The following is a 171,958-nucleotide window of genomic DNA, read 5'->3' as shown; positions in this document are numbered from 1 at the left end:
CTTATCGGCAATCCGCCCGAAACGGACGAATGGCTCGACAATGAAGCCGTATGCCGCAGGCTCGGCATCAGCAAACGCACCCTGCAATCCTATCGAGATACGGGAAAAATCCCTTTCTCAATGATTGGACACAAGTGTTATTACAAAGAGAGCGACATCGCAGAGTTACTGAATGCAAACAATGAATGAACTCAAACAATGAATGAACTATGGAAGAGAAAGAAATCATTACACAGCAAGACCCTCAAATGCAGATGTTTGCACAGTTGATGGAGGGTACTTTGAAGAAACTGGAGCGTTATTGTTCTACAGCCCGTCCGATGTTAGGCGGAGAGGTTTACCTCACTGGCGAGGAGGTTTGCAGGCAATTACGGCTCAGCACACGTACGCTCCAAGAGTACAGAAACTTAGGAACGCTTCCTTTCTACAAAATAGGAGGGAAGATACTTTACAAGCAGAGCGACATACAGACAATGCTTGAAAGGCATTATAATCCAATACCGCAAACAGGTAAGTTATGAGTTAAGTTAAGAAATCAGTCGCGACTTAAGTCAAATGGTCAGTTGTGACTTTGGTCAAGAAATTAGTTTCGACCTAAGTTAAAATTAACTTTAGTCAAAAATATGTCAGCTCATAAAGTCAGTAAGTCAAGAAATTAGTCTAAACTTATCTCTTGATTTACTTCTTGAACTTTGAACTCTCGTCTATCAAAAGCACCCCAGAAAAGTTACTTTATGGAACATAACAAACTATCTCTTTCTTTATACTGGCAAGGTGTGTCTTTGTACCACAAACTACCGTTTGTCCCACAAAAAGCCCTTGCCCCGAAAGGGGATTAAATCACTCCAAAGTCGTGATTAGACAACAAACAAAACAATTAAGATTATGCCAAAATTAGAAATAGCCAATGAGAATTGTTACGGACACCGAAACATAGTAGAAGTTCCCCATTGGGACCGGTGGGACACCCGTATGCCCGATGTGAAAGACCAACTGCGTGCCATTGACCTATACAACAAATCGGGCGCAGTAAGTAAATCCGATTTTGTGCGTGCCCGAATACTCGGGGAGAGTTTCAAAGTAATCACAGTAGATAAGTCCGCCGTGGAGTATTATCGCAAGCTCTCCGAACTCACAGCCCAAGTACATAGGATTGGGACAAACTATAATCAAGTAGTACGTCTGATGCACCTTTATACAACTGAGAAAAGTGTAAAAGCATTGTTACAGGAACTTATCCTGCTGACAAAAGAACTCACCGTCTTGCAAGAGCAGACGGTGAGTTTGACAGTTGACTATCGCAAAAAAATGTAGAACAGCATTACTTCCTGAGGTATTTAAGCATCTGCGTAATACAACGCTTCTTCTGTTCCATATTGGGATGGACATAGAGGTTGAGAGTTGTAGTGATGTTCGCATGCCCGAGCAACACACTAACCGTCTTATAGTCACAGTTGCTTTCAATGCAGCGTGTGGCGAAACTGTGGCGCAGCCCATGATATTTCAGCCAGGGAATGTCCAAATGCTTCATTAACCGATGATAATAGTTTCGATAGGTTCGTGGCTCAGTAGGCTTTTCTTCGTTGGTCAGCACATAAAAATTAACATTTACTACTTTTTTCAGTGGTTTCACCATAGCCAATAGTTCTTTGTTCATCGGTATCTCACGGCAAGAATTCTTAGTCTTTGGTGTGTTTATAACCAGCTCCGTGTGTTTGTGCTCACCTTCTACGATGTAGATACGCTCGATAGTACGGCTTACGGTGATTGTGCCAGTGTCTGTGTTGATGTCCGACCACTTCAAACCGCATATCTCACCGATGCGCAGGCCTGTGGTCAGACTGATATAGATGCCAAGGTTGCGGAATGTGAAGTTCTGCCTGATGAAATCGAGTATCTTTTTGTGTTGTGCCACCGTCAGCACTTCTATTTCTCTGTTGCCCTCTGTGGTTGGGTACTTGATGTCCCACTCGCAATAGTTCATCCAACCGTTCTTCACTCCAAACTTCATCACCATTCTCAATACGATGAGCATGTCTTTCACCGTTTTAATGCAGAGCCCGGCATTGAGTTTTTGCAACACAAACTCTTGTACAAGTTTCTCACTAAGAACTTCACAATCACCAAACGATGACAGTATATGGTTCTCTAAAATCAACACATAAGCAGCATAGGTGGACTGCTTAACGTAGCGTTGCTTTTCACTTTTCCAAGCCAACGCAATTTCTCTAATTGTTTTTGCTTTCATATTTAATCCTTAATCTAGAAAAGGTACATAATAATTAGAGAAAAGTATTAACTTATGTCCCAAATATCAGATTCAAAGAATTTGAGGAAGAGTGGGAGGAATGTTTCCTATCTGATATCCTTGAATTTAAAAATGGTTTGAATCCTAAAGCAAATAAATTTGGTAAAGGAACTAAATTTATTTCTGTAATGGATATATTGAACAACATTTTTATTACTTATGATTGTATTAAGGCAACAGTTGAAGCTACGGAAGAAGAGAAATTAAACTTCTCAGTAGAGAAAGGCGATATCTTATTTCAACGTAGTTCAGAGACATTGGACGATGTAGGTAGAGCAAATGTTTATATGGACGAACGCCCTGCTATATTTGGTGGTTTTGTTATTCGTGGAAAAAAGAAAGGAGAATATAATCCTTTATTCTTTAGATATCTTTTATCAAGCCCTTGCTCCCGACGAAAAATAATTCCAATGGGAGCTGGTGCACAACATTTTAATATTGGACAAGAAGGATTAAGTAAGGTAAAACTAAACTTTGCCTCATTATCAGAACAAGGAAAAATAGGAAAGTTTCTATCTTTAATAGACGAGCGCATCGCAACCCAAAACAAAATCATTGACAAGTTAGAATCTTTAATTAAAGGAATATGTAACAACTATTTTTTGAAGTTATCGCATAGTCAAGAAATGAAAAGTATAAGATTAGGAGATATCCTCAAAGAAAGAAATGAATATTGTTGCAAAGATGGAACGTTTGTTCATGGAACACTTTCAAAAGATGGACTTTTCCCAAAAACAGAACGTTGGAATAGAGATTTCCTTGTAAAAGAAGAAAATAAGAAATATAAAATTACTCATCTTGATGATATTTGTTATAATCCAGCCAACTTAAAGTTCGGGGTTATTTGTAGAAATATATATGGTGATTTAATATTTTCACCAATATATGTAACTTTTGAGGTTTCAAAAAAAGTCAATATTGGATTTATTGAGCTATATCTTACCAATCGTAATTTTATAGAAAAAATACGAAAGTTTGAGCAAGGCACAGTATATGAAAGAATGTCTGTTTCGCCTGAAGATTTCTTGTCATATAAAATAAGAATACCATCATCATCAGAACAAACTTTTTTCTATCAGAAAATTCAAAGACTAAAAAATTGTTCACAAAACGAACTTGAGCATTTAAATCTATATAAAAAATTACGCCAATACCTTCTCCGTCAAATGTTTATATAAACATTTGACAGAGAAGATATTGCTTTTGTTGTTGATATTGTTTCAGAATTGTCATTTCATTCTGAAGTTTAACATCAAGCAATCTAAATATGTTTGCTATTAGTTCTTGCTCAGCAAGAGATACATCTGGTAACTTATATATGGATCTTATGACACTTGGATGTGCTTTTGTTTGATAGTCAAATACCATAAACGAATGTTGCCATAACAATATCTCGGAGACAAAGCGATAGTTATATTTTGCTTCATTTAATTGCATATAACCGCTGACATTTGTTACATTGAACTTATGTTTGTGCCGATAAAAGAAATTTCCGCCACCGTCTATAGACCAAGTTACAAGTTCGGTATTGAACATATAGGTATTGTTATATCCCATTAAACCTCCGTTTTGTACAGATGAAGAATACACTGGATAACAAAATATATCTGTATGTTCGTGCTTGGGAATAATATTGCCTCGTTTAAGACATATATCGCCACTTGCTTCAAGTTCCGATAATAAAAACCATGAACAATTAAGGGTTCTGAATATTAGCCTTCTAACGCAGACCTTTAGTTTCTTTAATTCCTCAATGATTTTGTTTTGGGTAGCGATACGCTCGTCAAGAAGGGATAAGAATGTTGCAATTTTATTCTGTTCATCTAAATTCGGACAATAAGTTTTTATTCCTTTTAAGTGTTCACCATAAAGATGTACTACTGAAACACCTTGCGAAACTCTTGCTATATCGTATTTACGCTTACCATTTAACTGGTAACTCATAAATAAACCATTGTCCTTATGCAAGCGTATAATATTTAAATCTCCTCCTAAAAGAACATTATCATTCAACACACAACGAGCCGTTGCAATATCTTCTGCAGTCTCTCCTGAACAGGGAATAATAACATCATTAGCATTACTTCTTACCAATTTTTTATCGCTTATATTTGTTTTACTTATAACTTCATTTATAACTTCAGATTTATATTTGGTATAAAGCTCTCCATATAAGATACATGGTTCACCATTATCTGATAATTGATCTTTTGAAATACCAACCCCTTTATACAGCTTTCCAATCTCTCCCAACCTACATTCCTCCCACTCCCCCTCAAATTCAGGGAATCTCAGATTTGGGACATTAAGTGTCTTTTGTTCGTTATCTATCATTGTTGTCATTTTGAATCCTTAATTTTAGTTGCAAATCATATCTCAGTTACATGCCAGTTACATGGTCGGTATATGCTCCATACCCCATTGTATGAGGGTTTGGGGCTATATTTGGCACTTATTTGAACCTTCAGTTACATGGTAGTTACATGGCCTATGCCCAATATGGGATATAGTTATGCCTATTACCTCCCTCTGCTTTTTCCTCTTTTATCAGTTTCGCTTCCAAAGCATCCTTGATTATCCTTGATGCCATTGGATAATTCTTATCCTCTATGCCCAGGCGTGTGCGAAGAGATTGATTGTTCATCTTTTCATTGGAGACATATTTTAGACAGGCGTGTTGATAACAAGCCCTCACTCTCTCGGACTTATCCAAATCTGCAAATTTCCGATAAGAGAATACCGTTGCAGTGGTTCGGCTTTCATAGAGCTGGAAACGTACTGGTGGTAACTGATACAGTTCCACATAGAATATGGTCTTATCCATACCACTACCTTTTTCCTCACAAATGCCCATTCTGCGCATGATGTCTGCAAGAGTATCGTTTCTTGACTGATATTCATCTATGAAACGCTCCACACTGATAAGGGGTTGCCCTGGGTTGGAAAATTCAATACGATCAGAATAGATTTCAATCATCGGAAAGCCCTGTACAGCAAAATCTTGATGAATAATCATGTTTGCCGCCAATTCTCGAATGGATATTTCCGGGTACATACGGGCATCCTTTCTTAAAGCCATGCCTATCTCCTCATTGGCAGGCAGCTGGCTGTTTATCCATGCAACCATTTCTTCAAAGCCTATGGCATAGCCTTTATCGAAAGTCTGTTCACGAATGGTCTCAATCTTATTTTTGCCTTTATAGACAATGACTCTAACCATTTTTCGCTTCAGACCATCGAAATCAGATAGGTGCTTGGCAAACAGAATGGCCCCAAGTTCAGTAATACTGTAGCCAATCTCATCTTTCGTTATCAAATTTTCAGCTAAAAACCTATCCAAAATACCATTTGTATCTTGTGGAAGAGGTAAGTGCATCATGTCAAAATAAGTTTCTGCACTAAGGTAGGAGAAAACGTCTTGACCAGATAATCCTTTTTTCAAGACAATCTTTTCCAAAGATTTACGATCGCCTTTCCAAATCTTAGCCTCCTTTGCAGGAAAGTCCTTCAACTTGCGTGTTATTGTGCCGACTCTAACGTATGCTTCATGTAGGAAACTTACAGGGCGATTGATTGTTGCTGGAATTTTGAAGATACAGACATGACCTTTATCCTCATAATTGAAATCGTCAATAATCTCGAAGTCTATACGAGGATTCAAGCGAGTTGATAGCCAAGATTCAAGTTCTTCGTTGCCAACCATTATTTGTTTGCCGTACAAGTCGGTGCCAACAACATCATGACTTTTATCATCAACACCGAATACAATATAGCCAAATGGCATATTACACAAATAGGAACTATTCGACAAGGCTGAGATTCTTTTCCCTATCTCTTCTTTAGAATGAAAATTGTGTTTAAACTCTAACCACTCTGTTTCTTTTGGCTTGGCTGTCAGAGCATCAATCAATTTCTTGAAATCTATATATTCCATATGACTTTATTCTCTTATAGGTTCAAGCAACATTACTAATTCAGACTCGGCAATGTCACACTTTTCAAAAAGGAATCGTAAACAGCGGAGCTTGCTTCTGTTGTCCATAGATGTCCACAAGTATTTTTGTGGAGCAATCTGTGTGCAATATCTTGTATCAGCTTGTTGGGCTGACCAAAAGAAGCCTTCAGCATCATAGAGTGTATCTACAATGTCTGTATATTGTTGTTCAACCATCTTAACTACTCGTAATAGCATTTCCTTCCATGTTGTCTCGGTATATTCGTTGCCAAAAAGACGGAAGCCTTTTAGCTGCCTGTTTGTCGGAGTGAAAGATTCCTCTTCCAGAGACACTTCATCAACAGGCTTAGGCAATGGCTTGAATGTGGTTTGTGGCAATGGATAGAGACGCAAAAATATTGCCACAATTTCATTGCTGCGATTTTGCAACTCAGTTTCAGTCCACTTCTCGCACAAAGTGACATTTTTAGTCAAGCGATACTTGGAATTTCTGTAACCTGGATATATTTCATTTCCGATTGACTTGCCATCACGCTTTATAGCAAAAGGCTTGTTGCTAAGTTCGCTATTGATGCCTGTCAATGTCAGGTTGGCAAATGTGTGAAGGTATTTCTCTTGTATCTCTTCAAAATTATCACCAAGCATTGCTTTCCACTCTCCACTGAGTGTTTGCGGCATAATATGTTCAATAGTGGCATCCTTCTTTTTCATGTCAATAGCTACGTCATTGTATTCACCATGCACAGAATTCTCCAACCTTTCAAAGAGGAAAATTTGGAACGGCTTAAGCATGTGATAGGCATCTCGGTTCTTTATTGATTCCACAAACTGTACATCTCTTGGCAACTGATAGTTGCCATCACGACGCATAATGTGAAAAGTCAATATATCTGAATAAGAATAATCAAGTTCAATATTAGCAGAAGCATATTCTTCAAGACTTTTCAGTACATCCTTATGCAAAGCACAGAACACTTGCGTAAGTGCATTGCCGGGCATATTGCATACAATACGTCTTGCCAAATAGTTTTCCACCAAGTCAATCACTTTGTACACTTCTTCTTCCGAAAGTTCATAGGTAGAGGCATACTTCAAAAATTGAATGAAGAATACATTGGCCACGTCTGTTTCGATATTGCAGATATGACGCATTTTCTCAGAAAGTTTGGCGGTGAAGAGTTTTGCCTCCACCACTTGCTGATAGTAATGTGCATAGTCCAACATTTCAATCAATTCTTCTTTACGGTCATGCCCTTCCATGTACTTCTTCCATTCGTAATAAATATTAGACAAACGAACAGGGCGTTGTAGCTGTTGCTTGATGGTGAGATAATCGCGCAAAAATCTTGTTGGTTGGCTTTCTGTTGCAAGTTCTATCTTTTGCCAATAGTTCTTGAAACACTCCAGTTGTTCTTCTGGTGTCAAGGACATTAGAAGATAATTGCGTATCTTGTCTGCCTCTGTAAGAGCCAATCCAGTAGAGTTAAGACTTTCAAAAATGAGCTGTGCATCATCATCTTGGTCCAATTCTATTGAAATGATTTGCAAGCGTTCGATGGCATCAAGCAATTGGTCAAATGACAATAATTGTGGTCTTCTCGTTAACTTCTCATAGAAATGACGATAATTGCGAGTAATCTTAGAGTCTTCATTAAAAGAGTCCTCATCATTAAAAATCTTGTCGTAGGCAATTCGGTCATTCTCAATAGGGACTAATTTAATTTTACGTTCGGCGTTACAGAACTTAGCATTCAAGAAAACCTCATAAGCTTCTTCAATTCTCTTCTTATCACTTATTTTTATAGCGTCATCTTTCACTGCCTTTATTCCAGCCAAAAGAAGAAGTGAAATGGTGGTCAAACGTTGTTGGCCATCTATTACCAACCTATTGTAGCTATTATTATCGGCAGACGATGTGACGATAGAACCAAAGAAATGAGAATGTCTGTTTAAGCGACTTAGCTTTACCAAGTCGTTAAACAGCTGGTCGCAATTGTCTATCAACCAATCGTAATTGCGCTGATAGACAGGAATTACAAATTGGATTTTATTGCCTTCTATAAATTCATATAACGGTTTTGCATAGCCTTTCATACTTAGTTCCTTTCGTTTTTATTCAACCAATCCTAACTCTTTCAGATACCCTTCAATTTCCTTGTCAAGGTCGGCACGCTTGGCTTCCAGATCCTTGATTTCCTTCATCACGGCATGAATGTCAATAGGTTCTTCCTCCTCGAAAGTATCAACGTAACGAGGAATGTTGAGGTTGTAATCGTTTTCGGCTATCTCCTCCAAGGTGGCAAGGTGGCTGTATTTCTCAATCTCCTTGCGATCACGGTAGCTCTCAACAATCTTCTGAATATGCTGTGGGCGCAGCTTGTTCTGTGTCTTTATCTTCTCAAAATCCTTGCTGGCATCAATGAAGAGAATACTGTCGTCTTCCTTACGGCATTTCTTAAACACCAGAATACAGGTAGGGATGCTTGTTCCATAGAAGATGTTGGCAGGCAGACCGATGATAGCATCCACATAGTTTTTCTTCTCAATGAGGAAGCGGCGGATTACTCCCTCAGCATTTCCACGGAAGAGAACACCATGAGGAGCAACGCAAGCCATAGTTCCACCCTCGTTTAAGTGATAAAGCATGTGGAGTATGAACGCATAATCAGCTGTCTTGCGTGGAGCAAGCCGTCCTGCCTTGCTGAAACGGTCATCATTGTTGAACTTATCAGCAGCACTCCACTCTGCAGAGAACGGAGGGTTGGCAACAACGGCATCAAACTGAGTGTCACCAAAAGCATCAGCTTCGAGTGTGTCGCCATTCTCAATACGGAAGTTGCTGAATTTGATGCCATGAAGGAGCATATTCATGCGGGCAAGATTGTAGGTCGTGGGATTCTTCTCCTGTCCGAATATCTCATTAGCATGCCCTATACCTGCTGCACGGAGCAGCAAAGAGCCACTACCACAGGTTGGATCATAAACATTGCGAAGGCGTGCATGGCCGAGGGTTACAATTTCAGCCAAGATACGGCTTACTTCCTGCGGAGTGTAAAACTCACCGGCTTTTTTTCCTGCACCGGCGGCAAACTGGCTAATCATATACTCATAGGCATCGCCAAGAATGTCAATCTCTTGTGAGGCCTCCACACCAAAGTCTATATCATCAAGGGCAAGAAGCACGTTGCTTACTAATGTGTTTTTATCGTCTGCAGTCTTGCCTAATTTGGGCGAAGCGAGGTCTATGTCTGAGAACAAACCGCCAAAGTCCTCTTCGCTATCTTGCCCAAGCGTGCTGTCCTCTATACGCTTCAAAGAACGCTCAAGTATCGGCAGAATATTTTCTTTCTTTTTAATACTCTCAATAACGGATGAGAACAAGAAGCTGGGTTCTATGAAATAGCCAATGTTTTCGATACATTCGGTCTTTACGCTCTCTTGTAGCTCTTCTATATCGGTATCTTTTTCCATTGTCCATAATTCTTTGAAGGTTACATCATCATCCACTAAGGCGTCATTGGCATGTTTTTCAATCTTCTCTGACAGATATTTATAAAAGATAAAGCCTAATGTGAAGTACATAAAGTCGCTTGCCGACATATTGCCACGCAATTTATTTGCGACTTCCCAAAGCTGGTCACGGAGTTTCTGTTGTAATTCTTCGCTCATATTGTTATTTCTTTTTTTCGATTTTTATGGCATCAGCCAATGTAACTTTATTGACGTTTCCATTTGCCGTGAAATATGAATCACGGTATTTCGTATTTGAATGTTCATCAATAGAAATGACAGCATTCCAATAAGAAACTGGGGTAATGTCACTTCCTGGGTCTAAACAAAAGATTTTTTTTATTTTGTCATTTCGGGTTTCATATCCTATTGCTAACAAAGCGTGTCCGTCAACTTTATTATAATCAACCCCTATCATTAACGGTTTGTTGTCATCAATGCATCTTTTTAACGTTTCTATTGTTTCTTGTCGGCTTGCAATATAATTGCAATCGACAATACTTTTTGCAGCAAATTGCAGTCCGTCTTTTATATCATCGGCAAAACCAAGCCCTTTTCTGATAAGTCCATCTTGCCTTTCAAGAAAATTTCTAATAATACGTCCCTTTGAAGTGGAACGCTTAATATTATTTCCTTCTGTCACCTGTTTGTATGTAAATATGCGCAATATAATCAAATACATCATTAGAGAATATACTGCACAAGCACCATCAAGTTCACCTTGTCGCAGATGAACTTTTGAGGTGCCTCCTAATCTTGCACCATCAGGCGTAAGTTCTAATGTATCTATTATTTTAATCATTCTATTCCCAACTGAATGTTCGTATGATAGACTTCAAGCGTTCAAGTATCCTTGTCAATGTTTTGCGTTTTTTTATTAATCCTAAATGCTTTTCTTTCAATGCCTCTTGTATAATTTCTGGTTGTTCCTTTTGCAAGTAGTCATATTCAGACAAGTAATGATTGAGAACAGATACATCCAAACCCTCTTCTTTTGCAAGTTTATCTACTGCGTTGTTCCGCTCAGTCGTGATGTAATTGTTCAATCGTTCTTCAAGGTCGCTTGTACCGTCAAACTTCTGTTTGCGTGCCATAAAGTTATCTCGGTCATCATCGACGTTCTGCTGTATAAAGCCATCAATCAGTTTTGCCTTGTTACGTAACTCAGCATCTTTAATCATCGTATCAATAATATACGTACGTTTTTCCTTATAATCTGCGCTGTAAGGATTAAGATCAGCAATCAGTTCAAGTATGTAAGTTACATTGATAATATCACTATGCAACAATTCTAAACAGAAATCAATATCATCAATACCTGACCCTGTTGAAGTTTCCGTGGACTCTGTATCTTCGTCAGGCGTTTGATTTTCTTCTGAAGGCTTACAGCTACCGGCAAATGTATCGTAAATATCAAGGTATTTGCTTCGGAAGTCCATAAATTGCTGCTCTGTCATACCAAGATCTGCAGCATCTTCTTCAAATTCATCGTAAACCTGAATCTCTGCATGTTTCTTAATGACATCACGGAATGCAAGGATAAACAGCTTTTTATCTTTCTCGCTCTGCAACAAATCTATGCTGCTGGGAGTTGGGTATTGTTCTAAGAAGTTTGTCGTAAGTTCCTGATAATTCTTCTTGACTTCATTAAAAGGCGGACGGACAATATCTTCAAGATTATTGCTGTTACTGAAAAGCTTGATAGAAGCATCCACATTGCTTTTCAAATCACGGAAGCAAACAATCTTGCCAAAACGTTTCTTTTCATTCAGTACACGGTTTGTACGACTGAATGCTTGTAATAATCCATGATAGTCCATATTCTTATCCACATAGAGTGTATTGAGTTTCTTGCTGTCAAAGCCTGTCAAGAACATGCCGACTACCAGACAAAGGTCAAGTGGCTTCATGTCTGTTTTCTTTTTCTTCATGCGAAGATTGATGTCATCATAATATGCACGGAAGTTTTCTGTAGTGAAACTTGTACCGAACATGTCATTATAGTCATCCATAATAGCCTGTAACTCATCTGCTTCGCCCGTGCTTTCACTCACATAGCTACCAGTATTCATACCTGTAAGGGCGTCGTCCTGACTGCTGTTAGATGCGTATGTAAACACGGCTCCTATTTTAATTTTGGGATCAAGACTCTTGAATATTTTATAATATCGAATAAGTGTTGGCACAGACTGCACGGCAAACAAAGCGTCAAACTCGCCATCAAATGTTGATTTATTGAAATTATTAAGGATAAATTTGGCAATTTCCGTCATACGGTTTTGGCTAGTATTATCTACATCGGCATTGCCATGATAATATTCTACGAGGAAACCAAGTACATTTTCATCTGCAATAGCATCCTTTATCAGATACTTGTGGAGGCAATTGCCGAAGATTTCCTTTGTTGTATGACCATCCACAGCATTCTCAACGAAGATAGGTGTACCTGTAAATCCGAAAATCTGTGTATTATCGAAAAACCTGACGATATTCTTATGGCAATCTCCGAAATGACTGCGATGACACTCATCAAAAATCATCACGATACGAGCATGACGGATTTCTTCAATCTGCCTGCTATACCACTGCTTACTTACAGCAGCATTGAGCTTCTGGATGGTGGTGATGATAATTTTGGAATTACCATGAAGGCGCTTCACAAGTTCATCTGTGTTATCGGTACTGTCAACAGCACTAGGCTCAAATGCCTCATATTCGGACTGCGTCTGTGTGTCAAGGTCGTGCCTGTCAACAACAAACATAACCTTGTCCACATCGTCTAATTCGGCTACAAGCTGGGCAGCCTTAAATGAAGTCAGCGTTTTGCCGGCACCAGTTGTATGCCATATATAGCCATTGCTATTGGAATTTTTTACACGGTCAAGTATCTTCTCAACGGCATAGAACTGGTAAGGACGCAACACCATTAGGCATTTATCTCCTTCGTGTAGTACGATATACTTGCCTATTATCTTGCCTAACGTGCATTTATCAAAGAAGCTGGTGGCGAACTTTTCCAATTCATTGAAAGGTACATTAGCTACATCTGTCCAATTGAACGTGAATTTGTAGCCACTATTCGGATTGTTGGCAAAATAACGCGTGTTTACTCCGTTGGAGATAACAAACAGCTGCACATAGTCAAACAGTCCATGGAACGAGGTCTTATGATAACGTTGTATCTGGTTGTAAGCCTGTTTCAGCTCTACCCCTCTGCGCTTCAGCTCTATCTGAACCAAAGGTAAACCATTTATAAGTATTGTCACGTCATAACGACACTTCTTTCTTCCTTCAACAGTAATCTGATGGGAAACCTGAAACTCGTTCTGACACCAGTGGGTGCGGTTCAGGAATTCCACCCACAGGCGTTCTCCATCATCCAGTTCAAGTGGAAAGAGGTCACGAAGTTTCTTTGCCTTTTCAAAACGTGTGCCACCCTCAAGATAAATCAAGATTTTATCAAATTCGGCTTCGGTAAACTCGGTACGCCCAATCTCTTCCAGTCTCTTCCTGTTATGTTTCTCAAGTTGACTTTTGAAATTTGTCCGGAGATTTTTCTCTTCTTCAATCTGTACATATTCATAGTTCATTTGCTGAAGAGTAGCAATGAGTCCGTTCTCAAGAGCAGCTTCACTTTGTACTGGCATATTTATTATTCTTTAGTTATTATTTGTTTAACATATAAGGTTATTCTTCGGTTGACCTAAGTAATTCTCTCACATCAACCTTTAGCACCTTGGCGATTTCAAGAAGGTTCTCAAGGGACGGCTGCACTTTATTGGAGCACCACCGAGAAACGGTATTCTCTGTACGACCTATTTCATTCGCCAGCCATTTGCCAGACAATTGTTTTTCTGCCAAAACAGCTTTAATTCTATTTATCGCCTTTTTCTGTTGATTTATCATTGTATATTGCAGAGTAGGTAAGTACAAAGATACACTTTTAAGGTTGTTTCTCCAACCATATTTAAAAGTAATTGATTTTTCCGTATAAAATTCTTGTTTTGGAATTGTATTTCATCGAAAAACGATTATCTTTGCATTATATAAGGTTAAGTGTTCTTTGAGGCAATGCAGAATAAAGAGCAGGAAAGAAACTCGCTCGTTTCCAACTCGTAACCCTTTTACCCTTTATTCATTCTTATTTTATTGGTTATCTGAAAGATACAGATTTCTTGAATCTTTTGCGGGCGTAGTCAGTTGCAATGAGCATCTTTGCCTTTTCCTCACTCTCACTGAGTGGCGCACGTCCTAAGAGAGTGGCATCGCCCGTCTTGGCGAACTCCATCAGTTTGCCGATGAATTCTTCCTGCTCTGGCGTGGGTGGTATGTTGTGCAGTATCTCGTTTTTCTCGGGACGGTCGATACCGATGTCCTTTGCCGTGCGAAAATCGCAAATCTCCGCATAGAACGAGGCGAGCTCCGGCACCTTGATGAATGTCCTAAACCGCTCTTTCTGAATGATGTCGTTTGTGATGGAGAACTCGTAGTCAGTCGATTTCTTGGCAAAAACGGCTGCCCATGCGTCAAAGCTGTTGATACCCTGCTTCTCCAAAGCCTGCGGACGAAGATACTTGAACAGAAGATACAACTCCGTCAGACTATTTGAAATGGTCGTTCCCGAAAGGAAAGTGGCTCCCAAATCCTTGCCCGAACGCTCCTGTATGGTGCGGATGGCAAAGAGCATGTTTAAGGCACGCTGAGAACCATCAGGATTGCCCAAACCCGACACACGGTCATGGCGTGTGTTGAACATCAGGTTCTTAAATTGGTGGCTCTCATCCACGAACAAATGGTCGATACCCATCATCTTGAAATCCACAGCATCGTCTTTGCGCTCTGCGATGCTGTCCTGTATGTTCTGCAACTTCGCTTCCAGCGTCTGTTTGCGCTTCTCCAAGCCTTTGAGCATCCCACGGGAAATCTCCGCTCCTTGCATACGCAGGACTTCAAGGTTTTCCTCCACAGAGTCCTTCTCCTTCTGCAGGATAGCCTCTTGTATCTCCAAGGCTTGCGGTATCATGCCGAACTGCTCGTGCGTGAGTATGATACAATCCCAGTCGTTGTTTTTGATGTCATTGAAGATACGTTGTCTGTTCTGCTTATTAAAATCGTTCTTGCCCGGATAGAGAATCCTTGCATTGGGATAAGCCTTGCGGAAGGTATCGGCAATATCGAATACATTTGCCTTCAGTCCGATAATCATCGGCTTGTTTGCCAGTCCCAATCGCTTCATCTCGTAGGCAGCTGTACACATGATGAGTGTCTTTCCCGCTCCCACCTCGTGGTCGCAGATGCCGCCACCATTGGTCTTGAGCATCCATACGGCATCCTTCTGACTCTTGTAGAGGTCGGCAATGCCCAATCGTCTGAGGTCAAGGTCGGGAAAGGTCTGGTGCGTACCGTCAAAGTTGGGTCGCACAAAACAGTTGAAAAGGCGGTTGTACCTATCGGAGAGTTGCTGCTTGAACGTGTCAGGTGTACGTCCGAGCCAATCAACAAAGCCCTGCCTGATTTCCTCAATCTTGGCATTTGCCATCTGAATGGCATGTCCGTCCCTTACTTTAATGGTCTTGGTCTCTCCCGTAACCTTGTCCATCACCTCCTTGCTCTTGTTGATGTCGGGAATGGTATTGTGCAGGGCATGCTTCAGAAGATTGATGCCGTCATAGCGGCGGAACTCACCCTGTACGGCATACTTGTGCCAGATATTGGCATTCTTTTGGTCGCAGACAATGCTGTACTCGTCCATGTTGGAATGGTAGGATACGTTAATATCTGTCTCGAAGAACTCTGAGGCAAACCTGCCATAGACTTTAGCAGGTATCCAGCGTTCACCGAGATTGAAGTCAAGGTCTGCAAATGGAATGGGGGTTGGCGTGGCTGCGCGCAGGGCAGCAAGGCTCTGCTTTGCTTCTTCGTGGTCGGGATGGTCCAATAGCCATGACTCGATACGCTCCGCCTTTTCTATTACATTGCCCGAAATGAACTTGTCCGCCACCTCGTAGGCATTCTCTTCGGGATTGTAATAGATGCGACCTTCTAAGGAAGAAATGATGTCACTTTCCTCCATATCAGGTAAAAGGGAACTCATGTAATCAAGTTCCACCGTGCCGTACTTGTTGAGCGATGCACCCAGTGCCTCCATTGGGTCTGCGGCAACGGTCAGTTCCGTGGTAGAAAATGCCGTAGGATGGTCGAAGATGTCCGCCTTGATGTACTTGCCGTTTTCGGAGCGTTCCAAGAACAGCATTTCCACACCTGTAGCATCCATCTTGATGATGTCGGTGTTCGCCTTCTGGTTAAAGTAGCCCCAGCGTGCAACATAGTCATCATATAGGTGGTTGAGCCTGCTTCGATCTTCCCTATCTTCTGCATGGTTCTCTGCCTCGTAGTCATAGAGACGATGGTAGCACTCCCGTATCTCGATATAGCTTTTTAGTCGGGAAAGCTGGGCATACGGCAAGTCCATCGGATTAAAGGTTGGATGTCGCTTTAAGTCAGAAAGAAACCCCACCTGACCTTTCTGCACGACAATGGAGCCATCCCTCAAATGCGAGTCGGGTGATGAGAGAAAGGGACGGGGTGAGGAATCGAACTCCTTTTTCACCTCCGCTATCGGTTGTGCTTTGCGCTCTTCGGCTTCATTCATGAAATCAAAGAGAGACGGTTCACGATATGACTGAGAGGAAGTCTTCTTGCTGCTTCTACCCTTGGTTCTGTGCTGCGCTGCAGTTGTTGGCTGTTTCTCCTTATTCTCGTTTCTTCCTTTATTTCCCGTCACCCTCTGTTCTTTGGAAGCCTGTATCTGTGGTTTAGGGGCTTCCTTAATCTCGCCGTTCACGCGCTTTACTTCCTGCGTCCAGAGATTGTATTCCTCCGGAGCGAATAGTGAAGGCTGCTCCGTTTCCTGTCGCTCGTCCAAGCCGTCCATCACTGGGTGGTGGTCATCATCGAAATAGACAGTCTGCCCGTTCATCTCCCGTGGGGCTTCCACATCGGTGCGGATTTCTTTCACTTCCTGCTCATATTGGCGGTGAAGACTAAGCACGGGTACGCCCTCTGGGACTGATTCTTCAATAGTAGAGCCTGCCTCTTGTATCTGTACTGTCTGCTCATCGCCCGTTTTATCCACTTGCTCACTTACCTTTTCAACTTGGACTTCCTCTTTGGCATTTTCCGTAGAAAGACTATTCTCCATTGTCGGAGTCTGAACTTCGGGTGCAGCCTTTTCCTTGATTTCCTCGATATCCGGTTCCTTTGTATATTGTCCTCTGACAATCTCCTCTAATTCGGCTATCTCGTGCAGTTTCTTGGGTGTAAAGTACAGGTCGCGCTCGATGCCCAGCCCATGAATCTTCACTTCCTCCATCTCGTCAAGCGACATATTGCCCAACTCCCAGTCGTAGCCCATTGTTACGACACCGAAACCAATGCGAGTTTTAGGGTCGTACTCCAAAAGATAAGCCGTGTAAGCTCCCATCGGGAAGAAATAGCGTGCATAGGCGACCTTATCGCCTATCAATCCTTTCTCTGTGCTGTACAGTTTAGGTAGTCGCTTTCTGATGCTGTCGGGCATCAGATTATAGGCGTTATCTGCCTCCTTGTCCGTTTTTGGGTCCTCTTTGGGCAAATCAACCGTTATCCCTAACTTATGCAGTTGCTTCTCGGCTTCTTTCTGCCGTTCCTCCTCCGTCATAGGTATGCCTGTTTCATAGAGTTTGCGGTCAAAGCGTTGCTCAACTTCCAAGGAGAGCTGTGTCCTGATACTCTCCGCCATATCATCAATGCTGCCATCGAACCGATACTCCCATGCAGGCTTGCCGTAGGGGTCTGTACCCATCGTGCGCTCCGTGGCGATGATACGGTGGGCAATGTCTTTCCAATCTCCTGCAAAAAGTGAGTTGTGCTTGAAGACGACAGAAGAGCCTTCTTCTTTGGGAACGGAAAGAGTTTCTATAAACTGCTGTTCAATCCCCTCGCTGATTTCTTTACCTGTCTGCTTCTGCAGGACGATGAGGTCACTGCCTACGTCCGTTCCCGCATTGTCTGAAAACATACCTGATGGCAGTCGGAGAGCGGAGATAAGGCGGCTGTTCTGCATAAGATAACGGCGGATGGCTTCATTGCGGGGACTGTCCAATACACCTTGCGAGGTAATAAACGCAAGAAGTCCGCCTTCCTTGATGCAGTCCAATCCCTTTACAAAGAAGTAATTGTGGATGGCTCGTGTGGATTCCCTCTTAAGAACATCCTTGCCCTTGCTGTACTCACGGTCATAGACCATGAAATCCCCGAAAGGAATATTACTTGTTACAAGGTCGTACTTGTCCTTATCTTTCAACTCCCCGATGGCTTCAAAGGGTTCTTGGCGGACAATGATATTGCCTTGCCCATAAGGATGAATGGCTTGTGAGATACGGGCAGTGAGCAAATCTTTTTCCATTGCATCGACCATACCAGTCCTTTTAGCAAAAGTCTCGGTAAAGGCTCCCATGCCTGCCGAAGGGTCCAAGCAGCGACGTATGGGTACATCTACAGAAGTAAGCGCATCGGAAATGGCGGCAACGATACGGGTATCGGTATAGAAGGAGGTCAGTACGCTTGCCTTGATGCTCTCCCAGTACCGCTTGGCGGTATTGGCATCGACGGCATCACGGTAAATCATCTGTTTGAGCCTTTGGGTAGGCTCGAAAAGTTGTTGCTCCGATTGGCTCCAATAGCGGAGGTCATCGGGACTGTCACATCGATTCAGCACGCATTTCAAGCCACCGAAGCCCTGGTAGCCACGCAATATGCCTTTTTCTGCTTCTGTGGCTTCGCGGCGTTCTTTTTCCAAGCGAAGCACAACACGGATGGCTTCTGTGTTGGCTTCAAGGACGTTTTTCTTATTGTATGCCATAGTGTTTTCTTTTTAATTAAGGAGGAAAAAGGTCGGAAGATAAAAGTATATCACCTTCCGACCTCTTCTGTTCCTCTCTGTTTCTGTCAGGATTATCTCCCTCGTTGTTTTCCTTTCCTGTTTTCAAATTCAAAAGAAGTGGTGTAATCTTCATTAAGGACAAGTCGGGCGTTGAACTTTTTGCCTGCCTTACTGGTCAATCCTTTGAGAATGGGGGTACGTCCTGTGGTTAGCAAATCCCGGATGTAGTCCTCGGTGAGAAGCGTGCCGCAAACCTCACGGAAGACGCGGAAGTCGCAGCCCTCGTGCCTGCATTTGGCGACTTTGGTATAGATGCCCACGCTCTCACTGCCACACTTGGGGCAGCGATAGGTGGGATAAGACTTCTGTTTGGGGGCAAGAGAAAGCAGTTCCTCACAAATGGTGCCAACGTAGGAGTTGATGCCTTGTGCAAACTTTTCGGGCGGCATCTGTCCAGCCTCGATAGCGGCAAGAGCCAGTTCCCAACTACCTGTCATCTCTGCATTGGCAATCTTCTTGTCTTTGACAATCTCATAGACGACCAAGCCTTTCTCGGTAGGTATGATGGATTTCTTGTCTCTTCGGATATAGTCACGGAGAATAAGTGTCTCGATGATGTTGGCACGGGTGGCAGGTGTTCCGATGCCACACTCAGCCATTGCTTTCTTACTTTCTGCATCTTCGACCTCTTTTCCTGCGTTCTCCATCGCAGAAAGCAGTGTCGCTTCTGTGTAGAGAGGTTTAGGTTTGGTCTTATGCTCGGTGATGTCAGTAGAAACAAGTGGTAAAACCTCTCCCTCCGTCAAATCAGGCAATGAAGGTAAAACCTGTTCATTGTCGTTTTCCTTTTTCTCTACATCAGTAACCTGCTCTTTCTGCACGGCTTTCCAGCCCAAGGAGATTTGTCGGCACGCCTTCCAAGTAAAGGAGTTGGCGCCGTCCGTGAACTGCACCTGCATACGCTCTTCTTCGGAATCGGGAAGAAAGGCTTCAATGAAGCGATTGACCACCATTTGATAGATAGTTGTTTCATCTGCCGACATTCCTGAAGGCGTTTCTCCTGTAGGAATAATGGCGTGGTGGTCAGTTATCTTGGCATTGTCCACCGAATGACGGTTAAGCGGAGTCGGAAGCGTTTCTCCTATCTTGCGGAGCAGGGAGGGTACTTCCTCGAAAACATCCTCACTGATGTATCGGCTGCCTGTGCGGGGATAGGTCGTGATTTTCTTCTCATAGAGGCTCTGGGCAATCGAGAGGGTCTTGTCTGCAGAAAAGCCGTGGCGCCGGTTGGCTTCCTTCTGCAAGGCAGTAAGGTCGTACAAGAGTGGTGGTGACGTATGTCCCACCTTTCTTGCGACCGATTCAACCTTAAGCTGGCTCTGACTGCGAAGCGCAGCAAGAGCAGTCTGTGCCAATGCTTCATTCTCATAGTCTTTACAGCCAACGGCTTTCAGCGATATGCCCTCTTTCTCCATGAGTGCGGAGAGTTTCCAATAAGGTACGGAAGAAAAATCATGGTTCTCTATGTACCGACGGCAGACCATAGCAAGGGTTGGAGTCTGTACCCGTCCCAAGGAATAGCCGCCTTTGCGGACGATGGACAATGCACGGCTGGCATTGATACCCACGAGCCAGTCGGCTTCGCTTCTTGCCTTGGCGGAGTAATAGAGATTGTCGTAACACTTTCCTGATTTAAGATTGGAAAGTCCTTCACGGATAGCTTTGTCCGTTAGTGATGAAATCCAAAGACGGTCGAAAGGCTTTCTGCAACCAAGATGTTGATAGATGTAGCGAAATATCAACTCTCCTTCACGCCCTGCATCGGTGGCTACAACAATGCGGTCTGCTTTGTCAACGCAGGAACGTATCACTTTGAGTTGTTTGAGTGCTGCAGGGTCTGATGTATACTCTTTGTCCTTACGTACTTGTCGTACCACTAACTGAAAAGGATTGGGACGAATGGGCAGGTCTTCAGCTTTGTAGGCGGAAAAACCGTAGGCTTCTGGCATGGCAAGGGTGATGAGGTGTCCCATTGCCCAAGTCACGATATAGCCGTTACCTTCTAAAAATCCGTCTTGTTTGGTATTTGCCCCGACAATGCGGGCAATATCTCTGGCTACCGAGGGTTTCTCGGCGATAATACAAGTTGTCATAGTCGATAATAGAATTAAGGGTTACATCTTGCGTCCACGGGACTTCTTCTGTTTGTTTTCGTCCTGTTTCTGTTTTTGGGCGGCAGTGGGCTGTGTCTGCCCAGTCTTCAATGGCTCTTTCACGTTCTTCGTAGCTTCATTGGTCTTACCGTAGTTATTCACGGCTACCTGCGTCTTGTGCTCTTCGGCTACAGCAACTACCTTTTCTTTGCCGGTTTCCTGTTTCTTGTCAGGATTCCACTTGTAAAAACGTGGACGGTTCTGCTCCTTGTCCATGCGAACGTAGGCATTGAAAGAGTTTCCCTCCTTATCCACCATGTTTTTAAGGTAAAGTGTTCGACCACTGTCCAAGGCTTCACGTTGCTTGTCAGAAAGCTCCAACCCACAGAGTTTGTGAGGCACTCCTTGCTGTTGTGTTTGTTTGTGTTCCTGTCGTTCTCTTAAACTCTTGTTGTCGCCAAAGATAAACTCAATGCCCTTTCGCTCAGCATTGACCTGCAGGGTGGCGTTGAATGTCTTACCACTCTTGGCAGTCATACCCTCCACCTTCACAGCTTTGCCTTCCACAAGGTCTTTGTATTGTGCGTCGGAGAGTGTCACGCCCTTGATCTCCTTAGGAATGTTCACACGGTCGGCACGTAAGGCAACAATTTCGTTGGTCTGTGGATCGATGGAGACATAGGCAGAAAAAGCATTGCCGTTCTTGGGGGTTACTTCGATGGTCTTGCCAAGGTTGCCCGTAGTGAGTAGTTGTTCTTTCTCTTCGGGCGAGAACTTGTAGCCCATATAGGGAAAGTCGAGCTGTGGCTCCTTGCGTAAAGGGTGGATAGCTAAGCCGATATTGCCGTTGTCGTCCGTGCGGAAAGCAAGGCGAGCTTCGGTGTAGATAGTAGTGTCTCCAATAGGTACGGCAATCGTCAAGAGATTGCTCTTCTGCCAATTGAGCATCTTTTCCAATTCTCCACTTTGTTCCAGTCGTTCACGGGTAAGACCGAGGTCATTGAGTTGCTTCCAATCAATCTTCGATTCATCAATGACTGTGGCGTTCTTCTTTTTCGGCAGATAGTCGTCAAAGGATACTCCAACCTCTGTCAGTTGCTGTTTGCTTTCTGGCTTCTCACGGTTTTGCAGCATAGTGCGCAGGTTGTCCACACCTTGCTCTACATTGTTTGCCAAAACTTTATACAGTCCAAAACGAGATGGGTCGTTGAACTGACGGAGAAAATTGCTCATGAAGTTTTTTAGAAGTCCGTCCTTGTTGTTAAACTTCAAGAACGCTGCCTGATTGGCAGCGATTGCTTCGGTGGTTTTAAGGTTGCCCTTGTCATCGATACCTGAAACTACGGAAAGCTTGCCTGCTTCCTTTTCGTTCTTTACTTCCGTGCGGTCTTCCAAGACCAGCACGTAATTGTCATTGCTGTTTGATTCCATTTTCCTAAATTTAATGGTGAATACTGTTATCAAGCAGCTAAATTATAGGTATATAAGGAAAACTAAAAGTTTTCGGGAAAGGTGGGAAATAAAAAGAGAACGCGGGAAACAGTAGTTTGTGTGTCGTAAGACCTTACTTACAAGAAGTCTAAAATGCCGCTTTACGAAGTAAGATATAGTTGCTATAATAAGGAAAATCCCCAATTATCCAGCAGATAATTGGGGATTTTCCTTTATTATGTACCTTTTAACTCAGACACCTTTTAATGACTTCATCGCTGATACCATTTTCTTTCATTCTTTCAGCAACGGCTTGCTTATAATTATTTACTTCATGGCAGTGGAATACCATGTGTCCAAGTTCCTCCAGGGCTTTTTCTATACGTTTTCTCCCTTGCTCCGTTTTCAAGTCAATGTCTGAGAATTTGGAACGCTCTCTGTGAAGGTTAAGGTAATAAATGCCACCGATTATCAGGGATGATATGGCGGATATATCAATACCAGTGTCCTTGAATTTCTCTTCATAGATATTGACAAGAGGTAAAGTGTGCATTTCTCTGAGCATGGCCGTACGGACTGTGGTCTCATTTCCTTCAGCAATCTCCCAGCGTAACAGTTCCAACATCACTGATTTATCTTGAAGTGCTTTCTGTACATCCTTGAAAATACTGATATAGCCCAATTCTGAATCTGTAGGAAATTGAACACCAGTGAGCACATCCTTAAACCAATAGTCATACCTCTTAACGAATTCATCATAAAATTTGCTAAGATTGTCATATCTGTTATAGAACACAAGCGGCTCTATTCTGGCTTTCTTGATAAGCTCTGTCACCAGCATTGATGCAAAGCCTTTTTTCTTAATCAGACTTTCTGCTGCCTTGATAATGTCTGCCTGTATATCGACGTTTGTCCTTCTGTATCTTTTGGGTTTATTTTCTTCTTCTGCCATCTAAAAAGGAATTGATTTTCTGATTTCCAAAAGAGCAGTCACTAATTGCTCTAACTGTTCTATCTCGTGAGAAGCCAATACACTAACTCTAAGCCGTGCTTCTTTGGTTCTTACCGCAGGATATGTGATACCGCTTACAAAGATACATCTTTTTTGTAATTCACGTGCTATTTCATATACTTTTCTATTGTCTCTTACCATAATAGGAAATATGGCTGATACCGAGCAGCCTATATCAAAGCCTTCCTCTGTCAGTCGTTTGCGCAGATAATTGACATTAGCCCACAACTTCTTGCGAATCTCTGGTTGTGTCTGTATAAGTTCCAGTGCCTTCAGTGAAGATGCTGCAACCTGTGGAGTCATTGCTGCGGAAAAGACATTACTGTCAGCATAATATCTCAGATACTGAATCAGTTTTTCTGACGCGGCAACGAAACCACCGACGCACCCGAAGGATTTACTGAAAGTACCTGTGATAATATCGACCTGTCTCAAGCAATTATAATATTCTGCCGTCCCCCTGCCGTTTTCCCCCATAACCCCAATGCCGTGGGCGTCATCCATCATAAGAAGACAGTCGTGTTTCTTGCAGACCGCAATGTACTCCGGGAGTTTTGATAAATCTCCATTCTGGGAATAGACCCCATCAATGATGACCAATCGGGTCTGGTATTTCCCTCTTTCATGTTTAAGGATCATGTCAAGGTAATCGGTATCGTTGTGTCCGATATGCTTTACGTTTGTCCCAATCAGTCCGCTAGCAGCACTGGTATGGATATAGGAATCAATATATGCAATGTCATTCTTTCCTAAAATTGCACGAAGCAGTCCCGCATTGGCTCCAAAGCCGGATGAGAAAAGAATGGCATCTTCCTGTCCTACAAACTTCGCTATGCCTTCCTCCAATTGCTTATGAATGTCCAAGTAGCCTCCAATAGCTTGAGCGGCACTTGCCCCTGTACCGTATTTCAGGACGGCATTTATACCAGCCTCCTTGGTCTCAGTCCTTTGCGACATACCAAGGTAATCATTAGAAATGTATGCGGAAACCTCACCGTCATAGCCCTCGATTTGCATCTTGGCTCCAACTCCTGTTCTTGCCATGACCCAATAACTTTTGCAGCCGAACTGCTCCATTTGGTCAATGTAACTTTGGAAATTTTGGATACGCTCGATAACATTCTCGTTTGGAGTAATCTTGAAATCCTTTAATGAAATAATATTTTTATTCATATAAACAATGTATATATAGTAAATAACTCCACAAATATAGCGAAAATATTAAGAAAATACAAATTTTGAAAAAAAAAAAAACCGATTTTGCTTGTTATACACAATTTATGTTGTATATTTGCAGCGATATAATTGATGTTTTATGTTAATTTCAAAACTATGAAAATGAAGAATGTAAAAATGAGGATTGCTAACCAGTTTGCAAAGTCCATACCTGTAGTGGTGCTATGTGCCCTATTTAATGCCTGTGGCAATGATGACTCAACAGAAAGTTTCTCTGGAAAAACAACTTTGACACAAGTTGTAAATACAACATTTTCTACAACAGATGAAGAAATCTTGCCAGCAGAAAATGACTCTGTCCTTTTGGAAATACTTCATAATTCACAGACAAGATCTGCCAAAAGAGGACTTATGTCTCTATCATATGAGGATGCGGATGACTATTTTGATGAGAATATCTATCAACTCCGAGAACTACCATTAATAATTCAAGCGAGAGGAACTGGCAACAAATCTAACAAATTTTTATCGTGCGATGGGGCTGGGAAAGAGGTTGGTTTGGTACCTTCTGCTTCTTCTAATAGGCAATGTTTTTATCTCCGTATTCTTCCGGCCTCAGCAGGAATTCCATATTTGATATACTCTGATGCGTCAAAAACCCCTCTCAGTGTTGGTTACTACAGAAAGAATCCGGATAAGAAAATTTTATATGCACGACAAGATAATAATGGATCACTTTTTATGGCAGCCTGGGACTTAAAAGCCTGCGATTATCAAGGATATTTTGCAATAACAAGCAATGATTATATTGGACGATCTGATCCAAATAATACCTGGTCTATTTTTTACTATACAATAGAAGCACAAGATGAAAATAAAATAGGCTATGCAAAGTATTCAAAGAAAGCACAGCAAGAATTTTTAATTCAGCCGAGAGATAGTTTCACAGTTGATTATATTGATTTTGATAAGTCTTCTGCTAAAATTTCCAAGCGCAATCCTTTAGAAGTCGTTAGCTATGGTAAAAATGAAACAGAAGAGCGAAGACCATTTAAAATTGTATCTGCACATTATGCGACTAATACATCACGATTTTCTGAAAAAAGTATATTGAAAATCCCATTTGGGATCAGTAAATATTTCTATTCTCCAAAAGTCGAGGCAGAACATGTGGTTGTTCCATCTCCCGTAAAACCTGAAGATCTTGAGCAGAGTGGATTTGAGAAAAACATCCAATACACAAATAATACGCAGAATATGCCCACAATCTTAAAAGTTGAAATTGATGGTAATGCAAAACCAAATTCCTTAATCGAAGTTACTTCTTGGCTAGAAAACTATAATGTTTCTGTTAACTATACGGCATATATGTCTTATAAGTATAAAGAAGGGGATGTAAGAACAGTTAAAATAAGAGGGACATGGTATGGAACTCTTTATACTAAAAAGCGTGCAAAGCCAGATGTTATAAAGTTTTTCGACTTAAATGACGGAGAGGAATTATCGCTTATGAAAACAAAAAATATTACAATTTCTAAAACCTTATTAAAATGAAAAGATATAACATACTACAAAAATCTTTTGTTGTATTATTTTTAATATCTATCAGTTCTTGTACTGACGATATTAATAATTTCGAATCATTGTCTAATAATCAATTAAACAGTATTGATGACAATATTGTCATATTTGAGCGAAACTCACATTTGCCGAAAGCTCGGGTTAAAAGTAAAATACAATTTAATACTAGGGCGGGTGCTACCAATAGAGGCAATACAGATGCTTTATTGGGATACGGCTATAAACTTCTGAATGGCACGTATATTATGGGAGATCTCAGAAACATAACTTTCCCTATAATAGACTTAGAGAGTATTAGGAGTTACGATCAGTCCTACATAAATGGCAACCGTCTCAATACTACGCAAACGAAGATATTTGCATATGATACCTATGATAGATATCAATATAACTCCTCAGTTTCAAAAAAGGTTTCATCAGGTTTTTCTCTTAATGTGAAAATCTTTTCAATTGGAAGAAAAAAAACTACTACAGAAACGTTCAAAACGGTTATTGACAACTTAAATGAAGCTACTTTTGGTGAGTTAAGTTTAGATTTTGTGTCCGATCATTTTTCTCTACAACATTCAGATGGAGCTAGGAAATTATTCTCTCGTCAATTTCTATCGAAATCTTTTGTCAGGAATCTATATGGTTCTACCATACAATCGACCTTAGATAACTATGGAGATTTTGTCGTGACAGATTATTTGACAGGTGGTAAAGCTTATGCAATTTATGCAGGACACAACAGTCAAAACAAAGAAACGCATGGGAAAGAAAAAGGAATGGAAAAAACCATCAACGCTTCTTTAACTTATAAAGGTGCTACTGCTAGTGGTGAACTTGGTTTTACTAGTTCAAATCAAAATACTACAACTAATGAATTTAAGAATAAGGATACATACATCTATATAAAAACATTCGGAGGAGATCGAAATGCAAGTGAGGCTGAAGTAAAGGCACGCACGATGGAAAATCTAAATATTAATTTATCACCGTGGCTTTCTTCCTTGAAGAATGAAGAGAATAATACCATAATTGATGTCTCTGATAACAGTTTATATCCCTTGTCAGATTTTGTATTAGAAAAAAATTTTAAACAAAGATTTGACGATACGACAAATGGTATTTTACCCTCTTTTTATAATTTTGTTACTCCTTATATCGTAATTGAAAGAGTTATGGTTAGGTCTAATTCTGCATATGAGGCTCTTTACGATGTGGTTCCTGTTTTGATTACCCGACAAGGTGATAGAATTATCTTTATGAATAATAGCAATTCAAAAAGCAATGAGGAATTGGCAAAAAATGAAGATAATGTATGTTTCTTACAAAAAGTCAAATTTTTGTCAGCGAATCGAACAAATATGTTTAGCGACAATATAGAACTTGATTATAATAAGAAAGTACGTATAAATCCGACGTTACGAAATCCTCTATGTATTGTCATAGACGATTTTAATAAAACAGATTTTTATCGGTATTATTATGCAAAGACTGGTATTGAATATATATATAACCCCAAAAAACATATTGCATTTTCATTCTATATAGATGAAGAGGACGATGATGTACTTGATGTTTATGGTATCAGGGATTGGGTGGAGAATTTACCAGAAAAAAAAGTAACAATAGCCTCATTAGCAAACCATTACTATATTATTGGACTTTAATTGAAAAAATTATGAATAGGGATATTGCAAAAATCGTCTCTTTAATAGTAATTCTGTGTTTAACAGGATGTGGAGAAAATGACGTGAAAGACGATGAGACATTAGGGTTTACTACTATCAATATGATGAATGAATTAAATGGGAAAACCTATTTAGATAATACTGGTATCTATATTAATAAAACTAATAATTTTACATCTCAATCTTGGTATATAGTAGATGTGGATTCAAGAGTAAAAGTTATAAAAAAGGATACACAATATGATTTAGGCAACTTAACGTATCTGGCAGCAGTGCAATATAAGCATTGGTTTGAAGCATATAACCCATATGATATTATTAAATTTCCTTCTGGAAAAAATGCAATCTGTTGCGGAGCAATTTTTTATAAATTTTATCCAGTTTCTTCTATCCAAGAAGATGGAATTATTAAGGGAGCTGTTGTCAAATACTCAAAACATACCGCAAATTCCGAAATACTTCCTCCTAAAGAGACATCAATAGGAAAGATGACTAAACCTTATGACAATATTGAATATACAATACCGGAAAATACTGAATTTTTGGCTGGCGACTATCTGAAAGCTGAATTAAAATACTTTGATATACAATTGAAAGATGGAAAGCTAAAAATAAGACTAAAAAAATATGTAGATAAACAAGAAGGTCCGTATGGCGATTATATCATTTATCTACGATACGGTACTATATATACATCACTGGTGTTTCATGTTACCGAATAGTCATTTTTGTAAATGTGGTCTGTTAAGTCTCATTTCTTAGAATTTAAAGTTCATTGTATGGAAGATGTAGTCCTTTTGACAAATCGGAATAAATTTATGGAAAAAATCAAAGCTCATAAGCTGGTTTTAAAACATTATGCTTTTTCCATTATCATTTTCAATATTGAAAATGAGATGCTCTTGCAACAGAGAGCATTAACCAAATATCATTCAGGTGGTCTTTGGAGCAATGCTTGTTGTGGGCATCCGTTATCTGTAGATTCCATTTTCCACATTAAACATCAAGCTATCCAAAGGCTTTTTGAGGAATTGGGCTTTACTACTGATATTCATTATCAGTGTACTTGTGAATATTGATAAATGATGGTGATAATAGTAGTTATTTTGCTTACCTTAAATTCACAATCAATGATTCTTGGTATATAAAGACCGAGTGTGGGAAAGTTTTTAATACTATGGTATGGAAGTGGCAACCTACTTTAGGGATACAATCTGTATGGCGCTTAAATTAGGATAGATTTTTAGAAAGATGAATACTTCAAGAAATAGATTTATAAAGGTATTAAAGCGGTATCTTAAATTAAACTTTTTTACCTTTTTCTATATAAATGTCGCAATTTATGTAGTTGCTTTATATGTTGAATTAAATTATTTATATTCTAAATCATATTATTTTGAACTATTTGCAAATAAATTCAATTCACAAAAAGAGTTATTGAAAGAATTTGCTGCTCAGAAAAGTATGGACATATATAATTATTTATGGATTCCTGTTCATGTGTTATTATCGTGTTTCCTAATAGGTATTTGTATATTTTTGCACGGCTCTTTCATTTAAGAATGAATTGAATACATAACTTCCCTTACCCGACTCATGTATGAGTCGAGGAAAATATTGTGTCTGTATATCAATAAGTTATGATATTATCAAAATTTGATTATTTTCATTTTTGATACAGAAAATGCAATAGTTTTGTGAAACACAATGAAATATGTCTCATCAGTTCTGCCATGCCCTTTCTTTTGTCGGATTTCTTCTTTCTTCGTCCTCGCCATATTGAGAACACGGAGTAGACAATTCTTTGTATGGTATCTAAATTGCGAGCTGCCCTTGCCGACTTTCGTTTTATCTTGTCTTGTAACAGGTTACGGTCCAGCCCCCAGTGCATGCTTTCTATCGACCAGTGGTTGCGCACTGGCGTCCCTAATCTTGGTGTGTTCGCTGGCAGGCTGCTTACATGCAGCCTTTTCTCAGTAGTGCAGCTTCCCGTTGACTTTTTGACAGTTTCGCATTCATATTCTATAATGGTCAGGTTGCCGTTCCACTTCTCCTTATTTGCAATGAGGTCAGTCCCGTCAAACACACGATAGCTTCTCGTCTCAATTCTTCCATGTCCGAGCTCCGGTTCACCACAATAGGAATAAACGGGGGATAGTTCTTTGATTTTATCCTCTACACCGTAACGCAGCGAACGCTGGTTTGATTTCAGTTCTATGATGAAGTCTCCGTTTTTCTCCCTAATTTTGTCAACGATATCTTTCTGCATGGACATCGCATCTGCCGTGACGATCTTTCCTGATATGTCGATTTTGTCAATAAGCAGTGGAACTGCCTTTATTTCATTGCTCTTCTCTTCGCAGGCCTCGGTTGCCAACGTGATGTCTGTATTGAATGAATGAGCGGATACGATATCTGGGTTTCGTCCATTTTTCAAAACTGTGCCGCGCTCAGCCTTACCGTCTATGCAGATGATTTCTTGGGTGCAGCACATCCCCACCAATTCCTTGTGGAACGTCTCGGCAAAGACCTGCAGCTGATTAGCCATTGCTTGATCATCAATCCCTTCTTCCATGCGGCAGAGAGTTGCCTCGGATGGAATGCCGTTGGCTAATATGTCCAACTTACGGAAACTCTTGAGGTTGTGTTTACCGAATTCTATGATTTCTGCTCTGCTGACACAATTTGACACTCGTCCTAATATCAGTAACATGATGATGTCGCTCAACTTGTGACGTATGTTTCCCTTCTCTGCTCTACGGAAATCGGGTATTGAGGAGGAGAATTCGTAAAGTTTTTCAAGAATACTACCTTCTAATTTTGAATTTTTTAATACCTTAGCGGTGTGGTTGATTGTGTTTGCGACAATCCCATTAGTTTGGTCGAGTGGCTGTTTTTCTTTCATAATTATCTATTTTTTACTATAAAGGTACAAAAAACAGCGCACTTGACCAACTTTTATTAGTACTTATTTTGCTGATTTTCATATAGTTAGATTAAAATTTTAACTTATTATACCACACGAGTATCAATAGTTAAATACCATACGATTATGGTAGTATTTTTAGAAAAGAACAGCTTTCACCGTGTTACTGGTATGCTATAAAATAATGATATTTAGAATAAGAACCAAGACTTCTTAAATGAAAGAGCCGTGATATTTTTGGGATTGAATATAATGAATATTAGGATACGATTTAAGGAGAGTTTAAAAATGGTAATGGCGTGTACCATTATTTTTCCAATCAACTATTTAATTACAGTGATACTAAAAATTTCTCATATTATCTCATTTAATGAATACAACATTGATGATGAATATGCTTATCAGTCTATTGCTGCTTTATTTGATATTTCAAAAATTCCTGTTTGGGAGTATGCTATATTGCGCCAGATAAATATTACGGAAATATCATTCATATTATTCCTTTCATTAGCATTAAGTATTAAGATGCATATTAATTTTCTTAGGGGGACTTCAAGCACGGCTATTACTTATATTATAGGCCTAATCATATATGGAATAGTGTCTGTTTTTGCAGGCTATATATTAATCAATTAATTTTATTTATTATGAAAAAGCTATCAAATGAGAGTCTTCAAAAGATTTCAGGTGGAAAATTTTGGGGCAAGAACACGCAATGTGAGAAACGTGAAAACAATCAATGTTGGTGTAGAACTGTCTATTACCAGTTTTGGATAAAATCGTATTCTCCATGGCAACCTGCAGCAGCATGGTATTGTAAGGACTTATAATCTTATGGAGGGCAGCTCTTAGGAGTCTGCCTTCTATAAAATAAATAGTATTAATTAAGTGCTAATCAAAATAAACAGCATGTCTTTCCCATATCTGTGTATATAGGAGCAAAAGGAAATGTTATTTAGTACAAAGCTACTGTCCAAAGAAAATCTCTAGGATATGTGATTTAAATTAGTTGTTGTCGATGAGTTACGAGGATATTATTTTTTCGGGATTTAATTTTGTACTTTTGCAAAGCGTATTGCAAGAGGCAGATATAATGAATCTGGGAAAGACAGCATTCGCTCAGATCATGTCGCTCATACCGGGATATGAGTTCGACAAGTGCGTAAAGAGAAACAATGGCAACAGATATGTCATCGGATTCAAATGCAGAGATCTGTTCTTGATAATGAACTTTGCCCAATTCACCGACAAGGTCAGTCTCTGCGGCATTGACGTGACGCAGGGTAGCACTCTCTTCCAGACTATATTCGCGAGGAATAAAGTTATTCAACGTTCCACTTTGGCTCATATCAATGAGACCAAGAACTGGCGTATATACCATGACTTCAGGCTGATTCTTATTGTCTGGGAAAGAAAACTGTATCAGAGCGAGCCTTCCCGACTTGACATGGATGGAATCGTGCATGCTTTTTGTGGCAGTACAATCAAGTTGAACCTCCAGTTTAGTCTATGGGTTCGCCTGCATCATGACAAAGGCGCTGTGAATATGCATACGCTGTTGGATTTGCGTGATTCAATACCCATCTTCATCTATCTGACCGAAGCTGCTGTTCGTTATTTCACGGCTATGAACCTAATCCCCACAGTATCTTACAATCATTACCTCATGGATAAATATATCTATTTCATGCAGTTGTTCAATCACTTCCACCGTCAACAGGTATCCTTCGTAACGATAGCCAAGAACAACATAAAGTATGAGGTGATAGAGGATCACCTTGTTGATAGGCAAGCTGGCGTTATCTGCAATTCTGTTATCAAACACACTGGATTGAAAACATCCAAGTGGTATCCAGACACACTCCGTATTGTAGCGTATGATAATTATGCCACAGGCAATGTCTATAGGTTTGTAACCAATGACTCCACGCATTCCTATCTGACCATCGCAGAACTCTACGGAGAGCGTCGGTAGGCGGAGTATTTCTTTAAATGGATAAACCAAGCGGTCGCACAACATCAAGTCGCTCTACGAAACGAGGCAGAATGCACAGATCTGGATAGTTATCTGCACCTATCTGCTGCTTGCCATTGTCAAGAAAGTGGGTCATGTAGATCATATTATATAGTCCGCCATCGGGAGAAAGTACTCTTGGAGAGGATCCTTTAGGCGAACTTTTCGCTAGAACAAAACATTCTATGAATGACTCCGAGTATGGTCAACTGACCTTATAGGAAAAATTCTTTAGAGTAGTGTTAGTACAAGTTAGTTTTGAATATTTATGAAACGAATTTATATTACTATATTTTTATCAATTTTAATGTTCACTTTTTCTCTTGTAATTTATGTGTGGTATCATAAAGAGGCGAATTTAGCCACAGAGAGTAAATTGGAATTAGGAATAGTGGATATAAATTCTAGAAAGGTATCAGAACAGATAGATTATAGCAAGAAAACGTTGCTACTTTTTATAAATACAGATTGTGACTATTGTCTAAATGAAATATCTTATATTAAAGACAATATTTTTAAATTTAAAAATCAATATAATTTAATTCTTATATCGCTTGAATCCAAAAGTATCTTAAGAGCATTTTTTGATCAAGAAGATTTGCATTCTTTTTTTGTAGTATCAGATGAGAGATGTCAAATAATAGACAAATATAATGTTAATGGTTTTCCTACTTTATTTTTATTTTCAACTAAAGGAAAAATTATTATTTCGCATAATGGTTTAGCAATAGATATACTAAAAAAGCTTATCGATTAATCATCTTATTATGAAAAAGAAAATTTGTATGACAAAGTTGTATGTCGCCCAGGAAACAGAAAACTCTTGCGGTATTGCTTGTTTATCTTCAATCGCAAAATTCTATAATATAGATTTTAGATCAAATGACTTGATTAACCTGCGAGGTGGTAATTTTCAAGGAAATACATTGTTGGAATTAAAAAAAATAGCAGGCTCTATTGGCCTAGAGGCTAATGGTTACATGTGTACAATAGAAGAACTCGAAAAATGTTCTCATCCCGCAATTTTACATACAATCAATTCAAATGGTTTTACTCATTTCATCGTCTCGTATGGATATATGAATAATCATTTTCTATTGATGGATCCTGCTCTAGGAGTCTTATATTATACTAAAGAGGAACTAAATAACATTTGGGCAACAAAATCTATACTTTTATTCGAATCAAGTAAGAAAAAGGGGAATCAAAATATAAAGCCATCATGTAAAAAAAATTATATAAGAAAGTATTTACTTCCACTGATCAATGCTGATTATAGATTATTATTTATTACATTTATCTTAAGTGCTTTTACTTCTTTGTTTGGAGTTGCGTCAGCTGTTTTCCTTCAAACCCTTGTAGACACAATCTTACCTCAAAAGAATTTCCAAACTTTATTGTCATATTTATTATGCTATTGCTGTATTATTTTAATATCACAAATTGCATCTTATGTAAATACCAATTTCATCATAACACAAAACTTGTTTTTTAACATTAGAATAATAAAGAAACTACTGCATAAGATATTTCAATTACCTATTTCTTTTTTTATGGTAATAAAAACTGGCGATATTATATCCAGATTGAATTATGCGGAAAAAATTCAAAACTCTATAATATATTTAGTTAATACGATTATAATAGAGCTCTTAATGATGTTCTTTTCTATATTTGTTTTATTATGGTATGATTGGAGTATCGCTCTTGCTACGCTACTTAGTATCCCTTTACTAGCACTTATTACCTACTTTTATAGCGTTAAAATAAGTAAACAAAATGAGACGTTAATGAGAGAATACGCAACATTTGATACATATTCTATAGATACGCTATCAGGAATTAGGGAAATACGATCTTTTCAGAAAGAAGATGTGTTTTTTAGAAGACTTTTATCTTTTTACAAAAATACACAAAGAACAAGTCGATTACTTAAACATACCAATACTAATTATGAATTGAGTATAGGAATGGTTAGTGTTTTTTTTTCTTTTTTCACGATATTACTTGGAAGTTACTATGTCATGATAGGGAGGATCCATTTAGGTGCTCTTTTTGCTATTATAACTATTGTTACTATGATAATACAATCCTCAATAAAAATAGTTTCTTATGCCGTTGATATCCAAGAAGCGAAGATGGCTTTTAAAAGAATTATTTTTTTATTAGATTGTAAAACGGAAAAGGAGCTCCTAACTAGTGCCATAAATAATGATTTCACAATGAAGGAAGTTGTAATAAATCGATTAGAGATTAAAAATCTTTCTTTCAATTATTTTAATCAACCTCTATTATTGAAAAATATAAATTTTATCGTAGAAACAGGGCAAATCGTATCGATTTTTGGTACCATTGGTACAGGAAAAACTACAATCATAAATTTAATTCAAAGATTCTATACAGGATATTCTGGAAAAATTCTGTATAATGCACACAACATTGAAGAGTTTTCAATATCAGGATGGCGATCTATGATAGGATATGTACCGCAACAAACAAAAACATTTGTAGGTACTATCAAAGACAATATTACATTGTTTGAAAAGAATCCAGATACAAAGAGAGTTTTTGAATTATGTAATCAGTTGATGGCAAAAAAAGAATTAACTGATAGTATAACATTAGATTTACAGATAGATGAAAATGGAAGTAATCTATCTGGTGGACAAAAACAAATAATAGGAATAGCAAGAGCTTTATATAAACGTCCTAAGATCCTTTTGCTTGACGAGCCAACATCTTCTTTAGATAAAGAAAGTGAATTAGCAATTATAAACATATTAAAAGAAATAAAAAATGAACTAATCATTATAATGATAACTCATAAGCCAGAAATTGCAAAACTTTCAGATAAAATTTATGTTATAGAAAATAAGACATTTTCTTGTAATGGGAACCATGATGATTTAATATATAGATCCAATATGTATAGCAAGGCATATAATATGCTAATATCGTAAATTATGCGGGATCCTTAAAAAATAAAGATAAGGTCAATTCTCGTTTAATAATTAGAAAATAATACTTTCTAAGGAATGAAGCATTTTAAAATTTATTTTGATCTATATTATCGTTCTTTATGTATATATGCAACGCATCTTCTTAATGATACGAATTTGGTAGAAGATGTCGTTATGGAATGTTATATAGGGCTGTGGATTAAATTAAAAGGGGGTGCTCAAATCAGTGAGGTAAAGAATTATCTTTTTATTTCTGTTAGGAATGCCTGTTACGATGTTAATAGAAGAAGTAAAATAATTGCAAATTTCGTTAATACAGATCAAATAGAAGATATACTTTTTGACGAGGATGATGAGAATAAAGTGGAGAGGGAGGCAGAACTGTGGCAAGCGATTGATTCCTTACCACAGAAATGTAGAAAAATCTTTTTAATGAGAAAGCAAGAGGAACTTTCCCATGTTGAGATTGCGAATCAATTAGGGCTTTCTATTAAGACAGTGGAAAGCCAAATACGGAATGCTTATAAAAAATTACGAGATAAAATTGGTAAAATCTAAGTTGTCATGTCATTATTCATAGTTCTTATATATCGGAGTTGCTTTAAAAATTTGTTTCAATAAAAAACGTGCATATGAAAGAATTCAATAACAAAGACTTGAAGTTCTTTGTAGAGAATTATAAAGAAAATAAATATAATCCACAAAGGGCTTTTAAGAAATTTAAGAAGTTCATTGGAAACGATAAACAAAAGAACATCTATAGTTATTTACTTACTATTGCGGCATCTATATTGGTATTTATGGGGGTATTTGTTTGTTATTACCAATTTAATAAAAAGCAAGATATTATTACTTATATAGCAGGGGAACAGTACAAGAATATCATTCTGCCAGATGGTAGTAAGGTTGTTCTTGCCCCACATTCTTGCCTCAATTATAGTATAAGTGATATAACAAAAGGTAAACGTACTATCCAGTTTATGGGGAAAGCTTATTTCTCTGTTCATCATGATACTGAACATCCATTTGTTGTTGAAGGCCAGCTGGGGAGGGTACAGGTTTTAGGGACTATTTTCCAGATTGACGAACAGAAACGAGGCATATCTACTGTTTATGTCGTTGCAGGAAAAGTTTTTTTCTCGGGCTTGAATAGTAAAGAGGGGGTATTAATGACGAAAGGAATGAATTCAAAGCTAACCAACAAAAATGATAGACCTATAATAGTCTCTTCAGAGGGAATTAATCAAACAGCATGGGCAACAGGAATTTTTAGATTTAACAACACACCTATTAATGTGGTATTAAAAGAGATCTCTGAATATTATCATGTAACTCTTACAGCCAATGATTCAACAAAGAGACTCTCAGGAGATTTTGAAGTTTCAGATCTTCGTGAGGTTATAGAGTTATTAGAGCAAGCTCTTAATCTTAAGATACATGTAAATAATTAATGATATGCGACGTCTACTTTTAATATTTATTTCTTTATTCATTGGATGTTATAGTTTTGCACAAAAAACTACCATAAAAATAGAAATGGAAAAAATCCAGAAAAACTATGGAGTTCACTTCGTTTACAATTCTAATATGGATTTAAATCAATCCTACACTGGAGTTCCTCTAACAGAGATTCCGTTAAAGGAAGCTTTAAGACTGCTTTTTAAAAATAGTAAGATTAACTATATCCAAAGAGGGAATAACATCATACTTGAGCAACAAACAACTGTTCTGACAACGAAGTCTAAAGAACGGAAAGTAGATGACATTCATATATACACAATAAGTGGATATGTCAAAGATGAGAAAGGAGAACCTTTGATAAATGCAACAATATGGGATAAAACGAGCAAATTAGGAACAGTAACAAATGAACATGGTTATTTTAGCCTTTCTCTTTCTCAAGGAAACCATTCTATAAGTGTTAGTTACATAGGATTTAATGAAGAAACTAAGGCAATAATCCTAAATAAGAATTGCCAATTCGTATTCGTTTTAAAAGATAATGCTACACTAGAAGAGGTCGTTGTCCAAGGAGACTTAAATTCTCCTTTATTAACTACTCAAACAGGCAAATCTTCACTGACTTATAAAGATATTAATACAGAGTTTTCTTTGTTAAGCTCCCCTGATGTAGTTAAGACCCTTCAAAGAATATCTGGAGTATCATCTGGCATTGAATTAGCATCTGGACTGTATGTACATGGTGGCAGTGGTGATGAGAATCTTTTTCTTTTTGACGGTACGCCATTATATCAGATAAATCACTCTTTGGGACTGTTCTCTTCTTTTAATACAGAACTTATCAGAAATATTGATTTCTATAAGAGTGGTTTTCCTGCTCGTTATGGTGGGCGTTTGTCATCTATCACAGATGTAAGAACTAAAGATGGTGATATCCAAAACTATCATGGGAGTTTTTCTATGGGACTATTAGATGGAAAAATTAATTTAGAGGGTCCACTAATAAAAGGTAAAACCTCTTTTAGTTTCGGTATAAGAAGAAGTTGGATTGATTTTTTCTTAAAGCCAGCCTTTGCTATTGCTAACCACGGAAATAAAGAAGGAAATAAAACCTCGTTCAATTATTTATTTCACGATTTAAATGCAAAAGTTACACATAATTTTTCAGATAACAGTAAACTATCTATCAGTATATATTCAGGATTTGATAGCTATAATATAAATAATAATAGTATTTGGCTTCCTTATATAGAAGAGACTAAAAATAAATTTAAATGGGGAAATCTAAATACATCATTAAACTGGAGATTTTCATCAGGTAATAAATTATTTTGCAATATTACAGGATTTTTTACTCACAATCATAGTACACAAAATTATGTAGAGGAGAACCAATTGAAGAAATCTGAGAGCATAACTCAAAAGACGAGCCTTGATGTTCAAGATAATAATTCTCGTATCCATAATTGGGGGGTAAAAACAGATTTTGATTATCGGCCTAACGCCTATCACAAAATCAACTTTGGTGGAAATTATTCATTCCTTAATTTTAAGACACAAACAATACAACAAACACTTTTTTTAAAGAATGATGTAGAACAGAATGACACCACAAGAATAGAAACGTCTAACTGCAACCGTGCGCATGAATTCTCTTTTTATATAGAGGATGAAATGCGACTGACACGACGATGTGGTTTGGATGTAGGGTTAAACTATTCTTTTTTTAAGACTATCAATAAGCTGTATCAACATTTAGATCCGAGATTTGCAGTAAAGTATCTATTTAATGACAAATTTTCTGCTAAGTTATCATACACATATATGACTCAGTATGTTCATCAAATCGCTAGTACGTATTTGGAAATGCCTACCAACTATTGGGTCCTTACCACTTCAGCTATTCCTCCTACTACTTCCCGACAACTGGCGATGGGGCTGTACGCTCAGGCAACAAAAGATTTGAGACTATCTATAGAGGGGTTCTATAAAACCACTCATCATCTCCTTCAATACCGCAATTGGATGGGAGTACAACCACCTGCATCACATTGGGAAAAGGATGTAATTGAAGGAGAAGGGCGGTCATATGGATTAGAAATGGATATGAACTATAGAAAAGAAAGACATACTATACAGGCATCTTATACTTTATCTTGGGCGTTACGTAAATATGTCGAATTTGGTATAGGATGGTTTAGAGACAAATTTGACAATCGGCATAAATTCAACATAACATGGAGGTACGCTCTTAATAAACATATAACATTATTTGCTTCATGGATCTATCATTCTGGGAACCGAATGACACTTCCTACTAGATACATAACTTTGCCTATCTTGCCAGGTGAGTCAATAGGACTAACAAAACAATATTTTTTTGATGAACCTAACAATATAGGATTGCCTGCCTACCATCGGTTAGATCTTGGAGCTAATTTTACTCAAATAACTAAAAAAGGACATGAAAGAATATGGAATATCAGCCTTTACAATGCCTATTGCCATTTTAATACGATGTTTGCAAAAGTGTATCAAGACGAGAATGGTGGTTTTAAGATTAAATGTAAAGGATATATACCTATTATCCCTTCCGTAAGTTATACATTAAAATTTTAAGATAATGAGAACGTTTAGATATTATATAATTATTTTTTTTGTTATGCTTGTTGCTTGTCAAGATAATATGAATATCAAGGATTTACAAGCTAAGAACAAACTAGTTGTTTATTGTTTTCCAACAATAAATGACACTATAAAAATTTATATTTCACCTTCTATTCCTATAACTGGTTCAAAGGAAAGTTCAGATAGCGCTTACATTTCTTTTACTAATAATGGTATCCCTGAAACTGTCCATTTCCTAAAAAGGATAGATGATAACCAATTATATAAGAATGTCTATTATGTGGTAGGGACACATAATATCGGATCTAACATATCGCTAAAAGTCGTGGGTAAAAAATTTCCAGAGGTTAGGGCAATAACAACAATCCCTACTATTCCCGAAATTCAAAGCCTTTTTGTTGATACAATCTTTAGTTCAGGTAAGCCTTGTACACAAATAAAACTTAAGATTAAAAGTAGACAGATAAAAGCCTATTTTGCAGTTAAAGTAATTGGAAAAGAATCTATATATAACAAAGACAAAGATTCTATGGTTTACCATTTACAAACACAAGAAATAGATATTCATAATGAGCCAATATTAAATAATTTTACTAAAGGAGAAACAGCTATCAATACAGATAATAATTTTTATCATAATTTTTATGTTTTTGATAATACCACTTTTGCAAAAGATTCTACTTATACATTACATCTTTGTATTCCAAATAAATCTTATATAAGTAAATATAAAGTACAATTATATCATATAACTCCAGAGTTTTATCATTTTATCAAGAGTATTAATGATACAAACAATAATGAACTGGGGAATTATGGTATATCCTTTGTTCAGCCAGGCTATAGTAATATCATTAATGGTATAGGAATTGTGGGAGGATATTCAATGAAAGAGACAAAATGGATTCCAGAATAGGAGGGTACAGAAAAACGGCTTAATACGGTTGCCCACAGAATGGCAGAAAAGCCCACAGAACACACGGAAACACGTTATTTGCCCACATTATCAGCGTATTACCCAAACAATACGGAACACCGTACCACTGAAACCCGTTTGCAGCACTCAAACCGCCACGCCTTGAGGTTTTGCCAACGAATGGCAGAAAAGCCTACAAAACGCACGGAAAATCACTTTTTGCCCCTAAGATGTAAAGCGTTTGTAATCGAATGTAAAGTTTACGCCAACTTATCCCCCATAAAAGTAAAGTTCGTGTAAACCAAAATTAAACCTATGTAAACTTTTTACCCCTAAATGTAAACTTATAAAATGGGGCTGAAAGTGTTAAAAATAAAGGGTTTGGGTAAAATTTTCGTTATATACGCTTCGTTTTGTGCCCCATACTTACTCGCGATTATGGCGACAAGGAGAGCAAGGTGATACAAAATACCGTGGGCAACGTGTTCAGTGGACAGGTGGTGGGTGAAACTGCTAAAACGCCTTCAGAACGTTTCGGTAAGGTACTTCAACAACGGCAATCCATGACCATCAACCGAAACGATAAGTCCACCTCTATCTCCACACAAATGGATAGCCTTATCCCTGCATCAAAAATCAGCAATCTCACGCAAAGAATGTTCGTAGGTGCAGTGTCCGATAACTTTGATGAGCGCATCGACCAGAAGATTTTCCATGCCGAGATAGTTGTGGACAGTGCAAAAGTCTCTGCCGAAATGAAAGACTATAACCCCATCCCCGTCATTGCCGAGTTCCAAAACGAAATTGGCTCCGACAATCTCAAAGAGATTGTAGAAGGCAACTATAAGCGTGTCAAGCAAGAGACTTTGAACCTTGTTGAAAGCGAAATGGATCGATTAAGAATAACCCCAAATTAGTTCATTTAGTCAAGGAATAATAAAACAACTTAATTTATATCGTTTCACAAAAGAACCCTAAGAAAATCAATGGACCATAAATTATAGTTCTTCTGTAGTACATGATAGAAATTCAATACAATTACTATTTATCTCTGTTTTGCATAGTTTTGGAAATCCGTTAGTAATATTATAGTATATATATGGGGTATATTATATAGTTTTTATTGACACTTTGGAGCAGTTTTTCCATCTTAGTTTCTTTCTTGCTCATAATAATCTTCATAGCAAAAGGTTTAGGTAGCGCAAAAAAGGCGTTTTCATCAAAATGCTCTTCAGAATACGGTTCGGCAGAATAGCTTGATATAACATGGTAGAAGTGAGTACCCCTTAACTTCGTTTTATCATACTCATTGATAATGTAATTAGAGCTTTTCATTCTTGATGAATAAGCCCCAGTAAAACCAAATGAAATTATTTTGTTTATTTTAAAATCCAATTCAACAGTAAAAATGAATGCACTATTGTTTAACAGCAAGTGCCTATACCCTCCCTCTAAATGTGAAAGATTTGTCAAAATTGGTTGATTTCGCTTTTTTTCATAGGGCACTATATTAAAGTTATTATCTGATATTACTTGAAAAATATCTATTTGTTGAAAATACCGAATCGCAAAATTTGAGTTAATTAATTGCCTTTCACCATATAAAATATGACCTCTCCTCAATTCTTCCATTTCTACATTTATTTTTCTATTTACTTCAATTGGCTCATCTAATATTTCTTGTTGAAATATAGTTCCGTCTGAGCCTTACCTTCCAGAATTACAGTAGAGCTAGAAAATAGTAATAGTAGGAGAGATTGGAGTTTCATCTATAAGAAAGCTTAATGTAAGTACCCTCTAAATTTGGCAATAGACTTGTAACGGTTTGCCCATCTATTTTAGTCCAAACAACTTTAGCATATTCCTCTTTTTGGAGATCAAAGTCAACCTTTTGCTGTAATTCGTATTTTGTATTTGCGAAAGAAATGGTATCCGTTGCTATATATATACCACGACCTGGAAATTTGACATTATATCTACTGGAAGGAACAATTGTATAATACCATGTATTATTGATATATAGTATATCCTCATAATCAAACGGACGCTCTTGTGTAGCTCCTCTTAGATCGGTTATTTTCTCCTTAAAGCCAGTAAGTTTTGCAATAGTTATACTATCATCAACAATTTTCCCCTGCATATCTTGAAGACTGATATAAACCATTTTATTGTGAAACTTTTCCACATAGAAATGATCATCATCCTTATTACATGCTATAAGAGACATTGATGTAATAGCGATGGTACAATAGAGAAATTTAGAAAAAATATTATATGACATAATTAATTGTTTTTTTGTAATGACTTGAAAGATATCAAAAACCCTTATAAACAGCATTGGTATTTTATATATATTAACTATCCTGCTACTTGTTTTGTGAATATTTAAAAGTAAAAGGATACTTGGCGGATTCCATAAGCAAGTGCAAAGTTATACCATTTTTGTCATAATCATATCTATTGGCTTTATAAATCCATTTTTCTTTCTGGGTCTGTTATTTAATTTTTCCTTAATCTCCTTGATGTATTTTTTTGATATTCCCCTGAAATCTGTTTTCTTGGGTATATATTGTCTGATAAGTCCGTTCATGTTTTCTATGGTGCCCTTTTCCCACGACGAGTATGGATGTGCGAAATAAACGGTTGTATTGAGTTCTTTTGCTATAATCTGGTGTGCTGCAAACTCACGTCCATTGTCCGTGGTAATGGTTCTTACTGGCACCCCAGACCCTCTCAGCAGCCGTACTACAACATGCGCAAAGGGAACAGCCTGCTTTCCTGTTTCGAGTTTTTCCATATATAATAGATATGGAGGAAATCCTTCTTTCTTAACAACCCAAGCTATCTTAGATAAAATCTATAAATCTTATCAGAATAACAAACTTGTAAATATCAAGAAATACCCAAATTATTAATATTCTTTTAATTACATTCATTTTTTTGATTTTTGGATGTACAAGAAATAACGTGCCGCGAGATCATCAAATGTTAGAGAATTTCAATCTTCACGAGTCTGAATTTGAGAGATTGAGGAAAATTTCTGTTAAGTACGATGGATTTCATTATCACCCTATAATGAAACAGATTGTACAGCCTATATTATCTCATCTAAAGATAAAAAGGAATTGGACTCTTTAATCAAAAGGCTGGATATTATTAGTATACAGTATGATGGGATCTCGGAAGTATGCTTGCTCTTTCACACATGGGATGTTTCTATCAGCGGAGGGTACAAGGAAGTATGTCTATACTCCAAATCTTGAGAAAATATAAAGAACTAAGATAAAGAGGTTGACTTAGATCCCAGCACTGAAATGTATCTCGTAGAAAGAATTACCTCCTGATTTGGATCAAGTTGCTCAAAGATATTCTGCAAATATAGAGTTATATCGTCCTATAAAAAATGGTTGGTATATACATCTCAGTCGAGAGAATTATTTCTTGAGATGTATGCTATTCTTTTATGAGGTAATGTAAAGATGGATTTATTTTGATGCGCTCTATTTCTAATTTTATCAATGAAATAACCTCCCATTTTACACGCTTGTAGTTGGCTTCAATAGTCTCTTTGAGATTATCGGAGCCAACTTCGTTTGTAAAATCCGCTATCACGGGTATAGGCTGATAGGCTTTCATCTCTGCCAATACTTTGGCAGAATTCACAACTATCTCCGCATGGAAAATCTTTTGGTCGATACGTTCATCAAAATTGTCGGACACGGCACCAACAAACATACCCTGAGTAAGGTTACTGATTTTCGATGCAGGGATAAGGCTATCCATCTGTGTGGAGATAGAGGTGGACTTGTCGTTTCGATTGATGGTCATCGATTGTCGTTGCTGCAAGACCTTGCCGAACCGCTCAGAGAGCGTCTTGGCCGTTTCGCCAACGACTTGCCCGGAAAAGACATTGCCCACAGTGTTCTGTATCACCTTACTCTCTTTGTCGCCATAATCACGAGTGAGCTGGGAGAAGTCCTGAAAGCCCAAACATACCGCTACCTTATTACTTCGTGCAGTAGCAATCAGATTATCAAGTCCACGAAAATATATAGTCGGCAACTCGTCGATAATCACTGAAGATTTGAGCTGCTTCTTCTTGTTAATGAGCTTCACGATACGACTGTTATACAGACCGAGGGCTGCCGAATAGATATTCTGGCGGTCGGGATTATTGCCCACAACAAGAACTTTCGGCTCATTGGGATTGTTGATGTCGAGCGAGAAATCATCACCTGTCATTACCCAATAGAGGGCTGGAGAAATCATGCGTGAAAGCGGTATCTTGGCACTGGCTATCTGTCCCTGCAACTGGTCCTGTGCTCCTCCCTCCCAAGCGTCCATGAAAGGCGAAAGGTAATTGGAAAGCTCATCGTAGGAAGTAAGTATCGGGAATATCTGTGCGTAGGGACGGTTCAAAAACTCAATGGCATGAGGGAAAGTGCAGTACTTTCCGTCCTCATAGATTTTGAGAAACCAAATGATGGCTGCCAATAGGATAATTGGTGACTCCACAAAGAAGTCTCCCTGCTTTTGTATCCACGAACGATTGAGGTTGAGCATAATCGTGTAGGCACTCTCGTAAGCGTCCGATATATCCGTCATAAAGGCAGGATTGATAGGGTTGCAGCGATGGCTTCTTCGTGGATCGTCAAAGTTAATCACAAAGAACTGCGGTTTTACCTTGTAGGCATCTAAATGATGAAGCAGGTGATTATAAGCAATCTCGGAAAGGTCAGGGAACTTATAATCATAGATATACATCGCAAAGCCCTTTTCAATCTGCTGCTTGATGTAATTGTTCACGATAGCATACGACTTACCAGAACCCGGTGTGCCGAGCACCATCGAGGCGCGGAAAGGATTGACTACGTTAATCCAGCCATTATTCCACTTCTTCTTATAGTAAAAACGTGTAGGCAGATTGACAGAATACTCATTCTCCATCAGTCGGGTTTCCTGCATGAAGCTCTCATTCTCCGTATTGAACACATCGTCCATCAGGTTGTTCTTCAGCAGTCGGCTCATCCATACACCTGCCATCAGCAGGCAGATATAACCCACGGACAGTGTGAAGATATATAGAGTAGCTGCCCCAACCTTGCCGATGGGCAGTGCCAGCAGCCACCAATTGAGAAAGAAAAAGACGAAGCCGGAGAAAAGCACCGTCCAAACCTTTGGCCAAGTGATTTTCTCCTCCTTCACGCCTTTTGTCCCAAGGCAAGACAAGGCAAGGAAAACCACACAAAAGAGTTTTGTCCAAAGGATGGATGAAAACAATCCCGTGGTACGCTGGAAGTTCATCAGAATTTTATCAATGATGCCTAGCGTAACCCCCCAGACATGAAATGCCTCGTAACAGAACCAATAACAGTTGATAAGAAGGAATATCACCGATATACCCCGCATAAAGTCCATGACTTTGCCTAATGCCCTTAAATCATCTTCTTGTGCCATAATCGTATTGTTTTGGGAGCCTCCCCCGTCCCCTCCAAAGGAGGGGAGAAAGAAATGCTCGTTTGTTTAATGTTTTCGACGCCTAAGATTTACCTTACTCTGCCTGCGGAGCTTACGCTGCCACGCCGCCTCCTTCCAATCATCGTTGCCCGTAGATAGGAATGAGCCATCTGCCATACTTTCGATAAGTTCATCGACAAGGTTGTCGCTTTCCTCCGTATTTGGCTGCGAGGGTTGAACGGTTGCCGATTGTTCCAAATGGACAGACGGACTGCCATACAAGGTTTCGTCCAAGAATGGGTTATGGGCAGGATTGGAGAAATAGGCATTAAAAACATTGGCGGCATATCCCTTGCCCAATCGTGAGCCATTAAGAGCAATTCCCTCCTTGTCGTCAATGAACGTGATACCATATATTCGCCCGCTTTCGTTTTTTCGGATAAACACACGCAAGCCTTGTTCCTCCAGTCTTTGCTGAAGTTCTTCCTCTGTCTTTAGAGAGGTACGCATTGTTTGTAACACCCTGTACCTTATGATTGATATCAATGGCTTGATAGCTTGTTTGGACTTCTGCATCCTGTTCTGCACGGCTGTATAGCCCACACCACGTCCAATGTCCGAGGCGTGGATAGGGCTGCTTACCTTGTCTCCCTTGTCATTAGTCGGAACATAGACAAGTCCGTCATATTTCTTTCCCCGAAACTCTGTTTTGATTTCCTCTACGGCAAGGTTATATTTGCCCAAAATGGCGTTCAGTTCGCCCAAAGAACAGAAACGATAATGTTTCATCACCATGCGAAGAATACTTGCCACCTGCTCCTTGATATTTCCTTTTGTGGTATCCACCTTTGGCGTTTCTGTTATCGCTTTCTCTCCAACCTTTGAACTTGGGATTAGATTGTATTTCCTTTCCAAGGTATCAGTAATCTTCTTGCTTCTTCGCTTCTCAAATTTGTCGTTGATTTTCTTTCCCTCACCATTTATCCGAAGCGACACAATGTGGATATGCTCACGAGCGATGTCGTTATGCTTGAACACGATGTAGGGTTGCTTGCCATAGCCGAGTGCTTCCATATACTCCTTGACAATCTGTGCGAGTATTTCATCGGATAGTTTTTCGTCCGGGTGTGGATTGAGCGAGCAATGGAACACCATCTTCTTTGTTCGGCATTTTTCCGGTATCAAAGACTCCATATCGGCAAATACCTCTGCCATCGTATATGTTCCCTCTTTGTTTTGATACAAGTTTTGGGCAAAAAGAATGCTTGCTTCCTCTTTCTCTACCTTTTTGAAGTTATAGCCGAGTGCTCCTCCAAGGTTCTCCGTTGCAGAAATCTTCGCTATCATTTCTTGCGATAGTCTATGGTCAGACGGATAGCCTGTTCTTGCAATGCAATGATTTGAGCCGAGAGTTTCTCCAACTTTTCAAGCAGAATCTGTGCGGTCTTGACCGAATGATAGCTGTTAATGGCACGCACGGTCTGGTTATAGAGCACGCCAATTTTATGGATTTGTGCCGTCAGTTCTGAGAGTTTTCGGTAGTATTCCACGGCAGATTTGTCCACCGTTATCACCTTGAAACTCTCCCCAAGAATGCGACCACGCACAAAATCCGACTTGGTTTCTGCGCCCGAACGCTGAAACAAATCAATCGCTCTTTGCTGATCTTTTGGGTTGGGAAGCCGGGTGTCCCATCTGTCCCATCGTTCAATCTTGTCATTCATTATCTTTCCTTTTTGTAATTACGACTTTGGAGTAATTTAATTCCCCTTTGGGGCAAGGGTCTTTGTCGGCAAAAACGGAGTTTGTCGGACAAAGACACACCTTGCCAATATCAAGAGTTGATACGATTGAAGTATCCACCCTTGTGGGGTGTCTGCTTCGGGACGTTACCTCCATGTATTATTCTCGCCTGCAAAGTTACGGCAGATTTTCAAATATCTCATTATCAGCGATATTCACTCTTTTTCCTCGTATTTCCCTGCACTTCATCGCTGTAATAAAATCAGCAGAAATATCATTTATTTTGCAATCAGAACGAGCGAACAATGGTATGATAACACAAGCAAAAGATATATCATATTACCGCCTGCTTGCACCAAAGATGACAAGAAGGAACAATACATATTCATAACAATTTATTGTCATGACAAACTATTGTCAGTACAACAGATTGTAAGAACTCGAAATAGTTCTTTAGGACTATCGTATGAACCAAATGTAGTCAAAACAAACTGTCTGCTGATAACTCTTAAGAGTAAAAGAACATCCAAACATCAAATAGACAAATAATATAAACTAAGAAATTATCATTATGGAGAACAAACAACAACGCCCCCTCTTTTTGGGGTTCTCCTCGCAAAAGGGAGGAGTGGGAAAAAGTACTCTTGCCGAAATCGTAAGCAGCATATTGTACTACGAACAAGGCATCAACCTCTTCGTGATGGACTGCGACCTGTCGCAAGACTCTTTCTACAAACTGAGGGAACGTGAGAAAAGTATCGTTCAGGAGAGCGAAGAACTTTCCAAATCCATGCAGGAGTACTTTCATCACCTTGGCAAAAAAGCATACAGAATTTACAAGTCCGCACCCAAGGAAGCCGTCAGGACTGCACGAAGTAAAATCGACGGAATCAGCAACGAGAAGTACCAGTTGGTTATATTTGATTTCCCGGGACATGCCGGAACAACCGAACTGATGGAACTGTCCCTTCAGATGGACTATATCCTTTCTCCGATTGAAGCCGACATTCAGTCGCTGGTTTCATGTCTGGCATACGCCAAGACTATCACGGAGATTGGAGTTTCGATGTCCGACTCCCGGATAAAGGATATTATCCTGTTCTGGAACAAGGTGGACAGAAGAGTAAGGAACATCATCATCGATGAATATACAAAGCTCATCGACGAATACGAACTCACGCTCCTGCCCGGCTATGTATATGCCACGCACCGCTTCTCTCACGAACTTTCCACATACGGACTGCGCGGAGTGTTCCGCTCTACCTATCAGCCCCCTGCAAGGGGATTACGAATGGGTACAGGGCTGGACGAACTCGTCAATGAGATAATTCAACGTCTCAAACTAAAAACGAAAACAGAAAATGGCAACGATTGAAGAAAGAAAGCAACAGCTGGAAAACAAGCTGAAGAAAATGGCAGAGGACAATGTCGTGGTGAAACCTGTCACGATACCAAACTCCTTCGACCCTTCCGAGGATACTGAGTCCTCCCCAGCAACATCAGGGGAGGAAGACAATAATTTAGAAGAGACGAAAGAAACGAAAACAGCAAAAGAAAAACCGGTAGATGAAATAGAAAGAGAGGAAACGGGGAACACGGAACAGAAACGGGAAAGGAAGCCGAGAATGGAAAAGCCCTGCGTGTCCTCCCTTTCCATAGAGGACTACCGTTCCCTGTACTTTCATCCCGTCCGCTCCCAAATGCGGACAGCCTTCTCCATTAATCTGGAAACGCTGCAGAACCTGCGCAACGTGTTGCAGGACTTGGGGGAGCGTGTTTCCATAGCCGCATATATAGACAACATTCTTAGGGAACACCTGCGTGAACATTTCGAATTGCTCAACAGTGCGGCAGCAAAACAAAGACGCAAGACAACAATAACACTATGATGGAAACAATACTTTTCAGTTTTATACTGATACTCATCATCATTTGGATAATGCTGGGTATCCTGTACTTCTATATGCGGTATGTATCTCCGTATGGCATCCTTATCAAGAAAAATAAAAAGGGCAATGAGCAGACTAAGGAGAATGAAGCGACGAAGGAAAAAGACGGACAAAAAGGAGAAGGAACAGAAGATCAAGCCGAGTTTGTACTGATTGGCAAAAGCCGTTCCATTTCCCCTATTATCCCACAAGTTCCCTCTGCTTCTTCATCTGAAAATTCAAAGCAGAATAGTAATAATTTTGTACCGCAAAACTCCGAAAATAAAGATGACATGAAGGAAGAGGATAACGAGATGGAGGTTAGCTATGAGATGGAAAGAGAGGACGAAAACGAGGTTGCTCGCGAGGATCTGAGTCTGCCTATTGAGTCCGCATCTGAAGATGGCGAGGTATCCAGTCAATCTATCCTCGCACGTGACTTAGGTCGCATGAGAAAGTGGCGTAAGAACAGTGATGAGGTAGATGATGTCGAAGTCAAGGAAATTGTCGGTCAACTTAAAGGCACTGACTTTATGGAGAAATACAAGGAGTATGTCGCCAAAATGCAAGGTGAGCAGTCCATCCTGCTGGATAAAATCCGAAGCGCAGAGGAAGGAGAAGAGCAGACAGATGAATTGTCCACTTTCGATGCCTCCAGAAAGAACTCTTCTGACAATCTGATGACGGAAACTGACGATATGGGCGAGCGTCCACTGTCATACTATCTGTAAGACTAATGTTTTTATTCATATTGTAAAGTGATGCGGGGGTGGCTCAAAAGTAAAACAATCTGCCAATATCTGTCATACGATAAAACCGAGCTACCCCTTGTCACTTTCACCAAAATGAAAATAATTTGTTTAACAACTTAAAATAAAAACAGCAATGAACAACAAAAAGAAAATCACAATGCTGCTCCTGATGGCTGCCGCCACCGTAGGAGCTTATGCGCAGGGCAATGGAATGGCGGGCATCAACGAAGCCACAAAGATGGTAACCAGTTATTTTGACCCCGGTACCAAATTGATTTATGCCATCGGCGCCGTGGTGGGCTTGATCGGAGGAATAAAAGTCTATAACAAGTTCTCTAGTGGCGACCCCGATACGAGCAAGACCGCAGCCTCTTGGTTCGGTGCGTGTATCTTCCTCATCGTGGCTGCCACCATCCTACGTTCTTTCTTCTTGTAACAATGGCTGAGTGGGAAATCATCAAAGGTGTAGGTCGGACGGTGGAGTTCAAGGGCTTGAAGGCGCAGTACCTATTCCTCTTTGCAGGAGGATTGCTGGCTGTCTTCATCCTCGTGGTCATTCTCTATCTCTGCGGAGTGAGCCAAATAGCCTGTCTGGTCATAGGCGTAGTGGGTGCCACCCTCGTGGTGTGGCAAACGTTTGCCATGAACCGAAAGTATGGGCAATACGGACTCATGAAAAAGGGAGCCGTGAGAATGCACCCACGCTACCTTTTGAACCGCCGGACGGTCTATCACCTTATCTGTAACCTTCAACCCAAAAGAAAGAAGCAATGAGAAACAACAGTAAGATAAGTACCTTGGAGTCGAAGTTTCCACTGCTCTCCATCGAGCAGGGCTGCATGGTGAGCAAGGACGCAGATATTACGGTCGCATTCCGTATGGAACTGCCCGAACTCTTTACCGTCACTTCTACAGAATACGAAGCAATGCACTCTGCCTGGCATAAGGCAATCAAGGTACTACCCAATTACAGTATCGTACACAAGCAGGACTGGTTTATTAAGGAGGACTATCAAGGAAAGCTCTCCGATGGCGGACTGAGCTTCCTTGCCCGTTCCTCTGAACGGCACTTTAACGAGCGCCCGTATCTATACCACTCTGTCTATCTCTTCCTTACCAAGACCAACAAGCAGCGTATGGCTCAGCAGAGTAACTTCTCTTCACTCTGTCGTGGACACCTGCTGCCTAAGGAAATCACCAACAAGGACGAGGTGATGAAGTTCATGGAAGCCGTAGACCAGTTCGAGCGTATCATCAATGATACCGAGCAGATAAGGATTGTCCGCATGACTGAAGAAGAGCTGGTTGGCACAAATGAAAAAGGAGGACTGCTCGACAGGTATTTCTCTTTATCTGAAGAGGGGCATTCGTCTTTGGAGGACATCCGTCTGGGCGCAGACCTTGTGCGTGTGGGCGACAATATGCTTTGTCTACACACACTCTCCGACACGGATGACCTGCCGACAGCGGTCAGCACGGACAGCCGATATGAGCGGTTATCCACCGACCGCTCGGATTGCAGGTTGTCCTTTGCCGCTCCCGTGGGCTTGATGCTGCCGTGCAACCACATCTATAACCAGTATATCTTCATCGAGGACAGCGATGCTAACTTGGAACGTTTCGAGAAGCAGGCAAGGAATATGCACTCGCTGGCACGCTACAGCCGTAGCAACCAAATCAACGAGGAGTGGATACAGGAGTATCTCAATATTGCCCATTCACAGGGTCTGACCTCTATCCGTGCCCACTTCAATGTATTGGCATGGAGTAGCGATAAGGAAGAACTTCGCCAGATTAAGAATGACGTGGGTTCTGCACTTGCTCTTATGGAATGCCACCCTCGCCACAACACCATTGATGCGGCAACGCTCTACTGGGCGGGTATTCCCGGCAATGCAGCTGACTTTCCCGCAGAAGAGTCATTCTATACATTTATAGAGCCTGCCCTCTGTTTCTTCACGGCAGAGACGAACTATAAGGACTCGCTCTCTCCCTTCGGCATCAAGATGGCTGACCGCCTTTCTGGAAAACCTATTCATCTGGATATATCGGATTTGCCGATGAAAAAAGGAGTCATTACCAACCGTAACAAGTTCATCTTGGGTCCTTCGGGTAGTGGCAAGTCTTTCTTTACCAACCACATGGTACGCCAGTATTACGAGCAAGGAGCGCATGTCCTCTTGGTCGATACGGGTAACTCATATCAAGGCTTGTGTGAACTTATCCACCGCAAGACCAAGGGTGAGGACGGTGTGTATTTTACCTATACCAATGAAAATCCGATATCCTTCAACCCTTTTTATACAGATGATTACTTCTTCGATGTAGAGAAAAGGGAGAGTATCTGTACGCTGCTGCTCACGCTCTGGAAAAGTGCTGATGAACATATCACCAAGACCGAAGCAGGCGAACTCGGTTCTGCCGTCAATGCCTATATCGAACTTATCAGGACGGATCATACCATCGTTCCCTGCTTCAATACCTTCTATGAGTATCTGCGGGACGTGTACCGCAAGGATATGGAAAAGCGTGACATCAAGGTAACGCTCTCGGACTTCAACATTAACAACCTCTTAACTACATTGAAGCAATACTATCGTGGCGGTCGTTACGACTTCCTTTTGAACTCGGACAAGAATATTGACCTGCTCTCCAAACGCTTCATCGTCTTTGAAATCGATCAAGTGAAGGATAATAAAGACCTTTTCCCTGTGGTAACGATTATCATCATGGAAGCCTTCATCAATAAGATGCGCCGATTAAAGGGTATCCGCAAGATGATACTTATTGAGGAAGCGTGGAAGGCGATTGCTTCGGCAAACATGGCAGACTACATCAAGTATCTCTACAAGACGGTAAGAAAGTATTTCGGAGAAGCCATTGTGGTAACGCAGGAGGTGGATGACATTATTCAGTCGCCCATTGTCAAGGAGAGCATCATCAACAACTCCGACTGCAAGATACTGCTTGACCAGCGCAAGTACATGACCAAGTTCGATGGCATACAGGCGATGCTCGGTCTTTCGGAAAAGGAAAAGAGCCAGATACTCTCCATCAATCAAAACAATGACCCGAACCGACTCTACAAGGAGGTGTGGATAGGTCTGGGCGGTATGCAGAGTGCTGTCTATGCTACGGAGGTGAGCATGGAGGAATACCTGACCTACACCACGGAGGAAACAGAAAAGGTAGAGGTCATGCAGCGTGCGGAACAACTCGGTGGCGATATAGAGACCGCTATCCGACAGCTTGCCAATGAGAAAAGAAATAATAAGAAGAAATAAGTACGAACAATCAAAATAGCAGTAACAATGAAAAAGTTTTTATTTATGGCTCTCTTAGGATTGAGCCTTTCAGTTTCCAAAGCACACGCACAGTGGACGGTCTATGACCCGGGTAACTTTGCCGGCAACATTGCCAATACGGTCAAGGAGATAGCCACCGCCTCGAAGACAGTAAAAAATACCTTGGACGGATTCAAGGAGGTGGAAAAACTCTACAACGACACCAAGAAGTATTACGATGCCCTAAAGAAGGTGAATAACCTCATAGGCGATGCCTATAAGGTCAAGGAGTGTATTCTCATGGTAGGCGACATCTCTGAGGTCTATGTCACTTCCTACAAGAAGATGCTCTCTGACAAGAACTTCCGCCCGACAGAACTCGCTGCGATGGCTTCGGGCTACACCAAGCTTCTCGAGCAAAGTGGTGAGAGCCTGAAAGAACTCAAGTCCATCGTCAAGAGTAATGTCTTCTCGATGAACGACCACGAGCGTATGCAGCAGATAGACCGTATCTATACCACACTACGCGAGTACCGCTCCTTGGTGTCGTACTATACAAGGAAGAATATCTCCGTGAGTTATGTCCGTGCCCGTGAGAAGAACGACCTTGCCTCTGTCAAGGCACTCTACGGCAACACGGCAAGCAGGTACTGGTAAATCCACAGACAAAGAAAGAACTTGAACGAACTTTCATAAAAAAACTTTTGCTTATGGATTTTGCCAGTTTACATGAGCTGCTACGCTCCACCTATGACGAGATGATGCCACTCTGTGCCCAGATGACGGGCATTGCTAAGGGGATAGCGGGCTTGGGTGCGCTTTTTTATATTGCCCTTCGGGTATGGGCTTCCATTGCTCGTGCCGAGGCAATCGATGTGTTTCCTTTGCTACGCCCCTTTGTCTTGGGCTTCTGCATCATGTTCTTCCCGACAGTCGTACTGGGTACGATGAATGCCGTTCTCTCGCCCGTAGTGCAGGGAACGGAGATGATGGTACATCAGCAGGAAGGCAACTTGGCGGAACTGACCGCAAAAAGGGATAAGCTGCAGGAGGAAGCCTACCTCAGGAATCCCGAGACGGCTTATTTGGTTTCCAACGAAAAGTTCGACCAGAAGATAGAGGAAATGGGCATTATCGGTCCAGAAGATGCCGTGACGATTGCGGGGATGTATGCCGAGCGTGCCGCCTATCAGACCAAGCAATGGTTCATGAAACTTGTTCACGACTTTTTGGAATTGCTGTTTCATGCTTCGGGACTCATCATCGACACGCTTCGCACCTTTATTCTGATTGTCCTTTCGATACTCGGACCTATCGTGTTCGGCATAGCCGTATGGGATGGTCTTGCAGGATCACTTACGGCTTGGTTCTCACGCTATATATCGGTCTATCTGTGGCTGCCTGTCAGCTCTATTCTTACGGCACTGCTTACCAAGATACAGGTGCTGATGATGCAGAAAGACATAGATGCGCTCAGCGATCCGAACTATCTGCCTGATTCGGGAACGTGGTATTACATCGTCTTCTTCCTTATCGGTATTGTAGGCTACTTCTGTGTACCTACTGTGGCAGGTTGGATTATTGAAGCTGGAGGCGGTATCGGCTCCTACGGTCGCAATGTCAACCAGACAGCACAGCGTGGCGCACAAGGTGCATACACTGGTGGCAAGGCTGCCATGGCAGGCGCAGGTGCCGCTGTGGGAAATGTCGGTGGACGTATCAAGGGAGCACTGCTCAAAGGAAAATAGAAATGGAGCAACGATGCTTAATTAATCAACAGGTATAAAAGAGAAAAAATGGAATTCAAATCACTTAATAATATCGAGACCTCATTCAGACAGATACGGCTCTATGCCTTTGTCTTTGCCATCGTATGTGTGGTAGTAAGCGGTTATGCTGTCTATGCCTCGTACAGCTTCGCCAAGGAGCAGAGGGAGAAAATCTATGTGCTTGACCAGGGAAAGTCGCTCATGCTGGCTCTCAGTCAGGATGCAAGTAGAAACCGTCCCGTAGAGGCAAGAGAACACGTGCGTCGTTTCCATGAGCTCTTTTTCACCATTGCGCCCGACAAGGACGCCATCGAAAAGAACATGGAGCGTGCTTTTCTGCTTTGCGACAAGTCAGCTTTCAACTATTACAAGGACTTGGCAGAGAAGGGCTATTATAACCGTGCCATATCGGGTAATGTCAATCAGCGCATAGAGGTGGACTCTATCCACTGTAACTTTAATACTTACCCTTATGCGGTAACGACCTATGCACGAGAGTTTATCGTCCGTCAGAGTAACGTTACAGAGCGCAGTCTTGTTACGACCTGCACGCTGCAGAACTCAGTCCGTTCGGACAACAACCCGCAGGGCTTCCTGATGGAGAACTTCCTCGTCAAGGAGAATAGGGATATACAGACCTATAAACGATAAGGCTATGGCAAGTAAAAGATACTTTTTACTCTCCCGTCAATATCTGCGTTTTCACCTATGGCTCCGCCATCGATGTGAAAGGCTCACGATAAGGCAGCGCAAGGCTATCGTCTATGGGCTGAGTTTTATCTATCTCATCTGTTCCCTTTGGATGATAGCGCAGTTTTTCCTTCCTCCAAAGAAGGAAAAACTACCCATTCCCACGGGAAAGTTGACGGACAGTCCGATACGGACAGACAGCACTTTACAAGAGTTACACGGCAATTTTTACCTACAACATCATCAAACAATCAAAGAAAATGGATAATAAACAGAAAGAACAAATGAAAAAAGGCTTGGTCTTCGGAGGTTTGGGACTGCTGTTTGCCCTTTCAATGTGGTTTATCTTCGCACCTTCGGGCAAGGATAAGACCGCAGCGGAGCAGGGGCTCAATGACAGTATCCCGCAGGCAACGACTGAAAAACTCACCGAAAACAAGCTCAAAGCCTATGAATTAGGCGACAAAACACACGAGGAAGAACAGACCCGTGAGGAGATGGGCAGGCTATCGGACTACTTCGCACAGAGCACTGCTCCATCAGAGGCGCAGCGTGCGGAGGTGGCTGCATCGACGGAAAAGATAGAAAACTCGATGCACCGCTATGAGGAGAATAATCGGCTGTTGAACTCTTTTTACGCCCCCGATCCACACGAGCAGGAGCGTGAAGCCTTGCGCTCGGAAATCGATAACCTTAAAAAGGAACTCTCTTCCAAAGACAGCAAGCAGGACGATGAGGAGAAAAGGCAGCTTGCCCTGATGGAAAAGAGCTATCAGATGGCAGCAAAGTATCTGCCCAAGACATCATCTGTGCCACCGTCATTGGAGAATGCTTTTGCGAATGATAAGGGAAACACATCCACAATCACCGATATTGGAACAGAAAAGGGGCAGATGCAAGCAAACGCTCCAGTTATGGAGGTCTTGGCGGAACGCAAACAGGTGGTGTCTTCGCTCGGTCAGCCGATGAGCGATGCGGATTTTATCAAGGAATATGGAACAAGAGCACGCAACTTGGGCTTCCACTCGCTAACAAGTACGGCTGCACCCACGATGCGCAACACGCTCAAAGTGGTGGTGGACAGAACGACCACGCTCAAGGAGGGCGACAATGTCGTGCTTCGTCTGCTTGAAAGTGCCAAAGTGCAGGGCTTGCGTATTCCACGACAGAGCCGACTCATAGCCATTGCCAAGATTGAGGGCAACCGTATGCACCTGCTCATTAAGAGTATTGAGGTTGGTGGGCATATCATAGCCGTCAAACTCTCGGCATACGACATGGACGGACAAGAGGGCGTGTATATACCAGGCTCGGAGGATATCAATGCGCTTAAGGAAGTTGGGGCGAACATCGGCGGTTCAATGGGCACATCCTTTACCTTCGCTTCCTCTGCCAAAGACCAGATTATCTCCGAGGCTGCCCGTGGGGTGATGCAGGGTGCAAGTCAGCTGCTTCAGAAGAAACTGCGCACCGTCAAGGTAACGCTCAAAGGTGGCTACCGCCTTTTCTTGGTTCAGTCCAAATAAAACAATCGAAAATGACAAGTAAAAAATAACATCAAATCAATAGCAACAATGAAGAAATTTATTTTATCAATGGCTATGCTTGCCATGGTGGGAGCAACAGCCACAGCACAGGAAAACAATGATGGTCTGACACCAAGCCGTCTGCTTACTTCGGGAGAGCTTTTTCAAGGTATGAGCCGTGCCATTCCAACGGGGCGTGTCGTACTGCCGTATGGTCTGGACGTTACCTTTGACAAGACCGTGCATCTTATCTTCCCTTCTGCCATTCGCTATGTAGACTTAGGTTCGCAGAACATCATTGCAGGAAAGGCGGAGGACGCAGAGAACGTATTACGTGTAAAGGCTGCCGTGAAGGACTTTGAGACGGAAACCAATATGAGTGTCATCTGTGAGGACGGCTCTTTCTATGCTTTCAACGTCAAGTATGCCGATGAACCGGAGAAACTCAGCATTGAGATGAAAGACTTTCTTTCCACGACAGAAGGCAGGCTGCCAAGCAATCGCTCTGATATTTACTTTAAGGAACTTGGCAACGAGTCGCCCGTATTAGTAAAGCTGATGATGCAGACTATCTATCAGAACGACAGACGCTGCATTAAGCATATCGGTACGCAGCAGTTCGGCATGAAGTTCCTACTTCGTGGCTTGTATGCCCATAATGGCTTGCTGTATTTCCACACTCGTATGGAAAACAGAACGAATATGCCGTACTCAGTGGATTTTATCACATTCAAGGTGGTGGATAAGAAGGTAGCAAAGCGCACCGCCATACAAGAACAAGTATTACAGCCACTTCGTGCCTATCACCAGGTGATGCAGGTGCGTGGCATGGGTAGTGAACACGCTGTGTTTGCGCTCGAGCAGTTTTCTCTTGCAGAAGACAAGCAGCTTGAAGTGACGCTCTATGAGAGAAATGGCGGTCGTACGCTGACCTTTTATGTAACGGCAGAAGACCTGCAGCTGGCAAAGAATATTGATAACCTCAAACTGAAATGGTAATGAAGAAGAACAATATCATTCTAACAGTATGCGTTGCGGTGGCCATGACTTTCAGTCTGTCATCGCAGGCACAGCAACTGATACCCAAGCAAAGGGGCGTAGAGGTCGTGGGGAATGTTCCACTTATCAAGGGTGAAAAGTTCCTTGCTGCTGACAATTTCGGTATGGGAGCATCACTCACCCGCTATCTGGGTCGTGAGAATTATACTTTTGTTATGGCAGAGTATGAACAGCAGAATATGCCGTACAGAAGTTATAACGTAAAACTCAAGGATGCACTCTTACAGGTGGGCTATATGTACCCTGTTCTCTCCGACAGAGGCAAGAACGTGTTCCTCTATGCTGGCATATCCGCATTGGGCGGTTACGAGGAATTGAATGAGGACAAGAAGCTGCTGCCCGATGGAGCAACACTGCTTGACCGCTCACGCTTCGTCTATGGCGGTGCCGTGCATGGCTCGTTGGAAGTATTCCTTACGGACAGGCTTCTGTTTCTTGTCAAGGCACAAGGGCGGTTGCTCTTCGGCTCTGACGTACATCGTTTCCGTCCTGCGCTATCAGCAGGACTTAGGTTTAATATTTAATAGAAAAGAAACATGAAAAAGAAGATATTAAGTTCAATATGGGTAATGGGCGTACTTGCCCTTGCCGTGTTTTGCCTATCTGCTTGTGATAGGGAGCTGGATGTTCAGCTGTCTTATCCGTTCACTGTCGAGACGATGCCGGTTCAGAAGGACATCATAAAGGGACAGACGGCTGAGATACGCTGCACGCTAAAACGAGGTGGTGAGTTTGCTGACACTCGCTATACGATACGTTATTTCCAGTCTGACGGCAAAGGCTTACTAAGAAATGATAACGGTACAATCTTCAAGCCGAACGACCGCTATCCGCTAACGAAAGATGTGTTCCGCTTATACTACACCTCGCTCTCCACCGACCGCCAGACAATTGACGTGTACGTGGAGGACAGTTTCGGTAAGATGCAGCAACTGACTTTCAGTTTCAACAACGAAAAGGCGGAGGAAAGGGGAAAGACCACCGCAGTAGTAACCAGAGCCTTGAACGATGCGAACAGCTAAACGCTTTGCTTTATTCTGTATAATGTGCTTGCTCTGCCAGCCGATCCTTGCCCAGCGCAGGGTACGGTTGGCAGACTTGCCACCTTTTGAGCGTGCAGTTGTCGTAGTGAAATACTTTGAGGGTATGCACGGCTGGAAGAATTATCCGTATGTTGGATATGGGCATCAGCTGCAACCAGGAGAACGTTTCACAGCAGATATAACGGAACGACAGGCGGATTCCCTGCTCCGTGCCGACCTTTGGAAATGCTTTGAACACTTTAAGGGGTATGGTAAGGATGCGCTGTTACTCAGTCTACTTGCCTATAACGTGGGCGTGGGGCGACTGCTCGGTTATGGCAAACATTCTAAGAGTAGGCTGCTACGAAAGATAGAGGCTGGAGACAGGAACTTCTATCGGGAGTATGTTTCGTTCTGCCGATATAAGGGAAAGGTTTTGAGAGGGTTAGTCAAGCGAAGAAAAGTAGAGTTTGCATTGTTCTTTATTTCTTAATCAAATAAGGCTTGTAAGAAACTTTTTGTTTCATATATTATCGTTATGTCATTTTAAATGAGTATATTTGTTGTCGTTAATAAAAATGATTAAATATTTATGTTAAAGTACTTAAGAACGAAAGATAATGACAATGGAATAAAGTTAAAGAAAGTTGCAAATTCTTATCCCATATTTATTCCTGATTTTGTTGAAAAGAATCCTCTTATGATGCGAGAAGAAGAAGGAGAATGTTTTTTTAAACGAGGTGTTATTTTTTGGATTAAACAGGAGAACGAATCCTTTAATATATATGAATTAGAACGGGAGGCTTCATTTAATGACATTTGTAATTCTTTAGAACTTTAAATGGAATTAGTAATTCGAGGTGTAGCACCGCTATCATATAACTCAAAAAGAAAAGACGTGTATCAAAAAAAAATACGCTCGGCTTTCTTGCAAAAATTCAAAGGGAATGTGCCAAAATTCCCTACTGGTATAGAATTATATGCAAAAGCGTTTTTTTTCACAAGTGATGGAGTTAATGTCGATACTGATAACATTAGTAAGCCAATTTGGGATGCTTTAAATGGGCTTTTATATGATGATGATTGTAATATCGTATTGCGCATGGCATCTGTTATAGATGTCGAACGTCATCCAATTACTACTATCGATGCAACTAAAATAGACGGTGATGTGGCAGTAGAATTAATGCAGGGATTAACAGATAAGAATGTTAAGTGTCTATATCTTGAATGTAGTAAATTTTATGATACAATGGTAAAAATAGGAGAAATTAGTATATGAAACCATTAAGAGACTATTTAATACAAAACTTTGAAAAATCTACTCTTGCGCAGATTGCTGATGAGTATAAAAAAAAAGGATATACTATTAAAAAAAATGTTTTGATAGGTCCCTTTAGAGTTGACCTTGCAGCAATCAAGGATGATGAAATTGTATATATAGAATTAAAAACTCGTACGGAAAGTTTTGAAGCAAAACAAAGAATAAAGGCAATGGCTGATTACTTTAAGAATGTACCTAAAGCTAAATTTAGAGTAGTCATTTCACGTTTCCCTGAGATAAAGAAAATAGATTTTTATAATATTGACTCTATACTATATGACTATTTTATACTTGATTTCCCATCAGCATTAGATAAACTTTCAACCCATACAAGTATAGAAGAAGTATATGGGGTAGATATAAGTGAGATAAGTATCAAATCCGACAGTCTTTATATCATTTGTGATGGAAAGGTAGTAGTTTCTCTTCAGTATGGTTCAGATTTAGAACAAGATGCTGAAGAAGATTCCATGTGTATATCTTTTCCTTTTAAATTTAAAGGAGCTATCTGTCATAGTGGGAAAGAATATAAAATAAAAGAATGTGAAGAATTAGAAATTGATACAGATGCATTTTACGAGTAAAACACAAAAGATATAAAGCTTAAAAAATTATTGTTGATTTCCTATTCATTATATCAATATAAGTGTTTTATTATATAAAGTGATTTATTTGTTCTTCTAGTTATGGACGAGTTTTTTGTAGAAATCTAAAAAATGTAAGACTTTCTACCATGTTTCCTCCCAGCTTTCTGCAATTAGTTCAAACACTGCATCGAAGATGTATTGTGTCCGAACTCTGTAAAATTTCTTCTTCATAATCTTAAAATTCAACTTTTAATAATCTGTATTCCTTTGGCACTCCATTGGATAATTTGCAGTGTTTGAGCCAAAAGTGATGTGCACCATAGCCGTATGCAAAGAATTTGTCAAGTTCTGTTTCTTCGGCTATTTTGTTGATAGCCGACCTTAACTCCTCTTTGTTGTCAGATAGGGTTATTGCGTTGATAACCCTAATGAGAATATGCGGTATCTCATCTGCCCAGTTGTAGATAATGTTTTCAATCTCTGTTTTCATATCTCTGATAATTTAATGGTTCATACTTTATGCTGTTGCTTTCATTCTTCGGCTTATAAGACCTCGATTGGCATTCACAAGGTTTACTATCTGCTCGTGATATTCCGTATTCTTGTTGCATTTCCCACGACTTTGAACCACTTCCAAAGTTCGTAATGATACTTCAATGGTTTCTATTCGCTTGCCTTCAATGGTAGCCGAAAGGATAAGGGAGTCCTCCTTGAGGTAGTATGCATTAGAAAATACGCAATGATGCATTGATACACCTTCTTCCAAATGTTCCTGCACGCTCTCCAATACGTGGACTTGGATAGTGCCGTCCGTGAAATGGATACCGAAAAACTTGGATTTAAGTTCTTTGAAACGCTTTTCATCTTCCATTGCCTTCTTTTGCTTCTGTTCTATCTCCTCCCTTTCACGCAATCTGAGAAGTTCCTCGTGTCTGCGGTCGTGTTCGCCTTTAAGGTCAGTTGGGCATAAATATTTTGGATTATGAATATCCTTTCCTAATCTTCTAAGTGTATCTACATAATCACTCCAAAGAGAAATGTCTGCTATCTCATAGCCGTTACGGACTGCAATCTTGTAGGACTGCCATAGTTCCTCAAAAGTCCTCCTGTTGCCAAGAAAGTAACGTAAGTGGTCTGTACGACCTGCCTTTAGCAATGTTTCCACACGGCTGTCTGTAAGCAATGCAGGAATAAGTTGGGTAGGCACGATGCCATAGAAATTATCCTTAAAACCATTTCTGCGAAGTATGTCTGTAACCTTGAACTTCGGATATATCGGTGAGTAGGCAATATGCTGATAGGCTTCATTATCGTTGCGTATCGCCATAGGACTATAATAGGAAAAGGTATCAACATAGTGTCCCAATACCCTCTGTATAGCAACCACAGCTTTTCGCCCCTGCATATTCCACCAATATTGCCCAATCTCTATTATGGAAGCCTGTGCTTTGTAACCTTTCTCCATACCCACAATAAGTAGGAACATACGTAATACTTGAAACTCTCCACAAGTGGTAAGTATGGTGAAATACTGCTTTTGCTGTAACTTACGCTCGTATGTTTCTCTGACCTGCAACTTTGCCCTGCAATGAGGGCAAGTGCAAGTTTCTCTATGTTTGTCCATTACCCAACTATACCCACAATCCATACAAGTGGTGCGACCTTTTGGCAAGCGGTAGGCGAAGTGGTCTATACACTCACGAAATGCCCACTTACTTTGTGTCTTGGTTATCGGGCGAAGATGCTTGCTTTGTTCCAAAACTGCTTTTTCAAATTTGTTTCTCGGTTTCATAGGCTTAAAAATCAAATAGTGATGGTTGTACTTGGGTTGCTATGTTCTCCGTCTTTTTCACTCGTGCGTTACGGCTCTGTATCTTGGCAAGTTCCTCACGCAGATATTGCTTAATGGCTTCCTGCCTTGCTTCGACTTTTTCTTCCTCCGTTAGTTCCACAACGTGATTAACGGCAACTTGGCAAGAAACAGCCTTGCCGACCTCTATATCGTCCTCATCGTAGTAGTGAACAGCCATAGAGAAGATTTCATCATCATCAAAGCCGTTGCAACCACTTTTCTGCACTTCATTAAGAATGTAGGTGATGCACTCCTCGATATTCTTGTTCGGTTTTATCAAGTTAGGGGCAAACAAAGGGTCTGTCATAGCACGCTGATTGAGATACTCGGCTATTGTCCGTGTGAAATGTTCTGTTCCTTTCATATTGCTTAGTATTTTGGGATTTCTACAATTTGATTGATGCGCCCATATAGGTAGGCTCTTAGGCTTGTTCTGTCGGGTGCGTAATACTCTGTCCATTGTCCGTACTGATTGACAAGGTATTTCTTCAGTACATCAAAGAAGTCAAAGCGATAGCCTTGTAGGGGAACGGCTGTTCGGAAAAAGGTGTTTGAGTTTACCGCTTCACATAACCAATTCTTTTCCTCACGGCTCATCATTTCGCCACGATTGAGTTTCACACGTAGGAGATATACTTTGCTGTTACGGAGGTTCTCCAAAGGGAGTACGTCCCATTGTACAAACTTAATTGCCAACACTTGCTCACTTTTTTCAGCCACAGGGTTAATGCGGTAATGAGAGGAGGAGCTATATCCTTTTCTGTTCATCGAAGATGTTGTATTTACCTTTTGCTTATCCATAGCGACATTTTTTTTATGCGTCCAAAGATCGGAGTATGCTGATTCCTTTTTGTAGCAAAATAGAGGTAGCGGGGTAGGCTTACACAAGGTTTTGGCGGAAAATACTACCCAACGGTGTGGAGATTTTCCAGACAAACCAAGTGGCACAGACCTTTTGAAAGCCACAAGCCCCGTACTACCTTTGCGGATAAAAAGGAAACAGAATCCATCTCCTTGTCATCGCATATCGTGGAGCATTGGAAAAGAAGCAAAAGTGCAACGCTCGTAGTGGAAAATAGAAAAGGTGGTTTTCTCAAATTGCGAGATAACCACCTAATGAAATAAAACGAAGGTTTTACAGAGCTGTGCTTCTCAAAGCACGCAGAGCAGGATGGCACAGAGAATCGCCAGCCAGAAGAGAATGCTCAGCAGCGTAAATGCCACTTTCAGAATTACCCTGACTATAAAGTGTAGTATCAGAAAACTTGCAATAACTGACACGACAGTTACGACTTGTTGCGTTACTATCTTTGAGATCAGCCAAATGGCACCGATAACGATGGAAAGCAGGATTGCGAGTTCTATGAAGCGTGTCCAACCGAAGTGGCGGACTTGCTTGAGAGAAGTCGGCTGCTGCTTTTCCTTATCGGTTTTGTTCGATGCGTCTGCCCTGATGAAGGCAGGTGTGTGAACGATTTCGTTAAGCCGTGAGGACAATGTAAGCTCGCTTCTATTGTCTCGGCGAGAAATCGCACTTTTAAGAACGTCTTGATTCATGATGATTATATTCATATCGGAGCTTTTAATAGTTTCAAGAGCAATAACAAGATGCGCAGACTACACAAAGACAAGTGTTTGAAAAAACTCTTGGCGTGTGGAGTGGAGCGTTTATCTTGGCTCTTGACACTACAAAAGCTCCGTATGGTGCTACATCAGTCCATGTTTTCACCGCCTACGGTTGGCAGACTATTGACCTCTATGAGCAGAACGATAGTCCCTGTCAGTTCGGTGTAGAGTTTCTCATACTCTGGAGTTGCGCCAAAGTCGTCTGTTAGTTCATACTTGTCGAAAACGCTTTGCACAGCCTTATTCTTTAGAAGTATTGGTGTTAGTCTTTCGGGGAGCGGAGAGGGCAGTTCTTTCTCGAACTCATTCTCTAAGACAGACACAAGTGTATCATACTTTGAAAAATGCAATCCTCGATGCAACACTTCGCTTGCCATCGTCTCCGCCTCTGGGTGAGAAAAACCTTGTGCTATAGCATCGCAGTAAGTTGTCAATGCTTCGTCTGCGCGAGCAGTTATAAACGTATTTTCATTCACTCTCTCTGGAAAATGCTCTCCGAGATACGCTTCCAACTTCAAACGGAAGTAGGATAGTTCTTTCTTTGTTGTTGTCATAATCTTCTTGGTTTAGGGTTGTACATTATTTTGAGTTGATGCCCATAGCAACATTGAACTTGTCTAACTTGCCAGCCAACTGTTCCATATCGTGTTCTATCTTCTTATTGGTTATACGGGCATAAATTTGTGTAGTTTTAATGTTGGTATGCCCCAACATCTTCGATACACTTTCCATAGGAACACCCTTGCTGAGCGACATGGTTGCAAACGTATGTCGGGCAAGATGGAAGGTCAGATTCTTCTTGATGCCACAAATATCGGCAATTTCTTTCAAATATGCGTTGGTTTTCTGATTAGTTAAGATGGGAAACAGTTTGCCGTCCCGATAGGTCTTATGACTGTATTTGGCAATGATACTCTTGGGTATGTCAAGAAGCAACACATTTGTCTCCACACTTGTTTTCTGCCTTTTGGTCATAATCCACTGCTTATCATCAAGTGTTACGATATTGTCTGGTGTGAGATTGGAAACATCAATATATGCTAGACCTGTGAAACATGAAAAGATGAAAACATCCCTTACTAACTCCAAGCGTTGAATAGCAATTTCCTTGTTGGCTATCTTCATAATCTCCTCATCCGTGAGAAAACCTCGATTGACAGGCTCCAAGTGAAAACGATGATTGAGGAAGGGGTCGTGAAGAAGATAACCACGTTTTTGCGCATAGATAGTTACGGTCTTGAGTGCCTTCATCTTCTTGACTGATGTGTTGTAAGCGCAACCTGCCACTGTACTCAGATATAACTCAAAATCCTGTACCACGGATGGTGTGAACTCTGTCAGTCCTACATCCTTTCTTCCATACTTATGAATAAGGAATTCTGAGAAATGTCTTCTTAAAACGCTGTACTTTTGTAGGCTGTCTTTGCTGATGGTGTGTCCGACGCGTTGCCTGATGTCTTCGTTGAATCTGTCGAATACAGGGAGGAAAGTTGTATACTCCCTGTCTTTTCCCACAAAATAAGAGCGGATTTTCTCCAATGACAGGGAGGAGTCGTCCTCAAATTTGTGATAGATGTTACTCAGTGTAGCAGAAATAGAGTCCAATGCGGCATTAGCGGATAAGGTTTCTGTCGTCCGACCTTTGAGCCGACTTGTGGCATTGTTCCATACTGTCTTGTCCACGAAGATTTTCGTAGATCCGAAATTTGCCATCTCTCCGTTAAGGAATACACGGAGCATTACAGGCGACTTTCCTTCTTTGTTCTCATAGTTTGAGCGTAGGTAGAAGGACACCTTGAAAGTTGTTCTCATAATGCATCATTCTTTTGTGTAGCACTCGGCTGCAAAGTTAATATATAACACTCTGAAAAAGAAAGAATTAATGCCGTCAATATGGTATTCAAAATCCCGTCACTGCTACATTTTTTGCTGCTACAATTTTTGTGTAGCAGTTTATGTAGCAAAAATTGACCGAATGATGATTGTCAAAACATAGGGTTATGCCGTCAGGCGATAAAGGTATATACAAAGAAAAATCGTTGTAAAACCTTGATTTTACAACGATTATCTAAATTTTGAAGGCTAAATTGACAACCCTTGTGAAGTCCTTTTGAAGCCTATTAGCGGAGAGAGAGGGATTCGAACCCCCGGCACCTCTCAGTGCGACGGTTTTCAAGACCGTTGTAATCGACCACTCTACCATCTCTCCAAAATTTTGATATGGAATATCTTTATATCAAAACTGAATGCAAAATTACATCTTTTAAACCAAAAATCACTTTAAATCTTTTTTAAATTCTTCAACATTATAATTTATTAACAAATAAGTATTGGTGGGCAAATGCCATTGCAAAGTTTAGAGTCCGCTGCTTTGCAGCCATGGCAATTTATTAATTCAGTGAACACTACTTAATATATGCACTTTCCTACTTTTTACGAAAAATGAGATTTTATACAAATAGTTCTAAATCTTACTAATCAGCAGTTATATTCTTTACTCTATTTTTTGTATCGTGTGCGACATTGCTTGTAGCCCAGCTTAATAAGGTGAGACATCATTTTTTTTGATGTATGTCTCAAGTTCACCTGAAAATCATTTATGGTATTGCCTTGAATTGATTAGGGGGTATCATAATTTTATGGTATTTTTCATCTTTATGTTATTTGGTTATTCTTAAAAGTGTTACCTTTGCATAACATTTAGACATACAGATATGGTTTCCAATAAAAAAAACAGGTGGAGGTGTCTGCCAGGCCAACCACTGACAGAACTTGACAAGAAAGTGTTGTACTGGCAGAACAAAGGCAAATTGGTGCCCACTCGTGAGATGGTTAAAACACCTGAACAGATAGAGGGCATACGCATTGCCGGCAAATTAAACACGGGATGTCTTGACGCTGTGGCGGCTATGATCAAGCCTGGCATCTCCACGCAAGAGATTGACAACGTGTGCATGAAATACTGCGAGGAGAATCACTGCCACCCCTCTTGTCTTAACTATGAAGGCTTTCCCAAGAGCGTGTGCACAAGTGTCAACGAGGTAGTTTGCCACGGCATTCCCAAGAAAACCGATATTTTGGAGGTTGGTGATATCGTGAACGTGGACATGACCTTGGACTATAACGGATACTATGGCGATGCGTCGCGTATGTTTATCATTGGTGGGGAGACTACACCTGAAAAAGAGCAATTGGTGCGAGTAACCAAGGAGTGCCTTGAGATAGGTGCAGAAGCTGCCAAACCCTACGGATTCTTGGGAGATATAGGGCATGCCATCCAGAAACATGCCGAGAAATATCACTATGGAGTGGTGCGCGACTTGTGCGGACATGGCGTGGGATTGGCTATGCATGAGGAACCAGAAGTGTTGCACTATGGGCGCAAAGGCACTGGCATGATGCTTGTTCCTGGCATGGTGTTCACCATCGAGCCAATGATCAACATGGGTACATGGCAAGTGTTTATAGACGAAGACGATCCCTACGGATGGGAGGTCATCTCAGGCGACGAGAAACCTTCAGCGCAATGGGAACATACTTTCTTGATGACCGAGAATGGCGTGGAGGTGTTGTCCTACTAAGCAAGGTTCGGCCTCTATGTACACGACGTCCTGTTATCATGAGGCGTGGACAATGTGAGACACGAGGTATCTTTTTAACCTCGCTCATAATATGACGCAAACACAATAAAGAAAAATGGACATATATATATTAGGTATAGAGAGCAGTTGCGACGACACGTCGGCTGCTGTGTTGAGAAACGGAGTGTTGCTCAGCAACGTGACGGCTTCTCAGGAGGTCCATCGGGCCTATGGTGGAGTGGTGCCTGAGTTGGCCAGCAGAGCGCATCAGCAGAATGTAGTGCCTGTGGTAGATCAGGCTCTGGCACGTGCGGGTATCAAAAAAGAACAATTGTCGGCTATCGCATTCACGCGCGGTCCCGGACTGATGGGATCGCTATTGGTGGGCGTGAGCTTTGCCAAGGGCATGGCGCGCAGCCTTGGCATACCACTGATCGACGTGAACCATTTGCAAGGTCACGTGATGGCACACTATATTAAGGAGAGCGACGATGACAGTCACATGCCTCCTTTTCCATATTTATGCCTGTTGGTGTCGGGTGGCAACTCGCAGATAGTCAAAGTCAACGCTTACAACGACATTGAGGTGCTGGGCCAAACTATCGATGACGCAGCTGGCGAGGCCATCGACAAGTGTTCCAAGGTGATGGGGTTAGGCTATCCCGGTGGCCCAATTATTGATAGGTTGGCTCGTCAGGGCAACCCTCGCGCCTATAAGTTTGCCGAGCCGCATGTGCCTAGCATGGATTACTCATTCTCTGGCTTGAAAACATCTTTTCTCTATAACATGCGCAAATGGGTTGCCGAGGACCCTGATTTCTTGGAGCGTAACAAAGAAGATTTGGCAGCGAGCTTAGAATTTACCATCGTAGATATACTGATGAAAAAACTGCGATTGGCTGTCAAAGAGACGGGTATCATGCATGTCGCCGTGGCGGGTGGTGTATCGGCAAACAATGGTTTGCGCAATTCTTTCAGAGAGCACGCCGAAAAATATGGATGGACTATATATATCCCTAAATTCAGTTATACAACAGATAATGCGGCCATGATAGGTATCGTGGGGTATTTCAAATACTTGGACAAAGATTTCTGTCCCATTGACGTGCCCGCATTCTCAAAAGTAACATTCGAATAAAGACATGGAATTGGAAAGCAAAATATTGAGTCAATTGATACAAGAGACTCTTTACGATAGTGGAAAAACATTAGGAACAGCAGAGAGTTGCACTGGAGGGCGCGTCGCCGAAGCCATCATTTCGGTTCCCGGTGCGTCTCTCTATTTCAAAGGTGGAGTAGTGTCATATACCAATGAGGTGAAAGAAAACTTGTTGGGGGTGTCGCGTGAAGTGTTAGAAGAGCAGACGGCTGTATGTGGTGAGGTAGCTCGGCAGATGGTTGTCGGCGCATGCCATGCCCTGAAATGCGATTATGCCATCTCTGTCACGGGCGTGGCAGGTCCTACAGGTGGCACTCCCGCCATACCAGTTGGCACCATTTGGATAGGCTATGGCTCGGTCGACGATGTGCGAACATTCCAGATCTCACAAGATCATGGGCGCGATCGCAACCTTGCATTTGCCACCAATAAGTCGTTACAGCTACTTCTTGACTATCTTAGGGAACAACGTGCGAGCGCTGAAGTATGAGCCAAGCGGAAGTGAATTGTGAATTAAAATATTATAAAAAATAGATTTAGCGGTGTATTTATTTTGCTGTGACAGAATTTATTTGTAATTTTGCACACTGTTTGGAATAAGTATATAAAATCGAATTCAAAAAACAAAGAATAGCAATGTCTAAGATTTGTCAGATCACAGGAAAGAGGGCGCAGATAGGTTGTAATGTGTCTCACTCAAAGCACCGCACGAAGAGAAGCTTTGACGTTAACCTTTTCAGCAAAAAGTTCTACTATGTAGAAGAGCAATGCTGGATATCGCTAAAGATCAGCGCAGCTGGTCTCCGTCTTATTAATAGGGTAGGTCTTGATGCTGCGTTGAAGCAGGCAGTTGCCAAAGGTTATTGCGACTGGAAAGACATTAAAGTAATAGGAGAATAATTGACATGGCAAAGAAAGCTAAAGGAAACAGGGTGCAAGTTATATTGGAATGCACCGAGATGAAAAACTCTGGTCTGCCTGGCACAAGCCGCTATATAACTACCAAGAATCGCAAGAACACTCCGGGACGTATGGAAATGATGAAATACAACCCGATATTGAAGAAAATGACTCTTCACAAGGAGATCAAGTAATCTTGCATTAACAATTAAATGAGATAAACTATGGCAAAGAAAGCGGTCGCTACCCTCCACGAAGGATCAACGGATGGTCGCGCATATTCCAAAGTTATCAAGATGGTGAAAAGTCCCAAGACTGGTGCTTACATCTTTGATGAGAAAATGGTTCCTAACGAAGCCGTTAAGGATTTTTTCAAGAAGTAAATAGAAACGAGAACAAAGCGTGTTAACAATGTTATGTAACATGCTTGAGTTACCATAAAAAACCGAAAGTCATGATAGACCAATGTTTATTATGACTTTCGGTTTATATTTTGTAATTTAAGTTGGGGCAATGGGTATGACCATTGTCATTATACCGAGATCTCTCCAGCGAGCGATTTGTTCATTAAGTTTCTTATCGTGCTAACATCACTGTGATGGGCCAACAAGAACATCATTTTGGTGATGGCTGCCTCTACAGTTGAGTCGTACCCAGATACCACGCCGTTGTCTTTTAGCTGATATCCTGTGTCATACCGTCCCATCGCCACTGTTCCTGCCACGCACTGACTGATATTAACCACAACGATACCACGCATGGTGGATTTTTTGAGAGCTTGCACAAGCCATGGGGTTTGTGGCGCATTGCCACTACCAAATGTGCGCATGACGATACCTCGCACTTCCTTGGATAGCAACACATTGTGCAAAATATGCTCTTGTATGCCTGGGAACAAGCTGAACAGCACGACATTTGGGTTGAGCGTGAGATGGGGAATCATAGGCTTGTCAAAGTCTGGTTTTAGAATGTGATGGTCTTGAAACACAAAATTTACGCCAGCGTCACATAGATGTGGGTAATTGAAAGATTCGAAAGCGTGGAAGCCATCGGCGTCTATTTTAGTGGCCCTGTTTCCGCGAATGAGATGACCACTGAAATAGATGCATACTTCGGGCACGCGCGCACGTCCATCTTGGTTTTTCAAAGAGGCTAGTTCTATGCTTGTAACCAAATTTTCTTTGCCATCTGTTCGTAGCTGTCCGATGGGAAGTTGGGAGCCGGTAAGAATGATGGGTTTGGTGAGATTTTCAAACATGAAAGAAAGAGCGGAAGCTGTGTAGGCCATAGTGTCAGTGCCGTGGAGAATGACAAAACCATCGTAATCTTCATAATTGGTAGAGACGATACGTACTAATTGTGCCCATTGGGCAGGTGCCATGTCGCTCGAGTCAATGGGTGCGGAGAATTGATAAACATCAATGTCAGCTTTGATAAGTTTAAACTCCGGCATAGAGTCAACTAAAAGGTTAAAATCAAGTGGTTCCAATGCACCGGTGAGTGGATTTTTCCCCATGCCGATAGTGCCTCCGGTATAGATAAGTAGTACTTTATTCATCAAGGTTTTATATTTTATGCAAATATAGTTAAAAGCCTTGACATTTCAAATTATTTGTTCTAAATTTGAATAAACAAACTAATTTTTTAAAGGCAAATTTATACGAACGCTAAAACATTTCATGGATTATTTTTGTTGGACACGTCCCCGCAGCTTAGAATTTGTATTGTTATCATGTGTCCAAGATTCCCATTATAGACTATCAGCGCCAGTTAAACTTGAAATAATGCCCCCATTAATTCTGGGCATAACTGGAGCTGTGATTAGGTGGGCGACCGTCATAAATTGGAGGTGCATGCGCGCCAATGGCGTGGAAGAAAAGTATTGCACAAGTGAGGACGTTTCTGATTTGGAGAAATTTGAGAAATGAGCAAAATCCGTTCTGTGCATATTTTGTAATCCAATGTATTAAGGATTACATGCAGAGTTTAAAAATGCTTTTAGTTTTACCTATTTCTCCAAGCCCTTTGTTAACAGCCAACTGGAATCTATTTCATTTTCATATCACCTCATCCATACGGATATCAGTTGGCTCAGTCGGCACATGGTCTACCTTTTGGAAATCAAAGCATATCCCTATCTTGTAAACACATGGAACCTTGCCCAAGAATCGGTCATAATATCCTTTGCCCCTTCCCAGTCGGTTTCCCTCGGTATCAAAACCCATTCCCGGAACAACGGCTATGTCAATGGAAGCATAGTCGGTAAAAACCGGACCTTCAGGTTCCATGATGTGAAAATCTCCTTCGCACATACTCTTCTTGCCTTGGTATAGCCTAATCTCCATTTCGTTGTCGCCGATGACTTTGGGCAGTAAGATTTTTTTTCCCTTTTGAGCCAACTCGTCAATGATGTCGTGTGTGTAAACTTCATCGGGGAGCGAGTAGTATAGAAAAATCGTATTAGCTTGAACCAATTTGGGATGACACAGCAGACGGTCAATGACAGGGTGTGACATCGTTATGAGTTGGTCTCTCGTGAATTGTTTTTTGAGATTGCGTATGTCTTTTCTGAGGGTAGATTTCTCCATGGTTGTTTTATTTTGCGCGTTTCTTTTTGGTTATTCTTTTTATTGGTGCTTTGGGGAAAGCCATATTATTTTTTAAAACCATCATTGCTTTGGTTATAACAGGGTCGTCTTGATTGAGATATTGTGTTAGAGCCTGCTCATCAAGCATGTTGTAGACAATACGCGCGTTGATATATTGGTTGAGCAATGAATAGCTTTTTTTAATCATCAAGTTGCGCCGCGCCAATCCATGCTTGTCAGCGTAGGTGGCAAATTTGTCCACAAGGTTCTGTCGGTCAAGATAGTTAACCAATTGAAGCAACTCGTTGAATTTCTTCATTTTTTGCCTGTTGTTGTCCGTGTAGGTGAAGGCGAATTGGAGAATGAGACCGCTTATTGCCGCCTTTTTATAATAAGAGGTGACATTGGTGGTGTCTTCGGGTACAAAAATATCGGGCGTTACGCCTCCACCGCCATATACCACGCGCCCCAGCGCGGTGTGATAGGCTGGGCCAGTATGGTGTATGCTATCGCGTGAGAAAAACTCTCCGTGCTCGTAACGGTATAGGATGTCAGTGGCATAATCGGCATCTTCGCCATCGGTGTATGGCTTTTGGATGCAGCGTCCAGATGGTGTGTAATAACGAGCTATGGTCAGACGCACCATGCTTCCGTCAGGAAATGGAATTTGTTGCTGTACCAAACCTTTGCCGAACGAGCGTCTGCCAATAATTGTGCCACGATCATTGTCTTGAATAGCACCGGCAAAAATCTCTGAGGAAGAAGCCGACCCTTCGTTGATGAGCACCACTAACGGCATGCTTTGGTAAGCTCCATGTCCATCGGAACGATAGTCTTGGCGGGGCGATTTGCGACCTTCGGTGTAGACGATGAGTTTTTTTGCTGGCAAGAATTCGTTTGCCATTTGCACCGCGCTTTGCAGATAGCCACCGGTATTGTCACGCAAATCGATGACCAAGTTGCTAAATCCCTTTTGCTGCAAAGTTGCAAGAGCAATGAGAAGTTCTGGATATGTCTTTTCGCCAAAACTCTTAATCTTAATATATCCAGTTTGTTTGTCAAGCATATAGGCTGCCGTGACGGTTTTCGTAGGAATTTCACCACGCGTTATGTCGTAGGTGATGGGCTTGCCGTGACCATATCTCTGCACGCTCACTTTCACTTTGGTGCCGTTAGGTCCTTTCAGTCTGCGCATGGCTTCCTCATTGGTAACCACCTTGCCTACAAATTTCTTGCCGTCCACGTATACTATCTTGTCGCCGGCAATAATGCCTGCTTTTTCAGCCGGACCATTCTTGATGACGTTCTGAACACGTATAGTGTCGTCGCGAATAATAAACTCAATGCCCACTCCTGAGAATGATCCTTTCAAATCATCGTTGGCGGCCTGCACGTCTTTGGCGCTGATATAGACCGAGTGTGGATCTAACTCGGCCAGAATTTTGGGTATGGCATCGTCGACAAGCGAGTCCATGTTAACCTTGTCCACATATTGGTCGTCGATGATATGCAGCAGATTGTTGAGGCGATTGCTACCGTTGTTGATGATGGTGAGCCTATTGCCTGAAAAATGATTTGCATAAAACGAACCAATCATAACGCCGATAACAACGCACAGTGCCATCAGCAGGGGCATAAATCTGTTTCTATTTTCGTTTTTCATTTTAAACTTTTTAGGCTTGTCAGTGTGTGGAAACCATTTAAGCAATGTGGCGCCGCACTGGCTAAACTGTTTTGTCTCGGGTTTATTTGTCTAATAACACCACGTCTATGCCAGCTCGCTCAAGCAACCTTATGCCGTCATCTAACCGGTAGGTCTCTCCGTATACCACGCGTTTGATGCCAGATTGTATGATGAGTTTAGCGCACTCTATACATGGCGAGGCCGTGACGTAGAGGGTCGCGCCGTCACTGTTGTTGTGCGAACGCGCCAATTTAGTGATGGCGTTGGCTTCAGCGTGCAGCACATATGGCTTGGTTACGTTGTTCTCGTCTTCGCAAACATTCTCAAAACCACTGGGGGTGCCGTTGTAGCCATCGCTGATAATCATTTTGTCCTTGACCACCAACGCTCCCACTTGTCGCCGTTTGCAATATGAGTTTTCCGCCCAAATGCGAGCCATACGCAGGTATCTCCCGTCAAGCAGTCGTCTTTTTGTTTCTCGGTTGGTCTCTTCCATCTTTCTATTGGGTTATGCCTCTTTGATGCCATTGCGTACCAACAAAGCGTCAATTGTGGGTTCTTGCCCGCGAAAACGCTTGTACAGTGTCATCGGGTTTTCCGTACCGCCTTTTGAAAGGACGCATGATCGCAATCGTTTGGCTGTATCATGGTCAAATATGCCGTTCTTTTTGAACACGCTGAAAGCATCCGCGTCAAGTACCTCTGCCCATTTATAGCTATAGTATCCAGCTGCGTATCCGCCAGCCATAATATGCGAGAATTGGGTGGTCATACAGGTATTGGGCAGTTGCTCGGCCACCATGGCTTTATCCCAAGCTTTTTTCTCAAAAGGAATAATGTCTTCCTTGAACTCCGTTTTCTGTGTGTAGTAAGCCATGTCGAGCAGTCCGAAGCTCACCTGTCGTAGGCAAGCGTACGCCACGTTAAAATTGCGACTTTGGCGTATACGGTCTATTAGCTCGTCTGGAATAGGCTCTCCTGTCTTGTAATGAAACGCAAAAGTACGCAGGAAATCCTTTTCGGTGGAGTAGTTTTCCATGAATTGCGATGGCATTTCCACAAAATCCCACCATACGTTTGTGCCCGACAAACTCTCAAACCGAGTGTTGGCCAACATGCCGTGGAGCGAGTGTCCGAACTCGTGCAAGAATGTCTCCACCTCGCCCATAGTGAGCAGGGCTGGCTTGGAAGCCGTAGGTTTTGTGAGGTTCATCACCACGCTTACGTGCGGCCTAATGTTCTCACCCTTGCTGTTGATATATTGCCCTTGAAATTCCGTCATCCACGCACCGCCCTGTTTGCCGTCTCTGGGGTAGAAATCAGCGTAGAACACGGCAAGGAAACTGCCATCCTCGTCAAATACCTCATAGGCTTTCACGTCAGGATGATACACGGGTATTTCCTTGTTTTCCTTAAAAGATATGCCGTACAGTTTGTTGGCCAGCCCAAATACGCCCTCAACCACCTTGTCAAGCTGAAAATAAGGCCGAAGCATTTCCGCGTCGAGATTGAATTTTTCCATTTGCAGTTTGTGCGCGTAATACGAGAAATCCCAAGGCTTCAGCTCAAAGTTCTCGCCCTCCATGGTCCTGGCTTTGGCTTTTATGTCATTCAACTCCTCGATGGCTTTAGGCTTGTAGGCTTCTATAAGATCGTCAAGAAGTTTGTACACTCGGCGTGTGCTGCCAGCCATCCGGTGCTTCAACACGTAGTCGGCATAGGTCTCATAGCCTATCAATTGAGCCATTTCACGTCTCAAGTTAATGAGTCGTTGACATATCTTCAAGTTGTTCTCATCGTTATTTTTAATACATTCCGTATTGCGTGCCATATACATTTGCTCGCGTAAATCGCGGTTTTTGGCATATGACATGAATGGAGAATAACTGGGATAGTCGAGCGTGAATAACCATCCTTCCATATTCTTCTCCTTGGCGGCGGCAGCCGCGGCCTCTATGGCAGTGTCGGGAAGACCTTCCAAGTCAGCCTTGTCAGTTATATGAAGGGTATACGCCTTGTTTTCTTTCAGTAGGTTTTGCGAGAATTGTAGTGTCAGGATACCTGCCTCTTCCGTCAGCTTGCGCAGTCGCTCTTTATCCGTATCTCCGAGCAAGGCGCCGCTTCTCACAAACGCGTCGTATTCCTTGTCAAGGAGTGTTTGTTCCTCCGGGGTGAGCTTCTCGTGATGGTCGTGCACATATTTCACACGCTCGAAGAGTTTCTTGTTGAATATCAGGTCGTTGCCATGCTGTGTCAATATAGGGCTGATTTTTTGAGCCAGCTCCTCCATCTTGTCGTTGGTGTTGGCGCTCATCATGCAAGAAAACACCGTCGACACGCGGTCCAACAAGTCGTAATAGTGCTTGCCTTTGGAGTCGTCTTCCACTGCAATGGTGTTACGGAAAGTTGGGGTGTCAGGATTTTCTACTATTTTGGCTATGGACTCGTTATCCCTTCGTATGCCCTCCATGAAGGCCTCCTCATAGTGCTCGAACTTAATTTTATCAAATGGAACCGTGTCATGGAGTGTTTCATATGGCTCCATGAACGGATTTTTTTTTATCTCAGGTTGATTCATAACATCCTATGACTTTCTCAATTACGTATTGCAAAGGTAATAAAAAGATGCTACACCTATTATTAATAAGTAAATTTTAACTTATGGCACTGTTTGACAGTCGCTCTATAGCGGGAATGTCTATCCGTTCCCTGTGTAGCGTCAATAGGTCTTTGCGTGCCATGTCGTTCAATACATGTGATACGTTCAACCTGTTATCGTTAAGCTCTTCAGCTATACGTGTCATTTTGATTTTGAACGTTTTCCGACCAGCAGGGCGTATACAATGTGAGAGGAAAAAACGGCATATTCGTTGCTCTAAATGCGTAGGTACACTGAGCCAGTCTTGATGATATTTTTTCTGTAGCGCCGTTGAGATTGCATTGAGTAAGTTCAGCCTGAATATAAGAGAGTAGTTAGAGAGCTTGAGGGTCTCGTTTTTATTGATACAGATAATGTTGCAAGCAGTCAGGGCAAACACGGTGGATGAGTAGCGTTGAGCCAAGCCAAACGTACGCTCCGGTTGCAAGGCCAAGGGAGCGCGGAGATACTCGCATACCTCATAACCGTGGTCATCGGCATAGGTGCTTGTTTGTATATCGCCATCAACCAACAAAAGCAGCTGCCCACTTTTCTCTCCCTCGCGCACAATGGTCTCTCCGGGGTTGGCTTTCTTGAAATCGAACTTTGTTTTGGCGATAATCTCACTCAACTCTTCATGTCCCATGCCTACGAAGAGTGGTAGCGAGATTAGTTTTTTATGTAGCTCGAACGTCTCCATGGTGGATATATGGCGTGGTTATTCCACAATTTTTTCTTTCATTGAGGGCGAATACCACACTTGGTTTTGTCCTTTCTTGTCAGCATAGATAATGTAAACCATCAGTTCCGGATGTTTCCTCAGCAGTAGTTTCGTCTTGTCCAAGCCCATCACCATGAAAGCAGTGGCGTATGCGTCTGCCGTTGCGCAGTGGTCGGCGAGAACCGTGGCTGACAAGATGCTGTGCTGTACAGGATAGCCTGTCTTGGGGTCGATGGTGTGAGCAAGCTTCTTGCCGTTTTTGTAATAGAAGTTACGGTAGTTCCCACTGGTGGCCATGGCTTTGTCTGTGACGTTTAATACCGTCTGCAACTCTTGGTCTACGCTGACCGAATCGTCCACGGGTTTTGTCACGCCTATTTTCCATGGCAATCGTTTCTCGTTGATTCCGGCCGAGACTATCTCTCCACCAATTTCAACAATGTAGTTTTTTACGCCCTGTTTCTTGAGAAAAGCGGCCACCACATCCACACCGTACCCTTTGGCTATGCCCGAGCAATCAAGCATAATACGAGGGTTATCCTTGACGATTTTTCCCGCTCTCAACCTTATTTTTTGATAGCCTACAATGTTTTTTAGATCATTGATCGCCTTTCGCGTGGGGGGAGGGCTGGCCTTGAAACCAAATCCCCAAGCATTGACGAGAGGGGCTACGGTCATGTCAAAGGCTCCGTCGGTCTCTTTGGCGATGCGCTCTCCCAACGTGAACACGTCTGTGAACATGTCGTCAAGCACGACACTTTCGTTCCGATTTACCTTGGATATAGTCGAGTTCTTGTTGAATGTGGACAGCGCTCGATCCACTTTTTGCAATTCGGCCTCGATGCCTTGTTGCAAATTGGTGTGGTGTTGGTATGTTATATGGTAAACCGTGCCAAAAACAAAGCCCTCGTCATGTTGGTAGGGTAGATCTCGTTGTTGCTTTATAATCAATATCGTTCCAATGACCAGCAGGACAAGAAAAATTAATTGCCACGCTCGTTTTTTGTTTTTCTGTATTTCCATGTTACAATTCTAATATCACGTCAAACGTCCCCGAGAGCCTTGAAGTGCCTTTTATACCATATCCCGGTACGTACCACACGTTGCCCAATTCTCCGTCGTTGTGTCTCACTCGAAGCTTGTACCTCGCGCTCCAACCGAGGTGCAGTGGACCCCATATCTTGGCCGAGACACTGGCCAATGCCTCTACCCATTGATAAGACGCGCTGATGTCGTGGTGTGAAAACGGCGTGAAACCACCCCATACGGGATCGGGGATGTCGGTGTGATCAATATCAAACTTGAAAGAAGTGTAGGCGTAGCGTGCTCCTACGTACATGCGATAGATATCGTGCTTGTTTTTCAGGATATTGAAATCGGCGCCAATCTTGCCGTATGGAGCCGAGGTCTTGTATGACGTCTCGGTTATAATGTTGGTGTGATTGGCCGAACCAATACCCAATTCGAGTACGGGAAAGTATTTGTCCTTGAGGTTTACGCGTAGGCCTACCTCGTATTGGCCATAGTCGGAGACCATTTTTTGAATCAATCCCACCATGTCGGCCTTGATTTGGAAGCCACGGAAAAAAGGTATGGAATCGTTCAATTGCTTGCGGCGTAGCTTTTCCAATGCGTCCTTGCGCACGTCTTGGGCGCTTGCTTGTTGGGCCGTTGCCAGTAATAGCAGGCTAAAAACGATATTTCTTAAAATAGATATAGAAATGTTTGGGAGACATGTCATAGGTCACTTCCTTTTCTTTTATAACCACGGAGTCTATGGCGTTGTGCGTGCAGCGCACGTCGGTGATAGTGTGAAAATAGTTTAGCCCACAGTCCACTGACTCAAAATGGGGTCTGTTGGTTTTTGTCACCCACACGGTGTCGAGTATTTCTTTGGTTTTGAAATAGAGCACGTCTTTGTTGCCGCCATAGCTCATGGGCAGCGAGAAACTATCTGCTTGGGCCAATTGGTTGATGAGTATCGTATCCGTGCCATCGTGCCTTTGTGTCAAGATGGTAAGTGGGTCTGGCAGCTTGGTTACGTCGCCCATGAGCTTGTAGTTGGTGTAAACCGTGTTGTTCAAAGGGCAATCCACGCTTGAGCAGGCCATCAAGATGAAGACGACGAATGCCATGCGGATATGAGAAAAGCAATGTTTGAATGGTCTACGCGTCATCAGTCGATTGTTTTTTCTATATGGTAATCGTTCCTTTCAGGGTTTTGCCTGCTCAAAAGGTCACCCACAAATCCTGCCAAAAAACACTGAGAACCAAGGATCAACGCCGTGAGGGCGATGAAAAACGAGGCGTGGTTGGCCAACAGGTCACCATAGTTGCCGTTGTACAAATTTATAACTTTCTCAATGATGAGCCAACACAAGGCCACGAAACCTATGAAAAAAATGAGGCTGCCGACAAAGCCGAACACGTGCATGGGTTTTTTACCAAAGTTGGTGAGAAACCATAGCGACAGCAAATCCAGGTAACCGTTGAAAAATCTGTTAATTCCAAACTTGGAGTTGCCATATTTGCGTGCTTGGTGTTGCACCACTTTCTCGCCGATTTTGGTAAAACCAGCGTTTTTAGCCAAATAGGGGATGTAGCGATGCATCTCGCCATAGACCTCTATGTTTTTCACCACAGCTTGCTTGTAAGCCTTAAGCCCACAGTTGAAATCGTGCAGATTGTGAATGCCCGATATTTTTCGCGCCGTGGCGTTGAATAGCTTGGTAGGTAGCGTCTTGGATATTGGGTCATAGCGTTTTTGCTTGTAACCCGAAACCAAGTCGTATCCATCCTCGGTGATCATGCGGTAAAGCTCTGGTATTTCGTCAGGCGAATCTTGCAGGTCTGCGTCCATTGTGATAACTACATTGCCCTTGGCCTTGCTGAAACCACAAAACAGCGCAGGGCTCTTGCCATAATTGCGACGAAACTTAATACCCTTGACGTTGGGGTCTTTGGACCTTAAGTCTTCGATGACTTGCCATGAGCGGTCTGTGGAGCCGTCATTGACAAATATGATTTCATAGCTGAAATTGTTAGTCGTCATTACACGCTTGATCCATGCGTGTAGCTCGGGCAGCGATTCCTCCTCGTTGAACAGGGGTATTATAACGGATATATCCATACTATTTTATAAGGTTACTGCTTGTTTGTTGTTGCTTTCTTTCTCATGCCAAACAGTGGTATGAGCAAGCTCAGCAAAGTGCCCCAAAACAGGTTTTGCATCATAAAGATGAACGAAACTTCTATGGCCGGCATTTGTGAAACGATCGTTAAACTCTGGTTCAACTCATCAACGACCTGCTTGACGTTGCCCATATTGTCTTTGTACGCTCCTTGTAGTTTGGCTACGCTGGCTTGCATCATGTCCAACATGGCCCCATGATCGAAAAAACGAAAATACACGTATTGGGCGATAGCAAAGATGAGAGCAGCATAAAAAAACGTGTACCACGAGAAAACCAATCCTCGCCTATAAGATATGACGCCTTCGAGGGCATAATCCCGAAAACGCACCAATCTCCAACCCACAAAAAAAGGAGTGGAGAAGGCTAATAGGCTGCCCCATGAAGACAGTGGCGCGAATACAACGAGCAAGAAGCTCGCTATCCACAGCAAGGCGAGAAAAGCACCGTCTTGACGAGCAAAAGCCTTGACTTGTACAAGTGCTGATACATTGATCATAATTGGTTGCAAAGATAATCATTTTATATCGAATACCTCGAACGGCTCGCTTCTACTTTTCAAAAATTATGTTAAATGAGGTATCTTTTCTTTTGTTCAATATGCCTTTTACGATGGAATGTATTATCTTTGCACTCGCTAAAGCAGTAAACACTGCCGAAAGACATGGGCAAGTCTCTTACGGTCAGCTCCCTCGGAATCCCCCAGGATGGGAACGTAGCAAGGGTACTTGGTTGTAGCGACGCGATAAGAATAGCTTGCCCACCTGCCTCTTTAGCTCAGTTGGCCAGAGCACGTGATTTGTAATCTCGGGGTCGTTGGTTCGAATCCGACAAGAGGCTCAAGACTCAATAGGTTATTTAGACAGACATTAGGTGTGACGCCCAATGTCTGTCGTTTTTTAGTACATCTCGATAATGCCTCGGAGGGATACAACACTATAAAGAATATAAACACTTTTATGTTTACTTTATAATAAGTAACGTTGCTCAAAAATGGCAGAAATGTTACTCAATACTTTATTCTCGCACTTTCCAGATGAGAAAGGCTGCATAGACTACTTCCGTAATATTAGGTTCATGGTGGCAATTACATAGCCCTATGTGTAGTTGAAAGTAACACGTATGGTTGCCAAGTGGAAAGTGATAAGTATTTGTTTAATAAGAATAATAAGTACGTAGTATAATCAATAAAACAAAAAAAACATGGTGAAAAATTACTACAAGTAGTCTCTCAAAAATTGTTTATGTGTAAACATCCTGCAAATAGCTGGCAAATATGCGAGAAATGAGAGTTTTCTATAAGTACCTATATATTATATAGTTGTAGTATTCTATCAACAGTTTGCTTAAAAGAAGTTTTCTATTCGGTTTGTCATTAAGCACTAATCGAGGTGTGATTAGTGGTTAATGGGGTGGCGTCTACGTTCTAATCAGCTTGCCATTATGGGCTAAATGCACGTTGATTATGTATTTATCGCATGCTGGTTGCGTTTTTTGCGATGTCACGTCTGTATTTTTGGGTCATTTGTCTCGGTTTTCCTGCACGGATTGGACAATCCGCAATGTGTTGTTTTTGGTGATTTTTTTTGACACATCAGACACATGTCACAAATTCTTCCACCCATAGTGCATGTAGCTATGTATGGAAATGACAAGACAAGAAACACCTTGCCATCATGTGTCTGAGTGATGGCAAAGCGTAAAAAACAGTCGGGCGCGTGTCGTTATATTTTATCCAGCTCAACAGCCATCTGTTCTTGCAGTTGGCGAGCTTGTGTAGCGGCAGCATCGGCGAAACGCTCGTCAGTGGCGGCATAGATGATGCCACGACTGGAATTGACGAGCAGGCCGCACTCTTGGTTCATGCCATAGCGACACACTTCTTGCAAGCTGCCACCCTGCGCGCCCACGCCGGGAACAAGCAGAAAATGGCGTGGCGCTATCTTGCGGATGTCCTCGAACATTCTGCCCTGTGTGGCTCCAACCACATACATCATTCTCTCATCGTCGGCCCACTCTTGGCTCTTGCGCAACACCTGCTCGAAGAGGCGTTCTCCATGGGCGTTCTCCATGAGCTGGAAATCGCCCGACCCCTTATTAGAGGTCAGCGCCAACAGCACGACCCACTTGTTCGCGTAATCAAGAAATGGCGTCACGCTGTCCTCACCCATATAGGGGGCAACCGTGAGGGCGTCTATGTCATATTGCTCAAAAAACGTGCGGGCGTACATGGCCGACGTATTGCCAATATCGCCTCGCTTGGCATCGGCTATAATGAGATGGTTGGGGTAGAGGGCTTTGAGATACTCGACTGTATGCTCGAATGCCACTAAGCCTTTGACGCCAAGACATTCGTAGAACGCAAGGTTGGGTTTGTAAGCCACGCAATAGGGTGCCGTGGCATCGATGATGGCTTTGTTGAAAGCGAAAATGGGATCTTCCTCGTCAAGTAAATGCGAGGGAATTTTCTTGATGTCGGTGTCAAGTCCCACGCATAGAAATGATTTCTTGGCGAAAATCTGTTCTACTAATTGTTTCTTCTCCATATTTATAGTTCGTTTTCTTTGAGTTTTTCGGCGTTTTCGGCCACGGTGAGATGGTCTATCATGTCTTGTATGTCACCGCCCAGAAATCCTTGTAGGTCGTGCGTGGTGTAGCCAATGCGGTGGTCGGTGACCCTGCCTTGAGGAAAATTGTAGGTGCGTATCTTGGCGCTTCTGTCGCCAGTGGACACCAAGCTCTTGCGACGGTTTGATATATCGCTAAGATATTTGGAACGCTCGTGGTCATAAATGTACGTGTAGAGACGGCTCAAGGCACGCTCCTTGTTCTTGGGTTGGTCGCGCGTCTCGGTGCATTCAATGAGAATTTCCTCAACCTCGCCCGTGCTTGGGTTCTTCCAAGGGTAACGCAACCGAACGCCAGACTCAACCTTGTTGACGTTCTGTCCGCCGGCTCCACTTGAGCGAAAGGTGTCCCATTTGATGTCTCCCTCGTTGATGTTCACCTCAAACTTGTCGGCCTCGGGCAGCACGGCCACGGTGGCGGCGGAGGTGTGCATGCGTCCTTGCGTCTCGGTGGCTGGCACACGCTGCACCCGGTGAACGCCGCTCTCATATTTGAGCACTCCATAGACACCATCGCCGCTCACGGCGAAGTCTATCTCCTTGAAACCGCCCACGGAGCCTTCTGACACGCTTGTGACGCTAAGGCTCCAGCCTTTGCTGTCACAAAATTTCTTGTACATATTGAACAAGTCGCCCGCAAAGAGCGCGGCCTCGTCGCCACCGGTGCCAGCGCGTATCTCCATTTGCACGTTTTTGGCGTCTTCAGGGTCTTTGGGCACAAGGGCGAGCTTTATCTCTTCCTCTATCTTGGGTTGTAAATCCTCATTGGTCGCCAGTTCTTCGCGAGCCATTTCTTTCATGTCGGGGTCGCCCTCGTTGGCCAAGATGTCCTTGGCCTCGCTGATGGCGTTGAGACAATTGACATAGCGCCGGCGAGCGTCCATGATGTCACCGAGATCTTTGTATTCTTTGGTGAGCTTAACATAGCGTTTTTGGTCCGCGATGACCGCTGGGTCGGTTATAAGCGTTTTCACCTCCTCGAAGCGTGCCTCGAGGCCGTCAAGTTTGCTTAATATTTCGTTATTCTCTGTCATCAATAATGATTTTTATTGTTTACGGTTAATGATTTTCAATGTCGAAAGGTACGCCATTAAGCGCACAGTAATTTCTAATATCGTCTTCCGTGCGTAATATTTTGTCGCATTTGTCATGCAAAGCCTTGATGGATGACTCGAAATATTTGTCATCCGCGTATCCATAATTGGCCCAGCTTGAATTTGACACTGCTTGGAAAAAGCATTTTTTCAGCTCGTAATCACTATGGATAGCTTTTTTGAGCTCGTATGAATATAGGCATATGTTTTCTTTTCTGCTCACTGCCTTGAAGAGCGCGTCGCATGCCTTGTTGTGCCTTTTGGAGAATTTCACGCCCACAATGTCTGGATGAATCCACTTCTGATGCTCCTCCTCTTTGTTGGATTTCTCATGGTAGATGGTTTTCGCCATGACACTCATGGTGGATATGTATTTGCATAACAAGGGGTGCAAGGCGCGTTCATTGAATAATGGTTTGGCGACGACGACAGTTTTTTCGCTGCGTGACGTGCCACATGAGGATACATATCGGTCACTTAAAGCGAAACGAGTCGTTCTGTTGGCATCTTTAATTTTCAGAATTCTCGGGTCGCCTTCCTTGCACATTACATACAAAATAGCCGAGGTGCTGGCTAAGGGCGTCTTGGCTTCAGGATTAAAAGAGAATATGTTTTTTTCGATAATATTATCGAATAATTCTCTTATCGTAGCTCCTTGAGGGAAATCTTCCAAACTTTTTAGAACTGCGTCTTTGATAGTCATGCCATTAGTAATTATATTCTCCGTATTCTGATTTAATAGTTAATGAGCGATGACCTTCCTCGATGTGCCCCACCACTTGAGCGTCGATGTTGAAACTTCTGCTTACGTCAATGACCTGACTGGCTATTTCAGGACGGACGTATATTTCCATGCGATGCCCCATGTTGAACACTTGGTACATCTCCTTCCAGTCGGTTCCGGAACAATCGTGGATGATTTTGAACAGTGGTGGAGTGGGGAACATGTTGTCTTTGACAACACGACAATTTTCGCCCACGAAGTGAAGTACCTTGGTTTGCGCTCCACCTGTACAATGTACCATGCCGTGAATTTCTGGGCGCAAATGGTCAAGCAGCCTTTTGATGACCGGCGCGTAAGTGCGAGTGGGCGACAACACGAGTTGGCCTGCGTTCAATAGGGTGTCTTCCGCGGGGTCAGTGAGTTTGTATTTGCCACTGTAAACCAGCTCGTTGGGCACAGCGTGGTCATAACTTTCGGGAAATTTCCCAGCCAAATATTTGGCGAATACATCGTGGCGTGCGCTTGTAAGGCCATTGCTGCCCATGCCACCGTTGTAACGTGTCTCGTAAGTAGCTTGGCCCGTGGAGCTGAGTCCGACTATGACGTCGCCCGGACGGATGTTGGCGTTGTTGATGACATCGGCTCGCTTCATGCGACATGTCACGGTGGAGTCGACAATGATGGTACGCACAAGGTCGCCCACGTCGGCTGTCTCTCCCCCTGTGGGATAGATGCCTATGCCCATGTCGCGCATTTGTGCGAGCAGTTGGTCCGTGCCGTTGATAATGGCGCTGATGACCTCTCCCGGCACTAACATTTTGTTTCGACCGATGGTGCTCGATACCAAAATGTTGTCCACGGCTCCCACGCAGAGCAAATCGTCTGTGTTCATCACTATGGCATCTTGTGCGATACCTTTCCATACGGTTAAGTCGCCGGTCTCTTTCCAATACATGTAAGCCAATGACGATTTGGTGCCAGCGCCATCGGCGTGCATGATATTGCAGTAATCGGGATCACCGCCAAGAATGTCAGGAATGATCTTACAAAAGGCTTGGGGGAAGAGGCCCTTGTCTATGTGCTTGATAGCATTGTGTACATCCTCTTTGGCCGCGCTTACGCCACGCAGCATATATCTGTTGTTCATAATTGAAAAGTTGTGTTTAATCTTGTTGATTCCAAAATCTCCAACTTTCGAATGCTTGCAAGAGAAGCATTTCCAAGCCGTTTTTTACCGTGGCGCCTTGCGCTTTGCCCTTTTTCATAAAGAGCGTTTCGTCTGGGTTGTATAACAAATCATACAATAAAGTGTTGCTGTCCATAGCCTCGTAAGGTAGTCGAGGGCATTCGTCAGCGTGCGGATACATTCCCACCGGCGTACAATTGACGATGACGTTGTAGTCTTTGACCATCTTGGGTGTAACGTCTTCGTATGTTATGGCAGGGTGTTTGTTTGTACGACTCACTTTTAAGGTTTTGAGGCCGAGAGATCTCAGGCCATAGTCCACGGCTTTGGAGGCGCCGCCCGTACCAAGCAACAAGGCTTTCTTATGGCATGATTTGAGCAATGGCTCGATGCTCTTCGTGAAGCCAATAACATCGCTGTTAAAGCCCTTTAGTGTGTTTTTTTTGCCTCGACGAGTCACCTTGATAACATTGACGGCTCCAATGGCTTGAGCTTCAGGACTTAATTCGTCTAAATACTTGATCACTTGCTCCTTGTAGGGTATAGTGACATTCAAACCTCGAAGGTCTGGATTTGTGTCGACTACTTCTGGAAAATCCTCTATGGTCGGTATCTCGAAATTGTTATAAACGGCATCGATACCCTCGTTTTGGAATTTTTCGTTGAAATAACTGATGGAAAAAGAGTGTCCAAGTGGATAGCCTATAAGTCCGTATATATCCATGATGATTTGCTTTTAGTGAGTCTATGAATGGTGTGTAAAGTTTCCGGATGTTATTTTGTCGCGACGCAGAGCGTGCAAATGCCAAAAGTCATTCGCTTGAAAGCTGTTTCTTTAAATCCTGCTTTCTGAAGGATGCCCATGAGTTGCTCGCCATGCGGAAACGCCTCGATTGTGGCCGTGAGATATTGGTAAGCGCTTTTGTCTTTTGAAATGAGATGAGCATAAGCAGGCAAAAAGGTGTGCGAATAGAGCTTGAAAAGTTGTCTCATCGGAAAAGAGATCGGTGTGGTTAGCTCGATGATGACAAGATGGCCATTGGGTTTCAGCACGCGGCATATTTCTCGAAGGCCTTTGTCAAGGTCTTGGAAATTTCGGATACCAAATGCTACGGTCACGGCATCGAAACTATTGTCAGCAAAAGACATGTTGAGAGAGTCTTCCTTTTGGAACGTTACAATGTCTTGCAAGTTGGCTTCGGCCACTTTTTTTTTGCCCACAGCCATCATTCCCTCTGATATATCCGCGCCGATCACTTGTTTGGGATGCAATGTTCTGGCTGCCAACATGGCAAAATCTCCCGTCCCGGTAGCTATGTCGAGAATAACTTGAGGATGGAAACGCTCAAGTCGCTTGATGGCTTTGCGCCTCCATCCTTTGTCAATATTCCACGACAAGCCGTGATTAAGGAAGTCGTAATGGTCTGCGATGTTGTCGAACATCTTTTCCACGAGCTTGCCTTTCTCACCGCTTTTGCCGTAGGGTTTTATGTTTTCTTGCTGATACATGTATGAGATTTACTTGCGTGAAGCAAGATAATCCTTCACGTTCTTCTCAATACGAGCGGCAAGATTATCTTCTTGTGCTGCTTTTTGGAACTTTTCACCAGTGATGTGCTCATAGAGCTCTATATATCTTTCGGATACGCTCTCTGCGTATTCATCGGTGATTTCTGGCATTTTTTGGCCTGGCTCGTTCATAAAATCGTGCTCTATGAGCCACTGGCGAACAAATTCTTTAGAGAGTTGCCGTTGTGGTTCTCCCTTCTTGAAGCGTTCTTCATAGCCATCAGCATAGAAATAGCGGCTTGAATCGGGGGTATGTATCTCGTCAATGAGATAGATTTGATCGCCGTTTTTTCCAAATTCATACTTGGTATCCACAAGTATGAGTCCGTGCTCGGCAGCTATTTTCTGTCCGCGAGCAAAGAGTTTGCGTGTCCAATCTTCAATAACTGAATAATCTTCAGCAGACACAATGCCTTGTTTAATGATTTCCTCGCGCGATATATTCAGGTCATGGCCCTCGTCCGCCTTAGTTGTTGGGGTTACGATAGGCTCAGGAAAACGCTCGTTTTCACGCATTCCATCAGGCAATTTTACGCCACAAAGCTCACGGCAACCGTCTTTGTAAGCTCTCCATGCAGAGCCTGTAAGGATAGACCGAATAATCATCTCAACCCGAAACCCCTCGCATTTCACGCCCACCGTAACCATTGGGTCTGGTGTGGCGAGTTTCCAGTTGGGACAAATGTCACTCGTGGAATCCAAAAATTTGGAGGCGATTTGGTTCAAAACTTGTCCTTTGTAAGGGATACCCTTGGGTAAAACCACGTCAAAAGCAGAAATTCTGTCGGTGGCGACCATTACAATCAGGTCGTCGTTAATGTTGTAAACATCGCGGACTTTACCGTGATAAACGCTCTTTTGTCCATCAAAATGGAAATCGGTACTTGTTAATGCTTTCATAAAATCTTTCCCCTTACCTATTGCAAGAAGTGCCTTTGGCAGTGGGGCTCCTATTTTAAATGATTTGACTATTTACTATCGTTTTCGCCATTGTGCTCTGAAATATGACGTGACGCATGTGTGTTAGGGTCGCTTTTTTGGTCATCGTCATGCTCATAAAGTTTTTTTTTGTCGTAAGCTTGGTATGCGTTGACAATGCTTGTTACAAGTTTATGCCTTACAATATCTTTTTGTGTGAGATTGATAACAGCAATATCGTCTATGCCCGAGAGTATCTCAAGAGCTTCTTTGAGACCGCTTTTTTGGTTGTGCGGCAAGTCTATTTGAGTCATGTCGCCCGTTATTATCATCTTGGAGTTCCATCCCATTCGGGTAAGAAACATTCTTATTTGTGCCGTGGTCGTGTTTTGCGCCTCGTCGAGAATAACCACGGCATCATTGAGCGTGCGACCGCGCATGAATGCCAAGGGGGCAATTTGTATGATATTCTTGTCGAGCAGGTCTTGCAAACGGTTGGCGGGGATCATGTCTTCCAATGAGTCGTAGAGTGGTTGGAGATAGGGATCTATCTTCTCTTTCATGTCTCCGGGCAGAAATCCCAATTTCTCGCCAGCCTCAACAGCCGGCCTGCTCAGTATGATTTTTTTTGCACTTTTCTCTTTCAAGGCTTTTACGGCCAAGGCGATGCTAAGGTATGTCTTTCCCGTTCCTGCTGGACCTACCGCAAAGATCATGTCTTTTTTTTCAAAAGCGTCGACGAGTTGCTGTTGGTTGGCCGACCTGCCTCTGATAGGTTTGCCAGAAGTGCTGTACACAACAACGTTTTTGACGGAGTCAGCCTTGGTTTGATGGCCGTGAATTATGTCCAAAATATCCTCGTCGGAAATAGCGTTGTATTTCAGTACATGCTTGCGCATTTTCTCAATGCAGACTTCAATACGTGGCATATCATCGCTATCGCCCAAGATTCTGATAACGTTATCCCGCGCCATTATTCTAAATCGTGGGAACAAAGATTTCAACATTTGAAGGTGGGTGTTGTTAACACCATAGAAGACCACAGGGTCAATGTCCTCCAAAACTATATGCTTCTCTATCAAGTTGCTTGATTATAAAGTAATAATTTGTATTGATGCAAAATTACAATATTTATGTGAAACAGAAAACAAAATGCTTGAAAATATCTTTTTACGTTTTTGCTTTTCCTATCATTTTGTTTTGTAATTCTTTTGAATTGTACTATTTTTGCAATTGAAATGAAAATAACGAAGAAGAGGTATCTTGAAGGTTTTCTGGTCGTCACTGTCGTGTTGGCGATCGTGCGCTGCATCTTTCCATCAGTTGCCAATGACAAAATGCCTGCCAACAAGTCTAATGACATTGTCACAGCGGAACGTAAAGTCGAACGGCCAAAATCTGACAGCACTCAAGTTGCCAACAGAATAAAGAGTGAGCCAGTGCCAATTGATGTTCATCATGATGGTTCGCCTCATTCAAGATTTTTTAATGCGGATGGCTCTGTGGCCCAAACCAAGATCATGAGTGTATCCAGTTATTCCAAAACATTTCCTGACATGCAAGACGTTCAGCATGTCGCGGCCAAACAATGGGGCGTGAAGCCTGTCTTAAATCGCGATGATGCGGAGCGGCGCAAGTCTGAGTTGGTCTACGTGGGCAGCAATCCTTATTTCCATATAGACAAACTTAACAACAGCATACCTTACTTAGTGCCTCGCGCCTCGAACTTGTTGCATGACATTGGGCGCAATTTTTATGACAGTTTGCAGATGAAAGGCGTACCCCTTCATCAAGTGATCGTCACCAGCGCGCTGCGTACCAAGGATGATGTGGCTAAGTTGAGAAATAGAAATTTCAACGCCACCGAGAACAGTTGTCATCTGTACGGCACCACGTTTGACGTGTGCTACAATCGTTATAAAACGGTTGAGGCACCCGGCGAAAATCGTTGGAAAGTGCGCAATGACACCTTGAAATACATCCTTGCTGAAGTTTTGCGCGATATGCGAGAGTCTGGCCGATGTTATATCAAGTACGAAGTGAAACAAGGTTGTTTTCACATCACCGTGAGATAGGGTTTCCTATGTCACGATTTCTGATGGCTTCCGTGGCTGCTTCTATCAAAAAACGTGGTGTAAATAAGGTTTATCATCTACCTTATTTTACCTCATATTCATCTTTGCTCCATATCACTTTGCCATAGAGGTCGTAATAATGGTCTTTTGCCATCCATCTTTGTTGCTTGATTGTTGCATGTGGATTTAGACAGCGCGTGCCTCGTTTAATGACGTTGCAACCCCTTCGGTGCTTTATTTCAAACCCTTCTCCCACCTTGTATGATTGCTTTCGACGCGAATCGTAGCGCCAAAGCGCTTGTCCAGCATTCCAATATGCCGCTCCAGAGAAACCCCGGTCCACCACTAAAAAAAAGAAGTTTCCGTCTGGACTGAGCCATGATGAGACGATGCTGTGATAGGCATCGCTCGAGAATACGGTTTCCTCGCAACGATTGGTCATAACATCATAACAGAAAAGGCGATTGTCGTGAATGTAGTATAGACAATGACGTTGGTTGTCTGTGTATTTCGCCACCACCGTGGCGCTTTGCGGAAGTTTTTTTGCCACGGCTTTTACACGGTTGGCAATAGGTGTTTGACCAAACGCTACCAAACTGCATAGTGCGAGCGTGATGAATATGACGTGTCTAATTTTCAATTTCTTTTTCATAACAGATAGGGACGCAACCAGGAAATATTCCCAATTCAGCGTCCCTATCATCCTTTGCAGGTGCGAGTGTTTTAATCTTTTATTTTAGTATGCAAACAAAGGATATTCCTTCATGGTGGCATTTACTTTCTCACGTACTTGTTTGATCACCTGATCGTTCTCAGGATCTTTCAGCACGGTATCGATGAGGTCTGCCACCAAGTGCATCAAATCTTCCTTGGCGCCACGAGTGGTCAAGGCAGCTGTTCCCAAGCGAATGCCTGATGTCTGGAATGCGCTGCGTTCATCGTAGGGCACCTTGTTTTTGTTCACAGTGAGGTCAGCGGCCACCAAAGCTGCTTCTGCTACTTTACCCGTCAAGTCTGGATATTTCTGACGAAGGTCAAGCAACATTGAGTGGTTGTCTGTGCCACCGCTCACGATGCTGAACCCATGGTCCACAAGATCTTGTGCCAATACTTTGGCGTTGGCTTTCACCTGCTTGGCATATTCTTTCCACGATGGGGCAAGATTTTCATTGAAGCCCACAGCCTTGGCTGCGATGACGTGCTCCAATGGGCCACCTTGGTTGCCAGGGAAAACGGCAGAGTTGATGAGGGTGCTCATCTTTTTCACCACTCCCTTCTTGGTAGTCAATCCCCAAGGATTGTCAAAGTCTTTACCTATTAATATAACTCCACCGCGTGGACCACGCAAGGTTTTGTGCGTAGTGGTTGTTACAATGTGAGCGTATTTCACTGGATTTTCCAGCAGTCCGGCAGCGATCAGTCCGGCGGGATGAGCCATGTCTACCATAAATATGGCACCCACCTCATCAGCTATCTTGCGCATGCGGGCGTAATCCCACTCGCGGCTGTAGGCAGAGCCTCCGCCAATGATGAGTTTGGGCTTGTGCTCCTTGGCCAAACGCTCCATTTCGTCATAGTCCACGCGCCCTGTCTCACGGTTGAGTGTATAGCCCACTGGTTTGTACAGGATGCCCGACGTGTTCACAGGGCTACCGTGTGAGAGGTGCCCACCGTGGTCAAGGTCGAGTCCCATAAACGTATCTCCGGGTTTAAGCACGGCCAACAGTACAGCTTGGTTAGCCTGTGCGCCAGAGTGAGGCTGTACATTGGCAAACTCTGCGCCGAAGAGTTTCTTTACGCGCTCAATGGCAAGTGTCTCCACTTGGTCTACCACTTGGCAACCTCCATAATATCGTTTGCCAGGAAGTCCCTCTGCATATTTATTGGTTAAAAAACTACCCATCGCGTTCATTACCTCTTCGCTCACGAAGTTTTCAGACGCAATGAGCTCCATACCCCTAAGTTGGCGTTGGTGTTCCTGTTCGATAAGGTCAAAAATTTCTTGGTCTTTTTCCATAGATTTGATTTTATAGGATTAATGAATTGTAAAGTTCCGATTTGGTTGCAAATATAAGCATTTAATCTTTTAATAACAAGTATAATAGCGTTGAAAATTTGTGAATATTTAATTTAAAGGTCATTTTCTCCGCTTATTCCCTTTCGACTATGCCAATTCCACCTGCTCGATGTCTTGCTCCATGTCGCAATAATGACATTTCACAATGCCCAACGCTTTGTCTACGATGGTGAAATAGGTTGGCATAGGCTCATTGTTGGTGATACACTTGGGGTTGTTGCATTTTATAATGCCATGCAATGCGTCTGGTGTCTCAACAGTTTTTTTCTCCACCACCTCATAGTTTTTGATGGTGTTAAGGATAATTTTTGGCGCAATGACAGACAGGCGGCTTATTTCCTCATTTGTAAAAAACTTATCGGCAATTTTTATTATGCCCTTCTTGCCTATCTTTTTGGAAGGGAGATTGTAGCCAATGGTTACTTGCACGTCCAAATTGTGCAGGTTGAGCAGTCTCACCACCTGATATGTTTTGTCGGCGGGTATATGGTCAATAACGGTGCCATTCTCAATGGCGGCAACTTGCAGTTCTTTTTTTCCCATCTCGATATTTATGCTATAAAGGTTAAGTCTTGTCAGCCTATGATCGTTTTGTCAGCTCGGATGTCATTGAGCGATATTCCCAAACAGTGACAGAAAATGGCCTCACGAGCGTAAAGTCCATTCTTGGCTTGCTGTATGTAGTAAGCATGCGGATTATCGTCCACGTCATAAGCTATCTCATTGACGCGTGGCAGTGGATGCAATATTCTCATGTTAGGTTTGGCGTTTGAGAGCATTGCGGCGCGCAAGATATACACGTTCTTGACTTTTTCATATTCCATCAAATCAGAGAAACGCTCTTTCTGCACCCGCGTCATGTACAAGATGTCCGCATCTGCTATCACTTTCTCGTCAAAATCTGTATGCTCATAATATTTAATGCCTTTCTGTTTGCAATACAATTTATATTCTTGTGGCATAGCAAGTTCCTGCGGTGCGATAAAGTGGAACGTTGGGTTGTAGTGTCGCATGGCTGTGATAAGCGAGTGCACGGTTCGCCCATATCTTAAATCGCCCACCAAATAGATGTTTAGGTTTTCTAACGTGCCCTGTGTCTTGTAAATAGAGTAGAGGTCCAACAGACATTGCGATGGGTGCATGTGCGCGCCGTCGCCAGCGTTGACGATGGGCACGGGGGCCACCTCAGAGGCATATCGCGCGGCTCCTTCTATATAGTGGCGCATCACGATAATATCAGCATAATTGCTCACCATGAGGATGGTGTCTTTCAACGTCTCACCCTTTGTTGTACTCGATGTCTTCGCGTCAGAAAAACCGATGACCCGTGCGCCTAACCTATTGGCGGCCGTCTGAAAGCTGAGCTGCGTTCTGGTGGATGGCTCGAAGAACAGCGTAGCCACGACTTTACCTTTTAGGATGTCCCTGTTAGGGTGTTTTTCAAACTCCTGTGCCATCTCAAGCAGGTAGCTTATCTCCTCCTTGGTTAAGTCGGCAATCGTCACAAAGTCATGATTTTTCATTTGTTAATTGATTAATGGTTGCGTATTTGAGTGCGAAGTTACAGATAATTTTCTATTATTTAAGCATCAATTAAAAGAAAAATAGTATTTTTGCAGAAATTATTTCACCTATCAATTATGAGAAAGTGCATTATAAAATCTCTTTGGATCTTTTCGTTTTTCATAGTGGTGACAATCGCCATTCTGTTTTTTCTCATTTGGTATGGCATTATAGGCTACTCTCCTGACATCGAGCATCTTCAAAACCCAATCAATAAGTCGGCTTCGCTTATCTATTCGGCTGATGGCAAAGTGATAGGAACCTATAACTTGGATCGAGCCAATCGCATCCCAGTTTCGTATTCAAAGCTCTCGCCACACTTGGTTCATGCCCTTGTGGCCACGGAGGACGAGCGGTTTTACGAACATTCAGGCATAGATTTCATAGCCTTGGCGCGCGCTGTTATCAAGCGTGGCATCCTCGGACAAGAGAGTGCCGGCGGTGGCAGTACCATCACTCAACAATTGGCCAAACAGCTTTATTCCACTCCAGCGAAATCCACTTTAGAGCGCATGTTGCAGAAACCAATAGAGTGGATCATAGCCGTCAAACTGGAACGCAATTTCACCAAGGAAGAAATCATTGCGCTATACCTCAACTATTTCGACTTCTTGCATGGAGCCACGGGTATTAAGACCGCAGCTAAGACCTATTTTAACAAAGACCCCCAAGCGCTTTCCGTGACAGAATCGGCACTCTTGGTGGGCTTGTGCAAAAATCCATCTTATTTCAACCCTGTGCGCTATCCAGAGCGAAGCAAAGCCCGTCGCAACGTGGTGCTCAACCAAATGGTTAAGGCTGGTTATCTTTCCCGCGCGGAATATGACCAGCTCGCATCTGAGGCAGTGGCCCTCAACTTCCACCGCACCACTCATAAGGACGGCATGGCCGTGTACATGCGTGAGTTTTTGCGACAATACATGATGATGGACAGACCCGAGAAGAAGAATTACCCGACGTGGAACAAACATCAATATGTCATCGACTCCATAGCTTTCGCCACAGATCCGCTGTGCGGTTGGTGCAAGAAAAACACCAAAAAAGATGGCAGCTCTTACAACGTGTACGCAGATGGGCTTCGTATTTACACCACCATTGACTCGCGCATGCAGCGTTACGCGGAGGAGGCCGTATATGGCCATGTGGCGCAATACCTACAACCAGCGTTCGACAAAGAAAATCGCGACAAACCCAATGCGCCCTTCACCGAAAATCTCACTCGCGAGCAGGTGCGCCAGATCATGGGGCGAGCCATACGTCAGAGCGAGCGTTACAGAGTAATGTCTCAGGCGGGCTATTCGGCCGACGAGATAGACAGGGCTTTCAAAACACCCACAGATATGTCTATCTTTACCTATCACGGAGACGTTGACACGGTGATGACACCGTTAGATTCCATCAGGTATTACAAATCGTTCTTGCGCGCAGGATTTATGAGTATGGACACGCACACGGGGCATGTCAAGGCGTATGTGGGTGGAATCGACTTTGAGCATTTCCAATATGACATGGTGATGGGCGGCCGCCGACAGATAGGATCGGCCATCAAACCGTTCCTTTATTCGCTCGCTATGGAAAACGGAGCGTCGCCTTGCGACCTTGTGCCTAACGTGCAACGCACGTATGTGGTGGCGGGCAAGCCATGGACGCCCCGCAACGCCAATAGGCGACGCTATGGGCAGATGGTCACTTTGAAATGGGGATTGGCCCAATCCAACAACTGGATATCGGCTTATCTGATGAGTAGGCTCAACCCTCGGCAATTTGTAAGCATTCTACATAAGTTTGGTATAGACAATCCTGATATACATCCCTCCATGTCTTTGTGTCTTGGCCCATGCGACGTGTCGGTGGGCGAGATGGTGAGTGCCTACACCGCCTTTCCCAACAATGGTATCCGTATAGCCCCCATGTTCGTGACACGCATAGAAGACAATGAGGGCAATGAGCTCGCAGAGTTCCAACCTCGCATGACAGAGGTGATAAGTTCAGAAAGTGCTTACAAAATGCTTGTCGAACTGATGGCTGTCGTCGATGAGGGAACAGCACATCGACTACGGTTTAAATACAACATGGAAGGGGAGATTGGAGGCAAAACCGGCACCACCAACCGCAACTCTGACGCATGGTTTATGGGGTTCACGCCACAGTTGGTGAGTGGTGTTTGGGTTGGTGGCGAGGAACGTGACATACACTTTGATTCAATGCGAATGGGACAAGGTGCGACAATGGCATTACCTATTTGGGCCTATTTTATGAAAAAAGTGTACCGTGACGTAAGTTTGCCATACAGCCCAACTGCCACATTTGACATTCCAGAGGATTTTAATCCTTGTCAGAAACACGACGATGACATAGACGAAAATGGCATTGACGAGGTGTATGAGTGACCACGATTTGTCAAAATAAATACTCAAAATAAATGCACTTTATGATTGTCTTTTTGGAGAGGAATGCAAATATTTTTTCCCTTTTTTAGATTAATCAGGTGCCATTAGTCCTTTGTATTCTTTGCGTGTTTTTCACATCCTTGTACGATCAGGTACTAATCGTGTTGCAATTCAGTACTATTTGTATGATGTTTAAGGCCTAATCGATTTATGATTAGGCCTTAAACGACATGTGTTCAAGTATTAATCGCAACAAATGTTGAACATATTTTTGGCGTTTAACATAAACAAACCTCTATAAAATGCTGATTTGTAAAACTTTGTTGAAATGCGTTTTTTTTGAGAATTTCAGCAGCATTTATGTGGTTTACTATAATAATCAATACTCTGACAAGGATCTGTCAGCTTAATTCAGCATTATTTTTTTATATTAGTCGCTAATATGTTGCAAAAGTTTGAAGCAATGTAGATGCTTAGCTTAAATAGTAGGAAACTGTGAATGATTTTTTTTACATCTTATGTACCCATACTTTTTGTGGAGTATATGTATTTTAAAAGTGGTTTTTCAGCAATTATCATAGATTTTACAAAATAAAAAAATCCTTCAAATAAGACTAACAAATATGTTTTTTTCTTGGTAAAAAATTTGGATTTCTGCCTAAAAATCACTATATTTGCAAAGTATACATGAGAGTTATTTACCTTGTATAATATTATCATAACCATCTAATTTTATAATTATATGAGACCAAAAGAAGATAAAAACAACAATGATCTTGATAAAGTAAAAGACAAAGTAAAAGATGTTGTCAAGAAAGCTGAGGATGATGAGTCTGTAAAAAAGGCTAAAGACAAGGCTAAAGATGTGGCTGAAGATGTAGCTGATGACGTGAAGGATGCCACCAAAAAGGTCAAGGATAAAGTCAAAGATGTGGCAAAAGAGACGAAAGACGTGGCTAAGGATGTGAAGCAAAAAGTCAAGAATGTTGTGGACGACGTTGAGGATACCGATGCTGTTAAGCAAACAAAAGACGCAGCCAAAGACGTGGCAGATGACGTTAATGACGCAGCAGAGAGTGTCAAGGATGTAGCCAATGATATAGCGGACAATGTGAAAAAAACAGCGAAAGAGACCAAAGACAAAGCTGAAAATCTTGCCAAAGATTTGAAAGGAAAAGTTGAGGATGCTGTTGACGACACAAAAAAAGACTGCAAGGCTAAGGAAAAGACACAAGAAATGAAAGAAAAGGCAGAAGACGTGGCCAAGGATGTAAAGGACAAAGCTGAGAATATCGCCAAGGACGCCAAGGACAAAGCCAATGATGCCAGAAAGGATATAAAAGAATCCGCCAAGAATATCAAAGACAAAATTAAAGACAAAATGGAAGATTTGAAAGACAATGAAAATGTGAAAGAGGCTAAAGAAAAGGTTGAAAACATGACCGATGAAGCCAAGGATAAGGTTGGAAGTATGGTAGACGACGTGAAAAAAGCTATCAATGACGCTAAAGAGAAAATTTCGGAAACGCGCCATGACCTTACCAAGAAGACAGTGGAGGCTATCGAGGATGCGCGCGCTAACGAAAATGTTAAGAAAATGCGCGATAAGCTTTGGGGCACCGTTAACGACTTAAAAGAGAGTGACGCCGCCAAGAAAGCGAAAGATTTCGTGGAGGATGTTAGTGAGGAAGCGGAAGACTTGGTTGATGATGCTCAAGACAAGGTAGAAGAAGTAGAGGAGAATGTAAAGAAATCGGGCTTCTTCAGCAAACTAAAATCACTGTTTGGAGGTAAATAGTCAGGATTATTTCATTTTTTAAATTTAAATTGTAGATTAATAATGGACGTGTGCACATACTGTGTTCATCTGTGATATATGAGGATGAAACGTGTGATGTACACGTTTTTTGTTGTTAGATTTATTTGCTATATTAAATGTTTCATGTAAAATTATTTTTTTATTTTTGCATTTATAAATTAAAACATTTAAGAGGGGTGGGGTGTATCATATGGCATGATTTGGAATTTGCGTGTTCTGAAAATTGCCACTGCATATTTTTTTAAACGAAATATGAATTGGATTTTGTCACAATTTGGCTTTTTATCGGCTCATGATGTAAGTCTGTTAAGCCGAGTGACTCGCCATAATCCGTCAATCACCCAACATATTAGCCTTGAAAATGAACTTTTAATCTGACAAGTCTAATTATTATAAACAGCTCATAATAAGGCACGAGAATTTTCTATCATGAATTTAGAGATTATATTGTCATTGGTCATTCCATTTTTGGGCACGATGTTAGGAGCGTCTTTTGTGTTTTTTATGAAAGACGAGATGTCCACCAAACTACAAAAGACATTATTGGGATTTGCCTCTGGGGTGATGGTTGCCGCCTCTGTATGGTCTCTACTTATACCGAGCATGGAGATGTCTTCAGCAATGGGCAAATTGAGTGTGGTGCCGGCAGCAGTAGGTATGTTAGTAGGCATGGCTTTCTTGTTGCTCATGGATGTGATCACTCCACACCTTCATATAGGCGAAACCAGACCTGAAGGGCCTAAAGCACATTTATCCAAAGTTGCCATGTTATCATTGGCTGTCACGATCCATAATTTCCCGGAGGGCATGGCTGTGGGCGTTGTGGTCGCGGGAGCGATTCAGGGCAGCGAGTGGATATCTGCCGCAGGTGCACTGACTTTGGCCATTGGCATAGCCATTCAGAACATACCAGAGGGCGCCATTATATCCATGCCTATGAAGGCTGCGGGTGGAAGCAAAACAAAATCGTTTGTCATGGGTACGCTTAGTGGGGCGGTGGAGCCTCTGGGGGCTATTCTTGTCATACTCCTAACCTCCATTATGACTCCAATATTGCCTTATTTGTTGGCTTTTGCAGCGGGCGCAATGTTTTATGTCGTTATAGAGGAACTCATTCCGGAGGCATCGGAGGGTGAGCACTCCAACTGGTCAACCATAGGGTTTGCCATAGGTTTTGTACTTATGATGTCGCTTGATGTGGTGCTGGGCTAACATTGTTGATAGAGTTTGACAGCTCATCCAGTGAGTGGCGCAACTTATGACAGTAAAATATATCCCACAGCATCGATTAAAAAAGCCAAACGTATAGTTTGCAATATACGTTTGGCTATGAGGGATTTTAGCTTGGTATGCTCTTTGGAAATATTGGTATGCGATGGTTATCGCACGCCCTCCACGGTGTAACCCAATTTCCTCAAACCATCCAACACGCCTTTATCACCAGGCAGATGCAACGCTCCAATAACAAAAAAAGTAGGAGCCTTGGCCATGATGGCAGGCATTTTTTTGAGCCAATCGGTGTTTCGGCTGTAAATAAGGAGATCATTTTCCTCAGGCGTGTTATCACAACTATTGTTAAGTTTCTCGTCTTGGGCGGCTTTTAACGCGTTTAAATCTTGGGCGTAAAAAGCTTCAGACATCTTTTCTGCCATCTCCTCCATGAACGCAGTGTGGTCGAGAAAACATTCCAACATTACCAACTGCCGTTGTAAGGGCATGCTCCCATAGAGCACTTTGGCTTGAAAAGCCACGGTCTCCAACCCACCAACATACTCCTTGTTTTTCTTGGCTTGTGCCTGAAAATACTGGTCAAAGGTGCTTGTAGGGTCAAATTCACCAATGTGTTTGGTCATATAGGAGAGAATGGTGAGCTGTATGACCATGGCCAATGGAGTAAGTTTACCCATCTGTGCTTGTACGATAGGATTGTTGAGGTCGGCCTGCATAGCACTCTTTAGATAGGCGTTCAGCTTAGCGTATTGTTCCGTGGATAGCACATCTTTTAATGTTTTTCCGTCGGGTAGGGTCATTTGTTGTTTCATGTACGCCACGCTGTCAGCGTTGGTCATATTGTCCCATATCAATTCGCCATACACCTGTTCGGTGTTGGTAAGTACATCGTTCACACCTTTAATTTTGTTTACGAACCCTACGTTAGCCAAATGGTGTGTGCCTATGATATAAGAGGGCCGAGGCAGATTGTTGCCAGAGATTTTGTAAAGTAGTTGGGCGTGAACTCCAACAATATAAAACAAGACCAAAAAAATTGTGATAAAAAATTTTCTCATAAGTAAAAATATTGATGTTTAAGATTATACGAATTTGTTGTTTATTGTCATGGCATATAACAAATAATTTTACAACTTTGATTTAAAAATGTATTGATAGTAATGTCATGGTTTGACATGCCAAAGAATAAGTACCTTTATTAATTTATTGACAATTGTGTTCTTGCTTTATTTTTTTATGTTTCTGCTTATTTTTTGCATGAATACTTCCAAATCTTGCTTGATATGCAAATACTCGTCCGATCGCATGAAACCTGCGTTCTTTTTTAACATAGGAATGATTTCTTCCACACTGTTGGAGTAACAAGACAATTCGTTTCGGCGTTGAGTACCATGCAAGCTTTGGCTTGTTATTTCTCTTTCTCTCTCTTTGACAAGGTGCTCGCAAATCTTAGTGAGCATGGGCACAACCACTCTGTTAAAGAGGTGGTGTCCTTGTATATATAAATAGGAGGTCTGGGGGGTAACTCCCAACCGTTTGCACTCTTCTTTGACTTTTGCATACGACTCGTATGCGTTCGGATTGTTTTTTTGCAGCTGTTTTACTTTTTTCCCAACCTTGCTCCTCAACCTTTTCAACATATCCTCGACGTGAAAAAAAGAGAAGTTTCCCATTTCGATGATATGTAGAAAATTAGTAATGGTAAACTCGTTGTAGTTAGGTGTTCTATAATACCATATACTCCATATAAATAGTGGAAAGATAGCCTCTGAATAGTCTGACAAGTATTTTTCAATATCAAAAATCAAATGATCATTGAGCGTCACGGCTACGCACACGTCGTGTAGTGATGGCGCATAACACTGCATGTTCTCTATAGCGTAGGCGTATGTGTGGAAAATATATGGATTATTGTTGACATCACGCGATGTTTGTGTGGCACCTTGTTCAAGATAATCGTAATCAGCATCGATACAAACAATCATGTCTTGTCCCACCTTGTTGGAAAATAATTGCATGATAGCGGCTTTTTTTCCACGCTCAAGTCGTTCTACGCGAGAGGGCAACATTACTTCAAAATATATGTCATCGGTCTCAAACTGGCTCAAAATTTGTCTCCAGAAAAATACGTCGTCATAGCTTTCGACGTATGCCACAACTCTTCTTCGAGAAGATTTGGAATTCAACTTGTTGGCCGCCTCGAAATATGTTGAGTTTAAATGGTCATGTAATCGTTTGCCCATAGTTTATAATGATTGTCTTGTTGCACGTGCGTGCAAACTGATTTTAAACTTGGAACCATCATTGAAAACAGAGTGGGAGAGTCTCTATAATGGTATGTGATTTATGGAAGGCGTATTTGTTTCTAAGTGGTGATGTCGCTCACCTCTGTCACTTTGTCCATCCAGCCGTTCATGATAACCGCTGGACTATGTGTGGTCAATATAATTTGCACATTCGGGTTTAGTCCGATGATAAGGTCTATGAGTTGTTTCTGCCATTCCACATGCAGGCTCACCTCAGGCTCGTCCATAAAAAACACGTAGTTTTGATTATCTTCCACGAGCACGGTTAGCAAGATGGCGAGCATCTGTTTCTCTCCACTTGATAGTTGATAAGGTTCAAGGATTTCATTCTGCTGCAAGAAACGTATCTCATTTTCAGTTCGAATGATGGTTTTGTTAGTGTCTGCAAATAGGTTATCAATGTCGTCTTGAAATCTTACTTTAGGTTCTGACAATAGGTGCGCGCGATGTGCTGACTCTGGCAATCCACTTTGAAGTTCCTGGATGATACGATTACCAATATTCACTTGATAGTCTAAAAACTTGCGTTGTAGCTGAAAAAGTTGCCAATCAAGTTCTGTGACCAAAGACATATTAATTTTTGAAAGTGTGTCTGATGTCATCAGTGGACGGTCAAAACTGCGAAAAATATCAAATCTGATATGTGTTGCGTCTTCTGGTTCGATGGTCAGATGCACGCCTTTCACCGTAAAAGTTTTGTCATCTTTAGCACTTGCCAAGAGTTTCACCACTTTGTTGAGAATTGTAGTTTTGCCCACGCCATTAACACCACTAAGGATATTAACTTGTCGGTCAAGGTCCCAAATGATGTGTCTTTGGTCGTTCCATAGTGAGTCAATCTCTATCCGTTTGATATAATCTGCATATTTTTTCATGATAGTCAAGCACCTTTGTTCTTGGCAAATATAGCAAAAAACTTGCTTTGTAGCATGTAAAAAACATTATATTTGCAAGATTGAAACCTTTTTTTTATGATTTATTCTAAAAATCGTATTTTTCCATCAGGATTTAGAATAAAAAGACATGTGATAAATGGTAAAAAGAAATGAATAATATTGTTTGATTTAAGTTATGGCGACATCTGAAAGAAAACTTTTTTCAGCCAAGGATACTTATTTAATCGTTTCTAAAAAGTTTTCAAAGATATTGATTATCGTAAGCGTTAGTTCAATTAAGAAATGCAAGTTTTGTAGATAAACAAAAAGAAGCGTAAAGATGAACGCCACACAGGATTTACTATGATTAAATAATAAGAAGGACAAGGATGTCAAAGGCTTGTCTCGAACCGTATACCTCTTATTGCAGCCTTACAAGCGTAGCGCAAGAAGTATAACCACAGATAACAGAGCAGAATTTGCAGACCACAAGTGGTAGGTCAAAGCATTGGATACGATATATATTGCCTATCCCTACTACTCATGGGAAAAAGATTTTTATATTATTTGTATTGTGCTATTTATTATTTTGCCTCAGGAAGAATATTTTCTTCTCGATACAAAAATACAATTCTATCTTAAATATTTAGAGATTCAACAATACAGAGCTGTGTTCTTGATTTACATTTCAAAGCATAGTCGTACTGACTTACGCTTGCCTTAATAAGCGCTTTTGAACTGTTCCAAGAAGCGAGTGTCATTCTCGGAGAATAAGCGGAGGTCGCTCACGCGATATTTCAAGTTCGTAATGCGCTCCACGCCCATGCCAAAAGCAAAACCCGTATAAACGCTCGAATCTATGCCACAAGCCTCAAGGTCATGAGGGTCAACCATGCCACATCCCAAGATTTCCACCCATCCTGTGTGCTTGCAAAATCCACAACCCTTGCCACCACAAATATTGCATGATATGTCCATCTCCGCGCTGGGTTCTGTAAATGGGAAGTATGACGGGCGAAGACGTATCTTAGTTTCTGTGCCAAACATTTCACGAGCAAACGTCAACAACGCTTGCTTGAGGTCAGCAAAACTCACCCCCTTATCAACATATAGCCCTTCCACTTGATGAAAAAAACAATGCGCACGCGCAGAAATAGCCTCGTTACGATAAACTCGGCCTGGGCAAAGTATACGTATGGGCGGTTGGTGATTTTCCATAAAATGAGCCTCATCACCAGAGGTATGCGAGCGCAAAATTACATTTTTGGTTACGTCTTTGTCATTCTTAGAAATGAAAAACGTGTCTTGCATGTCACGTGCGGGATGGTCAGCCGCAAAGTTGAGCATGGTGAAAACATGATTGTCGTCATCAATCTCTGGTCCTTGGTAGAGCACAAAACCCATACGTTGGAAAATACTAATAATCTCATTCTTGACAATGGTCAGCGGATGCCGAGTTCCAACAGGAATGGGATAGACTGTGCGTGTCAGGTCTATGCTTTCTGTTCCTATCTCGGTTGTGGCCACCTGCTCGCGCAGCTCGTTTAGTTTGTCGTGCGCAACTTTCTTAAGTTCATTAATCTTGATGCCAACCGTCTTTTTTTGGTCGGCAGCAACATTTCTAAACTCGCCCATCACAGCGTTTATCTTACCTTTTTTGCTAAGATATTTCAATCGTAGTTGCTCTATCTCGTCAGCGTTTTTTGCTGACATACTGGCCACCTCGTTGAGCAGCTCGTCTATCTTATCTAAAATCATCTTATCAACATCTAACAATTCGTATGCAAAGTTACTAAGTTTTATTGGAAAAAGTAAACTAATATAAAAAATAATGCTTACTTTTGCGTATGTTTATGAACGATTTGATATGAGAAAAGAACTTGTTATTGTTTTTTGGTCTTTATTGACATTGACTTTCTTTATCTCCAATGGATGTAGTAATAAGAAACCTATGTCGACGGATAGCATTTTGACAGATAGTACAGAGCTCGATACTACCTCTCAGGATACTATAGAAAATGTGATAGCCGAGACACCTATGCCTAAGGCTGCCGACGAGCTATTTGATGACTTTATATTTAATTTTGCCGCTAATAGAAAGCTTCAGCGTAAACGCATTATATTTCCATTGCCGGTATTTCGGGATAACAAGATGACAAAAAAAATAGAAGAAGCCAATTGGAAAATCGACCATTTTTTCATGCCTCAAGAATATTATACGCTCATTTTAGACAATCAGAAACAGCAGAAATTAGTTAAAGACACTACTGTGAAGCACGTGGTAATAGAGCGAATTTATCTCAATAAACAGACAGTTGAAGCATTTCTATTTGATAGGCTAAATGGGGAATGGAAGCTAACGTCAATCCATTACCAAAACATAATGCAAAATAAAAATGCCGACTTTCTCAAATTTTACAAACAATTTTCGGAGGATCCAGATTTTCAGATAGCGAGTATGGCGGAAGAAGTGGAGTTTTCCGCCCCTGATCCGAATGATGATTTTGGGAATATTACAGGCATAATGATGCCCCAGCAGTGGCCTGATTTCAAACCAGAACTGATCCCTTCGAATGTGATATATAACATTTTATATAGCCCGCAAAGTGTAAAGTCAAATCGAAAGATATTCGTAATCCGAGGCATTGCCAATGGTTTTGAGATGGAAATGGATTTCAAAAAGAAAGGTAACCATTGGAAACTCACTCGCTTTAATGGATAATAATAGATTGACGTGTACCTGTTCTAAAAGTATAAATTCTATGAAACGATACAAAAACTATTCTTTACTTCGTCACAATACATTCGGCATTGACTCTCTATGTGATGAGTTTGTAGTCTTTGAGTCGATAGACGATGCGATAAGTTTGGCAATAGAACAACGCATTTCGGTCGAACACAAATGCAAATTTCTACTTTTGGGTGGTGGTAGTAACCTGCTCTTGACACATGATTTTAAGGGAAAAGTGATAACGCCGGACAAGCGGTTTGACGTGGAAGAGAGCTTTGTGCATGACGATGCTCATGCCATTTACCTTAGATGCTGGGCTGGGACTTGCTTTGATGATGTTGTGGCATACGCTGCTTCGCATGGATACTGTGGTATGGAGAATCTTAGCTTGATTCCTGGCGAGTGTGGTGCGTCTGCCGTCCAAAATATCGGTGCTTATGGCGTAGAAATAAAAGATATACTATACAATATAGAGACAGTTGACCTTTCTACAGGTAAGGTTGTGTCGATTCGACCTGACGATTGCCAATACGGGTACCGACAGAGCCGATTTAAGCATGAGTGGAAAGATAGGTTTATCATTACCCACGTTACATACAAGTTGTCTACTAAATTTATGCCATGTCTTGACTATGGAAACCTTCAAAAGGTTTTAAACGAACGGCAGATATCAAAAAACGAACTTACACCACAAATTTTGCGTAATATCATTATAGATATTCGTCGTTCTAAATTGCCAGATCCAGCTGTATTGGGCAATGCGGGAAGTTTCTTTATGAACCCCATGGTGGATAAAAACAAATTGGATGATTTGATAAAAAAATTCCCAGATATCAAGTATTTTGAGGTGGATGTGGCTACATTGGGCGCTGAAGCTGTAGCTATGACCAACCACACGGGGAGTAAGGTCTATAAAATTCCGGCTGGATGGATGATAGATCATTGTGGATGGAAAGGCAAACGGGTTGGAAATGTTGGTGTCTACGACAAACAAGCGTTAGTGCTTGTGAATTATGGTGGTGCCTCTGGACAAGACATCGTAAACTTGATGAGAGCCATCCAAAAAGATGTTTTTGACACATTCGGGATATCTATTATTCCTGAAGTTAATATCAAATAATGTGTTGAGACTTACTTTTTTAGGAACAGGAACTTCTAATGGCGTACCCGTTTTGGGCTGTAATTGTGAGGTGTGTACCAGTGCGGACGTTCGAAACAAGCGCTTTCGAGCTGCAGTCATGATAGAAAGTTCTACCACGCGCATACTTATAGATTGTGGTCCTGATATTCGAATGCAACTCTTGCGTGTACCTTTTCGTAAGATTAATGGTATATTGCTCACGCACGAGCATTATGATCATATAGGAGGTATAGACGATTTACGTCCATATTGCAAGTTTGGTGACATTGATATTTATGCCAACGCTGCTACGGTGAGTGCTGTGCGACGCTGTTTCCCCTATTGTTTTGCAGAGCATTTGTATCCAGGGGTTCCCAAATTGAACCTTCATGCTATAGCGAAACATGATAATTTGAAAATTGGCGACATAGCTGTTCAACCTATTGAGGTGCTACATGATCGACTGCCCATATTAGGATATAGGTTTGGCTCTACCGCATACATCACAGACATGAAGTCTATCGCCATAGAAGAGATGACCTATTTGCAAGGTATTGACACATTAATCATTAATGCGCTACGATGGAAAGATATGCACCATAGCCATCTTATAGTGCCAGAAGCTATCCAGTTTGCTCGGGAAATAGGAGCTAAACGTACCTTTCTAACACATCTTACGCATCGCATTGGATTGCATGATAAAGCGGACATCCGGCTTCCATCGGACATTCATTTTGCTTATGACGGTATGAGTTTGGAACTATAATAACATGCACTATTGAATTATCATAACTATTTATATTTCTGAAGTCAAAATCATATTAGATGTACTAATTCTTTAATTACATAATGCGGAAAAATGATAGGGATTATATAGGAGAAATTCGCTTGCTAAAACATGGCAAGTTTTGTAACTTCGCAGCAACCATTTAAAATTGAATGGGTATAGTGTGCCCAACCGCACACCTCGGCGTAAAAAGGATGACAATGGTGGGTGGGGGGATAAACGACATTCTTAAAGTCGTACTTACGACTGGGAGAACATTACCTGCTTACCGAAATGATTCAACAGCACGTAATGATAGTTGCGAGAGAACGCTTATGAGTGCCAATCGTTCTAATAAGTGAAGTTGGATTTTGATGGTGTGCAAGAGATGATTAAATGGTAAGAGTACAAAAAACTCACTTGCTGCTTGTATATGAAAATAATTCCCCAAATTTATGATTACGTAAGATCCGTTTTTGTTATTATTTTGTTAGTTTTGTTTTTCAAATAAAAAGATAAGAAGATATGGGCTTTCACACTTTTTTAGAGCATCACAAAAAAAAGAAGAAAATAGCAATCATTGGTGGAGGTGCAGCCGGTTTTTTCGCCGCTATTTCAGCCAAGGAAGCTAATGATTCGGTAGAAGTCACTATCTTTGAGAAAGCTCGTAAGGTTTTGGCCAAAGTGGCTATCACTGGCGGTGGCCGGTGTAACCTAACAAACACGTTTGACAATATCTCTGACTTGAAACAAGTGTACCCACGTGGTTTCAGGCTCATGAAACGGCTGTTCAACTTTTTTGATCAGCGTGATACATGGCGATGGTTTGAAAGTCATGGAGTGCGCTTGGTAAGCCAAGACGACCATTGTGTTTTCCCCGAGTCACAAGATGCCATGACTGTTGTAGACTGTCTTGTAAACGAGGCGCGCAAACTCAATGTAAATATTAAGACAGAGCAGAAAATAGTGTCGTTGACACCATCCACAGACGGAGGCTGGCTAATCAACATGGTCAATGGCATTCATGAGCGCTTTGATTGTGTGGTTATTGCCACTGGCGGCATGCCACACCGAGCCGACTTGCTCGGTCTTTGTTATTTAGGCTTGCGCATGGAACAACCCATACCCTCACTTTTCACTTTTAAAATCGATGATCAGCGTTTATTGTCGCTCATGGGCACTGTCGTCAATACTGTACAAACAACTATCCCGACAACCAAATTTCGTGCATCTGGACCATTGCTCATTACACATTGGGGCATAAGCGGCCCGGCAGTGCTCAAACTGTCATCGAGAGCCGCACGACATTTGTATGAAATGGATTATCATTCAAAAGTGGCTATTAACTGGGTGAACATAACAGACAGAAATATGGTGGAGGTGGAGCTTTCGAAAGTGGCCAAAGCCAATCCGAGAAAACAGTTGGGCACTGTACGCCCTTTCTGTTTACCCTCAAGATTGTGGCTGTACATGTTGCATAAGAATAATTTGCCCGATGGGCGACTTTGGTGTGAGTTGGGAAACAAGGGACTTAACAAGCTTTTGGAGACACTTACCAATGATGTATACGACATCTGTGGCAGGGGCACGTATCGTGATGAGTTTGTCACTTGTGGTGGTATAGCACTTGACAGTGTTGATTTTAATACTTTGCAAAGCAAGGTTTGCCATGGACTGTATTTCGCAGGCGAGGTGCTCGACGTGGATGGTGTCACAGGCGGGTTTAATTTACAAGCTGCGTGGACCACGGGATTTATAGTGGGAAATAGCATCGTATCAGATTAACGCCACACTCTACAAAACTTTCGTAAAAACAAATTAGAGCGAAATAAAATACGTAACTTTGCAACAATAAAATTAATATAATGAGAGAGAACATGGACAACAAGGTAGATTACGAGACACTTTTTCGCAACAATATAGCCAATTATTTACGTGAAAAGAGCCAAGTGGATGAGGTTTTGCCCGATGCTCCAGACATTGAGGCATTATGGGCCTCAATAGGCGAGGCTTACTTGCCTGATGCTATTCGCGAATTTAACGACTATCCCAAAGTTGTTTTGGGTTGGATAATGTATGTAGGCATGGCTGTTGCCAAGTTTTGGGATGCTGATTGGGAACGTTATAGCCAAATTAATAATATATATATTTACCTGCGTGACAAACGTGATTACGATCATCTTGACGATTATATCAAAGAAGAAGTTTTACAGCTCGACAAGGCTGGTGCTAATCTTTTGCAAGATATTGTAAGTGAGTGTGCGGCTCGTGTGTACAATCAGTTCTTGCATTTGTCGTTGCAAAGCGGTACAGAGCCCGCTTTTAGAGCTTTTGTGGCCGCACTACACGAGATGTATAGGATGGGAGCGGCCATGCAACTCAAGCGCATGGGCTATCACATGACAAGCTTGCGCGACATGTAGAGAAGGAGCGAAGTTGTCTTCTCAAGTTTGTGACAATATTGTATAAAGTTCTGGTTACTAAGAAATATAAGAAATAGTATAATACATATTATAAGATGTTTAAAGATCTGATAATAGTCAGCATAGGCAGTTTTTTCGGCGGCGGACTACGTTTTCTTGTCTCTAAAGGCATTCAGACGCTCACTATCTTGTCTTTTCCTTTTGGTACACTAACGGTTAATGTGTTGGGGTGCTTGGTCATAGGATTTCTTTCAGGCATGCTTGCTACTGGCGCATGGTTGTCACCATCCATGAAATTGATGCTCACTACAGGGCTTTGTGGTGGCTTCACTACGTTCTCCACGTTTATGCACGAAAGTTCGACGATGGCTAAAAACGAGGATTTTGTCACGCTTGCTATCTATATAACCGCCAGCTTGGTGTTTGGCATGATAGCTGTTTTGGCAGGCCACGCCGTTGCTAATTCGCTTCGATGAAAATTTTTATTGTATATGTCTCAACCTAAGTTAGGTTACGCTCTATTTAACAGGGAAGTGTCGCAATAATATATTTTTTCCAGCGTTTATATATCAATGATATACAAACCTTTGTTTTTTTTGCTGTCGATTGTGGCATTGATAATGATCTCTTGCGCCGAAGATGACAGCTTTAGTGCATCTACTGCCAACAAATTGACATTCTCCACAGATACGGTGAATGTAGACACTGTATTCAGCAATGTGCCGTCGTCCATGCGGTCGTTTTGGGTTTACAATCACTCAGGCGATGGATTACGATGCCGATCGGTAAGATTGGAGAGTGGCGGACGGTCTGGATTTCGTGTAAACGTGGATGGGGCATACCTTGGCGAAACCACAAAATATGCTTCGACAGACCTTGATGTGAGACGTGATGACAGTGTTCGTGTCTTCGTTGAACTCACTGCACCGCAAAACAATGCCATTGGACCTCAAAGAATAGAAGACAACTTAATATTCACACTTGAGAGTGGGGTAGAGCAACGGGTAAATCTCAGCGCCCATTCATGGGATGCAGAGTTATTGAAAAACGTGCATATAACAAAAGACGAAGTGATAAAGGCGCAAGAAAAACCTATCGTCGTTTATGGCGGTATCACTGTGGATAGCACTGCCACGCTTACCATTGCGGCAGGAACTACAATCTATTTTCATAATGACTCTGGGATTAAAGTGTACGGACGGCTGTTGGCAGAAGGTACACCTACGAAAAACATAGTTTTTCGTGGCGATCGCATTGATCGGATGTTCAGCTATTTACCTTACGATTTTACACCCGGGCAATGGCAAGGAATAAGATTTTTTACCTCGTCTTATAACAACAAAATGTGCTATACTGACATTCATAGTACCTTTGACGGTGTTATTGTTGACTCTGCCGACGTGTCGAAACCTAAGTTGACGCTTCAAGGTACGACCATTCACAACTGCCAAGGCTATGGCTTGGTAGCCAATAACGCAAATATCATCGTTACCAATTCACAAATCACAAACACACTATTCGACTGTGTATACGTTAATGGTGGCAACGTGTCTATGAACAATTGCACCGTGGCGCAGTTCTATCCTTTTGACGGCAACCGTGGCGTGGCGTTGCGTTTCACGTCGGAGCATCCCCTTTTGGCTTTGCGAGTGAGCAATACACTCATCACGGGTTATGCCGAACAACAACTTTTGTGTGAGCAGCCAGATTCGACCTTAACATTCAATTATGATTTTGATCACTGCTTTTTGCGCATGCCTAAGGTTCAAACGGCTGACAGTGTACACTATGTAGACGTGATATTTGAAAATGTAAAAGACACGACGACAAGTGGAGCTAAGCATTTTGTGAAGATAGACACTAAGAGTTTGCGCTATGACTTTAGATTGGATAGTGCATCATTGGCCATTGACAGGGCCAACGTCAAGACTGCCAGTCCTATTGATCTAAATGGAAATCGTCGTGACAAAAAACCCGACATAGGAGCTTTTGAATATATAAAAATGTAATACAAAATATCAAATCATAGAATATATGAGACAAGTCAATATAACAATAAACATAGACTTCTGCTCGATGGAAGAATTAACTCGTGATGAACGAGAATTGATACAAATGGCTATTGATGCCACTAAAAATTCGTATGCCAAATACAGCAAATTTTATGTGGGTGCAGCAGTAAGACTTGAAGATGGGCAGGTGTTTATAGGTGCTAACCAAGAGAATGCGGCGTTTCCATCTGGGTTATGCGCAGAGCGTACAGCTATCTTCTCGGCTCAAGCCAATAGCCCTGGGCAAGCGATAACAACGCTTGCCGTGGCTGCAAGAAACAACTTTGGACCACTTGATAACCCCGTGACGCCATGTGGCGGCTGTCGGCAAGTGATGCTTGAGATGGAGGATAGGTACCAGCGCGACGTGAAAGTGCTGCTCTATGGTAAAAAGGGAATATATAGGGTAAAAAGCGTTAAAGATCTCTTGCCACTCTCGTTTGTAGACGCTAATATGAAATGAAAAGTTCGATAATTTAATAGTTACCATAGTGGGGCGGAGCTATAAAAGTTTCTGTATATATCTCTATAACTTCGCTTATACGCCATAGCTTAATGATTGAAAATAGACAGGGCGGTAACATGGAGTGCAAATCTTATGGTCTGCGTTTAGCAGGCAATATGATAGGTACTACAAATCAGCCTTAACCGATGTTGATCTTTTTTTGGCAGCTAATATTTCCACTTCAATCTCTTCTTACTATGAAAAAGCCCAACCGATGGCTTACGCCCTTATGGTTAAGGGATTTTAAGACATAGAAACCTTCGGGCAGGCGATACACGTTTATGGATTTTCCCTGATAGCTACGTGTGTCTATTATTGTGCCTTGCAAAGTTTCTATAACAATCAAGCGGGCGTCCAACACACTGTTTTTTGCAGGTAAAGATAGTTGCTTGCCATCGCAGTGGAGAAGCGGCACGTCAATGCTTTTCGATTCTCGCATACTGTGACTTTGTGCCGCATTGCTCTCATTGCCATATCGATTCATCGAAGTGACAGCAAAATACAATCCTTCGGTCGCCACGCTTAGCATATTTTTTTGATAGCGAATGGCTACGAGGTTATCAGGATCGTCAGTGTCTACCGGCCAACATCGACTTGCATATATATTATAATAAGGTGAAGAACCTGTCCATTTAAGCCCATTTTTGTACACTTGAATATCCGTAGGAGCCATTGGCGTTACTTTTTTAGCCCATGTCATGGGTGGAACAAGAGATAGATGGCTGTTGAAACGAGATACAAAGTCGTATATACCTTGCTCATTATCCGTGAGAAACTTACCACGAAAAAACGTTTGCCCCAATCCATATTGACGCAACACATACATCTCGCGGGTAATGTCTTCCAGCTTCCAATTACCCTCACGTGGATTAAGAAAATAGATACCAAGACCCGGAGCCACCGTTTTACCATGACTCTGTTCGGCCCAATCAATAGCGAAAGGGAAAAACTGGTTATTCCTAAAATACATCATGGGATAGAGTTGGTCCATAAGTCCATCGCGCAGCCAGCCTTGCGCATCTTGGCAAACTTTCTCATAGGCGTTCCATCCGTGACTCCAATAACGACTAAGATCCTTGAACTTACCTATGGGCGAACAACTCATTTTTACCCAAGGCTTTATAAGTTTGACGCGATTGTGAATGGCGCTGACAATATTAGTGATGTTTTTTCGTCCCTGTTCGCGGGTCACCCTGAGCTTCCATTTTTCTGGATAGCGAATATAATCTAAATGAATGCCATCAATATCATAGTTGGAAACCAATTCGCCGCAGATGTCGGCAAGATAGGTCGCGGTGCGTGGATCCTCCGGATTCATATATCCATCAGCATCGATACGCCTGATAAGCGAATTGAATTTTCGTCTCAATGTTTTGCATCCTATTCCATTCCATTTGCCCACGGGCAGGGTGACAACCCACGCATGGCACTCCATGCCACGTTTGTGACATTCTTCGATGGCAAATTTCAAGGCATCGTAGCCCGGCGATCTGCCCGGGATGCCGCTGAGGCAGCCATCCCACGGCTCTTGCACAGACGGATAGATAGTAGTGGCCCTAATGCGCGCTTGAATGAGTACGGTGTTGATACCAGCTTTCTGATAAAGATCTAAGAGTGTGCGCAATTCTTGCTGTTGACGCTCTATGCCATACTGGTTTCGTGCGTAATGGCTTGGCCAGTCAAGCCCACCTATCGTGGTTAGCCAAACGGCACGAACTTCGTGCTTGGGCGATTGGGTGGATTGGGCAAAAAAAGTAATCCATGAAAATGAAATCAATAGAGTGAGAACAATTCGCTTGGTCATTCGAATAAAATTTGGTTACAAAGGTAGTTATTATTTTTCTTTATTTCAAAAATAAACTGTACTTTTGCATGCGAGGGTCAATGTGATAGCTACTTGATGGGATATTCCCACATGCTGAATAATTGATAACTTAAGCTTCAGCAAATGATAGCATTAGATTTAAAACATTAACCAACATAACTTATGAAAAAAGTTTTAATGATTTTGACAGCGTTGTTGTTGACTGTATCGGCCAACGCACAGTTTGAAATGGACAAGAAGTACGCTGGTGCTTCACTCACAGGCCTTGACTTGAGTTTCAACGGCCTCCAAAAAATGCGTGTAGGATTGTCTGCCAAGGCTGGATATATGGTGGATGACGACTTGATGCTTTTGGGGGAATTGAGCTATAACCACCCTGGGAAAGACATGTCAGACTCTTTTTCCGCTGGTGCAGGTGGCAGGTATTATATCGAGCAAAATGGTATTTTTCTTGGTGCCAGTGTGAATTATTTACATGCTTCAAACTACAACGATCTCATGCCACAAGTAGAGGTCGGCTATGCGTTCTTTATTAGTAGAACGGTTACGATCGAGCCATCCATCTATTATCGTCAAAGTTTTAAGAAACACGCAGATTATTCCACCATTGGCTTGCAGATAGGCTTTGGTATTTATATAGATTAGGACAGAGAAAATATATATACCATTTTATGGAACAACTACCCTCGGTTCTCTTGGAAAAGGCGGTAGCCGAGTTTAGCAAACTCCCTGGCATAGGACGCAAGACATCTTTGCGACTTGTTTTGCACCTACTTAGGCAACCAGTTGAAAGCGTTGACACGTTTGCAGAGGCTATCTCTTTCGTGAGAAACAATATCAACTATTGCAAAGTGTGCCACAATATCAGTGACAACGAAATTTGTCCTATCTGTGCTGACAAATCGCGCGATACGTCAATGGTGTGTGTGGTGGAAAACGTACAAGACGTGATGGCCATTGAAAGCACACAACAGTATCATGGATTATACCATGTCTTAGGTGGCGTAATTTCTCCCATGGATGGCGTTTCTCCTTCAGATCTCGAGATAGACTCATTGGTTAATCGAGTGGCACAAGGGCAGATTAAAGAGGTAATCTTTGCGTTGAGTTCCACAATGGAGGGTGACACAACCAATTTTTATCTATCACGCAAGTTGAAAGACTATCCAGTAAAATTAAGTTTGATAGCTCGGGGCATTGCCGTTGGAAACGAGTTGGAATATGCTGATGAGGTAACGCTTGGTAGATCTATATTGAACCGTACGCCATTGGAGTAATTATCTAAATGGCGCACGTCTTTAAAAGTCTTCGTGATAAAGTGCATAGTCCTGACATGTAACATTGCTTTCATTTCAATTAGGATAAACATAATACCGTGATGAATTTATCTCCACAAAAATTTTTGTTATTTTTATTTATAACAATGATTGCCATTAGCTTAGCCATCGTAACGCTTTACGAATGTGATGTGCTCACTGCCGCAAACAATAATGGCTATGACGTGTCAGAATATCATACTATCATGGTCATGGAGTTGTTAACTATCTGCCTGATACCGTTTTCACTTCGTTTGTTTAAATTTAAACATGTGCGACGCCAATTGACTTCCAACGCAGCGTCAGCTTTGCGTAAATGGGGTGCCATCAGGCTCTTTATGATCGCACTTCCGATGATAATTAACACCATTCTATATTATCAATTCATGAATGTAGCTTTTGGATATTTGGCTATTATATGTTTACTTAGCTTGGCTTTTATATATCCATCCAAGGCCAAATGCGAGCAAGAAACAAATAGGGATACTTGAAACTATCCATTATCATAGTAAGTTATAAAGTCAAGTATTACCTTGAGCAATGCTTGTTGTCTGTCCGTCGTGCTGTTGAGGGCATTGATGCGGAGGTCATAGTCATTGATAATCATTCGGAAGATGGAACGGTAGATTATATTTCTACACACTTCCCAGAAATAAGGGTCATTGCCAGTACAAATAATTTAGGTTTTTCTAAGGCTAACAACAAGGCTATCAGGCAGAGTAAGGGTGACTATGTATTGCTGCTAAACCCCGACACAGTAGTAGGCGAAGATGTGTTACGTCGATGCATACAATTTATGGATGAACACGAACGAGCTGGTGGTTTGGGCGTGCGTATGCTCCAGGCCAATGGCTCTGATGCTCGCGAGTCAAGACGAGGACTGCCTACTCCGATGACGTCTTTTTACAAGATGACGGGACTTTGTAATTGGTTTCCCCAAAACAAGGTGTTCGGAAAATATTACATGGGATACCTGTCTTGGGATGTTGCCGCGAAAATAGAAGTTATAAGTGGCGCGTTTTGTATGCTACGACGACAGACACTAAATGAAGTGGGGCTGTTGGATGAGGATTTTTTCATGTATGGTGAGGATATAGATTTGAGTTTTCGCATCTTAAAAGGCGAATGGGAAAATTGGTATTTACCCCTAAAAATATTGCATTATAAGGGAGAAAGCACACAAAAAACGCATTTTCGTTATGTACACGTTTTCTACCAAGCCATGTTAATCTTCTTACGTAAGCACTATGGAAACCAAAGCTTTCTTTTGAATATACCAATACGTTTAGGGATATTTCTTAAGGCTATGCTTGCGCTCATTGGTATGAGTATAGAGCAGATTAGATACAATTTGGGATTTGTGAGAAACAAGCGCATAGACAATGTTTTATATCTGTGTGATGTCAGAACTGAGAACAAGCAGAAGTGTAACACCCTGTTGGAAAATCATGGACTACGTGCGATATTTATCAATAATAGCGAAGAAAAAGAAATTTCTACATCAGAAACCGAACGTATATATAAGGTATACGACATTACCAAATACACATTCAAAGAAATATTTGACCAAATGTCCAATGAGACAGACTGTCGTTTGTATATGGCATTTTACAATCCAAACAACATGAGTATCATTACTGATACAGACATTATACGCTAAGAACAATGGAAGATACGCCCAAAGTTACATTACGAGCCATCGAGCCTGAAGATCTTGATGAGCTATATAATATAGAGAACGACCAAGAACTTTGGAATGTTGGCAATAACAATATGCCTTACTCAAGATTTGCCTTGCATGAATATATCGCCAATATTACTGGAGACATATACGTGGATCAGCAATTGAGATTAATGATATGCGACGAGCATGGGCATACTGTAGGTATGATAGATATGGCCAATTTTAATCCACAACATCAACGCGCCGAGGTTGGTATCGTTATTCGGAAGGATAGGCGTGACAAAGGGTATGGTTTGGCCGCCATCAAGCAACTCATAGACTATTCTCAAAGAATACTGCACATACATCAACTCTATGTCATGGTATGTATGGACAATATCAAGTGTATCAACGCGTTCGAAGAGGCAGGGTTTAGACGCCAAGCTATTCTAAAAGAATGGTTGTATGATGGTGAAGGTTTCAAGGACATTATACTGTTGCAATTTTTTTTATAATTTACCTTTTTTTTCTTGGTTCAATGAAATAAAAGCGGTATCTTTGCAGCCGTTAAAAACAAAGAGTTGGTTTTACGACCTAAATATGGTGTGTTAGTTCAGTTGGTTAGAATGCCTGCCTGTCACGCAGGAGGTCACGAGTTCGAGTCTCGTACACACCGCTTATATATCGGTAAAACTTTCATGGTGCGTTAGTTCAGTTGGTTAGAATGCCTGCCTGTCACGCAGGAGGTCACGAGTTCGAGTCTCGTACGCACCGCATTACTTTCGAGGTTAGCCTCGAAAGTTTTTTTTTGATATAAATCAAGAAACTTCGTTTTTATTTATCATAAACCGTTGTTGTACCATAATTTTTAAGGTTTAAGTGTCTGAAATAAAATAAAATAGCTAATTTTGCAAATGAATAAATGAACTTTTGTTATTGTTTATTAATTATTATATTCATTAGATCATGACTGAAAAGAAAGCAACAGTAAAGAGCACTACAGCCAAGGCAGCCGGAGCGGCAAAATCATCAACTTCAAAAACAACCACTACAAAGAGATGTGCTACAAAGAAAGCAGCAATCGTGGTAGATGCTGAAAACGCAGGATTTCGCGCTGGAGACGTATACCAAGCCCTCTCCGCGGCTGGCGCTGCAATGTCTGTAGCTGAACTTGCCAAGGCAACACAGAAGACTGATACAGAAATTCTTTTAGGTATCGGATGGCTGCTTAAGGAAGGCAAAGTTAAGGGAGAGGAAGGCAAAATAACTTTGGCCTAATGCAGAATGGGATGATATAGCGGAAAGATTTTTCAAAGATTAAATCATATTTTAGTCTTGTTTGGATCGAATTCCTTGTATCATTAATGATATTATCCACCTAATCGTATGACATTGTTCGACGATTTGGTGGATTTTTAATGTAAACATCCAACAATAGTTGTCTTGCAATTTTTTATACACGCCCTATAGATACTCTTTGCAAGGCCCAGCTGATATTTAATGGGGGAGCTAATGGCTCAGTAGGTATTTACTTTTTGGGGGCACCGTAGGTCCCCCTACGATTGTGGTAACCATGTATTAGCGCAAATAGAATTAAAGACTGAAAGATATAATGTAGGCATAAAAGTTCATACGTGCAAATTTCTACCGCACTCAGACGCTTCTTGAATCCGGTGCAGCTGTCTTCATTCATTCTTTGCTCCCCACTCTTCACTCCTTACTCCTTAGTTTTCATTTTATAAAAAATAATTACTGTTTTTTGATCATTATTTTCGAGTCATCCAGAGCAAAAAGGGCTATCTTTTTTTGTCAAAACCAAGTTGAGCATTACCAAAAATCATAAGAGTGCCGCGATTGGTGCTTTCTCATAGAATGATTAGGCCTTATTCGCAGCGCGGTAGAGCCTCAATCACACTGCGATTACAACCTTATCATCATGCCATTTGATACTCAACAGCAGACCACAAAATAGGAGAATAAAGGCTATTTTTTAAAAGATGCTGAATGTCAGTCATTTACAAACTATCGCAGATTTTGCGTATTTCGGACGAAGGCAAACTTATTTTTAAATAAGCGAATTTGAGAGGGTTATTTGTTCAAATAATTGACTATTTCTAATTTTTCAAAATCCGCGTTCGGGACAAGCAGGTTTTTAAGGAGATAAACCGAAAACGTGTAAACATTCCGTCGCCATCTCGAAGCGTACACACGCTCCATTCGCCCCCCCACCTATGTTGTAACATGGCGAGCGTCTCCTCAAAAAACAATACAAGCATTTATTGTACCAATGGGTTAATCTCAATAGCAAAATGAAACGTCATACTTTTTCTACTGAGCCAACATATCTGGAATTTGCGTACTGGCATACCCTGCCTGAGTGCTGGATGAGGCAAACATCATCCTTTCGAGTACCTTCTATCCTGCAAAAGCCATCTCAAAATTATCGTCTATGATACCGAAATAATTTTCGAGATATTCCGCCCACTCATCTTTCCTTGAGTGTAGAGGCGGATTACAGCATCATGTTACAGTTTTCTTTTCTTGCAATTGTTCCTCCACAATATTGTTGACTTTACGTTTCAAGTTTTTTAGGAGAAAGACATTAGAAAAATGTGAGACGATTAGAACAGAAAAATCCCAAAGAAACTGATAGAATATTCTTTGGGATTTTATTGGAAATGTATAGAAAGGTAACCCTTACTTAACGAGTTTGAGATCGTAATTCATGCCTTGGGCAGAAACGGGCTCTTCGAACTGGTCATTAACCATGCGTAATGTAGAATCATTAAGTACCAAGAAGTTGATGGTGTCGTTGGGTTCTGTGGGTAAACGATAGTATTTGTTCTCTGCTCCGTTTACAGTTTTAGTCAAAGAAATAACCTGACCAGAATAGTTGAAAGACTTCTCAACTTCGGTTTCTGATTTCATATAACTCTGCGCAAGGTTAAAACTCATGGTAGAGTCAGAAGTAAGAGCAAGCCTATAACGAATGCCGTATGTGTCAGCAGCGGGGGTCAAGCCCTCATATACGGTAGAATCTGTTGCCACTACCTCGGTGTTTGCCGCAGGCTCTGCTTTTTTTCCATTGTTGCAAGAAGCTATAAAAGCTGCGCATGCAACGAGCAATAATGTTACTTTTTTCATTGTCTTAATTTTTATTATATATGAATTACTCTATGTATAATAACGTTTTATAGTACGTTTTGTTATATATTTATAAAAATATTTTTTAGGTTAAAATACTGCAGCAATTCACAGATAGAACTATCTTATTTGTATCATACACCATCAATATCTTCTTCTTCTAAATTTTTAGCTTTAGTGTCGAGCAGATTATCCTTGGTCACAGTGACGTTTCCTAAATTATCAATCTTTAAGATAAGTGGTACATATTCATCGCTCGATTTGTCAGGATTTCCGACACTGGCGGCAAAAATCAAATGGTTCCCCTTTGCTTGAACAAAAACAACACCTAACAAAGCTCCATCATTAAAATACATATTGTCTACATATTCTTTAAAAAAACTTTTAGTGAATGTTTTCTCAAAAAAAATAGAGCTATCTGCTCGAACAATCTTTAGCACAATTCTATTATCATAATAACATACCTCTCCGTCATGTGCCAAAGGCAAAGAGGGGTCTGCCATAAGTTGTGTTTCAATGATATATTTATTACCAACCCATTCTACAGTACGGGTTTGGGTATAATCACCCATTTTTCGAGTTTTAGGAACCGCTGAGATTTGTTTGTTTTTTTTAGTTATAATGATTGTGTTTGTTTTTTTTTGAGTACACGAAATCACCATTATAGTGGCCATCAAGGTCAAGCTTATTGATAATAATCTCTTCATCTTCATACGTACTTGCAACTGTGCAAATTTAGATAAAATTTTCGAATTATAAGCCTGTTGAAATAAAAAACGTAAATAAATATTTCCGTATGGTGCTATTACTCAGCAATAGGTCAAGGCTTCGTAACCTTCCTGCTATGATATAACTAAGGTTTTGGATTTGCATATTAAGCAGTCATCGTATAGTCTCTAAGATCGGCCAACCTTTTGTCGTTCACAATAATCTGCCTGATCAAATCTCCAAATTCTGCACCAGTGACTTCTACCACAACCATCACGACTCCTATGATGACGGCCCATATTTTCTCAACCACCGTTAATTCATGCACACCCATATACATATACATATACCTATTGTGTCGTAACCGAGCATTTTCTTGATGGTGGAAGCAGAATTAGAACAGGGAGACAAGTGCGATATGATCGAAAAAATCACGTGAGTGCCAAGATGCAAGTCCCAGCTGCCGTTTGCTGTTAGAGAAGAGAACTGATATACTCCAACGAATTACGTAGATTTCATAGGCATAATGAAATTGAGTCTTACGTCAATTGTGAGACAAACCTCTCAAGCCTCTCTTTCTCACGCTTGCATAAAAACAGCTTTACGGAACGTTTCCCAAGCATAACGTTGATTTTCGCATAATGGCAATGAATGTGTCTGTTGTACATGGGAGATAACCTTTATGGAAATCCGAGTAAATGCATAGCTCCCCATGAGTTGAAGTCTCTTATGCTATAGATGTATCTGTTATTACGATGACATAGCGTTGTGAAAACTGCCAAAACTGTCAATCCGCCACTGCCAAAACTGTCATTTTTTAGGTTCATGCGCTATTGGCACACTTTTCGCTTTTGGCATAAGTGATTTTCCGATGGAATATCAATATGTAAAAACTGTTTAATAATAATAAAATCAATTATGAAAGTAAGACCATTAGCAGACAGAGTATTAGTACTACCTGCACAGGCAGAAGAGAAAGTAGGTGGAATTATCATTCCAGACACGGCAAAAGAAAAGCCACAGCGTGGCAAGATCGTGGCTGTTGGCGAAGGCACCAAAGATGAGAAAATGATATTGAAAGAGAATGACGAGGTGCTCTATGGCAAATATGCCGGCACTGAGATGGAGTGTGATGGAACTAAATATCTCATGATGCGCCAAAGCGACGTTTTGGCAATTGTAGAAGATTAAAATATCGCAATATGAAGTCTATAAAAACCCGCTATAGCGTAAGCGTTTTTATAGGCATTCAGCTTATCGTTATAACAATCTATAAATTCATAAACAAAAACATACCATTGGTAGTTGTGTTTGATAGAATGATGGCATCCATCAGGATAGCAGGATACAATGAACATGGAATAATAATTTAAAATAAGCTATGTCTAAGATTATTAAATTTGATACAGATGCCCGCGAATTGCTGAAACAGGGCGTTGACCAGTTGGCAAATGCAGTGAAAGTGACCCTTGGACCTAAAGGTCGCAATGTGGTTTTGGAGAAGAAATACGGCTCTCCTCAGATTACCAAAGACGGTGTTACCGTAGCCAAAGAGGTGGAGTTGGAGGATAAGTTTGAGAATACAGGCGCCCAGTTGGTCAAGAGTGTGGCCAGCAAGACAGGCGATGACGCTGGTGATGGCACCACAACAGCCACTGTATTGGCTCAGGCTATCATCAACGAGGGCTTGAAAAACGTAGCCGCAGGTGCTAACCCCATGGACTTGAAACGTGGTATTGATAAGGCCGTGGACAAGGTCGTTGCTTATATCAAGCAGAATGCGGAGGTTGTAGGCGACAATTATGACAAGATAGAGCAAGTTGCCACTGTGTCGGCAAACAACGATCCCGAGATTGGCAAGCTGCTTGCCGATGCCATGCGCAAGGTCTCAAAAGACGGTGTAATCACTATTGAGGAGAGCAAAACGCGTGACACCAGCATAGGCATGGTAGAGGGTATGCAGTTTGACCGCGGCTATTTGTCGGGCTATTTTGTAACTGACACTGACAAGATGGAATGTGTGATGGAAAATCCATATATCCTCATTTACGACAAGAAAATCAGCAACCTTAAGGAATTCTTGCCTGTGTTACAGCCTGCTGCCGAGAGCGGTCGCCCATTGTTGGTTATTGCGGAAGATGTAGATTCTGAGGCTCTCACAACACTTGTGGTGAACCGTCTACGTGGTGGCTTGAAGATTTGCGCCGTTAAGGCTCCGGGCTTCGGCGACCGTCGCAAAGCCATGCTTGAAGATATCGCCGTGCTTACCGGTGGCGTTGTGGTAAGTGAGGAAAAGGGCCTCAAACTCGAGCAGACCACATTGGAGATGCTTGGTACCGCTAAGAAAGTAACTGTGTCTAAGGACAACACCACCGTGGTGGATGGCGCTGGCTCCAAGGAGAACATTGAGGCGCGTGTAGCACAAATTAAAAATGAGATAGCTAACAGCACCAGCTCTTATGACAAGGAGAAACTGCAAGAGCGTTTAGCCAAATTGGCAGGTGGCGTAGCAGTGCTCTACGTAGGCGCCAACTCCGAGGTTGAAATGAAAGAAAAGAAAGATCGAGTAGACGATGCACTCTGCGCTACCCGCGCTGCTATCGAGGAGGGTGTTGTGCTTGGTGGTGGAACAACTTACATACGCGCTCAACAGGAGCTTGTCGACCTCAAAAGCGACAACGCTGACGAGCAGACGGGTATCAACATAGTGTGCCGCGCCATCGAAGAACCGTTGCGTCAGATAGTATTTAATGCTGGCCTTGAAGGTGCCGTAATTGTGAACAAAGTGCGCGAAAGTAAAGGTGACAACGGCTATAACGCTCGTAAGGACGTATACGAAGATTTGCGTGCGGCAGGTGTTATCGACCCAGCCAAAGTGGCTCGCGTGGCTTTGGAAAATGCTGCTTCTATCGCCGGCATGTTCCTCACCACCGAATGTGTCATAGCTGACAAACCCGAGGAGGCTGCTCCTGCTATGCCAGCCGCTCAGCCCGGAATGATGTAATTTTCAATCATGATATCAATGACGTGGGGGATATGCCAAACAATGGTGTATCCCCTCGTTTTTTTAGTTTGACATTATAGATAAACGTTGTAAATTCAGATCATTGCATGCTATGATTTATAATTCCGTTTTTTAGTCAACATTGTCATCTTGCTGAATAATTGTAGTTATTTTGCCATCAATAATAGACTGCAAAACAGGGAAAAATAAGACAGAAAAAAGCCCCTTGGTTTATTCGTACATCAACATGCTTAAACCTGTATAATACATGACTAAGCAAGAAAAATGTTAAAAGTGACATGTTAAAATGAAAAATATCATTTATTTATGAGTTCCCATCATTTTTTTTCGAAAAATATTTGGATGTAATATGGAAACTTTGTAACTTTGCAATGAATAGATGAAAATAAAAGTCCCGCAAGGGATTCAAAGATATTTTTTGATTTGTTTTAGTAGATTAGTTTTTAAGTAGTTTGTTTTTAGAAATCGGTTGTCGTGATGACATCCGATTTTTTTTGTATCTTTCGAAAAATACATTACCTTTGTACCATGAAACCCAAAATTCATATTGATTGGAAAAAGGGGCTGATATTTCTGTTAATATCTGCTGGACTCATCTATATCACTAAGTCTATTTTGATATCACTTGGCATTGTATTATTGCTGTTTGTGATAGACGGTTTGTTGGCAAACTGGGAGTATCGCAAAAAAACGAAGAAAATATTTGATGAGCTAAGAAAGCAAAAAAACGAAAAGGGGGATGATGACAAAACTGCCGAGAGATAGCTCGAGTATCAGCATTTCGTTGTAATTGTACAAAAAAAACTGGGCTTGGTATGCGTGATGACGTTCTAACATATAGGTCTCGCGCTATGTTTTTTGGTAAATTATTACCAGTGTCCTCAACGTTTACATATTTAATCCATCTGCATTTTTGATGCCTCAAATACGCTGTTAATTATGGAACAACTTATTCAGCTATATACAAGCTGGGCCGGAGAGAAGCCTCGGCAGGTTGAAAAACTAATAGGTGCTGGTAGTAACCGGCAGTATTATCGCATGTCAGATGTCGCTGGCAATGCTGTTATCGGGGTTATTGGCACAAGCCGTGACGAGAATCATGCTTTCGTGTATCTCTCTCGGCAGTTTGTTCGTAGAAAGTTGCTCGTGCCAGAGGTGTTGGCCGTGAGCGAGGACGAGATGTGCTATTTGCAAACAGACCTTGGAAACATCTCGCTTTTCGATGCCATCAGAGGTGGCAGGGAGGCTGGTGGACGATACAATGTGGCAGAGAGAGAACTGCTTTTTCGCACCATTCGAGAGTTGCCCAATATACAAATCAGGGGCGCGTTAGACTTGGATTGGTCCAATTGCTATCCTGAACCTGAATTTAATGAGGACAGCGCGTTGTTCGATTTAAATTATTTCAAGTATTGTTTTCTTAAACCATCGAACCTTGATTTCCATGAGTTGAAGTTAGAAGCCAACTTCCGGCGTTTAGCCAAAGACCTCGCCTCGGAGTCAGGCGAGTGTTTCTTATATCGAGATTTCCAAGCCCGAAACGTCATGCTCGACGCTAACGGAAATCCCCATTTCATTGATTTTCAAGGTGGACGGAAAGGACCTTACTATTATGATTTGGCGTCATTCTTATGGCAGGCGTCCGCCAAATATCCTTATAAGTTGCGCAGGGAGCTTATAGCTGCCTATTACGATTCTCTCAAACAATACGTAGAGGTGCCCAATATCCGCCATTTTGCAGCGCGCCTTACACTTTTTGTGTTGTTTAGAACGCTTCAAGTGCTGGGCGCGTATGGTTTTCGAGGTTACTTCGAGCGCAAACAACACTTCATTGACAGTATCCCTCCGGCCATTGATAACCTGCGCGATTTGTTGAAACTGCGCAAGGAACTGTTGCCTTATCCTTACCTGCGAGAAACATTGGTGAGGCTCACGCAGTTGCCCCAATTCGCCGTGGATGAAGTGCCGAAGAAGATTCGCCACGACGGATATAAAACTACCGCGTGCAATATTTACGATGCGCATCCACAAGATGGCCCCGCCACTTTCTCCAAGTATGACGGTAAGGGACCGTTGAAAGTGACTGTTTACAGCTTTTCTTACCACAAGGGAATTCCGGCGGATGAGTCTGGAAATGGAGGCGGGTATGTGTTCGATTGTCGCAGTACGCATAACCCTGGACGATACGAGCCATACAAAAAAATGACTGGACTTGACGAACCTGTCATTCGATTTCTGGAGGATGATGGTGAGATTTTGGAGTTCTTAAATCATGTCTATGCCTTGGCCGACAAGCATGTGGCACGATATGTACAGCGCGGTTTTACACATCTGATGTTTTGTTTTGGCTGTACGGGTGGTCAGCATCGAAGTGTTTACAGTGCACAGCACCTCGCGCAGCATATCCACGAGCGGTTTGGTATAGAAGTGAGAGTAGTTCATCGAGAGCAACATATCAGCAAAACATTCGCTGCTGTTTCTCTCAAGGGATAGATTTTCTTCCGTGAGGCTGACATCAAGGGCATGCTCACGATTATTGTCTATGTTGTATCCCTCGCGACGACTACAGTTGTTGTATGGATAATTCATAGTGCGCAACATATAATAAAGGTATATACTATCAGTGAGCTTGTATGATATAGGGTAGGACTGCGGTGTACGGCATCTTATTTTTATTGCGCTATTCATTTTGATTTCTGCCATTTAATTGCTAATTTTGCATCATGAAGCAAGCCATGATTTTTGCCGCGGGTTTAGGAACTCGCCTGAAACCGCTTACCGATACCATTCCCAAGGCATTGGTAAGGGTGGGGGACGAGCCTTTGCTTAAACGGGTAGCGCTTAGGCTTCGTGCCGCGGGGTTCACCCGCGTGGTCGTCAATGTGCATCATTTTGCCCCTCTTATTATCGAGTATCTTAAGGCAAACAATAACTTCGGGCTTGATATTCGGATAAGTGACGAAACCAATCATCTCCTTGACACGGGTGGCGGATTGCGCAAGGCGGCTTCCTTGTTCGATTCAAATTATCCCATACTCATTCACAACGTCGACATTTTGAGCAATGTCAACCTTGCCAAATTCTACGCATTGGCCACCCAAGTGGATAATTCGAAAAGTGACGAGCTGAGTAATTTGCCCGGCGCTCGGCTGTTGGTGAGTTGGCGTCAAACCCAAAGATACTTGCTTTTCAACGACCAAATGCACTTGGTTGGGTGGGTAAACATCAAGACCGGCGAGGTAAAATCACCTTTCCCCGAGGTGAGTTTGGCCTTGAGCAAGCTCTCTTTCCCTCTCAATGTAGAAGCGGGGCCACAGGTGTTGGCAGGTCTTTACCATGCCTATGCCTTTAGTGGCATACATAGTTTCTCGCCCCGCATGTTCCCACGGATGGAGGAATGTCCTGACAAGTTTCCCATTATGGACTTCTATTTGCGGCAATGCGGACAAGTGCCAATTAAAGGTTATGTTAAGCATGACTTGCGGTTAATGGATGTTGGGAAGCTCAATACGCTTGATGACGCGGAGACTTTCGCTCGACAATTAGAATTAAACAATAACAATAATAACCATTTTTAATTAGGTAGCTCAGACGTTTTCTTCTTCATGGAAGTGACGAGAGTTTTTTATTATGCAACAGAAGATTATCATTCTCGACTTTGGCTCGCAGACCACGCAGCTTATAGGCCGTCGAGTACGCGAGTTAGACACCTTCTGCGAGATTCTGCCCTACAACAAGTTTCCCGAAGACGACCCCTCTGTCATCGGTGTTATCCTTAGTGGAAGTCCCTATTCGGTGCACGACAAGAAGGCTTTCAAGGTAGATCTCAGCAAGATTGTCGGTAAATATCCTGTGTTAGGTATATGCTATGGCGCCCAGTTTATCAGCCTTGAGGGCGGCGGTACGGTAGAGCAAGCTGACACGAGAGAGTATGGGCGAGCCAACCTGCAAAGTTTTGATGCTGGAAACATCTTGTTTCGTGGCTTCGATTTGGGGTCTCAAGTATGGATGAGTCATGGTGACACCATTACTTCCATTCCTAAAGATTTTCATGTCATTGGCTCTACCGCCGACGTGAAATTTGCCGCATTTGCCAGCACCACCAAGCCCGTTTGGTGTGTCCAATTCCACCCCGAGGTATATCATTCTACACAAGGTACGCAACTCATCAAAAATTTTGTGGTGGATATTTGTGGCAGCAAACAATCGTGGAGTCCGGCCTCGTTTGTGGAAACAACGGTCTCGGAGTTGAAACAACAATTGGGCGATGACCGAGTGATATTAGCTCTTTCGGGTGGCGTAGACTCATCGGTTTGTGCCGTGTTGCTTAACCGCGCCATTGGCAAAAACCTCACTTGCATCTTCGTAGACCACGGTATGTTACGCAAGAACGAGTTTAAAAACGTGATGCAGGCTTACGAAGGCTTGGGGCTTAATGTGATAGGCGTAGATGCCTCTGATAAGTTTTTTGCTGATCTGGCAGACGTAAAGGACCCAGAGAAGAAACGCAAAATCATCGGTCGCGACTTTATCGAAGTGTTCAATAGCGAGGCTTCCAAAATAACCGACGCAAAATGGCTGGCGCAAGGCACGATTTATCCTGACCGGATAGAGAGTTTGAGCATCACGGGCATGGTTATCAAGAGCCATCATAACGTGGGTGGTTTGCCCAAGGATATGCGACTTAAGCTCTGTGAACCATTGCGATGGCTTTTCAAAGACGAAGTTCGCCGCGTGGGATATGAATTGGGCATGCCCGAGCGTCTCATCAAAAGGCATCCATTCCCGGGTCCTGGATTGGCCGTGCGCATTCTTGGAGACATCACGCGCGAGAAAGTTCGCATACTCCAAGATGCGGATGATATTTATATCAGCAAGATGCAAAATTATAAGATGCCCGATGGAACGAGTCTCTACGACCACGTTTGGCAGGCAGGAACAGTGCTGTTGTCAGAAATTCGTTCGGTGGGGGTGATGGGCGACGAGCGCACTTATGAGAATCCTGTTGCGCTACGCGCCGTAACCTCCATGGATGCCATGACGGCCGATTGGGCACATCTTCCTTATGATTTTTTGGGCGAAGTGTCCAACGAAATTATACGCAAGGTGAAGGGGGTCAATCGAGTTTGCTATGACATTTCGTCCAAACCACCTTCGACAATAGAGTGGGAATAGGTATCCCTACATAGCTTTAGAAAAAGCCAAGAAGAAAGAACAAAGGCAGCTTCATGTATTTGAGCTGCCTTTTTTCAATATGATGAGGAAATCGTAATTTTTGCTTTTCTCCACCATCAAATAACTATATCTGTCCAGCCGCTACCTTGTCGGCATAAACCTCTACGGTGTTGAGTGCATGATGCCCAATGTATGCAGCTGGCCCCGCATCGTTTTGATCGATAATATCTGCCAAAACAGTTGCTTTTGCCTTGCCTGTCAATAAGAAAATGACATTTTTGGCATATATGATTGGTTTGCCTGTGAGAGCCACACGTCGCTGCCCACTTTGGGGCTGCGTGCTCACGGCATAAACCTCTTGTGCGTTAAGCAGGTACTCTTGGCCGGGAAATATGGACGATGTGTGCCCGTCATTACCTGCCCCAAGAAGAATAATATCAAAAATAGGTATGCCATTCTCCTCTGGCAGCATTGTTCGAATCTGTGCTTCGTAGCGACGAGCCTCTTCTTCTGGATGGTTTTCACCCTTGACACGCACCACATTTTCTTTAGGTAAATCGATTTTACACAGTAGGTTGTCATATGTCATACCATAGTTGCTCTCGCTGTCTGTGGGAGGCACACAACGTTCGTCCACCCAAAAAAAGCGTATTTGATGCCATGGCGTTTGATTGTTATATTCCTCTGCCCACAACCTGAACATCAGGGCAGGGGTGCTTCCCCCGCTTAGTGCTATATTCACTTTGTGGTCCGAGGAATGTTCATTGACCAATTGAATAATACGTTCAATGAGGGCACGAGCTGTTTCTGCCTCGTTGTCATGAATGTGAGTGATCATAATTCACAATATAAATCGGTGTGTGTTAAGTTTTTGCATGGGTTGGTCCAGTCGGCGTGATGGTCGTGCATGAGCATATCGCTCTCCTTGGGTCCCCATGTTCCAGCTGGATAACCATAAAGCGGAACGTTAGAATTTTCCCAATATTTCAAGACAGGGTCAAATAGTCTCCATGAAGCCTCAGTGGCATCATTGCGTGTGAAAAGAGTAGGGTCACCCTGTATGCAGTCGTCGATAAGGCGGGCGTATGCATTGTTAACTGGTAAATTTCCCAGTTCATCATAGGTGAAATCCATAGCCACACGTTTAACGTCAAAAGAGCTGCCGGGTGCTTTTAAGCCCACTTTTAAGCTAATACCCTCATTGGGCTGGATGCGCAATGTGAGTTGGTTGGCTTGCGGTCGTTTTCCCTCAGAGACATTGTTAAACATTTGATGTGGTGTCTCTTTAAAGTGAATAACTATCTCGGTCACCTTGGTTGGCATTTGTTTACCGGTGCGAATATAGAACGGTACGCCACTCCAACGCCAATTATCAATGTTGAGCCGCATGGCTACATAAGTTTCTGTACGCGAATTGGGTTTTATCTGTTTTTCCTCACGATACCCTTTTTTATCGCCAGAAGCTGTGTATTGTCCTCGTATGATGTGCTCTTTCAAGTCTGTTTCGCTCAGTGGCCTAATCGATTCGTAAACTTTTACCACCTCGTTTCTGAAACTGTCAGCATTAAATACGGCCGGTGGCTCCATGGCCGCGAGTGCAAGAAGCTGTATAAGATGGTTTTGTACCATGTCGCGTAGTGCCCCTGAGTGGTCGTAATAGCCCCCGCGATTCTCAATGCCCAAATTTTCAACGGCCGTCACTTCTATATAGTCTATATAGTTCCGATTCCATACAGGTTCAAAAATACCATTGGCAAATCTTAATGCAAGAATGTTTTGAGCAGTCTCTTTGCCAAGGTAATGATCTATGCGAAAGATTTGATGTTCCTCGAAAATAGATTTATACACTTTGCCAAGCTCTATTGCTGATTGCAGGTCATGCCCAAAAGGTTTCTCCACAATGATGCGCGAATGTGGCGTGTTCAATCTTGCTTCTTTGAGATGAACGGGCACCTCCCCATAATAAGCAGGAGGAATGGCAAGGTAATAAAGTAGATTGTCTGGTTTTTCCTCGCCCAGCACATCAATAATTTTTTGCCTCAGACTGTCATAATGTTCAGCTACGGTCAAATCAAGAACGTGGTAGTAGAAATGCGAGAGGAAAGCATTGAACTTTTTTTCATCGCGCTCTTCGGCACTGATAAATATATCCATCTGTTCCGATACGTATTTCCGGAAACCTTCGTCGTCAATTTCTGTCCGCGCGGTACAGATAATGGCGAAGTCGTTGTCCAATCGCTCTTTAGTGTAGAGCGTGTATAGCGCAGGTATCAATTTGCGCTTGGTGAGATCTCCAGACGCTCCGAAGATGATCATTGCAAACTTGTTCATGGTCGTGTATTTTTTTTGTTAGGGGATAGTGTGTGGTATTGTTCCCACATGTCATAGAGGCAATTTAGACATTATAGGTGCCCGATTGAGTAGCACCACCATGTCCGGTCCAATCCTCATGGAAGAATTTGCCGCGCTCTTGGTCTTTGCGTTCAAAGGTATGAGCACCAAAAAAGTCACGCTGTGCCTGAATCATATTAGCCGGAAGATTTTCTGACGTGAGCGAGTAGAAATAGTTGAGAGCCGACGAAAATGCTGGAACGGGTACGCATTCTATGGCCGCATTTGCCACCAATGAGTTCCAGCCGTTGAGCAGTTGGCCTATTTCTTTTGCAAAATAAGGAGCTAACAGCAGTTGGCGTGGTTTCTCATCAGCTTCGTATGCGCTGGCAATGTCATTGAGAAAAACGCTTCTAATGATACAGCCCCCGCGCCACATTCGAGCAATCGACCCCATATCTAAATTCCAATTAAACTCATCAGACGCTTTCTGCAAAACAGAAAATCCCTGTGCATAGCTCACAAGTTTGGAGGCATAGAGCGACGCAAAAGTATGGTCTATTAATGTCTTGCGTGGTAAATCAGATTTTCTAACTGTACGAGGAAACAGTTTGGCTGCTGCCACACGTGTTTGTTTGTCTGACGACAAGCTGCGTTCAAAGACGGCCGAGCCGATGAGTCCAAGAGGCATGCCAAGGTTCATGGCGTTGATGACCGACCATTTGCCAGTTCCCTTTTGGCCCGCGGCATCGAGGATATGATCTATGAGCACCTGCCCATCTTTATCCTTATGGCGCAAAATTTTGGCCGTAATTTCAATGAGATAACTCTGAAGTTTGCCGTGGTTCCACTCGTCAAACACATCGGCCATCTCCTCATTGGTCATGCCTCCCATATTTTTCATCACCCAATAAGCCTCGGATATGAGTTGCATGTCACCATATTCAATACCGTTGTGAATCATCTTCACGAAGTGGCCAGAGCCTTGTGGGCCCACCCATTGGCAGCAGGGCGTGCCATCTTCGGCTTTGGCGGCAATGCTTTGCAGTATGGGTTTGACGTGTTGCCACGCACCCTCCGAACCCCCTGGCATGATAGACGGTCCATGCAGGGCACCTTCTTCGCCACCAGAGACACCACTGCCGACAAAAAGTAGTCCCTGTTCTTCTGCCTTGACTACACGCCGGTTGGTGTCCTCATAGTTGGAGTTGCCACCATCAATGATAATATCACCTGGCGACAGTAACGGGAACAACTCGTTTATCACGCTATCCACAGGTTTACCAGCACGTATCATCATCATTATTTTTCTCGGTCTCTCTATAGACAGCACAAAGTCTTTCAGGTCTGTGTATCCACAGATGTTTTTATTCTTGGCAGGCCCTTCCATGAACCGCTGGACCACCCCCTCCTCAATACCAGGCACTGTTCTATTATATACTGACACCTGCCAGCCGTGGTTGGCAATGTTAAGGGCAAGGTTTTCTCCCATTACTGCTAAGCCAATGAGACCGTAGTCGCTTTTTCTTTGATTTTCCATTTTGATAGCGTTTAGTTATGACCTTTTTTTATACTTATATTATGGTATACACTTCTACTTCTTAAAAGATATATGAAATGTCTTTCATCAAGAATGACAAGCTCATTTTTTTAATCGTCCGAAATACCTATTATAACATTGTTTCTATAGTATTTGGCATTGCCATTGGCTATATAAGCACATAACATGCCTTTTGAAGATTATAAATAAGGTGCTCATTATTTAACGTATAATTCTTATTCCCCATTTCATCAATTTCCCATCGTCATCCTTTTCGTGCTATTTTTAACATTCTGCAGCCTTTTATTAGTCGTAAAACCTGCTACGCTTTTTCTTTGAAAAGACTGCCTGATTGAAAAAACAACCATTAATAGGGTGACAATTTATGATGCGCACCAAACTATTACAAATATAACGATTTATTTTGGACTGACCAAAACAGACGCCACATAAATTTAATATATGAAATCAAAATGTGAAACGAAAGTTTTGATTTGTTTCGTATGATGGCTGAGTAGCTCATTAAGAACTTCCATATATACCTGACATGACCATGTCATCAGGCAATGCCAACAGATTTTATTTGCTATGAATTAATTTAACAACATATATCTCATAATTCGTTTGTAGAAAAAAATCAATGCTTTAGCTCAAAATACGCCAAAAATCAGCCACTTTCGCAACTTGTTTATAAATAGGGTTTTATAAACTTTAATGTTATAAATGTTTTTTTTATAATGCCAGTGCGGCATGCCTTTAAGTACCAATGGAGATGCCATTAGAACTTAATCACGTCGCGTTTAGGGCTTGTAGGCATGATGATTAAACCCTTTACGCAGTTCGAAAGGTATCTATTCGACTCGAAGGTAGCCTGCAAAAGCGTGCGAATATCGTCCGCATCCATATTTAGAAGGGTTTTTAAACGCTAAAACGAACATTTTAGAAATAGCTTAAATGGTGATATATTTTTGACAAAATGCGGAAGGATGTGTGACCTATTTGCTGCTGGGTGCCTTGTCATAGAAATGCTGGCCAAGAACTTCCGACGCAACATGGCACGCCACCGAAGACATCTATAGGTGGGCGAGGGAAACCACAGCTATCAACATAAAAATCCTTGTAAGATTGGATAATACAAAATGACATTCCCTATTCACATAGAGAATGCCCATACCTAAATACCTTTAAACCTTATCAACCTATTGAATTTCACACGATAGAATAAAATCTTAATTCCTGAAATTTTCGAGATTTTTTTTGATTATGCCTTATTTTTAGATAAAGCACTTTTACAATCTGTCAGAGTTTAATATCACTTTATTTTCTTTCTGTTTGAATTTAAGACGTAACATATAAAAAAAGGTTTAAATGAAAAGTCAAAAAAAAACTTAATAATAGAGTTTTATATAAATTTGTGATTATCTTTGTAATATACTTTTGATAAATGCATATGCACTCTAAGCTTTTTATACTCTTTTGCCTCGTGGCATTTTTTTTAGTGAGTGGTTGTGATAAGAACAAGAAAAGTGTTGATACATCTCCTGTTGACACCATACCTATGATGGTAATGCAGATACAAAAATGCTCAAGACTATATACATCTGAATATCAATTGCGTAAGATTGTGACATATGGTGATGACATTTCTTTTAACGGATTGATTTTTAATGAGGAAATCAAGATAAATCTGCCTATGGGTAAACGCAAAATAGCTATACCGATGACAGCCACAGTTAAAGCTTATGTCGAGTTTGACAAATTTTCTGAACGTAACGTGAAGCGTCATGGTGACCAGTTGGAAATCATCCTGCCAGATCCAGAAGTAACAATGACAAGTACTCAAATAGATCATAAATCTATAAAAAAGAAAGTGTCACTGCTGCGTCATAATTTTACAGACGAGGAGATAACAGACATCCAGCAACATGGACGTAACGAAATGATAAAAGCTCTACCCAAACTTGGAATAATTGAAAATGCACGCCAAAGTGCCGCTCGTCAAATTATCCCCATTATAGAACAAATGGGATATCCTAAAGAAAAAGTAACTATAACTTTCAGGAAAAAATTTTCTCCAAGCGATTTTCCATCTATCATTAGGAATATAGAATAAATTTTATGCTGTACGATAAAAAAAACAATACTCATCCGTTACGTCGTTTAACGGGATTTTTTGATAATAAAATCTTACTTATTATCATACTGATTATTATCTTAACTGGTTTTATGATTTATTTTGTCAGAGGATGCAATTTTACTATCAAAACAAATAATAAGTTTGGTATTACACCTGTTCAAATATCAAAAATAAAAAGCATAGGCCAGTGGGAATTTCTCGCTATAAGTGATGAAGAACTCGTTGACACTGTTAGGCACGGTTTCTTTGGGGATGATGAATTGTCTCGGATATACTATGGTACACTAAGATTAGGAATAGACTTAAGCCAAACAAAAGAAGGATGGATAAAGATGGATGAAGATACTGTAAATGTTATTTTGCCTCCTATCAAACTGCTTGACGAAAATTTCTTGGATGAAGCTCGCACCAAATATTTTTTTGAGGATGGAAAATGGAGCGATTTGGATAAGCAGAAACTTACCCAAAAAGCTGCTCGTGTAATGAAAGAAAGATGTCTAACGCAAGCCAACATTCATAGTGCAGAGCAAAACGCATCTGTTCAATTTGACAATATGCTACATGCTATGGGATTTAACTTCACAAAGATAAGGTTTGACAAAAAGAAAGCTAAGAAATAAACAAAAAATACCGATATAGTCATCTCATATAAGACATTGTACTTTCTTCATACAAACTAATTGGATGAATTGGTGTTGAGAATTTAACTCCTGTCTTCCACAGCACCATATAATCACTTTTTCAATAAGACACATAAAAAAAAGCTCACGGCTCTTTTAAAGTTGAATGTGGCGAGTGAAATCCGCTCCACCTCAACGAAATGTGGGTAAATGTTATATCCTCCATTAGTCATTTGTTCACAAAGTCGTCAAATTGCTTATTCACTTGAAGCATCCACTCGGGAAGTTTCGCTTTTGCGTTATCAATCAACTCTTCTGGTATTGTTTTGAAAAAAGCGTAAGCCATTGGTCCTGAAATGGCAGCCAGGGTGTCAGCGTCACCTCCTAAGGATATGGCCAACTTTAAACAATCCACATAATCTTCGCTTTTAAGAAAACATATAAGGGCTGCAGGGACAGTCTGTTGGCAAGTCTCATTAAAGTCATAGTCCGCTTTTATTTCCTCATAGGTCAGGCCAGACCATTTGGGGTAGTATTTGTCAAGAATATGCTCACGAATAAATGCTTTGTCTCGCCCTTTTGTAGCGTGGAATATTGCCAAAGCAGTTGCCACTGCTCCTTTGATACCCTCTGGATGATCATGAGTGGGCAAGGCTGTCTGTGTGGCCAGTTCTATACATTCTTTGACATTCTTAGCCATAAATCCTGCTGACGAAACCCTCATGGCACTACCATTACCACAAGAGTAATAAGATGGCTGAATATCTTTTGCTATAAGCCATCTTGCAAAACGTCCGCCAAATCCACGATAGAAGTCTGCACGACATCTTTTCCAAAGGTTTTCAGCCATATTCAAATTCTTTATAAGTGCTTCCGCACACGCAAACGTACAGACAGTATCATCAGTATAAGTATTCGATGAAAGCAGTAAATCGACAGCGTCATAATTTTTTGTACGCCCTTCAAACTCGTACGGCATCCCTGCAATGTCACCAATTGCAGCACTTAATAATAGATTTTTCATTGTCAACTCTTTTTTATTTTACATTTCTGTTTACATTCTATTCGAATAGCCGATAGGGCAAAATACGAATAAAATAAGACAAGATTAACTTACTCGTTTCTATAATGATTTTCAAATTAGTAATATTTTGCCAGCGACGTATCATATCTAAAAGCGTTGGGAAAAAATGTCACATAAAATATGGACAGTCAAGTACAGCAGAAAACCTAAGTCCAGAAAAAACAAGGATTCATGATTTCGACCGTCCAACTTTAGCTCTACTTCTATAAAGCTCAAAGGAATTATACAATGCAATAAGCCACACCGAAAGCACGAAAGGCGCTGTAAGTGTGACAATGCCCATATTCAAGCCAACAAATTGAATAATCACCGAAAGCCCTAAACCAACCAAAGCCTTGATATATACGCAAGATTTGGTATTTAGGATATTCGCTATAGCCAGAACAGTCAGAATGGCATTATAACCATACATTCCACTGTTTACCGAATGAGTTTCTACAAACGGAGTGAACAGAACCATCAAAGACAACATGCTTGCTACAAAAGATTCCAGCGCCATCTTTCGCGAATTAATCAAGAGAGCCAAGAAAAAGAATATGCCAGTAAAAATACTTTTACCCTGCAACATAATCTGTCCAAAATTAAAAGAAACAGCTTGAAACAGTGAAAAAGGTTCCTCTGTTTCAACCACAGCTACACCAGACTGTTGCAACACAGGCAAAACACGGCTCATGAGCAACATTATCCAAGTTATTATAACAAATGGGGCGGTGAGAGAGGGTAGATATTTTTGCCTCTCAAATGCGTGTGCCACAAGCGTTGTGGTTAAAGAAGCTATGACCATGATTAAAACTGACCAAATATTAATTGGCATAAAACATGGGACGGCTATAGCCACAAGCGTCCCATTAAAGCCATAAAGGCCGTTTTCAAGGTTTTCACGATCATATTTAAAAGCTATTGCTGTCAATGTGCTGATAATGGTACCCAGCAATGCAAAAAAACACATGGTCATAGAATTACAGCCTATACCAATTAACATCAACACTCCTGACAGTGCATTGTTCTGAAACATCACCTGTCCCACACCACGAAATGTGGCTATCATGATCTTATTCGGATTCATTAGTATTGCCTTAATAATTGAAAACCGCCCTTTAATCCATACTCCGAAAATAGTCTTCGTATCGTATGATTTTGATTTTTAAGTCATCAGTCAACATTATAATAGTGTTTGAGCATTTTTGCTTCTTGACGACACAATTAATCCATGCGTCAAAGTTATGAAAAAACAATGAACATCCCAAAATATAGACTTTAAAGTTTTTGCTTGTAAGTTTAATTCAACAGTTTGTTAAAATTTTGAGATGAGGTCAAAGTTACTTTCCGCTACCATCCAAGGAAATTCTTGGATAGTAGAACTAATTAACTTTCAATTCGAAACATTTCGACACTTGGCGAAAATTAATTTTGCGATGTATGTGCTCGCTACGAGCTACTTGAAAGAAGCCATGAAATACGTAAGCCCCATTTTCCTTATTCATCATCTTCGCGAGATTCTGTGACGCGAGTGATGGCGTTGTAGGAGAAGATATACTAAGATCTGTTGTGGTCGTAATTCGGTTTGTAGGGACTGCTCACAATGGGTGCCGTAACGCTCCATCTGTGCGAATTAAAATTATTAGAAATATGAAGTTGCTTATAATCAGCCAATTAAAAATACAAATCATATAGTTAATTATTTCTCTCATTTTTAAACGATTACATTAGAATTAACAGAGTATTGGTTGAAATTAAGTCATTTTTTATAGTGTTTTTTGTTTATTTCATAGAAAAACCCTATTTTTGCACAGAACGTAGTGTGTACAAAGGCTATTACGCAAACGAAAATCATATGGAGGTATTGATATGTCAATAAAAAAAACGAGACAGAAGCTGGTGGATGTTGCGCGACAGTTGTTTGCCAAGAATGGTGTGGCTTCTACTACGATGAATGATATAGCCTTGGCATCGGGGAAAGGACGCCGTACTCTATATACTTATTTTAGTAGAAAAGAAGATATCTACTATGCTGTTATAGAGTCAGAGTTAGAGCGTCTAAGTGACAAAATGGAAGAGGTAGCGGCAAAAAACATACATCCTCAAGATAAAGTAATAGAGCTGATCTATACGCATTTGAGTTCTATACGTGAAACAGTGGTCAGGAATGGAAATCTGCGTGCTGAGTTTTTTCGCAATATTTGGTCGGTGGAAAAAGTGCGTAAAAATTTTGATGAGGACGAAATAGGACTTTTTCGAAAAGTATACACAGAAGGCAAAGCTCAAGGTGAGTTTGATATAGATGATGTGGAACTTGTCGCGGACATTACTCACTATTGTATAAAAGGCTTGGAGGTACCCTATATCTATGGTCGTTTGGGTCGTGGCTTGACAGATGAATCGAGTAAGCCACTCGTGGCAAAAGTGGTGTATGGTGCGTTGGGAAAACGTATATCATCAAAGAGTGACACTAAATAAAAAGACAGAATATAAAAAGAAATAATTGTATAATACTTAAAACATAATGTTTAATATGGGACTTTTAAATGGGAAAACAGCGCTTATAACTGGTGCTGCGCGTGGTATAGGTAAAGCTATTGCTTTAAAATTTGCACAAGAAGGGGCAAATATTGCTTTTACTGATCTTCTTATTGACGAAGAGCATGGCGGCATGTGCACCGAAAGAGAAATAGCAGCCATCGGCGTTAAGGCAAAAGGTTATGCTGGAAATGCGGCAAATTTTGAAGAGACGGCCGAAGTTGTGAATAAAATTAAAGAAGATTTTGGCACAATTGATATATTGGTGAACAATGCTGGGATTACGAAAGACGGTCTTATGCTGCGTATGACAGAGCAACAGTGGGATTCGGTTATTGCTGTAAACCTTAAGAGTGCATTCAACTTTATACATGCGTGCGTACCTATTATGATGCGTCAACGTGGCGGAAGTATTATTAATATGGCCAGTGTGGTGGGTGTGCATGGTAATGCAGGGCAAGCTAATTACGCTGCTTCAAAAGCTGGACTGATAGCGCTTGCCAAGAGTGTTGCTCAGGAGATGGGCTCTAAGGGTATTCGTGCTAATGCCATTGCCCCGGGATTTATTGACACCGCAATGACAGAAGCGCTGCCCGAAGACATACGTAAGGAATGGATTGCGAGAATACCTTTGCGCCGCGGTGGAACGGTAGAGGATATTGCCAATACAGCTATTTATTTGGCATCAGACCTCTCTAATTATGTTTCTGGCCAAGTGATACAAGTAGACGGTGGCATGAACATGTAAGAAAAGAAAAGAAATAAAATAAACTTAAGGATAGAGATGAAAGTTGTCTATGAGGACAATCATCTAATAATTGTTTACAAAGAGAGTGGTGAAATCGTTCAAGGCGACAAGACTGGTGACACCCCTCTCTCTGAAACGGTTAAGGCGTACATCAAAGATAAGTACCACAAGCCAGGGGCTGTGTTCCTTGGAGTGGTTCATCGTCTTGATCGTCCTGTATCAGGATTAGTAATCTTTGCTCGAACGAGCAAGGCTTTAGCTCGTCTTAATGATATGTTTCGACGAGGTGATATACATAAGACATATTGGGCTATTACCCAAAATGCACCTCCTGTAGAGCAAGATACCTTAACAAGTTGGCTACAGCGCAATGAACGACAAAACAAAAGTTATGTGTATGACAAGGAGGTTCCCAATTCAAAAAAAGCAGTCCTCAATTATCAATTAAGAAGTCGTTCAGACAGATATTGCCTAATAGAGGTAGAGCTATTAACAGGTCGCCATCATCAAATTAGGGCTCAATTGTCACATATAGGTTGTCCCATCAAAGGCGACTTGAAATACGGTGCCAAACGTAGTAATCCTGATGGTAGTATCTCTTTATTGTCTTGCAAAGTGGAGTTTGTTCATCCAGTATCAAAAAAAAATATTATTTTAAACTCGCCAATACCTGATGACAAACTATGGAGAGAGCTGACAAAAGATGTATAAACAACATTTTTGTCAGTTTTCTTCCTAAAAAAAACATTTATTCCTTTTTTTTTGTTTATTTTGCAAGCACAAGTATCAACCTGTATGTATGAATAAGATTTTCAAATGGAGCGGTATAGTCGTTCTTATTGTTATCCTTCTCTTTGCAACTTTGTGTTCATTGTTTTACTTTCCACCATTTCAAAAATGGGCAGTAAAGCAAGTAACGGCTTACGCTTCAGAAGAGATGGGGCTAAAAATCAATGTCGGTCAGGTGAAGTTGGCATTTCCGCTTGATTTGTCATTAGAGAACGTACAAGTATTGGAATCTAACGACTCGTTGAGTAATGTCATGGATACAGTTGCTGATATTAGGAAAGTCGTTGTAGACATACAATTCAGGCCATTATTTGATAAAATGATAATGGTTGATGAGTTGAGTGTCAATAATATGAAAGTAAATACTTCACACTTCATTCCAACTGCTCAATTTGTTGGCAGTATAGGGCACCTTGATTTAAAAGCTCATGGCATAGATCTTAGAAATTCGGCTGTTAACATCAACCATGTCGTATTAAAGGATGCTATATTAGATGTCCAACTCAAAGACACGGTTACTTCTGACACCACGAAATCCAATAATGTTTGGAAGGTTAATTTGGCCGATTTAAAAGTAGAAAATACAGATTTCACGTTGCATCTGCATCGTGATTCGTTATCTGCTAATACTTATTTTAAGCATGCGACAGCAAAAAATACTCATTTTGATTTTAACAAAGGCCTTTATGCAGTGAGCCAATTCAAGTGTGACAATAGCAGAATAAGATATAGCAAGAATTATGAGCCTAAAATCAATGGTCTTGATTATAATCATATCGAGTTGGATAACTTGAAGTTAAGAGCTAACGATTTTAGTTATGTTGACTCTAAAATCAAAGTGCAAATACATGAAGGAGCCTTTCGAGAAAAAAGTGGTTTACGGGTAGACTTATTAAAGGGCTCCTTTGCGATGGATAGTACCAAGTTGTCGTTGCCTAACCTAAATCTAAAAACTGCAGATGGAACCGCGATAGCATTAGATTATAACATGGCGATGAATGCATTTGACGATGCCAATCCTGGAACTTTTAACGTAAACATAAAAGGGCAAATCTCCAAACCAGATTTGATGACCATCCTTGAAAAAAAACTTCCCAACGGTATGGCACGAAAATGGCCCAATAAACCTCTTGTGGCCATTGGAGAGATTAGAGGGAACCTCCAAAAAACATTAATAAAGGGTCTAAACGTGAGTATGCCAGGAGCATTCAAGTTAAAAGCAGATGGCAGGGTAGAGAATATGACAGATACAAGGCATCTCAAAGCTAATATAGATCTGAATGTTAAAACACATGATGTAAGTTTCATAACACATTTGCTCGATAAAGAGACAAGAAAAAACGTGCGCATTCCTAACGATATTGGGGTTAAAGGAAAAATTCGTGTTAATGGTGATAAATATTCAAGTAATTTTATTGCGACGCATGGAACAGGTAAACTACATGGGCAAGTGGATTTTAGTGCCACACAAATGAATTATTCAGCCAAGCTCAATGCTAATGCCTTCCCAATCCAACGATTTGTTCCAAATATGCATTTGAGTGCGTTTACGGGAACGATCCAAGCCAAAGGACATGGTGCTAACTTCATGTCTTCGGGTACAAATTTGGTAGCAAATACTAAAATCAAAAAATTCAGTTATGGCGAATATAATTTGGATCACATTGATGCTAAAGTTAATATGAGGAATGGTCGCGTTTCGGCCTTTGTGAACAGCCGAAATAGGGCCATGAAGGGTGTGTTTAAAGTTGATGCCACGACCAAGGGCAAGCAGATACAAGGCGTTATTGATGGAGATTTTGAACGTCTCGACCTGCATGCACTCCACATTACAAACGAGCCATTTTTGCTATCTATGAGTACTAAACTCAATTTAAGTTCTGATTTGAAACACAATCATCATATCAATGGGTCAATGTATAATATCATATTTAGCAATGATTCTGTGGTCTTTCATCCAGAAGACGTTACACTTGATGTGCTTACTCGTAGAGACACCACACAAGCCAATATTGATAGCGGTGACTTAAGTATGAGATTGTCTGCATCTGGCGGATATGAGAAACTGCTCAAAAATACAGGTAAATTTGCATCAGAACTGCAACGTCAAATCAAAAATAAATACATTGACCAGAAACGGTTATACGCTTGTATTCCTAATTCCCGGATATCTGTTGTATCTGGGCCAGACAATTTGATTAGTCGTATTTTAAAACATTATGGATTTACGACGAATAATGTGTTTATGGATTTTTCCACCTCGTCGGTATATGGTTTAAATGGAAATTTATATGTCGATTCACTTGTTGTTGACAGTTTCCAGATAGACACAGTACGCTTTCGTATAGATTCTGATCGTTCCAATATAACTTATTTTGCGCAATTACATAATGGCAAGGATAACCCTCACTATGTGTTCAATGCGTTTCTTGACGGTGCTATCAACGAGAAAGGCACTTATGCCAAAGCTCGAGTGTATGACGCCAATGACTCACTTGGAGTTCGTCTGGGCCTTCAAGGTGTGATGGAGCCTCATGGCGTCAGCTTTCATCTATTCGGAGAAAATCCCATCATTGGTTACAAAGAGTTTTCTGTGAACGACAGTAACTATGTATACCTTGGAGACGACAAGCGTGTTAGCGCTGATTTGGTTTTACAAGCCAAGGATGGCATGGGCGTTCAGATATATAGCAATGACGATCATGAAGGTGTATTGCAGGATGTAACGATAAATACCCATCATTTTAATTTGGGCGAAGTATTATCTATGATACCCTACATGCCAAATGTATCTGGAGTTATGAACGGCGATTTCCATATTATACAGACACCTAACGAGATTTCTGTCTCGTCGTCTGTCAATGTGGCAGACATGGTTTACGAGGGTAATAAAATGGGCAATATCGGTTCTGAATTTACCTACATGCCACGCGCTGATGGTGGTCATTATGTCGATGGCATACTCACTTACAATGGTGACGAGATAGCAGTGCTTAATGGTACCTATCATTCCGCTGGCAAAGGTGCATTGGATGCCACGCTCGCATTGGAGAACATGCCTTTAGATTTGGTAAATGGCTTTATACCAAACAAAATCGTAGGACTAAGAGGTGATGTTGATGGAACCTTGGATATAAAGGGTACGTTATCTACCCCAGATGTTAATGGCGAACTGTACCTTGACTCTACGTATATTTATAGTGATCCCTACGGAGTAGAAATGAAGTGTGCCAATGATCCTGTCACTATCAAAAATAGTCGCTTGCTTTTTGAGAATTTTGAAATGTTCGCCCATAATGAAAGCCCATTGACAATCCGAGGATTTTTTGATTTTTCTGATTTGGATCGCATGTATACGAATATTCGCATGCGTGCGGAAAACTATTTGCTTGTCGATTCCAAGGAAAAAGAGCGCTCTGATGCTTACGGTCAGGTGTATGTCAATTTTGCTGGCGACATGCGTGGAGTAGTGGATAATATGAAACTACGTGGACGATTACAAGTCCTTGGAACATCCGATTTGAAATATATACTCAAAGATTCTCCACTCTCCACAGACAATCAGTTGGAAGGTTTGGTAGATTTTGTAGATTTTAGAGACACCACAAAGCAGGTGGTTTCTCGCCCACCAATCACAGGGATTGATGTAGACATGTCAATTAATATAGACGAAGGGGCACATGTCAATTGTTATCTCAATGCTGACAAATCTAATTATATTGATATAGTTGGTGGCGGCGAGATGAGATTTCGATATAATATGGTGGATGACGTGAGGCTTACAGGACGTTATACCATCGGAAACGGCGAGATGAAATATTCGTTGCCAGTTATCCCGTTGAAAACTTTTAGTATTCAAGATGGCAGCTACATAGAGTTTCGTGGCGATGCTATGAACCCCAAACTCAACCTAACGGCCACCGAGGAAACTGTTGCGACTGTGGGTGAGGCATCTGGCGATGGCCGTATTGTAAAGTTTGTAAGCGGCGTCGTTGTTACCAAAACATTAAAAGACATGGGGTTGGAGTTTATTATTGATGCGCCTGAAGATATGAATATTCATAATCAGCTACAGGTCATGTCTAAGGAAGAACGAGGCAAGATTGCTATCACCATGCTGACCACGGGCATGTATCTTGACGATGGCAATCCCTCTGGTTTCGCTGTAAACTCCGCTCTAAGCGCTTTCCTCAATAGTCAGATCAATCATATTTCTAACAAAGCGTTACAAACATTGGATGTAAGTTTTGGTGTTGACAATTCCATTAATGACAAAGGAGCCTTACATACGGACTATTCTTTCAAGTTTGCCAAGAGATTTTGGAATAACCGATTGCGTGTGGTAGTAGGTGGCAAATTGTCTTCCGGAACTGATGCTGCTATGCAAAATGAAACCTTTTTTGACAATGTAACACTTGAATACAGATTAAGTCCCACGTCCAACAAGTATCTCAACCTATTCTATGAGCGTGATAATTACGATTGGTTAGATGGAGTTGTCAGCAAGTTTGGTGGAGGTTTTATGTGGAAACGCAAATTGCGTCACTTCAAGGACATCTTTAGTTCTGATAAAAAAGAAAAACTCTTAATGGAGATGAACGACTCCTTATCAAAAGACACTGTAGTGAAATGAAAATATATCGAATATCACTTTGCGTTATTATTTCAGCCTTAATAGTTGGATGTTCCACCACAAAGAGCATTCCAGAAGGAGATCGCCTCTACACTGGGATGAAAAAAATAGAATATATTTCTCCTCAAAAAGGAAAACATTTTTATGCTACACAAGAAGAATTGAATGCTGCCTTGGCTGCTGCACCAAACGGCTCTCTTTTTGGTAGTAGCATTATTAAGTCTCCTTTTCCTATTGGTTTGTGGATATGGAATGAGTTTGTGGGCAGTGATAACCCCTTGGACAAATGGCTGCTTAAGTCGTTTGGGGCAAAGCCGGTACTCATAAGCTCGGTCAATCCTGAGCTACGAGCGTCTGTGGGCAAAGAAGTTTTGTGTGCGCATGGGTATTTTCGTGGAAATGTAAAGCCAGAAGTTATATCACAAAAAAATCCAAAGAAAGCCAAAGTTGGCTATAAGGTCAACACCGGACACCTATTCACTGTTGACACGCTGTCTTATGAAAACTTTTCATATGATGAGCAATTATTGCTGGATAGCACTAAGGACGATAGACTTGTCAAACCAGGCGCCCCCTTTGATGTATCTACGCTCGAAAGTGAGCGCTCGCGCATTACAAAATTGTTTCGCACCAATGGTTTTTATTTTTATCAGCCGTCTTACGCTTCTTATTTGGCAGATACGCTGATTGTACCTGGGAAAGTGCGTCTCAAATTTCAACAAAGAAATGGTATACCAGAATTGGCCAAGCGCAAATGGCATCTTGGAAGAATCGACATCGAGTTGAGAAAACAGTTTATGGAGCAACTCAATGATACCATTGCTCGCCGTCGTCACACGGTTAGCTTCAACGGACGTCGTACGCCTGTTCGAACCTCTGTTATTTTCAACGCTCTAAAATTGCGCTCAGGCCAACTATATAACTATATCGACCACGAAGAGAGCTTTATGAGATTAAATAGCACGGGTATATTTAGTATGGTAGATTTCAATTTCACACCTCGCGATACTACTGGCGTCAATGATACGCTTGATGTACGCCTCAACTGCGTATTGGATAAACCTTACGATTTTTATATCAAGGCTAACATGACGGGCAAGACCAATAATCGATTTGGTCCCGGTGTTGTTGTTGGTCTGACCAAGCGCAATGCTTTTCGTGGCGGCGAACTGCTCGATATAAATTTACGTGGGAATTACGAATGGCAAACAAATCGTCAAGGAGGTTCCTCTACTGGTTTCAATAGCTATGCGTATGGATTTGACGTTTCCCTTCAATTCCCTCGGTTGGTCATTCCCTTGGTAGATATCTTCCGCCGACGGTTCTATCGTCGTTTTCGTCGAAATCGTTATGTCTCGTCACCGACCACAATGGTTAAATTATCATTAGATGCTATTAACCGGTCCAACTATTTCAATCGACATGTTGTCTCTGGAGAGTGGACCTATAACATCCAACAGTCTGCCACAAGCCGTCATCAAATCAGCCCATTTATCTTTTCATACGAATTTATGCGAAGTTCCACGGCTGTATTCGATTCTATCATGGAGGCCAACCCATATTTGTACTATACCATGCGCGATCAATTCGTGCCAAAGATGCAATATATCTACACATACACCAGCCCTGCCTCGTATCGCAGCCCTATATGGTTTCAAGCCACTGTCAGTGAGGCTGGAAATATTTTATCCTTGGCCAATATGATAGGCGGAAATAAATGGAACGAGAAGAACAAACAGCTATTTCACAATCCTTATGCACAGTTTGTCAAATTTGAAACAGAGTTTGTCAAGACTTGGCGTTTAGACGAACATAGCAGCTTGGTAGCCCATTTAAATGCGGGTGCGATTTGGTCTTACGGAAATTCTTCCGGTGCACCTTATAGTGAGCAGTTCTATGTAGGTGGTGCCAACAGTATCAGGGCATATACAGTTCGTTTCGTTGGACCGGGTAGCTACCATAATGAGGAGAGCAAAAACATTTCTTATTTGGACCAAACAGGCGACATTCGCTTATTGGCTAATTTGGAATATCGTCCGCGTTTATTTGGCAATCTATATGGCGCGCTATTCCTTGATGCTGGAAATGTATGGGAAATGCGAGATACCGGACGTAAAGGAGCCAAGTTTAAATTGAAGGATGTTCCTAAAGATTTAGCTTTCGGCACTGGTGTCGGTTTGCGTTACGACCTTGACTTCTTGGTCATTCGCTTGGATTGGGGCTTGGGGTTGCACGTGCCTTATAAGCCTGGTTTCTACAACGTAGGAGCATTTAAAGACAGTCAGAGTGTTCATTTGGCAGTAGGATATCCGTTCTAACCGTATTGGAGCATGATTGCAAAGCCAACTTTTTCACTTTCTTCAAATACTAAAAAAGGAGAATATATCACTCTGTAAGAGCTTGTCTTTCAATTAATGGTGATGTTAAAAGTGATGACATTTCGTCCCGCTAATCCGTACTAAAATCATGATCCTATCATTTGTACTAACCTGACTCATTTTCACAGGACAACTAAAAAAGTTGATAACAAAGTGGTTAGCCCAATTGATAGCAAATGTTAAACAGTGTAAAAAACAAGAAGAAAGTAGTTGTCTCATAGGAGTAAACAACAAAAAAACAGTAACTTTGCAAACCAATTACGGGTATGGGTCAAAAGTATCCATATTCCAATATCATAAAGTCTAACTTTATTAATATTTAATTAATCATTTATGTCTAATTTAAAAAACATTCAGCCTTTAGAAAATTTCGACTGGGATGAATTTGAAAACGGTGCCGCGCAAGGCTCAAAAGACACCCTTGCCAAGGCATACGATGAAACCCTGAACAAGATTCAGGAACACGAAGTAGTTGAGGGTACGGTCATTTCTTTGGATAAGAAAGAAGTTGTCGTTAACATTGGCTACAAAAGCGATGGTATCATTCCTGCTTCAGAATTTCGTTACAATCCAGAATTAAAGGTTGGCGACAAGGTTGAAGTTTATGTAGAAGATCAAGAAGACAAGAAAGGCCAGTTGGTTCTTTCTCACAAAAAAGCCCGTCTCACCAAGAGTTGGGATCTCATTAACAAAGCCTTTGATAATGATGAGATTGTACAGGGCTATATCAAGTGCCGCACCAAGGGTGGCATGATCGTGGACGTTTTTGGTATAGAGGCATTCCTTCCCGGAAGCCAAATTGACGTGCATCCAATTCGCGACTACGACGTATTCGTAGGAAAGACAATGGAATTCAAAGTTGTTAAGATCAACCAAGAGTTCCGCAATGTTGTGGTTTCACATAAAGCCCTTATCGAGGCTGAGTTGGAGGCACAGAAAAAAGAAATTATCTCTCACTTGGAGAAAGGACAAGTGCTTGAGGGTACGGTCAAGAACATCACGTCATACGGTGTTTTTGTCGATCTCGGTGGCGTCGATGGATTGGTTCATATCACCGATCTTTCTTGGGGTCGCGTGAGTGATCCTCACGAAGTGGTCTCACTTGATGACAAAATTAAGGTTGTTATCCTCGATTTCGACGAGGAGCGCAAGCGTATAGCGCTTGGCTTGAAACAGCTCACCCCGCACCCATGGGACGCTCTTGACGAGAATCTCAAAGTGGGCGACCATATCAAGGGCAAGGTGGTTGTTATCGCCGACTATGGTGCTTTTGTAGAGGTACAACCCGGCGTAGAGGGCCTTATCCACGTCAGCGAGATGTCTTGGAGCCAGCATTTGCGTTCTGCACAAGAATTCTTGCATGTAGGCGATGAGGTTGAGGCGGTGATACTGACACTCGATCGCCAAGAGCGCAAGATGTCTCTTGGAATTAAGCAACTTAAAGACGATCCTTGGGAAACCATTGAGACCAAGTATCCTGTTGGTAGCAAGCACACCGCCAAAGTGCGCAACTTCACTAACTTTGGTATCTTCGTAGAGCTTGAAGAAGGCGTTGATGGTTTGATCCATATTTCTGACCTCTCTTGGACTAAGAAGGTTAAACATCCATCAGATTTCACATCCGTAGGTGCTGAAATAGAAGTGGTTGTTTTGGAGATAGACAAGGAGAACCGTCGTTTGAGCCTTGGCCACAAGCAATTAGAAGATAATCCTTGGGATACATACGAAACTATCTATACGCCAGGCAGTATCCATCAGGGCAAAATTACCGAATTGATGGACAAGGGCGCTGTGATCACATTGAACGAGGGTGGAGAAGGCTTTGCCACACCCAAGCATCTCACTAAGGAAGATGGCAGTCAGGCTAAGCAAGGTGAGGAACTTCCGTTCAAGGTGATTGAGTTTAACAAGGAGACACGCCGAATCATTCTCTCTCACTCTCGCACGTTTGAAGAGGGTAAGGAAGAGCCTAAAGCTCGTCGTGCCACAAGTGGAACTCGCAAGCAGAATGATGCTCCTGCTATCAACAATGTTGCTGCGGGTACATCACTCGGCGACCTCGATGTTTTAGCTAAGTTAAAGGCAGACTTGGAGAACAAGTAAATCCTTTACGCAACATACTTTTTCCCCTTGGAGTTAGAGCTTGCTCGACTTCAAGGGGTTTTTAGTAGATATTATCCTGATTGTGAGGATAAACATGAAAACGGCTCAGTAGAAAAAGTATGGTGTTTCATATTGCTATTGAGATTAACCCATTGGTACAATAAATGGCCGTTCGTGTTTTGAGGAGACGCTCGCCATGTTACAACATAGGTGGGGGCGAATGGGGAGTGTGTACGCTTCGAGATGGCGACAGAATGTTTACGCATTTTCGGTTTTTCTCTTTAAAAACTTGCTTGTCTCGAACACAGTTTTTGAAAAAATAGAAATAGTCAATTATTTGAACAAACAACCCTCTCAAATTCGCTTATTTAAAAATAAGTTTGCCTTCGTCCGAAATACGCGACATATGCGATAGTTTGTAAATGGCTGACATTCAGCGTCTTTTAAAAAATAGCCTTTATTCTCCTATTTTGTGGTCTGCGATTAAGTATCAAATTGCATGATGATAAGGTTGTAATCGCAGCGTGATTGAGGCTCTTCCGCGCTGCCAATAAGACCTAATCATGCTATGAGAAAGCACCCATCGCAGCCCTCTTATGATTTTTGTTAACGTTCTACTTGTTTTTGACAAAAAAAGATAGCCCTTTTTGCTCTGGATGACTCGAAAATAATGATCAAAAAACAGTAATTATATTTTACAAGATAAAGAATAAGGAGTAAGGAGAGAAGAGTGGGGAGCAAAGAATGAATGAAGACAACTACACCGGATTCAAGAAGCGTCTGAGCGCGGTAGAAATTTGCACGTATGAACTTTTATGCCTGCATTATATCTTCCTGTTTTTGATCCTATTTGCGGTTATACATGGTTACCACAATCGTAGGAACCTACGGTATCTCCCCAAAAGTAAAAACCTACTGAGCCTTTAGCTCCCCCATTAAATATCAGCTGAGCCATGAAAAATCGTCCCCAAAGTCATCTCCATAACTCATCTTTTTCCAAAAAGAGCACCATACTGCCATCGAATATGCAAAAAAAGGAGATTGATTGTAACCAATTTATTATAAGGGGCGCACCACGCGAATGCCTATTTGTGAGGGATGTCTCATCATATACTGCTTAAGAAGCATGGGTTCTTCCACCACTTTTTGATGGACAGACGAGGCGTTAAGCATGTGCAGTCCGTCGCTATGCCACACGGCGATACCAATATGGCTTGTGTCCAATCCAGCCCTCGATGTAAGAATGGCTATGATATCTCCATCCTTGATGGTCTGCCTCAACGTGGCACTGTCATTTAACCGGCTCTTGGGGATGTAAGCATATTGTTTGCCTGTGATACGTTGTTCCATCTGGCGTATCTCTCTCGTCATCCATTTGTTTTTAGCCATCATGGGGTAGCGGTGAGCATGGGTTGTCATGTAGTATGCTTTAACCGTCTGTGTTGCCGTGAACAGCTCTTGAGGTTCGGGTATTGGCGCAACGATATTTTTTTTGATGTTCTCATTTATCCAATGTGTGAAATAGTGCATACGCTTGGGATAGGTCACCTCTCCGTCCTCATATCTCACCATTCGTAAGTTTCGTACAAACTGGTCGAATGTGGTGTAACCTTTTTTTGCACACATAGTTAGCGCCAATACAGTCTCAACATATGTGGTACAGTCCATTTGACGAAGATTGATGACAAGTCGCTCCTCCTTGTTTCTTTCCAATGTTTTACCCATGTAGGGCAAGCCACGAAGCTCTCTCGCAAAATAAATCATAAGATTTGAACCTGAGTCTAATAGCGTGGCTTTTCTCAACAGTCGTGCCACCTTAATGGAATCGCTGCGCCAATAGTCGGGTTTGGCTGCGTGCCCTGTATAACATGAACAAAGAAACAACAGCGAGAAGAATATTTTTTTATACGTTACCATAGCTTATCGTTTGCCGAAATTAAATCCTACATATATATTAACGTTGCCGAATATGTTGTTCGTCGAGAACTTGCTCTTGCGATAATTGTATGTGTGAAAGATAGCGTTGGCACCAGCAAACCACTTAGTGTTGTTCCATACAAGCCCCAATCTAGTTATGCCGTCAAGGTTGAAATTGCGAAAATGAAAATCTTTGTGATATTCTGCAGCGGCTGTCTGCGTTCCTTTATTGGAATGTTTATAAGCCAATCCCAACTGTAATGATACGTCCAATAGCCAATTGTGCGCAAAAACCCAGTTGTAAGCATAGCCTGTAGATACAGAGTAGTCGGTGTAATCCACTTTTGATGTCACAATGGTGGTATCAATTATCTCCGAGGAATAGGCATCGTCCAGTCGATGCTTTATCATGTCATCCAATTTTAACCAGTCAATGTTCAGTTTATGTTTGGTGTAGCCTATGCCGGCTATTAGACTTCCGCACGAGCGTCGTTGCACAGTGCTCTGGCTGTAAGCGGCTGGGTAAGAGAATTTTTGATGGTTAAAGATATAGTATATATTAAAGCCTTTTACGCTTGTTCTGAAACCATCAAACCGTGTGCCGCTCATGGCAGAGGTATCATAAGGCTTTTCAAAGGTGATGCTGTTTATCCGGTAGGAGTTGCCCGACTTGCGATAAAACAGGTCTATGCCTATCTGGTTACTGTATAGGCTGAGGTTGAAATCCAATCGGCCATTGTTGTCATTCAAATGAGCCAAGTCGATGGTATAGCCCAGAAATATCCAGCGCCAACCGAAGTAAGGTCCAAGTTTGTAGGCAGGCTCGGGTGCGAACACTATTTTGCCGCCAGTCTCATTGCGTAGCTGATATAACTCGTAAGAGTTAGTGTTTTGCAGCATAAACGTGTAATTGTAGTGCTGCGGCTCCACATAGTCAGTGTCAACGGCCGAGAATGTTTTAACCAACTCATATATCTTGTGCAGGAAATTGGTGCCATGTTCTTGGTGGTAGTTTTCCTCACGTGTCATGTCTGTGGTGTCTATGACCGCGCCGAAGAGATGAGTTGATAGCGTTAAAGCTATGACTATACAAGACAATCTCATCCGTATGAAAATTAAAATTTACCTAAAATGCGATCCATCACCCAATTCACGGGCGTGGCGCTCACACTGGTACAACTACAAAAACCTTCGCCTTGCAAATGCTCAATTACCGATCGGATGATGGGCAATTGCACATATTTTGGATTGGATACGTCGATATGCGTCTCTCCATCTACAGTCATCAGGTGTATGGGCGTATAGTTATAAACAGAAAAAACCAGCGATCCCCTGTCACCCACCACTGTGATACTGTCTTCCTTGGCACTCTCGTGCCCCACGAAACACCAAGAGGCACTGCCCGGAATGCCATTTTCAAAGAGATAGCAAGCACTGATAGTGTCTTCTGCCTGGTACAAGTGTCCTCGATTGGCAGGGTAGCCGTGTGCCCTGATAATGACTCCGAAGAGTTCTTGCAGAATGTCAAGCTGGTGCGGTGCCAAGTCGTAGAAATAGCCACCCCCCGATATGTCTGGCTGCAATCGCCAAGGCAACCGAGCGTTTGCGTTGTGGTCGAGATCGCGAGGCGGAACAGAGAATTGTATTTGCACGTTGAGAATTTTACCCAGCGTGCCATCGTTGACGATCTCTTTCACCTTGTGAAAATAGGGTAGGTAGCGTCTGTAGTAGGCCACGAAACATGGCACGCCCGTTCGCTCGCTAATCCTGTTAATGCGCAAACAATCGTCATAGCTTGCGGCAAGTGGCTTCTCCACGTAGCACGGCTTACCTGCACGCATAGCCATCACCGCGTATGTGGCGTGGCTGGATGGGGGCGTGGCAATATAGATGGCATTTATGTCTGAGTCGCCGATGAGCTGCTGTGCGTCTGTGTACCATTTCTTGATATGATGCCGTTCCGCATAGGCGCGTGTTTTCTCAGCATTGCGCGACATCACCGCCTCTACGTGCGAACCTTTTATTATATTAAAAGCCGGTCCCGATTTTTTTTCGGTTACCTCTCCGCAGCCAATAAAGCCCCAACTTATCTCTTTCATATGTCTTTCACTTTGTTGCAAAGATAATAAAAACTCTCGTAAAGTGCCCGTTGGATATCTAAATATCAATCAATATTTTTCCATCCATCTTTCTTGGCATCACCATTTGTAGGTATTCTTAGTCAGTCTTAACATCTATTTTTGGAAAACTTCGTATCTTTGCAATATTATAACAACGTTTCAATGAGATTATCAGAATTGCACAATGGCGAAAGCGGTATCATAGTCAAGGTGAATGGTCATGGTGGCTTTCGTAAACGCATCATCGAAATGGGATTTGTCAAGGGAAAGAAGGTTGAAGTATTGTTAAACGCCCCTTTGAGAGATCCTGTCAAATACAAAATCATGGATTACGAGGTGAGTCTTCGACACAGCGAGGCAGCCATGATAGAGGTGATGACAGAACAAGAGGCCATTGCTTTGAGTGCCCACTCTCCTCAAAGTTCTTACAGTGCCAATGTGTGCAATATGGAAACGATGCCGAAGGTTAGCATGGAAGACCATGCACATGGTGTCACCTCCAACCATCTGAGCGACGCACAAATAGAGGCTGCTGCCATGCAGCGGCATCGCACCATTAGCGTGGCCTTAGTGGGCAACCCCAATTGCGGCAAGACATCGTTGTTTAATTATGTCTCAGGTGCTCATGAAAACGTGGGCAACTACTCTGGCGTGACGGTCGATGCTAAGGAAGGGTATGTCAACTGGCAGGGCTATCGCATAGTGTTGGTGGATCTTCCGGGCACCTATTCTCTTTCCGCTTACTCTCCAGAGGAACTCTATGTGAGGAAACAGTTGGTGGAGAAAATGCCAGACGTGGTGATCAATGTCATCGACTCTTCCAATCTTGAGCGCAACCTCTATCTTACAACCCAACTCATTGATATGCATGTGCGCATGGTAGTGGCTCTCAACATGTTTGACGAGACACAGCGCAGAGGCGACAATGTAGATCACGGCAAGCTTTCCGAACTGTTTGGCGTGCCCATGATACCCACCGTTTTTAAGACGGGTGAGGGCGTGGACGAACTTTTTAGGAAGATAGTTGATATATACGAGGGCACAGAAGATCAAACTCCAACTTATCGTCATATACACATCAATTATGGCCATGAAATAGAGCGTGGCATCATGTTCTTGCAAGAACATCTCAAGGCAGAGCCTAATGTGCGCGAGCGATATTCCACTCGATACATGGCCATCAAGTTGTTGGAGCACGACAGCGAGATGGAGAAATATGTGCGTCAATTCGCAGATGCCGACAAGATATTTCGCCATCGAGACAAGACTGCTCGCCGAGTCATGGAGGAAACCAATGAAGATTTGGAAACCACCATTACCGATGCCAAGTACGGTTTTATACATGGTGCGCTCAAAGAGGCCAATTATTACACCGGAACCAAGGAAGATACATACAGGATGACGCATCTGCTCGACCATATTTTGACGCATCGAGTCATAGGTTTTCCTATATTTGTAGCGGTGCTTTGCCTGATGTTTTTCGTGACGTTCACGCTTGGTGCCTATCCCAAAGACTTGATAGAAAGTGGCGTGGCATGGCTTGGCGGCGCTGTCAGCGAGATCTTGCCAGATGGTCCGGTCAAAGCCATGCTTGTGGATGGCATACTTGGAGGCGTGGGCGCCGTTATCGTTTTTTTGCCCCAAATTCTTATCCTTTACCTTTTCATCTCGTTCATGGAAGACTCCGGCTACATGTCGCGTGCGGCGTTTATCATGGACAAGCTCATGCACCGGATAGGCTTGCATGGCAAATCTTTCATACCTCTCATCATGGGGTTTGGTTGCAATGTTCCTGCCATCATGGCCACGCGCACCATTGAGAGTTACCGCTCGCGATTGGTCACGATGCTCATCTTGCCTCTCATGAGTTGCGAGGCACGCATACCTATTTATATAATGATTATAGGTACATTTTTCGCCCTGAAATTCCAATGGCTCATCATGCTGTCTCTATATATGCTGGGCATCCTCATGGCCATCATTGTCAGCAAGCTGTTCACGGGCGTTTTTATGAAAGGCGAAGACACGCCTTTCGTCATGGAACTGCCACCTTACCGTTTTCCCACGACCAAAGCTGTGCTCAGGCACACGTGGGAGAAAGGTCGACAATACCTCAAGAAGATGGGTGGCATCATCTTGGTGGCCAGCGTTATAGTATGGGCTTTGGGCTATTTTCCACACGATGACAGCCTCTCTGCCCGCCAACAACAGGAGCAGAGCTACATCGGTCGGATAGGCAAGGCCATTCAGCCCATTTTCAAGGCGCAGGGGTTCAACTGGCGATTGGACGTGGGGCTGCTGGCTGGCGTGGGGGCCAAAGAGATCGTTGCGTCCACGTTGGGCGTGCTCTATGTTAACGACGATGATTTTTCCGACGCGGCCGACGGTGTCAATAGAGACAAATATTACAAGTTGCACCATGAAATCACAACCGACTTGGCGAGGATGCACGGTATGACAGAGACCGAAGTGGAACCTCTCGCCATGCTCACGGCTTATTGTTTCTTACTCTTTGTGCTGCTCTATTTCCCCTGCGTAGCCACCATCGCGGCTATCAAGGAAGAAACAGGAACGTGGAAGTGGGCTATCTTCGGGGCTGTTTACACCACGCTTTTGGCTTGGGTGGTGTCTGCCGCGGTGTATCAAGTAGGCTGCCTGTTTATCCAATAGCGCGGACATTCCTTACCTCCGTAGCTTATCTCTGACGCGAAAAAACAAAAAAACGTATAGAGCTATGTTTTGCCATGTGCGGATAACAATGTGGCAACAAGTGGCCCATTGCGGTTTTTACTGATTGTTTAAAAAGTACAAAGGCTTGTATTTTCCTTCACTAATCTTTCCTATTCATAAATAAATGTTTTAACTTTGTTCATATATTTATAAGCATCGCGCTGTCCTCGCTTAATAGATGGCCAGCGTGGAAGACTTTAAAAGTGTAGCACAATGATAAAGATAACAAAAGAGGCAGCCCTCGAATACCACGAGAAGGGTAGGCCTGGAAAAATTGAGGTCAAGCCAACCAAACCTCACAGAACACAGACAGACCTTAGTTTGGCGTACTCACCGGGAGTGGCTTATCCTTGTATTGAAATACAACAAAACCCTGACGACGCTTACAGATACACCAACAAAGGCAACTTGGTGGCCGTCATTTCCAACGGCACGGCTGTTTTGGGATTGGGCAATATCGGCGCCATGAGTGGCAAGCCGGTGATGGAAGGCAAGGGCTTGCTGTTTAAGATTTATGGTGGAGTGGATGTCTTTGATATAGAAGTGGACGAGCAAGACCCCGAGAAGTTTTGCGAGGCCGTGGAGCGTATCGCTCCGTCTTTTGGAGGCATCAACCTCGAGGATATCAAGGCGCCAGAGTGTTTTTATATAGAACAACGACTCAGGAAGACGCTTGACATACCTGTCATGCACGACGACCAGCACGGCACGGCCATCATTTCGGCCGCCGGTTTGAAAAACGCGCTGGAGGTTGCCGGCAAGGATATTGCCCAAGTGAAGATTGTGGTGAACGGAGCGGGTGCCGCAGCCATTAGTTGCACGAAACTATATGTGGCTTTGGGCGTGAACAAGGAAAACGTCGTGATGTTAGATTCCAAGGGTGTCATCACCTCAGACCGGCCCAATCTCACGGAGCAAAAAAAAGAGTTTGCCACCTCGCGTCGCGACGTACACACGTTGGAAGAGGCCATCAAGGGAGCCGACGTGTTCGTGGGCCTCTCCAAAGGCAACATTCTCACTCAAGACATGGTGCGGTCCATGGCCGACAAGCCCATTGTCTTTGCGCTCGCCAATCCCATTCCGGAGATTAGCTACGATGACGCCATCGCCAGTCGTCCGGATGTGCTCATGGCCACGGGACGCTCCGATTATCCCAACCAGATAAACAATGTCATTGGTTTCCCCTACATTTTCAGGGGTGCGCTTGACGTCCACGCCCGAGCCATCAACGAGGAGATGAAACTCGCGGCCGTGCATGCCATAGCTGACTTGGCCAAGCAACCCATACCCGACGTTGTCAACCAAACTTATCACGTGAACAACTTGACGTTTGGCCCCGACTATTTTATACCGAAGCCTGTTGACCCAAGGCTCATCACCGAGGTTTCATCAGCAGTGGCGCGAGCGGCTATCGAGAGTGGCGTGGCACGTTCAACCATCACCGATTGGGCGGCTTACAAAGATCGTTTGCGCCAGTTATTAGGACAGGAGACCAAGTTCACGCGCGCATTACACGCCACCGCGGCATTGCATCCGCAACGTGTGGTATTTGCCGAAGGCGGCCATGCCACGATGATGCAAGCCGCCGTGCAAGCACGGCAAGAGGGCATTTGTCACCCCATCTTGTTAGGCAACCCAGACAGATTGCACCGTATTGCCAACCGATTGAAAATAGATTTGACAGGCGTGGAGATAATAGACATGCGCGCCGACAAGGAGCAAGGGCGACGCGCCACCTACGCCAAGCACCTGTCAGAAAGGCTCGCCCGTCAAGGCTACACGTTCGAGGAGGCCTACGACAAGATGTACGAGCGCAACTATTTTGGCATGTCGATGGTGGAGCAGGGCGACGCAGACGCTTTTGTTACAGGTCTCTATACCAAATACAGCAATACCATCAAGGTGGCCAAGGAGGTCGTAGGCATACGCCCTGCGTACGACACTTTCGGGACAATGCATATCTTGAACACCAAGAAAGGCATCTTCTTCTTAGCCGATACCCTTATCAATCGGCATCCCGACCAAAACATCTTGTACGACGTGGCGCGGCTATCGGCTCATACGGTCAGGTTCTTCAACACCGAGCCTGTGATAGCCATGATCAGCTACTCCAACTTTGGGACCGATAGCGTAGGGTCGCCTTTGGCGGTGCATCATGCTGTTGAGCGCATGCAGGAAAAATATCCGCATTTGGCCATTGATGGTGAGATGCAAGTCAATTTCGCGTTAGACCAAAGTCTGCGCGATGACAAATATCCTTTTAACAAATTGAAAGGACTGAACGTCAACACGTTGGTTTTCCCCAACATGAGTTCGGCCAATGGCAGCTACAAATTGTTACAGGCGTTGGATCCAGACGTGGAGATTATCGGGCCGATACAGATGGGACTGAACAAGCCCATCCATTTCACCGATTTCGAGGCCTCCGTGCAGAGCGTAGTCAATGTCACTGCCGTGGCTGTGGTAGACGCTTATGTGGAGAAAATGACACGCAAAAAATAATCGACACACCATTAAACAGGCATATTTCATCAATTCCCAGCGAATGACAACCATGTTTTCGCTGGGTATTTCCATTATGTTGCCACGCTCTCGCGTAGACCATTTGTATCGCGATAAAACCGTCTTCCATTCATATATTATTTTTTGTCATCAAGATAAAACACAAATTTCTTGCTGTGTTTGCTATTTAAACGTATCTTTGCACCGAATTTTTTAAGGATATGAAAATTAATCAGGAAATCAAGAAACGGTACCTTGTGCCAATATTGTTGTGCATCATGGGACTGGCCGGAATGAGCTATTATTACTTCTTCACGCCCTTTTCGCGCTTGAAAGAGACAAGTTATGTCTACATTGACTCGGACGATACCTACGACTCCTTGCTCGTAAAACTTGAGCCTGTGGCCGACAAGCGTTGTTTCCACGCTTTCTGCACGCTGGCTCGCCATAGCAGTTTGCAACAAAAGGTGCATCCCGGTCGCTATGAGATTACGCCCAAAATAGGAACGCTCTTTTTGTTTCGCCATTTCAAAAATGGCATGCAAAAGCCCCTTAACCTCACGGTTCCAAGCGTGCGAGCCTTGAACGACCTGGCCGGAAAATTGGCTGGCAAACTGATGGTCGACAGCGTGGAGCTTGCCCGCGCGCTAAAAGACCCAACAGTGTGTCGCAAGCTGGGTTACGACACGCTCACCATCGCCGCGATGTTCATACCCAACACTTACGAGGTGTATTGGAATGTATCTGTGGACCAACTGCTGCAATACATGAGCAAGGAGAACAAAAAATTTTGGGATGAAGACCGTTTGGCCAAAGCCAAACACCTTAAACTCACGCCTATAGAGGTCACCACATTGGCCAGCATTGTGGACGAAGAGACAGCTAACGACAAAGAAAAACCCATGGTGGCAGGCATGTATTACAATCGATTGACACTGCGCGACGAAAAATATCCGGAGGGCATGCCACTTCAAGCCGACCCTACCATCAAGTTCGCATGGCACATGTTCGACCTCAAGCGCATCTATAACAAGCTGCTTCACATAGACAGTCCGTACAACACTTACCGGTATCCCGGATTGCCACCGGGACCCATCCGCATACCAACAGTGGCAGGAATAGACGCGGTGCTGAACATGACGCGCCACAACTATCTGTATATGTGCGCCAAAGAAGACCTTAGCGGCACGCACAATTTCGCGACAACATACGAGGAGCACATCGCCAACGCGCGCCGTTACGCCACCGCGTTGAACGAGCGTGGCATCAAATGAGATGAGCATGCGAGGTGGGTGGTGGCACGCCCATACGGTTATCCGATTTGCGTACACAAAAAAATGGCGCTCACTTCACAGTGAACGCCATTATTCTCAATAGGTATTAGCCTTTTCATTAAGGTAAAAAGATTGTATTCAGGATAACGATTGCAAAGTTAAAACAATTTAATGAAAAGTGCAAATCTTTTTGTATTTCTTTTGTAACATTCCTGATATTAATTCTTGAAAAATACCTAACTTTGCACGTAACTATAAAAGTAACAATATATAAACATGGACACTAAAGAGAATATCACCGAGAAAAAGACAGGGTTGAGCTTCGTGGAGCAGTTTGTTGAGGAAGATTTGGCCGAGGGCAAAAACGGCGGACGCATACAAACCCGGTTTCCCCCAGAGCCCAACGGATATCTCCACATAGGCCATGCCAAGGCCATTTGTATAGATTTTGGGATAGCCGAGAAATATAATGGCGTATGCAATCTGCGTTTCGACGATACAAACCCGTCAAAAGAAAACAACGAGTATGTGGAAAATATCCTCAGCGATATATCTTGGTTAGGGTTCAAGTGGAACAATATTTACTATGCCTCTGATTATTTTCAGAAACTTTGGGACTTCGCCGTTTGGATGATCCGGCAGGGTCGCGCCTATGTGGACGAGCAGACCTCCGAGCAGATAGCCCAGCAGAAAGGCACGCCCACCACGCCCGGACAGGCCAGTCCATATCGTGACAGGCCCATCGAGGAGAACTTGCGCCTATTCCAATTTATGAACACTGCCGAGGCCAAGGAAGGCTCAATGGTGCTGCGCGCCAAGATGGACATGGCCAACCCCAACATGCATTTTCGCGACCCTGTAATCTATCGCGTCATCCATACGCCACACCACCGCACCGGAACCACGTGGCACTGCTATCCCATGTACGATTTCGCGCATGGCCAAAGCGACTATTTCGAGGGCGTGACACACTCCATCTGCACGCTCGAGTTTGTGCCTCACCGCCCACTTTACGACAAGCTCATTGACTATCTCAAGGAGTATGACGGCACGGCGGCGCAAGGATTGGGCGACAATCGGCCCAGACAGATCGAGTTCAACCGCCTCAATCTCACCTACACCGTTATGTCCAAGCGCAAGCTGCACCAGCTTGTCGAGGAACATCTTGTCAACGGATGGGACGACCCGCGCATGCCCACCCTGTGCGGCATGCGTCGCCGTGGCTACTCGCCTGAATCGGTGCGCAACTTTATCAAGAGCATCGGATACACCAAGTTTGACGCCCTCAACGACATGGCCCTGTTGGAAGCGGCCGTTAGAGAAGACCTCAACAAGAAGGCTACGCGCGTATCAGCGGTGCTAAACCCCGTGCGTCTTGTCATCACCAACTATCCCGAGGGACAAACCGAGGAGCTCATGGCCGAGAACAATCCTGAGCAGGAAGACGCCGGCAGCCACACCATTACTTTCTCACGCACACTATGGATGGAGCGCGACGACTTTATGGAAGACGCGCCGAAGAAGTTTTTCCGCATGACACCTGGACGCGAGGTGCGCCTAAAGAACGCTTACATCGTGAAATGCACTGGATGCGTCAAGGATGCCGACGGAAACATCACGGAGGTTCAGGCCGAATACGACGCGTTGAGCAAGAGTGGTCTTGAGGGCGCCAACCGAAAGGTGAAAGGCACGCTTCACTGGGTGAGCGCCGACCATTGCGTCAAGGCCGAGGTGCGCGAGTACGACAGGTTGTTCTTTGTGGAAAACCCCGCCGCGGATGGTCGCGACTTCCATGAATTGCTCAACCCTGAGTCACTGCGTGTGAACCGAGATTGCTACGTGGAGCAATACGCCGCCGAGCGCAAGCCCGGCGAGTACTTGCAGTTCATTCGTTTGGGTTATTTCATGGCCGATTTTGACAGTCAAGACGACAAACCTGTGTTCAACAAGACCGTAGGTTTGAAAGACACTTGGGCCAAGAAGAACAAGTAAGAAGACCGATTGGCGGCGCGTTGCCAGTTTAGGCGCGTTGCCGCGGATTGGCCAGGCTTATCACATGGAGGCTTGCGGACAATCGAACGCGCGCTTCCATTGACATTGCATATATCATTTTCATCTTAATTTGCCATTGACAGTTCTGTAACGGCTTCGCATCTTCGACATGGATATTTTTTCATCGCTTCTTAGCAATCTCAACTACGGCACGGTTTTCTTTCTCATGCTTTTGGAGAGTACGGTCATCCCTGTACCCTCCGAACTTGTCGTGGCTCCAGCCGCATACCATGCCGCCGCAGGCAATGTGGACGTGTGGATGGTCATACTCATGGCAACGATAGGCGCGGATTGCGGCGCTTCTATCAACTACTTAGCCGGTTACTATCTCGGGCGTCCCGTCATCTATAGGTTTGCAAACAGCAAATGGGGGCGCATGTGCCTGCTCAACCAGCAAAAAGTGGAGCACAGCGAGCGTTATTTCAACGATCATGGCTTGGTGGCCACCATCACCGGGCGACTCATCCCCGGCATAAGGCACCTCATATCCATACCCGCCGGGTTGTCAAAGATGAACTACTGGAAATTCCTGCTCTATACCACGGTAGGGGCGGGCTGCTGGCATGCCATTCTCGCCGGCCTCGGTTGGTATCTACACGCCGTTGTGCCCGAAGCCCAGCTCAATGACAAGATCATGGAATATGGCGAGTATATCAAGATTGTCATCGTAGCCTTGGTGGCCATCGTCGCGCTCTACTTTGCCGTCAAGTGGTGGCTGAAAAGAAAACGCACTGCCGCTGAATAGTCAATTTTAAGCCTTTTTTTGTTCAGGGTAGCAACTGCCCGAGCCACGGTTTAATCTTTCGAATTTCTCTTACAAAATCACGCTCATATATCGCGTATTTCCAAACCATGGCTAAATTTTTTTCAAATACGCGAAATATGAGCATATTTCGTACTGTTTTGTTTAACAACGGTTTGCGTCAAATTGTTCACCAAATTTGATGCTGTGGCTTGTTTGTCATGCTGCGTTTGCTATCCAATCACATCCCGTTTAGGCACCAATGGCGTTGTCGTTGAGCTTTAATCATCTCCCCATTCGGCCCTGAACGCAAGCCGATTAGGGCTTATACACGTTTACCATCATTTATACTTTTGTTTGTGAGATGACTTTTCGCCTTACCCAATACCATATTTTACTGTAAAACAACATTTTTTTTCGCCTTGCCCATACTTCTTGCATAAGCCCTCGTTCGGCTTCCATCGTGGTGCATTCCATGCAAGAAGGCAACCATTTGCATGCATCCCATCTGCTTGTTTTAAAGGTTTTCGCCATTATTTCATACTTCTGAAATCATTTCCAATCGCTAAAATTTTGTTGTCATTCAAAAATATAATACCTTTGTAGAAATTTCATTAACATAGCACAAGGTTGACGGAGTATCTGCGAAGTTTGGGTGTACAAATTATTTAGGACCATACGCCCCGCTTCTAAAGTGGAATGATTTCAATCCTTTCTTTACATTCACCTCCGAGATTTGTAACGGTGGTGAAGAGGGAGGGGTGTATTGTCATTTAAATAGTTAAGCAAAGTATCACATACATAAAGAATGGGGAAGCAGCGAATCATCTATTTAGACTTTGCTAAATTTTTAGCGATAACTTTAGTGTGCATAGGGCATGCATATTATTTTGGCGATGAACTGCAGAGCAAGATTCGTCCTATCATTTATTCTTTCCATATGTCATTGTTTATGACGATGTGTGGTTTCTTTTCTCATAGCTCATTTTTGTTGCCATTCAAAAATTTTCTGATAAAAAAGTGTAAACAATTACTTGTACCGTCTGTAGTGGGTTCTTTACTTTTGGCAGCGATAGCGTATACTAATGGGGGGGGTATATGCGCGAACTTTATGGAGGTGTGTGGTTTCTAAAATGCCTGTTTGCCTGCTATATAGTGGTGTATATAAGTAAAAAAGTGATTCACAATGATGCGGCAGCTTGTGCCATATCTTCTATTGTAATGCTTGCAATCCCATACGGTGGAAGCCTGATGATAAACTATTATCTTCTATTCTTTTGGACCGGATATTTTTTGCGAAAACATTATCAATGGTACGATAAACACACAAAGCTAATAACGTTCTTGTCACTCATTGTGTTTACTCTTTTAATCTTACTTGGAAAAGGCCACGCTGTGGATAAAGTAACATTACAAACTATTATATCGATGCCGACCTATATCGTTATGGAATATATTGTAGGGCTTGCTGGTTCAATGCTATGTTTAGGTATATGCAAAACTGTATGTTCTATTGCCTCACCATCAAAAATGATAGATGAGTTGTCGAATATAGGAAAATACACGTTGGGCATCTATGTCGTTCAGATTTTCGTGCTTGAACGCTTAGCTGTTTCTATCCCATTTTTGCAGGTTTCTGAGATAGGAGTTCTTGAAGATTTGGTTATATTGCCTATTATTGGCATCGTTTTCACTTTTATCTCCTACTATATTGTTAAATGTACGGCAAATATGTGGTGGATAAATAATTTGTTTTATGGTGGGCAATATTCCCAATAAACCTTTTTATATACAGATTAAATTTAATGTATAATGAATAGAACTACATTAATTAATTTTAGTTTCGATGATGGGCGCATAGACAATTATGAGATAGCCTATCCGATATTAAAAAAATACCATTTACCAGCTACATTTAATATCACCACAGGATTTGTTCGAGGAGAGCAAAGTCTGACTTCTTTAGCACCAAGCAAACCCATGACTGTGGAAATGGTTTATAAGTTGTATCAAGATGATGCAATGGAAATAGCTGGACATGGTTATTATCACAAAAACACGATTGAAGATATTACACAAGGAATAGAAGAACTCAAAAGAGATCTTAATACAGAAAAGCTTACTAAATTAGGGAATGGGTTTGCAAGTCCGGGAACAGGTTTTAGACTTGATGAATACGAAATCATAAAACCTAAATTGGATAAGCTTGAAATAAAGTATATTAGACTTTCGTTGAGATATTTGAAATATCAAGGAATAAAAGTATTTTTTAGAAAAATCAGCCGAATTATAAAGTTTCCCTTATTATACAGATGGGCTTATCAGGATACTTTAATGCAGAGTATAGATAACGGTTTGATATACAGCATACCCGTATTAAGTTCTATTTCTGCAGAAATGTTATTTGCAATCATAGAATATGCAGAAAAACACCACATGGCTTGTGTATTAATGTTTCATAGTATTGTTGAGGATGGACATGTTAGAGATAACTGGGATTTCGAAAGATCAAAGTTTGAAAAAATTTGTAGTTATCTCTCAGAACGTCAGAGCAAAGATAAACTAAAAGTTACTACATCCATGGACATTTACCAACGACTAAAGAAATAAAAGATGTTTGAATTTATCTACTCCAAGGATAGAATTAAAGGACTGAATAAAGTGATAACACAACAATATTCGAAGCAAAAACTGATACCTTTGTTGTGGACAGAACACTGTGTTGAGTGTGCTGCTCCTGCATGTTATGATACATGCAGTCGTTACAAAAAGCGTGAGGATGGAAACTGCATTAGGATTGAAAATGGAATATCCCCTATAATTCTCGATGGCAAACTTGGAGCTAAAGTGGAATTCAGAACATGGGCAAAAATAGAAAGCCAATTAAAAACAAAAGCTTTAGAAAGAAATAAATATGCTGAGACATATAAAGTCATAACAAAATTAGGTGCTGTATTTAGAAAATGTGCTGCATTATCTCCAATTCAAAAAATCCATACTTTTTTTGATCATGGTTGGTTTAGTTTTCGGCAACGTTATATTAACTATTTAATTCGAAGTAATCCTGAAAACGACACGTTAGAACTTCATCTCGTTATTGAAAATCAAGATCACGAAACAAGCTTTTTAATAGATGTGAAGTCTACTTCCAAACTGTTATTTCGTGAGCGAATTGAAATTCCATTGGGAAAATCCGAATTCCAAATTGCGATCCCACCTTATAGTGATTCTAAGGATCTTTATTTTATAAATATTCATCCAACAAATGCTGAGGAACATGTATCTATCATATTTAGCTATTTAGAGCTTGAACCAAGAAGCAATACGAAAGGAAAAAAAATAAAATGCGTAGTTTGGGATTTGGATAATACACTGTGGAAGGGAGTGATGATTGAAAATGAGCAAGTAGAAGTTCGAAATGAGTTCATTCAATTAATTAAATTTTTGGACAGCAAAGGAATTGTTAATAGCATTGCTTCAAAAAATGATGAACCTCAGGTAATGGCATTTTTGAGAAAGCATGATATCGACAAATATTTTGTATTTAATAAAATAAATTGGAATCCCAAAAGTGTAAATATCAATCATACATTAACACAAATGAATATCCATCCTAATACAGTTGTTTTTGTTGATGATAATCCGTTTGAAAGAAATGAAGTAAAATTAGCACTTCCAAGCATTACCTGCATAGATCCGAAAGAAATCTTGAGTTTTTCGAAATGCAACCGATTTAACATTGTTGTAACGGAGGATTCAAAGAAACGCAGAGAAACATATAGGATGCTTGAAAAGCAAAAAAGAGAAGAAGAAGTTTGGGATGGTGACATAAATGATTTTCTTGCCAGTTGTAAAATTCGTTTAATTTTGTCATCACCAACGTTCCAAACACTTCCCAGATGTTATGAATTACTACAACGTACAAATCAATTGAACTCTTCAGGGCGGCGTTTATCACTTGAGGAAGTAACGACACTGGTAGAAAGCACCGATATTGATAGCTATGTACTGCAAAGTACGGACAAGTTTGGAGATTATGGGATCGTTGGTTTTTTGATAATTAGTCGTGCTGATAATATTCCTTGTGTAACAGATTTCGTTATCAGCTGCCGGGTTGCCAATAAAAAAATAGAGCCAACACTAATCAACTATCTGGCAGCAAAATACGGAGGAAAAATACATTTTAATTTTAAGCGAACGATACGAAACGGTCCAATGTTTAAAATCATTAATGAATTGAATATGGAGAAAGTACAAACAGCCAGCGACCACGAGATATTTAATTGTGTTTTCGACAAAGAGTATTCTAAGATAGTAACCATAACAGATAATACGAGAAAATAAACCGCCTTTGTAAACTAAAATGTTTTTTTACTCGTCTTTTATATGAAAAACAGTTCATCTGGGAATAAACAAAGATAATAACATCGACCCCAATGGAAACCTCATCGAAGACGAGGCCAGCGGCATCCACTCCAACCCCTTTGATTTAGATGCAGAAGAAGTATGGGGAGATGGATGGGAGTAGAGTTGACACTCAGATAATCCAATCATAGAGAGTTCTTTTATGGAACAAATATCATCAAACAAGACTATTGCAAAGAACACCATATTTCTTTATGGTCGTATGCTTTTTAATTTGGTAGTCTCGCTGTATACTTCCCGTGTTGTATTTCAAATATTGGGAGTAACTGATATGGGTGTTTTTCAGGTGGTAGCAGGAATAATTAGCCTATTCACATTTTTTAATGGTGGATTGGCAGCAGCCACCTCGCGATTTTTGGCATTTGAACTCGCGCGAGATAATACCTCTCGTTTTCAACGAACTTTCTCCGCATCATTAAATGTTCATATATTGTTTGCTGTCATTGTCTTATTGCTTGGTGAGACTGTAGGCTTATGGATTGTATATCATAAACTTGTTATTCCAGAGGGTAGAATGACAGCAGCCCTCATTGTATATCAATGTACAGTGGGAATGATGGTGTTATCAATGCTTCAAGTTCCCTATAATGCAGCAATTATTGCATACGAGCGGATGAATGTTTTTGCCTATATCGGAATAGGTGATACATTGCTTAAACTGATCGCCTGTTTCATGCTGATGCTTATTAGTTTTGATCATCTGGTCACTTATGGTTTACTTTTATTGTTATTTAGTTTTCTTATTTTTACAGTTTATGTATTCTATTGTAAACATAGTTTTAAAGATTGCAAATGGACGTTGAGATGGGATAAAGAAATAGCCAAGCCGATATTGGTTTTTTCGGGATGGGGTGTAGCTGGAAATTTTTCTTTCGGTTTGAAGCAACAGGGGCAGAGTATTCTGCTAAATATGTTCTTTGGTGTTGGTATTAATGCTGCTTGTGGCTTTGCTAATACTATTTATGGGGCCGTTGTTGGTTTTGCAAACAACTTTATGCTTTCGGTACGCCCTGCAATTATCAAAGCTTATTCTTTGAAAGAGTATCGACGTATGCAAGAGCTTATTATATTGTCTTCTAAGTTCTCTTTTTTTTTTATGATGCTTCTTACAATACCTTTTATTATAGATTGTGAGTTCATATTACGTTTATGGTTAGGAACACCCCCTGCATATACGGCAAACATTTGTAGATTTATGTTGCTAATGATACTTGGTGATTCTTTGTTTTCTTCTGTAAAATATGGGATAACTGCCACAGGAAAAAATAAAGCAGTGTCTTTATTAAATAGTATCGTCTATTTGTCGTATTTGCCAATGATGTATGTTTTGTTAAGGTTTTTCTTGAATCCTTATTATCCTTTCTTCTTGTTGTTTTTATTGGAACTTATAAAAAATAATATTTGTACTATGCTTCTTAAAAAAAACATGATGGAGTTTTCTATGTCAACTTTTTATAAGGAAGGTATTTCTCCATGCATAGTAGTTTTTATTATAACACTTTCTATTATTTATGGGACTTTGTGTTTTATAGAATTAGAAGGATGGTGGCATCTAATGTGTACGATACTGTTAGAGGTTACAATAGGAGGCAGTGCCATCTTTCTTATAGGATTAAAACAAGATCAACGTAGTGTTTTGAAATCGTATATGTATAAGTTGTGTCATATATAACGCTCAAAATTTAAAAGTTAATAAAATAATATAAGTAATTGTAATTTTGGAATCTTGTATAGTGTTTATTATAAGAGGTTAATAATCAGATAAATTGCCCCAATCATATAATATGAAAAATGAGAAATTAGATTTAAAAATCGTTCGTTATATTCCTAAAGAAAGATATAAAGAATTATTGACTTTAATTCATGGTTCTTTTGAAAGCCATCAAAAGAAAGGAATTTATTTTACATGCTCTCAATACACTTTAAAAGACTTAGAAGAAAAGGTTTTGTCTGAAACTTATTTTATAGCCCTGTCTAAGGACGATCAAATTTTGGGAATTACAGCGATAAAAGAATATGATAATTATGCTTATGCAATTATTACAGCAATTTCGCCCTCGTGTAAACATATGGGTATTGGTTCTCTGCTATATTCTTTAAGGAAAAAGTATTTACTGGCAAATAACAAACATTATGTACTTTCTGACACAGCTGTTAATGCTGTAGATTCTGTTAAGTGGCATTTAAAAAAATGTGGATGTAGAAAAGTTGGCTACGCATCCTTTCCTTCAACAAACTATTATTCATATATATTTAGAGAAGATATAATCCCTCCGAAAATTTTAACTATTGTCAGACTAAGGATTCACTATCTTGCTTCTTTTGTAAAATGTCGCTTGTTTTGGCATGCAAATGGTAAAGAAACTTTCTTAAAAAGAACTTTGTTCAGAAAATGGTAGAACTTGAATTAAAAGATATACAACAAATATCTCTAAAAGTTTTAAAAGAAGTTTCGGATTTTTGTAGGCAATATAATATTCGGTATTCTTTGGCTTATGGTACATTATTAGGAGCTATCAGGCATAAAGGTTTCATTCCTTGGGATGATGATGTAGATATAATCATGCCACGACCAGATTATGAATTGTTTTTAAAAAAATTTAAGTCTAATTCGCGTTTGACCTTGTCTTCTGAGTATGAGAATTATCTTACATTCAGTCGGGTTTGTGATACAGAATATACAAGGTCAGAAACATTACT

The 171,958-nt window shown here is 41.8% G+C and carries 150 protein-coding genes, 4 tRNA genes and 2 pseudogenes (1 of these 156 running past the window's edge); 88 read left to right on the top strand and 68 right to left on the bottom strand.

Features of this window, described 5'->3' with window-relative positions; all coding sequences use genetic code 11:
- The 3 genes from C7379_RS01035 to C7379_RS01025 form a co-directional block, all read left to right on the top strand.
- Positions 1 to 189, top strand: a 189-nt coding sequence (locus tag C7379_RS01035) for a helix-turn-helix domain-containing protein (protein WP_133241853.1), incomplete at its 5' end; no start/stop codon positions are given.
- A 20-nt stretch (positions 190 to 209) separates the two neighbouring features.
- The gene (locus tag C7379_RS01030; protein ID WP_116615591.1) at positions 210 to 521 is read left to right on the top strand and encodes a helix-turn-helix domain-containing protein; all 312 of its coding nucleotides are present in this window, start codon (positions 210 to 212) and stop codon (positions 519 to 521) included.
- A gap of 364 nt (positions 522 to 885) precedes the next feature.
- Positions 886 to 1,314, top strand: a complete 429-nt coding sequence (locus tag C7379_RS01025) for a plasmid mobilization protein (protein WP_116615590.1) — start codon at positions 886 to 888, stop codon at positions 1,312 to 1,314.
- Positions 1,315 to 1,321: 7 nt separating this feature from the next.
- Here C7379_RS01025 and C7379_RS01020 read toward each other — a convergent pair whose 3' ends face one another.
- On the bottom strand, positions 1,322 to 2,248 hold the full coding sequence (locus C7379_RS01020; protein ID WP_116615589.1) for a tyrosine-type recombinase/integrase: 927 nt from the start codon (positions 2,246 to 2,248) through the stop codon (positions 1,322 to 1,324).
- Positions 2,249 to 2,313: 65 nt separating this feature from the next.
- Here C7379_RS01020 and C7379_RS01015 point away from each other — a divergent pair, with 65 nt between their 5' ends.
- The gene (locus tag C7379_RS01015) at positions 2,314 to 3,486 is read left to right on the top strand and encodes a restriction endonuclease subunit S (protein WP_116615588.1); all 1,173 of its coding nucleotides are present in this window, start codon (positions 2,314 to 2,316) and stop codon (positions 3,484 to 3,486) included.
- On the opposite strand, the gene C7379_RS01010 is transcribed toward C7379_RS01015, so the two are convergent.
- From C7379_RS01010 to C7379_RS00955, 12 genes are all read right to left on the bottom strand, one after another.
- The gene (locus C7379_RS01010) at positions 3,479 to 4,651 is read right to left on the bottom strand and encodes a restriction endonuclease subunit S (RefSeq protein WP_116615587.1); all 1,173 of its coding nucleotides are present in this window, start codon (positions 4,649 to 4,651) and stop codon (positions 3,479 to 3,481) included. The two genes, C7379_RS01015 and C7379_RS01010, sit on opposite strands and share 8 nt — an antisense overlap.
- A gap of 145 nt (positions 4,652 to 4,796) precedes the next feature.
- Positions 4,797 to 6,242, bottom strand: coding sequence for an RNA-binding domain-containing protein (locus C7379_RS01005; RefSeq protein ID WP_116615586.1), 1,446 nt, complete (start codon positions 6,240 to 6,242; stop codon positions 4,797 to 4,799).
- Positions 6,243 to 6,248: 6 nt separating this feature from the next.
- Positions 6,249 to 8,357 (bottom strand): DUF262 domain-containing protein, encoded by a 2,109-nt coding sequence (locus C7379_RS01000; RefSeq protein WP_116615585.1) that lies wholly within the window; start codon positions 8,355 to 8,357, stop codon positions 6,249 to 6,251.
- A gap of 18 nt (positions 8,358 to 8,375) precedes the next feature.
- Positions 8,376 to 9,932 carry a type I restriction-modification system subunit M gene (locus C7379_RS00995; RefSeq protein ID WP_116615584.1) on the bottom strand — a complete coding sequence of 519 codons (1,557 nt, stop codon included), beginning with the start codon at positions 9,930 to 9,932 and terminating at the stop codon, positions 8,376 to 8,378.
- 4 nt (positions 9,933 to 9,936) lie between these two features.
- Positions 9,937 to 10,575, bottom strand: a complete 639-nt coding sequence (locus C7379_RS00990) for a hypothetical protein (RefSeq protein WP_116615583.1) — start codon at positions 10,573 to 10,575, stop codon at positions 9,937 to 9,939.
- A gap of 1 nt (position 10,576) precedes the next feature.
- Entirely contained in the window at positions 10,577 to 13,420 is a 2,844-nt protein-coding gene (locus C7379_RS00985; protein WP_116615582.1) for a type I restriction endonuclease subunit R, read from the bottom strand.
- A 40-nt stretch (positions 13,421 to 13,460) separates the two neighbouring features.
- Positions 13,461 to 13,679, bottom strand: coding sequence for a helix-turn-helix domain-containing protein (locus C7379_RS00980; RefSeq protein ID WP_023057853.1), 219 nt, complete (start codon positions 13,677 to 13,679; stop codon positions 13,461 to 13,463).
- Between the two features lie 247 nt (positions 13,680 to 13,926).
- Positions 13,927 to 18,675, bottom strand: coding sequence for a DUF2958 domain-containing protein (locus tag C7379_RS00975; protein ID WP_116615581.1), 4,749 nt, complete (start codon positions 18,673 to 18,675; stop codon positions 13,927 to 13,929).
- A 92-nt stretch (positions 18,676 to 18,767) separates the two neighbouring features.
- Entirely contained in the window at positions 18,768 to 20,849 is a 2,082-nt protein-coding gene (locus C7379_RS00970) for a type IA DNA topoisomerase (protein ID WP_116615580.1), read from the bottom strand.
- 21 nt (positions 20,850 to 20,870) lie between these two features.
- The gene (locus C7379_RS00965) at positions 20,871 to 22,280 is read right to left on the bottom strand and encodes a DUF3945 domain-containing protein (protein ID WP_116615579.1); all 1,410 of its coding nucleotides are present in this window, start codon (positions 22,278 to 22,280) and stop codon (positions 20,871 to 20,873) included.
- A gap of 247 nt (positions 22,281 to 22,527) precedes the next feature.
- Positions 22,528 to 23,232, bottom strand: a complete 705-nt coding sequence (locus tag C7379_RS00960; RefSeq protein WP_116615578.1) for a TetR/AcrR family transcriptional regulator — start codon at positions 23,230 to 23,232, stop codon at positions 22,528 to 22,530.
- Entirely contained in the window at positions 23,233 to 24,465 is a 1,233-nt protein-coding gene (locus C7379_RS00955; protein WP_116615577.1) for an aminotransferase class I/II-fold pyridoxal phosphate-dependent enzyme, read from the bottom strand. It lies immediately after the preceding gene.
- A gap of 159 nt (positions 24,466 to 24,624) precedes the next feature.
- Here C7379_RS00955 and C7379_RS00950 point away from each other — a divergent pair, with 159 nt between their 5' ends.
- Genes C7379_RS00950 through C7379_RS00935 form a run of 4 tightly spaced genes read left to right on the top strand, consistent with a single transcriptional unit; the run spans position 24,625 to position 28,804 of the window.
- Positions 24,625 to 26,022 carry a BSAP5b family pore-forming toxin gene (locus C7379_RS00950; protein WP_133241852.1) on the top strand — a complete coding sequence of 466 codons (1,398 nt, stop codon included), beginning with the start codon at positions 24,625 to 24,627 and terminating at the stop codon, positions 26,020 to 26,022.
- Positions 26,019 to 27,704: a BSAP5a family pore-forming toxin gene (locus tag C7379_RS00945; protein ID WP_116615575.1), complete on the top strand. Its 1,686-nt coding sequence runs from the start codon at positions 26,019 to 26,021 to the stop codon at positions 27,702 to 27,704. The genes C7379_RS00950 and C7379_RS00945 overlap by 4 nt, the downstream gene beginning before the upstream one ends.
- Before the next feature lie 11 nt (positions 27,705 to 27,715).
- Positions 27,716 to 28,447 (top strand): DUF5036 family protein, encoded by a 732-nt coding sequence (locus C7379_RS00940; RefSeq protein ID WP_116615574.1) that lies wholly within the window; start codon positions 27,716 to 27,718, stop codon positions 28,445 to 28,447.
- Between the two features lie 57 nt (positions 28,448 to 28,504).
- On the top strand, positions 28,505 to 28,804 hold the full coding sequence (locus C7379_RS00935; protein ID WP_207773378.1) for an NUDIX hydrolase: 300 nt from the start codon (positions 28,505 to 28,507) through the stop codon (positions 28,802 to 28,804).
- 587 nt (positions 28,805 to 29,391) lie between these two features.
- Here the strand turns inward: C7379_RS00935 and C7379_RS00925 are convergent.
- Positions 29,392 to 30,630 (bottom strand): ISAs1 family transposase, encoded by a 1,239-nt coding sequence (locus C7379_RS00925; protein ID WP_207773377.1) that lies wholly within the window; start codon positions 30,628 to 30,630, stop codon positions 29,392 to 29,394.
- A 273-nt stretch (positions 30,631 to 30,903) separates the two neighbouring features.
- Between C7379_RS00925 and C7379_RS00920 the strand changes: the two genes are divergently transcribed.
- The gene (locus C7379_RS00920; protein WP_116615571.1) at positions 30,904 to 31,287 is read left to right on the top strand and encodes a hypothetical protein; all 384 of its coding nucleotides are present in this window, start codon (positions 30,904 to 30,906) and stop codon (positions 31,285 to 31,287) included.
- Between the two features lie 457 nt (positions 31,288 to 31,744).
- Positions 31,745 to 32,626, top strand: a complete 882-nt coding sequence (locus tag C7379_RS00910) for a DUF4372 domain-containing protein (protein ID WP_243406667.1) — start codon at positions 31,745 to 31,747, stop codon at positions 32,624 to 32,626.
- 13 nt (positions 32,627 to 32,639) lie between these two features.
- On the opposite strand, the gene C7379_RS13075 is transcribed toward C7379_RS00910, so the two are convergent.
- Positions 32,640 to 32,762, bottom strand: coding sequence for a hypothetical protein (locus tag C7379_RS13075; RefSeq protein ID WP_262500751.1), 123 nt, complete (start codon positions 32,760 to 32,762; stop codon positions 32,640 to 32,642).
- A gap of 171 nt (positions 32,763 to 32,933) precedes the next feature.
- On the opposite strand from C7379_RS13075, the gene C7379_RS00905 reads away from it, so the two are divergent.
- From C7379_RS00905 to C7379_RS00875, 7 genes and pseudogenes are all read left to right on the top strand, one after another.
- The gene (locus C7379_RS00905) at positions 32,934 to 33,422 is read left to right on the top strand and encodes a peroxiredoxin family protein (RefSeq protein WP_116615569.1); all 489 of its coding nucleotides are present in this window, start codon (positions 32,934 to 32,936) and stop codon (positions 33,420 to 33,422) included.
- Positions 33,423 to 33,432: 10 nt separating this feature from the next.
- Positions 33,433 to 35,625 (top strand): peptidase domain-containing ABC transporter, encoded by a 2,193-nt coding sequence (locus C7379_RS00900; RefSeq protein WP_116615568.1) that lies wholly within the window; start codon positions 33,433 to 33,435, stop codon positions 35,623 to 35,625.
- A 75-nt stretch (positions 35,626 to 35,700) separates the two neighbouring features.
- A complete protein-coding gene (locus tag C7379_RS00895) occupies positions 35,701 to 36,183 on the top strand; it encodes a sigma-70 family RNA polymerase sigma factor (RefSeq protein WP_116615567.1) in 483 nt (160 codons plus the stop codon).
- Between the two features lie 74 nt (positions 36,184 to 36,257).
- Positions 36,258 to 37,076, top strand: a complete 819-nt coding sequence (locus C7379_RS00890) for a FecR family protein (RefSeq protein WP_116615566.1) — start codon at positions 36,258 to 36,260, stop codon at positions 37,074 to 37,076.
- A 4-nt stretch (positions 37,077 to 37,080) separates the two neighbouring features.
- Positions 37,081 to 39,705, top strand: coding sequence for a carboxypeptidase-like regulatory domain-containing protein (locus C7379_RS00885; protein ID WP_116615565.1), 2,625 nt, complete (start codon positions 37,081 to 37,083; stop codon positions 39,703 to 39,705).
- 4 nt (positions 39,706 to 39,709) lie between these two features.
- Entirely contained in the window at positions 39,710 to 40,630 is a 921-nt protein-coding gene (locus tag C7379_RS00880) for a DUF4249 family protein (protein ID WP_116615564.1), read from the top strand.
- A 425-nt stretch (positions 40,631 to 41,055) separates the two neighbouring features.
- A pseudogene (locus C7379_RS00875) lies at positions 41,056 to 41,567 on the top strand (conjugal transfer protein TraG); the annotation flags it as partial.
- Between the two features lie 149 nt (positions 41,568 to 41,716).
- On the opposite strand, the gene C7379_RS00870 reads toward C7379_RS00875, so the two are convergent.
- From C7379_RS00870 to C7379_RS00840, 6 genes and pseudogenes are all read right to left on the bottom strand, one after another.
- Entirely contained in the window at positions 41,717 to 42,262 is a 546-nt protein-coding gene (locus C7379_RS00870) for a hypothetical protein (RefSeq protein ID WP_116615563.1), read from the bottom strand.
- 133 nt (positions 42,263 to 42,395) lie between these two features.
- Complete coding sequence (locus C7379_RS00865; RefSeq protein ID WP_133241849.1) at positions 42,396 to 42,911, bottom strand: hypothetical protein; 516 nt, start codon at positions 42,909 to 42,911, stop codon at positions 42,396 to 42,398.
- Between the two features lie 150 nt (positions 42,912 to 43,061).
- Positions 43,062 to 43,430, bottom strand: a pseudogene (locus C7379_RS00860) (IS30 family transposase); the annotation flags it as partial.
- 653 nt (positions 43,431 to 44,083) lie between these two features.
- The gene (gene mobC / locus C7379_RS00850; protein ID WP_116615561.1) at positions 44,084 to 46,087 is read right to left on the bottom strand and encodes a conjugal transfer protein MobC; all 2,004 of its coding nucleotides are present in this window, start codon (positions 46,085 to 46,087) and stop codon (positions 44,084 to 44,086) included.
- Positions 46,088 to 46,153: 66 nt separating this feature from the next.
- Positions 46,154 to 47,434 carry a conjugal transfer protein MobB gene (gene mobB / locus C7379_RS00845; RefSeq protein WP_116615560.1) on the bottom strand — a complete coding sequence of 427 codons (1,281 nt, stop codon included), beginning with the start codon at positions 47,432 to 47,434 and terminating at the stop codon, positions 46,154 to 46,156.
- Positions 47,431 to 47,811: a plasmid mobilization protein gene (locus C7379_RS00840; protein WP_116615559.1), complete on the bottom strand. Its 381-nt coding sequence runs from the start codon at positions 47,809 to 47,811 to the stop codon at positions 47,431 to 47,433. The genes mobB and C7379_RS00840 overlap by 4 nt, the downstream gene beginning before the upstream one ends.
- 590 nt (positions 47,812 to 48,401) lie before the next feature.
- On the opposite strand from C7379_RS00840, the gene C7379_RS00830 reads away from it, so the two are divergent.
- From C7379_RS00830 to C7379_RS00745, 18 genes are all read left to right on the top strand, one after another.
- Entirely contained in the window at positions 48,402 to 49,205 is an 804-nt protein-coding gene (locus C7379_RS00830) for a division plane positioning ATPase MipZ (protein WP_116615557.1), read from the top strand.
- A complete protein-coding gene (locus C7379_RS00825) occupies positions 49,192 to 49,719 on the top strand; it encodes a DUF3408 domain-containing protein (protein WP_116615556.1) in 528 nt (175 codons plus the stop codon). The genes C7379_RS00830 and C7379_RS00825 overlap by 14 nt, the downstream gene beginning before the upstream one ends.
- On the top strand, positions 49,716 to 50,489 hold the full coding sequence (locus tag C7379_RS00820; protein WP_004339328.1) for a hypothetical protein: 774 nt from the start codon (positions 49,716 to 49,718) through the stop codon (positions 50,487 to 50,489). The genes C7379_RS00825 and C7379_RS00820 overlap by 4 nt, the downstream gene beginning before the upstream one ends.
- A gap of 154 nt (positions 50,490 to 50,643) precedes the next feature.
- Positions 50,644 to 50,946 carry a DUF4134 domain-containing protein gene (locus C7379_RS00815; RefSeq protein ID WP_004354999.1) on the top strand — a complete coding sequence of 101 codons (303 nt, stop codon included), beginning with the start codon at positions 50,644 to 50,646 and terminating at the stop codon, positions 50,944 to 50,946.
- A gap of 2 nt (positions 50,947 to 50,948) precedes the next feature.
- Positions 50,949 to 51,284 (top strand): DUF4133 domain-containing protein, encoded by a 336-nt coding sequence (locus C7379_RS00810; RefSeq protein ID WP_116615555.1) that lies wholly within the window; start codon positions 50,949 to 50,951, stop codon positions 51,282 to 51,284.
- Positions 51,281 to 53,794, top strand: a complete 2,514-nt coding sequence (locus tag C7379_RS00805) for a TraG family conjugative transposon ATPase (RefSeq protein WP_116615554.1) — start codon at positions 51,281 to 51,283, stop codon at positions 53,792 to 53,794. Before C7379_RS00810 ends, C7379_RS00805 begins: the two co-directional genes overlap by 4 nt.
- A gap of 27 nt (positions 53,795 to 53,821) precedes the next feature.
- A complete protein-coding gene (locus C7379_RS00800) occupies positions 53,822 to 54,451 on the top strand; it encodes a DUF4141 domain-containing protein (RefSeq protein WP_021668806.1) in 630 nt (209 codons plus the stop codon).
- 53 nt (positions 54,452 to 54,504) lie between these two features.
- On the top strand, positions 54,505 to 55,542 hold the full coding sequence (traJ, locus tag C7379_RS00795) for a conjugative transposon protein TraJ (protein ID WP_102698297.1): 1,038 nt from the start codon (positions 54,505 to 54,507) through the stop codon (positions 55,540 to 55,542).
- A gap of 48 nt (positions 55,543 to 55,590) precedes the next feature.
- The gene (gene traK, locus C7379_RS00790; RefSeq protein ID WP_025073283.1) at positions 55,591 to 56,214 is read left to right on the top strand and encodes a conjugative transposon protein TraK; all 624 of its coding nucleotides are present in this window, start codon (positions 55,591 to 55,593) and stop codon (positions 56,212 to 56,214) included.
- A gap of 4 nt (positions 56,215 to 56,218) precedes the next feature.
- Positions 56,219 to 56,521 (top strand): hypothetical protein, encoded by a 303-nt coding sequence (locus C7379_RS00785; RefSeq protein ID WP_116615553.1) that lies wholly within the window; start codon positions 56,219 to 56,221, stop codon positions 56,519 to 56,521.
- The gene (gene traM / locus C7379_RS00780) at positions 56,514 to 57,779 is read left to right on the top strand and encodes a conjugative transposon protein TraM (RefSeq protein WP_116615552.1); all 1,266 of its coding nucleotides are present in this window, start codon (positions 56,514 to 56,516) and stop codon (positions 57,777 to 57,779) included. The genes C7379_RS00785 and traM overlap by 8 nt, the downstream gene beginning before the upstream one ends.
- 48 nt (positions 57,780 to 57,827) lie before the next feature.
- Positions 57,828 to 58,778, top strand: a complete 951-nt coding sequence (gene traN / locus C7379_RS00775; protein ID WP_116615551.1) for a conjugative transposon protein TraN — start codon at positions 57,828 to 57,830, stop codon at positions 58,776 to 58,778.
- The gene (locus C7379_RS00770; RefSeq protein WP_116615550.1) at positions 58,772 to 59,362 is read left to right on the top strand and encodes a conjugal transfer protein TraO; all 591 of its coding nucleotides are present in this window, start codon (positions 58,772 to 58,774) and stop codon (positions 59,360 to 59,362) included. Before traN ends, C7379_RS00770 begins: the two co-directional genes overlap by 7 nt.
- Before the next feature lie 12 nt (positions 59,363 to 59,374).
- A complete protein-coding gene (locus tag C7379_RS00765; RefSeq protein ID WP_116615549.1) occupies positions 59,375 to 59,860 on the top strand; it encodes a DUF3872 domain-containing protein in 486 nt (161 codons plus the stop codon).
- Positions 59,847 to 60,353: a glycoside hydrolase family protein gene (locus C7379_RS00760; RefSeq protein WP_116615548.1), complete on the top strand. Its 507-nt coding sequence runs from the start codon at positions 59,847 to 59,849 to the stop codon at positions 60,351 to 60,353. Before C7379_RS00765 ends, C7379_RS00760 begins: the two co-directional genes overlap by 14 nt.
- Before the next feature lie 99 nt (positions 60,354 to 60,452).
- Complete coding sequence (locus tag C7379_RS00755; protein WP_116615547.1) at positions 60,453 to 60,701, top strand: hypothetical protein; 249 nt, start codon at positions 60,453 to 60,455, stop codon at positions 60,699 to 60,701.
- Entirely contained in the window at positions 60,702 to 61,142 is a 441-nt protein-coding gene (locus C7379_RS00750; RefSeq protein WP_116615546.1) for a RusA family crossover junction endodeoxyribonuclease, read from the top strand.
- Positions 61,139 to 61,768, top strand: coding sequence for a pPIWI-associating nuclease domain-containing protein (locus tag C7379_RS00745; protein WP_116615545.1), 630 nt, complete (start codon positions 61,139 to 61,141; stop codon positions 61,766 to 61,768). Before C7379_RS00750 ends, C7379_RS00745 begins: the two co-directional genes overlap by 4 nt.
- A gap of 238 nt (positions 61,769 to 62,006) precedes the next feature.
- Here the strand turns inward: C7379_RS00745 and C7379_RS00740 are convergent, their stop codons facing one another.
- From C7379_RS00740 to C7379_RS00700, 8 genes are all read right to left on the bottom strand, one after another.
- Positions 62,007 to 62,261, bottom strand: coding sequence for a hypothetical protein (locus C7379_RS00740; RefSeq protein WP_116615544.1), 255 nt, complete (start codon positions 62,259 to 62,261; stop codon positions 62,007 to 62,009).
- 27 nt (positions 62,262 to 62,288) lie between these two features.
- Positions 62,289 to 63,563 carry a PcfJ domain-containing protein gene (locus C7379_RS00735; protein ID WP_116615543.1) on the bottom strand — a complete coding sequence of 425 codons (1,275 nt, stop codon included), beginning with the start codon at positions 63,561 to 63,563 and terminating at the stop codon, positions 62,289 to 62,291.
- Between the two features lie 4 nt (positions 63,564 to 63,567).
- Positions 63,568 to 63,987, bottom strand: a complete 420-nt coding sequence (locus C7379_RS00730) for a PcfK-like family protein (protein ID WP_116615542.1) — start codon at positions 63,985 to 63,987, stop codon at positions 63,568 to 63,570.
- Between the two features lie 5 nt (positions 63,988 to 63,992).
- A complete protein-coding gene (locus C7379_RS00725; RefSeq protein ID WP_116615541.1) occupies positions 63,993 to 64,424 on the bottom strand; it encodes a hypothetical protein in 432 nt (143 codons plus the stop codon).
- A gap of 351 nt (positions 64,425 to 64,775) precedes the next feature.
- Positions 64,776 to 65,195: a hypothetical protein gene (locus C7379_RS00715; protein WP_207773376.1), complete on the bottom strand. Its 420-nt coding sequence runs from the start codon at positions 65,193 to 65,195 to the stop codon at positions 64,776 to 64,778.
- A gap of 140 nt (positions 65,196 to 65,335) precedes the next feature.
- The gene (locus C7379_RS00710; RefSeq protein WP_116615539.1) at positions 65,336 to 65,803 is read right to left on the bottom strand and encodes a DUF1896 domain-containing protein; all 468 of its coding nucleotides are present in this window, start codon (positions 65,801 to 65,803) and stop codon (positions 65,336 to 65,338) included.
- A 25-nt stretch (positions 65,804 to 65,828) separates the two neighbouring features.
- Positions 65,829 to 67,061 carry a site-specific integrase gene (locus C7379_RS00705; RefSeq protein WP_116615538.1) on the bottom strand — a complete coding sequence of 411 codons (1,233 nt, stop codon included), beginning with the start codon at positions 67,059 to 67,061 and terminating at the stop codon, positions 65,829 to 65,831.
- A gap of 312 nt (positions 67,062 to 67,373) precedes the next feature.
- Positions 67,374 to 67,458, bottom strand: a tRNA-Ser gene (locus C7379_RS00700).
- A gap of 505 nt (positions 67,459 to 67,963) precedes the next feature.
- Here C7379_RS00700 and map point away from each other — a divergent pair.
- From map to C7379_RS00670, 6 genes are all read left to right on the top strand, one after another.
- A complete protein-coding gene (map, locus tag C7379_RS00695; RefSeq protein WP_116615537.1) occupies positions 67,964 to 68,830 on the top strand; it encodes a type I methionyl aminopeptidase in 867 nt (288 codons plus the stop codon).
- A 115-nt stretch (positions 68,831 to 68,945) separates the two neighbouring features.
- Positions 68,946 to 69,968: a tRNA (adenosine(37)-N6)-threonylcarbamoyltransferase complex transferase subunit TsaD gene (tsaD, locus tag C7379_RS00690; RefSeq protein WP_116615536.1), complete on the top strand. Its 1,023-nt coding sequence runs from the start codon at positions 68,946 to 68,948 to the stop codon at positions 69,966 to 69,968.
- 4 nt (positions 69,969 to 69,972) lie between these two features.
- Positions 69,973 to 70,479, top strand: coding sequence for a CinA family protein (locus C7379_RS00685; RefSeq protein WP_116615535.1), 507 nt, complete (start codon positions 69,973 to 69,975; stop codon positions 70,477 to 70,479).
- 146 nt (positions 70,480 to 70,625) lie between these two features.
- Positions 70,626 to 70,889: a 50S ribosomal protein L28 gene (gene rpmB, locus C7379_RS00680; RefSeq protein WP_036894458.1), complete on the top strand. Its 264-nt coding sequence runs from the start codon at positions 70,626 to 70,628 to the stop codon at positions 70,887 to 70,889.
- A 5-nt stretch (positions 70,890 to 70,894) separates the two neighbouring features.
- On the top strand, positions 70,895 to 71,083 hold the full coding sequence (rpmG, locus tag C7379_RS00675) for a 50S ribosomal protein L33 (protein ID WP_036894456.1): 189 nt from the start codon (positions 70,895 to 70,897) through the stop codon (positions 71,081 to 71,083).
- 30 nt (positions 71,084 to 71,113) lie between these two features.
- Positions 71,114 to 71,272, top strand: coding sequence for a DUF4295 domain-containing protein (locus C7379_RS00670; protein ID WP_081935345.1), 159 nt, complete (start codon positions 71,114 to 71,116; stop codon positions 71,270 to 71,272).
- Positions 71,273 to 71,421: 149 nt separating this feature from the next.
- On the opposite strand, the gene C7379_RS00665 is transcribed toward C7379_RS00670, so the two are convergent.
- From C7379_RS00665 to C7379_RS00610, 11 genes are all read right to left on the bottom strand, one after another.
- Positions 71,422 to 72,447, bottom strand: coding sequence for an asparaginase (locus C7379_RS00665; protein WP_116615534.1), 1,026 nt, complete (start codon positions 72,445 to 72,447; stop codon positions 71,422 to 71,424).
- Between the two features lie 499 nt (positions 72,448 to 72,946).
- The gene (locus C7379_RS00655; protein WP_116615532.1) at positions 72,947 to 73,477 is read right to left on the bottom strand and encodes a 5-formyltetrahydrofolate cyclo-ligase; all 531 of its coding nucleotides are present in this window, start codon (positions 73,475 to 73,477) and stop codon (positions 72,947 to 72,949) included.
- Between the two features lie 7 nt (positions 73,478 to 73,484).
- The gene (locus C7379_RS00650) at positions 73,485 to 75,140 is read right to left on the bottom strand and encodes a S41 family peptidase (protein ID WP_116615531.1); all 1,656 of its coding nucleotides are present in this window, start codon (positions 75,138 to 75,140) and stop codon (positions 73,485 to 73,487) included.
- Positions 75,141 to 75,222: 82 nt separating this feature from the next.
- Complete coding sequence (locus tag C7379_RS00645; protein WP_036894448.1) at positions 75,223 to 75,657, bottom strand: dCMP deaminase family protein; 435 nt, start codon at positions 75,655 to 75,657, stop codon at positions 75,223 to 75,225.
- A gap of 12 nt (positions 75,658 to 75,669) precedes the next feature.
- Positions 75,670 to 77,739, bottom strand: coding sequence for a M3 family metallopeptidase (locus C7379_RS00640; protein WP_116615530.1), 2,070 nt, complete (start codon positions 77,737 to 77,739; stop codon positions 75,670 to 75,672).
- Between the two features lie 76 nt (positions 77,740 to 77,815).
- Positions 77,816 to 78,499 carry a Crp/Fnr family transcriptional regulator gene (locus tag C7379_RS00635; RefSeq protein ID WP_116615529.1) on the bottom strand — a complete coding sequence of 228 codons (684 nt, stop codon included), beginning with the start codon at positions 78,497 to 78,499 and terminating at the stop codon, positions 77,816 to 77,818.
- Positions 78,500 to 78,517: 18 nt separating this feature from the next.
- Entirely contained in the window at positions 78,518 to 79,543 is a 1,026-nt protein-coding gene (locus C7379_RS00630; protein ID WP_116615528.1) for an FAD:protein FMN transferase, read from the bottom strand.
- A gap of 1 nt (position 79,544) precedes the next feature.
- Positions 79,545 to 80,261: a DUF6048 family protein gene (locus C7379_RS00625; protein WP_116615527.1), complete on the bottom strand. Its 717-nt coding sequence runs from the start codon at positions 80,259 to 80,261 to the stop codon at positions 79,545 to 79,547.
- Entirely contained in the window at positions 80,209 to 80,697 is a 489-nt protein-coding gene (locus C7379_RS00620; RefSeq protein ID WP_419185295.1) for a DUF6452 family protein, read from the bottom strand. The genes C7379_RS00625 and C7379_RS00620 overlap by 53 nt, the downstream gene beginning before the upstream one ends.
- A complete protein-coding gene (locus C7379_RS00615) occupies positions 80,697 to 81,650 on the bottom strand; it encodes a glycosyltransferase family 2 protein (protein ID WP_116615526.1) in 954 nt (317 codons plus the stop codon). Before C7379_RS00615 ends, C7379_RS00620 begins: the two co-directional genes overlap by 1 nt.
- 14 nt (positions 81,651 to 81,664) lie before the next feature.
- Positions 81,665 to 82,222, bottom strand: coding sequence for a DUF4199 domain-containing protein (locus tag C7379_RS00610; protein ID WP_243406665.1), 558 nt, complete (start codon positions 82,220 to 82,222; stop codon positions 81,665 to 81,667).
- Between the two features lie 255 nt (positions 82,223 to 82,477).
- Here C7379_RS00610 and C7379_RS00605 point away from each other — a divergent pair.
- Positions 82,478 to 82,551: transfer RNA gene (locus C7379_RS00605), tRNA-Thr, on the top strand.
- Positions 82,552 to 83,435: 884 nt separating this feature from the next.
- Here the strand turns inward: C7379_RS00605 and pyrF are convergent.
- From pyrF to C7379_RS00565, 8 genes are all read right to left on the bottom strand, one after another.
- Positions 83,436 to 84,257, bottom strand: a complete 822-nt coding sequence (pyrF, locus tag C7379_RS00600; protein ID WP_116615524.1) for an orotidine-5'-phosphate decarboxylase — start codon at positions 84,255 to 84,257, stop codon at positions 83,436 to 83,438.
- A gap of 2 nt (positions 84,258 to 84,259) precedes the next feature.
- On the bottom strand, positions 84,260 to 85,372 hold the full coding sequence (gene prfA / locus C7379_RS00595) for a peptide chain release factor 1 (RefSeq protein ID WP_116615523.1): 1,113 nt from the start codon (positions 85,370 to 85,372) through the stop codon (positions 84,260 to 84,262).
- A gap of 25 nt (positions 85,373 to 85,397) precedes the next feature.
- Positions 85,398 to 86,135 (bottom strand): HTH domain-containing protein, encoded by a 738-nt coding sequence (locus C7379_RS00590; protein WP_116615522.1) that lies wholly within the window; start codon positions 86,133 to 86,135, stop codon positions 85,398 to 85,400.
- Between the two features lie 4 nt (positions 86,136 to 86,139).
- Entirely contained in the window at positions 86,140 to 87,303 is a 1,164-nt protein-coding gene (locus C7379_RS00585) for an AIR synthase related protein (protein ID WP_116615521.1), read from the bottom strand.
- Between the two features lie 16 nt (positions 87,304 to 87,319).
- Positions 87,320 to 88,066: a shikimate dehydrogenase family protein gene (locus C7379_RS00580; RefSeq protein ID WP_116615520.1), complete on the bottom strand. Its 747-nt coding sequence runs from the start codon at positions 88,064 to 88,066 to the stop codon at positions 87,320 to 87,322.
- Positions 88,067 to 88,116: 50 nt separating this feature from the next.
- Entirely contained in the window at positions 88,117 to 88,851 is a 735-nt protein-coding gene (gene ubiE / locus C7379_RS00575; RefSeq protein ID WP_116615519.1) for a bifunctional demethylmenaquinone methyltransferase/2-methoxy-6-polyprenyl-1,4-benzoquinol methylase UbiE, read from the bottom strand.
- Positions 88,852 to 88,860: 9 nt separating this feature from the next.
- Positions 88,861 to 89,811: a phosphoribosylaminoimidazolesuccinocarboxamide synthase gene (locus tag C7379_RS00570; protein WP_116615518.1), complete on the bottom strand. Its 951-nt coding sequence runs from the start codon at positions 89,809 to 89,811 to the stop codon at positions 88,861 to 88,863.
- 68 nt (positions 89,812 to 89,879) lie between these two features.
- Positions 89,880 to 90,911, bottom strand: coding sequence for a PhoH family protein (locus tag C7379_RS00565; protein WP_116615517.1), 1,032 nt, complete (start codon positions 90,909 to 90,911; stop codon positions 89,880 to 89,882).
- A 156-nt stretch (positions 90,912 to 91,067) separates the two neighbouring features.
- Here C7379_RS00565 and C7379_RS00560 point away from each other — a divergent pair, with 156 nt between their 5' ends.
- Positions 91,068 to 91,904, top strand: a complete 837-nt coding sequence (locus tag C7379_RS00560; RefSeq protein ID WP_116615516.1) for a DUF5715 family protein — start codon at positions 91,068 to 91,070, stop codon at positions 91,902 to 91,904.
- Between the two features lie 82 nt (positions 91,905 to 91,986).
- Here the strand turns inward: C7379_RS00560 and C7379_RS00555 are convergent, their stop codons facing one another.
- The 4 genes from C7379_RS00555 to pyrB form a co-directional block, all read right to left on the bottom strand.
- Positions 91,987 to 92,556, bottom strand: a complete 570-nt coding sequence (locus tag C7379_RS00555; RefSeq protein ID WP_116615515.1) for a hypothetical protein — start codon at positions 92,554 to 92,556, stop codon at positions 91,987 to 91,989.
- Positions 92,557 to 92,640: 84 nt separating this feature from the next.
- Positions 92,641 to 93,921, bottom strand: a complete 1,281-nt coding sequence (glyA, locus tag C7379_RS00550) for a serine hydroxymethyltransferase (protein WP_116615514.1) — start codon at positions 93,919 to 93,921, stop codon at positions 92,641 to 92,643.
- 147 nt (positions 93,922 to 94,068) lie between these two features.
- Positions 94,069 to 94,524 (bottom strand): aspartate carbamoyltransferase regulatory subunit, encoded by a 456-nt coding sequence (pyrI, locus tag C7379_RS00545; RefSeq protein WP_116615513.1) that lies wholly within the window; start codon positions 94,522 to 94,524, stop codon positions 94,069 to 94,071.
- Positions 94,525 to 94,556: 32 nt separating this feature from the next.
- The gene (gene pyrB / locus C7379_RS00540) at positions 94,557 to 95,504 is read right to left on the bottom strand and encodes an aspartate carbamoyltransferase (protein WP_116615512.1); all 948 of its coding nucleotides are present in this window, start codon (positions 95,502 to 95,504) and stop codon (positions 94,557 to 94,559) included.
- A 117-nt stretch (positions 95,505 to 95,621) separates the two neighbouring features.
- On the opposite strand from pyrB, the gene C7379_RS00535 reads away from it, so the two are divergent.
- The 3 genes from C7379_RS00535 (at position 95,622) to C7379_RS00520 (ending at position 100,965) form a co-directional block, all read left to right on the top strand.
- Positions 95,622 to 97,934 (top strand): penicillin-binding protein 1A, encoded by a 2,313-nt coding sequence (locus C7379_RS00535; RefSeq protein WP_116615511.1) that lies wholly within the window; start codon positions 95,622 to 95,624, stop codon positions 97,932 to 97,934.
- 742 nt (positions 97,935 to 98,676) lie between these two features.
- Entirely contained in the window at positions 98,677 to 99,732 is a 1,056-nt protein-coding gene (locus C7379_RS00525) for a hypothetical protein (RefSeq protein ID WP_116615509.1), read from the top strand.
- A gap of 450 nt (positions 99,733 to 100,182) precedes the next feature.
- Positions 100,183 to 100,965, top strand: coding sequence for a ZIP family metal transporter (locus C7379_RS00520; protein WP_116615508.1), 783 nt, complete (start codon positions 100,183 to 100,185; stop codon positions 100,963 to 100,965).
- Positions 100,966 to 101,132: 167 nt separating this feature from the next.
- Here the strand turns inward: C7379_RS00520 and C7379_RS00515 are convergent, their stop codons facing one another.
- From C7379_RS00515 to pheS, 4 genes are all read right to left on the bottom strand, one after another.
- On the bottom strand, positions 101,133 to 102,041 hold the full coding sequence (locus C7379_RS00515; protein ID WP_116615507.1) for a TraB/GumN family protein: 909 nt from the start codon (positions 102,039 to 102,041) through the stop codon (positions 101,133 to 101,135).
- Between the two features lie 168 nt (positions 102,042 to 102,209).
- Positions 102,210 to 103,226, bottom strand: a complete 1,017-nt coding sequence (locus tag C7379_RS00510) for a DUF4435 domain-containing protein (RefSeq protein ID WP_116615506.1) — start codon at positions 103,224 to 103,226, stop codon at positions 102,210 to 102,212.
- 122 nt (positions 103,227 to 103,348) lie between these two features.
- The gene (locus C7379_RS00505; RefSeq protein ID WP_116615505.1) at positions 103,349 to 104,164 is read right to left on the bottom strand and encodes an AAA family ATPase; all 816 of its coding nucleotides are present in this window, start codon (positions 104,162 to 104,164) and stop codon (positions 103,349 to 103,351) included.
- Between the two features lie 720 nt (positions 104,165 to 104,884).
- On the bottom strand, positions 104,885 to 105,922 hold the full coding sequence (pheS, locus tag C7379_RS00495) for a phenylalanine--tRNA ligase subunit alpha (protein ID WP_116615503.1): 1,038 nt from the start codon (positions 105,920 to 105,922) through the stop codon (positions 104,885 to 104,887).
- A gap of 109 nt (positions 105,923 to 106,031) precedes the next feature.
- Between pheS and C7379_RS00490 the strand changes: the two genes are divergently transcribed.
- The 8 genes from C7379_RS00490 to cdd all read left to right on the top strand — a co-directional run bounded on the left by C7379_RS00490 (position 106,032) and on the right by cdd (position 113,718).
- Complete coding sequence (locus tag C7379_RS00490; protein ID WP_116615502.1) at positions 106,032 to 106,886, top strand: DUF4348 domain-containing protein; 855 nt, start codon at positions 106,032 to 106,034, stop codon at positions 106,884 to 106,886.
- Positions 106,887 to 106,926: 40 nt separating this feature from the next.
- The gene (gene murB / locus C7379_RS00485; RefSeq protein WP_116615501.1) at positions 106,927 to 108,015 is read left to right on the top strand and encodes a UDP-N-acetylmuramate dehydrogenase; all 1,089 of its coding nucleotides are present in this window, start codon (positions 106,927 to 106,929) and stop codon (positions 108,013 to 108,015) included.
- Between the two features lie 4 nt (positions 108,016 to 108,019).
- Entirely contained in the window at positions 108,020 to 108,781 is a 762-nt protein-coding gene (locus C7379_RS00480; protein ID WP_336469911.1) for an MBL fold metallo-hydrolase, read from the top strand.
- Between the two features lie 525 nt (positions 108,782 to 109,306).
- Entirely contained in the window at positions 109,307 to 110,566 is a 1,260-nt protein-coding gene (locus tag C7379_RS00475) for an aminoacetone oxidase family FAD-binding enzyme (RefSeq protein ID WP_116615499.1), read from the top strand.
- Positions 110,567 to 110,646: 80 nt separating this feature from the next.
- Entirely contained in the window at positions 110,647 to 111,204 is a 558-nt protein-coding gene (locus C7379_RS00470; RefSeq protein ID WP_243406663.1) for a hypothetical protein, read from the top strand.
- Positions 111,205 to 111,299: 95 nt separating this feature from the next.
- Positions 111,300 to 111,680, top strand: a complete 381-nt coding sequence (gene crcB / locus C7379_RS00465) for a fluoride efflux transporter CrcB (RefSeq protein ID WP_116615498.1) — start codon at positions 111,300 to 111,302, stop codon at positions 111,678 to 111,680.
- 96 nt (positions 111,681 to 111,776) lie between these two features.
- Positions 111,777 to 113,213, top strand: a complete 1,437-nt coding sequence (locus tag C7379_RS00460; RefSeq protein WP_116615497.1) for a right-handed parallel beta-helix repeat-containing protein — start codon at positions 111,777 to 111,779, stop codon at positions 113,211 to 113,213.
- 25 nt (positions 113,214 to 113,238) lie between these two features.
- Positions 113,239 to 113,718: a cytidine deaminase gene (gene cdd, locus C7379_RS00455; RefSeq protein WP_116615496.1), complete on the top strand. Its 480-nt coding sequence runs from the start codon at positions 113,239 to 113,241 to the stop codon at positions 113,716 to 113,718.
- Positions 113,719 to 113,941: 223 nt separating this feature from the next.
- Here cdd and C7379_RS00450 read toward each other — a convergent pair whose 3' ends face one another.
- Positions 113,942 to 115,564 carry a glycoside hydrolase family 10-like protein gene (locus C7379_RS00450; protein ID WP_116615495.1) on the bottom strand — a complete coding sequence of 541 codons (1,623 nt, stop codon included), beginning with the start codon at positions 115,562 to 115,564 and terminating at the stop codon, positions 113,942 to 113,944.
- Between the two features lie 183 nt (positions 115,565 to 115,747).
- Here C7379_RS00450 and C7379_RS00445 point away from each other — a divergent pair, with 183 nt between their 5' ends.
- The 8 genes from C7379_RS00445 (at position 115,748) to C7379_RS00410 (ending at position 119,842) form a co-directional block, all read left to right on the top strand.
- A complete protein-coding gene (locus tag C7379_RS00445) occupies positions 115,748 to 116,230 on the top strand; it encodes an outer membrane beta-barrel protein (protein WP_116615494.1) in 483 nt (160 codons plus the stop codon).
- A 26-nt stretch (positions 116,231 to 116,256) separates the two neighbouring features.
- A complete protein-coding gene (gene recR, locus C7379_RS00440) occupies positions 116,257 to 116,862 on the top strand; it encodes a recombination mediator RecR (RefSeq protein ID WP_116615493.1) in 606 nt (201 codons plus the stop codon).
- A gap of 101 nt (positions 116,863 to 116,963) precedes the next feature.
- Positions 116,964 to 117,392 carry a hypothetical protein gene (locus C7379_RS00435; protein ID WP_116615492.1) on the top strand — a complete coding sequence of 143 codons (429 nt, stop codon included), beginning with the start codon at positions 116,964 to 116,966 and terminating at the stop codon, positions 117,390 to 117,392.
- Positions 117,389 to 118,561 carry a glycosyltransferase family 2 protein gene (locus C7379_RS00430; protein ID WP_116615491.1) on the top strand — a complete coding sequence of 391 codons (1,173 nt, stop codon included), beginning with the start codon at positions 117,389 to 117,391 and terminating at the stop codon, positions 118,559 to 118,561. The genes C7379_RS00435 and C7379_RS00430 overlap by 4 nt, the downstream gene beginning before the upstream one ends.
- A gap of 5 nt (positions 118,562 to 118,566) precedes the next feature.
- Positions 118,567 to 119,079, top strand: coding sequence for a GNAT family N-acetyltransferase (locus C7379_RS00425; RefSeq protein ID WP_116615490.1), 513 nt, complete (start codon positions 118,567 to 118,569; stop codon positions 119,077 to 119,079).
- An 87-nt stretch (positions 119,080 to 119,166) separates the two neighbouring features.
- A tRNA-Asp gene (locus C7379_RS00420) sits at positions 119,167 to 119,240 on the top strand.
- A 24-nt stretch (positions 119,241 to 119,264) separates the two neighbouring features.
- A tRNA-Asp gene (locus C7379_RS00415) sits at positions 119,265 to 119,338 on the top strand.
- A 192-nt stretch (positions 119,339 to 119,530) separates the two neighbouring features.
- Positions 119,531 to 119,842 (top strand): winged helix-turn-helix domain-containing protein, encoded by a 312-nt coding sequence (locus tag C7379_RS00410; RefSeq protein WP_116615489.1) that lies wholly within the window; start codon positions 119,531 to 119,533, stop codon positions 119,840 to 119,842.
- 1,419 nt (positions 119,843 to 121,261) lie between these two features.
- Here C7379_RS00410 and C7379_RS00405 read toward each other — a convergent pair.
- The 3 genes from C7379_RS00405 to C7379_RS00395 all read right to left on the bottom strand — a co-directional run bounded on the left by C7379_RS00405 (position 121,262) and on the right by C7379_RS00395 (position 122,729).
- A complete protein-coding gene (locus tag C7379_RS00405) occupies positions 121,262 to 121,708 on the bottom strand; it encodes a copper resistance protein NlpE N-terminal domain-containing protein (RefSeq protein ID WP_116615488.1) in 447 nt (148 codons plus the stop codon).
- A 134-nt stretch (positions 121,709 to 121,842) separates the two neighbouring features.
- On the bottom strand, positions 121,843 to 122,415 hold the full coding sequence (locus C7379_RS00400; RefSeq protein WP_116615597.1) for a DUF4738 domain-containing protein: 573 nt from the start codon (positions 122,413 to 122,415) through the stop codon (positions 121,843 to 121,845).
- 167 nt (positions 122,416 to 122,582) lie between these two features.
- Positions 122,583 to 122,729, bottom strand: coding sequence for a hypothetical protein (locus C7379_RS00395; protein ID WP_243406662.1), 147 nt, complete (start codon positions 122,727 to 122,729; stop codon positions 122,583 to 122,585).
- Positions 122,730 to 123,334: 605 nt separating this feature from the next.
- On the opposite strand from C7379_RS00395, the gene C7379_RS00390 reads away from it, so the two are divergent.
- From C7379_RS00390 to guaA, 6 genes are all read left to right on the top strand, one after another.
- Positions 123,335 to 123,607 (top strand): co-chaperone GroES, encoded by a 273-nt coding sequence (locus C7379_RS00390; RefSeq protein WP_036893554.1) that lies wholly within the window; start codon positions 123,335 to 123,337, stop codon positions 123,605 to 123,607.
- Between the two features lie 190 nt (positions 123,608 to 123,797).
- The gene (gene groL / locus C7379_RS00385; protein ID WP_116615486.1) at positions 123,798 to 125,420 is read left to right on the top strand and encodes a chaperonin GroEL; all 1,623 of its coding nucleotides are present in this window, start codon (positions 123,798 to 123,800) and stop codon (positions 125,418 to 125,420) included.
- Between the two features lie 549 nt (positions 125,421 to 125,969).
- Positions 125,970 to 126,206 (top strand): hypothetical protein, encoded by a 237-nt coding sequence (locus C7379_RS00380; protein ID WP_116615485.1) that lies wholly within the window; start codon positions 125,970 to 125,972, stop codon positions 126,204 to 126,206.
- 174 nt (positions 126,207 to 126,380) lie between these two features.
- Entirely contained in the window at positions 126,381 to 127,934 is a 1,554-nt protein-coding gene (locus C7379_RS00375; protein WP_116615484.1) for a RapZ C-terminal domain-containing protein, read from the top strand.
- 230 nt (positions 127,935 to 128,164) lie between these two features.
- Positions 128,165 to 129,019 (top strand): sugar phosphate nucleotidyltransferase, encoded by an 855-nt coding sequence (locus C7379_RS00370; RefSeq protein ID WP_116615483.1) that lies wholly within the window; start codon positions 128,165 to 128,167, stop codon positions 129,017 to 129,019.
- Between the two features lie 52 nt (positions 129,020 to 129,071).
- Positions 129,072 to 130,616: a glutamine-hydrolyzing GMP synthase gene (gene guaA / locus C7379_RS00365; protein WP_116615482.1), complete on the top strand. Its 1,545-nt coding sequence runs from the start codon at positions 129,072 to 129,074 to the stop codon at positions 130,614 to 130,616.
- Between the two features lie 124 nt (positions 130,617 to 130,740).
- On the opposite strand, the gene pgl is transcribed toward guaA, so the two are convergent.
- The 3 genes from pgl to gnd form a co-directional block, all read right to left on the bottom strand.
- The gene (gene pgl / locus C7379_RS00360; RefSeq protein ID WP_116615481.1) at positions 130,741 to 131,454 is read right to left on the bottom strand and encodes a 6-phosphogluconolactonase; all 714 of its coding nucleotides are present in this window, start codon (positions 131,452 to 131,454) and stop codon (positions 130,741 to 130,743) included.
- Positions 131,451 to 132,947: a glucose-6-phosphate dehydrogenase gene (gene zwf / locus C7379_RS00355; protein WP_116615480.1), complete on the bottom strand. Its 1,497-nt coding sequence runs from the start codon at positions 132,945 to 132,947 to the stop codon at positions 131,451 to 131,453. The genes pgl and zwf overlap by 4 nt, the downstream gene beginning before the upstream one ends.
- A 64-nt stretch (positions 132,948 to 133,011) precedes the next feature.
- Complete coding sequence (gene gnd, locus C7379_RS00350; protein WP_419185299.1) at positions 133,012 to 134,439, bottom strand: decarboxylating NADP(+)-dependent phosphogluconate dehydrogenase; 1,428 nt, start codon at positions 134,437 to 134,439, stop codon at positions 133,012 to 133,014.
- 1,531 nt (positions 134,440 to 135,970) lie between these two features.
- On the opposite strand from gnd, the gene C7379_RS00345 reads away from it, so the two are divergent.
- Positions 135,971 to 136,600 (top strand): DUF4230 domain-containing protein, encoded by a 630-nt coding sequence (locus C7379_RS00345; protein WP_243406661.1) that lies wholly within the window; start codon positions 135,971 to 135,973, stop codon positions 136,598 to 136,600.
- A gap of 5 nt (positions 136,601 to 136,605) precedes the next feature.
- A complete protein-coding gene (locus C7379_RS00340; RefSeq protein ID WP_116615477.1) occupies positions 136,606 to 137,244 on the top strand; it encodes a DUF4230 domain-containing protein in 639 nt (212 codons plus the stop codon).
- A gap of 229 nt (positions 137,245 to 137,473) precedes the next feature.
- Here C7379_RS00340 and C7379_RS00335 read toward each other — a convergent pair whose 3' ends face one another.
- Together C7379_RS00335 and C7379_RS00330 are read right to left on the bottom strand one after the other, a co-directional pair.
- The gene (locus tag C7379_RS00335) at positions 137,474 to 138,268 is read right to left on the bottom strand and encodes an ADP-ribosylglycohydrolase family protein (protein ID WP_116615476.1); all 795 of its coding nucleotides are present in this window, start codon (positions 138,266 to 138,268) and stop codon (positions 137,474 to 137,476) included.
- Between the two features lie 229 nt (positions 138,269 to 138,497).
- A complete protein-coding gene (locus C7379_RS00330; protein WP_116615475.1) occupies positions 138,498 to 139,394 on the bottom strand; it encodes an urea transporter in 897 nt (298 codons plus the stop codon).
- Positions 139,395 to 140,176: 782 nt separating this feature from the next.
- Between C7379_RS00330 and C7379_RS00320 the strand changes: the two genes are divergently transcribed.
- The 6 genes from C7379_RS00320 to rpsA all read left to right on the top strand — a co-directional run bounded on the left by C7379_RS00320 (position 140,177) and on the right by rpsA (position 151,496).
- Positions 140,177 to 140,785: a TetR/AcrR family transcriptional regulator gene (locus tag C7379_RS00320; protein ID WP_116615473.1), complete on the top strand. Its 609-nt coding sequence runs from the start codon at positions 140,177 to 140,179 to the stop codon at positions 140,783 to 140,785.
- A 55-nt stretch (positions 140,786 to 140,840) separates the two neighbouring features.
- Positions 140,841 to 141,593, top strand: coding sequence for a 3-oxoacyl-[acyl-carrier-protein] reductase (gene fabG, locus C7379_RS00315; RefSeq protein WP_116615596.1), 753 nt, complete (start codon positions 140,841 to 140,843; stop codon positions 141,591 to 141,593).
- Between the two features lie 36 nt (positions 141,594 to 141,629).
- Positions 141,630 to 142,304 carry an RluA family pseudouridine synthase gene (locus tag C7379_RS00310; RefSeq protein ID WP_116615472.1) on the top strand — a complete coding sequence of 225 codons (675 nt, stop codon included), beginning with the start codon at positions 141,630 to 141,632 and terminating at the stop codon, positions 142,302 to 142,304.
- Positions 142,305 to 142,392: 88 nt separating this feature from the next.
- Entirely contained in the window at positions 142,393 to 147,015 is a 4,623-nt protein-coding gene (locus C7379_RS00305; RefSeq protein ID WP_116615471.1) for a translocation/assembly module TamB domain-containing protein, read from the top strand.
- A complete protein-coding gene (gene tamL, locus C7379_RS00300; protein ID WP_116615470.1) occupies positions 147,012 to 149,333 on the top strand; it encodes a translocation and assembly module lipoprotein TamL in 2,322 nt (773 codons plus the stop codon). Before C7379_RS00305 ends, tamL begins: the two co-directional genes overlap by 4 nt.
- A 393-nt stretch (positions 149,334 to 149,726) precedes the next feature.
- The gene (gene rpsA, locus C7379_RS00295) at positions 149,727 to 151,496 is read left to right on the top strand and encodes a 30S ribosomal protein S1 (RefSeq protein WP_116615469.1); all 1,770 of its coding nucleotides are present in this window, start codon (positions 149,727 to 149,729) and stop codon (positions 151,494 to 151,496) included.
- Positions 151,497 to 152,555: 1,059 nt separating this feature from the next.
- On the opposite strand, the gene C7379_RS00290 is transcribed toward rpsA, so the two are convergent.
- The 3 genes from C7379_RS00290 to C7379_RS00280 are packed head-to-tail and all read right to left on the bottom strand — an operon-like array spanning position 152,556 to position 155,512.
- Positions 152,556 to 153,413 (bottom strand): N-acetylmuramoyl-L-alanine amidase-like domain-containing protein, encoded by an 858-nt coding sequence (locus tag C7379_RS00290; RefSeq protein WP_116615468.1) that lies wholly within the window; start codon positions 153,411 to 153,413, stop codon positions 152,556 to 152,558.
- 3 nt (positions 153,414 to 153,416) lie between these two features.
- A complete protein-coding gene (locus C7379_RS00285; protein ID WP_116615467.1) occupies positions 153,417 to 154,517 on the bottom strand; it encodes a DUF4421 domain-containing protein in 1,101 nt (366 codons plus the stop codon).
- An 11-nt stretch (positions 154,518 to 154,528) separates the two neighbouring features.
- On the bottom strand, positions 154,529 to 155,512 hold the full coding sequence (locus C7379_RS00280; protein WP_116615466.1) for a Gfo/Idh/MocA family protein: 984 nt from the start codon (positions 155,510 to 155,512) through the stop codon (positions 154,529 to 154,531).
- Between the two features lie 183 nt (positions 155,513 to 155,695).
- Here C7379_RS00280 and feoB point away from each other — a divergent pair, with 183 nt between their 5' ends.
- From feoB to C7379_RS00220, 12 genes are all read left to right on the top strand, one after another.
- Positions 155,696 to 158,203: a ferrous iron transport protein B gene (gene feoB / locus C7379_RS00275; protein WP_116615465.1), complete on the top strand. Its 2,508-nt coding sequence runs from the start codon at positions 155,696 to 155,698 to the stop codon at positions 158,201 to 158,203.
- A gap of 273 nt (positions 158,204 to 158,476) precedes the next feature.
- Positions 158,477 to 160,765: an NADP-dependent malic enzyme gene (locus C7379_RS00270; protein WP_116615464.1), complete on the top strand. Its 2,289-nt coding sequence runs from the start codon at positions 158,477 to 158,479 to the stop codon at positions 160,763 to 160,765.
- 227 nt (positions 160,766 to 160,992) lie between these two features.
- A complete protein-coding gene (gene mltG, locus C7379_RS00265; protein ID WP_419185298.1) occupies positions 160,993 to 162,039 on the top strand; it encodes an endolytic transglycosylase MltG in 1,047 nt (348 codons plus the stop codon).
- Positions 162,040 to 162,315: 276 nt separating this feature from the next.
- Entirely contained in the window at positions 162,316 to 164,031 is a 1,716-nt protein-coding gene (locus tag C7379_RS00260) for a glutamine--tRNA ligase/YqeY domain fusion protein (RefSeq protein WP_116615462.1), read from the top strand.
- 169 nt (positions 164,032 to 164,200) lie between these two features.
- Positions 164,201 to 164,836 (top strand): DedA family protein, encoded by a 636-nt coding sequence (locus tag C7379_RS00255; protein WP_116615461.1) that lies wholly within the window; start codon positions 164,201 to 164,203, stop codon positions 164,834 to 164,836.
- An 805-nt stretch (positions 164,837 to 165,641) separates the two neighbouring features.
- Positions 165,642 to 165,965 (top strand): acyltransferase family protein, encoded by a 324-nt coding sequence (locus C7379_RS13175; RefSeq protein WP_116615460.1) that lies wholly within the window; start codon positions 165,642 to 165,644, stop codon positions 165,963 to 165,965.
- Positions 165,932 to 166,612: an acyltransferase family protein gene (locus C7379_RS00245; RefSeq protein WP_116615459.1), complete on the top strand. Its 681-nt coding sequence runs from the start codon at positions 165,932 to 165,934 to the stop codon at positions 166,610 to 166,612. The genes C7379_RS13175 and C7379_RS00245 overlap by 34 nt, the downstream gene beginning before the upstream one ends.
- A gap of 33 nt (positions 166,613 to 166,645) precedes the next feature.
- Positions 166,646 to 167,443, top strand: coding sequence for a polysaccharide deacetylase family protein (locus C7379_RS00240; RefSeq protein WP_116615458.1), 798 nt, complete (start codon positions 166,646 to 166,648; stop codon positions 167,441 to 167,443).
- 3 nt (positions 167,444 to 167,446) lie between these two features.
- Positions 167,447 to 169,177 (top strand): HAD-IIIC family phosphatase, encoded by a 1,731-nt coding sequence (locus tag C7379_RS00235; RefSeq protein WP_116615457.1) that lies wholly within the window; start codon positions 167,447 to 167,449, stop codon positions 169,175 to 169,177.
- Positions 169,178 to 169,400: 223 nt separating this feature from the next.
- Positions 169,401 to 170,930 carry a lipopolysaccharide biosynthesis protein gene (locus tag C7379_RS00230; RefSeq protein WP_116615456.1) on the top strand — a complete coding sequence of 510 codons (1,530 nt, stop codon included), beginning with the start codon at positions 169,401 to 169,403 and terminating at the stop codon, positions 170,928 to 170,930.
- A 112-nt stretch (positions 170,931 to 171,042) separates the two neighbouring features.
- Positions 171,043 to 171,657, top strand: coding sequence for a GNAT family N-acetyltransferase (locus C7379_RS00225; protein WP_116615455.1), 615 nt, complete (start codon positions 171,043 to 171,045; stop codon positions 171,655 to 171,657).
- Positions 171,651 to 171,958 carry the 5' portion of a LicD family protein gene (locus tag C7379_RS00220; RefSeq protein WP_116615454.1) on the top strand. 541 nt of this gene lie beyond the right edge of the window, so the window shows 308 of its 849 coding nt (coding positions 1-308); it begins with the start codon at positions 171,651 to 171,653; its stop codon lies beyond the right edge, outside the window. Before C7379_RS00225 ends, C7379_RS00220 begins: the two co-directional genes overlap by 7 nt.

Origin of the sequence: Hallella colorans, assembly GCF_003096815.1 — a bacterium.
Lineage (GTDB): Bacteria > Bacteroidota > Bacteroidia > Bacteroidales > Bacteroidaceae > Prevotella > Prevotella colorans.
This window is presented reverse-complemented; position numbering and strand designations above follow the sequence as displayed.

Coding starts and splice junctions, on each gene's coding strand:
- rpsA (WP_116615469.1), top strand. CDS start 149,727: ATGTCTAATTTAAAAAACATTCAGCCTTTAGAAAATTTCGACTGGGAT.
- C7379_RS01000 (WP_116615585.1), bottom strand. CDS start 8,357: ATGAAAGGCTATGCAAAACCGTTATATGAATTTATAGAAGGCAATAAA.
- C7379_RS00840 (WP_116615559.1), bottom strand. CDS start 47,811: ATGAATGACAAGATTGAACGATGGGACAGATGGGACACCCGGCTTCCC.
- C7379_RS00560 (WP_116615516.1), top strand. CDS start 91,068: ATGAAAATAACGAAGAAGAGGTATCTTGAAGGTTTTCTGGTCGTCACT.
- C7379_RS00770 (WP_116615550.1), top strand. CDS start 58,772: ATGGTAATGAAGAAGAACAATATCATTCTAACAGTATGCGTTGCGGTG.
- C7379_RS00665 (WP_116615534.1), bottom strand. CDS start 72,447: ATGAATAAAGTACTACTTATCTATACCGGAGGCACTATCGGCATGGGG.
- C7379_RS00405 (WP_116615488.1), bottom strand. CDS start 121,708: ATGAAAAAAGTAACATTATTGCTCGTTGCATGCGCAGCTTTTATAGCT.
- C7379_RS00370 (WP_116615483.1), top strand. CDS start 128,165: ATGAAGCAAGCCATGATTTTTGCCGCGGGTTTAGGAACTCGCCTGAAA.
- C7379_RS00475 (WP_116615499.1), top strand. CDS start 109,307: ATGGGCTTTCACACTTTTTTAGAGCATCACAAAAAAAAGAAGAAAATA.
- guaA (WP_116615482.1), top strand. CDS start 129,072: ATGCAACAGAAGATTATCATTCTCGACTTTGGCTCGCAGACCACGCAG.
- traK (WP_025073283.1), top strand. CDS start 55,591: ATGGAATTCAAATCACTTAATAATATCGAGACCTCATTCAGACAGATA.
- C7379_RS00335 (WP_116615476.1), bottom strand. CDS start 138,268: ATGAAAAATCTATTATTAAGTGCTGCAATTGGTGACATTGCAGGGATG.
- C7379_RS01020 (WP_116615589.1), bottom strand. CDS start 2,248: ATGAAAGCAAAAACAATTAGAGAAATTGCGTTGGCTTGGAAAAGTGAA.
- C7379_RS00270 (WP_116615464.1), top strand. CDS start 158,477: ATGATAAAGATAACAAAAGAGGCAGCCCTCGAATACCACGAGAAGGGT.
- C7379_RS00410 (WP_116615489.1), top strand. CDS start 119,531: ATGACTGAAAAGAAAGCAACAGTAAAGAGCACTACAGCCAAGGCAGCC.
- rpmG (WP_036894456.1), top strand. CDS start 70,895: ATGGCAAAGAAAGCTAAAGGAAACAGGGTGCAAGTTATATTGGAATGC.
- fabG (WP_116615596.1), top strand. CDS start 140,841: ATGGGACTTTTAAATGGGAAAACAGCGCTTATAACTGGTGCTGCGCGT.
- C7379_RS00990 (WP_116615583.1), bottom strand. CDS start 10,575: ATGATTAAAATAATAGATACATTAGAACTTACGCCTGATGGTGCAAGA.
- C7379_RS00900 (WP_116615568.1), top strand. CDS start 33,433: ATGAAAAAGAAAATTTGTATGACAAAGTTGTATGTCGCCCAGGAAACA.
- C7379_RS00280 (WP_116615466.1), bottom strand. CDS start 155,512: ATGAAAGAGATAAGTTGGGGCTTTATTGGCTGCGGAGAGGTAACCGAA.
- C7379_RS01010 (WP_116615587.1), bottom strand. CDS start 4,651: ATGACAACAATGATAGATAACGAACAAAAGACACTTAATGTCCCAAAT.
- glyA (WP_116615514.1), bottom strand. CDS start 93,921: ATGGAAAAAGACCAAGAAATTTTTGACCTTATCGAACAGGAACACCAA.
- C7379_RS00460 (WP_116615497.1), top strand. CDS start 111,777: ATGATATACAAACCTTTGTTTTTTTTGCTGTCGATTGTGGCATTGATA.
- C7379_RS00285 (WP_116615467.1), bottom strand. CDS start 154,517: ATGAGATTGTCTTGTATAGTCATAGCTTTAACGCTATCAACTCATCTC.
- C7379_RS00630 (WP_116615528.1), bottom strand. CDS start 79,543: ATGGAAATACAGAAAAACAAAAAACGAGCGTGGCAATTAATTTTTCTT.
- C7379_RS00755 (WP_116615547.1), top strand. CDS start 60,453: ATGTTAAAGTACTTAAGAACGAAAGATAATGACAATGGAATAAAGTTA.
- C7379_RS00260 (WP_116615462.1), top strand. CDS start 162,316: ATGGACACTAAAGAGAATATCACCGAGAAAAAGACAGGGTTGAGCTTC.
- C7379_RS00925 (WP_207773377.1), bottom strand. CDS start 30,630: ATGAAAGAAAAACAGCCACTCGACCAAACTAATGGGATTGTCGCAAAC.
- C7379_RS00655 (WP_116615532.1), bottom strand. CDS start 73,477: ATGGAGAAATCTACCCTCAGAAAAGACATACGCAATCTCAAAAAACAA.
- C7379_RS00580 (WP_116615520.1), bottom strand. CDS start 88,066: ATGGATATATACGGACTTATAGGCTATCCACTTGGACACTCTTTTTCC.
- C7379_RS00880 (WP_116615564.1), top strand. CDS start 39,710: ATGAGAACGTTTAGATATTATATAATTATTTTTTTTGTTATGCTTGTT.
- C7379_RS00740 (WP_116615544.1), bottom strand. CDS start 62,261: ATGAAAACAGAGATTGAAAACATTATCTACAACTGGGCAGATGAGATA.
- C7379_RS00960 (WP_116615578.1), bottom strand. CDS start 23,232: ATGGCAGAAGAAGAAAATAAACCCAAAAGATACAGAAGGACAAACGTC.
- tsaD (WP_116615536.1), top strand. CDS start 68,946: ATGGACATATATATATTAGGTATAGAGAGCAGTTGCGACGACACGTCG.
- C7379_RS00240 (WP_116615458.1), top strand. CDS start 166,646: ATGAATAGAACTACATTAATTAATTTTAGTTTCGATGATGGGCGCATA.
- C7379_RS00955 (WP_116615577.1), bottom strand. CDS start 24,465: ATGAATAAAAATATTATTTCATTAAAGGATTTCAAGATTACTCCAAAC.
- prfA (WP_116615523.1), bottom strand. CDS start 85,372: ATGACAGAGAATAACGAAATATTAAGCAAACTTGACGGCCTCGAGGCA.
- C7379_RS00445 (WP_116615494.1), top strand. CDS start 115,748: ATGAAAAAAGTTTTAATGATTTTGACAGCGTTGTTGTTGACTGTATCG.
- crcB (WP_116615498.1), top strand. CDS start 111,300: ATGTTTAAAGATCTGATAATAGTCAGCATAGGCAGTTTTTTCGGCGGC.
- C7379_RS00375 (WP_116615484.1), top strand. CDS start 126,381: ATGGAACAACTTATTCAGCTATATACAAGCTGGGCCGGAGAGAAGCCT.
- C7379_RS00340 (WP_116615477.1), top strand. CDS start 136,606: ATGCTGTACGATAAAAAAAACAATACTCATCCGTTACGTCGTTTAACG.
- C7379_RS00935 (WP_207773378.1), top strand. CDS start 28,505: ATGGAAGATGTAGTCCTTTTGACAAATCGGAATAAATTTATGGAAAAA.
- traN (WP_116615551.1), top strand. CDS start 57,828: ATGAAGAAATTTATTTTATCAATGGCTATGCTTGCCATGGTGGGAGCA.
- pyrB (WP_116615512.1), bottom strand. CDS start 95,504: ATGAAAAATCATGACTTTGTGACGATTGCCGACTTAACCAAGGAGGAG.
- C7379_RS00645 (WP_036894448.1), bottom strand. CDS start 75,657: ATGGAAGAGACCAACCGAGAAACAAAAAGACGACTGCTTGACGGGAGA.
- C7379_RS00555 (WP_116615515.1), bottom strand. CDS start 92,556: ATGAAAAAGAAATTGAAAATTAGACACGTCATATTCATCACGCTCGCA.
- C7379_RS00640 (WP_116615530.1), bottom strand. CDS start 77,739: ATGAATCAACCTGAGATAAAAAAAAATCCGTTCATGGAGCCATATGAA.
- C7379_RS13175 (WP_116615460.1), top strand. CDS start 165,642: ATGGGGAAGCAGCGAATCATCTATTTAGACTTTGCTAAATTTTTAGCG.
- C7379_RS00310 (WP_116615472.1), top strand. CDS start 141,630: ATGAAAGTTGTCTATGAGGACAATCATCTAATAATTGTTTACAAAGAG.
- pheS (WP_116615503.1), bottom strand. CDS start 105,922: ATGATTTTAGATAAGATAGACGAGCTGCTCAACGAGGTGGCCAGTATG.
- C7379_RS00735 (WP_116615543.1), bottom strand. CDS start 63,563: ATGAAACCGAGAAACAAATTTGAAAAAGCAGTTTTGGAACAAAGCAAG.
- mobC (WP_116615561.1), bottom strand. CDS start 46,087: ATGGCACAAGAAGATGATTTAAGGGCATTAGGCAAAGTCATGGACTTT.
- C7379_RS00705 (WP_116615538.1), bottom strand. CDS start 67,061: ATGAGAACAACTTTCAAGGTGTCCTTCTACCTACGCTCAAACTATGAG.
- traJ (WP_102698297.1), top strand. CDS start 54,505: ATGGATTTTGCCAGTTTACATGAGCTGCTACGCTCCACCTATGACGAG.
- C7379_RS00805 (WP_116615554.1), top strand. CDS start 51,281: ATGAGAAACAACAGTAAGATAAGTACCTTGGAGTCGAAGTTTCCACTG.
- C7379_RS00800 (WP_021668806.1), top strand. CDS start 53,822: ATGAAAAAGTTTTTATTTATGGCTCTCTTAGGATTGAGCCTTTCAGTT.
- C7379_RS00745 (WP_116615545.1), top strand. CDS start 61,139: ATGAAACCATTAAGAGACTATTTAATACAAAACTTTGAAAAATCTACT.
- ubiE (WP_116615519.1), bottom strand. CDS start 88,851: ATGTATCAGCAAGAAAACATAAAACCCTACGGCAAAAGCGGTGAGAAA.
- C7379_RS00245 (WP_116615459.1), top strand. CDS start 165,932: ATGCGCGAACTTTATGGAGGTGTGTGGTTTCTAAAATGCCTGTTTGCC.
- C7379_RS01030 (WP_116615591.1), top strand. CDS start 210: ATGGAAGAGAAAGAAATCATTACACAGCAAGACCCTCAAATGCAGATG.
- C7379_RS00390 (WP_036893554.1), top strand. CDS start 123,335: ATGAAAGTAAGACCATTAGCAGACAGAGTATTAGTACTACCTGCACAG.
- C7379_RS00490 (WP_116615502.1), top strand. CDS start 106,032: ATGAGAAAAGAACTTGTTATTGTTTTTTGGTCTTTATTGACATTGACT.
- C7379_RS00435 (WP_116615492.1), top strand. CDS start 116,964: ATGAATTTATCTCCACAAAAATTTTTGTTATTTTTATTTATAACAATG.
- C7379_RS00975 (WP_116615581.1), bottom strand. CDS start 18,675: ATGGCATACAATAAGAAAAACGTCCTTGAAGCCAACACAGAAGCCATC.
- C7379_RS00905 (WP_116615569.1), top strand. CDS start 32,934: ATGAAACGAATTTATATTACTATATTTTTATCAATTTTAATGTTCACT.
- C7379_RS00225 (WP_116615455.1), top strand. CDS start 171,043: ATGAAAAATGAGAAATTAGATTTAAAAATCGTTCGTTATATTCCTAAA.
- C7379_RS00585 (WP_116615521.1), bottom strand. CDS start 87,303: ATGAACAACAGATATATGCTGCGTGGCGTAAGCGCGGCCAAAGAGGAT.
- traM (WP_116615552.1), top strand. CDS start 56,514: ATGGATAATAAACAGAAAGAACAAATGAAAAAAGGCTTGGTCTTCGGA.
- rpmB (WP_036894458.1), top strand. CDS start 70,626: ATGTCTAAGATTTGTCAGATCACAGGAAAGAGGGCGCAGATAGGTTGT.
- C7379_RS00520 (WP_116615508.1), top strand. CDS start 100,183: ATGAATTTAGAGATTATATTGTCATTGGTCATTCCATTTTTGGGCACG.
- C7379_RS00400 (WP_116615597.1), bottom strand. CDS start 122,415: ATGAAGAGATTATTATCAATAAGCTTGACCTTGATGGCCACTATAATG.
- C7379_RS00785 (WP_116615553.1), top strand. CDS start 56,219: ATGGCAAGTAAAAGATACTTTTTACTCTCCCGTCAATATCTGCGTTTT.
- C7379_RS01005 (WP_116615586.1), bottom strand. CDS start 6,242: ATGGAATATATAGATTTCAAGAAATTGATTGATGCTCTGACAGCCAAG.
- C7379_RS00230 (WP_116615456.1), top strand. CDS start 169,401: ATGGAACAAATATCATCAAACAAGACTATTGCAAAGAACACCATATTT.
- C7379_RS00980 (WP_023057853.1), bottom strand. CDS start 13,679: ATGATAAATCAACAGAAAAAGGCGATAAATAGAATTAAAGCTGTTTTG.
- C7379_RS00570 (WP_116615518.1), bottom strand. CDS start 89,811: ATGAAAGCATTAACAAGTACCGATTTCCATTTTGATGGACAAAAGAGC.
- C7379_RS00235 (WP_116615457.1), top strand. CDS start 167,447: ATGTTTGAATTTATCTACTCCAAGGATAGAATTAAAGGACTGAATAAA.
- C7379_RS00650 (WP_116615531.1), bottom strand. CDS start 75,140: ATGAAAAACGAAAATAGAAACAGATTTATGCCCCTGCTGATGGCACTG.
- C7379_RS00305 (WP_116615471.1), top strand. CDS start 142,393: ATGAATAAGATTTTCAAATGGAGCGGTATAGTCGTTCTTATTGTTATC.
- C7379_RS00450 (WP_116615495.1), bottom strand. CDS start 115,564: ATGACCAAGCGAATTGTTCTCACTCTATTGATTTCATTTTCATGGATT.
- C7379_RS00510 (WP_116615506.1), bottom strand. CDS start 103,226: ATGGGCAAACGATTACATGACCATTTAAACTCAACATATTTCGAGGCG.
- tamL (WP_116615470.1), top strand. CDS start 147,012: ATGAAAATATATCGAATATCACTTTGCGTTATTATTTCAGCCTTAATA.
- C7379_RS00885 (WP_116615565.1), top strand. CDS start 37,081: ATGCGACGTCTACTTTTAATATTTATTTCTTTATTCATTGGATGTTAT.
- feoB (WP_116615465.1), top strand. CDS start 155,696: ATGAGATTATCAGAATTGCACAATGGCGAAAGCGGTATCATAGTCAAG.
- C7379_RS13075 (WP_262500751.1), bottom strand. CDS start 32,762: ATGACCCACTTTCTTGACAATGGCAAGCAGCAGATAGGTGCAGATAAC.
- C7379_RS00730 (WP_116615542.1), bottom strand. CDS start 63,987: ATGAAAGGAACAGAACATTTCACACGGACAATAGCCGAGTATCTCAAT.
- C7379_RS00715 (WP_207773376.1), bottom strand. CDS start 65,195: ATGAATATAATCATCATGAATCAAGACGTTCTTAAAAGTGCGATTTCT.
- C7379_RS00920 (WP_116615571.1), top strand. CDS start 30,904: ATGAATATTAGGATACGATTTAAGGAGAGTTTAAAAATGGTAATGGCG.
- C7379_RS00425 (WP_116615490.1), top strand. CDS start 118,567: ATGGAAGATACGCCCAAAGTTACATTACGAGCCATCGAGCCTGAAGAT.
- murB (WP_116615501.1), top strand. CDS start 106,927: ATGAAACGATACAAAAACTATTCTTTACTTCGTCACAATACATTCGGC.
- pyrF (WP_116615524.1), bottom strand. CDS start 84,257: ATGGAGAAGAAACAATTAGTAGAACAGATTTTCGCCAAGAAATCATTT.
- C7379_RS00710 (WP_116615539.1), bottom strand. CDS start 65,803: ATGACAACAACAAAGAAAGAACTATCCTACTTCCGTTTGAAGTTGGAA.
- C7379_RS00765 (WP_116615549.1), top strand. CDS start 59,375: ATGAAAAAGAAGATATTAAGTTCAATATGGGTAATGGGCGTACTTGCC.
- C7379_RS00670 (WP_081935345.1), top strand. CDS start 71,114: ATGGCAAAGAAAGCGGTCGCTACCCTCCACGAAGGATCAACGGATGGT.
- C7379_RS00995 (WP_116615584.1), bottom strand. CDS start 9,932: ATGAGCGAAGAATTACAACAGAAACTCCGTGACCAGCTTTGGGAAGTC.
- C7379_RS00505 (WP_116615505.1), bottom strand. CDS start 104,164: ATGAAAAAATATGCAGATTATATCAAACGGATAGAGATTGACTCACTA.
- C7379_RS00815 (WP_004354999.1), top strand. CDS start 50,644: ATGAACAACAAAAAGAAAATCACAATGCTGCTCCTGATGGCTGCCGCC.
- C7379_RS00625 (WP_116615527.1), bottom strand. CDS start 80,261: ATGACATGTCTCCCAAACATTTCTATATCTATTTTAAGAAATATCGTT.
- C7379_RS00825 (WP_116615556.1), top strand. CDS start 49,192: ATGGCAACGATTGAAGAAAGAAAGCAACAGCTGGAAAACAAGCTGAAG.
- C7379_RS00330 (WP_116615475.1), bottom strand. CDS start 139,394: ATGAATCCGAATAAGATCATGATAGCCACATTTCGTGGTGTGGGACAG.
- mobB (WP_116615560.1), bottom strand. CDS start 47,434: ATGATAGCGAAGATTTCTGCAACGGAGAACCTTGGAGGAGCACTCGGC.
- C7379_RS00615 (WP_116615526.1), bottom strand. CDS start 81,650: ATGGATATATCCGTTATAATACCCCTGTTCAACGAGGAGGAATCGCTG.
- C7379_RS00810 (WP_116615555.1), top strand. CDS start 50,949: ATGGCTGAGTGGGAAATCATCAAAGGTGTAGGTCGGACGGTGGAGTTC.
- C7379_RS00515 (WP_116615507.1), bottom strand. CDS start 102,041: ATGAGAAAATTTTTTATCACAATTTTTTTGGTCTTGTTTTATATTGTT.
- C7379_RS00750 (WP_116615546.1), top strand. CDS start 60,702: ATGGAATTAGTAATTCGAGGTGTAGCACCGCTATCATATAACTCAAAA.
- C7379_RS00910 (WP_243406667.1), top strand. CDS start 31,745: ATGAATCTGGGAAAGACAGCATTCGCTCAGATCATGTCGCTCATACCG.
- C7379_RS00470 (WP_243406663.1), top strand. CDS start 110,647: ATGAGAGAGAACATGGACAACAAGGTAGATTACGAGACACTTTTTCGC.
- C7379_RS00970 (WP_116615580.1), bottom strand. CDS start 20,849: ATGACAACTTGTATTATCGCCGAGAAACCCTCGGTAGCCAGAGATATT.
- C7379_RS00590 (WP_116615522.1), bottom strand. CDS start 86,135: ATGACTATCAAAGACGCAGTTCTAAAAAGTTTGGAAGATTTCCCTCAA.
- C7379_RS00320 (WP_116615473.1), top strand. CDS start 140,177: ATGTCAATAAAAAAAACGAGACAGAAGCTGGTGGATGTTGCGCGACAG.
- C7379_RS00965 (WP_116615579.1), bottom strand. CDS start 22,280: ATGGAATCAAACAGCAATGACAATTACGTGCTGGTCTTGGAAGACCGC.
- C7379_RS00865 (WP_133241849.1), bottom strand. CDS start 42,911: ATGTCATATAATATTTTTTCTAAATTTCTCTATTGTACCATCGCTATT.
- zwf (WP_116615480.1), bottom strand. CDS start 132,947: ATGAACAAGTTTGCAATGATCATCTTCGGAGCGTCTGGAGATCTCACC.
- C7379_RS00725 (WP_116615541.1), bottom strand. CDS start 64,424: ATGGATAAGCAAAAGGTAAATACAACATCTTCGATGAACAGAAAAGGA.
- C7379_RS01025 (WP_116615590.1), top strand. CDS start 886: ATGCCAAAATTAGAAATAGCCAATGAGAATTGTTACGGACACCGAAAC.
- map (WP_116615537.1), top strand. CDS start 67,964: ATGGTTTCCAATAAAAAAAACAGGTGGAGGTGTCTGCCAGGCCAACCA.
- C7379_RS00685 (WP_116615535.1), top strand. CDS start 69,973: ATGGAATTGGAAAGCAAAATATTGAGTCAATTGATACAAGAGACTCTT.
- C7379_RS00890 (WP_116615566.1), top strand. CDS start 36,258: ATGAAAGAATTCAATAACAAAGACTTGAAGTTCTTTGTAGAGAATTAT.
- C7379_RS00535 (WP_116615511.1), top strand. CDS start 95,622: ATGAGAAAGTGCATTATAAAATCTCTTTGGATCTTTTCGTTTTTCATA.
- C7379_RS00830 (WP_116615557.1), top strand. CDS start 48,402: ATGGAGAACAAACAACAACGCCCCCTCTTTTTGGGGTTCTCCTCGCAA.
- C7379_RS00820 (WP_004339328.1), top strand. CDS start 49,716: ATGATGGAAACAATACTTTTCAGTTTTATACTGATACTCATCATCATT.
- C7379_RS00635 (WP_116615529.1), bottom strand. CDS start 78,499: ATGGAGACGTTCGAGCTACATAAAAAACTAATCTCGCTACCACTCTTC.
- recR (WP_116615493.1), top strand. CDS start 116,257: ATGGAACAACTACCCTCGGTTCTCTTGGAAAAGGCGGTAGCCGAGTTT.
- C7379_RS00620 (WP_419185295.1), bottom strand. CDS start 80,697: ATGACGCGTAGACCATTCAAACATTGCTTTTCTCATATCCGCATGGCA.
- C7379_RS00895 (WP_116615567.1), top strand. CDS start 35,701: ATGAAGCATTTTAAAATTTATTTTGATCTATATTATCGTTCTTTATGT.
- C7379_RS00985 (WP_116615582.1), bottom strand. CDS start 13,420: ATGCCAGTACAAAGTGAAGCTGCTCTTGAGAACGGACTCATTGCTACT.
- C7379_RS00760 (WP_116615548.1), top strand. CDS start 59,847: ATGCGAACAGCTAAACGCTTTGCTTTATTCTGTATAATGTGCTTGCTC.
- cdd (WP_116615496.1), top strand. CDS start 113,239: ATGAGACAAGTCAATATAACAATAAACATAGACTTCTGCTCGATGGAA.
- groL (WP_116615486.1), top strand. CDS start 123,798: ATGTCTAAGATTATTAAATTTGATACAGATGCCCGCGAATTGCTGAAA.
- C7379_RS00940 (WP_116615574.1), top strand. CDS start 27,716: ATGAATAGGGATATTGCAAAAATCGTCTCTTTAATAGTAATTCTGTGT.
- pgl (WP_116615481.1), bottom strand. CDS start 131,454: ATGATCACTCACATTCATGACAACGAGGCAGAAACAGCTCGTGCCCTC.
- C7379_RS00255 (WP_116615461.1), top strand. CDS start 164,201: ATGGATATTTTTTCATCGCTTCTTAGCAATCTCAACTACGGCACGGTT.
- pyrI (WP_116615513.1), bottom strand. CDS start 94,524: ATGGGAAAAAAAGAACTGCAAGTTGCCGCCATTGAGAATGGCACCGTT.
- C7379_RS00525 (WP_116615509.1), top strand. CDS start 98,677: ATGAGACCAAAAGAAGATAAAAACAACAATGATCTTGATAAAGTAAAA.
- C7379_RS00290 (WP_116615468.1), bottom strand. CDS start 153,413: ATGGTAACGTATAAAAAAATATTCTTCTCGCTGTTGTTTCTTTGTTCA.
- C7379_RS00945 (WP_116615575.1), top strand. CDS start 26,019: ATGAAAAGATATAACATACTACAAAAATCTTTTGTTGTATTATTTTTA.
- gnd (WP_419185299.1), bottom strand. CDS start 134,439: ATGGGAGAAAACCTTGCCCTTAACATTGCCAACCACGGCTGGCAGGTG.
- C7379_RS00950 (WP_133241852.1), top strand. CDS start 24,625: ATGAAAATGAAGAATGTAAAAATGAGGATTGCTAACCAGTTTGCAAAG.
- C7379_RS00870 (WP_116615563.1), bottom strand. CDS start 42,262: ATGGAAGAATTGAGGAGAGGTCATATTTTATATGGTGAAAGGCAATTA.
- C7379_RS00380 (WP_116615485.1), top strand. CDS start 125,970: ATGAAACCCAAAATTCATATTGATTGGAAAAAGGGGCTGATATTTCTG.